218 protein-coding genes, 5 tRNA genes and 5 pseudogenes (1 of these 228 only partly in view) are annotated in these 221,806 nt (G+C 63.8%); 97 read left to right on the forward strand and 131 right to left on the reverse strand.

The genetic code is table 11. From position 1 onward, the window contains the following. The 3 genes in view from ACFQPG_RS09935 to ACFQPG_RS09945 are tightly spaced (at most 42 nt apart) and all read right to left on the reverse strand, a layout consistent with a single transcriptional unit that may run on beyond the window. Positions 1 to 494: the 5' portion of a 2'-5' RNA ligase family protein gene (locus ACFQPG_RS09935; protein ID WP_380812546.1), read on the reverse strand. 13 nt of this gene lie to the left of the window's left edge; 494 of the gene's 507 nt are visible here — the first part of the coding sequence; the start codon lies at positions 492 to 494; its stop codon lies beyond the left edge, outside the window. Further along, complete coding sequence (locus tag ACFQPG_RS09940; RefSeq protein ID WP_380812548.1) at positions 491 to 1,057, reverse strand: PRC-barrel domain-containing protein; 567 nt, start codon at positions 1,055 to 1,057, stop codon at positions 491 to 493. The genes ACFQPG_RS09935 and ACFQPG_RS09940 overlap by 4 nt, the downstream gene beginning before the upstream one ends. 42 nt (positions 1,058 to 1,099) lie before the next feature. Beyond that, positions 1,100 to 3,034, reverse strand: a complete 1,935-nt coding sequence (locus tag ACFQPG_RS09945) for a potassium transporter Kup (RefSeq protein ID WP_380812550.1) — start codon at positions 3,032 to 3,034, stop codon at positions 1,100 to 1,102. A gap of 120 nt (positions 3,035 to 3,154) precedes the next feature. Between ACFQPG_RS09945 and ald the strand changes: the two genes are divergently transcribed. Next, on the forward strand, positions 3,155 to 4,258 hold the full coding sequence (ald, locus tag ACFQPG_RS09950; RefSeq protein WP_380812552.1) for an alanine dehydrogenase: 1,104 nt from the start codon (positions 3,155 to 3,157) through the stop codon (positions 4,256 to 4,258). Positions 4,259 to 4,322: 64 nt separating this feature from the next. Further along, the gene (locus ACFQPG_RS09955) at positions 4,323 to 4,547 is read left to right on the forward strand and encodes a DUF3072 domain-containing protein (protein ID WP_380812554.1); all 225 of its coding nucleotides are present in this window, start codon (positions 4,323 to 4,325) and stop codon (positions 4,545 to 4,547) included. A gap of 25 nt (positions 4,548 to 4,572) precedes the next feature. Here the strand turns inward: ACFQPG_RS09955 and ACFQPG_RS09960 are convergent, their stop codons facing one another. The 9 genes from ACFQPG_RS09960 to ACFQPG_RS10000 form a co-directional block, all read right to left on the reverse strand. Further along, positions 4,573 to 5,238: a tetratricopeptide repeat protein gene (locus ACFQPG_RS09960; protein WP_380812556.1), complete on the reverse strand. Its 666-nt coding sequence runs from the start codon at positions 5,236 to 5,238 to the stop codon at positions 4,573 to 4,575. After that, positions 5,196 to 5,585 (reverse strand): cytochrome c-type biogenesis protein, encoded by a 390-nt coding sequence (locus ACFQPG_RS09965; RefSeq protein ID WP_380812558.1) that lies wholly within the window; start codon positions 5,583 to 5,585, stop codon positions 5,196 to 5,198. Before ACFQPG_RS09965 ends, ACFQPG_RS09960 begins: the two co-directional genes overlap by 43 nt. A 77-nt stretch (positions 5,586 to 5,662) precedes the next feature. Then, complete coding sequence (locus tag ACFQPG_RS09970; protein ID WP_380812560.1) at positions 5,663 to 6,196, reverse strand: DsbE family thiol:disulfide interchange protein; 534 nt, start codon at positions 6,194 to 6,196, stop codon at positions 5,663 to 5,665. Further along, positions 6,193 to 8,106: a heme lyase CcmF/NrfE family subunit gene (locus tag ACFQPG_RS09975; protein ID WP_380812562.1), complete on the reverse strand. Its 1,914-nt coding sequence runs from the start codon at positions 8,104 to 8,106 to the stop codon at positions 6,193 to 6,195. The genes ACFQPG_RS09970 and ACFQPG_RS09975 overlap by 4 nt, the downstream gene beginning before the upstream one ends. Continuing rightward, entirely contained in the window at positions 8,103 to 8,561 is a 459-nt protein-coding gene (ccmE, locus tag ACFQPG_RS09980; protein WP_380812563.1) for a cytochrome c maturation protein CcmE, read from the reverse strand. The genes ACFQPG_RS09975 and ccmE overlap by 4 nt, the downstream gene beginning before the upstream one ends. Then, a complete protein-coding gene (locus ACFQPG_RS09985) occupies positions 8,561 to 8,689 on the reverse strand; it encodes a hypothetical protein (RefSeq protein ID WP_380812565.1) in 129 nt (42 codons plus the stop codon). Before ACFQPG_RS09985 ends, ccmE begins: the two co-directional genes overlap by 1 nt. Then, the gene (gene ccmC / locus ACFQPG_RS09990; RefSeq protein WP_380812567.1) at positions 8,686 to 9,402 is read right to left on the reverse strand and encodes a heme ABC transporter permease CcmC; all 717 of its coding nucleotides are present in this window, start codon (positions 9,400 to 9,402) and stop codon (positions 8,686 to 8,688) included. Before ccmC ends, ACFQPG_RS09985 begins: the two co-directional genes overlap by 4 nt. A gap of 43 nt (positions 9,403 to 9,445) precedes the next feature. Further along, positions 9,446 to 10,495 (reverse strand): Glu/Leu/Phe/Val dehydrogenase, encoded by a 1,050-nt coding sequence (locus ACFQPG_RS09995; RefSeq protein WP_380812569.1) that lies wholly within the window; start codon positions 10,493 to 10,495, stop codon positions 9,446 to 9,448. A gap of 37 nt (positions 10,496 to 10,532) precedes the next feature. Further along, a tRNA-His gene (locus ACFQPG_RS10000) sits at positions 10,533 to 10,609 on the reverse strand. 113 nt (positions 10,610 to 10,722) lie between these two features. Between ACFQPG_RS10000 and ACFQPG_RS10005 the strand changes: the two genes are divergently transcribed. Together ACFQPG_RS10005 and ACFQPG_RS10010 are read left to right on the forward strand one after the other, a co-directional pair. After that, positions 10,723 to 11,136, forward strand: a complete 414-nt coding sequence (locus tag ACFQPG_RS10005) for an HIT family protein (protein ID WP_380812570.1) — start codon at positions 10,723 to 10,725, stop codon at positions 11,134 to 11,136. Between the two features lie 145 nt (positions 11,137 to 11,281). After that, on the forward strand, positions 11,282 to 11,944 hold the full coding sequence (locus ACFQPG_RS10010) for a Crp/Fnr family transcriptional regulator (protein ID WP_380812572.1): 663 nt from the start codon (positions 11,282 to 11,284) through the stop codon (positions 11,942 to 11,944). 31 nt (positions 11,945 to 11,975) lie between these two features. Here ACFQPG_RS10010 and ACFQPG_RS10015 read toward each other — a convergent pair. The 3 genes from ACFQPG_RS10015 to lon form a co-directional block, all read right to left on the reverse strand. Continuing rightward, positions 11,976 to 12,050: transfer RNA gene (locus ACFQPG_RS10015), tRNA-Val, on the reverse strand. Positions 12,051 to 12,099: 49 nt separating this feature from the next. Next, the gene (locus ACFQPG_RS10020) at positions 12,100 to 12,372 is read right to left on the reverse strand and encodes an HU family DNA-binding protein (protein WP_380812574.1); all 273 of its coding nucleotides are present in this window, start codon (positions 12,370 to 12,372) and stop codon (positions 12,100 to 12,102) included. A 97-nt stretch (positions 12,373 to 12,469) separates the two neighbouring features. After that, entirely contained in the window at positions 12,470 to 14,866 is a 2,397-nt protein-coding gene (lon, locus tag ACFQPG_RS10025; protein WP_380812576.1) for an endopeptidase La, read from the reverse strand. Between the two features lie 143 nt (positions 14,867 to 15,009). On the opposite strand from lon, the gene ACFQPG_RS10030 reads away from it, so the two are divergent. Beyond that, positions 15,010 to 15,210 (forward strand): hypothetical protein, encoded by a 201-nt coding sequence (locus tag ACFQPG_RS10030; protein WP_380812578.1) that lies wholly within the window; start codon positions 15,010 to 15,012, stop codon positions 15,208 to 15,210. Here the strand turns inward: ACFQPG_RS10030 and ACFQPG_RS10035 are convergent. From ACFQPG_RS10035 to ACFQPG_RS10065, 7 genes are all read right to left on the reverse strand, one after another. Beyond that, positions 15,207 to 15,656: a type II CAAX prenyl endopeptidase Rce1 family protein gene (locus ACFQPG_RS10035; protein WP_380812580.1), complete on the reverse strand. Its 450-nt coding sequence runs from the start codon at positions 15,654 to 15,656 to the stop codon at positions 15,207 to 15,209. The genes ACFQPG_RS10030 and ACFQPG_RS10035 overlap by 4 nt on opposite strands. A 113-nt stretch (positions 15,657 to 15,769) precedes the next feature. After that, the gene (gene clpX / locus ACFQPG_RS10040; protein ID WP_380812582.1) at positions 15,770 to 17,035 is read right to left on the reverse strand and encodes an ATP-dependent Clp protease ATP-binding subunit ClpX; all 1,266 of its coding nucleotides are present in this window, start codon (positions 17,033 to 17,035) and stop codon (positions 15,770 to 15,772) included. Positions 17,036 to 17,264: 229 nt separating this feature from the next. Beyond that, positions 17,265 to 17,918: an ATP-dependent Clp endopeptidase proteolytic subunit ClpP gene (gene clpP / locus ACFQPG_RS10045; RefSeq protein ID WP_380812584.1), complete on the reverse strand. Its 654-nt coding sequence runs from the start codon at positions 17,916 to 17,918 to the stop codon at positions 17,265 to 17,267. A 128-nt stretch (positions 17,919 to 18,046) separates the two neighbouring features. Then, entirely contained in the window at positions 18,047 to 20,923 is a 2,877-nt protein-coding gene (locus tag ACFQPG_RS10050) for a TonB-dependent receptor domain-containing protein (protein ID WP_380812586.1), read from the reverse strand. Between the two features lie 88 nt (positions 20,924 to 21,011). After that, on the reverse strand, positions 21,012 to 21,971 hold the full coding sequence (locus tag ACFQPG_RS10055) for a glycosyltransferase (protein ID WP_380812588.1): 960 nt from the start codon (positions 21,969 to 21,971) through the stop codon (positions 21,012 to 21,014). Positions 21,972 to 22,068: 97 nt separating this feature from the next. Beyond that, positions 22,069 to 23,763 (reverse strand): trigger factor, encoded by a 1,695-nt coding sequence (gene tig, locus ACFQPG_RS10060; protein WP_380812590.1) that lies wholly within the window; start codon positions 23,761 to 23,763, stop codon positions 22,069 to 22,071. Between the two features lie 57 nt (positions 23,764 to 23,820). Continuing rightward, a tRNA-Leu gene (locus tag ACFQPG_RS10065) sits at positions 23,821 to 23,905 on the reverse strand. Between the two features lie 111 nt (positions 23,906 to 24,016). Between ACFQPG_RS10065 and ACFQPG_RS10070 the strand changes: the two genes are divergently transcribed. After that, positions 24,017 to 24,217: a hypothetical protein gene (locus ACFQPG_RS10070; RefSeq protein WP_380812592.1), complete on the forward strand. Its 201-nt coding sequence runs from the start codon at positions 24,017 to 24,019 to the stop codon at positions 24,215 to 24,217. Then, on the forward strand, positions 24,217 to 24,354 hold the full coding sequence (locus ACFQPG_RS10075) for a hypothetical protein (RefSeq protein WP_380812594.1): 138 nt from the start codon (positions 24,217 to 24,219) through the stop codon (positions 24,352 to 24,354). The genes ACFQPG_RS10070 and ACFQPG_RS10075 overlap by 1 nt, the downstream gene beginning before the upstream one ends. On the opposite strand, the gene ACFQPG_RS10080 is transcribed toward ACFQPG_RS10075, so the two are convergent. The 8 genes from ACFQPG_RS10080 to gatC all read right to left on the reverse strand — a co-directional run bounded on the left by ACFQPG_RS10080 (position 24,351) and on the right by gatC (position 32,785). Next, entirely contained in the window at positions 24,351 to 24,938 is a 588-nt protein-coding gene (locus ACFQPG_RS10080) for a phosphatase PAP2 family protein (RefSeq protein ID WP_380812596.1), read from the reverse strand. The two genes, ACFQPG_RS10075 and ACFQPG_RS10080, sit on opposite strands and share 4 nt — an antisense overlap. Before the next feature lie 47 nt (positions 24,939 to 24,985). Beyond that, the gene (locus ACFQPG_RS10085; protein ID WP_380812598.1) at positions 24,986 to 25,615 is read right to left on the reverse strand and encodes a hypothetical protein; all 630 of its coding nucleotides are present in this window, start codon (positions 25,613 to 25,615) and stop codon (positions 24,986 to 24,988) included. Between the two features lie 11 nt (positions 25,616 to 25,626). Beyond that, positions 25,627 to 26,847, reverse strand: coding sequence for a M48 family metallopeptidase (locus ACFQPG_RS10090; RefSeq protein WP_380812600.1), 1,221 nt, complete (start codon positions 26,845 to 26,847; stop codon positions 25,627 to 25,629). Beyond that, entirely contained in the window at positions 26,844 to 27,575 is a 732-nt protein-coding gene (locus tag ACFQPG_RS10095; protein ID WP_380812601.1) for a hypothetical protein, read from the reverse strand. The genes ACFQPG_RS10090 and ACFQPG_RS10095 overlap by 4 nt, the downstream gene beginning before the upstream one ends. Positions 27,576 to 27,713: 138 nt before the next feature. Then, entirely contained in the window at positions 27,714 to 29,333 is a 1,620-nt protein-coding gene (locus ACFQPG_RS10100; RefSeq protein WP_380812603.1) for an alkaline phosphatase family protein, read from the reverse strand. A gap of 98 nt (positions 29,334 to 29,431) precedes the next feature. After that, the gene (gene gatB / locus ACFQPG_RS10105; RefSeq protein WP_380812605.1) at positions 29,432 to 30,907 is read right to left on the reverse strand and encodes an Asp-tRNA(Asn)/Glu-tRNA(Gln) amidotransferase subunit GatB; all 1,476 of its coding nucleotides are present in this window, start codon (positions 30,905 to 30,907) and stop codon (positions 29,432 to 29,434) included. Between the two features lie 109 nt (positions 30,908 to 31,016). Then, positions 31,017 to 32,498 (reverse strand): Asp-tRNA(Asn)/Glu-tRNA(Gln) amidotransferase subunit GatA, encoded by a 1,482-nt coding sequence (gene gatA / locus ACFQPG_RS10110; protein ID WP_380812607.1) that lies wholly within the window; start codon positions 32,496 to 32,498, stop codon positions 31,017 to 31,019. Beyond that, positions 32,498 to 32,785: an Asp-tRNA(Asn)/Glu-tRNA(Gln) amidotransferase subunit GatC gene (gene gatC, locus ACFQPG_RS10115; RefSeq protein WP_380812609.1), complete on the reverse strand. Its 288-nt coding sequence runs from the start codon at positions 32,783 to 32,785 to the stop codon at positions 32,498 to 32,500. The genes gatA and gatC overlap by 1 nt, the downstream gene beginning before the upstream one ends. Positions 32,786 to 32,896: 111 nt before the next feature. On the opposite strand from gatC, the gene ACFQPG_RS10120 reads away from it, so the two are divergent. Genes ACFQPG_RS10120 through ACFQPG_RS10130 form a run of 3 tightly spaced genes read left to right on the forward strand, consistent with a single transcriptional unit; the run spans position 32,897 to position 35,374 of the window. Next, positions 32,897 to 34,009 carry a DUF3089 domain-containing protein gene (locus ACFQPG_RS10120; RefSeq protein WP_380812611.1) on the forward strand — a complete coding sequence of 371 codons (1,113 nt, stop codon included), beginning with the start codon at positions 32,897 to 32,899 and terminating at the stop codon, positions 34,007 to 34,009. Next, entirely contained in the window at positions 34,006 to 34,476 is a 471-nt protein-coding gene (gene ruvX, locus ACFQPG_RS10125) for a Holliday junction resolvase RuvX (protein WP_380813129.1), read from the forward strand. Before ACFQPG_RS10120 ends, ruvX begins: the two co-directional genes overlap by 4 nt. 10 nt (positions 34,477 to 34,486) lie before the next feature. Beyond that, positions 34,487 to 35,374: an aspartate carbamoyltransferase catalytic subunit gene (locus tag ACFQPG_RS10130; protein ID WP_380812612.1), complete on the forward strand. Its 888-nt coding sequence runs from the start codon at positions 34,487 to 34,489 to the stop codon at positions 35,372 to 35,374. Here ACFQPG_RS10130 and ACFQPG_RS10135 read toward each other — a convergent pair. From ACFQPG_RS10135 to ACFQPG_RS10145, 3 genes are read right to left on the reverse strand one after another with little or no spacing between them, the layout of a single operon-like run. Then, entirely contained in the window at positions 35,371 to 36,708 is a 1,338-nt protein-coding gene (locus ACFQPG_RS10135) for a tetratricopeptide repeat protein (protein WP_380812614.1), read from the reverse strand. The genes ACFQPG_RS10130 and ACFQPG_RS10135 overlap by 4 nt on opposite strands. Positions 36,709 to 36,713: 5 nt before the next feature. Next, on the reverse strand, positions 36,714 to 37,361 hold the full coding sequence (locus ACFQPG_RS10140; protein ID WP_380812616.1) for a hypothetical protein: 648 nt from the start codon (positions 37,359 to 37,361) through the stop codon (positions 36,714 to 36,716). A gap of 14 nt (positions 37,362 to 37,375) precedes the next feature. Continuing rightward, a complete protein-coding gene (locus ACFQPG_RS10145) occupies positions 37,376 to 38,098 on the reverse strand; it encodes an AAA family ATPase (RefSeq protein WP_380812619.1) in 723 nt (240 codons plus the stop codon). 121 nt (positions 38,099 to 38,219) lie between these two features. On the opposite strand from ACFQPG_RS10145, the gene ACFQPG_RS10150 reads away from it, so the two are divergent. Continuing rightward, a complete protein-coding gene (locus tag ACFQPG_RS10150; protein WP_380812622.1) occupies positions 38,220 to 39,161 on the forward strand; it encodes an SPOR domain-containing protein in 942 nt (313 codons plus the stop codon). Here the strand turns inward: ACFQPG_RS10150 and serB are convergent. Then, complete coding sequence (gene serB / locus ACFQPG_RS10155) at positions 39,158 to 40,048, reverse strand: phosphoserine phosphatase SerB (protein ID WP_380812625.1); 891 nt, start codon at positions 40,046 to 40,048, stop codon at positions 39,158 to 39,160. The two genes, ACFQPG_RS10150 and serB, sit on opposite strands and share 4 nt — an antisense overlap. On the opposite strand from serB, the gene miaA reads away from it, so the two are divergent. Both miaA and ilvC read left to right on the forward strand, forming a co-directional pair. Next, on the forward strand, positions 40,041 to 40,973 hold the full coding sequence (miaA, locus tag ACFQPG_RS10160) for a tRNA (adenosine(37)-N6)-dimethylallyltransferase MiaA (protein WP_380812628.1): 933 nt from the start codon (positions 40,041 to 40,043) through the stop codon (positions 40,971 to 40,973). The two genes, serB and miaA, sit on opposite strands and share 8 nt — an antisense overlap. Before the next feature lie 10 nt (positions 40,974 to 40,983). Beyond that, entirely contained in the window at positions 40,984 to 41,955 is a 972-nt protein-coding gene (gene ilvC / locus ACFQPG_RS10165) for a ketol-acid reductoisomerase (RefSeq protein ID WP_380812631.1), read from the forward strand. Here the strand turns inward: ilvC and ACFQPG_RS10170 are convergent. From ACFQPG_RS10170 to ACFQPG_RS10200, 7 genes are all read right to left on the reverse strand, one after another. Beyond that, positions 41,952 to 42,122: a hypothetical protein gene (locus tag ACFQPG_RS10170; RefSeq protein ID WP_380812634.1), complete on the reverse strand. Its 171-nt coding sequence runs from the start codon at positions 42,120 to 42,122 to the stop codon at positions 41,952 to 41,954. The two genes, ilvC and ACFQPG_RS10170, sit on opposite strands and share 4 nt — an antisense overlap. Before the next feature lie 146 nt (positions 42,123 to 42,268). Then, positions 42,269 to 42,344 (reverse strand) — tRNA-Lys (locus ACFQPG_RS10175). Between the two features lie 87 nt (positions 42,345 to 42,431). Further along, complete coding sequence (gene rodA / locus ACFQPG_RS10180) at positions 42,432 to 43,544, reverse strand: rod shape-determining protein RodA (RefSeq protein ID WP_380813131.1); 1,113 nt, start codon at positions 43,542 to 43,544, stop codon at positions 42,432 to 42,434. Continuing rightward, a complete protein-coding gene (gene mrdA, locus ACFQPG_RS10185; RefSeq protein ID WP_380812637.1) occupies positions 43,544 to 45,493 on the reverse strand; it encodes a penicillin-binding protein 2 in 1,950 nt (649 codons plus the stop codon). The genes rodA and mrdA overlap by 1 nt, the downstream gene beginning before the upstream one ends. Next, complete coding sequence (gene mreD, locus ACFQPG_RS10190; protein ID WP_380812640.1) at positions 45,490 to 46,011, reverse strand: rod shape-determining protein MreD; 522 nt, start codon at positions 46,009 to 46,011, stop codon at positions 45,490 to 45,492. The genes mrdA and mreD overlap by 4 nt, the downstream gene beginning before the upstream one ends. Then, positions 46,011 to 46,880 (reverse strand): rod shape-determining protein MreC, encoded by an 870-nt coding sequence (gene mreC, locus ACFQPG_RS10195; protein ID WP_380812643.1) that lies wholly within the window; start codon positions 46,878 to 46,880, stop codon positions 46,011 to 46,013. Before mreC ends, mreD begins: the two co-directional genes overlap by 1 nt. A gap of 26 nt (positions 46,881 to 46,906) precedes the next feature. After that, the gene (locus ACFQPG_RS10200) at positions 46,907 to 47,950 is read right to left on the reverse strand and encodes a rod shape-determining protein (protein ID WP_380812646.1); all 1,044 of its coding nucleotides are present in this window, start codon (positions 47,948 to 47,950) and stop codon (positions 46,907 to 46,909) included. A gap of 112 nt (positions 47,951 to 48,062) precedes the next feature. Between ACFQPG_RS10200 and mutL the strand changes: the two genes are divergently transcribed. After that, the gene (gene mutL, locus ACFQPG_RS10205) at positions 48,063 to 49,844 is read left to right on the forward strand and encodes a DNA mismatch repair endonuclease MutL (RefSeq protein WP_380812649.1); all 1,782 of its coding nucleotides are present in this window, start codon (positions 48,063 to 48,065) and stop codon (positions 49,842 to 49,844) included. A gap of 6 nt (positions 49,845 to 49,850) precedes the next feature. On the opposite strand, the gene ACFQPG_RS10210 is transcribed toward mutL, so the two are convergent. Further along, positions 49,851 to 52,979 (reverse strand): PAS domain S-box protein, encoded by a 3,129-nt coding sequence (locus ACFQPG_RS10210; protein ID WP_380812652.1) that lies wholly within the window; start codon positions 52,977 to 52,979, stop codon positions 49,851 to 49,853. Between the two features lie 125 nt (positions 52,980 to 53,104). Here ACFQPG_RS10210 and ACFQPG_RS10215 point away from each other — a divergent pair, with 125 nt between their 5' ends. Then, entirely contained in the window at positions 53,105 to 54,058 is a 954-nt protein-coding gene (locus tag ACFQPG_RS10215) for an NAD(P)H-dependent flavin oxidoreductase (RefSeq protein ID WP_380812655.1), read from the forward strand. A gap of 6 nt (positions 54,059 to 54,064) precedes the next feature. Here the strand turns inward: ACFQPG_RS10215 and ACFQPG_RS10220 are convergent, their stop codons facing one another. From ACFQPG_RS10220 to ACFQPG_RS10235, 4 genes are all read right to left on the reverse strand, one after another. After that, the gene (locus ACFQPG_RS10220) at positions 54,065 to 54,508 is read right to left on the reverse strand and encodes an acyl-CoA thioesterase (protein WP_380812658.1); all 444 of its coding nucleotides are present in this window, start codon (positions 54,506 to 54,508) and stop codon (positions 54,065 to 54,067) included. After that, entirely contained in the window at positions 54,505 to 55,650 is a 1,146-nt protein-coding gene (locus ACFQPG_RS10225) for an iron-containing alcohol dehydrogenase (protein ID WP_380812661.1), read from the reverse strand. Before ACFQPG_RS10225 ends, ACFQPG_RS10220 begins: the two co-directional genes overlap by 4 nt. 20 nt (positions 55,651 to 55,670) lie before the next feature. Continuing rightward, positions 55,671 to 56,180 (reverse strand): DUF1465 family protein, encoded by a 510-nt coding sequence (locus tag ACFQPG_RS10230; RefSeq protein WP_380812664.1) that lies wholly within the window; start codon positions 56,178 to 56,180, stop codon positions 55,671 to 55,673. Positions 56,181 to 56,266: 86 nt separating this feature from the next. Then, positions 56,267 to 56,467, reverse strand: a complete 201-nt coding sequence (locus ACFQPG_RS10235) for a DUF465 domain-containing protein (RefSeq protein WP_380812667.1) — start codon at positions 56,465 to 56,467, stop codon at positions 56,267 to 56,269. 148 nt (positions 56,468 to 56,615) lie between these two features. Here ACFQPG_RS10235 and ACFQPG_RS10240 point away from each other — a divergent pair, with 148 nt between their 5' ends. Next, positions 56,616 to 56,780 carry a YdcH family protein gene (locus ACFQPG_RS10240; protein WP_380812670.1) on the forward strand — a complete coding sequence of 55 codons (165 nt, stop codon included), beginning with the start codon at positions 56,616 to 56,618 and terminating at the stop codon, positions 56,778 to 56,780. Between the two features lie 44 nt (positions 56,781 to 56,824). Here ACFQPG_RS10240 and dksA read toward each other — a convergent pair whose 3' ends face one another. Beyond that, the gene (gene dksA / locus ACFQPG_RS10245) at positions 56,825 to 57,289 is read right to left on the reverse strand and encodes an RNA polymerase-binding protein DksA (RefSeq protein ID WP_380813134.1); all 465 of its coding nucleotides are present in this window, start codon (positions 57,287 to 57,289) and stop codon (positions 56,825 to 56,827) included. Positions 57,290 to 57,569: 280 nt separating this feature from the next. Between dksA and surE the strand changes: the two genes are divergently transcribed. Beyond that, a complete protein-coding gene (surE, locus tag ACFQPG_RS10250; protein ID WP_380812673.1) occupies positions 57,570 to 58,346 on the forward strand; it encodes a 5'/3'-nucleotidase SurE in 777 nt (258 codons plus the stop codon). Beyond that, positions 58,343 to 58,639 (forward strand): hypothetical protein, encoded by a 297-nt coding sequence (locus ACFQPG_RS10255; protein WP_380812676.1) that lies wholly within the window; start codon positions 58,343 to 58,345, stop codon positions 58,637 to 58,639. The genes surE and ACFQPG_RS10255 overlap by 4 nt, the downstream gene beginning before the upstream one ends. 20 nt (positions 58,640 to 58,659) lie before the next feature. Here ACFQPG_RS10255 and ACFQPG_RS10260 read toward each other — a convergent pair whose 3' ends face one another. Further along, positions 58,660 to 59,199: a CAP domain-containing protein gene (locus ACFQPG_RS10260; RefSeq protein ID WP_380812679.1), complete on the reverse strand. Its 540-nt coding sequence runs from the start codon at positions 59,197 to 59,199 to the stop codon at positions 58,660 to 58,662. A gap of 230 nt (positions 59,200 to 59,429) precedes the next feature. Next, positions 59,430 to 59,759: an asparagine synthase-related protein gene (locus tag ACFQPG_RS10265; RefSeq protein WP_380812682.1), complete on the reverse strand. Its 330-nt coding sequence runs from the start codon at positions 59,757 to 59,759 to the stop codon at positions 59,430 to 59,432. A 43-nt stretch (positions 59,760 to 59,802) separates the two neighbouring features. On the opposite strand from ACFQPG_RS10265, the gene ACFQPG_RS10270 reads away from it, so the two are divergent. The 4 genes from ACFQPG_RS10270 to tgt all read left to right on the forward strand — a co-directional run bounded on the left by ACFQPG_RS10270 (position 59,803) and on the right by tgt (position 62,377). Continuing rightward, on the forward strand, positions 59,803 to 60,237 hold the full coding sequence (locus ACFQPG_RS10270) for a sugar 3,4-ketoisomerase (RefSeq protein WP_380812685.1): 435 nt from the start codon (positions 59,803 to 59,805) through the stop codon (positions 60,235 to 60,237). Between the two features lie 126 nt (positions 60,238 to 60,363). After that, positions 60,364 to 60,501 carry a hypothetical protein gene (locus ACFQPG_RS10275; RefSeq protein ID WP_380812688.1) on the forward strand — a complete coding sequence of 46 codons (138 nt, stop codon included), beginning with the start codon at positions 60,364 to 60,366 and terminating at the stop codon, positions 60,499 to 60,501. A 2-nt stretch (positions 60,502 to 60,503) separates the two neighbouring features. Then, a complete protein-coding gene (locus ACFQPG_RS10280) occupies positions 60,504 to 61,241 on the forward strand; it encodes a DegT/DnrJ/EryC1/StrS family aminotransferase (protein ID WP_380813137.1) in 738 nt (245 codons plus the stop codon). After that, positions 61,238 to 62,377: a tRNA guanosine(34) transglycosylase Tgt gene (gene tgt / locus ACFQPG_RS10285; protein ID WP_380812690.1), complete on the forward strand. Its 1,140-nt coding sequence runs from the start codon at positions 61,238 to 61,240 to the stop codon at positions 62,375 to 62,377. Before ACFQPG_RS10280 ends, tgt begins: the two co-directional genes overlap by 4 nt. 278 nt (positions 62,378 to 62,655) lie before the next feature. Here the strand turns inward: tgt and ACFQPG_RS10290 are convergent, their stop codons facing one another. From ACFQPG_RS10290 to ACFQPG_RS10310, 5 genes are all read right to left on the reverse strand, one after another. Continuing rightward, a complete protein-coding gene (locus ACFQPG_RS10290; RefSeq protein WP_380812693.1) occupies positions 62,656 to 63,243 on the reverse strand; it encodes a fasciclin domain-containing protein in 588 nt (195 codons plus the stop codon). Between the two features lie 79 nt (positions 63,244 to 63,322). Further along, on the reverse strand, positions 63,323 to 64,039 hold the full coding sequence (locus tag ACFQPG_RS10295; RefSeq protein ID WP_380812695.1) for an anti-sigma factor domain-containing protein: 717 nt from the start codon (positions 64,037 to 64,039) through the stop codon (positions 63,323 to 63,325). Beyond that, positions 64,036 to 64,605, reverse strand: a complete 570-nt coding sequence (locus tag ACFQPG_RS10300; protein WP_380812698.1) for a sigma-70 family RNA polymerase sigma factor — start codon at positions 64,603 to 64,605, stop codon at positions 64,036 to 64,038. Before ACFQPG_RS10300 ends, ACFQPG_RS10295 begins: the two co-directional genes overlap by 4 nt. Positions 64,606 to 64,656: 51 nt before the next feature. Beyond that, a complete protein-coding gene (locus ACFQPG_RS10305) occupies positions 64,657 to 66,006 on the reverse strand; it encodes a DEAD/DEAH box helicase (RefSeq protein WP_380812701.1) in 1,350 nt (449 codons plus the stop codon). A gap of 96 nt (positions 66,007 to 66,102) precedes the next feature. Further along, the gene (locus ACFQPG_RS10310) at positions 66,103 to 66,498 is read right to left on the reverse strand and encodes a hypothetical protein (RefSeq protein ID WP_380812704.1); all 396 of its coding nucleotides are present in this window, start codon (positions 66,496 to 66,498) and stop codon (positions 66,103 to 66,105) included. Between the two features lie 215 nt (positions 66,499 to 66,713). On the opposite strand from ACFQPG_RS10310, the gene ACFQPG_RS10315 reads away from it, so the two are divergent. After that, complete coding sequence (locus ACFQPG_RS10315) at positions 66,714 to 67,517, forward strand: SapC family protein (protein ID WP_380812707.1); 804 nt, start codon at positions 66,714 to 66,716, stop codon at positions 67,515 to 67,517. Between the two features lie 170 nt (positions 67,518 to 67,687). Here the strand turns inward: ACFQPG_RS10315 and ACFQPG_RS10320 are convergent, their stop codons facing one another. After that, a complete protein-coding gene (locus tag ACFQPG_RS10320; RefSeq protein WP_380812709.1) occupies positions 67,688 to 68,533 on the reverse strand; it encodes an N-formylglutamate amidohydrolase in 846 nt (281 codons plus the stop codon). 114 nt (positions 68,534 to 68,647) lie between these two features. Between ACFQPG_RS10320 and cpdR the strand changes: the two genes are divergently transcribed. Both cpdR and ACFQPG_RS10330 read left to right on the forward strand, forming a co-directional pair. Further along, on the forward strand, positions 68,648 to 69,025 hold the full coding sequence (cpdR, locus tag ACFQPG_RS10325; RefSeq protein ID WP_380812712.1) for a cell cycle two-component system response regulator CpdR: 378 nt from the start codon (positions 68,648 to 68,650) through the stop codon (positions 69,023 to 69,025). Between the two features lie 119 nt (positions 69,026 to 69,144). After that, entirely contained in the window at positions 69,145 to 69,900 is a 756-nt protein-coding gene (locus ACFQPG_RS10330; RefSeq protein WP_380812715.1) for a TSUP family transporter, read from the forward strand. On the opposite strand, the gene queA is transcribed toward ACFQPG_RS10330, so the two are convergent. The 7 genes from queA to ACFQPG_RS10365 form a co-directional block, all read right to left on the reverse strand. Continuing rightward, positions 69,885 to 70,922, reverse strand: coding sequence for a tRNA preQ1(34) S-adenosylmethionine ribosyltransferase-isomerase QueA (queA, locus tag ACFQPG_RS10335; RefSeq protein ID WP_380812718.1), 1,038 nt, complete (start codon positions 70,920 to 70,922; stop codon positions 69,885 to 69,887). The genes ACFQPG_RS10330 and queA overlap by 16 nt on opposite strands. Continuing rightward, positions 70,922 to 71,572, reverse strand: coding sequence for a peptidylprolyl isomerase (locus tag ACFQPG_RS10340; RefSeq protein ID WP_380812720.1), 651 nt, complete (start codon positions 71,570 to 71,572; stop codon positions 70,922 to 70,924). Before ACFQPG_RS10340 ends, queA begins: the two co-directional genes overlap by 1 nt. A gap of 9 nt (positions 71,573 to 71,581) precedes the next feature. Continuing rightward, the gene (gene coaD, locus ACFQPG_RS10345) at positions 71,582 to 72,070 is read right to left on the reverse strand and encodes a pantetheine-phosphate adenylyltransferase (protein ID WP_380812723.1); all 489 of its coding nucleotides are present in this window, start codon (positions 72,068 to 72,070) and stop codon (positions 71,582 to 71,584) included. A gap of 3 nt (positions 72,071 to 72,073) precedes the next feature. Next, the gene (locus tag ACFQPG_RS10350) at positions 72,074 to 72,958 is read right to left on the reverse strand and encodes a polyprenyl synthetase family protein (RefSeq protein ID WP_380812725.1); all 885 of its coding nucleotides are present in this window, start codon (positions 72,956 to 72,958) and stop codon (positions 72,074 to 72,076) included. Between the two features lie 19 nt (positions 72,959 to 72,977). Next, a complete protein-coding gene (locus ACFQPG_RS10355; protein WP_380812727.1) occupies positions 72,978 to 73,223 on the reverse strand; it encodes an exodeoxyribonuclease VII small subunit in 246 nt (81 codons plus the stop codon). 32 nt (positions 73,224 to 73,255) lie between these two features. Then, positions 73,256 to 73,948 carry a DUF1013 domain-containing protein gene (locus ACFQPG_RS10360; protein WP_380812730.1) on the reverse strand — a complete coding sequence of 231 codons (693 nt, stop codon included), beginning with the start codon at positions 73,946 to 73,948 and terminating at the stop codon, positions 73,256 to 73,258. 82 nt (positions 73,949 to 74,030) lie between these two features. Next, positions 74,031 to 75,023 (reverse strand): NAD(P)H-quinone oxidoreductase, encoded by a 993-nt coding sequence (locus ACFQPG_RS10365; RefSeq protein ID WP_380812733.1) that lies wholly within the window; start codon positions 75,021 to 75,023, stop codon positions 74,031 to 74,033. Between the two features lie 258 nt (positions 75,024 to 75,281). Here ACFQPG_RS10365 and ACFQPG_RS10370 point away from each other — a divergent pair, with 258 nt between their 5' ends. After that, positions 75,282 to 75,479: a DUF1192 domain-containing protein gene (locus ACFQPG_RS10370; RefSeq protein ID WP_380812736.1), complete on the forward strand. Its 198-nt coding sequence runs from the start codon at positions 75,282 to 75,284 to the stop codon at positions 75,477 to 75,479. A 104-nt stretch (positions 75,480 to 75,583) separates the two neighbouring features. Beyond that, entirely contained in the window at positions 75,584 to 77,917 is a 2,334-nt protein-coding gene (gene clpA / locus ACFQPG_RS10375) for an ATP-dependent Clp protease ATP-binding subunit ClpA (RefSeq protein WP_380812738.1), read from the forward strand. A 62-nt stretch (positions 77,918 to 77,979) separates the two neighbouring features. Here clpA and ACFQPG_RS10380 read toward each other — a convergent pair whose 3' ends face one another. Then, positions 77,980 to 80,106 (reverse strand): CHASE domain-containing protein, encoded by a 2,127-nt coding sequence (locus ACFQPG_RS10380; RefSeq protein ID WP_380812741.1) that lies wholly within the window; start codon positions 80,104 to 80,106, stop codon positions 77,980 to 77,982. 300 nt (positions 80,107 to 80,406) lie between these two features. Between ACFQPG_RS10380 and ACFQPG_RS10385 the strand changes: the two genes are divergently transcribed. Continuing rightward, positions 80,407 to 81,963: a type II secretion system protein GspD gene (locus ACFQPG_RS10385; RefSeq protein ID WP_380812744.1), complete on the forward strand. Its 1,557-nt coding sequence runs from the start codon at positions 80,407 to 80,409 to the stop codon at positions 81,961 to 81,963. Positions 81,964 to 82,163: 200 nt separating this feature from the next. Next, a complete protein-coding gene (locus ACFQPG_RS10390; protein WP_380812746.1) occupies positions 82,164 to 83,282 on the forward strand; it encodes a S8 family serine peptidase in 1,119 nt (372 codons plus the stop codon). 352 nt (positions 83,283 to 83,634) lie between these two features. Here the strand turns inward: ACFQPG_RS10390 and ACFQPG_RS10395 are convergent, their stop codons facing one another. Then, positions 83,635 to 84,264, reverse strand: coding sequence for a superoxide dismutase family protein (locus ACFQPG_RS10395; protein WP_380812749.1), 630 nt, complete (start codon positions 84,262 to 84,264; stop codon positions 83,635 to 83,637). A 62-nt stretch (positions 84,265 to 84,326) separates the two neighbouring features. Next, positions 84,327 to 84,611: a hypothetical protein gene (locus ACFQPG_RS10400; RefSeq protein ID WP_380812752.1), complete on the reverse strand. Its 285-nt coding sequence runs from the start codon at positions 84,609 to 84,611 to the stop codon at positions 84,327 to 84,329. A gap of 152 nt (positions 84,612 to 84,763) precedes the next feature. Between ACFQPG_RS10400 and ACFQPG_RS10405 the strand changes: the two genes are divergently transcribed. Then, complete coding sequence (locus ACFQPG_RS10405) at positions 84,764 to 85,672, forward strand: LysR family transcriptional regulator (RefSeq protein WP_380812754.1); 909 nt, start codon at positions 84,764 to 84,766, stop codon at positions 85,670 to 85,672. Here the strand turns inward: ACFQPG_RS10405 and glmS are convergent, their stop codons facing one another. From glmS to phaR, 5 genes are all read right to left on the reverse strand, one after another. Further along, positions 85,673 to 87,496 carry a glutamine--fructose-6-phosphate transaminase (isomerizing) gene (gene glmS, locus ACFQPG_RS10410; RefSeq protein WP_380812757.1) on the reverse strand — a complete coding sequence of 608 codons (1,824 nt, stop codon included), beginning with the start codon at positions 87,494 to 87,496 and terminating at the stop codon, positions 85,673 to 85,675. Next, positions 87,497 to 88,855, reverse strand: coding sequence for a bifunctional UDP-N-acetylglucosamine diphosphorylase/glucosamine-1-phosphate N-acetyltransferase GlmU (gene glmU, locus ACFQPG_RS10415; RefSeq protein WP_380812760.1), 1,359 nt, complete (start codon positions 88,853 to 88,855; stop codon positions 87,497 to 87,499). It lies immediately after the preceding gene. A 92-nt stretch (positions 88,856 to 88,947) separates the two neighbouring features. Next, positions 88,948 to 89,772: a hypothetical protein gene (locus ACFQPG_RS10420; RefSeq protein ID WP_380812762.1), complete on the reverse strand. Its 825-nt coding sequence runs from the start codon at positions 89,770 to 89,772 to the stop codon at positions 88,948 to 88,950. Positions 89,773 to 90,074: 302 nt separating this feature from the next. After that, positions 90,075 to 90,500 carry a hypothetical protein gene (locus tag ACFQPG_RS10425; RefSeq protein WP_380812765.1) on the reverse strand — a complete coding sequence of 142 codons (426 nt, stop codon included), beginning with the start codon at positions 90,498 to 90,500 and terminating at the stop codon, positions 90,075 to 90,077. 2 nt (positions 90,501 to 90,502) lie between these two features. Beyond that, complete coding sequence (gene phaR, locus ACFQPG_RS10430; protein WP_380812767.1) at positions 90,503 to 91,039, reverse strand: polyhydroxyalkanoate synthesis repressor PhaR; 537 nt, start codon at positions 91,037 to 91,039, stop codon at positions 90,503 to 90,505. Positions 91,040 to 91,054: 15 nt separating this feature from the next. Here phaR and ACFQPG_RS10435 point away from each other — a divergent pair, with 15 nt between their 5' ends. Both ACFQPG_RS10435 and ACFQPG_RS10440 read left to right on the forward strand, forming a co-directional pair. Next, entirely contained in the window at positions 91,055 to 92,110 is a 1,056-nt protein-coding gene (locus tag ACFQPG_RS10435; protein ID WP_380812770.1) for an alpha/beta hydrolase, read from the forward strand. A gap of 34 nt (positions 92,111 to 92,144) precedes the next feature. Further along, a tRNA-Arg gene (locus tag ACFQPG_RS10440) sits at positions 92,145 to 92,221 on the forward strand. Between the two features lie 201 nt (positions 92,222 to 92,422). Here ACFQPG_RS10440 and ACFQPG_RS10445 read toward each other — a convergent pair. Continuing rightward, positions 92,423 to 92,986 carry a hemerythrin domain-containing protein gene (locus ACFQPG_RS10445; RefSeq protein WP_380812773.1) on the reverse strand — a complete coding sequence of 188 codons (564 nt, stop codon included), beginning with the start codon at positions 92,984 to 92,986 and terminating at the stop codon, positions 92,423 to 92,425. A gap of 313 nt (positions 92,987 to 93,299) precedes the next feature. Here ACFQPG_RS10445 and ACFQPG_RS10450 point away from each other — a divergent pair, with 313 nt between their 5' ends. From ACFQPG_RS10450 to ACFQPG_RS10505, 12 genes are all read left to right on the forward strand, one after another. Next, positions 93,300 to 93,515 carry an NYN domain-containing protein gene (locus tag ACFQPG_RS10450; protein ID WP_380812776.1) on the forward strand — a complete coding sequence of 72 codons (216 nt, stop codon included), beginning with the start codon at positions 93,300 to 93,302 and terminating at the stop codon, positions 93,513 to 93,515. After that, on the forward strand, positions 93,503 to 94,096 hold the full coding sequence (locus tag ACFQPG_RS10455; RefSeq protein WP_380812778.1) for an NYN domain-containing protein: 594 nt from the start codon (positions 93,503 to 93,505) through the stop codon (positions 94,094 to 94,096). Before ACFQPG_RS10450 ends, ACFQPG_RS10455 begins: the two co-directional genes overlap by 13 nt. Positions 94,097 to 94,549: 453 nt before the next feature. Beyond that, entirely contained in the window at positions 94,550 to 95,014 is a 465-nt protein-coding gene (locus tag ACFQPG_RS10460) for a hypothetical protein (RefSeq protein ID WP_380812781.1), read from the forward strand. A gap of 529 nt (positions 95,015 to 95,543) precedes the next feature. Next, positions 95,544 to 97,436, forward strand: a complete 1,893-nt coding sequence (locus ACFQPG_RS10465; protein WP_380812784.1) for a putative bifunctional diguanylate cyclase/phosphodiesterase — start codon at positions 95,544 to 95,546, stop codon at positions 97,434 to 97,436. A 717-nt stretch (positions 97,437 to 98,153) separates the two neighbouring features. Next, on the forward strand, positions 98,154 to 99,575 hold the full coding sequence (locus ACFQPG_RS10470; protein WP_380813140.1) for a CHAD domain-containing protein: 1,422 nt from the start codon (positions 98,154 to 98,156) through the stop codon (positions 99,573 to 99,575). Between the two features lie 14 nt (positions 99,576 to 99,589). Beyond that, positions 99,590 to 100,144 carry a SixA phosphatase family protein gene (locus tag ACFQPG_RS10475; protein ID WP_380812787.1) on the forward strand — a complete coding sequence of 185 codons (555 nt, stop codon included), beginning with the start codon at positions 99,590 to 99,592 and terminating at the stop codon, positions 100,142 to 100,144. Between the two features lie 492 nt (positions 100,145 to 100,636). Then, the gene (locus ACFQPG_RS10480; protein ID WP_380812790.1) at positions 100,637 to 101,491 is read left to right on the forward strand and encodes a cytochrome c oxidase subunit II; all 855 of its coding nucleotides are present in this window, start codon (positions 100,637 to 100,639) and stop codon (positions 101,489 to 101,491) included. Then, positions 101,491 to 103,224, forward strand: a complete 1,734-nt coding sequence (locus tag ACFQPG_RS10485; RefSeq protein ID WP_380812793.1) for a cbb3-type cytochrome c oxidase subunit I — start codon at positions 101,491 to 101,493, stop codon at positions 103,222 to 103,224. The genes ACFQPG_RS10480 and ACFQPG_RS10485 overlap by 1 nt, the downstream gene beginning before the upstream one ends. Then, the gene (locus ACFQPG_RS10490; RefSeq protein ID WP_380812796.1) at positions 103,221 to 103,820 is read left to right on the forward strand and encodes a heme-copper oxidase subunit III; all 600 of its coding nucleotides are present in this window, start codon (positions 103,221 to 103,223) and stop codon (positions 103,818 to 103,820) included. The genes ACFQPG_RS10485 and ACFQPG_RS10490 overlap by 4 nt, the downstream gene beginning before the upstream one ends. A gap of 17 nt (positions 103,821 to 103,837) precedes the next feature. Beyond that, positions 103,838 to 104,533, forward strand: coding sequence for a heme-copper oxidase subunit III family protein (locus tag ACFQPG_RS10495; protein ID WP_380812797.1), 696 nt, complete (start codon positions 103,838 to 103,840; stop codon positions 104,531 to 104,533). Positions 104,534 to 104,540: 7 nt separating this feature from the next. Continuing rightward, the gene (locus ACFQPG_RS10500; protein ID WP_380812799.1) at positions 104,541 to 104,906 is read left to right on the forward strand and encodes a cytochrome C oxidase subunit IV family protein; all 366 of its coding nucleotides are present in this window, start codon (positions 104,541 to 104,543) and stop codon (positions 104,904 to 104,906) included. Beyond that, the gene (locus ACFQPG_RS10505) at positions 104,903 to 105,577 is read left to right on the forward strand and encodes a c-type cytochrome (RefSeq protein ID WP_380812801.1); all 675 of its coding nucleotides are present in this window, start codon (positions 104,903 to 104,905) and stop codon (positions 105,575 to 105,577) included. The genes ACFQPG_RS10500 and ACFQPG_RS10505 overlap by 4 nt, the downstream gene beginning before the upstream one ends. Here the strand turns inward: ACFQPG_RS10505 and ACFQPG_RS10510 are convergent, their stop codons facing one another. Continuing rightward, on the reverse strand, positions 105,578 to 106,396 hold the full coding sequence (locus tag ACFQPG_RS10510; RefSeq protein WP_380812804.1) for a DUF2189 domain-containing protein: 819 nt from the start codon (positions 106,394 to 106,396) through the stop codon (positions 105,578 to 105,580). A 289-nt stretch (positions 106,397 to 106,685) separates the two neighbouring features. Between ACFQPG_RS10510 and ACFQPG_RS10515 the strand changes: the two genes are divergently transcribed. Further along, positions 106,686 to 107,117, forward strand: a complete 432-nt coding sequence (locus tag ACFQPG_RS10515) for a hypothetical protein (RefSeq protein ID WP_380812806.1) — start codon at positions 106,686 to 106,688, stop codon at positions 107,115 to 107,117. Positions 107,118 to 107,327: 210 nt separating this feature from the next. On the opposite strand, the gene ACFQPG_RS10520 is transcribed toward ACFQPG_RS10515, so the two are convergent. Continuing rightward, complete coding sequence (locus ACFQPG_RS10520; protein ID WP_380812773.1) at positions 107,328 to 107,891, reverse strand: hemerythrin domain-containing protein; 564 nt, start codon at positions 107,889 to 107,891, stop codon at positions 107,328 to 107,330. A gap of 420 nt (positions 107,892 to 108,311) precedes the next feature. Between ACFQPG_RS10520 and ACFQPG_RS10525 the strand changes: the two genes are divergently transcribed. Then, complete coding sequence (locus tag ACFQPG_RS10525; RefSeq protein WP_380813143.1) at positions 108,312 to 108,635, forward strand: PRC-barrel domain-containing protein; 324 nt, start codon at positions 108,312 to 108,314, stop codon at positions 108,633 to 108,635. A 59-nt stretch (positions 108,636 to 108,694) separates the two neighbouring features. On the opposite strand, the gene ACFQPG_RS10530 is transcribed toward ACFQPG_RS10525, so the two are convergent. Continuing rightward, entirely contained in the window at positions 108,695 to 109,480 is a 786-nt protein-coding gene (locus ACFQPG_RS10530) for a DUF2171 domain-containing protein (RefSeq protein WP_380812809.1), read from the reverse strand. A gap of 431 nt (positions 109,481 to 109,911) precedes the next feature. On the opposite strand from ACFQPG_RS10530, the gene ACFQPG_RS10535 reads away from it, so the two are divergent. The 10 genes and pseudogenes from ACFQPG_RS10535 to ACFQPG_RS10580 all read left to right on the forward strand — a co-directional run bounded on the left by ACFQPG_RS10535 (position 109,912) and on the right by ACFQPG_RS10580 (position 117,368). Continuing rightward, positions 109,912 to 110,196 (forward strand): hypothetical protein, encoded by a 285-nt coding sequence (locus ACFQPG_RS10535; RefSeq protein ID WP_380812812.1) that lies wholly within the window; start codon positions 109,912 to 109,914, stop codon positions 110,194 to 110,196. Between the two features lie 75 nt (positions 110,197 to 110,271). Continuing rightward, entirely contained in the window at positions 110,272 to 111,537 is a 1,266-nt protein-coding gene (locus tag ACFQPG_RS10540) for a hypothetical protein (RefSeq protein WP_380812815.1), read from the forward strand. Positions 111,538 to 111,833: 296 nt separating this feature from the next. Continuing rightward, positions 111,834 to 112,114 (forward strand): annotated as a pseudogene (locus ACFQPG_RS10545) (IS110 family transposase); the annotation flags it as partial. A gap of 811 nt (positions 112,115 to 112,925) precedes the next feature. Then, positions 112,926 to 113,156 carry a hypothetical protein gene (locus tag ACFQPG_RS10550; protein WP_380812817.1) on the forward strand — a complete coding sequence of 77 codons (231 nt, stop codon included), beginning with the start codon at positions 112,926 to 112,928 and terminating at the stop codon, positions 113,154 to 113,156. Between the two features lie 301 nt (positions 113,157 to 113,457). Next, positions 113,458 to 113,910 carry a hypothetical protein gene (locus tag ACFQPG_RS10555; protein WP_380812820.1) on the forward strand — a complete coding sequence of 151 codons (453 nt, stop codon included), beginning with the start codon at positions 113,458 to 113,460 and terminating at the stop codon, positions 113,908 to 113,910. Between the two features lie 257 nt (positions 113,911 to 114,167). Further along, entirely contained in the window at positions 114,168 to 114,443 is a 276-nt protein-coding gene (locus ACFQPG_RS10560) for a hypothetical protein (protein WP_380812823.1), read from the forward strand. A gap of 112 nt (positions 114,444 to 114,555) precedes the next feature. Continuing rightward, positions 114,556 to 114,744 (forward strand): hypothetical protein, encoded by a 189-nt coding sequence (locus ACFQPG_RS10565; protein WP_380812825.1) that lies wholly within the window; start codon positions 114,556 to 114,558, stop codon positions 114,742 to 114,744. Positions 114,745 to 115,511: 767 nt separating this feature from the next. Further along, positions 115,512 to 116,159 (forward strand): helix-turn-helix transcriptional regulator, encoded by a 648-nt coding sequence (locus tag ACFQPG_RS10570; RefSeq protein ID WP_380812827.1) that lies wholly within the window; start codon positions 115,512 to 115,514, stop codon positions 116,157 to 116,159. A gap of 87 nt (positions 116,160 to 116,246) precedes the next feature. After that, positions 116,247 to 116,930 carry a thermonuclease family protein gene (locus ACFQPG_RS10575; RefSeq protein WP_380812830.1) on the forward strand — a complete coding sequence of 228 codons (684 nt, stop codon included), beginning with the start codon at positions 116,247 to 116,249 and terminating at the stop codon, positions 116,928 to 116,930. A 246-nt stretch (positions 116,931 to 117,176) separates the two neighbouring features. Further along, entirely contained in the window at positions 117,177 to 117,368 is a 192-nt protein-coding gene (locus ACFQPG_RS10580) for a YdeI family protein (protein ID WP_380812833.1), read from the forward strand. A 286-nt stretch (positions 117,369 to 117,654) separates the two neighbouring features. Here ACFQPG_RS10580 and ACFQPG_RS10585 read toward each other — a convergent pair whose 3' ends face one another. From ACFQPG_RS10585 to ACFQPG_RS10605, 5 genes are all read right to left on the reverse strand, one after another. After that, positions 117,655 to 118,188 carry a hypothetical protein gene (locus tag ACFQPG_RS10585; RefSeq protein ID WP_380812836.1) on the reverse strand — a complete coding sequence of 178 codons (534 nt, stop codon included), beginning with the start codon at positions 118,186 to 118,188 and terminating at the stop codon, positions 117,655 to 117,657. A gap of 517 nt (positions 118,189 to 118,705) precedes the next feature. Continuing rightward, positions 118,706 to 119,248, reverse strand: a complete 543-nt coding sequence (locus ACFQPG_RS10590; RefSeq protein ID WP_380812839.1) for a hypothetical protein — start codon at positions 119,246 to 119,248, stop codon at positions 118,706 to 118,708. Between the two features lie 129 nt (positions 119,249 to 119,377). After that, the gene (locus ACFQPG_RS10595; RefSeq protein ID WP_380812841.1) at positions 119,378 to 120,388 is read right to left on the reverse strand and encodes an alpha/beta fold hydrolase; all 1,011 of its coding nucleotides are present in this window, start codon (positions 120,386 to 120,388) and stop codon (positions 119,378 to 119,380) included. A gap of 132 nt (positions 120,389 to 120,520) precedes the next feature. Further along, on the reverse strand, positions 120,521 to 122,044 hold the full coding sequence (glpK, locus tag ACFQPG_RS10600; protein WP_380812843.1) for a glycerol kinase GlpK: 1,524 nt from the start codon (positions 122,042 to 122,044) through the stop codon (positions 120,521 to 120,523). Beyond that, positions 122,034 to 123,611: a glycerol-3-phosphate dehydrogenase gene (locus tag ACFQPG_RS10605; RefSeq protein WP_380812846.1), complete on the reverse strand. Its 1,578-nt coding sequence runs from the start codon at positions 123,609 to 123,611 to the stop codon at positions 122,034 to 122,036. Before ACFQPG_RS10605 ends, glpK begins: the two co-directional genes overlap by 11 nt. A gap of 212 nt (positions 123,612 to 123,823) precedes the next feature. Between ACFQPG_RS10605 and ACFQPG_RS10610 the strand changes: the two genes are divergently transcribed. The 4 genes from ACFQPG_RS10610 to ACFQPG_RS10625 all read left to right on the forward strand — a co-directional run bounded on the left by ACFQPG_RS10610 (position 123,824) and on the right by ACFQPG_RS10625 (position 129,539). Then, a complete protein-coding gene (locus ACFQPG_RS10610; protein WP_380812847.1) occupies positions 123,824 to 125,542 on the forward strand; it encodes a type I secretion system permease/ATPase in 1,719 nt (572 codons plus the stop codon). Next, entirely contained in the window at positions 125,539 to 126,921 is a 1,383-nt protein-coding gene (locus ACFQPG_RS10615) for an HlyD family type I secretion periplasmic adaptor subunit (protein WP_380812850.1), read from the forward strand. Before ACFQPG_RS10610 ends, ACFQPG_RS10615 begins: the two co-directional genes overlap by 4 nt. A gap of 193 nt (positions 126,922 to 127,114) precedes the next feature. Beyond that, on the forward strand, positions 127,115 to 128,527 hold the full coding sequence (gene glnA, locus ACFQPG_RS10620) for a type I glutamate--ammonia ligase (RefSeq protein ID WP_380812852.1): 1,413 nt from the start codon (positions 127,115 to 127,117) through the stop codon (positions 128,525 to 128,527). 79 nt (positions 128,528 to 128,606) lie between these two features. After that, a complete protein-coding gene (locus tag ACFQPG_RS10625) occupies positions 128,607 to 129,539 on the forward strand; it encodes a PilZ domain-containing protein (protein WP_380812855.1) in 933 nt (310 codons plus the stop codon). Here ACFQPG_RS10625 and ACFQPG_RS10630 read toward each other — a convergent pair. Next, positions 129,529 to 130,953 carry an amino acid permease gene (locus tag ACFQPG_RS10630; RefSeq protein ID WP_380812857.1) on the reverse strand — a complete coding sequence of 475 codons (1,425 nt, stop codon included), beginning with the start codon at positions 130,951 to 130,953 and terminating at the stop codon, positions 129,529 to 129,531. The genes ACFQPG_RS10625 and ACFQPG_RS10630 overlap by 11 nt on opposite strands. Before the next feature lie 308 nt (positions 130,954 to 131,261). Between ACFQPG_RS10630 and ACFQPG_RS10635 the strand changes: the two genes are divergently transcribed. Genes ACFQPG_RS10635 through ACFQPG_RS10645 form a run of 3 tightly spaced genes read left to right on the forward strand, consistent with a single transcriptional unit; the run spans position 131,262 to position 133,153 of the window. Then, positions 131,262 to 131,441: a sugar transferase gene (locus ACFQPG_RS10635; RefSeq protein WP_380812860.1), complete on the forward strand. Its 180-nt coding sequence runs from the start codon at positions 131,262 to 131,264 to the stop codon at positions 131,439 to 131,441. 50 nt (positions 131,442 to 131,491) lie between these two features. Continuing rightward, complete coding sequence (trmFO, locus tag ACFQPG_RS10640) at positions 131,492 to 132,832, forward strand: methylenetetrahydrofolate--tRNA-(uracil(54)-C(5))-methyltransferase (FADH(2)-oxidizing) TrmFO (RefSeq protein WP_380812863.1); 1,341 nt, start codon at positions 131,492 to 131,494, stop codon at positions 132,830 to 132,832. An 18-nt stretch (positions 132,833 to 132,850) separates the two neighbouring features. Next, entirely contained in the window at positions 132,851 to 133,153 is a 303-nt protein-coding gene (locus ACFQPG_RS10645) for a hypothetical protein (RefSeq protein WP_380812866.1), read from the forward strand. 16 nt (positions 133,154 to 133,169) lie between these two features. Here ACFQPG_RS10645 and ACFQPG_RS10650 read toward each other — a convergent pair whose 3' ends face one another. The 9 genes from ACFQPG_RS10650 to eno form a co-directional block, all read right to left on the reverse strand. Continuing rightward, positions 133,170 to 133,580 (reverse strand): BLUF domain-containing protein, encoded by a 411-nt coding sequence (locus ACFQPG_RS10650; RefSeq protein WP_380812868.1) that lies wholly within the window; start codon positions 133,578 to 133,580, stop codon positions 133,170 to 133,172. Positions 133,581 to 133,754: 174 nt separating this feature from the next. After that, the gene (locus ACFQPG_RS10655; protein WP_380812870.1) at positions 133,755 to 134,057 is read right to left on the reverse strand and encodes a hypothetical protein; all 303 of its coding nucleotides are present in this window, start codon (positions 134,055 to 134,057) and stop codon (positions 133,755 to 133,757) included. Between the two features lie 62 nt (positions 134,058 to 134,119). Then, positions 134,120 to 134,734 (reverse strand): hypothetical protein, encoded by a 615-nt coding sequence (locus ACFQPG_RS10660; protein WP_380812873.1) that lies wholly within the window; start codon positions 134,732 to 134,734, stop codon positions 134,120 to 134,122. 91 nt (positions 134,735 to 134,825) lie between these two features. Beyond that, on the reverse strand, positions 134,826 to 136,211 hold the full coding sequence (locus tag ACFQPG_RS10665) for a pyruvate dehydrogenase complex E1 component subunit beta (RefSeq protein ID WP_380812876.1): 1,386 nt from the start codon (positions 136,209 to 136,211) through the stop codon (positions 134,826 to 134,828). Next, the gene (gene pdhA / locus ACFQPG_RS10670; protein ID WP_380812878.1) at positions 136,211 to 137,266 is read right to left on the reverse strand and encodes a pyruvate dehydrogenase (acetyl-transferring) E1 component subunit alpha; all 1,056 of its coding nucleotides are present in this window, start codon (positions 137,264 to 137,266) and stop codon (positions 136,211 to 136,213) included. The genes ACFQPG_RS10665 and pdhA overlap by 1 nt, the downstream gene beginning before the upstream one ends. Positions 137,267 to 137,411: 145 nt before the next feature. Next, positions 137,412 to 137,729 carry a septum formation initiator family protein gene (locus ACFQPG_RS10675; protein ID WP_380812881.1) on the reverse strand — a complete coding sequence of 106 codons (318 nt, stop codon included), beginning with the start codon at positions 137,727 to 137,729 and terminating at the stop codon, positions 137,412 to 137,414. A 43-nt stretch (positions 137,730 to 137,772) separates the two neighbouring features. Beyond that, on the reverse strand, positions 137,773 to 138,054 hold the full coding sequence (locus tag ACFQPG_RS10680; protein ID WP_380812884.1) for a hypothetical protein: 282 nt from the start codon (positions 138,052 to 138,054) through the stop codon (positions 137,773 to 137,775). An 88-nt stretch (positions 138,055 to 138,142) separates the two neighbouring features. Next, positions 138,143 to 138,964 carry a LytR/AlgR family response regulator transcription factor gene (locus ACFQPG_RS10685; RefSeq protein ID WP_380812887.1) on the reverse strand — a complete coding sequence of 274 codons (822 nt, stop codon included), beginning with the start codon at positions 138,962 to 138,964 and terminating at the stop codon, positions 138,143 to 138,145. A gap of 87 nt (positions 138,965 to 139,051) precedes the next feature. Continuing rightward, entirely contained in the window at positions 139,052 to 140,341 is a 1,290-nt protein-coding gene (gene eno / locus ACFQPG_RS10690; protein WP_380812890.1) for a phosphopyruvate hydratase, read from the reverse strand. Between the two features lie 153 nt (positions 140,342 to 140,494). On the opposite strand from eno, the gene ACFQPG_RS10695 reads away from it, so the two are divergent. From ACFQPG_RS10695 to ACFQPG_RS10715, 5 genes are all read left to right on the forward strand, one after another. Then, positions 140,495 to 141,172 (forward strand): hypothetical protein, encoded by a 678-nt coding sequence (locus ACFQPG_RS10695; RefSeq protein ID WP_380812892.1) that lies wholly within the window; start codon positions 140,495 to 140,497, stop codon positions 141,170 to 141,172. Between the two features lie 34 nt (positions 141,173 to 141,206). Beyond that, positions 141,207 to 141,539 (forward strand): phage holin family protein, encoded by a 333-nt coding sequence (locus ACFQPG_RS10700; protein ID WP_380812895.1) that lies wholly within the window; start codon positions 141,207 to 141,209, stop codon positions 141,537 to 141,539. Continuing rightward, complete coding sequence (locus ACFQPG_RS10705; RefSeq protein WP_380812898.1) at positions 141,536 to 141,889, forward strand: hypothetical protein; 354 nt, start codon at positions 141,536 to 141,538, stop codon at positions 141,887 to 141,889. Before ACFQPG_RS10700 ends, ACFQPG_RS10705 begins: the two co-directional genes overlap by 4 nt. After that, positions 141,889 to 142,287, forward strand: coding sequence for a hypothetical protein (locus ACFQPG_RS10710; RefSeq protein WP_380812901.1), 399 nt, complete (start codon positions 141,889 to 141,891; stop codon positions 142,285 to 142,287). The genes ACFQPG_RS10705 and ACFQPG_RS10710 overlap by 1 nt, the downstream gene beginning before the upstream one ends. A gap of 125 nt (positions 142,288 to 142,412) precedes the next feature. Then, complete coding sequence (locus tag ACFQPG_RS10715) at positions 142,413 to 142,637, forward strand: DUF4170 domain-containing protein (protein ID WP_380812903.1); 225 nt, start codon at positions 142,413 to 142,415, stop codon at positions 142,635 to 142,637. A gap of 50 nt (positions 142,638 to 142,687) precedes the next feature. On the opposite strand, the gene ACFQPG_RS10720 is transcribed toward ACFQPG_RS10715, so the two are convergent. The 4 genes from ACFQPG_RS10720 to carA all read right to left on the reverse strand — a co-directional run bounded on the left by ACFQPG_RS10720 (position 142,688) and on the right by carA (position 148,814). After that, on the reverse strand, positions 142,688 to 143,311 hold the full coding sequence (locus ACFQPG_RS10720) for a rhomboid family intramembrane serine protease (protein WP_380812906.1): 624 nt from the start codon (positions 143,309 to 143,311) through the stop codon (positions 142,688 to 142,690). A gap of 105 nt (positions 143,312 to 143,416) precedes the next feature. Then, a complete protein-coding gene (gene greA / locus ACFQPG_RS10725; protein WP_380812909.1) occupies positions 143,417 to 143,890 on the reverse strand; it encodes a transcription elongation factor GreA in 474 nt (157 codons plus the stop codon). Between the two features lie 80 nt (positions 143,891 to 143,970). Next, positions 143,971 to 147,312 (reverse strand): carbamoyl-phosphate synthase large subunit, encoded by a 3,342-nt coding sequence (gene carB, locus ACFQPG_RS10730; protein WP_380812912.1) that lies wholly within the window; start codon positions 147,310 to 147,312, stop codon positions 143,971 to 143,973. A gap of 320 nt (positions 147,313 to 147,632) precedes the next feature. Beyond that, positions 147,633 to 148,814, reverse strand: coding sequence for a glutamine-hydrolyzing carbamoyl-phosphate synthase small subunit (gene carA, locus ACFQPG_RS10735; protein ID WP_380812915.1), 1,182 nt, complete (start codon positions 148,812 to 148,814; stop codon positions 147,633 to 147,635). Between the two features lie 136 nt (positions 148,815 to 148,950). Between carA and ACFQPG_RS10740 the strand changes: the two genes are divergently transcribed. The 4 genes from ACFQPG_RS10740 (at position 148,951) to rpoD (ending at position 153,766) form a co-directional block, all read left to right on the forward strand. Next, positions 148,951 to 149,403: a GatB/YqeY domain-containing protein gene (locus ACFQPG_RS10740; RefSeq protein WP_380812917.1), complete on the forward strand. Its 453-nt coding sequence runs from the start codon at positions 148,951 to 148,953 to the stop codon at positions 149,401 to 149,403. Positions 149,404 to 149,487: 84 nt separating this feature from the next. Then, entirely contained in the window at positions 149,488 to 149,886 is a 399-nt protein-coding gene (locus tag ACFQPG_RS10745) for an endonuclease domain-containing protein (RefSeq protein ID WP_380812920.1), read from the forward strand. Beyond that, complete coding sequence (dnaG, locus tag ACFQPG_RS10750; protein ID WP_380812923.1) at positions 149,883 to 151,730, forward strand: DNA primase; 1,848 nt, start codon at positions 149,883 to 149,885, stop codon at positions 151,728 to 151,730. Before ACFQPG_RS10745 ends, dnaG begins: the two co-directional genes overlap by 4 nt. Positions 151,731 to 151,741: 11 nt before the next feature. Further along, entirely contained in the window at positions 151,742 to 153,766 is a 2,025-nt protein-coding gene (rpoD, locus tag ACFQPG_RS10755) for an RNA polymerase sigma factor RpoD (RefSeq protein WP_380812926.1), read from the forward strand. 232 nt (positions 153,767 to 153,998) lie between these two features. On the opposite strand, the gene ACFQPG_RS10760 is transcribed toward rpoD, so the two are convergent. From ACFQPG_RS10760 to ACFQPG_RS10770, 3 genes are all read right to left on the reverse strand, one after another. Beyond that, positions 153,999 to 154,271 (reverse strand): MerR family DNA-binding protein, encoded by a 273-nt coding sequence (locus tag ACFQPG_RS10760; protein ID WP_380812928.1) that lies wholly within the window; start codon positions 154,269 to 154,271, stop codon positions 153,999 to 154,001. A 1,056-nt stretch (positions 154,272 to 155,327) separates the two neighbouring features. Continuing rightward, positions 155,328 to 155,996: a hypothetical protein gene (locus tag ACFQPG_RS10765; protein ID WP_380812929.1), complete on the reverse strand. Its 669-nt coding sequence runs from the start codon at positions 155,994 to 155,996 to the stop codon at positions 155,328 to 155,330. Positions 155,997 to 156,096: 100 nt separating this feature from the next. Beyond that, positions 156,097 to 157,401, reverse strand: coding sequence for a S8 family serine peptidase (locus tag ACFQPG_RS10770; RefSeq protein ID WP_380812932.1), 1,305 nt, complete (start codon positions 157,399 to 157,401; stop codon positions 156,097 to 156,099). Between the two features lie 107 nt (positions 157,402 to 157,508). Here ACFQPG_RS10770 and ACFQPG_RS10775 point away from each other — a divergent pair, with 107 nt between their 5' ends. The 4 genes from ACFQPG_RS10775 to ACFQPG_RS10790 all read left to right on the forward strand — a co-directional run bounded on the left by ACFQPG_RS10775 (position 157,509) and on the right by ACFQPG_RS10790 (position 159,426). Next, positions 157,509 to 158,015: an RNA polymerase sigma factor gene (locus tag ACFQPG_RS10775; RefSeq protein ID WP_380812935.1), complete on the forward strand. Its 507-nt coding sequence runs from the start codon at positions 157,509 to 157,511 to the stop codon at positions 158,013 to 158,015. Further along, entirely contained in the window at positions 158,012 to 158,707 is a 696-nt protein-coding gene (locus ACFQPG_RS10780) for an anti-sigma factor family protein (RefSeq protein ID WP_380812938.1), read from the forward strand. Before ACFQPG_RS10775 ends, ACFQPG_RS10780 begins: the two co-directional genes overlap by 4 nt. A 227-nt stretch (positions 158,708 to 158,934) precedes the next feature. After that, positions 158,935 to 159,117 (forward strand): DUF6771 family protein, encoded by a 183-nt coding sequence (locus ACFQPG_RS10785; RefSeq protein ID WP_380812941.1) that lies wholly within the window; start codon positions 158,935 to 158,937, stop codon positions 159,115 to 159,117. A 12-nt stretch (positions 159,118 to 159,129) separates the two neighbouring features. After that, positions 159,130 to 159,426: a hypothetical protein gene (locus ACFQPG_RS10790; RefSeq protein ID WP_380812944.1), complete on the forward strand. Its 297-nt coding sequence runs from the start codon at positions 159,130 to 159,132 to the stop codon at positions 159,424 to 159,426. A 172-nt stretch (positions 159,427 to 159,598) separates the two neighbouring features. Here the strand turns inward: ACFQPG_RS10790 and ACFQPG_RS10795 are convergent, their stop codons facing one another. Next, on the reverse strand, positions 159,599 to 160,336 hold the full coding sequence (locus tag ACFQPG_RS10795) for a Bax inhibitor-1 family protein (RefSeq protein ID WP_380812947.1): 738 nt from the start codon (positions 160,334 to 160,336) through the stop codon (positions 159,599 to 159,601). 191 nt (positions 160,337 to 160,527) lie between these two features. Here ACFQPG_RS10795 and ACFQPG_RS10800 point away from each other — a divergent pair, with 191 nt between their 5' ends. Both ACFQPG_RS10800 and thpR read left to right on the forward strand, forming a co-directional pair. Then, a complete protein-coding gene (locus ACFQPG_RS10800) occupies positions 160,528 to 161,010 on the forward strand; it encodes an NUDIX domain-containing protein (protein ID WP_380812950.1) in 483 nt (160 codons plus the stop codon). Between the two features lie 7 nt (positions 161,011 to 161,017). Then, positions 161,018 to 161,554: an RNA 2',3'-cyclic phosphodiesterase gene (gene thpR / locus ACFQPG_RS10805; RefSeq protein WP_380812953.1), complete on the forward strand. Its 537-nt coding sequence runs from the start codon at positions 161,018 to 161,020 to the stop codon at positions 161,552 to 161,554. Here thpR and ACFQPG_RS10810 read toward each other — a convergent pair. Continuing rightward, positions 161,544 to 162,353, reverse strand: a complete 810-nt coding sequence (locus tag ACFQPG_RS10810; protein WP_380812955.1) for an energy transducer TonB — start codon at positions 162,351 to 162,353, stop codon at positions 161,544 to 161,546. The genes thpR and ACFQPG_RS10810 overlap by 11 nt on opposite strands. Positions 162,354 to 162,497: 144 nt before the next feature. On the opposite strand from ACFQPG_RS10810, the pseudogene uvrA reads away from it, so the two are divergent. After that, a pseudogene (uvrA, locus tag ACFQPG_RS10815) lies at positions 162,498 to 165,525 on the forward strand (excinuclease ABC subunit UvrA). 107 nt (positions 165,526 to 165,632) lie between these two features. On the opposite strand, the gene ACFQPG_RS10820 reads toward uvrA, so the two are convergent. Both ACFQPG_RS10820 and ACFQPG_RS10825 read right to left on the reverse strand, forming a co-directional pair. Continuing rightward, positions 165,633 to 166,073: a DUF2726 domain-containing protein gene (locus tag ACFQPG_RS10820; RefSeq protein WP_380812958.1), complete on the reverse strand. Its 441-nt coding sequence runs from the start codon at positions 166,071 to 166,073 to the stop codon at positions 165,633 to 165,635. 55 nt (positions 166,074 to 166,128) lie between these two features. After that, positions 166,129 to 166,326, reverse strand: coding sequence for a hypothetical protein (locus ACFQPG_RS10825; RefSeq protein WP_380812961.1), 198 nt, complete (start codon positions 166,324 to 166,326; stop codon positions 166,129 to 166,131). 177 nt (positions 166,327 to 166,503) lie between these two features. Here ACFQPG_RS10825 and ACFQPG_RS10830 point away from each other — a divergent pair, with 177 nt between their 5' ends. After that, positions 166,504 to 167,070: a hypothetical protein gene (locus ACFQPG_RS10830; protein WP_380812964.1), complete on the forward strand. Its 567-nt coding sequence runs from the start codon at positions 166,504 to 166,506 to the stop codon at positions 167,068 to 167,070. Between the two features lie 130 nt (positions 167,071 to 167,200). Here ACFQPG_RS10830 and ACFQPG_RS10835 read toward each other — a convergent pair whose 3' ends face one another. From ACFQPG_RS10835 to ACFQPG_RS10845, 3 genes and pseudogenes are all read right to left on the reverse strand, one after another. Next, on the reverse strand, positions 167,201 to 167,701 hold the full coding sequence (locus ACFQPG_RS10835; protein WP_380812967.1) for a calcium-binding protein: 501 nt from the start codon (positions 167,699 to 167,701) through the stop codon (positions 167,201 to 167,203). A 52-nt stretch (positions 167,702 to 167,753) separates the two neighbouring features. Next, positions 167,754 to 167,993: pseudogene (locus ACFQPG_RS10840) on the reverse strand (Ig-like domain-containing protein); the annotation flags it as partial. Beyond that, on the reverse strand, positions 167,912 to 168,268 hold the full coding sequence (locus tag ACFQPG_RS10845) for a cadherin repeat domain-containing protein (protein WP_380812970.1): 357 nt from the start codon (positions 168,266 to 168,268) through the stop codon (positions 167,912 to 167,914). The gene ACFQPG_RS10845 and the pseudogene ACFQPG_RS10840, both read right to left, overlap by 82 nt. Positions 168,269 to 168,660: 392 nt before the next feature. Here ACFQPG_RS10845 and ACFQPG_RS10850 point away from each other — a divergent pair, with 392 nt between their 5' ends. Continuing rightward, positions 168,661 to 169,608 (forward strand): energy transducer TonB, encoded by a 948-nt coding sequence (locus tag ACFQPG_RS10850; protein ID WP_380812972.1) that lies wholly within the window; start codon positions 168,661 to 168,663, stop codon positions 169,606 to 169,608. A 56-nt stretch (positions 169,609 to 169,664) separates the two neighbouring features. Here the strand turns inward: ACFQPG_RS10850 and lysA are convergent, their stop codons facing one another. Next, complete coding sequence (lysA, locus tag ACFQPG_RS10855; protein ID WP_380813146.1) at positions 169,665 to 170,924, reverse strand: diaminopimelate decarboxylase; 1,260 nt, start codon at positions 170,922 to 170,924, stop codon at positions 169,665 to 169,667. A 99-nt stretch (positions 170,925 to 171,023) separates the two neighbouring features. Here lysA and ACFQPG_RS10860 point away from each other — a divergent pair, with 99 nt between their 5' ends. Next, entirely contained in the window at positions 171,024 to 171,314 is a 291-nt protein-coding gene (locus ACFQPG_RS10860) for a hypothetical protein (protein WP_380813149.1), read from the forward strand. Between the two features lie 49 nt (positions 171,315 to 171,363). Here the strand turns inward: ACFQPG_RS10860 and ACFQPG_RS10865 are convergent, their stop codons facing one another. The 9 genes from ACFQPG_RS10865 to ACFQPG_RS10905 form a co-directional block, all read right to left on the reverse strand. After that, positions 171,364 to 172,113: a DUF72 domain-containing protein gene (locus tag ACFQPG_RS10865; RefSeq protein ID WP_380812975.1), complete on the reverse strand. Its 750-nt coding sequence runs from the start codon at positions 172,111 to 172,113 to the stop codon at positions 171,364 to 171,366. Then, positions 172,094 to 173,221, reverse strand: a complete 1,128-nt coding sequence (locus ACFQPG_RS10870; protein WP_380812978.1) for a phosphatase domain-containing protein — start codon at positions 173,219 to 173,221, stop codon at positions 172,094 to 172,096. Before ACFQPG_RS10870 ends, ACFQPG_RS10865 begins: the two co-directional genes overlap by 20 nt. A 158-nt stretch (positions 173,222 to 173,379) precedes the next feature. Next, a complete protein-coding gene (locus ACFQPG_RS10875) occupies positions 173,380 to 174,048 on the reverse strand; it encodes a potassium channel family protein (protein ID WP_380812981.1) in 669 nt (222 codons plus the stop codon). After that, the gene (locus tag ACFQPG_RS10880) at positions 174,041 to 175,375 is read right to left on the reverse strand and encodes a TrkH family potassium uptake protein (protein ID WP_380812984.1); all 1,335 of its coding nucleotides are present in this window, start codon (positions 175,373 to 175,375) and stop codon (positions 174,041 to 174,043) included. Before ACFQPG_RS10880 ends, ACFQPG_RS10875 begins: the two co-directional genes overlap by 8 nt. 308 nt (positions 175,376 to 175,683) lie before the next feature. After that, the gene (locus ACFQPG_RS10885; protein WP_380812987.1) at positions 175,684 to 176,919 is read right to left on the reverse strand and encodes a hypothetical protein; all 1,236 of its coding nucleotides are present in this window, start codon (positions 176,917 to 176,919) and stop codon (positions 175,684 to 175,686) included. A gap of 494 nt (positions 176,920 to 177,413) precedes the next feature. Further along, positions 177,414 to 181,907, reverse strand: coding sequence for a hypothetical protein (locus tag ACFQPG_RS10890; RefSeq protein WP_380812990.1), 4,494 nt, complete (start codon positions 181,905 to 181,907; stop codon positions 177,414 to 177,416). Positions 181,908 to 181,990: 83 nt separating this feature from the next. Further along, entirely contained in the window at positions 181,991 to 183,046 is a 1,056-nt protein-coding gene (locus ACFQPG_RS10895) for a hypothetical protein (protein WP_380812993.1), read from the reverse strand. A 70-nt stretch (positions 183,047 to 183,116) separates the two neighbouring features. Then, entirely contained in the window at positions 183,117 to 183,584 is a 468-nt protein-coding gene (locus ACFQPG_RS10900) for a hypothetical protein (protein WP_380812996.1), read from the reverse strand. A 1-nt stretch (position 183,585) separates the two neighbouring features. Then, positions 183,586 to 184,587 (reverse strand): hypothetical protein, encoded by a 1,002-nt coding sequence (locus ACFQPG_RS10905; RefSeq protein WP_380812999.1) that lies wholly within the window; start codon positions 184,585 to 184,587, stop codon positions 183,586 to 183,588. 386 nt (positions 184,588 to 184,973) lie between these two features. Here ACFQPG_RS10905 and ACFQPG_RS10910 point away from each other — a divergent pair, with 386 nt between their 5' ends. Beyond that, the gene (locus ACFQPG_RS10910; protein ID WP_380813002.1) at positions 184,974 to 185,480 is read left to right on the forward strand and encodes a hypothetical protein; all 507 of its coding nucleotides are present in this window, start codon (positions 184,974 to 184,976) and stop codon (positions 185,478 to 185,480) included. A 42-nt stretch (positions 185,481 to 185,522) separates the two neighbouring features. On the opposite strand, the gene ACFQPG_RS10915 is transcribed toward ACFQPG_RS10910, so the two are convergent. Next, a complete protein-coding gene (locus ACFQPG_RS10915) occupies positions 185,523 to 186,056 on the reverse strand; it encodes a hypothetical protein (RefSeq protein ID WP_380813005.1) in 534 nt (177 codons plus the stop codon). 142 nt (positions 186,057 to 186,198) lie between these two features. Between ACFQPG_RS10915 and ACFQPG_RS10920 the strand changes: the two genes are divergently transcribed. Beyond that, the gene (locus tag ACFQPG_RS10920; protein ID WP_380813008.1) at positions 186,199 to 186,693 is read left to right on the forward strand and encodes a hypothetical protein; all 495 of its coding nucleotides are present in this window, start codon (positions 186,199 to 186,201) and stop codon (positions 186,691 to 186,693) included. 271 nt (positions 186,694 to 186,964) lie between these two features. Here ACFQPG_RS10920 and ACFQPG_RS10925 read toward each other — a convergent pair whose 3' ends face one another. After that, positions 186,965 to 187,165: a hypothetical protein gene (locus ACFQPG_RS10925; protein WP_380813011.1), complete on the reverse strand. Its 201-nt coding sequence runs from the start codon at positions 187,163 to 187,165 to the stop codon at positions 186,965 to 186,967. A gap of 139 nt (positions 187,166 to 187,304) precedes the next feature. Beyond that, positions 187,305 to 187,865 carry a hypothetical protein gene (locus ACFQPG_RS10930; protein ID WP_380813014.1) on the reverse strand — a complete coding sequence of 187 codons (561 nt, stop codon included), beginning with the start codon at positions 187,863 to 187,865 and terminating at the stop codon, positions 187,305 to 187,307. A gap of 413 nt (positions 187,866 to 188,278) precedes the next feature. Here ACFQPG_RS10930 and ACFQPG_RS10935 point away from each other — a divergent pair, with 413 nt between their 5' ends. Continuing rightward, positions 188,279 to 188,548 carry a PilZ domain-containing protein gene (locus ACFQPG_RS10935; protein WP_380813017.1) on the forward strand — a complete coding sequence of 90 codons (270 nt, stop codon included), beginning with the start codon at positions 188,279 to 188,281 and terminating at the stop codon, positions 188,546 to 188,548. A gap of 673 nt (positions 188,549 to 189,221) precedes the next feature. Here the strand turns inward: ACFQPG_RS10935 and asd are convergent. Further along, entirely contained in the window at positions 189,222 to 189,977 is a 756-nt protein-coding gene (gene asd / locus ACFQPG_RS10940) for an archaetidylserine decarboxylase (protein ID WP_380813019.1), read from the reverse strand. A 585-nt stretch (positions 189,978 to 190,562) separates the two neighbouring features. Here asd and ACFQPG_RS10945 point away from each other — a divergent pair. After that, complete coding sequence (locus ACFQPG_RS10945) at positions 190,563 to 192,350, forward strand: hypothetical protein (protein ID WP_380813022.1); 1,788 nt, start codon at positions 190,563 to 190,565, stop codon at positions 192,348 to 192,350. 1,799 nt (positions 192,351 to 194,149) lie between these two features. Here ACFQPG_RS10945 and corA read toward each other — a convergent pair. From corA to ACFQPG_RS10990, 9 genes and pseudogenes are all read right to left on the reverse strand, one after another. Then, complete coding sequence (gene corA, locus ACFQPG_RS10950) at positions 194,150 to 195,115, reverse strand: magnesium/cobalt transporter CorA (protein ID WP_380813025.1); 966 nt, start codon at positions 195,113 to 195,115, stop codon at positions 194,150 to 194,152. Between the two features lie 29 nt (positions 195,116 to 195,144). Next, on the reverse strand, positions 195,145 to 195,621 hold the full coding sequence (locus ACFQPG_RS10955; RefSeq protein ID WP_380813028.1) for a VTT domain-containing protein: 477 nt from the start codon (positions 195,619 to 195,621) through the stop codon (positions 195,145 to 195,147). 471 nt (positions 195,622 to 196,092) lie between these two features. Then, positions 196,093 to 196,935: a sulfotransferase domain-containing protein gene (locus tag ACFQPG_RS10960; RefSeq protein ID WP_380813030.1), complete on the reverse strand. Its 843-nt coding sequence runs from the start codon at positions 196,933 to 196,935 to the stop codon at positions 196,093 to 196,095. A 132-nt stretch (positions 196,936 to 197,067) separates the two neighbouring features. Then, positions 197,068 to 197,745, reverse strand: coding sequence for a class I SAM-dependent methyltransferase (locus ACFQPG_RS10965; RefSeq protein WP_380813033.1), 678 nt, complete (start codon positions 197,743 to 197,745; stop codon positions 197,068 to 197,070). Between the two features lie 173 nt (positions 197,746 to 197,918). Beyond that, complete coding sequence (locus ACFQPG_RS10970) at positions 197,919 to 198,569, reverse strand: MIP/aquaporin family protein (RefSeq protein ID WP_380813152.1); 651 nt, start codon at positions 198,567 to 198,569, stop codon at positions 197,919 to 197,921. Positions 198,570 to 198,647: 78 nt separating this feature from the next. Then, positions 198,648 to 199,112 (reverse strand): annotated as a pseudogene (locus tag ACFQPG_RS10975) (GNAT family N-acetyltransferase); the annotation flags it as partial. Then, complete coding sequence (gene arsC / locus ACFQPG_RS10980) at positions 199,105 to 199,515, reverse strand: arsenate reductase (glutaredoxin) (RefSeq protein ID WP_380813035.1); 411 nt, start codon at positions 199,513 to 199,515, stop codon at positions 199,105 to 199,107. The gene arsC and the pseudogene ACFQPG_RS10975, both read right to left, overlap by 8 nt. Beyond that, positions 199,512 to 199,982 carry an ArsI/CadI family heavy metal resistance metalloenzyme gene (locus ACFQPG_RS10985; RefSeq protein WP_380813038.1) on the reverse strand — a complete coding sequence of 157 codons (471 nt, stop codon included), beginning with the start codon at positions 199,980 to 199,982 and terminating at the stop codon, positions 199,512 to 199,514. Before ACFQPG_RS10985 ends, arsC begins: the two co-directional genes overlap by 4 nt. After that, on the reverse strand, positions 199,979 to 200,332 hold the full coding sequence (locus ACFQPG_RS10990) for an ArsR/SmtB family transcription factor (protein WP_380813040.1): 354 nt from the start codon (positions 200,330 to 200,332) through the stop codon (positions 199,979 to 199,981). The genes ACFQPG_RS10985 and ACFQPG_RS10990 overlap by 4 nt, the downstream gene beginning before the upstream one ends. Before the next feature lie 201 nt (positions 200,333 to 200,533). On the opposite strand from ACFQPG_RS10990, the gene ACFQPG_RS10995 reads away from it, so the two are divergent. Next, positions 200,534 to 201,223 carry a hypothetical protein gene (locus tag ACFQPG_RS10995; protein WP_380813043.1) on the forward strand — a complete coding sequence of 230 codons (690 nt, stop codon included), beginning with the start codon at positions 200,534 to 200,536 and terminating at the stop codon, positions 201,221 to 201,223. A 727-nt stretch (positions 201,224 to 201,950) separates the two neighbouring features. After that, positions 201,951 to 203,708, forward strand: a complete 1,758-nt coding sequence (locus tag ACFQPG_RS11000) for a calcium-binding protein (RefSeq protein ID WP_380813045.1) — start codon at positions 201,951 to 201,953, stop codon at positions 203,706 to 203,708. 405 nt (positions 203,709 to 204,113) lie between these two features. Here ACFQPG_RS11000 and ACFQPG_RS11005 read toward each other — a convergent pair whose 3' ends face one another. The 4 genes from ACFQPG_RS11005 to ACFQPG_RS11020 all read right to left on the reverse strand — a co-directional run bounded on the left by ACFQPG_RS11005 (position 204,114) and on the right by ACFQPG_RS11020 (position 208,479). Further along, positions 204,114 to 204,596: a hypothetical protein gene (locus tag ACFQPG_RS11005; protein WP_380813048.1), complete on the reverse strand. Its 483-nt coding sequence runs from the start codon at positions 204,594 to 204,596 to the stop codon at positions 204,114 to 204,116. A 183-nt stretch (positions 204,597 to 204,779) separates the two neighbouring features. Beyond that, positions 204,780 to 205,826 carry a glutathione synthetase gene (locus ACFQPG_RS11010; protein ID WP_380813049.1) on the reverse strand — a complete coding sequence of 349 codons (1,047 nt, stop codon included), beginning with the start codon at positions 205,824 to 205,826 and terminating at the stop codon, positions 204,780 to 204,782. Then, complete coding sequence (locus tag ACFQPG_RS11015) at positions 205,826 to 207,673, reverse strand: flavohemoglobin expression-modulating QEGLA motif protein (RefSeq protein ID WP_380813051.1); 1,848 nt, start codon at positions 207,671 to 207,673, stop codon at positions 205,826 to 205,828. Before ACFQPG_RS11015 ends, ACFQPG_RS11010 begins: the two co-directional genes overlap by 1 nt. 8 nt (positions 207,674 to 207,681) lie before the next feature. Continuing rightward, positions 207,682 to 208,479: an N-formylglutamate amidohydrolase gene (locus tag ACFQPG_RS11020; RefSeq protein ID WP_380813053.1), complete on the reverse strand. Its 798-nt coding sequence runs from the start codon at positions 208,477 to 208,479 to the stop codon at positions 207,682 to 207,684. Positions 208,480 to 208,830: 351 nt separating this feature from the next. On the opposite strand from ACFQPG_RS11020, the gene ACFQPG_RS11025 reads away from it, so the two are divergent. The 8 genes and pseudogenes from ACFQPG_RS11025 (at position 208,831) to ACFQPG_RS11060 (ending at position 218,798) form a co-directional block, all read left to right on the forward strand. Next, the gene (locus tag ACFQPG_RS11025; RefSeq protein ID WP_380813055.1) at positions 208,831 to 210,891 is read left to right on the forward strand and encodes a S46 family peptidase; all 2,061 of its coding nucleotides are present in this window, start codon (positions 208,831 to 208,833) and stop codon (positions 210,889 to 210,891) included. 166 nt (positions 210,892 to 211,057) lie between these two features. Next, positions 211,058 to 211,315: an alkylphosphonate utilization protein gene (locus ACFQPG_RS11030; protein WP_380813058.1), complete on the forward strand. Its 258-nt coding sequence runs from the start codon at positions 211,058 to 211,060 to the stop codon at positions 211,313 to 211,315. After that, positions 211,315 to 211,602 carry a DUF167 domain-containing protein gene (locus tag ACFQPG_RS11035; protein WP_380813061.1) on the forward strand — a complete coding sequence of 96 codons (288 nt, stop codon included), beginning with the start codon at positions 211,315 to 211,317 and terminating at the stop codon, positions 211,600 to 211,602. Before ACFQPG_RS11030 ends, ACFQPG_RS11035 begins: the two co-directional genes overlap by 1 nt. Positions 211,603 to 211,935: 333 nt before the next feature. Continuing rightward, the gene (locus ACFQPG_RS11040; protein WP_380813064.1) at positions 211,936 to 212,202 is read left to right on the forward strand and encodes a helix-turn-helix domain-containing protein; all 267 of its coding nucleotides are present in this window, start codon (positions 211,936 to 211,938) and stop codon (positions 212,200 to 212,202) included. Between the two features lie 29 nt (positions 212,203 to 212,231). After that, positions 212,232 to 212,381: pseudogene (locus ACFQPG_RS11045) on the forward strand (HNH endonuclease); the annotation flags it as partial. Positions 212,382 to 212,396: 15 nt separating this feature from the next. Then, the gene (locus ACFQPG_RS11050; protein ID WP_380813155.1) at positions 212,397 to 214,079 is read left to right on the forward strand and encodes a DEAD/DEAH box helicase; all 1,683 of its coding nucleotides are present in this window, start codon (positions 212,397 to 212,399) and stop codon (positions 214,077 to 214,079) included. A gap of 838 nt (positions 214,080 to 214,917) precedes the next feature. After that, the gene (locus ACFQPG_RS11055) at positions 214,918 to 217,866 is read left to right on the forward strand and encodes a beta strand repeat-containing protein (protein WP_380813066.1); all 2,949 of its coding nucleotides are present in this window, start codon (positions 214,918 to 214,920) and stop codon (positions 217,864 to 217,866) included. 632 nt (positions 217,867 to 218,498) lie between these two features. Continuing rightward, complete coding sequence (locus ACFQPG_RS11060) at positions 218,499 to 218,798, forward strand: hypothetical protein (protein WP_380813068.1); 300 nt, start codon at positions 218,499 to 218,501, stop codon at positions 218,796 to 218,798. Between the two features lie 122 nt (positions 218,799 to 218,920). On the opposite strand, the gene ACFQPG_RS11065 is transcribed toward ACFQPG_RS11060, so the two are convergent. After that, the gene (locus ACFQPG_RS11065) at positions 218,921 to 220,267 is read right to left on the reverse strand and encodes an APC family permease (protein ID WP_380813070.1); all 1,347 of its coding nucleotides are present in this window, start codon (positions 220,265 to 220,267) and stop codon (positions 218,921 to 218,923) included. Between the two features lie 219 nt (positions 220,268 to 220,486). Between ACFQPG_RS11065 and ACFQPG_RS11070 the strand changes: the two genes are divergently transcribed. After that, entirely contained in the window at positions 220,487 to 220,873 is a 387-nt protein-coding gene (locus ACFQPG_RS11070) for a GFA family protein (protein WP_380813073.1), read from the forward strand. Positions 220,874 to 221,806 lie beyond the last annotated feature (933 nt).

Raw genomic sequence — 221,806 nt, forward strand, 5'->3', positions numbered from 1 at the left:
CGAAAGGACCAGTTTCCAAGCCTCTCCCACGGACCGCCAAGGTAGCGGTGGAGGCCAAGGCCGGCGATTGCCAGCGGCCTTGGTCGGAAGCCGGGTTGCAGCGCGTGCAACAGGGCACGGGCGACCTTGGGCTCGACCTTGTTCTGGACCGTTACGTGCGGTCGCCACCCTTGAGCATCCTGTGATGTCATGGAGCCATGGAAATGGTCGGCGATCTCGCCCCGAATCTGCTCGAGGTCGACGCTGACGACCCGGAAGGCGACGCCGCGGCCCAGGTTTATCAGTCCGGCGACCTCCGCTGCTGGTCGTGGCCGAGCGGCCAGCGTGGCCAGCAAGTGCCGGATTTCGGTATCCGCCGAGGGCGGCAGGGCATGAAATAGCGTGAGGTGCGCCGGCAATTGGTTGCGTTCGGGCGGGAAATGCTCTCGCCGCAGCCGGTCCAGCCAGGCGAAGTCCTGGACGCCCAACTCCGCGGTGACGATCAGCGCGCTCATCTGCCGGGCCAATTATCCCGATCGAGCTTCGGCAGGGCCGCGAACGCCCGCTGGTCAAGATGCAAGTGCACCGCGCCATCGGCAATTCTCACCTCTCCCCAGTCGACCCGACGGAAACTTTCGCCCACTCCGGCCAGCCCGCCTTGCGCAACCACCAGGTAGCGCAACCGCCCGCTCCCGCAGCCGAGCATGGCATCGACGCAGGTCCCGAGTTCTTCTTTGCTCCGCCCGAGCAGCTTGGCGCTGGCCAGGTTGGACGCCGCGATCAACGCTTCGCCCGGAGTATCGGCGCTCTTCGCCGACGCACGGTCGGCGCCGTCCTCAAGCTTCGCCTGCCGGCCCAGCCAGCGCCATATGCCGAACAGGTTCAACACTGTCAGGATCACGTTCTGCCAAAGCAGGTTCGGTTGGTTGGTGACGACTCCAAGCGTTAGCCAGGCGATCGACCCCACGGTGAACACGATGAAGCCGTAGCCGGTGATCCTGCTGCCGAGGTTGGAAGCGGTCATCAGTGCGGCGACGGTCGTCGCAATCGGGGCGACCCATGAGGCAAGTTGTTCCATGGAAGTGCAATTCCCGGCAGACACGCCGGTTGCACTCACCGGTCAGATTTCGACCTGGCTCCCGAGCTCGACCACGCGGTTGGTCGGCAACTTGAAGAACTCCATGGCGCTTTCCGCGTTGCGCAGCATCCAGCTGAACAGCCGTTCGCGCCAGATCGCCATTCCGGGGCGAGAGCTCGCCAGCAGCGTCTGCCGGGCGAGGAAGAAGCTCGTGTCCATCATCTTGCAGCCCGGTCCGCACCCTTGAAGCCGCTGAAGCTCGCCCGGCACGTCAATCTCTTCCATGAAGCCGTAGCGCAGCACCACCCTGAAGAAGCCGGAGCCATAGTCTTCCGTCATGGCACGATTTTCCGCAGCGACATACGGCACATCCTCGATCCGAACGGTCAGCAGCATGACCCGCTCGTGAAGCACCTTGTTGTGCTTGAGATTGTGCAGCAGCGCATGGGGAACGCCCTTGGCGGAGCTGGTCATGAAGACGGCGGTTCCCGGAACCCGAGTAGCGCTGGAGGCGGCCGACTTGATGAACACCTCCATCGGCAGGCTCGCCTCCGCCATCCGGTCGAGCATCAGCTTGCGCCCCCTCGCCCAGGTGGTCAGCAAGGTGAAAGCGATTGCCCCGATCAGCAGCGGAAACCAGCCGCCATCCGGAACCTTGAGGAGGTTAGCGGAGAAATAAGCTACGTCGACGAGAAGGAAGAGCGCAAGCAGCGGGATAGCCTTCCACGGACTCCACTTCCACAGCGAGAAGAAGACGACGGCCAGCAGCAAGGTGTCGATGAACATCGCACCGGTGACCGCGATACCGTAAGCCGCCGCAAGGTTGGAGGAGCTCTGGAAGGTGACGACCAGCAGCACCACCATCACCAGCAGCGCCCAATTGATCACCGGAATGTAGATCTGGCCGGCCGCCGTCTCGCTGGTGTGGGTGATGCGCAAGCGTGGGATGAAGCCCAGCTGGATCGCCTGCTGGGTCACTGAGAAAGCGCCGGAGATCACGGCCTGGCTGGCGATGATCGTGGCGCAGGTCGCCAGCAGGACCAGCGGCAGGCGGAAGCTTTCGGAAGCAAGATAGAAGAACGGGTTCTTCACCAGCTCTACCGCCTCGGCGGGGGTGTGGCTGAGCAGCATGGCGCCTTGGCCAAGATAGTTGAGCAGGAGCGCCGGAAGAACGAAATAGACCCAGGAAACCCGGATCGGATTGCGGCCAAAATGGCCCATGTCCGCGTAGAGCGCCTCAGCGCCGGTGACTGCAAGGACGACCGAGCCCATGGCGATAAAGGCCGGCAAGGGTTCCGCCGCGTAGAAGGCGGCCGCATTGAGCGGATTGAGCATCTGCAGCAGCAGTGTCGGGTAGCTCGTAAGGTGATAGACGCCGAGTGCTGCAATAGTCAGGAAATAGGCCAGCATTACCGGGCCGAAGAACCGCCCAACAGCGGCTGTTCCGCGGGACTGGATGAAGAACAGGGCGACAAGGATGCCGATGGCCAGCGGCAGGACGAAACTCTCGAACGCTGGGTTGACGGTGGTTAGACCCTCCACCGCTGACAAGACTGACACGGCGGGCGTGATCATGCTGTCCCCGTAGAACAGGGCGGTAGCGAACACGCCGAGCATCACGATCCCTGCGCTCCAGCGGCGTTTCTCACTGGTGGAGCGGTTGATCAAGGCGAGAAGGGCAAGGCTGCCGCCCTCCCCCTTATTGTCGGCGCGCATGATGATGGTGACATATTTTAACGTCACGATGATCATCATCGACCAGAAGATCAAGCTCAGCACACCGTAGATATGGAGCTGATCCGGAGCCAGCTGGTGGTGGCCCGCAAAGGTTTCCCGGAACGCGTAAATCGGCGAGGTGCCGATATCGCCAAACACGATGCCGATAGCCCCCACGGCCAGTTTGGCCAGCGAGCCTTGCGGTGCGTGTCCGCCGGCGTGATGTGGCGCGGCTTCAGCGGCGGTTGCGGTTGCGTTCATGACTGGCGGCGCGCCCTAGCAGCAGCCTCGAACCCCCGCAATCGGCTGGCACTGAAGCGCAAAGGCGGTCTATAGGCGCGCCGAACGTCAATTCCACTCATCACGGAAAGCGAACGAACAATGCGCGTCGGTGTGCCAAAGGAGATCAAGAATCACGAGTATCGCGTCGGAATGACGCCCGCCTCCGTCAAGGAGCTGGTTGCCGCCGGACACGAAGTCGTGGTCGAGACCAACGCCGGCAGCGGGATCGATTGTCCGGACACCGCCTTCCAGAAGGCGGGCGCGACCATCCTCCCCGACGCCGAATCCGTGTTCAAGGCCGCGGACATGATCGTCAAGGTCAAGGAGCCCCAGCCGCAGGAGATTGCCCTGCTGGAGCCGCGGCACCTGCTGTTCACCTATCTCCACCTCGCCGCGGACAAGCCGCAGGCCGAGGGGCTGATGAAGTCGGGCGCGACCTGCATCGCCTACGAAACGGTGACCAGCCGGACCGGCGCCCTCCCCCTGCTGAAGCCGATGAGCGAAGTCGCCGGCCGCATGTCGGTGCAGGTGGGTGCGCACTACCTCGAAAAGGAGCAGGGCGGCCGTGGCGTGCTGCTCGGCGGCGTCCCCGGAGTGGCTCCGGCAAAGGTCGCAATTCTTGGTGGCGGAGTCAGCGGCGTCAACGCAGCGCAGATGGCGGTGGGCATGCGCGCGGACGTCACCATCTATGACATCAGCAACGAGCGGCTGGCAGAACTCGACATGTTCTTCTCCAGCCAGATCAAGACGGCCTACGCATCGCGCGCCGCGATCGCCAACGCCGTCGCCGAGGCGGAGTTGGTGATCGGCGCGGTGCTGGTGCCCGGCGCCGCAGCGCCGAAGCTCGTCACCCGCGACATGCTCAAGACGATGAAGCGCGGGTCGGTGCTGGTCGACATCGCGATCGATCAGGGTGGCTGCTTCGAGACGAGCCATGCAACAACACACGCCAATCCGGTGTTCGAAGTCGACGGCATCATCCATTACTGCGTGGCCAACATGCCCGGCGCGGTGGCGCGGACCAGCGCCTTTGCGCTCAACAACGCGACCCTGCCGTTTGCCATTAAGCTGGCGAACCTTGGAGCTGAGGAAGCCATGCGGCAGGACCCGCACCTGGCGAACGGCCTCAACGTCTCGGGTGGCAAGATCCGGCACGAAGCCGTCGCGGAAGCGCTGGACCTGCCGTTCGAAGCAGCCGCCTAGCCCCGGGAACACAACGGGAACATTGGCGTTGGTGCATCTGATCAACTTATTGAAAAGGTGCCCAATGTCCGATCGACTCAACTCCGATCCCAAGGCTCATCCGACCGGCAATGCCGTGAAGGATCCGGACCATTGGGTGACCGGCGACGAGCCAATGACCGGGGCGCAAGCGTCCTATCTCCAGACGCTCAGCGAAGAAGCCGGTGAGCAGTTCGATCCCGAGCTGACCAAGGCGGACGCGTCGAAGAAGATCGACAAGTTGCAAGAGCAGACCGGCCGCGGCGAATAGCGGCGTTGGCTGCCTTCCACCTACGTTAGCGCCTTGCCTGAGCTGCCTTGCCGCCACTCAGTGAGACCAGGCCGCCTTCGATGATTGGCCGGTAACTCGCCCCTTCCGGGGTGAGCGCCAGCGCCTGACGCCACAACGCCAGGGCTTCCTCGCGCTTGCCGGAGCGAGCAAGGGCCAGGCCTTCGAAGAACAGGGGAGCCGGGTGCTTCGGGGCCAGCTGCCGTGCCCGTGCATAGGCAAAGTTCGCAGCGGGGGTCATCATCCCCGCATGGTCGACCAGGGCATTGCCGTAGCCGACCCACAAGCCGGCATCGCGCGGATGGGCGCGGATCGCTGACCGGATCACGCCGGCAGCATCCTCCGTCTGCCCGCGGCTGGCATAGCCATCCGCGATCGTCAGCCATCGGTCCGACTGGTTGAAGCGGCCGAGCATCGCCCGCCGTGGCACACCCAGTGGAAGCGGCGCCGCTCTGGCCTGCCCCTCTCTAGGCGAACCTGCGAGGCCGGGACGCCCCTGGACGGCATAGCCTGCCGCCCCGATCATCAACGCAGCGAGCGCCAGTTGGAGCGCGGCGCCACGCAGGTGGCCGAGCCGCCACATCGCTGCTCCAGTCACGGCAACCAGAGCGAGCAGAATGAGCAATCCCGTCACCGCCGCCGTCTCCGCCGAAGCCGCTGTGACGCCAGCCATCCACCGACCAGAAGAAGCACTGCCGGCGCGATCCACAGCAGCGCCGTGTCCGCTCCGAACGGCGGCGCATAGCTTACCCAGCTTCCGTACCGCTCGATCAGCCAGGCGCGCACGTCCGCCGGGCTCTCCCCCGCCTTGATGCGCTCCCGCACCAGGCCCCGCATGTCGCCGGCAAGTTCAGCGTCACTGTCCGCGATCGACTGCCCCTGGCACACCAGGCAGCGCAGTTCTTCCATCAGCGCCTTGGCCCGCGCTTCCTGCCGCGGATCCTCAAGCTGGCGATTGGCGTATGGCGCGGCCGGTTGGGTGCTGTCGGCCCCTGCCGTGCCCGCCGCAAGGAGTGCCACCACACCGAATGCTATCCGTCTCGAGCGCAGCCACGCCCCCCGACGTGGCTCGGGTTGCCGGGCGGGAAAGCGGTCCGTCACCGTGCCTTCTCCAGTTCGGCAAGGATGACCGGCACGTCCTGCGGCATGATCGGGCCGATGTGCTGGTAGGTGATGATACCGTTTGCGTTGACCACGAAGCTTTCCGGTACTCCGGCCGATCCGAGCGACATCTGCACCCGGCTGCGCAAGTCGCTGCCGATATGTTCGAACGGATTACCATGATCCGACAGGAACCGGGCGACATCCTCCGGGGCGTCGCGAATTGCGATCCCGTCGATCCTGACGCCGCGCCTCTTCAGGTCCAGCAGAACCGGAGCCTCCGCAATGCACGGAACGCACCAGCTGGCGAACAGATTGAGCAGACGCGGCCCGTCTCCTTGCTTGAAGTCGGCGGAGCTCAACGCCGCTTGGCCTGGCACTGCAGCAGGGAGCGCAAAGGCGGGCACCGGCTGGCCGATAAGCCGCGACTTGATCGTGGTCTGCGGCGGATCGCTGAGCCGCCAGCCGACAACCAGCAGGAAGATCGCAAAGACGACCAGCGGGAGGGCAAGCCAGGCACGCCGGGTCATGCCGCTACCTCGTGGGAATGCCGCCGCCGCTCACGCGACATCCGGCCGATCAGGGCCATCAGCCCGCCGAGCGCGATCAGGGCGCCTCCAAGCCAGATCAATGTGACCAATGGCTTCCACCACAGCCTCAGCTGCCAGCGGCCCTGCTCATCGGGTTGGCTGATCACCGTATACAGCTGACCATCCCACACGGTGCGAATGGCGGCTTCATTGGTTGTGGTAGGCGGATCGGAGAAATAACGGCTTTGCGGCTTCAGCAGCATCGGCCTTCCCCCGCGCGAGGCGGCGAGCTGTCCCTTCACCGCGGTCCAATTCGGCCCAGCGAGCGGCTCGACCGAACGAAACCTGATCTGCCATGGGCCGACAGTCAGGACATCACCAGGACGGGCCGCGGCAAGCTTCTCCTGTGTGAACGCGGTGTCCGCCGCCGCGCCACCGATCGCAAGCGCCACGCCAAGATGGCTGACCACCATCCCCCAGGTCGCCAGGGGCGTCCGCCGCAGGTTGCGCCCGGCAAGCGGAAGGAGACTGGCGACCGCCAGGCCGGCTGCAACCGCGAGGCCGAGCCGGGCGAGCGCACTCATGGCTGGCACTGCCGCAAAGAAGCCCGCGAACACCAGCAGCGTCACGGTGACAGGAGCGGCGATTCGCCGGAAGTTCGGCTCCCTGTCGCGCCGCCAGCGCAGCAGGGGGCCGATGAACAGCAGCACCGCCAGCAGCAAGGTGATCGGCCCGGTGACCGCGTTGAAGTAGGGCGGTCCGACGCTGATCTTTTCACCGGAGACTGCTTCGACGAACAGGGGGTAAAGCGTCCCGACGAACACCGTGCCCAGGATGACGGTGAGCAGCAGGTTGTTGGCGACCAACGCGCCCTCGCGACTGACGGGATCGAATTGCGTCCCCTCGCGGACGGTCGCGATCCGGGTCGCGAACAGGAATAGGGCGCCGCCGACATACAGCAGCAGCAGCGCCAGGATGAAGGTGCCGCGCTCCGGGTCGACGGCGAAGCTGTGGACCGAGGTGAGGATGCCGGACCGGACCAGGAAGGTACCGACCATCGACATGGAAAAGGCGACCACCGCGAGCATGACCGTCCATGCGCGAAGCCCTCCGCGCGCGGCGAGCACGTTGACGGAATGCAGCAGCGCGGTGGCCGCGAGCCAGGGCATCAGGGAGGCATTTTCGACCGGGTCCCAGAACCACCAGCCGCCCCAGCCGAGCTCGTAATAGGCCCAGTAGCTGCCAGCGGTGATGCCGAGCGTGAGCAGCACCCAGGCGGCGAGCACCCACGGCCGCATCGCCCTGGCCAAGGCCGGCCCCACATCGCGGCTGATCAGCGCGCCGACGGCAAGGCTGAAGGCGACCGACAGGCCGACATAGCCGAGGTAGAGCGTGGGCGGATGGAAGGCGAGACCAGGGTCCTGCAGCAGCGGGTTCAGCCCCTGCCCTTCCCGCGGCGCCGGGGCCAGCCTCGCGAACGGATTGGACGCGAACAATAGAAAGGCGAAGAAGCCAAGCGCCAGCGCCGCCTGTGCGCCGAGCGCCGCATGGCGGGCACGTTCCGGTAGCCGTCGCTCCAACAGCGCCACCGCCCCTCCGGCGATTGCAAGCACGGTGACCCACAGCAGCATGGAGCCTTCGTGATTGCCCCAGGTTCCGGCGAACTTGTAGATCCACGGCTTGGCCGAATGGCTGTTCGCCGCGACGAGCGCGACTGACAGGTCGGTGCGCAGGAACAGCCACACCAGCATGACAAAGGCGAAGAAGGTCAGCCCCCCCTGCGCCACCGCCACCGGCGCGACGATCCGCCCCTGCTCGCCCAAGCGATCTCCGGCCAGAGCAACGCCAAGCTGCAGGAGGCTGAGCGCCGCTGCGAGCCACAGGGCGGCAAGGCCGGCTTCGGCGATCACCTGGACGGTGCCGCCACCGTTTCGCGGGTCTTCAGCTCGGCCGCCTGATTGCCCATCTGCGGCGGCATGTAGCGCTCGTCATGCTTCGCCAGGATGGTGTCGGCGACGAACAGCCCGTCGGGCCGAAGTTGCCCTTCCGCGACCACTCCGCTGTTTTCCTTGAACAGGTCCGGAGTGATTCCCCGATAGCTCACCGGCACCGCGGCGGGACCGTCGGTCACGACGAAGCGAATGCTCAGCCTGTCCGGCTGGCGGACGATCGAGCGCTCCCGCACCATTCCGCCTAGCCGCATCGCCCGGCCGGGCTCGGCCTTCCCCGCGGCGACATCCTGCGGAGTGTAGAAATAGGCGGCACGGTCGGACAGGCCCCACATCGCCAGCAAGGCAGCGCCGACCAGCGAGGCAAGCGCAAGCAGGACGAGTACCAGCCTTTGGTGCTTGGAACGAGCTCTCATTACGGCTCGCGCAGCCTTTCCGCCTTGGCTTCGGCGCGCTGCATCGAGGCATGTGCCCAGCCCAGCAGGCCGCCGCTTGCCGTCAGCGTCAAGAGGTAGGCCGCAATCACAAAGCTCCACTGGTTCATTCGGTCGCTGCCCTCCGCAGCCGGGCTTCGACCTTGGCCTCCGCCAGCTCCGCCCGCATCCGCATCAGGACGGCCGCCCCGAACAGTGCCGAGAAGCCAACCAGCGTCAGTGGCAGCGGCCACAGCAGCGATGGCGCGACGGACGAGCCGGTCAGTTCAATGCTCTCGCCCTGGTGCAGGGTGCGCCACCATTGCACGCTGAAATGGATGATCGGCAGGTTGACCGCGCCGACCAGGCCGAAGATGGCGGCAAGGCGTCCGCCCGGTCCGCGCTCCTTCTCGGCCGAAGCCAGCGCGATATAGCCGAAGTACAGGAACAGCAGCACCAGCATGGAGGTCAGTCGCCCGTCCCACTCCCACCAGGTGCCCCATGTCGGACGTCCCCAGATTGATCCCGTTGCAAGGCAAACGGCCGCAAACACCGCCCCGGCCGGAGCGATCGCCCGGCCGGCAATGGCGGCGAGCGGATGGCGCCAGACGATCTGGCTAATGCTGGCGACGGCAATTCCCGTCCACCCGCCCATGCCCAGCCAGGCGGAGGGAACGTGGATGTAGAGAATCCGGACCGTTTCGCCCTGCAGGTAATCGGGAGGCGTGACGAACAGGCCCCCAAGCACCCCGGCGCCGGTCAGCGCGACGCCAAGCCACAGCAGCCAGGTCGTGGCCGGCCGGGCGATGCGCAAGAAGCGCGCGGGATTGGCGAAGCGGTGCATCGACGGGCGGCTATCTAGCGTTTCTCGCCGCTCTTACAAAGCGTCAGCGGCGGCCGATCAGCTTCTGCGCCATCGCGTCGGCAACCGCGGCGGGATCGCGGCCGCTGGCGGCACTTTCCGCCCAGATCTGCTCCAGCCGGCCGGGGATGCCCTCGATCCGCTGGCGCACCACGGACGCATCACCATCCTTCAGATATTCGGTGCTGACGTTGATGATCCCGCCCGCGTTGATCACATAGTCCGGTGCGTAGAGGATCCCGCGCTCCATCAGGCGAACGCCATCCTCGGGCCGGGCAAGTTGGTTGTTCGCCCCGCCGGCGACGATTGGTACCCGCAGCGCGGCAATGCTCTGTTCATTCAGGATCGCACCCAGCGCGTTCGGGCTGAGCACGTCCGCTTCCAGGGTCATGATCTCGGCCGGATCGACAATCGCCGCCCCGGTCTGCTCCGCGAGCTTGGCCACCCGGTCGGTGTTGACGTCCGCGATGGACAGGCGAGCGCCTTCACCGAGCGCGTGCATCGCCACGCCGGTCGCGACGCTCCCCGCGCCCTGAATGGCAAGGTGCAATCCGTCGAGTGAGTCCTTGCCCAGCGCGCGTTTTACAGCCGCCTTGATGCCCAGGAACACGCCGAGCGAGGTGTGCGGGCCTGGATCGCCACCGACGTCGCCATGCTCGACCGGTAGGCCGGCGACATGGTCGGTCTGGCGGCTGACCTCGATCATGTCGGACACGCTGATGCCGACGTCCTCGGCCGTGACGTAGCGGCCGCCGAGGCCGTCGACCGCTCGCCCGAAGGCGGCCAGCATCTCCGGCGTCTTTGCCTTGTCGGCGCCGGCCAGAATCACGCCCTTCCCGCCGCCAAGCGGAAGGCCGGCCATCGCATTCTTGTAGCTCATTCCGCGCGACAGGCGCAGCGCGTCGGTCAGCGCATCGCCATCGTCCGAATAATGCCAGAAACGGCACCCGCCTGCTGCCGGCCCGAGATGGGTGGAATGCATGGCGATGATTGCCCGCAGGCCACTGGCCCGGTCGGTGACGAAGTGGACTTCCTCGTGCGCGTCGAAGTCGGGCAAGCCCCAGAGCGTAGTCATGCGGTTCTGTTGATCCGATTGGAATGGCGAAGAAAAATGGGGCGATCGACGGGACTTGAACCCGCGACCCTCGGTACCACAAACCGATGCTCTAACCAGCTGAGCTACGATCGCCGCGACGTTGCCAGAACTCGGGCCGGGAAACCTGAGGGCCTTGGCAGGACGCGGCCGTCCCTTAAAGTTGCGGCGCACCCTTGGCAAGCGAGTGAGACGTGGCCCACGCAACATTGACGAAGTTCGGATATCCGCAGAACCTGCTTCGCGAAGGAAGCCATTGGGCCCTGTTGGTCCGTCCGCAACAAGTGACGCTCGGCAGCTTGGTGCTTTGCTCCCTCTCGGAAGTGCGCTCCTATGCCGACCTGCCGGTCGAGGCGTTTGCGGAGCAGCGCGAGATGGTGGCTGCCGCGGAAGCACTTCTGCGGGAGTTCGTCGGGTTCGAACGCATCAACTACCTCATGCTTATGATGGTCGATCCCCACGTCCACTTCCATGTCCTGCCCCGCTACGAGGGCAGCCGCTCGTTCAACGGGCAGGCGTATTCCGACTCGGGATGGCCGGGTCTACCCGACCTGGCTAATTGCATCGCCAGTCCGGGTGCGCTGGTCGCTCGCCTCAAGGCTGCGATTGGAGCAGCAACTTAAAAAAGGCTGTTATCAAAGCTTCTTATCGCAAACTCGGATAGCTTGCATCTTTGAGGCTCGAAGCGGATAATCTCCCCTTGGGGGCGAGGCAGACGGAATTATGATTAAACGCGCTCGGTCCCCTGACGGCGACAGCGCTTCTCTAGTGGAATCGCTGACCCGGGCCGGCTTGACTCCCGAGCTCGCTCATCTGCTGAACGACATGCCGCACCGTGTGGTGGCAATGGACCCGCGTCGCCCCTACCGCGATCCGGGAACTCTGCGGGACGAGGTCATGTTCGTCCAGTCGGGCATCATCTCCAAGTTCAAGAGCGATGGCATGGGGCGGCGTCAGATTGTCGCCCTGCGCTTTCCGGGCGATGGAATCCTGCCGCGCGAAGGCATCGCCGATTACGGCGTGCAGGCAATCGTCCGCAGCGAAGTGCTGGTCGGGGCCGCGGCGGACTTCGACCGGATCGTGGATGCGCATCCGGACCTTGGCCGCTTCTTCTGGCGCCTGACACAGCGTCACGTGAACATCGGGTACGAATGGCTAGTGAATTGCGGTCGGCGGGATTCCACGGCCCGCGTCGCTCACCTGCTGTGCGAGATCGCTGTCCGCAGCGGTGCCGCACGCGATCGAATGATCAATCCGTTCACGCAGCAGCAGATCGCCGACATCACCGGCCAGACTTCCGTCAATGTAAACCGGGTGTTCGCCGATCTGGAACGCCAAGGCCTGATCCGCCGCAACGGGCGGGAAATTGAGTTTCGCGACTGGTCCGAGATTCGGCGAGTCGGAAGCTTCCAGCCGACTTACCTAGAATAAACCGGGCTGCATTCAGCCTGTCGGCGGAGCATGGTGGGCGCGGCAGGGATTGAACCTGCGACCCCACCCGTGTGAAGGGTGTGCTCTACCACTGAGCTACGCGCCCATGCTCCGCGGCCCGTGCCCCTAACGGAGCGGACCCAAGCTGTCCAGCGCTACTGAACCGCGTCCTTCAAGACCTTCCCAGGGCGGAATTTCGGCTGCGCGGAAGAGGCGATCTGCATCGGCTCGCCGGTCCGCGGATTACGGCCGGTCGACGCCTTGCGGCGGGTCACGGAGAAATTGCCGAACCCAACCAGCCGCACCTCGTCCCCCCGCTTCAAGGCTAGGGTGATCGTCTCCAGCAGGGTCTCGACCGCGCGGGCCGCGTCGCCGCGATTCAGACCCGCCCGATCGGCGACATGACTGATAAGTTCCTGCTTGTTCATACGCGATACGCTCCACCTACAGACTGGGCTGACCAGAAAACGTGCGATTGGCCCCAGCATCCTTTCAGAACGCTTAGCGAGCGGTGCCGCTCCTCACTTAATGCCGCAATTCGGCTCCGCTTGACGATAGGTGGGCGGCGGGCGGCTCGGTCGCATGCTCGTCGGCCTCGGTCCATTCGATCGCCTGGACCGGCTCTGTCAGCGCGCTGGCGAGCACTTCGTCGACGTGACTGACGGGAACGATCTTCAGCCCCTCCTTCACCGTCGCCGGCAAGTCGACCAGATCCTTCTCGTTTTCCTGCGGGATCAGGACGGTGGTGATGCCCCCGCGGAGAGCCGCCAGCAATTTCTCCTTGAGACCGCCGATCGGAAGCACCCGGCCGCGCAGCGTCACTTCTCCCGTCATCGCAACATCCCGGCGAACCGGAATGCCGCTGAGGGTCGAGATGATCGCCGTGACCATGCCGATGCCGGCGGACGGGCCGTCCTTCGGTACCGCCCCCTCGGGCAGATGGACGTGGATGTTCTTGCGAGCGAAGATCGACGGCTTGATGCCGTAGGCCGGAGCCCGGGCCTTGACGAAGCTGAGCGCCGCCTGGACCGACTCCTGCATCACCTCGCCCAGCTTGCCTGTGGTCCGGATGTCGCCCTTCCCGGGAACAGTCACCGCTTCGATGGTGAGGAGCTCGCCACCCACCTCGGTCCAGGCGAGCCCGGTCACTGCACCGACCTGATCCTCTTCTTCACCGACGCCGTAACGATAGCGGCGAACCCCTAGAAAATCCTGGAGGTTGTCGTCCCGGACTACGACGCTTTCATACTTGCCCTCGAGGATGCGGCGGAGCGCCTTGCGGGCGACCTTGGCCAGCTCGCGCTCGAGCGTCCGGACGCCGGCCTCGCGCGTGTAATAGCGCAGGATGCCCCGCAGTGCCTCGTCGCTGAACTCCAGCTCGCTGTCCTTCAGGCCGTGCGCCTCCATCTGCTTCGGTATCAGGTGGCGGCGCGCTATCTCCACCTTCTCGTCCTCAGTGTAGCCCTCCAGCCGGATGATCTCCATGCGGTCCAGCAGCGGCTGCGGCATGTCGAGCGAATTGGCGGTGGTCACGAACATGACATCCGATAAGTCGTAATCGAGCTCGAGGTAGTGGTCTTGGAAGCGCGCATTCTGTTCGGGGTCGAGCACCTCCAGCAGCGCCGAAGCGGGGTCGCCCCGGAAGTCCTGACCAAGCTTGTCGATCTCGTCGAGCAGGAACAGCGGGTTGGATGTTCCCGCCTTCTTGAGGTTGGAAATGATCTTGCCGGGCAGCGAGCCGATGTAAGTCCGCCGATGGCCGCGGATCTCCGCCTCGTCGCGCACGCCCCCCAGCGACTGGCGAGCGAATTCGCGGCCGGTGGCCTTGGCGATCGAGCGACCGAGCGAAGTCTTGCCTACGCCTGGGGGGCCGACAAGACACAGGATAGGGCCCTTGAGACGGTTGGTCCGGGCCTGAACGGCCAGATATTCGACGATGCGATCCTTGACCTTTTCCAGCCCATAATGGTCCTCGTCCAGCACCGCTTGCGCCTCGGCGATGTCCTTCTTCAGCTTCGACTTCTTGCCCCAGGGCAGGCCAAGCAGGACGTCGAGGTAATTGCGCGCAACGGTCGCCTCGGCGCTCATCGGGGCCATGCCCTTGAGCTTCTTCAGCTCGGCGGTGGCGCGCGTACGGGCTTCCTTGCTCAGCCGCGTCTTGCGGATTTTGGCGGCGAGCTCGGCCAGCTCGTCGCCGCCATTCTCGTCCTCGTTGCCCAGCTCGCGCTGGATCGCCTTGAGCTGCTCGTTGAGATAATATTCGCGCTGGGTCTTCTCCATCTGCCGCTTGACCCGACTGCGGATTTTCTTCTCGACCTGAAGCACGCCAAGCTCGCCTTCCATGAAGGCGAACACCATCTCCATGCGCCGGGCCGGGTTCAGTTCGCCCAGCAGTGCCTGCTTTTCCGCCACCTTGACCGACAGGTTGGAGGCGACCGCATCGGCCAGAACCGATGGGTCCTCGATCTCGCCGAGCTGAATGCTGGTCTCCGCCGGCAAGCGCTTGTTGAGCTTGGCATAGCTTTCGAACTGATCGATGACCGAGCGCATCAGCGCCTGCACCTCGGGGCCATCAACGGGCTCCTCCGCGACGTCTTCGACCTCGGCGACCATATGCCCGTCCGCCTCGGAAAGCTGGACCAGTCGGGCGCGGCGAACCCCCTCCACAAGCACGCGCACGGTGCCGTCGGGAAGCTTCAACAGCTGCATCGCGGTGGCGACCACGCCGAGATCGTAAAGCGCGTCCTGGTCGGGATCGTCCTCGGCCGGATCAAGCTGCGCGACCAGAAAGATGTGCTTGTCGGCAGCCATTGCTGCCTCGAGCGCGGCAACCGACTTTTCGCGGCCGACAAACAAGGGCACGATGCGCTGGGGAAAGACAACGATGTCGCGCAGCGGCAGAACTGGAAAGGTCGACGTCAACGGAAAAAACTCCCTCGCGGCCGGTCGGCCGGGTTTCCTAGCATATGGTGCCGATAATCCGCCTTATCAATCGATCCGTCTCACCGACCGGAACAGCTTCGGGCTGATGCGTTGAGGCTGTGCGGCACCAACGGAGATACAGGATGAACGATCGCCCCAAGATCAGCACCGGACCCAACGAGAGCCCTCGCAACGAGACGATCGCCGGAACCGGATCGGGCATCCCGGACGAGGCTGCGACCCCCGGCCGCGACTTGCCCCCTCCTCCCAGCGATGAAGAGGTTGCGCGGATCGCGCGCAAGCTGGGGGCTCCGATTGCCGTGGACCAGACGCAGGACGCCTAGGCGCCAAGCAGCAGGGTGAGCGCCGGCAGCAGGTTGTGGAGCATGTGCATCAGGGTCACCATCCCGCACGCCGCCCACAGGCTGCGCCGGCGCCAGGCCAGGAACGCCGTCGAGAAAATCAGGAACGGCCACCAGATCACCAGGCCCCAGGCAAGCGCCTGAGTGGAATGGGCAACACCCCACCCCGCTGAGCTCAGCACCACTGCCCATGGCTCGGGCATCAGCCGGCGCAACACCAGCAGCACCGCGCCCATGATCAGGGTTTCGAGGGCCGGCGCAAACAGGACCACCAGAAGGAAGACCGGAACGCTGCCGAACGGAAAATCCGGCTGACCGACACCTGGCAGCAGCAGGCTGACCAGAGCGGACAGCAGGGCGGCCGGGAGAATGGTCACAGGCCACGCGGTGGCGAGGTAGCGCAACGGCCGCTCGGGCGTCAGCAGCACCCGACGGACAGAGACGAGCCAAGTCTCGCGTCCGGACTCGACGGCGGGGACGCTGCTAGCGATAGCGGGCGCTCCCGTCCCTCAAACTTACTGGCAACACGTCGGAGTGAAGCTTAGGCCGCGTCCCCGGTCTTTTCCTTCTGCGCATAGACCCGCACTGGCTCCTTGCGCCCTTCGACAACGTCCTTGTCGACGTGCACTTCGTCGACGCCGTCCATCGATGGCAGGTCGAACATGGTGTCGAGCAGGATGCCTTCCAAGATCGAGCGCAGCCCGCGAGCGCCGGTCTTCCGATCGATCGCCTTGCGCGCGACCGAATGGAGCGCATCGTCAGAGAAGCCGAGCTCGACATCCTCCATGTCGAACAGCTTCTGGTACTGCTTGACCAGCGCATTCTTCGGCTCAATCAAAATCTTGACCAGCGCTTCCTCGTCGAGGTCCTCGAGCGTCGCGATCACCGGCAGACGGCCGATGAACTCGGGGATTAGACCAAAGCGCAGCAGATCCTCAGGCTCGGTATGCTTCAGCGTCTGGCCGGTCCGCCGCTCCTCCGGAGCCGCAACATGGGCACCGAAGCCCATCGACTTGCCCTGCATGCGGTCATCGATGATCTTTTCGAGGCCCGCGAAAGCGCCGCCACAAATGAACAGGATGTTGGTCGTGTCGACCTGCAGGAACTCCTGCTGCGGATGCTTGCGCCCGCCCTGCGGTGGGACGGAGGCGGTGGTGCCTTCCATCAGCTTCAGAAGTGCCTGCTGCACGCCCTCTCCCGACACGTCGCGGGTGATCGAGGGATTGTCCGACTTGCGCGAAATCTTATCGATCTCGTCGATGTAGACGATTCCCCGTTGCGCCTTTTCGACATTGTAGTCGGAAGCCTGAAGCAGCTTGAGGATGATGTTTTCGACATCTTCGCCAACATAACCGGCTTCAGTAAGCGTGGTCGCATCAGCCATGGTGAACGGCACGTCGAGAATGCGCGCCAGGGTCTGCGCCAGCAAGGTCTTGCCGCAACCGGTTGGGCCGATCAGCAGGATGTTGGACTTGGCGAGTTCGACTTCCGTCCCGCTCTTCGCACCGTGGTTCAAGCGCTTGTAATGATTGTGGACCGCTACGGACAGCACGCGCTTGGCGCGGCTCTGGCCGATCACATAATCGTCCAGCACCTTGCAGATCTCGGCCGGCGTCGGGACTCCGTCGCGGGTCTTCACCAGCGCCGACTTCGATTCCTCCCGGATGATGTCGTTGCACAGTTCGACGCACTCATCGCAGATGAATACGGTCGGCCCGGCAATCAGCTTGCGCACCTCGTGCTGCGATTTGCCGCAGAAAGAGCAGTAGAGTGTGCTCTTGCCATCGCCGCCGGAAAGCTTGGTCATCAATCGTCCTTATCAGCGAAGTCCCGAGGGACTCCAGCGGAGCCCCGCGAGACTCCAAGAGCCGGATGCTAACCGGCTTTCTCGCACATTCAAACTCTCGGAAGCGTAAACGTGCCTCCCGCCCCGAAGTTTTCCTCCTTGATATGGAGTGGCTTGTCCACGGCGACAAGTCGCGGCGACCTCTTCTTGGCTTAGGCCGCCGCCGTGCCAACGTGCAAGCCGGACGAACTCACGCCGGAGTGGCGTCGGCGGCCGCAGCCGAGTCCCCATCGACTGCATCAGGGCGCTTGTCGAATACCTCGTCGATCAGGCCGAATTCCTTGGCCTCATCCGCTTCCAGGAACTTGTCGCGGTCCATCGCCGCCTCGATCGCCTCGATCGGCTGGCCGGTGTACTTGGCATACAGCGAGTTGAGGCGGGTCCGCATGCGCAGAATCTCACGCGCCTGGATCTCGATATCGGACGCCATGCCCTGCGCGCCGCCCGACGGTTGGTGGACCATGATCCGGCTGTTCGTCAGCGCGATGCGCATGCCGGGCTCGCCGGCCGCCAGCAGGAAGCTGCCCATGGACGCGGCCTGGCCGATGCAGACGGTGGCGATCTTGGGCCGGATGTACTGCATCGTGTCATGGATCGCGAGCCCCGCAGTCACCACGCCGCCGGGCGAGTTGATGTACATGTAGATGTCCTTCTTCGGGTTCTCCGACTCGAGAAAGAGCAGCTGGGCGGTAATCAGCGAGGACATGTGGTCCTCGATCGGGCCGGTGATGAAGACGATGCGCTCCCGCAGCAGCCGCGAATAGATGTCGAAGCTGCGCTCGCCCCGATTGGATTGTTCGATAACGATGGGAACGAGGCCGGAAACGATGTCCTGATGATCCATGATGGCAAGCGGTCCTTTGATTTGGTGCAGCCTACATCGGGCGGATCGCCGCAAGGTTCAAGCGGGCTGATATGGGAAGGGCGGCCCGTTTCCGGACCGCCCCTTCTCTTTGTTCCCGGAGTGGAAAGCTACATTTCCACTGTTGCCCGCGCGTAGAAATAACGGCCGGGGATATCGTAGACGGTCGGATCGAAATTGTTGAGATCGCAGGTGTTGCACCCTGGCGCTTTGGTCTTGAAGAGGTTGTTCACGCCCAGCGCGAATCCGAATTCATCCTCCAGCACCGTAGGCCGCCAGCGTAGCTGGAGATCGGTGTAGAACCGTCTCTTCATGACGTTGCCGTCGCTTTCGCGCAGCTTCGAGACATATCGGCCGGTGACGGTCCCGCCAAAGGTTGCGAGATCCCAATCCAGGATGCCGACCGACTTCCACTTGGGAAAACCCTGCGACGGGCTGCCGACTTCGGTGCCTTCCCGGCTGATGACCTGGGTTCCGCTGAAGCCCGTCAGAATCAGGTCAAAGTTGCGGAGGAAGGTGTTGTTCCAAGTCAGACCGAACGTGCCGACCGCCGTCTTGCGGTTTCGGTAGGAGAGATTGAAATCAATGCCCTTCGTCTTGATCCCGGCAATATTGCCGAGCGTGCCATCGATCTGGGTAAGCTGCCCGCTGCCGGAGAAGGAGCGCGTCACCAGGGCACAGGCCGCGGGATCGTCGGCGACCACGCAATTGTTGAGGGTGATCGCCGCGTCGACCGCCTGGATCGCACGGTCGATCTTGATCTTGTAATGGTTCGCTTCGATCGCAAGACCGGGCAGGAAGGACGGGCTGTAGACCCCGCCAAAGATCCAGCTCTTCGACGATTCCGCCTCCAGCTCTTCGTTGCCGCTGACGATGACCGAGATCTGCGAGTTAGCCTGGGCATAGCTGCCGTTGGCCGGGACGCCTGCGGCGATGCAGTTTGCCCGGACCGTGGCGTCATTCAGGAAGGTTCGCGGCGCCGTGCTGTCGTTTGAGCATGGATCGCTGATCGTCTGGTCGAAGCGCGACAACGTTCCGAACAGCTCGCCAATTGACGGAGCTCGGAAGCCTTCCGCAAACGAGCCGCGCAGGCGCAAATCCCGGAACGGCTTCCAGTTCACGCCGCCCTTGAAGGTCGTCGTTGATCCTGAAGTTGAATAATCGGAGATGCGAACTGCCCCGTTCAATTCGAGGAGGTTGGCGAATGGGGCGTCCCGGAGCAGTGGCGCATTGAGCTCGGCATAGGCTTCCTTGACCGAGATGCGGCCCTTGGTTGGACCTGCAGGAATGTCTGAGCTAAAGCCCGCGGCAACGATCGGATCGGGATCGAAGCGGCCACTCAGGCGGCGATACTCGACGCCGGCAGCCAGCCCTAGCTGGCCACCTGGAAGGTCGAGGAGTCCACCCGAAAGGTTGGCTGTAAAGTCCCACAAGGATTGCTTGCTGCTATCGCGCTGGACGAACGTCACGAAGTCCAGCATCGCTGGAGTGATCGATCCCGCCCCGCCGAACAGGTTGAATGGGACACACGTCCCGCCGAAATCGCCCGGCTGCCCGACGCAGTCGGCCTCCGGGCCAAGCGCCTGGCGTAGGTGGTTCGAGTTGATGTTGCCCTGGAACGTCTGCCTGGCCTTGTTGCGGCCGTAGGCGCCGTTGATGTCCCAATACCAGTTCTGGTCCAGCATGGTGAACTTGCCGTCGAGCGTCGCGCTGGCATAGGCCGACTTCACCGACTGCGAGAACCGCCGCGGTCCGCCTTCGACGAAACGGCGGAGGATGAAGCTGGTATTGGTGAAGTCCAGCGTCACGTCGAACGGGTTGAATGGGTTGGTCGCGTCAACGGTTGTCGCGTCGAGGACCGGAGTCAGGCCGGCGTCGGGGCCAAGGCCGAACGGCAACGGTGCCGCCTGGTTCTTCGACTTGCGCTTGTTCCAAAGCCCCTTGAGGATGAGGTCGATGTCGTCCGCAACTTCATACTTGAGGTTGGCAAAGGCGCCGTAGCGATCCAGCGGGATTTGAAAGTAGTTAAACGGCGCGAAGTTGAACCGATCGTTCGGACTGACGAAATTGCGAAAGTTCCCAACGGTTGGCGTCGCGGTCGGCGAACTGATGAGCGTCTGGCTGGTGCCGAAGAATCCTGGAATCGCAAAGCGGCCATCTGGTGTGAAGCTCGAGCAGCCGGGGTCGCAGGCATCGGCATATGGCACGGGGAAGCGCGACAGCGCCCGGTCGCCAGAGCGAACCGCACCCTGTTTGACATAGTTGCCGCCGACGACGATCGACAGCGGCCCGCCGTCACCATTGCCCCAGCTGAGCTGGTAGTTTTGCGAGAATCCGTCGCCTGCGGTGAACCCGCCAAGCTGCGCCGACCCTTCGATGCCCTGCTGGCTGCGCTTGGTGATGATGTTGACCACGCCGGCGATCGCGTCGGAGCCGTAAATGGCCGATGCACCGTCCTGAAGCACCTCGACCCGCTCGATCATGCTTTCCGGGATCGAGTTCAGATCCACCGAGCCCGGAACACCGCTCGCTGAAGCGCCGTTGACGAACCGCAGGCCGTCGACCAGCACGAGCGTTCGGCGGGTGCCCAGGTACCGAAGATCGATCTCGGCCGAGCCGGCGCCCACGCCACCGCCATCCGGGGGATTGCCGACATTGCCCGAGTTGTTGAACTTGCCGTTCAGACCGCCGCCCGAGCTTGGCAGGCGTTGGAGGACGTCGTTAACCGAGTTGAGGCCGGTCTTGGCAATGTCCGCCTCATCCACGAAGACGATTGGGGCATCCTGCTCCAGCGGATTGCGGCGAATGCGGGAGCCGGTCACCACGATTTCTTCAGGCTCGCTCGCGGCTGAAGGTGAGGCCTGAGCATCGGCTACATCCGGCGGCGGCTGAGTGCTTTGCGCGGCTGCCGGCGAAGTGGTAAACGCCAATGCCAGAGCTACAGTGGCGCTGGTCGCGCGCAAGGATACCTGGAACCTCTTCATCATCGAGCCCCCTTATTCCGCTGTTGCAGGCGGGAGACTATCATGGCTCAATCGGTTTCCGCAGAATTGCGGCGGACTAGACGCCGTCGATTCACAAACTGTGTGTTGTTTCGGTAACAGGACCCGGTGCCGGATAGGCGAGATAGGCCAGCCGGCGCATCTCCCTTCGCCCGCGCGTCACCGTGTCAAGGATTAGCCCCGCGAAGAAGCACAGCACCGCGACGATGATCATGCCGGTGACGAGGATCGCAGTGGGGAACCGCGGCACCAGCCCGGTCTGAAGGTAGGTCATCACCAGCGGCACGGACAAGGCGATGGCGATCCCGACCAGGAGCGCCCCCACGCTTCCGAAGAACAGCACCGGGCGCTCTATCCGGTAGAGGGTCGCGATGGTGCTCAGGATCCGCCAGCCGTCGCGAAAGGTGGACAGCTTGGACGCGGAACCCTCGGGACGGACGCCGTAGACCGTGGCCTGTTCGCCGACCGGCATGCGCAGTTCCAGCGCATGCACGCTCATCTCCGTTTCGATCTCGAACCCAGACGAAAGCACTGGAAAGCTCTTCACGAAGCGCCGCGAGAAAACCCGGTAACCACTGAAGATGTCAGTGAAACTGCGCCCGAACAAGCCGGCGAGAAGGCTGGTGAACAGCCGGTTGCCGATGACGTGACCGCCGCGATAAGCGTCCTTGGCCTCATGCTGGCGGGTGCCGACCACCATGTCGAGTTGCTCCGCAAGAAGCTGCTCCACCATGGCCGGGGCTGCGCCGGGATCGTAGGTCAGGTCGCCATCGGCCATGATGAACACGTCGGCATCGACGTCCGCGAACATCCGCCGGACCACATGGCCCTTGCCCTGCTGACGCTCCGTCCGGACGATCGCACCGGCAGTCCGCGCCACCTCGGCGGTCCGGTCGCGACTGTTGTTGTCGTAGACGTAGACGGTCGCCGCGGGCAGCGCGGAGCGAAAGCCGGCGATCGTCTGCGCGACCGCCGCTTCCTCATTGTAGCAGGGCAGCAGCACGGCGATGCGCGGCTGTTGCTGATCGGCCATTCCCACCCCCACGGCGTCATCCCGGCCTTGTCCGGGATCCGTCTTCTTTCCTGCCGGGTTAAGGAAGGCAGACCCCGGGTCAAGCCCGGGCTGACGATTAAGCCGAGGCCTTCTTTGCGGAAGCCTTCTTCGCCGGGGCCTTCTTGCCCGCCCCGTCCTTCACCGGCTCGGCCGGCTGCGGGGTAGCGGACTCTGGCTCGACGTCGCTCTTCAGCGGCTTGGCCGGCTTCTTCTTGGCCGCCGGCTTCACCTCCGCTGCAGTCTCGGCAGCGTCAGACGGCGCGCTGCCAGTCGTCGGCTTGCCCTTGGCCGCTTTGGCCGGAACGGGCTTCACCTCTTCGGCGGTCTCGACCGCCTCGGCAGTAGCGCTCTCGTTCTTCTTGCCCTTGGCGGCCTTGACCTTCTTCGCCGGCGCAGCGTCGTGACTATGATCGTGGCCGCAGCCCGGGCCATGAACATGGCCTTCTTCCGCCTCGAGATCGGCCTCGATCTCGGCGCGGGTCGACGGGCGCTCGGTCACTTCGGCCTTGCTGAACAGGAAGTCGACGACCTTGTCCTCGTAGAGTGGTGCACGGAGCTGGGCCGCGGCCATCGGCTCTTGCTGGAGATACTGGACGAAGCGTTCGCGGTCCTTGGGCGGATACTGCTGCGCTGCCTGGGCGATCAGCCGGTTCATCTCCTGCTGACTGACTTCCACGCCGTTCGCCTGGCCGATCTCCGACAGGAGCAGGCCGAGCCGCACGCGGCGCTCGGCGATCTTGCGATACTCCGCCTCTTCCGAGCGCAGCTCCTGCAGAGCGGCTTCGGGATCGGCTTCGTGGCTCGCCTCATGCTCGAGCTGGCGCATGATATTCTGATATTCCGCATCAACCATCGAAGGGGGAACCTCGAAGTCGTGGCTGCTGGCCAGCTGGTCGAGCAAGCGACGCTTCATGTGGGTGCGGGTGAGCCCGTTCAGCTCTTGCTGCTGCTGGTCGCGGATCAGACCCTTCAGCTGGTCGATGCCTTCGAGGCCAAGCGCCTTGGCGAAATCATCGTCCAGCTTAGTCTCGCCGGCGATCTTGGCCGCCTTGACGGTGATGTCGAAGGTCGCGGCCTGGCCCTTGAGGTTCTCGGCCGGGTAATCCTCCGGGAAGGTCACGTTGATCGTGCGATCTTCTCCAGCGGCGGCGCCGACCAGCTGGTCCTCGAAGCCGGGGATCAGGCTGCCCGAGCCAAGCTCCACCGCCATGTCAGTGCCAGTGCCGCCCTCGAATGCCACGCCGTCGACCTTGCCGACGAAATCGATCACCAGCTGATCGCCCGTCGCCGCCTTGTGGCCTTCCGGCGCATCGTCCCAACGCTTCTGCGACGAAGCGAGCTGCTTGAGCTGCTCGTCAACCGCAGTCTCGTCAGCTTCCACAGTAAGACGCTCGAGCTTCAGATCGTCGATCTGCGGAGTGGGGACCGATGGCAGCGTTTCGAGGCTCACCGCGACTTCGGCATCCTGGCCTGGCGCGTAGCCTTCGGCCAGCTCGACCTGCGGCTGCATCGCCGGGCGAAGCTGATTGTCGGCCAGCAGCTTCTGTACGCTCTCCTGGATCGTGGCGGACAGGGCATCCTGCTGCAGCGACTCGCCGTGCATCTTGCGGATGAGGTTGGCCGGCACCTTGCCAGGACGGAACCCGGGCATGCGCACCTGCGGCGCGATCCGCTTCACTTCCCGATCGACCCGCGCGTCGATGTCCTTTGCAGGAATGGTCAGCTTGTAGGCCCGCTTGAGCCCTTCGTTCACCGTCTCGACGCTCTGCATGATGAAGTTCGATCCTGCCTTTGAAATCTCGTTGGTTCGTCCGCAGCCGACAGCGGATGGTGCGCGCGGAGGGACTCGAACCCCCACATCTCTCGACAACAGAACCTAAATCTGCCGCGTCTACCAATTCCGCCACGCGCGCGCGGACGTTTCGAAGGCGCGCCTATAGCAAGGTCGCAGGACCGGGCAAGTCACGCCGGGCGGAGCAACGCTTCTGGGTGTCGAGGCGTTGAAGGAGAAAGGAGCAGCATCGATGCAGCAATTGCCCCCCTTCCCCGACGACCAGCCCGGCACCGAGCCGTCCGAGCCGAGCCAGCCGGGCCAGCCCTCGCCTCCCGCTCAACCCAGCGTTGCGCCCGCCGAGGAACCCGGAACCGCGCCGCCGATCGACGTGCCGTCGCCGGCATCGCCCGGCAATGACCCCTCGCCGACCCCCATCTCCCCGGTCGGCTGATGGCTAGCCGTCCGCCCGAACCCGACATTCCGCCGGTCGATCCCGCTGAACCCGAGCAGCCGACGCCGCCGGACCCGGTCGTGTCGGGTGTTAGCGCAAGAGGAGACGTCATGCCGAACGCCGCAAGCGACAATTAGGATCGCGCGGCGCGCGCGACGACTCCGTTGACGATCGCCTCTGCGACAATGCCGATGCCGACGCCCGCGACCACATCGGACACGAAATGCTTGCTACGCCCGATCTGCGCCGCAGCAGCGGCCCCTGCAATCCCAAGCGCCGCGGGCGCCGAGTCCGGATAGGCCCGCCCGACGGCAAGAGCGACGGCAACGGCTCCGCTGGTATGGCCGGAGGGAAAGCTATTGTAATCGGACTCGAATCGTTTCCCCTCCCCGGCTTCATACTCGCCCTTCCGGGCCGCCGCCTCAGGCCGGGTGCGGTCAACTAGATGCTTGACGATCCCCCGGAGCGCGGTTGCGAGCAGATGCGAGGCGAGGATTCGGGTTCCGGCCTGCACCGTGCGGGAATCGCGCATCGCCAATCCGACTGCGATTACCGCGGCCGACGCGGCGTACAGCGGCTCCTGGTCGCTCAGGTCCGACACCTCACCGATCGCTTGGACGACCGGCTGTTCGGCGTACGGAATGAAGACGTCGGCGACGGCCGCATCGGCTCGCTCGAGCAGGTTCGGGTCTTCTATCTCAGGGAGTTGCCGGTCGGTCATGGCGGGTGAACCTCAGGACGAGGCCCGCGGTTCCGGTTGCGCGACGATCAGGTACGGCGCTGCGCCGACACCACCATCGCCTCGAAGTCCGGCAAAGCGGCGCCGTAATAGTGCGAGCGCGCCGCATCCAGCATGACCATGTACAGGCGCCCGTTCACGACTGTCCCGACGGCACGGCCCCTGCGCCACAGCTCGTCGCCATCGAGATGTTCAAAGTCGAACTGGAAGCCAGGCTGGCCAAGGAACGGCCGCGGAGTTAACGCCAGCGTGCGGAAGTCGACCGAGCCGGCACCGACCCGGTACAGCGTCTCGACCATCGCCGCGACTTCCGGCGCGGTCATGCTGGCCCGGAACTTGGGGATCTTGCGATCCGCCTTGCGCTCCTGCTGGATCAGTTTCTCGTCGTCCGGCAGGCCCGAGACGAAGCTGACCCCATCCAGATACGGACCATTGAGGGTCCAGTCCTCGACCCAGCGCACGTCGGTAAAGATGCCCCGGTTGGCGCGGTTCCACTCGCGCGGCGGAACAACCGTCAGCGACCCATTGCCGACCTTGACCACCCGCGCCGGACGCACCAGCGAATAATAGCCGTTGCCGAACCCGCTCCCGCCCGCACCGGAACAAGCGACAAGGCTCAGCGCGGCGGCGACGGGCAGAAGCAGACCACGACTGATCATCAACGAATTCCTCATGCTGCAATCATCTGGCGCACGAACGGCGCATCCGGCGAGTTGGGCGCCATGGTAAGGTATCGCTGCAGCGCCTGACGACCTTCTGCGGCACGCCCGGACTTCATCAGGTAAATGCCATGCCAGCGCCATGCATCGGCCGGCGCATCGGGGTAAGCCACCGCGGACGCGAAGTAATTGGCGGCGAGGCGCTGATGGCCGTCGCCGTTCCGCAGCCGGTTGATGTCGCCCATCGCCGTCAGCAGGACGCCGTTCCAGCCATCCTTTGCAAGCGTTTCGACGACGTAGCGGCTCGCGCCCGGATCGTTGAGCTTGATCTGGTCGTCGAGCAGCATCGGGCGGTGCTGGGCCATCTGCGCCAGATAACGTTCCCGGCCCCGGTCGTACTGCCGGCCCGCCATGACAAGCTCGTTAGCCGATGCGCGCAGGTCCGCCATCCGCTCCTTGGGCACAGGATGGGTCGAAAAAATAGAATAGTCCCGCCGCGGGCGCTTGCGCCGCTCCTTGGCCGACAGTTCGATCTCGCCGATCAACTGTTCCCACGTTTCCGACATCGAGATGGGGGAATAGCCCGCCTCGGCGATGAGTCTCACGCCCAGCGCGTCGGACTCCGCCTCAAGCTGCCGGTTGTAGCGGAGCAGGCTCAGGATCGTCCCGAGCTGCGCCAGCTGCGCGAGATCGCCGGTGTAAACGCCCGCGGCACCCCCCGCGATGCCGCCGAGCATGGTCGCGAAGCCGAGGATGTCGGACTTGCGCCGCATGTCGCGCCATTGCCGGATCTGGTGGCGAAGCAGGAAGTGGGCGCTTTCGTGCGCGATCACGCCCGCCAGCTGCGCCTCGTCGCGCATGCGCAACAACAGGCCGGAGAAGATTACCGTGAAGCCGGTCGGGAACATCACTGCGTTGAACTCGGGAATACGCGCAACATAGATGCGCATGTCGCGCGCGGCCGGACCACCAACCTTGCCGATCAGGGCCTGCAGGTAGCGGTTCAGCCCTGGATCCTTGATCAGGATGTTGGAGCCGGCGATCTCCTCCTCGACACGGGCATATTGCTGCCACAGACCGATCTCGTCGCGTTCGGTCGGCCGATAGCCGGGACCGATCAGCGGCTTCATCTCGCTTGGACGAATCCGCGCCTGGGCCACCCCGGTCCACAAGGCGGCTCCCGCCACTCCGCCACCGGCCAACAGGGCGCGCCGTGACAGCAGCGGGGTCATTGAGCCTTCCTCGCCTGGGCAGCGGCACGGCGGATCTCGCGCCCGGGCTTCATTCGGCCAAGCAGGCGGTCGACCATCTGCGTGGCGCCCTGCGGCGTGCGGATGTCCCCCATCTTGATCCCCGCGATCTGCGTCCCGGCCTGGAGCACGTTGAACCACACCACTTCGCCGGTCTTGAGGTCGACCAGGCTGGCATAGGCGATCTGCCCGCCGCCGCCGATGTTGGGCGCGCAGAAGCCGATAAAGCAACCAGCGACGCCAAGGACCTGCATGGCGACCCGCTCGGTGGAAGCGAAGCTGTCTTCGGCGTAGAGGAACAGGGCATAGTCATAGCCGGTTTTCTGCCCGAAGCGGACCGCATCCTCGCCCAACGTATATTCCAGGCCACGACGGCGCTTCGTCGGTAGATCGAAGCCGGCATATTTGTGGAGCGCGATGGAGTTGCCGACCGCGCCATGCAGCCGCTCGAGTTCGGCCACGGTTTCGGCGCTAACCCCGGGGAAGCTGTCCCGCCGTTCCAGAACCAGCGTCTTGCCGCCGCGGCCGGCCTGCTGCGCCTTCAACGCGGCAATCAGATTGGCACGGGCCTGTTCGGTCCAGTCCGCCCGCGGCTCCACCAGGCCGCCAGCCTTGACCGACCCGACCGTCACGTCCGGCCGCATCACCACCAGGCTGTAATCGCCCTGAGGCGGAGTGAACTGCACATCGGCAAACTGCCTGGTTTGCACGCATCCGGACAGTGACAAGGACGCTGCAGCCGCAGCCAGCGCAAGGGAACAACGCATGCAAGTCACCTCGATTGAATGCGACAGGTCTGCCGCGAGTCGAACAAAGATGCAAGCTTCCAGTGACTTAGCCGGCTGTCCTTAGCGGGAGCAGCGAACGCCGAGAACGTTCGGAAGGCACCGCCCGTCGATCGCTCCCGGCGCGACAGGAAGCCGGACCAGAGCGCTCAAGGTCGGCATGATGTCCACGGTCTCAATCGCTTCGGTGCGCTCGACAGCCGCGCCGCCTTTTCGCCAGAAAATGATCGGCACCCGCCGGTCATAATCCCACGGGCTGCCATGGGTAGCGGTATAGCCTTTAGACGGCTTGGCAATCGGGCTGACGAACTGCTTGAGCACGACCAAGAGGTCGCCGGAGCGGCGTGGGTCGAACGATGCCCTCACCCGCTGCAGGATGCTCCAGTGATCGGGGACGCCAGTCGGGAGCGGAGTGCGCCCAAGCTCTTCCGCCGTGAAGACCGCATGCACTTGCGGATGCGCCCGGTAGGCGGCAACGGCAGCGGCCAGGGCTTTCGTCCGTGAGGCGGGAGGAAGCGCAGCGTCGAGCCAGACATCGCCGCCGAGCCCCTCGCCGCGAAGAACGGGTCCCGTGAGGCCCAGTCGCGGCGCCAGCAACTTGCCGATCTCGCTCGCCGCAAGCGCCGGGTCGGCCCGGATCGACCCGCTTACGCCAGCGTCGCGGAGCCGTTCCGGGATGTCCATGCCGCCGTGGTCGGCCGTCAGGACCACCGCATAATCGATGCCGTTCCGGTCAAGCTGCGCGAAGAAATCGCCAAGTTCCCGGTCGAGCGCGAGCAGCTGAAGGCACATTTCGGGGCCGCCGCTGCCATAGGAATGGCCGACATAGTCCGTGGCCGACAGGCCGATCGACAGCACATCTGTCTGGTTCCCGCGGCCAAGCCCCATTTCTCCTACCAGCCCCGCAGCGATAGCGAGCACGGCTCCGTCGAACTCGGGAGTGGCACGAACGCCGCGAATGTCGCCGGCAGCCCGCTCCAGCCTTCCGGTCCCCACCGTTAGGTTGGGCGCAACCTGATAGGGTTTGGACTTGGACTGGCACAAAGCCGGCGCGAGCAAAGGAGCCTGCGCGGCGGCAAGGCTGGCAGCGAGTGCCTGGTTGAGCGCGCTGACGGTACGCGGGACGGCAGCGTCCTTCAGGTCGGTGGCGAACTGCTTCCCGTCCCAATACCAGCGCTGGTCGGCGCGATGGCCGCTCATCATCACCGCCGCCCGATCCTTGCCCGCTACCGCGACATTGCGCGTAGCGGGGTTGCTGGCCTTCAGGCGCTCACCAACCGTGGTGACCCGCAAGTGTTCGGGTGAGACGGTGTAAGCGGCGAAGGTCGATCCGGCGACCCTTTCGTCCTCGGCGCAATAGATGGTCTTGTCCGTGCGCTGCGCGGCCTGGTCGATCCAGGAATTGGCGATGATCCCGGTTCGCGCCGGACGGGCACCGGTCATGATCGTCGAGTGACCCGGACAGGTCTCGCTCGCCGCATGGCTCTGAAAGCCACGCGCGAAAACCGTGCCTTGCTGCGACAGCCGAGCCAGGCCGCCGCGGAAATGCGGCCGATATTGGTCGAACAGGTCCCCCGAGAGTTGGTCGACCGAGATGGCGACGATCAGCTTGGGCGGTGCAGGTTGCTGGGCGGCGGCGGGTGCAGCCATGAAAGCAGCGGCGACAGGAAGCAATTTATGCATGGAAGCTCCGGAAGAACGTCACCCGGCCCTAAGCTGGGATCGGCCTTGTTCTCGAACGAGAAAGGAAGGCGAATGCCGGGTCAAGCCCGGCAGGACGATTACCCAAGCTTCGCCTTCAGACGCTCGTTCACCACGCCCGGGTTGGCCTTGCCGGCCATCGCCTTCATCGTCTGGCCGACGAAAAAGCCGAACAGCTGCTGCTTGCCGCCCTTGTACTGCTCCACCTTGTCAGCATTGGCCGCGAGGATCTTGTCGATCTCCGCGTCGATCGCGCCGGTGTCGCTGGTCTGCTTGAGCCCGCGCGCCTCGACGATCTCCGCCGGGCTGCCGCCCTCCTCCAGCATGATCTCGAACACTTGCTTGGCGAGGCTGCCGGAGATGGTGCCGTCGGCGACGAGGCCGAGCAGTTCCGCTGCCCGCTGCGGCGACACCGGCGAGTTCTCAATAGTTTCGCCACGCCGGTTGAGAGCACCGAACAGCTCTGCCACAACCCAGTTGGCCGACTGAGGCGCCGCGGCTCCGGCGTCGAGCAACTGGTCGAACCAGCGCGCCGTCTCGACCTCGGCGGTGAGGACGCTGGCATTGTATGCCGTGATGCCAAGGCTCTCGAACCGCTTGCGCTTGGCGTCCGGCAACTCCGGCAGGCTGGCGCGGCACTCCTCGAGAAACGCGTCCTCCAGTTCGAGCGGAAGCAGGTCGGGATCCGGGAAATAGCGATAATCGTGGGCGTCTTCCTTGGACCGCAGAGAGCGCGTCTCACCCTTGTCGGGATCATAGAGACGTGTCTCCTGGACAATCTCGCCACCCTCCTCCAGCACCTCGATCTGGCGGCGCGCTTCATGCTCGATCACTGCCATCACAAAGCGGACCGAGTTGACGTTCTTCGTCTCCGTCCGGGTGCCGAACGCCTCGCCCGGGCGGCGCACTGAAACATTGACGTCCGCGCGCATGGAGCCTTCCTCCATGTTGCCGTCGCACGAGCCAACGTAGCGGAGGATCGCTCGCAGCTTCCGGAGATATGCCCCTGCCTCAGCGGGAGAGCGCATATCTGGCCGCGACACTATCTCCATCAGCGCGACGCCGGAGCGGTTAAGGTCGACGTAGCTCATCGTCGGGTGCTGGTCGTGCATCAGCTTGCCCGCGTCCTGCTCGACGTGGATGCGCTCGATGCCGATGTCCTTGCGGCTGCCTTCGTCCTTCTCGTCGAGCAGGACGTGGATCGTGCCCTCGCCGACCAGCGGGTGGTAAAGTTGGCTGATCTGATAGCCCTGAGGCAAGTCGGCGTAGAAGTAATTCTTGCGGTCGAACCGCGACCATCTGTTGATCTGCGCTTCCAGCGCCATTCCAGTCCGCACTGCCTGGCGGATGCACTCGCGGTTCGGCACCGGGAGCATGCCGGGCATGGCGGCATCGACCAGGCTCACCTGCGTGTTGGGCTCGGCGCCGAAAGCGGTCGCTGCGCTGGAGAACAGCTTGGCGTTGGAGGTCACCTGCGCGTGAACCTCGAGGCCGATCACGACCTCCCACTCGCCCGTTTCGCCCTTGATGCGGTAGGGTGCGTTTACGTCAGCCATGTTCAGAAACCGTACGGGCTGAGCGTGTCGAAGCCCTGCCCTTCCTTGGGGATTACAAAAGCAGCGCGGCTCTTCGACAAGCTCAGGGCAAGCGGGCAAGAAGGAGCGCTCACCACCACTTCTCCGGCCGTGCCCTGAACCCCGCCCGCTCCTCGAGCGCCAGGCCGGCATTCAGCACACCCTGCTCGTCTAGCTCACGGCCGATCAGGTGCAGCCCGAGCGGCAGTCCCTGGCTGTCGAGCCCGCCTGGCACGCTCATCGCCGGCAGGCCGGCTAGGCTCGCCGGCACCGCGAACACGTCGTTGAGGTACATCGCCAGCGGATCACTCATCTTTTCGCCCAGCCCGAAGGCGGCGCTCGGCGCGGTCGGGGTGAGGATGATGTCGCACTGCTCGAACGCGCGAGCGAAATCCTGCTTGATCAACGCTCGCACCCGCTGCGCCTTGTTGAAGTAGGCGTCGTAGAATCCCGCCGACAACACATAGGTGCCAATCATTATCCGTCGCTTGACCTCGGCCCCGAAGCCCGCCGCACGCGTCGCGGCATACATCGCGTCGAGGTTGCCGCCCGGCGGGGCTTCGCGCAGCCCGTAACGCACACCGTCGTAGCGGGCGAGGTTCGAGGAGGCTTCCGCCGGCGCGATGATGTAATACGTCGGCAGCGCATATTTGGTGTGCGGGAGGCTGATCTCGACCGGCTCGGCACCCGCATCGCGCAGCCATTCGATCCCGCGGTCCCACAGGGCGTTAATCTCTTCCGGAACACCGTCGATGCGATACTCCTTGGGAATACCGACGCGCCTGCCTTTGAAATTGCTCGACAATCCCGCTTCCCACTGCGGCACCGGAAGGTCCAGCGAAGTCGAGTCCTTGGCGTCAAAACCGCTCATCGTTTCGAGCAAAATCGCGCAGTCCCGCACCGTGCGAGCCATCGGCCCTGCCTGGTCAAGGGAGGATGCGAAGGAGACGATCCCCCAACGCGAGCAGCGGCCGTAGGTCGGCTTGATCCCCGAAATGCCGGTAAACGCTGCCGGCTGGCGGATCGAACCGCCCGTGTCGGTCCCGGTCACCCCCGGAGCAAGGCCCGCCGCAACCGCCGCCGCCGATCCGCCCGAGCTTCCGCCAGGAGTGATCGCGGCATTGCCGCTGTCGTTGCGCTTCCACGGGCTGATCACCGGGCCATAGGCGCTGGTCTCGTTCGACGAGCCCATGGCAAACTCGTCCATGTTGAGCTTGCCCAGCATGCCTGCGCCGGCCCGCTTGAGATTGCCCGAGACGGTGCTCTCATAGGGCGGCTTAAAGCCCTTGAGGATGTTGGACCCGGTGGTGGTGTCCACGCCCTCGGTCGCGAACAAGTCCTTGATGCCGAGCGGAATGCCGGACAGCGCGGCAAGGTCGCCTGCCTGCCGGGCCTTATCGGCTACGTCGGCGGCAGCGAGCGCGAGTTCGGGCGTTTCTACCGTATAGGCATTGAGTGCCCGACCCGCCGCAACGGCGGCGTTGAACGCCTCGGCGATCTCACGCGCAGAGAAGTGCCCGGCGCGGAACCCGTCCCGAAGCTCCGCGATCGTCCTGGAAGTCAGCTCCGACACTATTCGATCACCTTCGGCACCGCGAAGAAGCCATGCTGCGCGTCCGGCGCATTGACCAGCACCGCGTCGCGGCAATTGCCATCGTTCACCACGTCGTCCCGCAGCCGAAGCTTCTGCTCGATCACCGCCGTCAGCGGCTCAATACCATCGGTGTCGACCTCGCCCAGCTGCTCGACCCAGCCGAGAATGTTGTTGAGTTCCGGCACCAGCGCTTCAACCTCCGCGTCGCTCATCTGGAGCCGCGCAAGCTTCGCGATGTGCCGCACGGTGGCGGTATCTACTGACATGCGGGGGGCGATAGCGGCGCCTCTGCAGTGCGGCAAGAACCTGGGCGATCACGATCGCGCCAGTTCGGGTGTCTTGCTCAAGGTGACGGCAGTGCCTACTGCCGCCACCCCATGTGCGCGCGTCGGTTCCTGCTTGCTGTTTTCGTGCTGACGTTGCTGGCGTGCGCCGGAGCATTTGCCGTGTTCCAGTACGGCGGCGAGGTGCTGCGCACCCAGATCAAACCGCAGGGACATTTCCAGGCGCCAGCGCCGCGTACGGGGCCGGATTACGCCTTGGATGAGAATTGGATCGCCAAGCCCGGCCTTGCAGAGGATCCATCCGTTTGGCGCCCCCGCGACTTCGCCGAGGACGCGGCTCGCGGTACGGCCGCCGTCTTCTACATCCACCCGACGACCTATCTTCGCAAGGACCGTTGGAACGCATTGCTCGGCGATGGAGAAAGTCGCCAGCGCGCGGCCCTGTTCGTGCGCAGCCAGGCGAGCGCGTTCAACGCGGCAGGCGAGGTGTGGGCCCCGCGCTACCGCCAGGCGGCGTTCGGGGCCTTCCTGCTCCAAGGCCATGATGCCGACCAGGCGCTGGAGCTCGCCTACCACGATGTCGCGGGAGCATTCGAACGCTTCGTCGCCTCCGTCGAACCTGGACAACCGATCATCCTCGCGGGGCATAGCCAAGGGGCGCTGCACCTTTCCCGCTTGTTGCGCGAGAAGGTGGCTGGCCGGCCGATCGCACGGCGGATCGCGGCGGCTTACGTGGTGGGGTGGCCGCTGTCGCTGACGGCCGACGTGCCTGCGATGGGGTTGCCGGCGTGCCGCACCGCGGACCAGGCTGGGTGTATCCTGTCCTGGCAGAGCTTCAAGGAGCCGGCGAACACCAGCCTGATCACGGATGTCTATGTCGGGTCCAAGGGGCCAAACGGTGCCGAGCGGCGCCGGGAGGACATGCTGTGCACTAACCCGGTCAGCGGGATCATGGACGGTGCTGCTCCGGCAAGAGCCAATGCCGGAGCTCTGGAGCCGGTCGATGGGGAGCTGAACGACGCGTCCCTGGCGGTCGGCCGAGTGAGCGCGCGCTGCGACAACGGCTTCCTGATGATCGACGGCGAGATCCCCGAACTTGGCCCGTACGTCCTGCCCGGCAACAATTACCACGTGTACGATTATGCCCTGTTCTGGGGCTCGACCCGCCAGGATGCGGCGCGGCGGCTGGCGTCATGGCGTCCCTGATCACTGCGTCCCCCGCGGCTTTCGCCGAGGCGGTGGTGCCGGGCAAGCTGGCCGGTCTGGACGTCGGCACCAAGACGATCGGCGTGGCGGTCTGCGACGCCGGCTGGAGCTTCGCCGGACCTGCGGAGACGATCCGTCGCGCGAAGTTTACTGCTGATCTGGAAGCGCTGCGCACAGTCGTCCAGCGACAGGCCGTCGCAGGCCTGGTGATCGGCCTTCCGCTGAACCTCGATGGGACCGACAGCCCGCGTACGCAATCGGTGCGGGCGTTCGCCCGCAACTGCACGCCGCTTGGCTTGCCCATCCTGCTGTGGGATGAGCGCTGGTCGACCCAGGCGGTCGAGCGGGCAATGATCGCCGCTGACGTCAGCCGCGCCAAGCGGGCGGAGGCGGTGGACAAGCTCGCCGCTGCCCACATCCTGCAGGGCGCGATCGACGCGCTGGCCAACCTGCCGCGCGGCGACTAGCAGGCCGACCGTGCACCTCATCTCCATCGATTCTCTCAGCGACGAACAGGTCGGGATCCTGCTCGACACCGCGGATCTGTTTTCGAAGGGTGAAAGGAACACGGCTCCCGGCAAGCTGGCGGGCCGGACCGTCTTCAACCTGTTCTACGAGAACAGCACCCGGACCGCGATGTCCTTCGCGATGGCGGCAGCGCGCCTGCAGGCTGAGGTGCTGACGCTGTCGGTCGAGCATAGCAGCGTGAAGAAGGGCGAGACGCTGGAGGATACGGCGAGGACCTTGAACGCGATGGGTCCGGACGCGCTTGTGCTCAGGCATCGGGAGAATGGCGCGGCCTCAGCCGTGGCCGCTCTGGTCGATTGCCCGGTGATCAACGCCGGCGACGGCACCAACGAGCATCCGACCCAAGCGCTGCTGGACGCGCTCACGCTCCGCCAGCACTTCGGCCGGCTGGAAGGCCTGACCGTCGCCATCTGCGGCGATGTGCGCCACAGCCGGGTGGCCCGCTCAAACGCCAAGCTGTTGCCGCGCCTGGGGGCCAAGGTGCGGCTGGCGGGACCCCCTGCCCTGCTTCCCGATGAGGAGAGCGTCGCCAGCATTGACCAGGCAATCGCCGGCGCCGACGCGGTGATGATGCTGAGAGTGCAGCGTGAGCGGCTGGACGAGGATCTGGGGGATGCCCCCGGAGAATTCCTGGCCCGCTACGGCCTTACTCCCGAGCGCTTGGCTACCGCAGCGCCCCATGCTGTCGTGCTGCATCCCGGCCCGATGAACCGGGGCGTGGAAATTGCCGACTCCGTGGCCGACGATCCGCAACGGTCGCTAGTGCTGAAGCAGGTCGCGAACGGGGTTGCCGTCCGCATGGCCTGTCTCGACCTGTTGGTGAACGGCGCCTCCTAGCGGGAGGCGAAACGCACCGCGGTATCGCCGGCGACCGAGCGGACGAAGCAGCTCGACCCTGCCCGCTTCAGCGATTCGCACAGCAGCCGCGCTTCGCGGTCGCTGGCGAAGCCCTTGAGCGACAAGCGGTAGACGGAGCCGAAGCGCGCACTGGCGGGCGTGAAGCGGCGGAGCGAGACGTGGCGCTTGCTGACGGCTGACCATGCCGCGGCCACTCTGGCCGGGGAGCCATAGGCGCCAAGCTGGACGACGGCCTTGCTGCTGCCGGTCGCGAACCGCGCGGCGGCGGCGCGGCGCAATTGCTGCGGCTTCGGCAGCGCGCCGCTGACCCGGACCGGTTCGCGGCGGATTTCGCGCAGCACCTGGGCAGGTTCGACCGGCATCGGCAGCGGTTGCTCAACCGCGGCAAGCGCTGGTGCCGCCTCGCCGACGTCTGGAGTGAAAGAGACGTGAGCCTCCGCGACCGGAGGCGCGGCGGGCGCATAGACCGGCGCTGCCGCGCTAACGGCGACCGCGTGCGGCGCGACGGCTTCGACCGGCGCCGCCGGCGATGCCGGCGCTGCCTCGGCCAGGTGAGTCTCGGCGCGCGCCAAGGCGAGGCGAGCCGGCTGTCCCGGATCACTGGCGGCCGGCGTGACACCGATCAGTGCGGCAACCTGCTGCCCCGCTTGCGCCGGCTTGGCAAAGCTCATCCATTCCGCGATCCGAGCATCGATCTGATCGGGCGGGAGGTCCTGGGCGGAGACCGTTCGAGCCGAGTTCCAATCCCCGGCAAGCGCATATGCAAGCGCGAGGTTCTGCCGGACCCGGGCGTCTGCGCCTTCGCGGCGAGCCGCTTCGTCGAGCATGGCCACTGCATTGCCTGGCTGCCCGGCCAGAGCGGTGGCAAGGCCGGCATCGGCGGCCTCGATCCCGCCGCGGAACTGCTCCAGCGTGGCAAGCGCCGCGTCGCTTCGGCCCTGGCCGATCTGGGTGAGGACCAGCTTAAGCGGAACTCCCGCCTGGCCTGGCAGCAAGCTGAGCGAGTCGCGGAAAGCCGCCTCGGCCGACGCGAACCGGCCAGCGGCGAGGTAAGCGTTGCCAAGGAGAGTGCGGAAGCCGGCGTCCGTCGGGCTCTTTTCGACAAGCCGTTCAGCCATTGCCGTTGCTGTGGCATAATCCTTTGCCTGCAGCGCCTGCTGGGCCTTGAGGGCCAAGGCGATGTAGCTGTCTTCGACCTTGCCCGCGATCCCGCCGGCGGTTGCACCGTTGCTCCCCGTGCTCGCGCAGCCGGTCAGCGCGAGGGCGAAGGCGAAGGCAGACAAGGCAACACCGGCACACAGCGGCTTGGTCATGGTACTTATCCCTTCTTGGCGGCCTTGTCAGGCGCCCGCTGCGCCATCGCTTCAAGCTCCGGCATGGATGCGAGCAGGTGATCGAGGGCCTGGGTCACCAATTGCTGGGCAGACACTGCGCTGACCGCGCAAGCGAGCCGAAGTTTCAGGTGACGGTCCGGGTCGAGACGGAGCGTGAACGCCGCCTTGGGCTTCGCACCAGGCGCCGACCGCACCCGAGGCGCTCGGCGGGGCGCAGGTGCCGCAGCTTGCACGACAGGCGTTGGCAACTGAACGATCTCGGCAATCGACGGCGCGTCGGCACCCACCAGCTCGGCGGTTTCGTCGAACTCAGCGTCTCCATCCGGTCCCGGATCTGCGAGTCGCTCGGCAATCTCCGCATGCTGGTGATGCACCGGCGACACCGGGCTCAGCCCGGCAACCGGGTTGCGCAGCGGCGGCGTCGGCACCGCTTCGCCGAACCCGTCATGATCAAGGTCACGGACCGGTGCGAGTGACGGCTTGGGCGGCTCGAAGCCCATGTCGTTCCAGCCGAGGTCGTCGAGGCCGTTGCCCATCTGGCCGAAGCCCTGGGGCTTCATGGCCGGACGCGCGGCGCCCTTGCGGGCGAGCAGGCCGGAGGAGAGGGAGGCGAAAGCCTTGGGTTCGCTCATCACGTCGCCCTCCCTTACTGGCCGACGACGCGGCGGCCGAAGCCGCCGACGGGTCGCGGACTGGCGGCGCCGATGCCCGGCGCGGCATTCGGGGCTGCGAACACGGTGCGGCGGAAGTTCTTCTCGAGCCTGTCGGAAATGTAATCCCACAGCTCGACCACTTCCTTGGCGGAGCGGCCCTTGGGGTCGACCTCCATAACGGTGCGGCCGTCGATCATCGAGGCGGCGAAATCGGTGCGGTGGTGAAGCGTCACCGGGGCAACGGTGCCATGCTGCGACAGGGCGACCGCCGCTTCATAGGTGATCTTGGCCTTGGGCGTCGCCGCGTTGACGACGAAGATCAGCGGCTTGCCGGCGCGATCGCACAGGTCGACCGTCGCACCCACAGCGCGCAGGTCGTGCGGGCTCGGCCGCGTCGGAATGACGATCAGTTCGGCAACCGCGATCACGCTCTGGATCGCCATGGTAATGGCCGGCGGAGTATCGATCACCGCCAAACGGAAGCCCTGCTGGCGAAGCACTTCCAGGTCGGACGCAAGCCGCGCGACCGTGGTCTGCGCGAATGCCGGCATCTCGGTCTGGCGCTCGTTCCACCAATCGGCAAGCGACCCTTGCGGATCGATGTCGATCAGGCAGACCGGCCCCTGCCCGGCCAACTGCGCCTGCACCGCCAGGTGGCCCGAGAGCGTGGTCTTGCCGCTGCCCCCCTTCTGCGATGCCAAAGCAAGAACGCGCATCCTTATCCCCTCGCCAATAGGCTCTGTTCGCAAAGAGGGATGCGCCGGGCCGACCTAAAATCTGGTTAACGTTGCTCCAGCCTTGTTCTAGGCTGGCGCGGTTCCGGCGAGGGGGAAGCACATGCGGGCAGCAGCGATCATTGGAGCGACGGCGTTTGCCTTGTCCGCCGCGGTGGCAGCGGCTCCAACGGTGAAGGAGGGGATCACCGCCTGGCAGCGCGGCGACCGGACGCAGGCGGTGCGGATCTGGCAACCGCTGGCCGCCGCCGGCGATGCCGACGCGCAGTTCAACCTCGCACAGGCCTACAAGCTGGGCCGGGGTGTGCCGCTCGACCTCGGGCAGGCGCAGCTCCTTTTCGAGCGGGCTGCCAAGCAGGGGCATGCGGAAGCGCAGGCCAACCTGGGAATGCTCCTGTTTCAGAATGGAAACCGCACCGCCGCCCTGCGCTGGCTCAAGTCGGGGGCAGAGGCTGGCGACCCGCGAGCCTTGCTGGTCTACGGAACCGCCCTGTTCAACGGCGACGGGGTGCCGATCGACCGGGTACGCGCTTATGCGATGGTCAGCCGAGCGGCCGCGGAAGGGCTGGCGGCCGCGCAGAACACGCTTGCCGAAATGGATCAGCTGATCCCGCTGCCGGAGCGGCAGAAAGGCGTCGCGATGGCCCTGCAATGGTCGAAGCAGCAGGCCAAAATGATGCAGCAGGCGCCCAGTCCTGCTTCAGACCGCAGCACACCACCGCCGCCCGTTGCGAAAACTGCCGCTGCAAAGGTAGCCAAGGCCACGACTGCCAAGGCTCCGCGGCCGCTGCCCACAGCAGCGGTCACCCCTTCAGTAACCGGCGGGTGGCGAATCCAGCTTGGCGCTTTTTCGCAACGGTCCGGTGCGGAAGCTCTGTTCCGCAAAGTCTCACCCGCTCTGCCCGGCAAGCAGATGATGCTGGTGCCGGTCGGCGCGATGACCCGCCTCCAGGTCGGCCCCTACCCCACGCGTGCCGCGGCCAATATGGCATGCGGCGCTCTGGCGGCGCGCGGCCAAGCCTGCTTTCCCACGGCTGGGCGCTAGTCCCGGACCCATTCGCGCCGCGGGATGCCCTGCGCCCACAGCAAGGCGGTCAGGTCGTTGTGGTCCAGCCGAGCGTCGGCCGCCGCGAGCAGCTTCGGCTTGCCTCGGTAAGCGACGCCTAAGCCCGCTTCCGTGATCATCGGCGCGTCGTTCGCACCGTCGCCGACCGCAAGCACAGCGTCCTTCGACAATCCAAGACGATCGCGCATTTCGATCAGCGCGGCGCACTTGGCGGTCGCATCAACGATTTTGCCCGCGACCTTTCCGGTTAGGCGTCCATGGACGCTTTCGAGATAATTGGCGCGCACCTCGGTGAAGCCGAGCTCCGCCGCCATCGGATCGGCGAAGTCGTGAAAGCCGCCAGTCACCAGCAAGGTCATCGCGCCCCGCCGCTTCATTGTCTGCACCAGCGTCCGTGCTCCGGGATTCGCCCGGACCCGGTCCGCCCGGCAGCGGTCGATCGCGCCGATGTTGAGCCCGTTGAGGCTGGCGACCCGCTCGACCAGCGCCGTCGCGAAGTCGAGGTCGCCTTGCATTGCCCGTTCGGTGACCGACGAGATTTCGTCCTTCTTGCCGGCATAATCGGCCAGCTCGTCGATGCATTCCTGCCCAATCATGGTCGAGTCCATGTCGGCGACCAGCAGCTTTTTCTCGCGGCCTTCCCCTGGTTGGACGATGACGTCCGTCTCGGGGATGCTGCCTTCCAGCAGGGATCGCAGCTGCGCGATTTTCGACGGATCGGCCTGGATTTCGATGTCCGCTGCGCTGCCCTCGTCGATCCAGCTCCATTCATGCGCCTTGAACCGCGCATCTTCGAGCCGATCCGCAGCCGAATAGAGGCTCTCCTTTGTCAGCCGTCCGGCTGCTACGAGCGTGGCAATGATCAAGACGCGTCCTCCTGTTGCCGTCATCGCCGGTCCGACGGCCAGCGGCAAGTCGGCACTTGCGATCGCGCTGGCGGAGCGGACCGACGGCACGGTGATCAACGCCGACAGCGCCCAGGTGTATGCGGACCTCGAGATATTAAGCGCACGGCCGGCCCCCGACGACCTCGCCCGGGCGGAGCATCTCTTGTTCGGTACCCGAGATGCCGCCCACCCCTGCTCCGCCGCCGACTGGGCGGAAGAAGCCCGGCGGGCCGTGGAGCGGGTTCATGGGCGCGGCGGGCTGCCGATCCTCGTTGGCGGGACGGGACTGTATCTTCGGACATTGTTCGACGGCATCGCCCCCGTACCGGAAATCGACCCGGCGATCCGGCGAAAAGTGCGCGAAAACCCGGTCGCCGTAAACTGGGCACACCTGGCAGCGCTGGACGAGGCCGCGGCCGCCCGGCTGCGCCCGACCGACAGCACTCGGGTGGCGAGGTCTCTGGAGGTCATTCTGTCGACCGGGCGCTCGCTGGAGGAGTGGCAGAAGCACAGGACCGGCGGCATTGGGGAACGGGTCGCGGTCTCCGCCCTGGTGCTGCTCCCGCCGCGGGATTGGCTTTACGCGCGATGCGACGGCCGCTTCGAACAGATGATCGGGGCCGGTGCTGCGGAAGAGGTGCGACACCTGCTCGCCCGGAAGCTCGACCCTGCCCTGCCGGCGATGCGGGCGATCGGAGTGCCGGAGATCGCCGCCATGCTCGCCGGAAAGGTCTCCCGGGCGGAAGCCGTTGCGGCGTGTCAACAGGCAACTCGCCGCTATGCCAAGCGGCAATATACCTGGTTCGCAAACCAGGCCCCGCCCGGATGGCGTCGCTTCGCCGAGCCGCTGGACTCACGGGAGGCGGTGGAGCGGGCACTGGCCCTACTTACGTCAGAGGACTAGCAGGACATCCATGACCCTGCTCCGCGATGCCGACATCGACCCTTCGCCTCTGCGCGGCAAGCAGGTAGCGATCATCGGCTTCGGGAACCAGGGCCGGGCGCAGGCGCTGAACCTGCGCGACGGCGGGGTCGCCGTCCGGATCGGCCTGCGCGAAGGCAGCGACCGCGCGGCGGAGGCCGGCGCCCAAGGCTTGCAGGTGCTTGATCCCGCAGCGGCGACCAAGGACGCGGACCTGGTCATGCTGCTCGCTCCCGACGAGCAACTCGCCCGCATTTACGACTGCATCTCCGACGCATTGAAGCCCGGCGCGTCCTTGGGGTTCAGCCACGGCCTTGCGATCCACTTCGGGCTGATCGCCCCGCGCCCCGACCTGGACGTGATCATGGTCGCTCCAAAAGGACCCGGCAGCGCGCTTCGCTCCCTATACGCCGCGGGCAAGGGCATGGTCGCGCTGGCCGCAGTGGCGCGGGATGCGTCCGGGGGCGCCTGGGGGCTCGCACTCGCTTATGCGGCCGCCATCGGTTGCGGCCGCGCCGGGATCATCCGCTCGACCTTCGAGGAAGAATGCGTCGCCGACCTGTTCAACGAGCAAGCGGTGGTATGGGGCGCCGTCCCGGAATTGCTTGCCGCCGGCTTCGATACGTTGGTGGAGTCAGGCGTGCAGCCGGAGGTCGCCTACCTCGAATGCGTGTCCGAGTTGAAGCTGCTCGCCGAGTTGGTCGAGGGGGTCGGGCTCGCTGCCATGCGCGAGCGGATCAGCAATACGGCGGAGCTGGGCGGACTGCTCGGCGGCCCGCGACTGGTCGATGACAATCTTCGCCGGGACATGCGCACCATCTTAGAGGAGATCCGCAGCGGCCGCTTCGCGGCGCAGCTCTCGGAGGAAGCGGATGCCGGTTACCCCCGGCTTAGGGAATCAAGACGCCGCGCAGCCGCCTCTCTCCTGGAGCGAACCCGCCAGTCGCTTGACCGCTCGGCCTAGCCGACGATGTCCCGGTCCTGCCAGCGATCGCCCACGCTTGCGCGTTCCACATAGGCGCGTTGCAGCTTGCGGTGAGCCTCGGCCGCGTGCGGGTCGGTAGCATGCACGGCCCGAGCCTCTTCCTCCGCCGCACGGCGAGCGAAGTAGGTCCGATTGGTTTCTTCCATCGATGCCTCCCTGGCCTGCGCGGTCGATTTCGCAAGGCCTATCTCATAGCAGAAAAGCCCGTGAAAGTCGCCTCGGTTTCGGTTGTGCAACGACAACAACCGCGATCAACGCAGTGGCGAGCAATCGAACGGAAACAAGGTGGTGGTGGTGGACGCACTAGGGCTCGAACCTAGGACCCGCTGATTAAGAGTCAGCTGCTCTACCAACTGAGCTATGCGTCCATGCCGGGTGGCAAGTGGCTCACCGGCCTTTAAGCGGGTGGCGCGAGCGGGCGTTTAGCGGGGGCCCGCCCTCGTTGCAACCGCCTTTTACGACAATGTCGACCGGGTCCGCTGCTGCCGCTCGAAACTCATCAGCAGGCCAAGGCAGATCATCACCGTCATCACCGCCGATCCGCCATAGCTGACCAGCGGCAGGGGAATGCCTACCACCGGGGCCAGGCCCATCACCATCAGCAGGTTAATTGCGAAATAGGAGAACAGCACCGCCGACAGCCCCGCGCAGGAGAGTTGGCCGAAGCGGGTCGGCGCCTTCACCGCCACCTTCATGCTCCAGCGGAGCACCATCAGATACGCGAGGATGAGAATGGTCCCACCGACCATCCCCCATTCCTCCGTCAGCGTCGCAAAGGCGAAGTCGGTATGCCCCTCGGGGAGGTATTGAAGATGGCTCTGGCTGCCTTGGAGGAAGCCCTTGCCGAACATTCCGCCGGAGCCGATCGCGATCTTGCTCTGCGTAATGTGGTAGCCGGAGCCCAGGGGATCGTTTTCGGGGTCGAGGAACGTGTCGATCCGCTTGCGTTGGTAGCCGTGCAGGAACTGGTAGATGATCGGGATGGCCGCTGCCACGATGCCGCCCGGGACCAGGAACCAGCGTAGCGGTACGCCTGCGACGAACATCACGGTGATGCCTGCGAAGACGATCATCAGACACGTCCCGAGGTCGGGCTGAAGCAGCACCAGGACCGCCGGGACCCCGATCAGCATGGCGGCGGGCCAGATCGCGCGGAAGCGCTTGATGTCCCCGGCCGGCAGAAGCTCATAGAAACGGGCAAGCATCAGAGCGATCGCGGGCTTCATGAACTCGGACGGCTGCAGCCTGATGATGCCGAGGTCGAGCCAGCGTTGCGCGCCCTTGCCGACAAAGCCGAGCGCATCCACCGCGATGAGCATCAGGACAATGGTCGCGTAAACCGGCAGGATCAGCTGCTTGACCGTCGATTCCCGCACGTTGGAAATGGCCACGGCGACGCACAAGAAGAAGAGGAATGCCAGGCCCTGCCGGAGCGCCCAGGGCTGCAGCGAACCGCCGGCCGCAGAGAGCAGGTTCACTAGGCCGAACAAGCCGATCCCCCCGACCAGGAACATCAGTCTCCACGGCAGGCGCGCCAGCGGTTGGGGGATGATCGCGGATGAGATCATCATGCGCCAGACGCCTTGGTGGCGGTAGCGGCGCTTGCCGCCGCCGCCGCGGCATCGATCGCCCTGGCCCGCCGTTCGGTGCGCTCGATCAGCGTGCCGCCCCAGTCCGCTTCCAGTTCGGCGAGCCGCTTCACCGCCGCCTGACGGTCGAACAGGTAGGTCAGCACGTCCTTGGCCACGGGTGCGGCCGCGCGCGCTCCGCCCATGCCATGCTCGATCACGACCGAGCCGGCGTAGCGGGGTTTGTCGAACGGCGCGAAGAAGACGAACAGCCCATGGTCGCGGTACCGCCAGTCCCCGCCCTGCCCTCGCGATGCACTGGCGGCGAGCCGGCGGACCTGCGCGGTGCCGGTCTTGCCCGCCATTTCGATGCCCGGAATGTTGAGCCGCGACGCTCCAGCCGTGCCGTCGCCGTTGACGACTTCCCACATGCCCCCGCGCACCGTGTCCAGATGCTTCGGCGAGAGGTCCAGCAGAGGTGCGGGCGTCTTGTGCGCGCCAATCAGCATGGGATGGGCCATGCGCCCGCTGGCGATGCGAGCCGTGCTGACCGCCAGCTGGAGCGGGTTCACGATCACGAAGCCTTGCCCGATGACCGCATTCAGCGTGTCCGAGCGCGTCCAGTCGGGCCGCTCAATCAGTCGCCGGTTCTTTGCGAAGCGGCGCTGCTTCCACTCGCTGTCCGGAATGGTGCCGTAATTCTGGCTGACCAGCGGCAGATCGAACTTCTCCCCCAGGCCGAGCAGGCGGGCGGTGGGCGCGATCTTGTCGTAGCCGATGCGATTGGCCATCGCGTAGAAATAGCTGTTGCAGCTCTTGGCGATCGCCCGGTGCATGTCGACCGAGCCGTGCCGCCCGAGGCAGCGGAAGAAGCGATTGCCGAGCTGGTAACCGCCGCCGCAGAACACTCGCTCCCTGGGGTCGATCCCGTGCTGCTGCAGCGCGAGCGCGGCCATCGGCTTCAGCGTCGAACCCGGCGGGTAAAGCGCGTTGACCGTCTTGTTGAGTAGCGGCTTGCGGGGATCTTCCGACAGTGTCTTCCACTCGGTTCGGCCGATCCCGTCGGAAAAGCTGTTCGGATCGTAGGACGGCATGGAGGCCATGCACAGGATATCGCCTGTCTGGCAGTCGAGGATGGTGCAACTGCCGCTTTCCTCGCCCAGCCGCCGGGCGGCATATTCCTGCAGGCCCGCGTCGATCGACAGCTGGACGGTACCGCCCGACCGGTCCGGCTTGGGCGTCAGCTCCTGCACGAGCTTGCCCCGCGCGGTGACCTCCACCCGCTGGCCGCCCGGATCGCCGCGTAGGCGCTTCTCCAGCACCTCCTCTAGCCCTTCCTTGCCGATCTTGAACCCGGGCGTGATCAGCAACGGGTTCTTCTCTTCCTCATATTCCTTGGCGCTGGCCGCGCCCACATAGCCGACCAGATGTCCCACCGCTGCGCCGGCAGGATAGAAGCGGGTGAACCCGCGCGCCGGCTCAACGCCTGGTAGCTCGGGCAAGCGTACCGTCACTGCCGCATAGCGCTCGTAGGGCACGTTCTCCGCCGCCTGGACAGGCTTGAACCCCTTGGATTCCTCGATCTCGCGCCGGATCCGGTCCATCTGGTCCGGGCCGAGCTGGAGCAGGTTGGCGAGGACTCCCAGCTCCGTCGCGACGTCAGTCATCCGCTCCGGGATGATATCGACGCGGAAGTCGCTGCGGTTGATGGCGATGGGCTTGCCGAACCGGTCGATGATCCAGCCCCGCCGCGGCGGGACGATGATCAGCTGAACCCGATTGTCCTCCGACAGGAGATTGTATTTCTCGTTCTCGGCGATCGACAGCCAGCCGAGGCGGCCGATCAAGGCCGCGCCGACCGCCGCCTGAGCCCCGCCGACGACCATCATCCGACGGGAGAAGGTCAGGCCCTGATGGACGTTTGTGAAGCGGCGCTGGTCGTGCTTCATCGGCCCAGCCTCCACCGGTCGAGCGCGCTCGCCGCCCAGGCCGCGAGTGGAAACACCAGGATGGACAAGGTGATCGGCGGCAGCAGGCTGGCGTACGCCACCGGCGCGCCCATCAGCCCGTCGATCCACCAGCGCGTCGTCTCATTGCCCACCACCAGCACTGCCGCGAGCCCCCATTCCACCCAATAGTCTCGCCACATCGTGCGGCGATCGAGAAGGTCGAGCAGCAGCATGGCGGTGGTCCAGATCACCACAGACAAACCTATCGGAGTTCCGGTGAGCAAGTCATTAACCAATCCGAGCGGCGCTGCCCACCACGCCGGGATCACGTCGCCGCGGAGTAGGCGCCAGGCGATCAGCAGCAGGAAGCCGACATCCGGAATCCAGCCAAGCTGGACTACGATCGGCATCAACGCGAAGCAGGCGGCGACCGCGACGGAGATAGCGGGAACGAATCGGGCCAGCGCCTTGGGGCCCCGCTCCAGGGTGTTCGGCCTGCCAAGTGCGAAGCGGACCATCAGGGCGCGTCCGCGGTCTCGTCGGCCACTGCTAGGGCAGCCTCTTCGAACGGCGTTTCCACCACCGCGAAGCTGGTGTCGGACGGGTCAGCCAGCGGGACCGCGATGGCGCCGTCGTCGTCCAGACGCACCACTCGGGCGACCGGGATCAGCGGCGAATACAGGCCTCCGGTGCCGGAGGTCACCACTACGTCGCCCCGCCGGAACGGATTGCGGCCGACCTCCAGTGGGCGAAGGTCGACAGTCCCGTCGCCCCGGCCAGTGGAGATGACCGCCATCCCGCCGCGCAGCAGCCGGGTGGGCAGCACATTGCTCCGATCGGAAATGAGGAGCACTCGGCTGGCGGTGCGGCCGGCATCGACCACGCGGCCGATCAGGCCGTCTGCGGCGCGCACCGGCATGCCGATGCGGACTCCGTCCCCAGTCCCGGCCGAGATCACCGCGAAGCGCCTCTGGCTCTCGAAGGAGGAGCCGACAATCCGGCCAGTCGCGACGGCCCGAGCGCTCTTTTCGCGCAGTTGCAGCACAGCCTTGAGCTGGCGGTTCTCGTTGATGATCGCGCCGGCCTGTAGGATCTGGCGCTGCATGGTCGCCCGTTCCTGCTTGAGGGCGGCGTTCTGACGGGCCGCATTCCAGTAATTGCCGGCGCCGCTGAACAGCCCTTCGACCGTGACGACCGCTTCGCGCAATGCGCCGGTGACTGGCGCAGTCGTGTCCAGCGCCGCACCGCGGATGCCGGCATAGGCGTTCGGAGCGGCCAGTGACATCGCGAGCAGCACGATGCCCAGCAGAACGCCGGTCAGCGCCGCGACGAAGCTGAAGAACAGCCCATACTGCGCCCGCCGCGACCAGCCGGGGCGCGCACCCATTGGTGGCGCCACTTGCCCCTACCCTCTTAAGCGGTCTGAAGGACGCCGCGGAACTGCTCTTCCTCGAGCGCCCGGCCGGTGCCGAGCGCGACGCAGGTGAGCGGATCCTCGGCGACCGTGACCGGAAGCCCGGTTTCGTCCCGCAGCACTTCGTCTAGGCCCTGCAGCAACGCTCCGCCGCCCGTTAGGACGATCCCCTGGTCGCAGATGTCGGCCGCCAGTTCCGGCGCGGTGTTCTCGAGTGCGATCCGCACGCCTTCGACGATGGTGCCGACCGGCTCGGACAGCGCTTCGGCGATCTGGCCCTGGTTGATCGTGATTTCCTTGGGCACGCCATTGACCAGGTCGCGGCCCTTGATGTGGACGGTCTTGCCGATCCCGTCGACCGGCGGCTTGGCGATGCCGACCTCCTGCTTGATCCGCTCGGCGGTCGCTTCGCCGATCAGCAGATTGTGGTTGCGCCGGACGTAGGACGAGATCGCCTCATCCATCTTGTCGCCGCCGACCCGAACGGAGGTCGTGTAGGCCAGACCGCGAAGCGACAGCACTGCCACCTCCGTGGTCCCGCCGCCGATATCGACGACCATCGATCCGATCGGCTCCGTCACCGGCATGTCAGCGCCGATCGCAGCGGCCATCGGCTCCTCGATCAGATACACTTGGCTCGCCCCGGCGTTGGAGGCGGCGTCACGGATCGCGCGGCGTTCGACGCTGGTCGAGCCCGACGGCACGCAGATCACGATCTCCGGGAAGCGCCAGGCGCGCATCTTGCCGCCGTGCACCTTGTGGATGAAGTGCTTGATCATTTGCTCGGCGACATCAATGTCGGCGATGACCCCATCCCGGAGAGGGCGGATCGCCTCGATCTGGTCGGGGGTCTTGCCCATCATCAGCTTGGCGTCGTCGCCGACCGCCTTCACCTTCTTGATGCCGTTGATCGTCTCGATCGCGACCACCGAGGGTTCATTGAGGACAATGCCGCGCCCCCGGACGTAGACGAGCGTGTTCGCCGTCCCGAGATCGATCGCCATGTCGTGCGACATCCATTTGAACCAGCGCGTCCAGAACATTCCCCGACCGTCTTCCTGAAAATGAGGTCAATCCGTTGACGTAAATCGCTGTTGAATCTGCCGGAAAAACAGCGCCTCGCCCGGGCCAGTCGATTGGGCTAGGACCCCCAACATGTCAATAAGAAGGCTGCCGTCGCACTTGGTCGATCGCATCGCCGCCGGCGAAGTGGTGGAGCGCCCGGCCAGCGCCCTCAAGGAACTGGTCGAGAATTCACTCGACGCTGGCGCGACCGAGGTGACCGTGCGCCTGTCCGCGGGCGGGCTCGACCTCGTCGAGGTGACCGACAACGGACACGGCATGAGCCCCTCAGACATGGCGCTGGCGCTCGAACGGCACGCTACGTCCAAGCTGCCGGACGAGCGAATCGAGGCGGTGACCAGCTTCGGCTTCCGTGGCGAGGCCCTTCCCTCCATCGCCAGCGTCGCGCGCTTCACACTCGAAAGTCGGCCTCAAGGCGCTGACGGGTGGCGGATCACGGTGGATCACGGCGAGCGGCTCGACGAGGGCCCGGCCGCGTTGCCGCCCGGAACCAGGGTCCGGGTGGAAGGCCTGTTCGACCGGGTGCCGGCGCGGCGCAAGTTCCTCCGCAGCCCCCGCGCCGAATATGCCGCCTGCCTCGATTCGGTGCGCCGCCTGGCGATGGCCCGACCGGATGTCCGCTTCACCCTGGAGCATGACGGCAGGCGGTCGCTCGGCGTGCAGCCGTCCGGGCTGCAGGGCCGGGTCGCGGCGCTGCTCGATCCCGGGCTGGAGCGGCATGGGCTCGGCATCGACCTCGTCCGCAACGGGCTGCGGCTCGGCGGCGTGGTCAGCCTGCCGACGTTCAACCGCGGGGCAGCCGACCAGCAGTTCCTGTTCGTCAACGCGCGTCCGGTGAAGGACCGGCTGCTGGTGGGCGCCCTCCGCGCCGCCTACCGCGATCTCCTCGCCCGCGACCGCCACCCGATCGCAGCTTTATTCCTCGAAGTTCCCGCCGACGAGCTCGACATCAACGTCCACCCGGCCAAGACGGAGGTCCGCTTCCGCGATCCCGCAGCGGTGCGCGGGCTGATCGTCGGCGGCCTACGGGCGGCGCTCGACGAGGCCGGTCACCGCAGCGCCGCGCGGGAGCAACTCGCCGCACCGGTGCAGTGGGTGTCGTCAACCGACCTGCGCCATCCTGGGGCGGGCGGAGGTGCCTATGAGTCGCCGCCTCCCTGGCCTCCCCAATCCCCTACGGCGACCGTTGGAACGAGCATGGTCGCGGAAGCCCGCGCCCTGTTCCACCACGCGCCAGCCGCCCGCGCGGAGCCAGCCAGCGCGGCAGTGCCCGCTCACCCGCTCGGCGTCGCCCGCGGCCAGGTGGCGGCGACCTACATCGTCGCGGAGGCTGAAGACGGCCTCGTCATCGTCGATCAGCATGCGGCCCACGAGCGCCTCGTGCTCGAGCGGATCAAGCGCAGCGCCGGCAACGGCGGGGTCGCACGCCAAGCGCTGCTGATGCCTGATGTCGTCGAGTTGGACGAGCCCGACTGCGACCGACTGGAGGAGGCGGCAGCGGAACTCGCCCACTTCGGGCTGGAGATCGAGCGGTTCGGCCCCTCGGCGATCCTCGTCCGGGCGACTCCTGCGCCGCTCGGCCGCATCGATGCTGCCCGGATGCTCGCCGACCTTGCCGCCGAGCTTGCTGATCTGGGCAGCCCGCATTCGCTCAAGGAGCGGCTGGATGAGCTGGCGGCGACCTTCGCCTGTCATCATTCGGTCCGCGCCGGGCGAACCCTGTCGGTTGCGGAAATGAACGCGCTGCTGCGCGAAATGGAGGTCACTCCGCACAGCGGCCAGTGCAATCACGGCCGTCCGACGTGGGTCAAGCTCGCCCATGGCGACATCGAGAAACTGTTCGGCCGCCGCTGACGGTTGTCAGCCGCCGTTGGTCCCGGCGGTTGGGGTCAGGGCCGTCAGGCTCTCCGCCAGGTCCGCCTGCCGGAACGGCTTGGCAAGATAGGGAATATCCCCGACAAGCCCGTCCAGATCCGCGTATCCCGACACCACCAGTATCGGGAGTCCGGGCAAGCGCGATCGGACGCGCTTGGCCAAATCGGTCCCGGTGATCCCCGGCATCAGGTGATCCGTCACCAGCAGGTCCGGCGCGAGTCCGTCGTCCAGCGCGGACCATGCGGCCTCGGCCGAGTCCGTCTCCACGACCTCATAGCCAAGGTCGGTGAGCATGGCCGCCGTCGAGGCCCGCACCAATTCTTCGTCATCGACCAGCAGCGCGGTTCCGAGCGCGGACAGGCGCGACTCGCGCGACGGAACGATTGGGACCGCCGCAGCATCGGCCGCGACCGGCAGCCACAACTCGACGGCCGTTCCTTCCCCTGGCTTGCTGGAAATCCGCAGCGCTCCCCCAAGCTGCGCGGCGAGCCCATGGACCATCGAGAGGCCAAGGCCCGTGCCCTTGCCAATGCCCTTCGTCGAGAAGAACGGCTCGATCGCCCGCCGCAAGGTCTCCCCGTCCATTCCGGTGCCCGTGTCGGCGACCGTGAGAACGATATGCCGTCCTTTCGCCAGTCCCTCCTGGCCCGCCACAACAGTCTCGGCACGGACACCGATTCTGATGCTGCCACCCTCCGGCATCGCATCCCGCGCATTCACACTCAGGTTCAAGAGGGCCATTTCGAGTTGGTTGCTGTCGGCACACGCGGCCGGAAGGTCCCGCGCGACATCCACCTCGACCCGCACCCGCGGTCCGGACGTGCTTGCCACCAGGTCGGCCATGTCGCTGACAACTTGGCCCACGTCCACCGCCGTCGGCTGAAGCGGCTGGCGACGGGCAAAAGCCAGCAGGCGCTGTACCAGCACCTTGGCCCGCTCGGCGGACTGTAGCGCGCCGTTGACCAGCCGCTGGGTGCGCGCGTCCCCCTCCCCCTTGCGCTGGAGCAGGTCCAGGCTCCCTATGATCGGGGTCAGGAGATTGTTGAAATCGTGGGCGACCCCGCCGGTCAGCTGTCCCATGGCTTCCAGCTTCTGGCTCTGCCGAAGCGCTTCCTGCGCCTGCTCGCGCTCGGCGATGATTTTCTCCACCTCGCGCTCGAGGCCTTCCGTCAGGAGCACTTCGCGATCGATGTCGATCGACGCGACCACTCCGCCGGTAAGCGTCCCATCCACGTCGCGGATCGAGGTCGCGACATAACGCACCCAAGCCCGCGAGCCGTCTCCGCGCTGGACATGGCAGACCAACTCCGCCCGTGCCGCCTGCCCCGCGATCACCTTGGCGAGTGGATACTCTTCGCTCTCGACCTGGCGGCCGTTGCGGTGGAAGGCGACATAATCATGCTTGTAGCGCTCGACGGCTTCGGACTGGATGATCGGGCGGCCGATGATCTCCTCGACCCGCGCGTTGCCGCCGGTGATCTGACCAGTCGCGTCGGCAAACACCAAGCCAACTGGAGCGGCCTCGAGCACCGCGCGTAGCTGCGCCTCGCTGCGCTCGAGCGCGAGTTGCTGCTCCCGCTGGGCTGTGATGTCGGTGAACAGGACGGCGACATTCCGCTCCAGGGGGTCGCCGATGCGGAAGGCATAAACGTCGAACCACCGGCCCAGCGCCGCAGCATGCTCCGTGAACCGGACCGACTGGCCAGTCCATGCGACCCGTCCGTAGCGTTCGAACCAGACGCCCTCGAGGTCCGGAACGACCTTCTTCACGGATTTGTGGAGAACCTCCTTACCGAGGCCGGACTGCTCCGAGAAGGCCGGGTTGATCTCTGAAAAGCGATAGTCGGCCGGCTGGTCACCCTCGAAGGTCACCTGAAGCACGCAGAAGCCCTGCTCCATCGACTCGAACAGCGCGCGATACCGTTCTTCGCTGCGCCTGAGTGCAGCTTCAGCCGCCTTTCGCTCGCGAATGTCCGCGACGACCGGGATGAAGAATTTGACGCTCCCGTCTGCGTGTCTTTCCGCCGAGACGGTCAGGCTCACCCAGATGTCTTCGCCGTCCTTGGCCAGATAGCGCTTTTCCAATGTGTAGCTGTCGATCTCACCGCGCAGGGCACGCTCGACCAGGGCGACGTCGGCTTCAAGATCGTCCTGGTGGGTGATCTCCTTCCAGCCGCAACTCAGTATCTCTTCCCTGCTGCGACCGAGAATGTCGCAGAAACGGTCATTGACCTCGAGGAAAGGACCCTCGGGAGAGACCCGTCCAATGCCGACGGCAGCTGAAGCGAAGACAGTTCGATAACGCTCCTCGCTTTCACGAAGTGCTGCTTCGCGCGCGCGCCGTTCCTCGATGTTCCGCGCTTCGATGACCGTGCCGACCGGCTTGCCTGCCTCGTCGAGCAGCGGGCTTGCGGTGAAGGCCACGGGATAGAAGCTTCCGTCCGGCGCGACAAACAGTTCCTCGCCCTTGGTCCGCGCATGTTCAGGAAAGGCACGGTCGATCGGGCACTCTTCAAGGGGGTAGTAGGACCCGTCGGGCTTCTTGTGATGAATGACGTCATGTAGAGGGCGACCCTGCATCTGGTCGAAGCTATACCCCGTCAGACTCTCCGCCGCGGCGTTGGCGAACACACACTGCTGCCGCTCGTCCATCAGGAACACGCCCATGGTCGTGTTGTCGAGGATGGCGTTCAGCCGCTTGGTCGCTTCCTGCGCTTGGTCTTCGGCCGTCATTTGGTCGGTGATGTCGGTGTTGGTTCCGAACCAATGAGTGATGCGGCCCTCCGCGTCCCGCAGCGGCTGGGCATGCCCGAGAAACCAGCGATAGCCACCCCGTCCACGAAGCGGATAGCGTCCTTGCCAGGCCTCTCCCGTTTCCAAAGATCTGGCGAAGCTGCCGATTACCCTGCCCTTGTGGTCGGGGTGGTGAAACTGAGACCAGGCCGTCATCAGCTCGTCGATCGGTGCTCCGGTGTAGGTTAGAAAGCTACGATTGAACCACAGAGGATTGCCGGTCGGGTCATTGATCCACGCCATCTGCGGCATGCTGTCGGCAACTTCCCGCCAGAAAGCCGTTGCCGCCAACGGGTCCAATGCTGTGCCTACTGCATCCATTGTGAAGGCGGCCCCGAGACAAAGTTCGACTTACGCTGGGAAAACCCCCGAACTCAAGCAGCCCATTTGCACCCGGGCGGGCAAATGGTAGCGCAAGGCAACCTTTTTACAGCCGGGATCCCGTCATGACCCTTCCTGCCGTCTTCGACCGCCTCAGGATCCCGGTAATCGGCGCGCCATTGTTCATTGTGTCCAACCCTGATCTGGTGATCGCTCAGTGCAGGGCGGGAATCGTCGGAAGTTTTCCGGCGCTCAATGCCCGCCCGCAGAGCCAGCTGGACGAATGGCTGCACCAGATCACCGAAGAGCTGGCCGCCCACGACCGCGATCATCCGGACGCCCCGTCGGCGCCGTTCGCCGTCAATCAGATCGTGCATCGCTCCAACGACCGGTTCGAAGACGACATGGGGACCTGCGCGAAGTGGAAGGTCCCGATCGTCATCACCTCGCTGGGGGCTCGCGAGGAGCTCAACCATGCGGTGCACGACTGGGGCGGGTTAACCCTCCATGACATCATCGACGACCGCTATGCCCGAAAGGCGATCGAAAAAGGCGCCGACGGGCTGATCGCCGTCGCCGCCGGGGCCGGCGGACATGCCGGGCGCTGGTCGCCGTTCGCGCTGGTGCAGGAGATCCGCAAATGGTTCGACGGGCCGCTCGCCTTGTCCGGCGCGGTCGCAACCGGCGGTGCAGTCCTTGCGGCAAAGGCGATGGGAGCCGATTTGGCCTACATCGGCTCACCCTTCATCGCGACCGACGAGGCCCGCGCCAGCGACGACTACAAGCAGGGTGTGGTGGCGGGCGGCGCAGCGGACATCGTTTACTCGAACCTGTTCACGGGCATTCACGGCAACTACCTTCGGGGCTCGATCGCGGCTGCCGGAATGGACCCCGACAATCTCCCGCAAGCGGGACCGGAAGCAATGAGCTTCCAGTCCGCGAGCGGCGCCAAGGCGTGGCGCGACATATGGGGCTCGGGCCAGGGCATCGGGGTGATCGACAAAGTCCGCCCGGCGGGCGACCTGGTAGCTCGTCTGGCCGAGGAATATGCTGCGGCAAAAGCGCTGATCTGCGGCTGAAGCCCACTATTGCGAGCTGGCCCGAACGGTTTCGAGGGCGCGCCGCCAATTGTCCGGCCAGGGCACCGGCCGGCGGGTCTCTCGATCGACCAGCACATGAACGAAATGCCCCTGCGCGGCTGCGACGTCAGCGTCGAGCGCAAAGATGCCAAGGACATAACGCACGCTCGACCGCCCAAGGTCGGTCACCGCCAGTCCGACGTCGACCATGCCCGGGAACGACAGCGGCGCATTGTAAGTGCATCCGGTCTCGACGACCAATGCGATCCGTTCGCCCCGCGCAATCTCCAGCAGCCCTTGCGCGACCAGCCAGGCGTTCACCGCGCTGTCGAACCATTGGTAATAGACCGTGTTGTTGACGTGACCATAAGCGTCATTGTCCGCCCACCGGGTCGTGAACCGCTGCCACACCCGGAACTCGCTTCGCCTGGCGGGCGGCGGCCGGCTCACCACGCCGCCTCGTAGAGCCGCTGTGCGTCGGTCGCAGTGATCTCCACCGGATTGTTCACCAGCAGTCGCTGCTGCTTCATCGCCTCGCGGGCCAGTAGCGGCGCTTCATCGAACGCGATGCCGTGATCGCGCAGGCGGGGCTGAAGGCCGCTGGCCACCACCAGCTCGTCCAGCCGTTCGATCAGCACCGCAGTCCGCGCCTGCGTGCCCAGCCCGCCGCAGCTTGGATCGATGATCGCGCCGAGCTCCGCATATTGCTCGCGCGCCGCTTCTGCGTTGAAGGCGAGCACATGCCGCAGCATCAGCGCATTGCTGAGCCCGTGCGGCAGGTGGTGGAGTCCGCCCAGGGGATAGGCGAGCGCATGGACCCCGGCGACCGGTGCATTCGCAAAGGCGAGCCCAGCAAGATGCGCCCCGAGCAGCATCGCCGTTCGCGCCTTGCGATTGTCCGGCTTCGTGCAGGCGGTCAGCAGGTGGCCTGACAGCAGCCTGAGCGCCTCGCGGGCATGAAGGTCGCTGAGCGGGTTCTTGGCACGGACGGAAGTGTAGGCTTCGATCGCATGAACGATGGCGTCGATCCCCGTCGCGGCGGTGAGCGGGCGGGGCATCCCGACCGTCAGTTCGGCGTCGAGTACGGCAAGGTCGCCGATTAACGCCGGTGAGTTGACCCCGCGCTTTTCCGCGCCTTCTACGGTGATGACCGCCACCGGGGTTGCTTCGGATCCGGTCCCCGCGGTGGTCGGAACCAGGGCGAGCGGAAGCCTTGTCCCCCGCGCATTGCCGACTCCCCAGATGGTGTCCAGATCATCGCCGGAGCCGAGCAGATACGCAGCCAGCTTTGCTACATCCATCGGGCTGCCCCCGCCGAAGCCAATCACCGAGCATGCTCCCGCGTCCGCCCCTACCCTCACCGCCTCCAGCAGCGTGTCGCGGGACGGGTCCGCCTCGACCGCGTCGAACAGGGTGACGGTACGGCCCTGCTCTTCAAGGGAGTGGAGGCAAGGCTCGGCCAGCCCGCAGCCGCGAACTCCGGAATCGGTGACGAACAGGATCGGACCAGCCGGCAGCAGCTTGCCGAGCTCCGCAGCGCGCCCGCTGCCGCTCAGGACCCGTGGGCCGGGATGGAAGGTGAAATCGCGCATCGCCGCGCGATGCTAGGCGGTCAGGACGGCCGTTGCCAGATCAGGTCACGCTCCAGTCGGCTCATCAGTGCGCGCGCCGGACTTGATGCCGGAGCCTCACTGACGCTGTCCTCGTCCAGCCGCTGCACCCGGGCGTAAAGGTCGGTGCTGGCAGTGACCAGCCGCCTGGCTTCCGGCGGAAGATTGGCGACGATGTTGGGATCGCTCTCGGCGGCATGGCCCAGCCGCCGCTCGGGCCGGCGCTCGCTCCCCGGGGCGATTTCGCCGCTTTCCACGGCTCGCTGGGTCAGCAGCCAAGCGACGATGTGCATGATCCGAGTAGTGACCCGCAGGGATTCGCAGGCGAAGCTGACCCGCACGAACGGATCGAGGGTCGATCGCTCATGCCGCGCAGCCTCGTCGAAATACGTCCTGGCCTCGTCCGCCAGGAGCATCGCTTCGGTATACAGACTGTCGATCAGGCGCGGGGTGATCCGCGTTTCTCCCGGCCTTTCGCCGCCAAGCTCTCGTCCAGTGTCATGCATCGCCATCAGACTGCCACCAAAGCTGCCCGGTGAAAACGCTGTTCGGCCGCGTCCGCATCAAAGTCGCCCCTCGAGTCCCGCACTGGCACAGGTCAGGCGATGATGTCGGGGATCGCCTGGTCGGCGAGCAGCGCGATCTCGTCGCGCAGCCGCAGCTTGCGCTTCTTCAGCCGGGCGATCTCAAGCTGGTCCGCTTCCGCGTCCGCCCGCATTAACTCGATGCGGTCGTCAAGGCGCCGATGCTCCAGCTTGAGCTCGGCCAATCGTTCCGCAGGCGCTGGATCATCGTTCATGCGCGGGCTTCTAGTGCAACGAAGTTAACCGGTCACGGCAGTCCGTCCGCCAGATTCGACGAGACGAATGGCTGGAGGCGCGACAAGCGGGGCGGAATATGGTTGTCTGGCGTTGTTGTCGCGACCAGCAAAGAAGGGAATGACACCGATGGACAAGGCCCATGTCGAAGCGTTGGAAACCAAGCATGCCTCGCTCGAAGCGCAGATCAACGCCGAAGAGACCCGCCCCCATCCCGACGACACCCTGCTGATGCGACTGAAAAAGCAGAAATTGCGAATCAAGGATGAGATGCTCGGCCTGACCGTGCACTAAGCTTTTCGATTTCCTCCCCCGCCCCGCGCGGGGGAGAACTCCGATCAATCGTCGCGCGAGACTCTCTCGATGCGCTCGTGCCGCTCCTGCGCTTCCAGGGTCATGGTCGCGATCGGGCGGGCTTCCAAACGGCCGAGGGAAATGGGCTCCCCGGTCACTTCGCAATAACCATACTCACCGGCATAGAGCCGACGGATCGCGGCATCGATCTTCGCGATCAACTTGCGCTGGCGATCGCGGGTGCGAAGCTCGATGCCCCAGTCCGTCTCGCTGGAGGCGCGGTCGGCAAGGTCCGGCTCACGAAGCGAGTCGATCTGCAGCTGCGCCATGGTTGCGCGGGATTCCTCGACGATGGCGTCCTTCCAGTCGCGCAGCTTGTGGAGGAAGTAAGCGCGGTGTCGCGCGCACATGAACTCTTCATCATCCCTTGGGCGGTAATCCGCCGCAAGTATCAGGCGATCGAATTGTTCAGCTTCTTCGCCGTAGAGATCGACCAGCGCAGTCGCCATCATGCCCTCCCCAACTCACCGCCGAAATCAACTCGGCGAACACCAGTCAAGCGCCTCCTGCATCGGCCGCCCCACCAGCCTTGAGCAGGTAGCAAAACAAGACTTTTCCGGAACTTAGACTCAAAACAAGCCGGATGGTCCCAGGACCGCCTATACTTGCGTCACTCACCCTGAACAAGCACTGACGAACAGCTTGGCAACGCTTGTCGCAAATCATGTTGCCAAAATGGCGCAAACCCACCGCATTGCGCGCAATCATTGTACCCCTATAGCACCAGTCATGCGCATTCTCCTGACCAACGATGACGGCGTATCCGCCCCTGGGCTCGCGCTGCTGGAGCGAATCGCCAAGTCGCTGTCCGACGACGTGTGGATCGTCGCCCCGGCCGAGGAGCAATCGGGGACTGGCCACTCCCTGACGCTGACGCGGCCGATCCGCCTGCGCCGGATGGGTGAGCGCGAGTTTGCCGTCAGCGGCACCCCGACAGACGCGGTGATGATGGCGCTGGCCTATCTGATGAAGGACTCGCCGCCGGACATCATCCTGTCGGGGATCAACCGCGGCGCCAACCTGGCGGATGACGTGACCTACTCCGGCACCGTGTCGGCCGCGATGGAGGGCGCGCTTGCGGGCAAGCGCTCGATCGCGCTCAGCCAAGCCTACTCGCGGGAAGGTATGGGCGACACGGTCCCGTTCGCGGCGGCGGAAGCCTGGGCGGAGCGGGTCCTCGTTCCGCTTCTGGCCGAGCCGATGCCACCCGGGACACTGGTCAACGTCAATTTTCCGGCGCTCGCCCCAGACGAGGTCAAGGGGATTCGGGTCGTTCGCCAGGGCTTCCGCGACTACGGACGCCTGCGGATAGACCGCCGCACCGACCCGCGTGGCTATCACTATTACTGGTTCGGCCTGGGGACGGCGGTCGAGACCCCGGGGCACCAGACCGACCTTGAAGCAATCGCCGACGGCTTCGTCTCCGTCACTCCGCTCCACCTCGACCTGACCCACGAGCCATCGCTGACCGCGATGCGCCAGCGCTTGGCCGGGGACGCACAGTGATCTGGTGGTATCAGTTGAAGGAATTGCTCGCCCTCGCGACGGGGTTCAGCATGGACGCGCTGCATGTCGTCGCCGAAGTGCTGCTGCAGCTGGTCGCGGCGGCGGCGCTTCGCAGCTCGGTCGCACGCTGGTTACCCTGGCTGGCGGTGCTGGCGCTTGAACTGATCAACGAGGTCAGCGACCTTTATGTCGAGCAATGGCCGCAACGGGGGATACAATATGGTGAAGGAGTCAGCGACCTGCTGTTGACGTTGGCGCTGCCGACGGTTTTGCTGCTTACCGCCCGCCGTTAGCCGCGGCTGCTCGCCCTGACTCAGCGGAAGCGATAACCGTCGACATTCCCCTTGGGGCTGTAGCGGCAGACAAGGAAATCGTTGGCCGCAGCGCTGTAGACGGCGCAACCCACATGCGTGGTCGTCGGCCAGACCACCTGCGTATAATGCCCGATGTCCTCCCACCGACCCGTCCGGCTGACCGCCGGGAAGATGCCGGGCCGCATGTGGGTGCGCTCCGCAAGCCAGGTGCCGACCATTTGCTCGGGCGAGTAATAGCCGCGGCTCCCCATCCACAAATTCTCGCTCTGCCCGGGGCGCATTGTCCTCGGGCTGTGACGAAGGGCGCCCATCTGCTCCAGCATCGGGCCGTAAGCCGCCGCGGATGCCGCCAGCCTCTCGTCCCATGCCAGCGGCGCGGCTCCCATGCGCGCGCGTTCTCGGTTGTGCGCGGCGAGAATACGCTCAGCAGCGCGGCTGGTGTTCGGCCCGCCGCGATACGGACCGACGTTCATTGCACTTGCGGGCCAGGCGGCCAACAGCGTGCCCGCGACCAGCGCCAGATGCACCACAGCTTTCATCGCGAAGCCCTCCCCGCCTCCGCAGCGCCCAAGGGCGCCGTCGCCAATCTTGCTGCAGTTAAGCTAAGCGCGATTGGCTTACCGTTTGCTAAAGAACCCCCCGGTTCTTCTCGCCTCGGGGAAGCTATTGGGATCGGGCGATGTGGGAAGCTCGCGGTTTCCAGGGTGCGTGCACTTATCGCCGAGGCGTCGTCGCAGTGCGCCCAAGCGGTCTTCCGGAGAACGGGAGTTTAACGCGCTGCGTGGCCGCGGTGCCACGCCTGGAACATGAGGATGGTCCACAGGGCCGCGGCATACTCGGTCCGACGGGCGAGATGATTGATCCACCTGCCAGGCACCACTGCTGGCTCAAAGAAGCCGGGCTGGCCAAATGCTGGTTTGGACAACAGGTCTTCGAGCCAGTCGCGCAGCCACTCGCCGGCCGGAACCCCAAAGCCAGCTTTGGGACGTTCGGCCATGCCCGTCGGGAGGTGTCGTACCGGCAACCGCCGGACGATCTGCTTGCACAGACCGTTGTGTATCTTCATCGGCAGTAGAATGCCGGCGGAAAGCTCCGCCACCCGCTCCTTGTGTCATGGTGGCGTCTCTCTATGAAAGACGGCAATGCCCGACGACACCTCTTCTGCGGCGAGGCTGCCCGCCGGCTGCGCGATCCTCGACCTGCAGATCAGAGGCGATGAACGCGGCTCCCTGGTCGCCATCGAAGGCCGGCGCGACGTGCCGTTTCCGATCGAAAGGGTTTACTACATCTTCGGCACCCCGCCCGGCGTGGACCGCGGCTTCCATGCCCATCTGCGCCTGCGGCAACTAGCGATTGCGGTGAGCGGGGCGTGCACCATGATGTTGGACGACGGCCACGAGCGAACCGACGTGCGGCTGGACCGGCCCAATCGAGGCTTGGCGATCGGACCGATGATCTGGCGCGAGATGCGGGACTTCACGCCGGATTGCGTGCTGATGGTCCTTGCCGACGCTCATTATGATGCGGCGGAATACCTGCGCGACTATCCTCGCTTTCTCGAAATCGCGCGGCGATGACTTCTCCTCTCCGCGAGGTAGGCGCAGCTAACGTTGAGCTTCGAGGCGAGATCGACCAGGTGCTGGCGCGTGTCCTCAGGTCCCACTGGTATATCGGCGGGCCGGGTTTGAGGAGGAGTTCGCCACATGCTGCTGGCGGCCTGCAGCGTTGGCGCGGGCGGAGAGCTGGACGTGCTCCATTTGGCATTTCGCGCCATGGACGTCGGCCTGAGAAACGAGGTGATCCTGGCCAGAAACACCTTCGTCGGACAGCGCTTGCAGTGACCATGACGGAGGCCACTTCCGTGCTGGTTGAGCCGGACCCGCGCACCCACAATCTCGAATCGCAAAAGACTGAGGCCGCTTTGAGCGAACTGACCTGGGTGATCCTTCCAACCTACCTCTATGGCCAACCAGCCAACCTTGATCCGATCATGGCGATTGCACGCCATGGCGACGCGGCCGCGTGGAGCTTCTACCCGGGCAAGAACCTTGGCGTGCTCGGTGATGCGGGTGCCGTGACGACGAGCGATCCAGAACTTGCCGCACGCATAAGGAAGCTGGGCAACTACGGCTCTTCGGAGCGCTACGTCCATGAGGTGAAGGGCGTGAACTCCCGTCTCGATCCGCTCCAGGCTGCAGTGCTGTCGGTCAAGCTGCGCCATCTGGATAAGTGGAATGAGCGCCGTCCAACGATCGCCAGCCATTACCGTGACGCCATGACCTCACCCGCGGTCGAGCTTCCATTCGTACCAGACTGTGCGGACCCGGCCTGGCACCTGTTCGTGGTCCAGTGCGATGCCCGGGACGAGCTGCAGTCGCGGCTTGCCGCCGCTGGGACCCAGACCCTGATCCATTACCCAGTTCCGCCCCATCGGCAGACAGCTTATGCCGACCTCCGCTTGAATTCCGGAAGCCTGCCGGTCGCCGAACGTCTGGCCGCGCGGGTGCTCAGCCTGCCAATTGGTCCGCACCTCTCCCACGAAGGCGCCGAACGCGTCGCATCGGCCATCAACTCACTATGACCACACCACGATTCCAGTTCACCGTCTCGGCCACGGATGGCTCGGCTCGCACCGGCACGATCGACATGCAGCGGGGCGAGATCCGCACTCCGGCGTTCATGCCCGTCGGGACGGCGGCCACCGTCAAGGCGATGAAGCCCGCGGACGTGCGCGGCACCGGCGCCGACATCATCCTCGGCAACACCTATCACCTGATGCTGCGTCCGGGCGCGGAGCGGATGGAGCGGCTCGGCGGCCTCCACGCCTTCATGGGCTGGGATCGTCCTATCCTGACGGACAGCGGCGGTTACCAGGTAATGAGCCTGGGCGAGCTGACCAAGAAGTCGGAAGCCGGCGTCAAGTTCAAGAGCCACCTCGACGGGTCGGCGCACATGCTGACCCCCGAACGCTCAATCGAAATCCAGCGCCTCCTCGGTGCCGACATCGTCATGGCGTTCGACGAGTGCACGCCCTTCCCGGCGACCGAAGAGCAAGCCGAACAGAGCATGGAACGCTCAATGCGCTGGGCACGGCGCTCACGCGACGCCTTCGATTCCGGCGGCGAACATGCGGCGCGCGCCGCCTTGTTCGGAATTCAGCAAGGCTCGATGTTCCGGCCGCTGCGGCAGCGCTCGACCGATCTGCTACTGGAGATCGGCTTTGACGGCTATGCGGTTGGCGGGCTGGCCGTCGGCGAGGGCCATGAGCAGATGTGCGCGGTGCTGGACCATGCGGTTCAGATGCTGCCGGCTGACAAGCCGCGCTACCTGATGGGGGTGGGCAAGCCCGACGACATCGTCGAAGCGGTCCGTCGCGGGATCGACATGTTCGACTGCGTCCTTCCGACCCGCTCGGGCCGCACCGGGCAGGCGTTCACACTCGACGGACCGATCAACATTCGCAACGCGCGCTTCGCTGAAGACCGCGAGCCGCTGGAGCCAGGCTGCCCCTGCCCGACCTGCTCAACTTGGTCTCGCGCCTACCTCCACCATCTGGTTCGCGCCGGCGAGATCCTCGGCGCGATGCTGATGACGGAGCACAACCTGTGGTTCTACCAGCGGCTGACGGCTGGCCTGCGCGAGGCGATCACCCGTGGGGAACTCGACAGCCACGCCCGCCGGTTCCTCGATCGCTACCGCCGCGCGGCCTCAGTTTGAGTTGAACTTGCTGAGGTCCGTGGCTGGCTCCGTTCAGCGCCCACCCGGGGCCTATCCTTCTGATCGGACAGGCTTACCGAACCGCGCTCAGCAAACGGTAAAGCCAGCCCGAGCTCCGCCCGAAGCCGACGCGGCGGTGGTTCGGTGCCGTGACCAGCAGAAGGCCGGTTCCGGAGGCGAACAATTGTCTGTGGCGAAGTCCGAACATGGTCCCATCCTTTGATTGGTAACCGGCCCGTCCCCCGGGGGCAAAGGGGGGCGGACCGGCCCGCCCCAACTCAGCTCGGGAGGGAGACTGCGTTGGTGACGTGGATCACTCCATTCGATTGCATCACATCGGCCTGCGTCACGGTTGCGGTTCCGCCCTTGCCGTCGACAAGCACCACCGCATCGCCCTGCATCCGCGCGGTCAGAACCCCGCCGTTGACGGTGGTCAGCCGGGCAGTGCCGCCGCCGGCCCGAATCTTGGCCATCAAGTCGGCCGCGGTCACCCGTCCCGGCACGACATGGTACGTCAGGATGCTGGTCAGCATCGCCTTATTCTCAGGCCGGACGAGCGTCTCGACCGTCCCGGCGGGCAGCGTTGCGAAAGCCGAGTCAGTCGGCGCGAAAACCGTGAACGGACCCGCCCCCTGCAGCGTATCGACCAGCCCCGCCGCCTGGACTGCCGCAACCAGCGTCTTGTGGTCCTGAGAGTTAACCGCATTCTGGATGATGTTGCGGTTAGGATACATGGCGGCACCGCCGACCATGACGGTCTGATCGGCCATCGCGGACTGGTCCATGCCCGCCGGCTCCGTGGTCATGCACGCCGAAAGGCTTCCTGCGGCCACCGTAAGCGCAAGAGCCGCCGTGAACTTCGTCATGTTGCTTCTCCCTGTCGGCCCTTCCTCGAGGGCCTGCACAGAGAGTTACGGAGCGAACCTGCCCGCGGATGCAGCGGGTTCAGATTTGGCTGAGGCTGCCCGACGCAACCACCGGACCGGTTGGCTGACCGGTTGGCGAGCCGCCGGTCGGCTCGACGGACAGCGCGATTCCGGCGCCTGCGCGAAGCTGCGCCGCGAGCAGTGGCTCAAGCTGTTGCATGGAGGGACGATCGCGACGCATTACCCCCAGGGAGCGCGGCGTGCCGCCATCCGGGATCACCCAAAGCTCATGGTCATGGCCCGCAGCGCCAGCCACGCCCGAAGCGTTGACCAGCAGACTCCGCCGGTTCGGCATGTACGTCACTGCAATCGCACCTGGCGCGCCGTCCATCGCAAGGGTCGCCACCATCATCGGCGCCTGCTGCTGTGTCCCTGCGGGTCGCGGTCGCGGCGCGGGCTGGCGAAGCAGAGGCGTGACCGCGAGAAGGCCCAGGGCTACCGCCGCGGCGCTGGCGAGGCCCGCCAGCCCCTGCCAGCGACGTACCTTGCGCTGCCACTGCACGACATTGTCCGACCCACCAGCCCTCCGGATAGCAAACTCGATCCGCTGCCACAGCCCCTCGCCCGGTTCCACCGGCGAGATCTCGTCCAGCAGCGGTGCAAGCCGCTCTTCCCACGCGCGCACGTCCCGTTCGAACGCGGGATCGGTAGCCTCGAGCCGACGCGCCTCCATCAGCTCCTCGCCTTCCAGCAGGCGGAGCGCATGTTCTGCGGCAAGGCTTTCGCGATAGGTCATTGCTCGAGGCACGCCTTGAGCTGCTGCAAACCCCGTCGAATCCAGCTCTTCATCGTTCCCAGCGGGGTTCCCGTCCGCTCCGCAAGCTGCAGATAGGTGAAGCCGCGCAGGAATGCGTCGCGGATCGCGCCCCGCTGCTGTGGGTTCAGCCCCTCCATGCAGCGATGCAAGCGGTCCCGCTCTTCCGCTGCTGCAACCAGGGCGAAGGCGCTCGGTCCCTCGTCCGGCCGGTCGGATGCCTCTTCGATCGGACCAGCGTCGCGCAGCCGCCGCCCGGCTCGCAGGCGATCGATCGCCCGGTTGCGGGCAAAGGTCGCCAGCCAGCTGATCGGGCTGGCGCGCTGGGGATCGAAGCTCCCGGCTCGCTGCCACAGGCTGACGTAGACATCCTGCAATGCATCCTCCGCTTCCGCCCGATCGTTCAAGATACGGAGGCAGATGCCGAATAGCTTCGCACGGGTGAGCTGATAGACCATCCTGAGGGCCGCCTGGTCGCCCTTTGCGACGGCCAGCATGGCTTGCCGCAGCGCAAGCGCATCATCCTCGGCTGCGGTTCTGTCGAGCACGCCTCCGGGATAGCCCGGATCGCATTTCGTGCCAGCCCTTTTTCGGTGCGCTCAGCTCAGAGAAACGGAGAGGAAGCTCGGCAACGGCCCGTTCCATTCGCCGGCATCGGCCGGCTCCGCTTCAACGGCGCTGCGCTCCTGCACTGCCACCGCAACCGGCGGGGGGCTCTCATCCACAGGCCTCGTCCGCTCCGGCGATGCGGAACCGGCGGCGCGCGACCGGGTACGGCTGGATTGGCGCTTCGGCTCCGGCTTGGTCTCTTCGGATGTCGGTTCGGCGATCGCCTCCTGGCCTTCCGCCCGCGGGATCGGCATTCCGATCAGCTTTTCGATCCCCGCCACCGCTTCCGCATCTTCCTTGGTGGCGAGGGTGATGGCGATGCCGGTCGCCCCAGCGCGGCCGGTGCGGCCGATCCGGTGAATATAATCGTCCGGTTGCCACGGCACATCGAAGTTGATGACATGGCTGACGCCCTTCACGTCCAGTCCGCGCGCAGCGACGTCCGAAGCGACAAGGATGTTGATCTCGTCCTGCTTGAATCGGTCGAACTCGGCAATGCGCGCCGCCTGCTCCATGTCGCCATGGATCTGGCCTACCGCGAAGCCGGAGCGCTTCAGGCTGGTGTACAGGTCACGCACCGTAGTCTTGCGGTTGGAAAAAATGATCGCGTTCTTAACCTCATTGTGGCGCAACACGTCACGCAGCACGTCGCGCTTCTTGTCGCTGCGAGTCAGGATCAGCCGCTGCTCGATGTTGACGTTGGCGGTCGCGGGACGGGCCACTTCGATCCGCTTGGGATCGTTGAGGAACTTGGACGCAAGCTTCTGGATCGGCGGCGGCATGGTCGCCGAGAACAACAGGGTCTGCCGTTCCTTCGGCAGCCGCGAGCAGATTTCCTCGATATCCGGGATGAAGCCCATGTCGAGCATCCGGTCGGCTTCGTCGATCACCAGCAACTGACAGCCGTTGAGCAGGATCTTGCCTCGGCCGAACAGGTCCATCAGCCGCCCAGGCGTGGCGATCAGCACATCGACGCCCTTCTCCAGCGCCTTGACCTGATCGCCCATCTGCACGCCGCCGATCAGCAGCGCCATCGAGAGCTTGTGGTACTTGCCGTACTTCTCGAAATTCTCGGCAACCTGCGCCGCCAGTTCGCGGGTCGGCTCCAGGATCAGGGATCGCGGCATGCGCGCCCGGCTGCGTCCGTGATGGAGGATGTCGATCATCGGCAGCACAAAGCTGGCGGTCTTGCCGGTCCCCGTCTGGGCAATGCCGATCAGGTCCCGACCCATCAGGGCAGAGGGTATCGTGCCCTTCTGAATTGGCGTAGGCGTGTCGTAGCCGCTGTCGCCGATGGCGCGCAGCAGTTCTTCGGAAAGGCCGAGATCGGCGAAATTCATTCAAAGGCTTTCGGAAAAGAAAACGGCGCCGCGCGCACGAAGCGCAGCAGGCCGCGCCTGCCTGCTGCAGAGGCGGCCGAAAGTCAAGGAAAGCGGCTACTTGACGATGGTCGGAACCATGGTCCGAAAGCTTTCTATCCGGCAGCTGCCGCCCATGCGGTTGCGGATTTCGTCTCGCTTGGCGCAGACTCGGTCGCCCTGCGGCTGCAGGTAGAAGCCGCCGTAAAAGTCCAGCGCCGGGCAGTCGCTGTCCATCTCCGCACGAACGCGCCGGCGATCGCGCAGCAGAAAGTCGATGCTGGTCTCCGTCGCAAGCGCGGCGGCCACAAGCTCGCCGGAGCCGATGCACTTGGGTCCCTTCTTCTGGATCCAGCGGATCGGGACCGGGAACCTTGGGCGGATCACCGGCACTCGCATGATCACCTCGTCCCGGACCGTAACGCGGCTCACCACGGCAGCGCCCGTCGGCTGGCCGTCGCCGAAGAGCGCCATCACGAATGGCAGAAAGGACAAGGACGACAGGATCAACTCAGGCAGGACCTTACGAGACGCAAGGAGCTTCGGCCAGCCGCGTTGAACGCGTCATGAACTGGGCTGAACGCCGTCGACATGCCTTGCCAGACCAGTCCGGCGCGAATAGAGCCCCGCCCGAAATCAATCCGCTCCGGACGTCGCTTCTGACGGCGGGGCTTCCCATGGAGTGAAACATGGCGACTGCCGCGCCGACCCAGGCTCTGCCCTTGCTGTACAACAACATCGTGCCGCTGAGCAGCACTGACCACGCGAACGCCAAGGTACGGCGGATGACGGGCATCCCGCAGCTTGCCCAGACGCACGCCATTCCGGTCACCGTGGACGAGTTCGCGCTGGCTCAGCGCCATTTTCCGATCATCTTCTCGGTCGGTGAGGAGCCAGTTCCGCTTGCCCTGATGGGCCTCAACGAGAGTGTGAACACGTTTATCGACGCCGACGGCCGCTCGACCGAGCCCACCGTCTACATGCCGGCTTATCTTCGCCGCTACCCGTTCCTGCTCGCCCGCCTGAGGCCGGACACCGACGAACTGTCGCTTTGCTTCGACCCGACGTCCGGAGCCATCGGTGATTTCGAGGATGGCGAACCTTTGTTCACCGGCGACCAGCCGAGCGAAGCCACCAATGCCGTGCTCCAGTTCTGCGAGCAGTTCGAGACTGCGGGCCAGCGTACCCAGCTGTTCATGCAGGAATTGGTCAAGTCCGGGCTGCTGATGGACGGCGAAGTCGCGATCCAGCCGGAAGGCAGCGAGCAGCCGTTCATCTACCGCGGCTTCCAGATGGTCGACGAGGAGAAGCTGCGGAACCTGCGCGGCGACGAACTCCGCAAGTTCAACCAGAACGGCATGCTCCCGCTCGTCTTCGCCCACCTTTTCAGCCTGGGCCAGATCCGCGACGTGTTCGCCCGCCAGGTGCAGCAGGGCACCGGTCCCGCCGGCGCCTACCATCCGCAGCAGGACGGGGCTCCCGCCCAAGCGTGACGCCGTCGCGCCGGATTGCGGCGGCGGCAACCTTGTCGAGCGCGCACCGGTTTCCCATCTTCGGATCATGCCGGCGGCGCGTTTCCCCCTTTCGCCTGCCGGCAGGCGCATCCTGCGGGTGCGTCCCTCCCTGGACCTGGCCATCCCCTCCGTGAGGGGGTGGCCTTTTTTTATTCGGCGGCGGCGCGCAGGGCCTGCCGGTCAAGCAAGGCTTCGCCCAGGTCGCTGACCAGCGCCTCGAACAGTTTCGCCACCTTGTCGAAGCCCGGGCCGGGATCGTCGAAGGATGCGTCGAGGTAGGCCGTTCGGTCGATCTCGACCTGGAGGGCATGCACCCCTTCCGCCGGCTGGCCGTGCCGCTCGACGATCCAGCCGCCCGCATAGGGATCGTTCATTGCGGTCTTGAAGCCGTGGGCTTCCGCCGTGCGGCGCGCAAGATCACCGATCCACGCCGCGGCAGTTCGTCCAAAGCGATCGCCGATCACCACCGGCACCTGCCCCGCGCGGGGCGGCATCGAATGACAGTCGAGCAGCACGACTTCGCCGTGCTGCGCCGTTGTCCGGGCGATCGCCGCGGCGAGCGCCTCGTGGTAGGGGCGGTGGACCTCCTCCAGCCGGCGCTCCAATTCGCGAGTAGTCAGCTTGCGCCGCCAGAGTTCCCCGTCGCGAGGAGTGCGCGCCGGCACGATGCCCAGTCCGCCGCGGGCGCGTGGACCGGGGTCGCAGTCCGGAGCCGAAGCGATGATGGTTGGATCGATCTCGACCAGGGAGCGGTTGCAATCGATGACTGCGCGCGGCGTGCGGGCGATCACCGCCGCGCAGCCGAGGTTCAAGGCGCGCCACACCAGTCGGTCTACCAACGGATCTTCGAGCGAGGCCAGCGATCCGCGGCCGCGCCGGCTGAGATCCAGCACCCAGCGGGGATAGTCGCGGCCGGAATGCGGGACCGAAAGGATGACCGGCAGCCGGCCACGCAGCGGAATGACGTCTGCAGGAGGAAGCGGCGATCGGTCCACGGTCACCTTGTTTCTACGGCATGCACGGAGGCCCATCAACCGCTGCCCCGTTTCGGGAGTCGCGTTGAACAGCATGCTGGAAAAAATTAAGCGGTAGGCGCATACAGTCCGGACATGATCAGGATTCTTCTGGCCGAGGACGACACGTCCATGCGCGAATATCTCGCGCGGGCTCTGCAGCGCGTGGGTTACGACGTGGTCGCCGTCGGCTGCGGCACGGAAGCGATGCCGCTTCTCGAAAGCGATCGCTTCGACCTGCTGCTGACCGATATCGTCATGCCGGAGATGGACGGGATCGAGTTGGCGCAGAAAGCTTCCGCGATCGACCCGGCGATCCGGGTCATGTTCATCACCGGCTTCGCCGCCGTCGCGCTGCAGAGCGGCCGCACCGCGCCGGAAGCCAAGATGCTGTCCAAGCCTTTCCACCTCAAGGACCTCGTCGCCGAAGTGGACCGCATCTTCCAGACCGAAGACCAGCACGGGCGCCTGTAAGCCGAGTTCTTCGACTTTCCCCAACGACTATTCGGGGTGTCCATAGCTGCACCTGCTGCAGTCGTGAGTAGCCGCGCACGCGGCATATCGAAGAGCGTTTTCGCCGCTATAGAACGCGCATGATCGAACCCTGGGTTTACCCCACCCTTACCGCAGTCGCAGTCCTCACCGGCTTCATCGACGCCATTGCGGGCGGCGGCGGGCTGATCATGATGCCCGCCCTGCTGTTCGCCGGAGTGCCGCCGCTGCACGCGCTCGGCACGAACAAGCTCCAGTCGATGTTCGGGACGATGATGGCGATGAGGAACTACGCCCGCTCCGGCCTGATCGAGTGGCGGCGCAATCTGGTCACTGTAGCCATTGTCTTCGTGGGCGCGGCTGTCGGCTGCCTAGTGGTGCAGAGCATCGAGACCAGGCTGCTGAACCTGCTCATCCCGGTGCTGCTGTTCATTGTGGCGCTATACGTCCTGCTATCCCCGCGGATGAGCGACGAGGATGCACATCACCGCCTGTCGAGCACCGGCTACGCTCCGGTCGGCGGAGCGATAGGTTTCTATGACGGCTTTTTCGGTCCGGGCACGGGGACCTTCTTCACCACTTCGCTAGTCGCGCTGCGCGGCTATGGACTGACGAAAGCGACGGCCCTCACCAAATTGTTCAACTGGACCAGCAACATCGCGTCCGTGCTGCTGTTCGCGTGGGGCGGTCAGGTGCTGTGGCTGCTCGGCCTGTGCATGGCGGCAGGAGCGATGCTTGGCGGCTGGCTCGGCAGTCACACCGCGATGAAGTTCGGCGCGCGGCTGATCCGCCCACTGCTGGTCGCGATCAGCATCGCCATGACCGCGCGCCTGCTGTGGGGCTATTTCGCCGGCTGAGGGAGCAGCAGGCTGCCGTCACCGTAGCTGTAGAAGCGATAGCCCGCGTCGATCGCGTGCGCATAGGCGCGCTTCATCACGTCCAGGCCCATAAGCGCCGACACCAGCATGAACAGGGTCGACCGAGGCAGGTGGAAGTTGGTCACGAGGCCGTCTACCGCCCTGAAGCGATAGCCCGGCGTGATGAAGATGCTGGTGTCGCCCTCGAACGGACGCACCTTTCCGTCCTCGTCAGCCGCGCTTTCGATTAATCGCAGCGCGGTAGTGCCAACCGCGATCAACCGCCCGCCCGCGGCTCGTGCCTGGTTGAGCCGCTCGGCCGTGGCCTCGTCCACACGGCCCCATTCGGCGTGCATCCGATGGTCCGCCGTATCCTCCGCCTTGACCGGCAGGAAAGTCCCGGCGCCGACATGAAGGGTCAGCGTCTCGCGCTTGATGCCCGTCTCGTCCAGCGCCGAGATCAGGCGCTCGGTGAAGTGCAACGACGCGGTAGGGGCGGCGACGGCGCCCTCCTCCCGTGCGAACAGGGTCTGGTAGTCGCTCGCATCCTGCGCATCGACTACCCGCTTCGACGCGATATACGGCGGGAGCGGCATCGTCCCGGCGCGGTGCAGCAGCACTTCAACCGGCTCCTCACCATGGAAGTGAAGCAGGACCGAGCCGTCCGCCCCCTTTTCCACCACCGAGGCCGCCACATCGGCGGCGAAGTCGACCCGATCACCAGACTTGAGTCGCCGCGCATTGCGGACGAACGCCCACCAGCCGCGCAGACCCTCGCGCTTGTGCAAGGTCGCGCCGATGCTCGCCTCGCCCTTCCGGCCTTCGAGCTGCGCGGGAATGACCTTGGTGTCGTTGAAGACCAGCACGTCCTGCGGCCGGAGCAGTTGCGGCAGGTCGAGAATGGCGCGGTCCGAGATCATTTCGCCTTCGACCAGCAGCAGGCGTGCCGAATCGCGCGGACGCGCTGGCCGAAGCGCAATTCGCTCCGGCGGCAGGTCGAAATCGAAAAGGTCGACCCGCATCAGTTGGTAGCGGGGGCTGGCTCCGCGGCTTGAACCGGTGTGGCCGCCGGCACCGGAGCCGCAACCGCGACCGGCCCGCCGAGGGTCGCCCGAACGATCCGCGTCGGCTCGGCGGGCGGTTCGCCCACGGCGATGCTATCCACAAACTGCATTCCGGAGACCACCCGCCCGAACACGGTGTACTTGCCGTCCAGCGACACCCGTGGCGCAAACATGATGTAGAACTGGCTGTTGGCGCTGTTTGGATCCTCCGCACGCGCCGCTGCCATCGTCCCACGCAAGTGCGGCAGGCCGTTGAACTCGGCCTTCAGATCAGGCAGCGGCGAGCCGCCGGTCCCGTCACCCTTGGGATCACCGCCCTGAGCCATGAAACCTGGGATCACCCGGTGAAAAGGCAGGCCGTTGTAAAAGCCCGACTGAACCAGCGACTGGACCCGCTGGACCATCAGCGGCGCCGCGTCGGGACGGAGCTGGACTACCACCTGCCCCCCGTTGGACAGCTCCAGCGTCAGGCGATTGGCAAGGTTCGCGGCGATGTCCGCCGGCGCCACGATCGGCAAAGCCGGAGCAGCCGGGGCCCCTTGTGGAGCGGGCGCAGCGGCGATCAGCGCCAGTCCGAAGAAAGGCAGTGCGAACAGGGTCTTGGACATGCGAACCTCTTATCTCGCGGGAAGCTTGGCGCCGACATCCGCAGCAACCGCGGGGGTGACGAACGGGGCGATGCAGCCGCCATAGCGCGCGATCTCCTTAACCAGCCGTGACGCAATCGGCTGGAGCGAGGCGTCGGCCATTAGGAAGACCGTCTCGATGCGGTCGTTGAGCTGCTGGTTCATGCCGGCCATCTGATACTCATATTCGAAATCGGCGACGGCCCGCAGTCCGCGAAGGATCATCGCAGCCCCTTCCCGCTCGGCAAAATCCATCAGCAGGGAATCGAACTCGACCACCTTGACGTTGGCCATGCCGGCGATCTCCCGCTGAACCATTGCCAGCCGCTCGGCGACGGTGAACATCGGTTCCTTGGACGGGTTGGTCGTGACGCCGATAACCAGGCGATCGACCAGCCGCGAACCGCGTTGGATGATATCCAGGTGCCCGAGGGTGATCGGGTCGAAGGTTCCCGGATAAACCGCGGTGCGATCGGCCATCGCCTAGCGATCCCGGTTGATTGCGAAGCGGGCGATGGCCCGGAGCAGGTCGGCTTCGGCCCCATGATCATGAAGGTGCTCGATTGCCTGGTCGACGAGAATCCCCGCTTGGGCCCGCGCACGTTCTTCGCCGAGCACTGATACGAAAGTCGCCTTGCCGGCGGCCGCGTCCTTGCCCACGCGCTTGCCCGCAGCCGCCTCGTCACCCGCGTGGTCGATCAGGTCGTCCGCAATCTGGAACGCCAGCCCGATGTTGCGGGCGTAGCCCCGGTAGCGGGTGCGCCCTTCTTCCGGCAACCGGCCCATGATCGTGCCTGCCTCGACCGCATATTCGATCAAGGCGCCTGTCTTCAGCTGCTGAAGCCGCGTCACGGCGGCAAGATCCGACTGCTGGCCCTCGGCAGCAAGGTCGAGCATCTGCCCGCCGGCCATGCCGTCGGGACCAGAAGCCCGCGCCAACTCCAGCACGAGTTCGGAGCGGACGAACGGGTCTTCGTGGGTCGCGGCCTCGGCCATGATCTCGAAGGCAATGGCGTGAAAGCTGTCCCCGGCCAGCACGGCCGCGGCTTCGCCATAGGCCTTGTGCACGGTCGGCTTGCCGCGGCGAAGATCGTCGTCGTCCATGCACGGCAGGTCGTCGTGGATCAGCGAATAGACGTGGATCGCCTCGATCGCCGCACCGGCGCGGATCGCGCGCGCTTCGTCCACCCCGAACAACCGCGCCGAGGCCACGGTCAGCAATGGCCGAAGCCGCTTGCCCCCACCGATCGCCGCATGGCGCATCGCCGCGAACAGATGATCGCGCCCGTCGCCGCGATCGGCGAGATAATGTTGGAACAGCTGGTCGACTGCGTCGCCGACGCGGCGGATCTCACTCCCCAGGTCCACGCAGGGACTCTCCACCGACCTAGCTGCCGTCAAACGGCACCGTCCCGCGCGGCCGTCCGTCAGGGCCAAGCGCAATGGCGTCGATGCGCGCCTGCGCTGACTTCAACCGTTCCTCGCACAGGCGCCGCAAGCGGTCACCTTCCTGATAAAGGTCGATCGACTGATCAAGCGGAGCCTCGCCACGCTCCAGCAGCCGGACGATCTCCTCCAGCCGGCCCAATGCCGCCTCAAAGCTCAGTGCGTTCGGTTCGCCCCCTGCGTCCATCACTCAAGACCTGACCGATGCCGGCAGGGGAATCAAGCGCGCTTGAACGGGTCGAGGATTCCCGGAACGATCTCGCCAGGGCGGCCGTGCTCCGCTTCGTTCAGCGCCGCGTCGGCATCGCGTGCATGCTGCTCGCGCTCGGCGCGGAGCTGGTCGATCAGCGACTGGCGATCCCCTTCGAAGCGCGTGTCGACCCGCTCGCTCATGCCAGCGGCTTTTTGGGCCTTGGCGACGGCGGCATCCAGTTCGCGCTGGCTGGTCAGGCCGAGCGTGACGGGATCCTTGGGCTGGATGTTGGCCATGTTCCAGTGGGTCCGATCACGGATCGCCGCAATGGTCGTGCGCGTGGTGCCGATCAGCTTGCCGATCGCGCCGTCGCTGACTTCCGGATGGTTGCGGATGATCCAGGCGATACCGTCGGGCTTGTCCTGACGCTTGGAAACCGGCGTGTAGCGCGGGCCCTTGGTGCGGGTGACGGGATCGGGCGCCTTGTGCATCTGCAGCCGGTAGTCCGGATCCGCCTGCCCCTTCTCGATCTCCTCGTGTGTCAGCTCGCCCGAACGGATCGGATCGCGGCCGGTCAGCTTGGTCGCCGCGGTGTCGTCGGCGATGGCCTGCACTTCCAGGATATGGAGGCCGCAGAATTCCGCGATCTGATCAAAGGAAAGGGCGGTGTTGTCGACCAGCCAGGCGGCGGTGGCGTGGGGCATGAGCGGCTGGGCCATGCGAAGAGTCTCCGGTTACAAAAAGGGCCGCCCCCATCAGGAGCGGCCGGGCGTTGCCGAAGCGCTTACGCCGCTGCTCGGTTCAGGGCAAGAGGACGATCTTGCCGACATGATCCCCCGCCTCCATTCGGGCGTGCGCCGCGGCCGCTTCGGCGAGAGGAAAGCATTGGTCCATCACCGGGCGAAGCTGGCCGCTTTCAACGAAGCTCCAGACGTTACGCTTCAGCTCGTCAGCGACCGCGCTCTTGAAGGCGATGCTGCGCGGGCGGAGCGTTGAGCCGGTGAGAGTCAGTCTGTAACGCATCACGTCGACGATATTGAGTTCGGCTCGCGGCCCTCCCTGGGTGGCGATCGAAACGTGCCGGCCCTCTTCGCCGAGGCAGCGCAGGTTGCGCGGCAGATAGTCGCCGCCGACCATATCGAGCACCACCGACACGCCGCGTCCGCCGGTCAGCCTGTCCACCTCCACTTCGAAATCCTGCTCCCGATAGTTGATCGTAGCAGCCGCTCCGATCTCCTTGGCGCGACGACATTTCTCTTCGGTGCCGCAGGTCACGATCACCTTCAGCCCGAACAGCCGCCCGAGCGTGATCGCCATGGTCCCGATCCCGCTGGTCCCGCCATGGACGAGGACCCACTCGCCCTCCGTCGCAAACCCGCGCTCGAACAGGTTGACCCACACGGTGAACAAGGTTTCCGGCAGCGCCGCCGCTTCTTCCATGGCGAGCGCCTCCGGCACCGTCAGGCAGGTTCCGACCGGGGCCACGCAATATTGGGCATAGCCGCCGCCTGCGACGAGCGCGCAGACCGGCTGCCCAATCCAATGGCTTGCGCCGCGGCCGGCGTCGACCACAGTTCCCGCGATTTCCAAGCCGGGAATGTCAGGGGCGCCCGGTGGCGGCGGGTAGAAGCCGCGCCGCTGCAGCACGTCCGGCCGGTTCACCCCCGCCGCCGCGACCTTAACCAGCAGTTCGTCCGGACCCGGGCGCGGCACAGGACGCTCCACGGTGCGCAGCGCCTCAGGCCCGCCGGGCTGATCCACGCCGACCGCCGTCATCGTTTCCGGCAGGTCCATCTTTATCTCCTGGCAAGCGAACGATTGGAACCCACTGCGTCAGCTTGCCTTCAAGCGAAAGGGGAAAGATGCGTCTCCTCGTCCTTGCTGCTCAGGATATCGGCGGCGGCACGCGCTCCGGCCGCAGCAGACATTGTTGGCAATATCGTCAGCCGTAGGCAGCTAGCTGTGCTCTCCCGGCTACGTTCCGGTGGTTCGCGGCGTCCGCCTGCCGCAACGCTGTTGACAGCATCGCGGCGAGGTCCGACGGTTCGGTCGATGGACCTCGACGATCTCTTTCCGTCAAAGCCGGACGATCCGCTGGTTCTGCTGGCCCGGCAGGACCTCGATCCGATGTCGGGAGAAGAGCTGGAAGCGCGCATCGAAGCGCTGACGGCGGAGATCGCGCGGGTGCAGGCCCATATGGCGCAGGCGGCGCAGCACCGCTCCGCAGCCGATGCGCTGTTCAAGCGATAGGCCTCGTCCCCGGACGCCAGGCAGGCCCTTGCGCGGGCCTCGACCGCCTACGACATTAGCCACAAGTCCGGAGGGTCTTTTGCCTTCCAGCGCAGGAGCCAGTGATGCCGAGTTTTGCTCGCGAACTTGAAGAAACCCTCCACAAGGCCTTGGGCCAGGCGACGCAGCGGCGTCACGAATATGCGACCCTCGAACATCTGCTGATGGCGCTGGTCGACGATGCCCATGCGTCCAAGGTGATGATTGCCTGCGGCGTCAATCGCGACGAGCTCAAGGCGACAGTGAAGCAATATCTCGACGGGGAGCTTGGCGCCCTGGTCGCGGACAGCGGCACCGATCCGACCCCCACCAGCGGCTTCCAGCGCGTGGTCCAGCGCGCCATCCTCCACGTCCAGTCCTCAGGCCGCGATGAGGTGACCGGCGCCAACGTGCTCGTCGCGCTATTCTCCGAGCGGGAGAGCTACGCGGTCTATTTCCTGCAGCAGCAGGACATGAGCAGGCTGGATGCCGTGACCTACATCAGCCATGGCGTCGGCAAGGGCGAAGCGGCCGAAGCACAGCAGCAACAGCCCCCTCAAGGCACGGAAGAGAAAGCGGAGCAGAAGGGCGACAAGAAGGAGTCCGCGCTCAAGCAGTTCACCGTCGACCTCAACGAAAAGGCCAAGCTCGGCAAGGTCGATCCGCTGATCGGGCGGATGGCCGAGGTCGACCGCACGGTGCAGATCCTCTGCCGCAGGTCGAAGAACAACCCGCTCTACGTAGGCGATCCGGGGGTCGGGAAGACTGCCATCGCCGAAGGTCTGGCCCGCAAGATCATCGAGGGCGACGTGCCCGAGGTGCTCAAGCCCGCGGTGATCTACGCGCTCGACATGGGCGCGCTGCTTGCCGGCACGCGCTATCGCGGCGACTTTGAGGAGCGGCTGAAAAGCGTCGTGTCCGAACTGGAGAAGCTGCCCGACGCCATCCTGTTCATCGACGAGATCCACACGGTCATCGGCGCTGGGGCCACCAGCGGCGGGGCGATGGACGCGTCCAACCTCTTGAAGCCGGCCCTGTCGAGCGGAGCGATCCGCTGCATCGGCTCGACCACTTACAAGGAGTTCCGCAACCACTTCGAAAAGGACCGGGCGCTGCTCCGGCGCTTCCAGAAGATCGACGTCAACGAGCCGACGGTCGAGGATACGATCAAGATCATTGCCGGTCTGCGCTCCTCGTTCGAGGGTCACCACGGCGTCCGCTACACGCCCGACGCGATCAAGTCGGCGGTGGAGCTGTCGGCGCGCTACATCCATGACCGCAAGCTGCCGGACAAGGCGATCGACGTGATCGACGAGGTCGGCGCGATGCAGATGCTGGTGCCGCCGTCAAAGCGGAAGAAGGTGATCACCCCCAAGGAGATCGAGCAGGTCGTCGCGACCATGGCCCGCATTCCTCCGAAGAGCGTCAGCTCCGATGACAAGAGGGTGCTGGAGAACCTCGAGACCGACCTCAAGCGGGTGGTGTTCGGGCAGGACCTCGCGATCGAGAAGCTCGCATCGGCAATCAAGCTGAGCCGGGCCGGTCTTCGCGACCCGGACAAGCCGATCGGCAACTATCTCTTCTCTGGCCCGACCGGTGTCGGCAAGACCGAGGTCGCCCGCCAGCTTGCCACCATCATGGGCATCCCGCTGCAGCGGTTCGACATGTCGGAATATATGGAGCGCCACTCGGTCAGCCGGCTGATCGGCGCGCCTCCGGGTTATGTCGGCTACGACCAAGGCGGCCTGCTCACCGACGCGGTCGACCAGCAGCCGCATAGCGTGCTCCTGCTGGACGAAATTGAGAAGGCGCATCCCGACCTGTTCAACATCCTCCTGCAGGTGATGGACAACGGCAAGCTGACTGATCACCACGGCAAGACGGTCGATTTCCGCAACACCATCCTGATCATGACGACCAACGCCGGGGCGTCGGACATGGCGCGCGAAAGCATCGGCTTTGGCGCGATGAGCCGCGAGGACGTGCAGGAAGACGCGATCAAGAAGATGTTCACGCCCGAATTCCGGAACCGCCTCGATGCGGTGGTGCCGTTCGGCTACCTCCCACCGGCGGTGGTCGCGCGAGTCGTGGACAAGTTCATCCTCCAGCTGGAAATGCAGCTGGCGGACCGCGGCGTCCACATCGACCTCGACGAGGAAGCGCGCGACTGGCTCACCACCCGCGGCTACGACAAATTGTACGGCGCTCGCCCGATGGGCCGGCTGGTGCAGGAAAAGATCAAGCAGCCGCTGGCCGAGGAGCTTCTGTTCGGCAAGCTCGTCCACGGTGGTGAGGTCAAGGTCCGGATCAAGGACAACACGCCCGTGTTCGAGATCACGCCCTCGCCGCCCAAGGCGGTCAAGCCGAAGAGCAAGGGCAGGCGCGGGGCCACGAGCGAGCCGCCGCCGGCCGCGGAATAGTCGCGTTCGTCAGTGCGGGGCAGCCTCGCGCCTCACACTGACGACGCGTCGCTTCACGCCGCCTACCGTTCGCCGTCCAGCACCGCACGCACCTTACGGGCCAGGTCGCTGATGGTGAACGGCTTGGTGATCAGCTCGCCCGCCCCGAGGCCGGCACTCTTCAGCATCGCGCCCGGCGCGTAGCCGGTCGTGAACAGCAGCTTCATGTGAGGCCAGCGGGCGCGCACCTCCCGCGCCAGCTCCGCCCCGTCCAGTTCGGGCATGACGAGGTCGGTGAACACCAGCCGGATACCCGGGTTGGCCTGGAGCTCGCGCAGGGCCGCCGCCCCGTCGGCGGCATGGACCACGGTGTAGCCGAGGTCCCGCAGCGCCGACACGCTCATCAGCCGGACGTCCTCCTCATCCTCGACCGCAAGGATCAGCTCGTCCGCACGCCCACGCGGCAGCGGCGTGTTGTCGGCCGCCGCCGCCGGCTCCTCCACGGACAGCTCACCGGCGTGACGCGGCAAGTAGAGGCGCACGGTGGTACCGCGGCCCTGCTCCGAGTAGAGCGCAAGGTGCCCGCCCGACTGCTTCACGAAGCCGAACACCTGACTGAGTCCCAAGCCGGTGCCCCGCCCCACGCCCTTGGTCGTGAAGAACGGCTCCAGCGCCTTTGCCTGGACTTCGGCGCTCATTCCCTCGCCCGTGTCGCTGACAGCGATCATCACGAACGGCCCGGCACGCGCACCGGGATGGCTGCCGGCGTAAACCTCGTCGAGCTCGCAATTACCGGTCTCGATCGACAGTGTCCCGCCGCTCGGCATTGCATCGCGGGCGTTCACCGCAAGGTTGAGGATGGCACTCTGCACCTGCGCCGGGTCTGCAAACACCGGCCAGGGGTCCGCTGCCAGTGAGGTCTGCAGTCGCGCCGTACCGCCAAGCGTCCGGCGGAGCAGCTCGGACATGTCGGCGACCAGCACGTTCACATCGACCACGTCCGGCATCAACGTCTGCCGCCGCGAAAAAGCCAGCAATCGCTGGGTCAGCTCGGCAGCCTTGGTCGCGCCCTTCAGCGCCTGGTCGATCAGCTGTTTCAACCGTGAGACGTCGTCCGTGTGGCGGGCGAAATCCAGGCTTCCGATCACCACGGCCAGCATGTTGTTGAAGTCGTGGGCCAGGCCGCCGGTCAGCTGTCCGACGACCTCCATCTTCTGCGCCTGATGGAGCTGCGCCTCCGCCTTGCTGCGGGCCTCGCTCTCCTCCAGCAGGCGGGTGTTCGCAGCCTGCAGCTCCGCCGTACGCAAGGCGACCTGGCGAGTCGTGCGCTCCACGCTGCGCTGCTGTTGGTCCACCAACCCCGCGAACAACACGCTGATCAGCGATCCCAAAACCCAAACGATCAACGGCAATGCAAGGGGTGAGCTCCGCTCAAACGCAGCGGTCGAGGCAACGTCGATGGTAAGAGTGGTTCCGCCAACGGCGATCGCCTGACGTGACGAGTGGCGCGGCTGCTCGTTGCCGGCCGAGCTGGTGAACAGCAAGGAGGCTTCGGCAGGCGACCCAAGATAGACGCGGATTCGCGCTCCCGCGAACTCAGGCTTGGCGAACAGGGAGCCGAACAGGTCGTGGCCGCGAAGAGGGCTGTAAACCCATCCCCGAAACTCGCCCGGGCCGCCCTGAACCGGCACATAGAGCAAGAAACCTGGCTGCTTCTCCGGCTCGATCTCCTGCACCAGACGAACCACGCCCGAGAGTGCGGGCTGCCCGGTGTTCAGGGCTCGGAGCATAGCCGTTCGGCGAGTCGGCTCAGACAGCATGTCGACGCCGATTGCGGCCCGGTTCCGGGGGCTCAACGGAGCGAGGTACCGGATGGACGAGGCCATGCGCCCTTGCGCCTCGTGGTGACCTTCAACCGGCCTGCCCCGCACCCCCACCTGTGCGAACCCGATGCCGAGGATGCCGGGATAGTTCAGGCCCAGGTCCAGGTTGCGGACGTAAGCGTTGAACTCCGGCGTGTTCACCTCGCCCGATGCCGCGAACAATCCTCGCGTACCCCGCAGCAACGCAAGCTGCATATCCAATTTGTTCGCTATCGCGGTTTGCACGGACGCAGCCAGGCCCTCGAAACGCGCCAGCGAGCGCCGCTCTTCGGTCCGCGACAGCTGCCACGCTGCAAGCAGCGACGCGAGCAAGCCCACGACCAGCACGAGTCCGGGAAGAAGAGTCCGTCGGAGAGACAACATCCAGCTAGCGGGGTGCCCGGCGGCGAATGCATTCACCAGTCACGCGCCTTTCCCCCTACCACTCGGTTCTTCGCCGGATTGCGCGGCTCACTTGGCAGTGTGGAAAAGCGCAGTCAATTGCGTGACTTGCGTGACCGACAAAGCACAGCTGACCGCTTGCAATATACCTTTCGGGGCTTACCAATGCGCACGCTTGTCGGGGTGCCCGGGTCGGGCGAGTGGGGTTTTCGTTTGATACAGTCGCAACGTTTTCGCGTCTTTTCCTTGGCTTCGCTCGTCCTGCCGCTGATCGCGCTCACCAGCGCCGTTCCCGCCGCAGCGCAGATGGCGCCCTCCGTTCTGGAAGAAATCAAGCTGGTCACCGCCGACGAGCAGCAGGCTGCCTTCATCCTTCGCTTCTCCCCGCGCGAACCGCAACATTCGGCCCTGAACAACAACCCGACCCAGCCCGAAGTGCTGATGCGCGCCACCTTGCGCGCGCCGCGTATTCCGGAGCGCGCCCGCCAGCGCGGCATCGTCCGCTCGACCTCGTTCGCGACGACGGACAGCGGCCTCGCCTTGCGTTTCGAAACGGCGCAGCCCGCCCGGGTCAAGACCGAACCTGCCGGCGACCGCTCGATCCAGGTTACGATCACCCGCGTCAGCGATGCCGAGGCGACCGGCGTCCGGCCCATCGGGTCCACTGCGGAAGAGGTAGTGCCGGCGACCGACCTCCCCGCTTATGCTGACTACAACCCCGGCGACGCCTACGAACTGGTGTTCTTGCGCTACGCGGACGTCAGCGAGGTCATCGGCCTGCTGGTCAGCGGCACCACGATCCAGCCCAACAACATCTTCATCCGCCGGGAGCCCGGCTTCGGCTCCCCCGCGTCCAGCAGTCAGCCCAATTACGTCAGCGCCCAGAACCAGGCGCAGCAGGAAAATCTGCCACTCGGCCAATCGTTTCCCGGCACTGGCCTAGCGATCGATCGCCGCCTCAACGCCATCTGGGTCACGGGCGCGCCGGACTTCATCGCTCGCATCAAGCAGCAGATCGCGCTCATCGACGTGCCGGTGGATTCGGTAATCCTCGAAACGCAGTTTGTGGAGCTGACGGAAACGGGCGCGCGGAACATCGGGATCGATCTCAACAACGCCAATGGTCAGATTGCCGTCGGCACCCTGACGACCGGGGCCAACCTTCCGTTCGGGACCGATCCCAACAAGATCTTGCCATCGGGCTCGCTGCAGGCTGCCATCTATGCGCAGGTGCAACGGGGTGAAGGCCGAATCGTGTCACGCCCGCGGATCGCGGCGCAAAGCGGTTCCACCGCCAAGATCATCACCGGCGACGCCATCCCGATCCTGACCTCCATCACCCTGTCCGGCGTCAACGGCGTTTCGCAGCAGGTCCAGTACGTCAACGTCGGCGTCACCCTTCAGATCGCCCCGCGGGTGAGCTCAGACGGGTTCGTAACGTCGCAGATCTATGGCGTCGTATCCTCCGTAACCGGGACGTCGCAGGGCTATCCGACGATCAGCCAGCGGGAAGCTGAAACCTCCGCCTCCGTCCGCGACGGTGAGACGTTCGTAATCGGCGGACTGACCCAGGAGAATTCGCTCAGGAGCCGGTCCAAGATCCCGGTGCTCGGCGACATTCCGATCGCCGGCGAGCTGTTCAAGGTCCAGCGGGCGACCCGCACCAAGACCGAGCTCTACATCGTCATCACTCCGCACATCGTCCGGCATCGCCGGTTCGAGGCACCGCAATCCGCGTCGGGAGCGCCAGTCTCCCCACCACCCTCAGCTTATTCCGCGGGGGCGCAACCCACCGGCAACTAAGTCTATTCCCCTCTTCTCGAATGCTCCCGGACGCGGCTTCCACCGCGCCTTTTGCGTATGACGCAAAGTCTTAATAATTAACCGCAAATTATTGTAATCACTGGTTTTTTTGCTCTAGACAGGCCGCGAATCGCCGATAGTCTTCCTGTTGTTCGGTCGGCTCACAGCTGACTGATCGCTTAAAACGGGGAGTCATCTTGATGAAGAAGTTGCTTTTGTCCGCAGTTGCGGCCCTGCCGCTGCTCGCTGTCGCGCAGCCCGCTCAGGCGGAGCGTCCGGGCGAAAAGATCGCGGGCAGCTACATCTGCGTGTTCAAGGACGGTGCAGTGTCCCGCGGCAGCGCCCAGGCTGAGGCCAACCGTTCGGCCCAGGCCGCCGGCGCACAGCTCAAGCATGTCTACAGCGTCGCCCTCCGCGGTTTCGCCGTGAACGCGTCCGAACAGGGCGTCGAGAACATGAAGGCCAACAATCCAAACATCGCCTATTGCGAGCAGGATCAGGTCGTCACGACCGGCCAGTTCCAGCCCTTTGCGGGTGCGGGCGGCGGAGTCACCGTCCAGGCAGCGCAGGAGACTCCCTGGGGCATCGCCCGCGTCGGCGGCGGCGCAGCGGGCACCTTCGCAACCGCGTGGGTGATCGATACCGGCATCGATCTTACCCACCCCGACCTCAACGTCGACACCGCACGGAGCCGCAGCTTCATCCGTGACTCCTCGCCGATGGACCAGAACGGCCACGGCACGCACGTCGCCGGCACGATCGCGGCGATGGACAATGCGATCGGGGTGATCGGCGTTGCTCCTGGCGCCAAGGTCGTCTCCGTGCGCGTGCTTGATCGTCGCGGCAGCGGCAGCAACTCGGGCGTGATCGCCGGCGTCGACTATGTCGCGCAGAACGGCCGTCCCGGCGACGTTGCCAACATGAGCCTCGGCGGCGGGGTCAGCACCGCGCTGGATCAGGCGGTGGTCAATGCGGCGGCCGGCGGCGTCCGGTTCGCCCTCGCCGCGGGCAACGAGAGCGACCATGCCAACAACCACTCCCCAGCCCGCGCCAATGGACCGAACGTGTTCACCGTTTCCGCCTTCGCGGTCGGCGACAAGTGGGCGAGCTATTCGAACTATGGCAACCCGCCCATCGACTTCGCTGAGCCCGGCTCGGCCATCAAGTCGACGTGGCTGAACGGCGGCTACAACACGATCAGCGGCACTTCGATGGCGACGCCGCACCTCGCCGGGCTGCTGCTCGCCGGTGGACCGCGCCTCGGCGGCAACGTCGTCGGCGACCCGGACGGCAACCCCGATCCGATCGGCGTCAAGTAAGAGCCGCAAGGCTCCGGCTATCACGGCGACGATGGGGGGCGGCTTGCGCAAGCAGGCCGCCCTTCATCCGTTCGGGCCGGCCGAGCTTCATTCTGCTTGAGGCTAACTTGGCAGAACGCAATTAACTGTAACCTGGGGGACTCACTCGATGAGATTCGCGGTGACGTCATGGCGCCGGTGAGCCGCCCCTGATACGTCTCCCCTCGGGGTTCTTGGGGAGAACGGCGATGAAAGCGCTGCTGGTTCCATTCTTGATGTTGGCAGCCGTTGCTGCGGTCGCGGCCAGCGTGACCGGGCCGGCCTTCGCTGAAAAGCAGGCGCGCGCCGCAGCCAGCTCGGGCTAAGACCCGCCTCAGCCGCGCGGCGGTGCTTCAGCGCCGCTACCCAATATGGCGCAGGCGATCCGGTCGCCGCTGTTGCCACTCGGATCGGTCCGGTAGTCGTCCGCCTTCGCGTGGATCACGAGCGCCGCGCCATTCTCGTCCAGCACCGGTGTCAGCCCACCGCGGAGCGCTTCGGCAAGGTTGACCGTCGCTCCGCCAGATCCGGCCTGCCCGACGGTCAGGTTGTCCAGATCGCCGGCATGGGCTCCTTGCGGGTTGTTCTTTCCGTGCTTCTTTTGGCCCGGATTCCAATGCTCTCCGGCGCTCTCGAACTTGGGCCCCTCGCACTTGCCCACCGCATGGATATGCATGCCGTAGGTGCCCTGCGGCATTCCGGTGACGCTGGCGGTAACGATCGTAGCGCCGCCCTCTTCGCGCATTGAGGCGCTGCCGACCTGGCGGCCATCCGCGGTGCGCAAAGGAACCGACTGGATCTGACCGGCTCCGGTGGTGCTAGTCCCGAACGTCTCCGTGGCGCCGTTCACGGGCACGGCTTGTGCGTCGTTCTGGATATTGAGGACGTCGCGCGCCTCTTCCCGCTGGTTGCAGGCGGTTAGCGCCAAGGCGCTGGCGGCTAGACAAAGAACAGGGCGGATCATCGTTTCACCTCCGGATGCGCTGAATGCATCAAGGAGGTGAAACGACGGCCGTGACAAACGGTTCAGCGGAGGGCGACAATCGCGATCGCCTTGCCGCGGCGCTGGTAGACCAACTGCGGCCGGCCTGCACGTGCCTGCTCCCATAGGGCAGCCCGGCATTGCCGCGCCAGCCGCTTGCCAACGAGATCCACGTCGGAGGCGGCGCAGCTTTCCGCGATGCGGTCGCGCAGGGCCGCCGAGCGGGGCTCGGCCTGCACCGGAGTTGCGAGCACGAAGGCGCTCAGGGCGGACAAGCTCGTGAACAGCGACAGAATGGCCGCGGTGGTTCTTGGACGATGAATGGTCATGGTCGATCCCCTGGTCTCGAGTGGATGATCGACGCCGGCGTCTGAGCCATCAGCTACGCTTCCCGGCCAGGCCGCGAAAGCAACGATGTTGCGCGACCATTCTGCAATGATGCAGAATGCGCGGGGGCTCGAATGGGCGCAAAGGACCAGCGATGACCGACTGGAACGATTGGCGCTACTTTCTCGCGGTCGCCCGTACCGGCAGCACCCTTGCGGCCGGACGCGAACTGCGCGTCAGCCAGACCACGGTGGCTCGGCGGATCGCCGCGCTGGAGGAGGCGCTTGGCCTCACCTTGTTCGAGCGGCGGCAGGCTGGTTATGCGCTGACCGACGCAGGGGCTTCACTGGTCGCCTCCGCGCAAGCCCTGGCCGCGGCAGCCGAAGGTGCGGAACAGAAAGCCGGTTCGCTGGCCCGTGAGGCGAAAGGCACTGTGCGCCTCACGACCGACGACCTTCTAGCCGCAGGCCTTCTAGGGCCGATGCTCCGTGAGCTCCACGAGCTTCATCCGGAAATCCGCATCGAGCTGGACACCTCATTGGCCGTTCGCGACCTTGGAGCGGGTGAGGCCGACATTGCGATCCGCAGCATTGGCGAAGAGGTTGGAGGCGGCCTTGCTGGACGCCGCATTTGTAGCGACGAATGGACCGTCTACTGCAGTCGGGACTATGCGGCCGCACACGGCGCCCCCCGCACCCGCGAGGACCTGCGCAACCATGCCATCGTTGGCGGCGGAGGCGGCAATCTCTGGCGGGCCTATCGGCTCTGGCTGCAAGGCCTCGGGCTGGAAGAGCAGGTCGCCATGCACCACGATTCACCCGTGGGACTGCTCACGGGGGTGCGTTCCGGTTTCGGCATCTCCGTGCTGCCCTGCATTATCGCCGATGCCGACCCCGAGCTCATCCGCTGCTACCCGCCGCGAGCAGTGGAGGGCCGTAGCCTGTGGCTCCTGACCCATGAAAGAGTCCGCCACTTGCCTCCCGTGAGACTCGTGCTGGACTTTCTCTATGAGCGCCTCGGAGACCATGTCCGCCGATTGCAAACCGCCTCCACGGCCGCCTGACTACTCGACCGTGACGCTCTTCGCGAGGTTGCGCGGCTGGTCGACATCGGTGCCCTTCAGCACCGCGACATGGTAGGCGAGCAGCTGCACCGGGACTGCGTAGATTAACGGCGCGATCAGCGGGTGGACCTGCGGCATCTCGATCGTGGCCATGCAGCCCTCGCCCGCCGCCGCAATCCCGACGGCATCGCTGATCAGCACGATCTTGCCGCCGCGCGCGCGCACCTCCTGCATGTTGCTGACCGTCTTCTCGAACAACGGCCCTGAGGGAGCGAGCACGATCACCGGCACATCCTCGTCAATCAACGCGATCGGTCCGTGCTTCATTTCGCCCGCGGCATAGCCTTCGGCGTGGATGTAGCTGATTTCCTTGAGCTTCAGCGCGCCTTCCAGCGCCATGGGATAATCGGGCCCGCGGCCGAGATAGAGCACGTCGCGCGCCGGCACGATTAGGTGCGCCATGGCGGCGATATCCTCGTCATGGTCAAGCGCACGGGTCAAGGCTTCCGGCGCTTCCTGCAGATGCGCGACGATGTCTCGCTCCTCCTCCGCGCTCAGCCGGCCTTTGGCCCGGGCCAGGTTGGCGGCTAGCGATGCCAGCACTGCCAACTGGCAGGTGAACGCCTTGGTCGAGGCGACCCCGATCTCCGGCCCCGCCCGCGTCGGCAGAAGCAGGTCGGCCTCGCGCGCCATCGAGCTGGTCGGCACGTTCACGACGACCGCGATCGTCTGCTCCTGGCTTCGCGCATGGCGCAGCGCGGCCAGCGTGTCCGCGGTTTCGCCCGACTGCGAAATGAACAGCGCCAGCCCGCCCGGCTCCAGCACCGGGTCGCGGTAGCGGAACTCGCTTGCGACATCGATGTCGACCGGCACCCGGGCGAAGCGTTCGAACCAGTATTTGGCGACCAGCCCGGCATAGTAGCTGGTCCCGCAAGCAACGATGGTAACCCGGTCGACATCAGCGAAGTCGAAGTCGGCAGCCGGAATCGCCACCTCGCCCTCGTACGCGCGAACGTAGCTTTGCAAAGTCTGGGCGACGACGATCGGCTGCTCGAAAATCTCCTTGCGCATGAAGTGCGCGTGATTGCCCTTGGAGATCGTCTCCGCCGACGCACCGCTGTCCACCAGCTTGCGTTCCACCGACTCATTGTGGCGGTCGAAGATCTGCACCGCATCGCGACGAACGACGACCCAGTCACCCTCGTCCAGATAAGCGATACGCCGCGTCAGTGAGGCAAGTGCCAGCGCGTCCGAACCGAGGTAATTCTCACCCTCGCCGTAGCCGACCGTCAGCGGTGCGCCCATGCGCGCGCCGATCACCAGCTCGGGATGATCGCGGAACAGGAAGGCGATGGCGAACGCACCGTGCAGCCGGGGAAGAACCGCCGCCACCGCGTCCTCGGGCGACGCGCCGCCTTCGACTTCGCGAGCGACCAGGTGAGCCACGACCTCGCTGTCCGTTTCCGACCGGAACTCGCGGCCTTGCCCCAGCAGTTCGTCGCGCAGGGGCTTGAAGTTCTCGATGATCCCGTTGTGAACCAGCGCCACTGGGCCAACGATGTGCGGATGGGCGTTGCCCTCGGTCGGTGCGCCGTGGGTCGCCCACCGCGTATGAGCGATGCCGATGGTTCCTTCCGGCCGGTCCTCTGCGAGTTTCGCGCCAAGGTTCTCCAGCTTGCCTTCCGCCCGCTGCCGCTCGAACGCACCCTCATGCACCGTGCAGATTCCCGCCGAGTCATAACCGCGGTATTCGAGCCGCTTGAGCCCCTCGAACAACCGCTCGGCAACCGCGTCCTTGCCGATGATCGCGACGATCCCGCACATCTACTTAGCTTTCTTGGCTTGCTGGCGTTCGCGGAAGCGGGTGGCCCAGCCGCCCAGGCTCTTCTGCTCGGCCCGGGTCACGCCTAGCGCTTCCCCGGCCACGTCGCGGGTGATGACCGAGCCCGCAGCGACGATTGCGCCGGCGCCGATTGCCACCGGGGCGACGAGCGCGCTGTTGGAGCCGATAAAGGCCCCCGCCCCGATCTGCGTGCGATATTTGAAGAAGCCGTCATAGTTGCACGTGATGGTGCCCGCGCCGATGTTCGCCTTCTCGCCGACATCCGCATCGCCGATGTAGCTTAGGTGATTGACCTTGGCGCCCGCGCCAAGCCGAGCCTTCTTGACCTCGACAAAGTTGCCGACCTTGGACCCCGCCGCAAGCTCCGCTCCCGGCCGCAGCCGGGCAAATGGGCCGACCTCTGCGTCTTCACCGATGCTTGCGCCTTCGAGATGGGAAAAGGCATTGATGGCCGCGCCGTTGCCGACCGACACGCCGGGCCCGAATACCACGTGCGGCTCGACCGTGACGTCACGACCAAGCTGCGTATCGTAGCTGAACCAGACGCTATCCGGATCGATCAAGGTCGCGCCTTCCTCCAGCGCCTGGATGCGGCGGCGGCTCTGCCAGTCATGTTCCAGCGCGGCGAGTTCCGCCCGGCTGTTGACCCCCGCCGTTTGCCACGGTTCCGTTTCGATCGCGACCGCATGGCGGCCTTCCTGGGCCGCTACCATCACGATGTCTGGCAGGTAATATTCACCGGCTGCGTTGGCGTTGCCGACCTTGCCAAGCCAGGCGAACAGGTCGCCGGAGCGGACCGCCATCATGCCGCTGTTGCACAGCCGAACGGCGCGCTCGGCCGGGTTGGCGTCCCGATATTCGACCATGCGCGCGATTCGGTCGCGATCGCCCAGGATCACCCGCCCATACGCGCCCGGTTCCGCCGGAGAGGATGCAAGCACCACGATCGCAGGCTGGTCCGGCTCCTCCAGGCGGGCGCGCATTGCTTCGAGGGTTTCCGCAGCGACGAACGGGGTGTCGCCGTAAAGGATGATCACCGTGCCGTCGAAGTCACCAAGCGCCGCCTGCGCCTGCTGGACGGCATGGCCGGTCCCCTTCTGCTCGTGCTGCACGGCAATTGTGGCGTCGTGCCCCTGCAGCGCCGCTTCGACCTGTTCGCGTCCCTTGCCGACCACCACGACCCGCCGGTCGGCGCCAAGCTGGTCCACCGTGTCGAGCAGGTGTTCCAGCATCGGCCGGCCGGCGATGGGATGGAGCACCTTGTGCGTGTCGGACCGCATTCGGGTGCCCTGGCCGGCGGCCAGGATCACAACGGAAAAGGGCATGGTTGGGGAACTCATCGCGGTGCCATGGCACGCCGGACCGGTCGTGGAAAGATCATGCGAAAAGGGGCGCCGCAGTGCTGCGACGCCCCTCCTCCAGCTCGTTCGGCTTACGACTTGTCGGAGTCGCCGCCGCCACTCCCGCTGCCTTCGCCACCGGAAGGCCGGCCGCGCCGGCCGCCGGTGGTGCCGCGACGAGCCGCCGTCGTGCTGCCCCGTGCGCCGGTTGAACGCGCCCGCGGGCTCTTGGCACGAGGGGTTGCGGTGGCCGCTCCTTCACTGCTCGCCGCCGCGCTGCGGCTGCGGGAGCCGCTCGCGCTCTTGGTGGCGGAGCTTGCGCGCTGGCTAGCGCTGCGCTTGGCGGTGCTGGTGCCCCGCTTGGCCGCACCCGATGCCGAGCCGCTGTCGGACGAGTTGCCAGACGAACGCGCCCGCGTCGCCCGGCCGGTGCTCGTGGTCTTGGCTCGGCTGCCCGCAGCGCGCGAGCCGCGGCTCTTCGCTCCCCCGCTTTCCTCGCCCGCCGCGAAGATCTCGCCGGACAACACCCGTTGCGCTGCATCGGCCACGGCATCGGCGATGATCGAGCCAAGCCGAGTCGCGCTGCTGACCATTGAACTGGTCGCCTTGCTGGCGGTGTCCGCGGCGTCCAATCCCGCGTCACGGATCTTCTTGCGCGCGGTCGGGCTGGCACTGATTGCCGCCGCCGCGGCCGCGAGGCCCGCGGCAAGCATTTCCTTGCTCAACGCCGCCTTGGTGATCTTGTCGAGCGTGTCGCTCATGTTGCCGCCCTGTCCGGATTCGCGGGTCTGCTCGCGCCGCCCGCCCGAACCGGCTTTGCTGCCGCTCGGCTGTTGCGGCGGATTGGCGTGCTGGTCGGTAAAGGAGGCGTTACCGCCCTGGTTGTTCGACTTGCCCGAACTTCTTCCTTTGGCCACTTGTCTGTCTCCCACCTGTCGCGTGCGGCAAAGACGGTTCAGAGGCGGAACGGTTCCGTTGGCCGTGCGCGGGCAAGTTAAAGGGGACCGTCACACGAAGTGACGGCCCCCTCGAACATGGTCAGCGGCCGGAGAGTTCCAGCCCGGGAGACCACAGCGTGCGGTTTAAGCGCGCATCCCCCGAACGAACTTCACCGACCCCTCTGCTGAACCATGAGACATCGGATCACCTCCTTTCGCTGCGTTGTAGCCACCTCGAAAATGCGCAGGAGTCGCGCATTGTTCAAGACTTGTATTGCTGCCTACTTTCGGCAATCCTCGATGCTTCGCGCCGCGTCGGGCCAGGTGGGAACGATCAGCAGCGGCGCCCCTGCCGACTGAATCGCGAACCGCCCCCGGCTGAACGCCACAGCGTCCAGCAGCGGATCGAGTCCGGACACCGTATTCCCCGGCGGCAGGCTGCGCTGAGCACTGGTGGTCAGCACACCAAGTGCGCTGCCGGGCTGCGCGCCGCTTCGCACCACGGTCACCTGGCGCGTCGCCAGCGTGCAGCGCAATGTCAGCTGCGGCCCGCGATAGTCTTGGAACACCGCCTCGCTTCCGCCCGGCACCGATCGGTAGCTCCACGTTCCGGAGGTGACCGGCGCGACTTTCCAGTCGAGTCCGGCCGGCGCGGACACAATGCCGATCCCCGCCTGCAGCGCGGCCGAAATCCACCATAGTCCCATTGTTAATTCCCGAGCTTGTCGACCTTGGCCTTGAGCGCCTCGAGCTCGGCCCGAAGCGCGTCCACGTCGCCGTCCTTGCCACCAGCAGGCGCGGCCTCCTCGCGCTTGGCAGCTTTCGGCGCGGTGAACGCCCGCCCGGCATCCTCCATCAATGCCAGGTTGCGCTTGGCGAGGTCCGCGAACACGTTCGCGCCGAACACATCGCCGAATGCCGCCTGGTTCTTCTGGAAGCTGTTCATCGCGCTTTCCAGATACTGCGGAACCAGACCCTGCATCGAATTGCCGTACATTCCGATCAGCTGACGGAGGAAATTCACCGGCAGCATGGTGGTGCCGCGAGCCTCTTCCTCGACGATGATCTGGGTCAGCACCTGGTGGGTGATGTCCTCCCCCGACTTGGCGTCGATCACCACGAAATCACGTCCCTCGCGGATCATCGCCGCCAGACGGTCGAGCGTGACGTAGCTCGAGCTTTCCGTGTCGTAGAGCCGCCGGTTCGCATATTTCTTGATCGTCACCTTGGCTGTCGACTGGCTCATGCTAGGCTCCCGATCATGGTCACAAACGACCTAGCACCGGCTCCTGCCGCACTGCAACAAACGCGCGCGCCCCGGCCGCTGCCGTTGTTCCTCCACCATGTCGCGGAGGTTGGACGGACCGAGCCGGAGCTGGCGGCGCGGGCGCTTGCGGGGCTGCGCCGCTATGCCGACGCGGATGCCGGGGAGCCGCGCCCCGCGCGGCCGGTGATCGCCCGGCACGGGGCGGCGTCGGTTCGCGATTGCGGCGGCGATGGTCCGCCAGTGCTTCTGATCCCGTCGCTCATCAACCCACCCGACGTGCTTGATCTGGATGCGGATACGTCGCTGGCGGCCGCGCTGGCGCGCTCCGGCAGCCGCGCATTGCTGCTCGACTGGGGCGACGCGAGTGCGCGAGCGGCGCTCGACGTGTCCGGGCATGTCGAACATCTGTTGCTCCCCGCGATCAAGGGCCTCGACCAGCTACCTGCGCTTCTTGGCTACTGCCTTGGCGGCACCATGGCCCTGGCAGCGGCGCAGCTCACCGCCGTCCGCAAGGTAGCGACCCTGGCCTCACCCTGGCGTTTCCGTGCTTACCCCGGGAGCGCGCGTGCGCAGCTGGTGAGCTTGCTCGAACGTGCAGCGCCGACCGCCCAACAAATCGGCCTGCTACCGATGGAGGTTCTGCAAAGCGCCTTCTGGAGCCTCGACACCCACCGGATCGTAGCCAAGTTCGCCGCTTTTGCTGCGATGGAGGCAGGTTCCGCCGAGGCAAACCGCTTCGTGCGCCTGGAAAGCTGGGCCAACGGCGGCGAGCCCCTGCCCTTTCCCGCTGCGGCGCAGCTGATCCACGGCTTCTTTCGCGACGATCAGCCCAGCCGTGGGGAATGGCAGGTCGGCGGGCAGCGGATCAGCTCCGCCTCGCCAGTGCCCAACCTGCACCTGCTTGCCGATGGCGACCTCATCGCCCCCGCAGCGGCCGCGCCGCCAGGGCCCACGCTTGCTGCTCGAACTGGCCATGTCGGCCTGGTGCTCGGTCAAACGGCGCGACGGACACTCCATCCGAAACTGTTCCGCTGGCTACTCGACGGTTGAACCGGAGGCCCTGCCCCGCTAAGCGGGCCTCCACGCACCCATAGCTCAGCTGGATAGAGCGCTGCCCTCCGAAGGCAGAGGCCAGAGGTTCGAATCCTCTTGGGTGCGCCACTCACTCAGAATCTCAGAATACCGGCGTTCTCCGTCGCACCCGACAGGATGAAGATGGGCACGTATGTCCGTCGATGGCCGCAAGGAGACTGACCGGTCTGCGCCGATTGGCCGTGAAAGCGGCCGTTCGGAGCTAAGTAGCTACCGTCTTGAACCGTGACAACAGACCTCGAAGCCATGCAGGTTGAGGGCTGCTGTACGTCATTTTTCTGGTGCCGTTCGCTTGACATACCGACCAACCAGCACGGCCGCCGGATAGAGTATCTCCTCCTCCTGCCGCGCATGGGCCGCAAGATCATCGCTGAAGCGAACATACTCAGCGCGACCAGCCTTCCCGGCCTCCGCACGGAACTCCGTGACGGCGGCGCGGATGACCTCGTGCTCCTGCAACATCCGCGGCAGCTCACGCTCCAAGGCCTCGGTCATTGGCAAAACGCTACGCATGTCAGCAGTGGCGTCTTCTCGCGCAAGCTTGGGAAGTAGCCCGAGCGGCGGGGTAGCAATCTGCTCCTCCCGTTTGAAATGGGGCGCCAGGGCTTTTTCCAACTGCGCTGCCGCACGCCCAAGTGCGCCACCCTCTTTCGTAGCGCGCGCAAGCACCTCATGCAGTTCGCGATGTTCGGCAGCCAGGGACCGTGGAGTCTGCATGCTGGAGCCCTTCGTCACGGAGTGATGCTGCAAATGCTGGTTTTGGGCGGCGGCACCTGACAACGACGCCACCACGCCAGCCATCAAAACCACGCGGATCAGAGCACGTCTGGCCATGAGCGCCAGTCTACGCTTCTGCGCTGCGCGGCAAAATAGGTACTTACCGTATGGCCGTGGCTGGCAGGGACGGGCTACTTTGGCCGGCAGGAGACCGTCGGGTCTGGGCGGCTGCGACGCGAAAGCGGTCGTATCCTCTGAAATGTTTGCCTCGCATCCTCACGCTCAGCGACTCTCCGGTGATCGATCGCTGCTGACCGCGCGGACAGTTTGGTGCTGGCTGAATGGGCTTGAGGACTTGTATGGGTAGCAGATGGAGCCGCGCGTAAATCTAGACCAAACCGGAAGTCCGAGCTCTGACAGGCGTATTGCCTTGTTGATCGATGCGGACAACGTGTCGCACGGCAAGATCGCCGCAATGCTCGCAGAGCTGTCGAAATATGGTGTCGCAAACATCCGTCGCGCTTACGGCGATTGGACGGCTCCAGGGATGAAAGGCTGGACCTCCAAGCTTCACGAACATGCCATTCGCCCGGTCCAGCAGTTCAGTTATTCCAGGGCAAGAACGCGACTGACATGGCTCTGGTGATTGAAGCAATGGAGTTGCTCTACACACAGAAGCCAGACGCCTTCTGCATCGCCTCCAGCGACGCTGATTTTACTCCGTTAGTGATGCACCTGAGGGCAAGCGGCCAGGATGTTTACGGGTTCGGCGAGCGAAAGACACCAGACCCCTTCGTGAATGCATGCACCACGTTCCTCTACCTAGATCGGCTCGGCGATGAGGGAAGCGGTGGCGCTACGCCTAATACCAACGGCGCGGTGAGTGCGGCGAGCGACAACGCACCGGTGAGGGTGGTCGCAAAGGCGAAACCAACTGCCGAGGCCAAGAACTCTAAGCCGCCGCTCAGCCAGGACGCAAAGCTAGTCGCGGTGCTGCGCGGCGCTGTTGAAGCAACGGCCGGTGATGACGGCTGGGCCCCGCTCGATGCTGCGGGCAGTGCAGCCAAGCGTCAGGCACCGATTGATCCCCGCAACTACGGCGCCCGTAACTTTCCTAAGCTCTTCGAAGCGGTTGGCCTCTTTGAGATCGTCAAAGCTGAAGAGACGGGCCAAAGCTACGTAGCGGACAAGCGCAACAAGGAACGGGCTCCGAAACCCAGGTTTTAGTTGATCGCTAAAGCCGAAGGTGGCCGATTGGAGAACGTCCTGTTCTCGCGGCACGTTTTGAGCGCGGTCATGAGATCGTGAAATTTGCCCGACGTCGGTAGCGGGAAGGTCGCATGCAAGCTGGCCCTCCTTCCGACCAGTCGAAACAAGGTGCTGCAATCTGCGCCGGTGAAGCGTAGCCCGACGTGCCTTCACGGCTCAGTTTCCGTTTCACCTCGTAAAGACGAGCCTCTGGCAGCCACGTTCCCAAATTTGGCGGCAAAATGATCCGGAACGGTCCCATGTGAAGTTCTCAGGCGACCCTGCCACTGAGCGGTGAATGCAATTGCCGAGATCTCTCCGGGTTGGTGCGGAGCCAACACTGCATGAACCTGTCGTAGCTGCGGGTTCATGCCGCACGCGCTACCCGATTGGAGCCCTTCGAAAGGGACAATGATCCACCGGGAGCAAGTCATGCATAATTCTACTTCCATCGTCGCCCTCGGCGCTCTGCTCGTCTCGGGCCCGGCGCTTGCGCAGGTCAATCTTGGCGCGGCTGGAGTTGCCCACGTGAACGCCAATGTTGGAGCGGGCGCGAATGCTGGCGGCATTGTAAAGGGTGTCACCGGTACTCTTGATCGCACCGTCAATGTTGCCGATCGGAGCGCCAATCGTGCTCTGACGAGCAATCTCCGGCTTGCCACGCGGACCGACATACGTGCCGGAACGGAAGTCCGAGACAGCCGCGGCCGGCGCATTGGTACCGTCCAGTCTGTTCACGGGTCTATGGCTATAGTGGTGCAGGGCAATCGCGGATTCCACGTGCCGATCTCCAAGCTATATCGCGGAACAAAGGGTTTGGTGACCAGCCTAACATTCACCCAGCTGAACTCGACCGCAACGGCGAATGCCAGCGCGAACGCCCACGCGCACCACTAGCTTACTCCAGGTTATCGGCGAGGGAGATGGGCAAATTGGTGGCTCCCTCGCATGGTAATGTGGGCAGTCGTGCCGAGATCATAGCCGGGTCTGATCCGGTCTTCTCCCTGAGCGTTCAGCGGCAGCGAGGGAGAAGGCGGGTTAGCACTGCAATGCTTGGTCCCTTTGAGGGTGCTCCAGCAATCGAATTCCCCGAGTGGAGCAGCCTGGTCCCGCGCCTCCTTTGAGATAGCTGGAGGAGTGGCTGCTCCCCAATCATCTAGATCGCGTGCGGAACAGGAGCGAGTCGGGGGAGCAGGCTGTACCAGCGGAAAGGAAGAGTCGCCGTTTCGGCAGGCGAGGCGGAGGGAATGCTTGGCGAAATAAGCGGGTTTCTCGCTCGCGACGCCGGTTCTACACCAGAATAAATAACCATTAAACCTTTTACGGTTAGGCAGCAGGCGCGATGGAAACGACTGGAATTCGTCGGACTCTCGACGTCGGGGATATCCGCACCCCGATCGGGCGAGCGCTAGTCGAGGAGCGCTACTTGGCGCTTCGTCGGCAGGTGCCGATAATCTATGTCATCGCGACCGCGAACGTGTTGGCGCTTCAGGTTACAACCCATGGGAAAGTTACCTTCGGCCTGAACCTCACGACCATTCTATTCGTCTGCGCCGTTGTCCGTACTTGCCACTGGCTCGGAGCTAACCCGAGTCCTCTACATTCAGTGATGGTCCGGCGCATGCGGCAGACTTGCGGCTTCGCCGCAACTCTGTGCTTAGCCGTTGCTTGGTGGTGCCTCTACCTGCTCGATACGGCAGCATCTGACACCCACATGGCGATCTTCTTGTTCGGTGGGTTCACGGCCCTAGGAGTTGCCTTCGGCCTGAGCGCAGTGCCCACTGCCGCATGTATTCCGCTGATAATCTTGGGACTTCCGCTTGCGGTCGTGGGCTTAAGATCTCCTAATCCAAAGTACGTTGGCGCCGCAGTAAGCCTTGGGATCCTCATGATCCTGATCATGCAATTGGTGGCGCGGCAGAGTGCTCAATTTACCGCCATTGTCCGCTCTCGATGGATGATCGGCCATCAACAGGAACTGACCGAAACTGCGCGTCAGGAGGCCGTGGTCGCGGCCACTACAGACTTCCTGACTGGCCTTCCGAACCGCCGAGCATTTGTTGCGGCCGTTGCAGAGTGCGCTGATAGCAGACACCCCTTTGCCGTTGCAGTGATCGACGTCGACCGGTTCAAGGTGATCAATGATACATACGGGCATAGTTACGGAGACGAACTGCTGAAAGCCGTCGCTCAACGTCTGCTGCGGACCGCCGGAAATAGCTGTCTGGTCGCGCGGTTGGGTGGCGATGAGTTCGGACTTTTGCTGCGCGGCGCAACCGCGCCAGCAGAAGCGAGAGACTGGGGCAAGCGCATATTAACTGGGACAAACCGACCAGTCACCATCAAGCGACGAAAGTTTCCTATCACGGCCAGCTGCGGCATCGGGCTTTCGCGAGACGGCAAGGCAAGGACGCCTTCCCGGGTGCTCGCAGACGCTGACATCGCGCTTTATGAAGCAAAGTCGCAGGCAACCGACCGCGTCGCTGTCTTCGAGCAGGGCATGGAAGCGCCGCGGCATCGTCGGGCCCAGATCGAGCACGCACTTCAAGCATCTGGGGTGCACAACCAAATCAAAGTCTACTTCCAACCTATTGTTGACCTACGCAGCGGGAGAGCCGTCGCGCAAGAAGCCCTCGCACGCTGGATGGACAACGAGCTAGGAAACGTACCCCCCTCTGAGTTTGTGCCCATCGCCGAACAACTCAATGTCATTGGCGACCTCAGCGACCACCTAATGGCTATGGCACTTGCGGAAGCTGCCCGTTGGGACCCTGCAATTCGCCTGTCCTTCAACCTAAGCGCAATCCAACTCTGTTCAGCCGATCTTGCGGAAAAGGTTTTGAGCGCCCTCGAGACTGCTGGGGTGGGCGCGGATCGCTTACAAGTGGAAGTCACTGAAACCGCGCTCTTTGCGGACTTTGCGCGCGCCAAACAGAATCTGGCCACCCTGCGATCGGCCGGCGTGACCGTGGTCCTGGATGACTTTGGCGCCGGTTATGCCTCCATCGGTTACCTGCGTGAGTTTCAGTTCGACCAGATCAAGCTGGACGGTGGTCTGGTGACCGCTGCGCTGGATAATGCTGACGGAGAATCGCTGCTAGGTGCTGTTATTGGCCTTTGCCGGGCGATCGGCGTGCCGACTGTCGCTGAGCACATCGAGAGCGAGCAGCATCTCAGTCTGCTACTGAAGCTGGGCTGCACCTTGGGACAAGGCTACTGGCTCCAGCCGCCTACGCCTGCCGAGGAACTCATCCATGGGTCCGGTACCCGCTCGTTGTATGAACCCGATCGGATTGGCCGCTCTCGGTCTGCCGCTTAGCTAGACGTCGGCTACTCTGACGAGGGCACCGACAGGGTGTCTCAGCCGCTCACTTAGGCCACACCGGAGCCAAATTACCACAACCGCTTCTGGATGGCCGAGCATCATACGCAACATAGCTGAACGAGGATCCGCTTACGGGTGTCGGCGGGGGCCCTTCGGAGCGACCGAGATGGGCGCTTAGGCGAACGCCACTAGCCGGAGCGCTTCTTCGCGGCCAAGAAAAGAGCGGTTCCAGATTTCGGTACCGACGGCCTCAAGTATTGGTTCTCCTCGAACCGGGCCGGTGGGCCTGGTGGGGTCGACATCTGCACCCGACCAATGCCAAACATCAGATCGTCACCTGCAATGCGGGAGCCATCACACAAGACGTTCTTAGCGCTGCAGGCAGTGTCGCGGTCGACTAGCAGCAGCTGCATTTCTCCGCCTACTTCGAGGGAGGAGGTCATCCGGTGTCTCTCGTACGCAGCGGCCGCATCGCCGCGCAATGAGCCGCCATGAAGAGCTCGAAGGCGCACAAGCGGCTCAGGTCGCCGGCATTACTCCGCGTCACCGCGCCTAGCTCGGCCGGGGCGCCTGAGATGGGCCAGCTACAACGCAGCGAGGTGCTGACGGCTACCGTGTCGGCTTTGCAGCAATCGGGAGTATAGTCGCGATTTCGCGCAGGTGGTCTCGAGGTGAGCGGTGAAGCGGAAGGCGGAGCAGCGGCGAGAGGAAGTGGAACTCAAGCTGGAGTTGCCTCCGGAGGAAGCCAAACGGCTTGCCAGAGCACCGCCACTTTGTGACCGCCCGCACCTGACGGCTCGATTGAAGTCGATCTACTTTGACACTCCCGGCTTCGATCTCCACCGCGCCGGATACTCTCTACGGGTGCGGCATGATGGACAACACTTCGTGCAGACGCTGAAGCGGAACAGCCCGGCCGCCGGACTCTTTCGCCGCGAGGAATGTGAGCAGGAGGTGAAGGGCCCGAGACCCTCTGTGAAAGCGCTTGCGAGGGCGCCGATTCAACACAGGCGACGGCTGGTGCGCGAGTTGGTGGGTCAGGTGGAGGTCGACGTAGAGCGCCGCACTTGGCTGCTGGAAGGCTCAGAAAACCTGATCGAGGTGGCCCTCGACCAGGGAGTTGTCCGTTGCGGACGGCGGCAAGCGCCCTTGGCCGAGCTGGAACTCGAGCTGAAGCGAGGCTCGCCCGATCAACTGTTCGCGCTTGCGAGCCAGCTCGCAGAGGCTGTTCCGCTGCGCATCTCCGTCCTCAGCAAGGCGGAACGGGGCTTCAGGCTTGGTCCGCATGGTCCAAACGGGGTTGGAAAGGCGGGCAAACTTCATCTGTCGTGCGAGATGCCGGTGGCTGAGGCATTTCCGGCGATCGTCGCGTCCTGCATCGCAGAGTATCGACTCAACGGAGACATGCTCGCCAGTGAGCCGGCAGCGCTCCACCAGGGCAGGGTTGCGCTGCGGCGGCTCCGCGCAGCTCTGTCGCTGTTCCGCCGGATCGTCGCCGACGAACGTTTCGGCCCTCTCCGTGATGAGCTGCGCAAGCTTGCCGCGGCGCTCGGCCAGGCACGCGATCTCGACGTCTTCTGGGAGCGGCACGGCGCGGAGCTGCCTAAGCACGATCAGGACCGTATTCGGCAGGCCCGACAGGAAGCGAGCCGCGTCATCGCTAATGCCGTCGGCTCCCGAAGCGAGCGCTCCCTGATGATCGATCTCGTAGGCTGGGCCAGCGGCGGGCAGTGGCGGGACCGCAAGAAAGCGGGTCAGCCGCTCCTCGCCTATGCGGGACGGCAGCTAGACAGGCGCTGGCGGAAGATCCGGAAGCGAGGAAGGAGGATTGAAGACCTCAATCAGGCCGAGCGGCACCGGTTGCGGATCGAGATCAAGAAGATGCGGTATGCGGTCGAATTCCTAAGCTCACTATTCCGCCAGAAGACAGCCCGGTCGTTCCGTAACTCACTGGTTGCCCTGCAGGAACTGATGGGAGATTTGAACGATCGGGTCGCCGCCCAGAGGATCGCCGAGGCACATTCGCTGCACTTTCGACGGCTTCGACAGGAAGATCCTGAGCGGACAGCGCTCCGGCGATGCCGAGAGCATTTCAGGAGACTGGAGAAGATCGGCCAGTTCTGGAAGCAGTGAAGGCCAGGTGCGAAATGATGAAGACCGTCGGGCTCTTGCGACACGCCAAGTCCAGCTGGGCGCAGCCGGGGCTGAGTGACTTCGATCGGCCGCTGGCGCCTCGCGGCCGAACCGCCGCCGCATTAGTTGGCGGCGAGATGAACCGGCGAGGGTTGGCGTTCGACCTGGTTCTGGCCAGTCCCGCGCGGCGGGTGGTCGAGACGCTCCAACAAGTCGAGAAAGGTTATGGAGCCGGGCTGCCGACCCGCTTCGACCCGGAAATATACACTGCTTCCGCGTGCCGCCTGCTGGCCATGCTCCGACGCACCGAGGTGGGCGTGCGCTCGGTCCTCCTCGTAGGGCACAACCCTGCCTTGCAGGAGTTGGCACTGCTGCTGACCTCGGAACAGGATCCGCTCCGAGAAGAGATCGACGAGAAGTATCCGACCGCTGGCCTTGCACTGCTGCACTCCGTGGCCGGGCAGTGGCGAGAGCTATGGCCCGAGGGCGCGACGCTGGATGCTTTCCTTCTACCCAAGAAACTGAGGCGCGACATACCCGGCCCGGCCTCAAGCCCTTCCGGCGACTGAGCTAGGAGCGGTCTACGCAATGACTTCTCGGATGCTCCGGGGTGGAGAGCCTTTTAGCTCCAAGCTTGCGACCGGCGTTCCACGCAGGACGGCAATCCTGTCTAGGATCAGAGATTGAGTGTCCCATGGTTCATCTCCTCCGCCATGAGCGGTCGGAAACTGAACAAGCACGTCTTACAGGCCCTCTGTGGCAAGGTTTGGCCCTAAGCGGCGGATCTGATCCCGTGGCCTGAGCGGAGTTCCGGGTTTCCCGATTCGGCCGAGGGCGGGCAGGCCGGATTTCGGTGCATGAACGCTGAAGCGGACGTTCGTTCAGCAACTTGCCTTATCTTCGCTTCCACGATTGCGGACGCAATGGGCTATAGTGGTCGACCCGCTCACTTCCTTGTCGCGCCTTTTCAGGGTAGACTTTCGTTGGTTTAGCGCGGTCCGTGGATCCGGCAGATCGCGATCCTATTGCGCCGGTTCACGAGCCCTTGCTGAGAGGCCCCTATGAAGGTGGCGGTCGGCATAGCGTTGCTGGTGATCGGCTCCATCCTGTTCCACGTACTCAGTCCGTGGTGGATGACGCCGATTGCCTCCAATTGGGGCTCGATCGACCACGCTCTGATAATCACCCTGTACATCTGCGCTGTCGCCTTTGTCGGCCTCAATCTGTTCATGGCGTGGGCGATATGGCGCTACCGGCACCGGCCCGGCAACACGGCGCATTATGAGCCGGAAAATGCCAGGCTGGAAAAGCGCCTGACGTTCTGGACCGCAGTCGGCATCGCAGGAATGCTCGCCCCCGGGCTGCTCGCCTGGAACCAATATGTGAACGTCCCCGACGACGCTGGGGTGGTTGAGGCCACTGGTCAACAGTGGCAGTGGACATTCCGTTATCCCGGGCGTGACGGCGTGCTCGGTACGACCGCCATCGCGCACATTTCGCCAGACAACACGTTCGGGATAAACTCGCGCGACCCTTACGGCCGCGACGATGTCCTGATCGACACCAGCGAGCTCCACCTGCCGCTTGGCAAGCCGGTCAAGATGGTGCTCCGCTCCAAGGACGTGCTGCACGATTTCTACGTGCCGCAGTTCAGGGCCAAGATGGACCTGGTGCCGGGCATCGCCACCTATTTCTGGATGACTCCTACAGCGCTCGGCAGCTTCGACATCCTTTGCGCCGAGCTGTGCGGCGTCGGCCATCACCAGATGCGTGGCACGGTCGTGGTGGAGAAGCAGGCCGACTTCGACCGCTGGCTGTCGGAGCAGATGACCTTCGGCCAGCTGCTCGCGGCCGCGGAGAAGCCGCAAGTTTGGCTGGCGACGGCGGAAGCGTCGCGCGGGAGGAGCTTTCGCTGATGGCGACGATCGCTGATGACCTCCGGCCGCTTCATCATCCCAAGACCTGGGTCGGCAAATATGTCTGGAGCCAGGACCACAAGGTCATCGCCATCCAATACGCGGTTACCGCCGTGTCGGTCGGCCTGCTGGCGCTGGTGCTGTCCTTCCTGATGCGGCTGCAGCTGGGCTTCCCCGGCACATTCCAGTTCATTCAGCCGGACAACTATCTCCAGTTCGTCACCATGCACGGCATGATCATGGTTGTGTATCTGCTGACCGCGCTACTGCTCGGCGGGTTCGGCAACTACCTCATTCCGCTGATGATCGGCGCCCGGGACATGGTGTTCCCGTTCGTTAACATGCTGAGCTACTGGGTCTACCTTCTCTCGGTGACGGTGCTGGTGGCGAGCCTGTTCGTTCCGGGCGGGCCGACGGGAGGCGGCTGGACGCTCTATCCGCCGCAGACGATCCTGGAGGGCACCCCCGGGGCGAGCTGGGGCATCATTATGATGATGGCGAGCCTCGCCATCTTCATCGTCGCCTTCACCATGGGCGGCCTCAACTATGTGACCACCGTTCTCCAGGCGCGTACCAAGGGCATGACCCTGATGCGGATGCCGTGCAGCGTATGGGGAATTCTCGTCGCGAGCATCATGGGCCTGCTCGCCTTCCCGGCGCTCTTCGTCGCTGCGGCGATGACGATCCTGGACTCGGTCGCGGGCACCAGCTTCTTCGTGCCCACCATCCTGTCGCAGGGCCAACCGACCGGCCATGAGGGCGGATCGCCGATACTGTTCCAGCACCTGTTCTGGTTCTTCGGCCACCCCGAGGTCTACATTGTTGCGCTGCCGGCTTTCGGCATCGTCTCCGACCTAATCAGCGTTCACGCGCGCAAGAACATCTTCGGCTACCGGATGATGGTTTGGGCGATCGTGATCATCGGCGTGCTCTCCTTCTTCGTCTGGGCGCACCACATGTACGTGTCGGGCATGAACCCGTATTTTGGATTCTTCTTCGCAACCTCCACTCTGATCATTGCGATCCCGACTGCGATCAAGGTCTACAACTGGCTTCTGACTCTGTGGCGCGGCGACATTCATCTGCGCGTGCCAATGCTGTTCGCCATCGCCTTCCTGTTCACTTTCATCCATGGCGGCCTCAGCGGCCTGTTCCTCGGCAACGTCAGCGTCGACGTGCCGTTGTCCGACACCTTCTTCGTGGTGGGCCACTTTCACATGGTGATGGGTGTGTCGCCAATACTGGTGATTTTCGGCGCGATCTATCATTGGTATCCAAAGATCACCGGCCGAATGTGGAACGAGGCGCTCGCCCGGGCCCATTTCTGGATCACCTTCCTTGGCGCCTACGCGATCTTTCTGCCGATGCACTACATCGGCATCCTGGGTGTGCCGAGGCGTTACTATGCGCTGGGCGAGACAGGCTTCATCCCCGACTCGGTACAATACGCCAACATGGGTATCACCCTCGCAGCCGGGTGCGTGTTCGCCGCGCAGGCCCTGTTCTTCACTAACATGATCTGGAGCTACTACCGAGGACCGAAGGCTCCGCCCAATCCTTGGGGCGCGGCCTCACTCGAGTGGCAGACGCCGGATACGCCGCCGCGGCATGGCAACTGGGGCGACAAGCTTCCGACCGTTTACCGCTGGGCGTACGACTACAGCGTGCCCGGCGCAGCGCGTGACTTCATTCCGCAGAATGAACCGCCGCCAGCGGTGTCAAAACCCGCATGAGCCTGTTTACGCGCCTCACCGAGAAGAGCTGGGAGAGCCGCCCGGCGGTGCCGGATACGGATCGGCCACCCGCAGCCAAGGTCATGCTGATCCTCTATTTCGGCGTGGCGGCGGTCCTCTTTGGCCTCGTCACCTCGGCCTACCTCATGCGCATGGGGATGCCCGGCATGGCGCACGGTCCGCTTGGCGGTTGGCGAGCGTTGCCGGAATTGCCCTTGCTGTGGGTCAACACGGGCATCCTGCTGCTCGGCAGCGTGGCCTGGGAAGGTGCACGAACGATAGCGCGCAAGCGACTGTTCCGGTGGGTTTTCGCGGCGGGTCTGCTGGGGCTACTGTTTCTTGCCGGGCAGCTATTGCTGTGGCGCCAGCTGACCGATGACGGGCGCTTCCTGCGCGGCGACCCTGCCGCCGCCTTCTTCTACCTCATCACGGCGCTGCATGGGCTGCACGTCCTCGGCGGTCTTTACTTCTGGGCACGGGCAATTGCCGCCCTTGGAACAGGCGGTGGGGCGCTGCGAGTGCAGCTGACCGCGACCTATTGGCATTTCCTGCTGCTGGTCTGGCTCGTGATGTTGGGTCTGTTCTTGGCGACCTGAGGAGGAGTAGAAACGGCATGTCGACGGGGATACGCCCCAGCCCCGACGAGCCCCATGGCCCGCCCCAGGTCCTGCGCGACTTCGCCGCCGACTGGTCCGGCGATCAGGAGACCTTTCGCCACGTCCACTGGGGGAAGGCCATGATGTGGATCTTCCTCCTGTCCGACACCTTCATCTTTTCCAGCTTCCTCGTCTCCTACATGACGATGCGTTCATCGGTGACCGCACCCTGGCCGAACGCCAGCGAGGTGTTCGCGCTGACGCTGTTCGGCCAGTCGATCCCGCTCATCCTGATCGCGATCATGACCTTCGTGCTGATCAGCTCATCGGGGACGATGGCGATGGCGGTGAACATGGGCTATCGCCGCAACCGCAAGACCACCGTCGCCCTGATGATCGCCACCGCCCTGCTCGGGGCGACCTTCGTCGGCATGCAGGCGTTCGAATGGTCGAAGCTCATCCACGAAGGCGTCCGTCCGTGGACCAACCCCTGGGGCGCGGAGCAGTTCGGCGCATCCTTCTTCATGATTACGGGCTTCCACGGCCTGCACGTTTCGGCGGGCGTCTTCATGTTGCTGATCGTCGCGTCGAAGGTCCTGCGCGGCCATTACGATCGCAGCGGCGACTATTCGGCGGTCGAGATCGCCGGCCTTTACTGGCACTTCGTCGACCTCGTCTGGGTCTTCATCTTTGCCTTCTTCTACCTGTGGTGAGGACCTCATGAACCACGCGCCCCAATCCCATTCGGACCTGGCCCACAACGCCCAGCTCGGCACTAGGCAGCAGCACCCGATCGGCGTTTACCTGAAGGTCTGGGGCTATCTCTTCGTGCTGAGTACCCTCTCCTACCTGGTCGACTATTTCCACGTGCAGGGCGTCGTCCGCTGGGCGCTAATTATCACGTTCATGCTCCTGAAGGCCGCGCTGATTGTCGCGATCTTCATGCACATGGCGTGGGAGCGCGTGGCACTGGTCTGTGCGATCCTAGTGCCGCCCCTGGCGCTCGGCACGCTCATTTTCCTGATGCATATCGAGGCTGGCTACACCTTCTGGACACGGATCCTCTTCTTTGGAGGGGGAGAATGAAGGCCGACACCTGGGAGCGGACCAAGGTCGCGGCCGCGATCGCGCTTCCGCTGGTCACGATCGCGGTGGGCACTTGGCTGTCCGGCCTTATGATGGCGCCGTCCCTGCCGCAGCAGCGGGCGTACCCGGTCGAGGGCGTGGCGCCCGTTGACCTCGCCAGGGCGCAACGAGAGTGGCCGGCCGGGGAGAACAGTCCAGGGCAGCGCGGGATGTTGCTCGGCTATGTCCGCAACATTGAGCGTGCAACAGCGCCGGTTCCCAAGGCGTCCGAGCCGGCGAGTGCGGCAGTGCCGATTGATCTCGGCACCTTGCTCGCCTCCGCCGATCCCGCGCGAGGCGAGCGCACCGCGCAGGTCTGCGCCGCCTGCCACACCTTCGTGGAGGGCGGACCTAATCGCGTTGGCCCCAACCTGCACGGTGTCGTTGGACGGCGTGTGGCAGGCCATGCCGGCTTTGCCTATTCGCCGGCGCTCGCCAGGACAGGAGGCAACTGGACCTACGAGTCGCTCGACCAGTTTCTGACCAGCCCGAGCCGCACCATTGCCGGCACCAAGATGGCGTTCGCCGGAATGCGCAACCCGCGCGATCGAGCGCACGTCATTGCCTATCTTGCTCAGATTACGCCGGGCGCTCCTGCTTTTCCGCCGCCGAAAGCACCGCCTGCGCGCTAGCTAGTCGTTGCAAAGGGTGCTCTCGCGCACGACCGTGTGAACATAAAGGTGCCAGGTTGCATAGCCGAGCACCGGCAACACAACCGCCAGCCCGACAAAGGCGGGGATCGAGCCGAGCAGCAGCAGCGTAGCTACGATCAGCCCCCAGCGGGCCATGGGGCCTTTGTTCATCATCACGGCCCGAACCGACGTGGCGACGGCCGTACGCGCGTCGACATCGCAATCGACCAGCATGGGCATCGACACGACGCTCAGGGTGAGGACCAGCGCGGCGCAGGCGAACCCAAAGAGGTTGCCGATCACGATCAGCACCCAGCCTTCCGGTGTGCCGAACACAAGGGAGAAGAGGTGAGAGATGGAGGTCGGCGTAACTCCGATCAGCAGGTTCCAAAGAACCGCAGCGACCGTGACCCAAACCAGAAATATCACGAGCAGCAGCCCGGCCACGGCGACGAGTGAGTCCCAGCCGGGCCGCTTGCGGACGTCGAGGAAATGCGACCAGCCCGATTCAAGCCGATCTTCCCGCCGCCTCGCGAGCTCATAAAAGCCGCTCGCCACGACTGGGCCCAGAATGCTGATCCCTGCCGAGACCGGGAAGAGAAGATGGAACAGGTTGCCGCCGTTGAACAGGAAAGCGGCAGCAAAACCGACCAGCGGGTAAATCAGTCCAATGAAGATCAGGTCGCCTCGCTTCGCCATGAAATCGGCCCAGCCCTGAGCCAGGGACTCCCGAAGTTCCGCGTTGCCGATCCGTCGAACCTCGAAAGGTTCGCTTCTCGACGTGGCAAATGCAGATTGTCTTGGTTGAGCGATGGCCATCCGAGCCTCCCGCCTAGGAGGCAACGATACTCCTGTGCATCAATGCCCGCAATAACATATCATCCGGAAATGGGCGGCAGCCGTTTGGCTCGACAAGGTTCGCTTACTGGGGAATCCGCTTCGGGGCGGCTTCCGGTACGATCCGGCGATACCGGTCCCAGCGATAAGCGTTCCGCGGCGGGGATGCGCTGGGCTTTACGCTCGTTCTCCGATGCCGGCTGCCGCACAATGCAGCATGATACGACCGATTGGGAACGCAAATCGGCGGCGATCCGGCGATCGGCGAACGGTGACCGCGCAACGTGACGGCACGGCCATCGTCTCGGTCGACGACAATGTCGACACAGGTTTCCCGTCGTACTTCCGCGCCGCGATGCGGACGGTGCTCCGGCCTGGTGAGCGTCTGGAGCGCGTCGCGCCGCGGCGGCGACTGTACGAGCCTCGGGAGGTTGGCTGGACTTCGCGCGGCCATGTGCTGCTGGCTGTTCCGGGCGACGATCGACGCAATGTCTGCGTCGTCGAGGCATCGGGCTGGCCCGACCTGGCCATGCGAGTCTCACCTGTTGCGCAGGAGTTTGTTCAAAGCTGCTGGCCCCTGTTCTCCGAGGTCAAGGACGCGTGGATGAAGCGGATTGAGAGATCGCTCGAGCAGCACCCAATTATTGCCCAGGCCAGTGCGATAGCGAGCAACGTAGTGCGCTGTCTGCCGCAATTGCGTTGAAAGTTCTTAGCTCAATCCTCCGCTTTGGGGTGCGGGAGACTGACCAGAACGACGTGGATAGGCGCCCAGCCGAACGGCCGCACTTGGCCGCAAGGAGACTGACCGGTCTGCGCCGATTGGCCGTGAAAGCGGCCGTTCGGAGCTAAGTAGCTACCGTCCTGAACCGTGACAACAGACCTCGAAGCCATGCAGGTTGAGGGCTGCTGTACGTCATTTTTCTGGTGCCGTTCGCTTGACATACCGACCAACCAGCACGGCCGCCGGATAGAGTATCTCCTCCTCCTGCCGCGCATGGGCCGCAAGATCATCGCTGAAGCGAACATACTCAGCGCGACCAGCCTTCCCGGCCTCCGCACGGAACTCCGTGACGGCGGCGCGGATGACCTCGTGCTCCTGCAACATCCGCGGCAGCTCACGCTCCAAGGCCTCGGTCATTGGCAAAACGCTACGCATGTCAGCAGTGGCGTCTTCTCGCGCAAGCTTGGGAAGTAGCCCGAGCGGCGGGGTAGCAATCTGCTCCTCCCGTTTGAAATGGGGCGCCAGGGCTTTTTCCAACTGCGCTGCCGCACGCCCAAGTGCGCCACCCTCTTTCGTAGCGCGCGCAAGCACCTCATGCAGTTCGCGATGTTCGGCAGCCAGGGACCGTGGAGTCTGCATGCTGGAGCCCTTCGTCACGGAGTGATGCTGCAAATGCTGGTTTTGGGCGGCGGCACCTGACAACGACGCCACCACGCCAGCCATCAAAACCACGCGGATCAGAGCACGTCTGGCCATGAGCGCCAGTCTACGCTTCTGCGCTGCGCGGCAAAATAGGTACTTACCGTATGGCCGTGGCTGGCAGGGACGGGCTACTTTGGCCGTTTCCGGCTGGTCTGGTCCTCGGGCCTGAAGCACGGAAGCGGACGTTGAATGAGCTAAGCTGCTAATGTCTGGAATCGACCCAATCCGGCATTACGGCCGTGACCGCTAAGCGCATCGTCGTGGTCGGCTTTGGGCTGATCTCGGCTTAATCCTTAGTGGTTCGGGCGAGACTGAGATGCAGACGCGCTATTCCGACTGCAATCGTCGAACAGTGACGGAACACTCGCCTTGCCTGTTTATTGATGGCACGGATGTAGCCGACTTCGGCTTAGTCCGACGGCAGGACGGGACGATTATGACCCCGGACTTCCAGTTGACGAAACGCGCTCCCTAATCGCCTCCAATAAGGTCGAGGGAACACCCGTTTTCGCCCGTGATGGATACCGGCTTGGTTCGATCAAGAACGTGATGATTGACAAATATGCCGGCACAGCTCGGTACGCAGTCCTCTCGCATTCAAGCGGCTTTTTGGGGCTCAACGAGGATTATCTGCCGGTCGAATGGGATGAGCTACGCTACGACGAACGGCGCGATGGCTACCGCATCAATATGACCGAAGAGCAGGTGCGAATGCGCATTGATCGTGAGCGCAGCTCAGCCCGGCGCTATGGTCGGATGAGGGAGCGTGAAGAAGGGCGCGACTGGGAGCGCCGCTGATATCAGCTTATGGGGCGTCCGTTGACGCGGACGCCCCTATCAAGAAATTGAGCATCAGCTCACTCGGCGTTCAAGCGCCTATGTTCCTTAGCAAGCTGACGACGGTACATCGTCGAGAACTCCGGCGCTTCGCTTTGCTTGAATCTGGGTGCGTTTGCGAGCTGTTCCTTAGTGAGGTTCAACACGTACCCATCTTTGTCCACGTCGTACGTCAGATATGACCACGGGAGTGGGAAGAGGTGCTCACCAAAGCCCATCATGCCTCCGAACGACATCACTGCGTAAGCAACCCGCCCGGAATACTTGTCGACCATGAAGTTTTCGATCCGGCCCAGCCGCTCACCATCGCGGCCGACTACCGGCGTTCCCTCAACCTTGGTTGACGAGATCAGCAGGATGTTCTCATCCGTCTGCAATTGGAGTTCAAAGCGCTCAGCATCCGTCTTCCGGGTGCGCGACCACCAAGTAGCTCCAGCGATACCCGCAAGAGCAGTTGCCGCCACACCTAAGTAAACCCAATCGTGTTGCGAACTGCTGGAGCTAGATTTGAACCTGCTCTCGCCTGCGTGCTTCCCCTTCGAGATCAATCGAGCGCTGTTCTCGTCTTCTTCTTGCTGAAACATGAAAGCATTTGCGCCCGTCGCTGACAGGCGAACACGGTTGCCCTCCACTCCGGCAACGAGACTTGTCGGAAGGTAGTGATGATGACCTTCATGGCTGCCCATACCGCTGTCTTTCCTAGTGAGCTTCAAGCGGTCGCCTTCCAACTCGTCAATCGTACCGACATGAACACCGTCTGCGCCGATGACTTCCATTCGCTTCTTGATGCCGCTGATCTGAGCCATGAACGTTCTCCTTCTCAGGCTAAGGTTCATCAACGTCCTGGCACCTCATCGGATGCGGGGGAGCAGCTTTCTTTGCGTCGTCATGTGCCTTGCAATCGGTCGCTTGAGCGGTGCTGCAGCAGCCTAAGACCGACGCTGCTTCGAAGGGCAACTAAGTCGGATCGGAAGTTGCTGACCTGGCTGACACGAAACTCATGAACGTTGGACGCATCGCGCCCGCCGATTGGGTGAGAGGACATAGCTGTCTCCAACCTCGAGCGGGAGCTTGGCTAGAGCTCTCAGCAGCCTGGGCTCGCCTAGGAGGGCTGCCCCTCGCAAGAGGCGCTCCTTTCTTTGCTGAGCTTCTGCTTGGCACGGTTAGAGTTACGACAGATGGAACAACTAAGGCTATCAGCTGAGCGACCGGAAAGACCGCGGCTCGTTAGCGAAGCATGGAAGATTTCCGCATCATTTACATGCGCAAGAGCGCGCTGACTGCTGCCGAAACATACATGGCGAGAGACATGCGTGATGCCATAGACAAGGCCTCTAAGCGCTGCCGAGATGCCTCCGCCGAGATATGGACGACGCGCGGCAGAGTCGCGGTCATCAACCCGCTCCCATCTGAGGGTACATTGTCTCGGCCAGTCGGCGTTAACACCGGGGAGAAAACAACCGAAACAGAAGCGGAAATCACTGCGTTGATGAAGGCTCGGCTGAACCTGGCAAATGATTGAAGTGCATGAGCGTCCGGTAACGTGGTGCACTGAGCGGGCGAGCGGTGGCTTGTCGTGCAACGCGCATAGGGAGGTATGATGACGCGCAGTCAGTCGGCTCAGAATGCAATCTTCCCGACGTTCTTTATGGGTGGCTTCGAATGTTCGACGTTCATCTGGCAGGACGGCGAGAGGAAGGATTACGTCGCGTCTACCGGGCACGACCGCCATTTGGAATCTGATTATTCAGCGGTCATGAGCCTTGGGATCGGGGTAGTGCGTGAAGGGATCCGTTGGCCGCAGGTTGACCTCGGCAATGGCTCCTATGACTGGGCCAGCGTGAAGGCAGTTCAGGATGTTGCGACAAAGTGCAACATCACCCCGATTTGGGATCTGTGTCACTATGGGTTCCCCCAAGAATGCGACCCGTTTTCCGAAGAATGCCTTGGTCGTTTCGTTGCCTACTGTAGGGCCGCCGCCGAGTTGGTAACGAACACGGCCGAGGGACCATACTTCTTCACGCCAATAAACGAGATCACTTTCTTTTCCGCGGCAGCCACGGAGCTTGGCTGGATGTATCCGTTTGCAAAAGGGCGGGAAGATGAGTTGAAGCGCGCCTTGTGCCGAATGGCCGTTGAAGGCGCGAAGGCCATCCGTAGCGTACATCCGGATGCGCGAATGGTCCACGTCGATCCGATGGTTCACGCCGTCCCGCCAGCCGATCGACCCGACCTTGCGGATGAAGCTCGGGCGGAAGCGTACAAGAAAGCCTATGAAGGTTTTGACATGCTGTCCGGCAGGCATGCGCCTGAACTCGGTGGATCACCCGAGATCCTCGATATCGTTGGAGTGAACGTATATCACTACAGCCAGGTGGTGCTGAAGGAGGACAAGGGTCGGGAGGTGCTAGGCCCGCGCGATCCTCGTCGAAAACCGCTTAGTGAGATGCTGAAGTACGCGTGGGATCGCTATCATCGTCCGATCATCATTGGCGAAACGAGCGGCTTCAAGGAAACGCGCGCCGAATGGCTGAAGATGACAATGGAAGAGTGCCTCAAAGCTCTCAACGCTGGCGTCGATCTGCAGGGTGTCTGTCTTTACCCGGTCGTAGACCTTCCCGACTGGTGGACACAGAAATGGGCGAAAATTGGGATCTACGATGTCGCTGACGCGAGTGATTTAGAACGCGTCCCATGCGCGCCATACATCGAAGAACTGCGACTTTGGCAGAAGACGCTCGACCAGCCCGAACACGTGGAGCCCGACGGCTACGGTCAACTTTGGGGCCGGGTGCAGCTTGAGGAGGTGCGGAAGTACGCGGCCCACTGGGCCGGCAGAGAGGAGCAGGTTCGGATCGAGTGACCTTCCTACCGTCCCGTCAGTAGCACTTGTGCGGTTCATCTCCGCCCTGTCCTTCTTGTTCTTCCACACAGATCACGGCAGTTCATGTCGAAGCCGGGTCATTGGATTGGTGGTTTCTGTCGGCCACGAGCTTCGCGCTCTTTTTGGAGTTCTGGGTGTTTATCCTGTCCAATACCGACGCTCGATAACGTCCGGAATCCACCCATTGCAGATGGGATGGATGGCTCCCGCTCCCGACATCTAGGTGCCAAAGGGTGGTTGCTGTCAGAGCGTCCACGAGCAGGGAGCCATCCGCGATGGAGATTAGCACGATCAGCCTCGATTTGGCCAAGAGCGTTTCCAGGTTCATGGTGTTAATGAGACCGGCAAGGTGGTGCTGAAGAAGAGCTTGCGACGGTCGCAGGTGCTGCCGTTTTTCAGCAAGCTATCGCCGTGTCTGGTCGGCATGGAAGCGTGTGGCACGTCGCACGACTGGGCACGGGAGATTGTCGCGCTTGGCCACGAGGTGAAGCTCATGCCGCTGGCGTACGTGAAGCCTTATGTGAAGCGCGGCAAGACCGACGCCAACGATGCCGAGGGCTGCACACCATTTTTACGGCTCGACTCTCCAGACCATGGGAGGTCGGGCCGCTGCGTTGTGGAAGGCTTCAGATTTCGCCACCTCATGTCGTTCGGCACCGGCAGCGGCGCTGACGCCTTCAGGATGTAAATGGCACATAAAGGAATTCTGTCGTATTTGCGCTACTTGCGTTGGGGTGGGGTTAATGCACGAATATCGCCTGTTTTTCTTCGACAGTGACGGTCGCCTCAATAGGGCTCCTCACGAGTTCCTCGCCAAGGATGACGTCGCGGCGATTATGTTCGCCGAAGCTCGCCGGGAGGATTCTAAGACGGAGCTCTGGCAACGCGACCGCAGACTGCGGTGCTGGGGTTTCCAGAGTTGTAGTAACCCGGCCTGCTCCTGACGAGCAATCGCCTCACCTGATGTTCGTGGTGCGTGATTCCGGAGATTGGCGTGCCGGCCGGGCGAAACTCTGAATCCCACTTCTGATCAGGCGTCCAGCTGGGCCGCTGGGTGCTAGCGTGACGTGAGCCAGGGGTTGCTGCAGATCAGGATAAGTTCTCGCCTTGCAGATGGTGCACTTAGGTGAGCTTCGACGTCCGCTTTATCCTCATCGGGCATTCGTCCGACAATCTCAGCAATACTGCGGCATCCCCTGACAAGGCACGTTCGACCGCTGCAGACCTCATCATCGCGTGGTTCTTAGCGCAGTCAGTTAGCCGAAGCGGACGCCCGAAAATCCGACTGATTGCATTCGTTCCATCGCCGGAACCTTCCCCGCCAAGAGCACGTTAAAGAAGCAGCATTATCATTCTGCGAGGTAACCATGTTCCGGAAATTCACGCCTCTTGCGCTGGTTGGATGCTTTGCGCTGACGGCCTGCGACGTTGATCAGACTAAGGAAGGCGAGCTGCCGGACGTGGACGTAAACGCAAGCGGTGGGCAACTTCCAGAATTCGATGTGGACGCTCCTCAGGTGAACGTCGGAACCGAGAACAAGACAATCGAGGTGCCGACGGTGGACGTCGATGCTCCCAAGGATGATAACAAGGAATAGCGACTCTAAACTGTAGCGAGATCGGCCAGCTGAGCACGCCTGGTCGAAGGGGGCGCCTGCATGCAGGCGCCCCCTTCCTTTTTTGCGCACTCGGTCCTTCAGCCTGGACGGCCGAATGGGTGGTATCCGGATGAGCAGTCCCTGCTGTTGAGATTGTAAGCGACGCCGCTCGCCTCGGGTGACAATCGTTTCCAGACTCTTTGGCAGCGGAACGCCGTTAGTGCCTTGATGGTTGAGCAGAGCACCCTCTCGGCGTCGAGAGGCTAGAAGTCATTTTTCCGAGTACAAAGGAGACTTCAAGATGCGTACCACAACAGCAGCCTGTCTGCTCACCGCCGCAATGTTACTTGCCGGGTGCAACACTGTTCGCGGCGTTGCAAGCGACGTTAATTCAGTGGTAGCGGCATTCGACCCGAATGCTACATATGCCCGCTGCGGCTCAGTCGTCATCGATGCGAACGCTGATGGCCGGATTTCAACTTCCGAATGGAACAACTACCGGACAACTGGCTATGTGTATTGGGATGCGAACCGCGACGGTCGCATCAGCCGAGCTGAATACGCGAATTGCTGGTATGGCGGCGGCTTCTATCCGACTTATAACCGCGCGACGTGGGAACCAAGTTACCGAGCCTTTGATGCAAACGGCGACGGTTGGTTAAGCAGTGAAGAATATTGGAGCGCGTCCGCTTGGGCGCAGTATGATACCAACCGGGACGGTGTAATCGACACCAATGAATGGCCTTGGCGTTAATGCGGCCAAAAGGCAACCAAGTGCTTCCCGGCTGGCTTACACCAGCCACAACGTGACCGAGAGTAGAGGCCCGTCTCGTGCAAAACAGGCGGGCCTCATCGCGGCTATGCGAACAGCGGCGTTTCCTTGATAAAGCTTCGGTATACGGGCGAATATCTCGATTTAGCCTTGAGCGTCGGGAAAAACGCTTTCCATCCACCCAGAAGGTGACAGCCCAACCGTCTGGACAGGAGGGCTGGGCCATCAACCCTTTGGGAATGAGGCTTGCGGGGACAAAGCTCATTCACTCGCCAAACGATTATGACCGGAGGTTCCCCGCCGGGCCGGCGTGGAGCCTCAGGCAAGATCAAGGGCTCACCCTCGACCTCAATGACCGGCGACAGGCCTATTTCGTGATCGACATCGACGATGAAAATACTCTCTCCCGCATCTTTCATGCGGTGGTGAGCGAGGACATGCTCGACGCTAAAGCCGCTCCATCCATCGACGCGCTCCATCAGACAAAATCATGTGGGCCGATAAGCAAACAATGATGGCTTGTCCGCTTTCACCCATTCTCCCGGCAGTGGTGCGCGCGCGGGGTTGGCTGCGATCACAGGCGAATTGTCATAAGAGCTGACTGCACCAGAGTGGATGAGGTGACGAATGAACGAGGTGGAGCGGTTCAAGTCCTCTGCGGGGAACATAATCAGCCTCAGGACTGACGGAGTTTCTTGGGAGGTGATGAACCTCACGGAGGAGGGGAACATTGTCTGGACGGAGACATCCGTCAGCGGTGATCACCCGTTTACCGAAGACGAGGCGCGTGCTGAGTTCGACCGATGGCGCGTCTGAGCGCAGCCACTGGGTCTCGCGCGTACAGCTAACGTCCGCAAAGATGGAGATCAGAAGATCGACACTAGCTGGCCGCACCCTCTAGGAATCGCACTTCTTTACCCTGGGTTCGGAACCGGACCTTAGCAACTTAGCTGAACGAGGGTCCGATTACGGGTGCGGGCGGCGACCCTCGTAACGACCGAGACGGGCGCTAAGCCGTCGCCCGGGCCTCGCACGGGCGAACGTCTGCTTTCTGCCGATGCGGGCCCGAAAGCCGCCGTTCCGCTTCCCACCAAGCCTAGCCGCTGCGCGCGTTTCCGTTCCGGCCCGTTCCCGCCTCACGCTACGTTGGCTTGGGCGTGGGCACTCGATTAGTCTGTATTGGACGGAATGAGGAAAGTGGCGATGGCGGGCACTCGTACGTCTTCGAAGCAGGATCGCAGCGTAACGCCCACACTATTGCGGGCACTGTTCTCACGATCTGCGTGATACCCCAGCTCGCGACGATAAGAAGTTCATAGGACATCGTTAGGGGCCTCCAACTCGGACATAAAGGCGAGCACCTTGGAGACCGTGCACGCTCTCGGTTCGCGGCCATTACGCAGGTCGAACACAAACTTTGGGTCACCCAGACAGGCCCGTCCGAAGCTGGCTGGACTGGTATGGGTAAGTTTCAGGTGGTGTTCGATTTTCCGCAACAGCATCGTGTTTCCTCGACTCGATGGCAGGAAACTCCCCGCTGAAATCCTACTTGTAAAGGTTTTTTCCTTTTGGTAGAGGAAGGCATGAGCGCTGAAGATCCACGAAGTTTCCTTGCCCAGCTAATCGCAGAACGGCGGGAAGACCTCGCGGCTCTCTCAAGATTGCTGGGTCGCAATCCTGCGTACGTCCAGCAATTCATCAAACGCGGCACGCCAAGACGGTTGGCCGAACGCGATCGCAAGACCCTGGCGCGATATTTCAACGTAGACGAACAACTGCTCGGTGGCCCACCGTCACCGATATCACCCGACGGACTGATCCCTATCCCCCGTTTGGCAATCGGTGCTTCAGCCGGCTTTGGAGCTCATAATGATGGCGAACGCGCCGTGGCCCAGCTGGGCTTCAGCAAGGAATGGCTGCGCCAACTGACAAATGCGAAGCAGGACGATCTGTCGATCATCAAGGTCGTTGGTGACTCGATGTTTCCGACGCTGGCTGATGGCGATGACATTCTGGTCGAGCGGAGTCTGCCTGGTCATTCGCTGCACGACGGCATTTACGTTCTTCGCCGGGACGACACGCTGATGGTGAAGCGGATCACGGTGAACCCGTCCGGCGGCTCCCTGACAGTTGCTAGCGACAATAAGAGCTATGCGACCTGGAGCGATTGCTCTCCGAGCGAGATCGACCTGGTCGGTCGGGTCGTTTGGGCAGGCCGACGCATTCGCTAAGGAAGGTTGGGCGCGTAAGTTCCTTGTAACCGATTGCCCATAAAGACGGGCAACCCCAATCCGCATCATGTTCGATAAGGCCACTCGATGTCGATCCTACTCGCCCTTCTGATCGCTTCGTCGCCCATCTTCGGAATTGGGGCGGGCGGTGACGGAGACTCTTTCCAAGTGAATGGCCAACGCATCCGTCTCTTTGGCATCGACGCGCCCGAATTTGATCAGACGTGTCAAAGGGCCGGCGGCGACTGGCAGTGCGGCCAGGCCGCCGCGGAGGCACTTTCAAGGCTCGTCGTTGGAAAGGACGTCCGGTGTGTGGCGGCGGGAACCGACCAGTACGATCGGATTCTGGCTCGGTGCACCGTAGGTCAAGTCGACGTGAACCGTTTCATGGTTGCGAACGGCCTCGCAGTGGCATTCCGCCGCTATTCTAATGACTACGTCAGTGCGGAGGAAACAGCGAAGGCCGCTCGGCGCGGCATCTGGGCTGGCACTTTTACAATGCCAAGCGAAGTTCGCGCAGCTGACCGGGCATCACGCCCAGCAGTATCAAGCGGCCGGCACGCCGGTCGGCCGAAGCCGGTGATCAGGAGCACAGCGAAAGCCAGCGAGAATAACTACGGCTGCCGGATCAAGGGAAATCGGAATCGTCGCGGTCAGTGGATCTACCACGTTCCCGGAATGCCTTATTATGATCGTACACGTGCCGAAGATATCTTCTGTAGCGAAGCTGACGCTCGAGCGGCCGGATACCGACGAGCCATTGTAAACTGACCCGCCCGCGATTGATGTTTGTGCGGATCCGCCGGCGACTTCTGGCCGTTAGCGGACAGTCTGCTTTTCGCGGTCCAAGTACGACGACAAGCAGTGGTTGGTCCGCTTCACGCTGCGGGGCCCGAAGTAAATGGTCGCAAGTAAACTGCAGGCGCGCAGAGGATTTCAATCAAGAGGGGTCAAATGCATGCAACCGGCCAAGCTCAAATTGACGCTGCGAAATTTGACGGCAGATGAGCCGCTGCCATGCGCCAGCGAGCCAAGCGGGTTGCGCTTGACGAAAACCCTAAGGCCGCAGCGTTCTTCGTGACGCTCAAAGGCGCTAACCGATACGCGATCATTTACCGGATAGGCGCGGTGAAAAGGCCAGAGACTCGAGCGCGAAAAATTGCCGATTTTATTGCAATGCTCGAGCGAGGGCAGACGGTGCACGACTGAATATGGCCGTAGGCGAAAGAAAGCTGCGTCAGTCGAAGCAGCTGTAGGACGAGACGGCGTTCACTGGCAAACGATTGCAAGTCTCTAAGCAGCGGGATTGTATTTCAGAGCAACGCCCCTGCCGAAGACCTTGAGGTATCCAATGCCTTTAGACTGACAGCCGATACAGGGTCCGTCTTCGGGAATAGCGGCGCGAGCGCCAATGTTCTTCAGAATGACACGGCCACCATTCGAGTGACACAAGTCAAGTCGAAGCCCGGCGCCCCTCTCGTTCTGCTTTGACGCGCTAGTAGCGGCGGCGATGGATATCGATGTCGCGAATGAAACCGCGATAATCTACGTCGCATTTAAACGAGAGATCGGCGAGCGGAGCATAGCCGTATCGATGCCCGCGGTAGCGACCATACCCGTACGGTTCGTAATTCCAACCGCTGGTTGCAATGCCGCGAACTCTCAAAGTCGTCGCTGAGCGCTGCTCCACCCGCGTGATGCCCAAGATTCGAGCACTACGGTCTCCGTATCCGTAACCGTATCCGCCATACCCGCCGTAGCTGTCGTAGTGGGCGCCATATTGGTAGCTCAGCCGCCGCTGAACAACCGCTATGCAGCGATTTACCGCCGCTTGCGGGTGCGCCGTGCCATAGTAGCCGTAGCCGAAATACCCGTAGGGATTTAGGATCGACCGTAGCACTTGGCTAACCGCGTTGGGCGCATAGCCGTAGTTCCCGTAATTGGGGTGATATTGTGCAGAGGCCGGGACCGCGGCGGCAAACGATGCAGTTAAAGCCGCGCCGACCCACAAGTTCGCTACAGCCTTCATGGCCTATCTCCTTCGAGCATATCTCGAGCTCGCAGGGCGGACGAGCCCGGGAGCGAAATGTAGGATTAGCAACGTTGAATTAGCCTGAACGCGGCGGTCTAGCACCGTTCAGCAAACGACTTGGCCAATGGATCGAAAGCAGACCCCAGCCGCTAATGTCCGGAACGGGTCGGAATCGGACCTTAGCTACTTAGCTGAACGAAGGTCCGCATGCGGGTGCCAACGCCGGCACTCTGAACGGCGGAGATCGGCGCTAAGCAGACCTCAGCGGCTCAGCTGCACCGAAATTTCCCGATGGTCTGAGTACCCAGCAGATTTCATGCCGGGTGCGCCATTTCCATTTAGCGCAAAAGCCGGGAGTCACTGCTGCATCCGGCTGCCATTGGCAGGCCTTGAAACCGCCGCAAGCCGTGGAGCGCGGACCTCAGTCATGTTCGTCAGCTGAAACGGCCGCAGGGCGGATAACAACCCGAAACTGCCCCTGCCACAGAGGCAGGAGCAATCCCGAGAAACGGCGTCAGACGGCTGAGGTCGTCTTCGACCTGGAAGCGCTGTGTCCGCCGGAGCGATACAGGATGTCCTGCGCCGTTTCGGAGCTGACACCCGCGTCGCTGGTGTCCACCGACACGAACACGCCGCCGGATTTGATCCGCTCTTCATAATAGGTGGCATCTTCTTCGTTGACGCCATGCTTCGTCAGCAAGCCAGTCAGACCACCCGTCAGTGCACCGACTCCGGCGCCGATCGCGGCCGCTTCGGGTACGGCCGACGCAGCAATGGCGCCCGCGGCCGCCAGGGGTCCGACGCCGGGAATTGCAAGGGCAGCGATCCCCAGCAGCGCGCCCACGCCGCCGCCGGCCAGCGCGCCCTTGAGGAGACCCTCGCCCTTCTCCTTGGCCTCGACCGTGTCGGCATCGCCATACTCGCCCGCACCGGTGTCATTCCTTTGTGCAATCACGGACAAGGCGCTGTCGCGCACACCCGCCTGCCGCAGCTCGCGGACGGCCGCCTCTGCTTCCGAGTGGCTGTCGAAGACGGCCGATACGATGGACTGGTTCATTGTGTTCTCCTGGGGTCGGGGGTTGCGCGTTGTCTAACAAAGAAGCGAGGCGCGACGTTTCCCGCCCCGTCCTGTTCGATCTTGTGAGCAGGCTTCGGGCCATCAGCGAGCGAGTTAGCGGGGCCGAGCTTATCCAGCGTTGCTCGCCGAGTTCCGGATCTTGGCAGCAACCTCATCCGCGGCGGTATGGTGCACCATGTGGCCTGCACCCTCGATCATGGTCAGCCGGCCTTTGGCAAGATCCTCGTTCAACCTGCCTGACTGCTTCGAAGGTGTGACTACATGATCGCCACTTCCCGAGATGATCGTAACCGGCATCTGGAGCTCCGCCAGGCGCGGCGCCATCGACGCTGCCGCCGGCACCATGATCGCTGCGTCGGCTGCGGCGGCCCTGATCTGCGAGGGCCGCAGCGTCATCTTGAACGGAAAGTCCTCCCGCCACCCCTCTGACACCGGGGCAGGACCAAACATTTGCTTTTCCATCAGGTCCTGCGAAGCGGCGGCCACCAGCGGCGACACCGTGAAGCGAAGCACGTCGCCGATGATCGGGATGGCGGGAGGAGCGGCAACCAGAGCGTCGACGCGAGCCGATGGGTAGTAATAGCCGCTAATTAGCACCAGCGAGGAGGCGACCTCGGGATGGTCCAGGCCGAGCGCCACCGCCACCATTGTGCCAAAGCTGTGACCAACGATGGTCGCGTCCCTGGCACCCAGCTTAGCGATTGCGGAGGCAAGGACTCGGGCTTGGGCGGCGGGGGTCCAGACCACGCTGCGCGGACGCTCGCTGTGTCCGAAACCAGGCCGGTCGAAGGCGATCACTCGGTGGGTTTCAGCAAGGCGCCCGAAGACTCCGGACGCAATCCAATCCTGGATCATCGTGCCGTTGCCATGAAGAAGAACAATAACCGGGCCCGTGCCCTTCTCAAGGTAATGCAGGCGCACTCCGTCGACTTCGATGAACTCGCCAATGGGAGGATTGCTCGCCTCCGCACGCCGCGTCTTTGCCGCGTTGAAGGCCACAACCCCCAGGGCCGCCGCGCCAACTCCGGCTCCGAGACCCCATTTCCAGAGCGACGAGTCCTTGCCGGATGAGCGGGAGGAAGACCCGCTTCGGGCAGATTTGTTGATGGTGGTGGGCAAGGGAATTACTCTCGGTCAAGGGAACGGAGCTCGGCCCCGATGGAGCAAAAGAAACGTGCTGCAGTGCACAAAAGTTGCACGACACGGTCGGCGGGCCCTCACCCCCCTACCCCCGCGGCACTGAGCATGCCGCTAGCGAAACCACGAGTCGGCTCGGGATGCTCTGGCGTTTGGTCGAACCGTCCTACTCACCGCATCCTGCCAGCCGGACAGGACCGCTTCCCGCTTGTCCGCCGGCATCTGGGGAGGGAAGCGGTCCTTTGCCGACCAAGTGCGCGAAACGTCATCCAGACCGCTCCATACGCCGGTTGCGAGGCCGGCTAGAAAGGCGGCGCCAAGCGTGGTCGTTTCCAGATTGCGCGGGCGTTCAACCGTGACCTGAAGGATGTCGGCAAGGAACTGACAAAGCCAGCCGTTCGCGGCCATTCCACCATCGATCCGCAGCGTGGACGGTGTGGCGCTGCCGTCTGCGACCATCGCCTCCAGCAGATCGTGAGTCTGGTAGGCGACCGCCTCCAGTGCCGCCCGGGCCAGGTGGGCACCGGTTGCATCGAGCGTGAGACCGTGGATCGAGGCGCGCGCGTCCGGGTCCCAATGTGGCGCCCCCAGCCCGACAAAAGCCGGAACCATGTACACTCCGTGACCCTCGGGCACTTGGGTCGCCAGGCTGTCCGTTGCCGAGGCTTGGGCAATCACGCCTAGTCCGTCGCGAAGCCACTTGATGGCCGCCCCGGCGACGAAGATCGAGCCTTCGACGGCGTATGTGATCCGTCCGTGCAATCGGTACGCCGGGGTCGTGAGCATGCGGTGAGCGGACGCGACCGCCTTTTCGCCGGTATTGAGCAGCATGAAGCAGCCGGTGCCGTAGGTCGACTTGGCCGTGCCAGGCTCAAAGCAGGCCTGACCGATCAGCGCGGCCTGCTGGTCTCCGGCCATGCCCCCGATCGGAACCTGCCGCTCGAGGAGCCCAGGCGCGGTAAGACCGAAGATGCGGCTGTTGTCCTTTACGTCGGGAAGGACCGCTTCGGGCACCCTCAGAATTCGGCACAGATCGGCGTCCCAGCGCTGCGCATGGATATCGTAAAGCATGGTCCGCGCGGCGTTGGTCACGTCGGTCGCATGAACCTGTCCCCCGGTCAGCCGCCAGAGCAGGAAACTGTCGACGGTTCCGAACGCCAGCTCGCCACGCTCGGCGCGGGCCCGGGCTCCAGGGACATGGTCGAGCAGCCAGGCAAGCTTGGTCGCGGAGAAATAAGGATCCAGCAGCAACCCCGTCTTGGCGCGGACTGCGTCCTCGGCGCCCTCCGCCCGCAGTGTCTCGCAGAACTCCGCAGTTCGACGGTCCTGCCAGACGATCGCTCGATGGACGGGCTCGCCCGTCTCGCGATCCCACAGCAGCGTCGTCTCGCGCTGATTGGCTATTCCGATAGCGGCGACGCCCCGGTAAGGGATGCCGGCCGTCGCAAGCGCTTCCCGCATGACGGCGAGCGTGTCGCGCCAGATGTCTTCTGGGTCATGCTCGACCCACCCGGACCGGGGATAATGCTGCGTCAGCTCACGCTGAGCCAGCGCAATGACGCGCGCTTCCCTGTCGATGAGCATCGCGCGGGTCGAGGTCGTGCCTTGGTCGATGGCCAGGACGTGGTCAGCTGTCATGGTTTGCCGCAGCCTCCGCCTTATAGTGCCATGCCTGGTGTCGGGTCTGCAGATAGGCTTGCAGCCGCTCGCCAGCCCTCGGCCCCGAATGAAGTCCAAGCTTGGACCGGCGGACCAGGATGTCCTCGGCGGTCCGGGCCCATTCGTGCGTCACGAGATAATCCACCTCCCGCCTGGTCAGACCGGCACCGAAAAGCTCGCCCAGGTCCGCCATCTCACGCGCATCGCCCAGCAGCTGACGCGCCCGGCTGCCGTAGCTTCGCGCCACACGATGCAGCAGATCCGCGGGAAGATGAGGATAGGTGGTAGCAAGGCCAGCCAAGAAATCTTCGAAGCTGCCGCCAAGCTCGCCCCCCGGCAACGGCGCGGCGGCCGTCCAGGGGCGGGAGCCCTTGGGAAGGAAGCCGGACAGTTTCGACAGGGCCTGCTCGGCGAGCCGGCGGTAGGTCGTGATCTTGCCGCCGAAGATGCTGAGAAGCGGCGGCCCATCGTCATCCAGGTCGAGCACATAGTCGCGGGTCATGGTCGAGACATTGGCGGCATTATCGCCCCACAGCGGACGAATGCCCGAGTAGCTCCAGCGGATGTCGACCGGTTCCACCGCCTGGCTGAAGGTGCGGCGAACGCTCCCAAGCAGATAGGCGATCTCCGCTGGGTCGATCCGGGCTTGCCCCGCTGCCTGGGTCCAGTCGGCTTCCGTCGTTCCGACCAGCGTGAACTCACGCTCATAAGGGATTGCAAATACGACGCGCCCATCCGGGTTCTGGATGAGGTACGCTTGCTCGCCTTCGAACAAGGACGGCAGGACGATGTGACTGCCCTTGACGAGCCGTACGGGCCGCCGGCTCTTCGCGACGTCTATCCGGGCGAACAACTCGCCGACCCAAGGGCCTGCGGCATTGATCAGGGTGCGGGCACGAACCGTCTGCTCGCCCGTGGTATCACGGAGCGTCGCTTGCCACGAGCCGCCGTCGCGCCATGCACGGACGAACTCCGTGCGCGTTTGAATGTCGGCTCCCCGCTCCGCCGCATCCACGGCGTTGAGCACCACGAGCCGGCTGTCGTCTACCCAGCAGTCTGCATAGACGAATGCTTTCCCGCGCGGAACGCGCAGCCCCGCCCCGAAGGGATGGTTGGCCAAGTACACTGTGCGCGTCGCGGGCAGGACTTTGCGCCCGCCGATGTGGTCGTACAGGAAGAGGCCCAGGCGCACGAGCCAGGACGCGCGACGCGATCCGGCCTGCGGAATGACAAACTGCAACGGCCGGATGATGTGCGGAGCGATGCTGAGCAGCCGGTCGCGCTCGATTAACGATTTGCGGACAAGCCCGAACTCGTAATGCTCCAAGTACCGCAGCCCGCCGTGGATGAGCTTCGTGCTGGCGGACGAGGTATGGGCGGCGAGATCGTCCTTCTCGACGAGCAAGACCTTCAGTCCTCGGCCCGCCGCGTCCCGCGCGATCCCCACGCCATTGATCCCGCCGCCGACGACGAGCAGGTCGAAGACTGGGGCCAATGGGGGTGTCATCCGGTCGGAGTTGTAACTGCACACGAAGCGCTTGCCCATCAACGACGCAAGCTGTGCGCAACCTGCGCCATCCCGGCCTTCCCAACCGGTCAGCGCCGGTAACAACGCGTTCAACGAAGTTGACATCCGATAGCTATTGGAGGCAGGCCCGCCTCCGGCTGCCGTGACTGCTTTTTTCCGTCAACGGAACGGCCCTTTGACCCGGATTTCACCAATCGCGAGGCGCACCCGATTTGTTTTTGCCCCGGTCCATGCGGAATAGCCCCACGGTTCAGGCCGCGCTAGGCTCCTGCCGTCGCCACTTCACTTACGCCGGCATCTTCAGCGCCGGGCTGAACCTGCTGTTCGTCGCGCCGATGCTGTACATGCTGCAGGTGTACGACCGAGTGGTCCCGACGCAGGGCAAGACGACCCTTCTGTTCCTGACTCTGGTCCTGGTGCTGTCGCTGGCGACGCTCGCCGCGCTGGACACGATTCGCACTCGCCTGCTGGTGCGCGCCGGGGCCTGCCTGGACAACAGCATGGGCACGCGGATCATGCGCGCTACTTTCCTCGTCGGCGACTCTCGCCCGCGGCTCGCCCGGCAGGCGCTGCGCGAATTCGACCAGATGCGCCAGGTGCTGACCGGGCCCGCGATGCTGGGTGTCCTCGACGCGCCGTGGGTACCGGTCTACGTGCTGCTCGCCTTCCTGATCCATCCCTGGATCGGCATCCTGACGGTCGTCGGAGCGGCGATCATCACCTTCCTGGCGTGGCGCAACGAGCGCGCGACCCATGCGCCGCTGCAGGAAGCCAATGCTGCCGCCGCTCGCACCTATGCGGAATATGACACCGCCGTTGCCGCGTCCGACGTCGTTCGCGCCCTCGGGCTGCGCGAAGCTCTGGTCAACGGCCAGGCGGTCGACCGGCAGCGGACCCTTGCGCTGCAGACGGGCGCCGGAGTGGCCTCGGCCCGGCTGGCCTCCGAATCCAAGTTCGTCCGGCTGTTGCTGCAATCGCTCGCGCTCGGCCTCGGTGCCCTCCTCGCGATCAATGCTTCGGTCAGTGTCGGGGCGATCTTCGCTGCGACTTTCATCGTCGGCCGCGCGCTCGCCCCGATCGACCAGCTGGTCGGCGGCTGGCGCTCAATCATCCGCGCACGCGACGCGATCGCCGTGCTCGACGACCTGTTCGCGGCCGCTCCCCCCGAAACCCCGCGCACCCGCCTGCCGGCACCCAACGGGCGGCTGGATGTGCAGGGGGTCGGCGTTGCAGGGTCGGACAAGCGGGCGATCCTCGCGAACATCACGTTCAGCGTTCCGCCAGGGCAGGTGATCGCCATCGTGGGCCCCAGCGGCGCCGGCAAGTCCACCCTGGTTCGAGTGATCGCGGGGGCATTGCAGCCGACAGTTGGCGATGTCCGGTTCGATGGGGCCGAGCAGCGCGACTGGGATCCCGAGCAGCTGGCCGAGCATATCGGCTTCATGCCGCAGGAAACCGTGCTTCTCGCCGGCACGATCCGGGACAACATCTCCCGTTTTTGCGGTTGGGAAGGCGAACCCTCCGACCGGATCGACGAGGAAGTGATCGCCGCCGCCAGGATGGCCGGCGCCCACGAGATGATCCTCGCCTTTCCGGGCGGCTACGACCATGTGCTCCAGCTTGGCGGCCGCGGACTCTCGGCCGGCCAGGCGCAGAGGATCGCGCTGGCGCGCGCCCTGTTCCGCTCGCCCCGCTACATCATCCTCGACGAGCCCAACGCCAGCCTCGACGCCGAAGGCGACACGCAGCTGATCCACACGCTCGAGCAACTGAAGGCCGCCGGCAAGACCATGCTGGTCGTCGCTCATCGGCTGAGTGTCCTGCCCGTCGTCGACCAGCTGCTGGTCATCCGCGACGGCCGCCTGGCAACCATGGGTCCGCGCGACGAGGTGCTGCGCCAGATCGCTCCGCAGGCACCGCGAGTCACCGGCCAGAGGGTTACCCCATGAACATGCTGCAACTCGGCGGATCGTCCGGCCTGCCCGCGCGGGGCATTGCACTGCCCCCATCGGACATCCTGGGCCCCGGCGCCGATCCCAGCCGCGACATCCGCAAGGGACTGATCATCCTTGGGCTGTTCTTCGGCCTGTTCCTCGGCTGGGCGGCGCTTGCTCCGCTCGATGCGGCCGCCATGGCGCCAGGGCGCCTAGTGGTCTCCGGCCAGCGGCAGACGGTGCAGCACCCGACCGGCGGCGTGGTCGCGCAGATCTTCGTCAAGGAAGGCGCCAAGGTCCGCCGCGGCGACGTGCTGATCCAGCTTGCGGCCGCCGAAACCCGCGGCCAGGAGCGGGCGCTTGCCGGCCAGGCCATCTCCCTTCTCGCGCAGCGGGCGCGGCTTCAGGCCGAACAGATGGGCCAGCGCACCATTGTGCCTCCCCCGGAGTTCGCAGGCTTGACCGGACAGAACGCGGTCGACGCCCAGCGCGCGACGGCCATTCAGGCGAGCCAGCTGCGCACCCGCCTTGCCACGCTGTCCGCGCAGACCCGGGTTCTCGGCCAGCAGGAATCGCAGGCCTACAGCCAGGGCAGCGGGTACAACCAGAACGCGGCCGCCATCCAGCAGCAGATCCGCAGCCTGGAGGAGGAGCTCAACAGCCTGCGCGAAGTCGCCGAGAAGGGCTTCGTATCGAAAAGCCGCGTCCGCGCCCTGGAACGCGCTCGCGCCGACCTCCAGGGCCAGCTTGCGCAGAATCGCGCAACTGTGGCGACCAGCTCCAGCCAGGCGGGGCAAAGCCGGCTGCAGATGTTGGAAGCCCGCAACACCTATCAGGAGCGGGTCGCGTCCGAATTGCGCGACATCAACAATGCTTTGGCCGACACCTTGCCCAAGTGGGAAGCCGCGCGCGACCAGCTCAACCGGTCGGCGATCCGTGCCCCGGCGACCGGAACGGTGGTCGGCCTGACCGTGTTCACCCCCGGTGGTGTGATCGGGGCAGGCGAGAAGCTGATGGACATCGTCCCCGATCGCACCCCGCTGACGATCGAAGCACGCATCAACCCCAATGATGCCGACGACCTGCGACCCGGCCAGCCGGCGTTCGTTCGCTTCTTCACCCTTCACGAGCGCTCGCTGCCTGCGTTGAACGGCCAGGTGACCCGAGTCTCCGCCGACGCCTTCAACGACGAGCGGACCGGCGAATCGTATTACACCGCAGCACTTCAGGTCCCGTTGGCCGAACTGCAGCGGATCGAAGAATTGCGCGGCCCCGCGGCGCTCAAGGCCGGCATGCCGGTCAGCGTCGAGATTCCCCTGCGCAAGCGGACCGCGCTGCAATATGCCTTCGAACCGTTGACCAGCGCCTGGGACCGCGCCTTCACGGAGCATTAGGCGGCGGCGGGTTCGTTCCCACGCCGCGTCATCCACGTGAATGATTCAACCCGGGGTGGACCCTGCCCGCCCTCGCTGGAATCACGAGCGCCAAGCTCCCGAATCGTCCTTCCCGCCGCGATCGGCTCCGGACGACCAAGGGTGCTTTCCAGGCAAGAGGAACCCGGGTCTCCCGGGCGACGAAAGGGTGATCATGGCGACCAGCGCAGGCGACGTTCTTTCCCGCATCAAGGACGAGGAGATCGAGTGGGTCGACCTTCGCTTCACCGATCCCAGGGGCAAGTGGCAGCACCTGACCATGGCCTCCGGAGTGATCGACGAGGACATGCTGGAAGACGGGTTCATGTTCGACGGCTCTTCGATCGCCGGGTGGAAGGCGATCAACGAAAGCGACATGATCCTGAAGCCGGACCTCGACGCCATCTACGTCGATCCGTTCAGCGCGACGCCGATGATGATCCTGGTCTGCAACGTCGTCGAGCCGTCCACCGGCGAGCTGTACGCCCGCGACCCTCGCTCCACCGCTACCCGCGCCGAAGCTTACCTGAAGTCGACCGGCATCGGCGACACCGTCTATGTCGGCCCGGAAGCCGAATTCTTCATGTTCGACGATGTCCGCTTCGAGGACAGTTACGCGACCAGCTATTACAAGCTCGACGACATCGAGCTGCCCGGCAACACCGGGCGCGAATATGAAGGCGGCAACCTCGCGCATCGCCCGCGCGCCAAAGGCGGTTACTTTCCCGTGGCCCCGGTGGACAGCGCCGTCGACATCCGCGGCGAGATGGTTTCCACCATGCTCGAGATGGGCCTGCCGTGCGACAAGCACCACCACGAGGTCGCCCCCGCGCAGCACGAACTCGGCCTTACCTACGGCACCCTCGTCGAGACTGCCGACCGGATGCAGGTCTACAAATATGTCGTCCACATGGTGGCGCATGCTTACGGCAAGACCGCGACCTTCATGCCCAAGCCGATCGCCAAGGATAACGGCTCGGGCATGCACACCCACTTCTCGCTATGGTCCGGCGGCAAGCCCCTGTTCGCGGGGAACGGCTACGCTGGCCTGTCCGATACCGCGCTCTACTTCATCGGCGGTGTGATCAAGCATGCCCGGGCGCTCAACGCCTTCACCAATCCGACCACCAACAGCTACAAGCGCCTGGTCCCCGGCTTCGAAGCGCCTGTGCTGCTGGCCTACTCCAGTCGCAACCGCTCGGCCTCCTGCCGCATTCCCTACGGCACGGGCGAAAAGTCGAAGCGGGTCGAGTTCCGCTTTCCCGACGCGATGGCCAACCCTTATCTCGCCTACGCTGCAATCATGATGGCCGGCCTCGACGGCATCCAGAACCGCCTCCATCCGGGCGAGGCGATGGACAAGAACCTCTACGACCTCCCGCCGCAGGAACTGGTCAACGTCCCCACGGTCTGCGGTTCGCTCCGGGAAGCCCTCAACGCCCTGCAGAACGACCGCGCCTTCCTGACCATGGGCGACGTGTTCAGCGACGACCAGATCGACGCCTACATTGAACTCAAGTGGGAAGAAGTCATGCGGTGGGAGACGACCCCGAGCCCGGTCGAGTTCGACATGTATTACTCGATGTAGCCGAGCGGCCCGAGACCCGCACGAAACCTTAACCCATCGCGTCTTAGAGTCCCGCCGGGCTCGTGCGCGAGGGGTGGATATGAACAAGTTCCGGTCAAGGCTGATGTCGGGCGCTCCGCTCCGCGATCCGCTGCTTCGGCAGAAGGAAGTGCGGGAGCCCGGCGAAACCAGCGACAGCCTGGACCGGGTCGTGATCCCGCGGGAAGAAGTTCGCCGGGTCGATCATCGCGACGACGATCGTCACCGCCTGTCGAGCGAAATGGCGACCGCTTGCTGGAACGGCGAGTGGCACGAAGTCGCCCTGGTCAATCTCTCCGGCGGCGGCGCGATGATCTCCGCCTCTTTCCGCCCGCAACTGTGGGACCTCGTCGAGCTCCAGCTTGGTGATTGCGGCGTCCTGGAAGCCGCGGTGCGGTGGCTCCGCGACGACCGCATCGGTCTGGAGTTCGCCCACGAAACGCGGATCGACGTCGACCCTGCCGTTCGTGACGAACTGCTGCGCGGCGTTCTGGCCCGGAGCTTCCCCGACGTGGCGATCACGCTGGGCGAGCGAGAGCCGCCGCTGCCCAAGGCGAGCGAGTTCGAATCTGTGCAGCCGGTGGATGAAGACAGCCGCCGCGCCACTCTCCGCCACCCGATGATCTGGACCGGCCACGTCCACTACAACCATGACAGCCATCCGGTTCGCTTGCGCAACATCTCGGCATCGGGAGCGATGATCGAAGGGGCCGGATCCCTGCCGGTGGAGGCCGAGCTGCTGCTGGATCTCGGCGAAGCGGGCACTCCGTTCGCGATCGTCCACTGGTCGCATGGCGACCAGGCCGGGCTCCGGTTCAAGGACGGCTTCGATGTCAGCGCGCTTGTCCGCACCCGACCGCAAGTGGCTTCCGCGCTTTGGGCGCAGCCGGAATATCGGCAGGAAAGCGCGGTTGGGTCACCGTGGGCCGACGAGTGGGGCCGGCTTTCGCTGTCCGACCTCAAGGCCGAACTCGAAGGCTATCTCAAGCGCTAGCGGCGGTTCCGTCCCGTGCCCGGGCGGCGGCTCCGGCACCGTAAATGGCGTAAAGCCCCAGCCCGATCAGCTGCGCGACCAGGAAGAACAATTGCGTCTGCGTCGGCAGGCTGGCGAACAGGTACAGGCAGCCGCCGATCCCGCCCAGGCCGACCAGCCACGGCAATGGAGCGCGGAAGCGCCGCTCCGCACCCGGCGCGCGGCGGCGCATCACCAGCATTGCGGCGCACACCGCCACGAATGCGGCCAACGTCCCGGCATTGGCCAGCGCCGCAATGTCCGCCAACGGGAAGATGCCCGCCACGACCGACATCAGCACCGCGGTGAAGACCGTGATCCGCACCGGCGTTCCGCGCGCCGACACGCGGGCGAGCGACTGCGGCAGCAGGCCGTCGCGAGCCACCGTGAAGAAGATGCGGCTCTGCCCGTAGAAAAAGGCTAGGATCACGGTTGGCAGCGCAATCACCGCCGACGCGCCGAGCAGCCGTGCCGCCCAACCCTGCCCGATGTCGCGAAGGATCAGTGCCAGCGGCTCCGCGCTGTCAGCGAAGCGGGTATAGCTGATCGCTCCGATCGCCGCCGCTGCGACCGCCATGTAGATCAGCACGCACAGCAGCATCGATCCGACAATTCCGATCGCCAGGTCACGCCCCGGGTTCTTGGCCTCCTCCGCGGCCGTGGCAATGGCGTCGAACCCGTAAAAGGCGAAGAAGATGATCGCCGCAGCGGCCATCACGCCCACCTCGCTCCCCGACGGCCCCGAGCGGCCGAAGCCATAGGGCATGAACGGCTCAAAATTCGCCGCGTCGAACACCGGCAATGCAACCGCGATGAACAGCGCCAGCGCGGCCAGCTTCACCAGCACCAGCAGCCCGTTGAGCGTCGCGCTCTCACGAGTCCCGGCGATCAGCAGCCCCGCCACGACCCAGATAATGAAGATCGCCGGCAGGTTGATGATCCCGCCAAGCTCCGGCCCTTGCACCAGCGCCGAGGGCAGCGCCAATCCGACCGATTGCATGAAGCCCGCGGCATAGCCCGACCAGCCGACCGCGACGGCACTCACCACCAAGCTATATTCCAGGATGAGCGCGACGCCGATCATCCATGCGACCAGCTCCCCGAACACGACATAGCTGTAGGTGTAGGCCGATCCCGACGTCGGAATCATCGTCGCAACCTCGGCATAGGCCAGCGCGGCGCAGGCGCAGATCACTCCGGCAATGGCGAACGACAGGATCACCGCCGGTCCGGCCTTGCCCGCGCCGACGCCGATCAGCGTCAGAATGCCCGTGCCGACGATGGCCCCGACGCCAAGCGCGATCAGGTGCGGCCAAGACAGTGACTGGGTCAGCCGATGATGTTCCGGCATCTCCTCGCGCGAGACGACCGCTTTCCTGACATTCCAATTCTTCATCGCCACTGCCCCCGTCGCCCGGCCGGGAGCCGGGGTCCACCTGTTCTTTCAGCGCCGTTGGAAAGAAAGGCCGATCCCGGGTCAAGCCCGGTCGCCTGATTCCTCACGAATATCTCCACCGGTCGCAAGGCGAGTCCGCGGCTCCTTGCGGCTCCTTCGCCCAAGCTCCTACTATCAATTGCGTCGCTGAAGAGCTCGCTATGTCGGGCTTCCGCTAGCCGTTGCCCTGTCGGACCATTTCGAGGTTACGGGGCTGGACATCGATCCGACTGGATCCGGTCCTGTCCGGAGGCCGAGGTCCTGTCATTGTGGTACGTCGGCGAGCTGCCCTTCTATCGCTACCGCCACGTCGTGAAGCCGGCCTCTCGGGCTGGGCGCAGGTCAACCAGGGCCATGTCGCTGAGGTCGAGGACGTTCGTCGCAAACTGCAGTTCGACTTCTACTACATCAAACACTTTTCGCCCTGGCTCGACCTGCTGATCCTGTAAGACCGCGCGCACCATGGTGAACGGCTTCGGCGCGCGCTAAAGGCGCCGCCATGACCCACGACATCCACATCGTCGGCGGCGGCCTCGCTGGCTCCGAGGCCGCATGGCAGCTGGCAGAGGCCGGGCTCACCGTCCACCTGTCCGAGATGCGCGGCGGGGGCCACTGCACCCCGGCGCACGAAACCGACCGCCTGGCCGAGATGGTCTGCTCCAATAGTTTCCGCTCGGACGACGCCGACAACAACGCCGTCGGACTGCTCCACCAGGAGATGCGCACGCTCGGCTCGTTGATCATGGCCTGCGCGGACCAGCACCGCGTCCCCGCCGGGTCGGCGCTGGCGGTCGACCGCGAAGCCTTTGCCTCCGAGGTCAGTGCCCGCATCGGTGCTCACCCAAACATCTTGGTCGTGCGCGAGCGGATCGACTCCCTTCCCGATCACCCGGCGATCATCGCCACCGGTCCGCTCACCGGCTCCGCCCTCGCCCAGGCAATCGCCGCGGAAACCGGGTCGGACGCGCTGGCCTTCTTCGATGCCATTGCGCCGATCGTCCACCGCGACAGCATCGACATGGACATCTGCTGGATGGCAGCGAGGTGGGACAAGGGCGGCAAGGACTACATCAACTGCCCGCTCGACAAGGACCAGTATCATGCCTTCGTCGCCGCGTTGAACGAGGGCGAGAAGACGCCCTTCAAGGATTGGGAGCAGGACACACCCTATTTCGAGGGCTGCATGCCGATCGAGGTGATGGCCGAACGTGGCCCCGAGACCCTGCGCTTCGGGCCGATGAAGGGAGTCGGCCTGGACGACCCGCGCACCGGCCGCTGGCCCTATGCCGTGGTCCAGCTCCGCCAGGACAACGCCCTCGGCACCTTGTGGAACATGGTCGGCTTTCAAACCAAGCTGAAGCATGGCGAGCAGGTCCGCATCTTCCGCACCATCCCGGGTCTGGAGAATGCCGAATTCGCGCGGCTCGGCGGCATCCACCGCAACAGCTTCATCCGCTCGCCCGAACTGCTCGACGGCCAGCTGCGCCTGAAGTCCCGGCCAAACATCCGCTTCGCCGGGCAAATCACCGGCTGCGAGGGCTATGTGGAAAGCGCTGCGATCGGACTTGTCGCCGCCCGCTTCGCCGCTGCCGAGTACCGCGGCGCTGTCCTTCCCGCGCCTCCGGTCGAAACAGCGCTCGGCGCACTGCTCGGTCACATCACCGGCGGCGCCGCAGCCGAGACCTATCAGCCGATGAACGTCAACTTCGGCCTGATGCCCCCTATCCCCGGCCGCACGAAAAAGGCCGACCGTAAGAGGATGTACACCGACCGTGCCCGGCAGGCCTTCGGCAACTGGCTGGCAATCGCGACGCCGAACAGCCAGACTGAGCCCGCCTGACAACGGGGGAAGGTGCGCATGGCGCGCGGGTTCTTCAGCAAGCTCCTGGGAAGTGGGCGAAGCACCCTTGCCTTGCGCCATGATCGCCTGGCGGACTCTGCCTCAGCGGCGGACCGCCTGATCGGATGTGCTCACCAGATGCTGCCTCGTGCTCGGCTGATCATGTTCGACCGAGGCTGGGCGGAACATGGCAATTACACCAGCTTCGTTCGAATGAACGGGCTTGAGGACAGCTATCCGGGCATGCTTCAGGTCTGGCTCGATGCGCATCCCGAGGCGGCCGTGCCCGCCTTCGCGAGCTCAGCGCGCGGCGCGGCCTAGCCCGCCTCGGGACCCGTCAGCGCTCCTGCGTCACCGACTGCGTCAGCGCTCGCATGATGTTGCGCGTCGGCTCCGGCACCGCCCGGCGCAGGGCGCGCTCGACCTCCACTTCCCCGATGAACTCGCTATTCTCAAGGCGAAGGTAGGACATCGACCAGTCGGGGAATGCCCGCTCGGCGATCACCTTCTGCTCGCGGACGAACATGTTCCAGTGCCGAGAGTCATTAGACAGGCGCTCGTACATGTCGTTCACCGCCTGCTCGCTTCCTTCCAGCAGCTGGAAAAACGCACTGCCATTGAAGATGAGCACGCCCGTCAGACCCTCGAGGGGATTGTTGGTGCGGGCCGACCGAAGGATGGCTTCGATATCGCCATCACCGATGCCGGGTTTGGCCCAGCTGGTGTAGGTCAACGCCTTGAGTTCCATGACGTCAAACTAGCCGACGGGCGTCCGCATGCAAGGCCTCAGCAGGAACAGGCGGCCTTGCGTTTGGCCGGCCCGGGCGCGGCCGTCGCGAATTCCACCGCGGTCAGCCATCCGGACCGGTCGCGGTCGGCGCCGGCGAACTTGTCCACCGTCTTGACCCCCACTCCTCGAAGCTCAGCGCTCCGTTGCCGTTCTTGTCCAGCTTGGCGAAGGCCTTGCGACGCGGCTCAACAATTCTTCGCAAGTGATCTTGCCGTCATCATCCTTGTCGGCACGGGCGAAGCGTTTCTCATCGCGCGACTTGGCGCTGGCGGTCGGCGGTCGGCGCGGCTCCAGCGGCGCCAGCGCGTCCTGTGGCCCGGCAAGAACGGGCGCCTCTGGCAATTGGGTCTCGGCAGGCGCCCGCCTCTGCCACAGCAGGAAAGCACCCGTCATCATCAGGAAACAGGCCGCCACCCCGGCGAAGAAGCGCCACATGCGCAACTCCCCATTTTGTACAGGATTCGGCGCGCGCTTCTTCCGACCTGGCCTGTGGCTTGTCAACGACCAGTGAGGCGGTGACGCAACAAAGTCCACGCCCGGCCGGGGGTGGCTTCCGGTTCTATCGTAGCGCCGAGATCGCGGCGGGCGAGCGCGGCCAGCCCCGTCAACGGACGCAGCGCGCGCGGCATCTTCGGGAAGTGGCTCGGCACGTCCAGACCGGCCGGTGAACGGCCGCGCCGCAGCAGCTGGCTCGCCACATACAGTCGTCCAGCCGCGGCAAGTCCGGGGCTCTCATCGCCGCCGAGCAGGCGGGCGCCAAGTCCGAACAGCACCGCGCCGCGCTCCAGCACCGCCTGAGGATCGGGCTGTTCCGACAGAAGCGCCGCCCAACCCTCTTCCAACCTGCCCAGTTCGACACCTTTGACCCCCCGCGGCAGAACCTCGCCCGCGGCCGCCCGAAGCCGGGGTTCCGCCGGCGCCGATTGAGAGTCGAGCTTCTCCAGCGCCTCACGCCACCAGGCCAGCTTGATCGCTGCCAGCGCCGGCTGCGAGGCGCCTGCCATCACCTCGGCCATCGCGTCCTCTATCGCGAACAAGGCGTCGAACGCTGGCCGCAGGTCGGGCGGCCAGTAAAGGCGAACAAGATCGCGGTCTTTGGTTGGCTGAGCCACGCCCTGACCCGTTCCTTTCGAGCGAGGTCGAGACACGTCTCTCTTCAGCAGCAGAACGTCTCCCGACACACGGGAGGAGGAGGTACGGAGATTAGCGGTAACAAACCGCCTTCGCCGCCTTCACCACATCCTCCGCCTTGATCAGCGCCATCTTCTCGAGGTTCGCGGCATAGGGCAGTGGGACGTCGACGTCCGTCACCCGCATCACCGGGGCATCGAGGTCGTCGAAGCCCTCCTCCATGCAGATCGCCATGATTTCGGAGGAGATCGAGCAGGTCGGCCAGCCTTCCTCGACCACGACCAGCCGGTTGGTCTTAGCGAGCGAGGTCAGCACCGCCTGCTTGTCGAGCGGCCGGAGCGTACGGAGGTCGATCACCTCGGCCTCGATGCCCTCGTCCGCCAGCGTTTCCGCGGCCTCGAGCGCTACTCCGACGCCGATCGAATAGCTGACGACCGTGACGTCCTTGCCCTCCCGCATGATCCGCGCCTTGCCGATCGGCAGCACCCAATCGTCGACCTGCGGAACGTCGAACTGGACGCCGTAGAGCAGCTCATTCTCCAGGAACACGACCGGGTCGTCCGACCGGATCGCCGCCTTGAGCAGCCCCTTGGCGTCCGCCGCATCATAGGGCGCGATCACCACCAGGCCCGGCACGCTCGCGTACCACGGCCCGTAATTCTGGCTATGCTGCGCGGCCACCCGGCTCGCCGCCCCGTTAGGGCCGCGGAATACGATCGGACAACGCATCTGTCCGCCCGACATGTAGTTGGTCTTCGCCGCCGAATTGATGATGTGGTCGATCGCCTGCATCGCGAAGTTGAACGTCATGAATTCGATCACCGGCTTGAGCCCGCCCATCGCCGCACCCGAACCCAGGCCTGCAAAGCCGTATTCGGTAATCGGCGTGTCGACCACGCGGCGCGGGCCGAACTCGTCGAGAAGCCCCTGGGTCACCTTGTACGCGCCCTGATATTGCGCAACCTCCTCGCCCATCACGAACACACGTTCGTCCCGGCGCATTTCCTCCGCCATCGCGTCGCGCAGCGCTTCGCGCACGGAAGTGGATTTCATCTCCGTGCCGACCGGCACTTCCGGGTCGACCGCGACCTTGGGAGTTAGCTGCGCCGTTCCGGTGTCGGCCTTTTGGGTGGGGACATCGGTCTCCGTCTTCTGATCCGAGGGCGTCGGAGCCTCGTTGGCCCGAGCGGCAGGCGCGGATGCCGGAGCCGCCTCCCCCTCCCCGCCCATCAGCGCAATAGCGGTGCCGACCTTCACCCCGTCCGTGCCTTCCGGCACCAGGATCTTGGAGATGGTCCCTTCGTCGACCGCTTCGAACTCCATGGTCGCCTTGTCGGTCTCGATCTCGGCCAGGATGTCGCCCGACTTCACCTCGTCACCTTCCTTGACCAGCCACTTGGCGAGCGTGCCTTCCTCCATTGTCGGAGACAGCGCCGGCATCTTCAGCTCGATGCCCATCAGTAGCTCTCCACCAGCACGTCCGTCGCCAGCTCGGCCGCATGCGGCTCCGGTGCCTCTTCAGCGAATTTGGCAGCTTCGACCACGATGTCCTTGATCTCCTTGTCGATCGCCTTCAGCTCATCGGCCGAGACGCCGAGGCCTTCCAGCTCCTTCGCGGCGCGATCGATCGGATCGCGGTGCTCGCGATAGTCCTGTACTTCCTCGCGGCTGCGGTACTTGGCCGGGTCGCTCATTGAATGGCCACGGTAGCGATAGGTCTTGAGCTCCAGGATGATCGGCCCCTTGCCCGAGCGGGTCCATTCCAGCGCCGTTTCGGCCGCGCCGCGTACCGCCAGCACGTCCATGCCGTCGACCTGCAGCCCCGGGATCTGGAAGCTCTCGCCGCGCCGATAAAAGTCGGGTTCCGACGCCGAGCGCTCGACGCTCGTCCCCATCGCATAGTGATTGTTCTCGATGGCGTAGATCACCGGCAGGTTCCACAGCTTCGCCATGTTGAAGCTCTCGTACACCTGCCCCTGGTTGGCGGCGCCGTCGCCGAAGTAAGCGAGGTTCACCCCGCCGTCCCCGCTATACTGGTGCTTGAACGCCAGCCCCGTGCCGAGCGCCACCTGTGCCCCGACGATCCCGTGCCCGCCATAGAAGCCATGCTCGACCGAGAACATGTGCATCGAGCCGCCCTTGCCCTTGGAGATACCGGCAGCCCGCCCGGTCAGCTCGGCCATGATCACCTTGGGATCGATGCCATAGGCCAGCATGTGCCCATGGTCGCGGTAGCCGGTGATGACGCTGTCTTTGCCCACAGTCATCGCGCTCTGCAGGCCAACGGCGACGGCTTCCTGCCCGATATAAAGGTGGCAGAAGCCGCCGATCAGGCCGAGGCCGTAGAGCTGCCCCGCCCGCTCTTCGAAACGGCGGATCAGCAGCATCTGCTTGTAGAAGTCGAGCAACTGCTCCTTGCTCGCCCGGAATCGCTCCGGCTGCTTCGGGCGCTCGCGGTTGGGCGTCAGCGGGACCGCATCGGCGGCAGTTTTTGCTTTGGCGGAACGCGCCACGGGGACCTCTTGTCGGTTCAGGGATGCCAGCCGCGTCTATCGTGCGGGAACCGATGGAGCAATTCTCTTCGTCATGCCCTAGAGCGTAGCCACGAACCCATTCAGTGGCTTCAACGCCGACAGAATAAGTAGAGCTCGAAAAACGTCAATCCTCGAGCGGAACGATCACCTCGTCCGGCCGCACCAGGCCGAGGTCGCGGCGGACCAGTTCGTCGGCCATGTCCGGATCCGCCTTGCGCGGATCCAGCAGCGCCGAGCGCCGGCGCAGGTGGTCGCGCTCGGCCTCAAGCTTGGCCAGCTCGACCTGCCGCTCCTCCAGCGCGCGATTGTAGCCGCCCCACGCGAGCAAGCCATTCGGCCCCGCAACCGCATAGGTCGCGAAGTTGCCGATGATGATCAACGCCAGCGCCGGCAAGGCCGCGCGGCGGATCAACCCCATGCTCTTGTGTGCTGCCCCTCCCATAAAGGCACAGAATCAGAAAAGCGGAGTCGGCGCAAGCGACTGATCACGCCAGCGTAACGCTTTTCGCAAATTTTTCGTTGAGGATGAGGGTTCGCCCCGGATCCGCGTCGTGTCGGGCGACACGCTCCAGCAGCCGGTCGACCAACTCGCGCCGCTTGCTCGCCACCTGCGACAGTCGGCCGTCAGCCGGGTTGAGCCGGTAGCCCGCCGACGCGTCCAGCGCCTGAAGGATCTCGTCCCTGCTCGCAGAAGGGCTGCGGGCCAGCTCGGCGGCAAGCTGGTCGACCAGCCAGGACCAGGGCGCGGTGTCGGTCGAATGGAACATCCGTCGTCAGTCGCCCTCGCGGCGTCATCTCACCACCCGCAATGGGACGAACCGCAATCAACAGTGACGAACGGCAGGCAGGTGACGGCTACAGGTTAAGGCCGTTGGTCAGCTCGGCCGCATACGCCCGGCCCACGGCCAGCTCCGAACCGCTTTCCAGCACCACCCGAAGGTTGGCTCCCGACCGTCGTAGCGAACGGATGCTGTCCTTCCGGCACAATGTCGAGCGGTGGACCCGGACAAAGCCATGGTCCGCCAGCTGCCCCTGCAGGGAGCGCAAGGACGCGCGCACCAACCCCTTGCCGCCCGCGGCATGGATGCGGGCGTAATTGCCCTCCGCTTCGATCCACTCGATTTCGCGGACGGGGACGCGGATGGTTTCGCGATTGCTCTGAACCCAGAGGGTGTCCGACGCCATCGGCTCGAGCGCGGTCGGCGCAGTCTGGGTGGAAGCGGGTTCGGGCTCCACGGTGGCAGCAGCCTTTTCCCTCCTCCTCACCGGCACCACCGCCGTCAGCCAGGCCCCGAAATAGCCAGCCCACATCAGCAGCCATCCAACCTGGTCGCCCGCTGTGATCGGCGGCGACCAGCTGAAGACGTGCTCGGCGAGGGTCTGGATCGCGAACAGGCAAGCGGTTGCGGTGACGCTTGCCAGCAGCATCAGAGCCCCGCGCGCCGGCACGCTCGCAGGCTCGGCGCGCCGAAGCGCAATCGCCGCGCCGACGAACAGCAACGCCCCGGAAAGGGTCGAGAACAGCCGTCGCCCGCTCAGAACAGGCAGGGCGACTGGCACCACCAGGCCGCGGAGCGACATGATGACATAGCTGAAGAACCAGAAGAACGCTGCGGCAAGTAACAGCCGGCGCCACACCGACTCACCACCGGCGCCAAGGACTCGATCGAAACGCATGCCGCTAGATTGGCCCTCGCCACGCTCACCGCAAGTCGCGCCCCTCTCCTCCGCGAGCAGCACGCCGCTCTCGTGGACAGTCGGGCGTCAGGCCTGACGGTAGGCCTTGACCGCCGCGCGCCCCGGATAGCGCGCCGCGTCGCCAAGCTCTTCCTCGATCCGCAGCAGCTGGTTGTACTTCGCCGTCCGATCGGCCCGCGCCAGGCTGCCCGTCTTGATCTGTCCGCACGACAGCGCCACCGCGAGGTCGGCGATCGTGCTGTCCTCAGTTTCGCCCGAGCGGTGCGACATGACGGCGGTGTAACCGCTGGTCTGGGCCAGCCGCACGGCGTCGATCGTCTCGGTCAGCGTCCCGATCTGGTTGACCTTGACGAGGATCGAATTGGCGAGGCCGTCGCGGATACCGTCAGCCAGCCGCGCTTCGTTGGTCACGAACAAGTCGTCACCGACCAGCTGCACGCGGCCGCCGACCCGCTCGGTTAGCGCCTTCCAGCCGACCATGTCGTCCTCGCCCATGCCGTCCTCGATCGACGCGATCGGATAATCGCGCGCCAGCTCCTCCAGATAGGCCGCCATCTCCTCGGGCGAGAGGGTCCGCCCCTCGCCGTCGAGCCGGTAGGCGCCGTCCTTGAAGAACTCGGTCGCCGCGCAATCGAGCGCGATCAGCACGTCGTTGCCGAGGCGGTAGCCGGCCTGCTCGGTCGCCTGCCCGATGAGATCCAGCGCTTCGCGCGCCGACGCGATGTTCGGCGCAAACCCGCCTTCGTCTCCGACCGCGGTCGACAGTCCCTTCCCGTGAAGCCCGCTCTTCAGAGCATGGAAGATCTCCGCTCCGCAGCGCAGCGCTTCCGAAAAGCTTTCCGCCCCGACCGGCATCACCATGAACTCCTGGAAGTCGATCGGATTGTCGGCATGCGCGCCGCCGTTGAGGATGTTCATCATCGGCACCGGCAGCAGGTTCGCCGACACGCCGCCGACGTAGCGATACAGCGGCAGCCCGCGCGCCTCTGCCGCCGCTCTCGCCGCCGCCAGGCTGACGCCGAGGATCGCGTTCGCCCCAAGCTTCCCCTTGTTGTCCGAACCGTCGAGCGCGATCATCTCCGCGTCAATTTCGACCTGGTCCTCGGCCTCGAACCCCAGCAGTGCATCGGCGATCGGGCCATTCACCGCCGCTACTGCCTGTCCCACGCCCTTGCCGCCCCACCGGCTCTTGTCGCCGTCGCGCAGCTCGACCGCCTCATGCGCCCCGGTCGAGGCGCCGGACGGAACCGCGGCCCGGCCCATGCTGCCATCCTCAAGGGTGACGTCGACCTCCACCGTAGGATTGCCGCGGCTGTCCAGGATCTGGCGGGCATGGATGTCGAGGATAGCGGTCATTACGGTCTTGTACCTTTTCTTAGCGGGGCCTCTATGCTGCGGCCCTGTATCGGCGCGCCGCACTTCCGGCAACTTTCGGCGCGGAGCCGGAACGGGGGCGCGTCTGCCGGGTTCTTGGGGCAGACTTTGTGTAACTCGTACAGGGAGAGGCAGATGGCCGATACCAAGAACAACTTGCCGGAGGGCACGGATACGGTGATTTCCGGCGCCAGCGGAAGCAGCAGTGGCAGCGGGCTCCCGGGCCGTAGCGATACCACCAGCCACACCGGCGGCAGCTCCGCCAGCAACAGCACCGGAGCGCGGTCCGCCGTGACGTCGAGCGGAACCGCCGGCGACCGGTCGGACGACCTTATTACGGGCGGCAGCAGCACTGGCGCGAGCACCGGCAGCACTGGGAGCAGCGACACGTCCGAAGGCCGCCAAGGGGTCAAGAGTATGCTCTCCACCGGCGCCACCAAGGTCAAGGACGAGGCCGGCACCCGCGCTCGCGGACTGGTCAGCCAGGGCCTTGAGCGCGGCAGCAGCACGTTGACCAACATCTCCGGCCTGGTCACCCAGACCGCGGCGCAGATCGAGGAGCAGCTCGGCCCGCAATATGGCGACTATGCCCGCAAGGCCGGCCAGGCGCTGGAACGCTACGCCACCAGCCTCTCGAACAAGGATCCCGACGAGCTGGTCGACGATGCGCGCGACCTGGTGCGCAAGAGCCCGGGCGTCGCGATCGCGGGTGCCGCGATCCTGGGCTTTGGCCTCGTCCGGCTGATCAAGGCCGGTTTGCCGGAGGAGGGCAACAATGGAAACGGTAACCGTTCGGGCCGTCGGTCCAGCTGAGCCCGGCCGGCCTGAATTGAACCGGACGGAGACCGTGAGGGGCGAACCGGAAGGGGTCGGTGACCTCTTCCATCGCCTCGTGGAGGACGGCAAGGCCTACGCAGCCGCCGAGGTCAATTACTATAAGACGGTAGGCACCGAGCGCGCGAATGCGCTCAAGGTGCCGGCGATCCTCGGCGTCCTCGGCCTGCTGTTCATCCACGCCGCTTTCCTGGCACTGTGCGCGACCCTGTTCGTCGCCCTGGCCTCGCTGATGAGCGACACGCTCGCGGGCTTGCTGACGGTGGCCATCCTGGCCGCCGTGGGCGGCATCCTCGGCTACCTCGCGTACGGCAAGGCACGGGCTGCATTCGGAGCCAAGTCATGACGGACGCGGCAAAGGTGCGCGAAGCACGGGCCCGGGGTGAGGCGGATGCCGCCAAGGCCCGGCTGATGGGAACGATGGACGAGCTGAAAGCGCGGCTCGCTCCCGGCAAGCTGACGTCCGACGCCGTGCAAGCGGCCAAGGACAAGGGCATCACGGTCGCCGACAACACGGTCACGGCGGTCAAGGACAAGCCGGTGATGGCGGCCGGCGTCGCCACCGCGGCGGCGCTGTTCCTAGCCCGAAAGCCGCTGTTCGCGGCGGTGGGACGGTGGTTCCGCGGCGAAGACGACCAGGACGATACAACAACAACTCGGCGCCGCTCGGCGCTTGAACCTGAGGAACTGGAATAATGGCACGAACCGATCAGACCAGCAGCAGCACCGGCAGCAACACCGGCAGCACGAATTCGCAGTCGGCGTATGAAGGCAACAACAGCCGTACCGTCGACGCCCGGGAGAAGCTTTCGGACCTCAGCGAAACGGCAGGACGCCAGATCGACAACTCCCCGCTGATCGCCGTTGGCGCGGGCGTGGCGCTTGGCGCGATCCTTGGCGCGGTGCTGCCCAAGACGCAGAAGGAACAGGAACTGCTCGGCCCGCTCGGCACCAAGCTGACCGACGCCGGCTACAGCGCCGCTGACCGGGCTCGCGAGATGAGCAAGCAGAAGTTCGACGAAATGGCCGGCGACAAGGTCCGCGAGTTCTTCGGTGGGAGCGGCAGCTCGTCATCGGGTAACGCGAACAGCTGATCTGCCGTCATGCCGGTCTTGGTCCGGCATCCGCCTTCTTTCCTCTCACGCGACAGGAAGGAAGGCGGACCCGGCTCAGGGCCGGGGTGACGCGCCCCTCCAGGCTGTGCTAGGCGCCCTCACCCATGAGCAAGCTTCACCTCGTATTCGGCGGTCGGGTCAAGGATCCGCAGGGCCTGGAATTCACCGACCTCAATCAGATGCACATTGTTGGTCTGTTCGACAATTATGCCGACGCGGAAGACGCCTGGCGCGCCAATGCACAGCGCACGGTTGACGATGCCGAGATGAAATATGTCGTGGTCCACCTGCATCGCCTGCTCGAGCCTGAGATCGAGAAAAAGGCGTAGGCTCCTCTTTCCGCCGCGTAGAAAACGCTCGCCCCGAGCCGGCGCCCGAGTCAGGCCCCCCGGTACCGCCATAACAGCAGCGGCCGCTGCAACAGCAGCCCGGCCACAAACCCGCCGATATGCGCCGGGGTCGCCAGCAGCAGTCCCTCAGCCCCCGCGACGAACCCTACTGCCAGCTGCAGCACAGCCCAGGCCGCGGCGAGCCACACGACGTGCAGGAAGCGGTTGAACCGGGGCGATTGCACCAGCATTCGCGGTCGGCCAAAGCTCAGCGCATAGGCTCCGATCAGGCCGCTGACCGCTCCGCTGGCGCCGATCACCGGGCTCAACTCCAGCGGCGCGGACATCCATTGCGCGAGCGCTGACACGATCGCGCTCACGCCATAGATCGTCAGCATCCCCGGCGTTCCCAGCAGCCGCTCGACCGCAGTCCCGCACCACACGAGCATCAGCATGTTGAAGAACAGGTGCAGGATGCCACCATGGACGAGGGTGCAGCTGAACGGGGTCAGCCACGCCGGCACGGCGCCCACCAGGTCCAGCTGTCCCGACAACCGTGCCGGTACGAGCCCCATCGCTCCCGCCGCCTGCCCGTCGAGCCCGGCCGCCATGATCATCAGCGAAACGAACGACGTCACCGCGGTCAGGATAACGGTGGTGGAGGGGCGCTTCATCCTACACCCTCGCCATTGCGAGCAAAGAGACGCAACCCAGTTCTCCTCCGTTCACCAAGATACTGGATTGCTTTGTCGCTCCGCTTCTCGCGACGACGATGCGTCTCAGACGAATTCGATCTGCTCGATCTCGTAATAGCGATCGCCAGACGGCGTGGTCACTTCCACTTCCTCACCGACCTGCCGGCCGATTAGCGCCCGGCCGAGCGGGCTGTTGTAGCTGATCCGCCCCACTTTGGCGTCCGCCTCGGTCTGGCCGACCAGCTGATAGCGGATCTTCTTGTCGTCCTCGTCGATCAGGCTGACCGTCGCGCCGAACACCACCTTGTCGCCCGACAGGGTCGTCGGATCGATCACCAGCGCGCGGCTCAGCCGGTCTTCGATGTCGGCGATCGTCGCCTCGATCTGCCCCTGGCGCTCCTTGGCTGCGTGATATTCGGCATTCTCCGACAGGTCACCGTGAGCGCGCGCTTCCTCGATCGCATCGACGATCTGGGGCCGCTCCAGCTTCAGGCGCTTCAGCTCGGCCTCCAGCTGCCGATAGCCTTCGGCCAGCATCGGAACCTTGTCGCTCGCCATCACGCTTTCCTTTTCACTAAAGACCCCGATCGCAGCGCCGTCCGGAAGAGGCGCTCCTCAGCGATCAGGGGTTGGGAAGATTAGCCGTTTCGGGCGGAATAATAGGACTGGAGGCTGCGCACTTCAAGCGTGTGCCCCCGGACCGCCCGGATCGCCCGCGCCACCGCATGGCTCGCCGCCACAGTGGTGAAGTAGGGCACCTTGCGGTTGAGCGCCGTTGCGCGGATCGACTGGCTGTCCTTGAACGCCTGCCAGCCCTCGGTGGTGTTGAAGATCAGCTGCACTTCGCCGTCCACGATCCGGTCGACGACATGCGGCCGCCCCTGTGCAACCTTGTTGACGCGCTCTACCGGCAGGCGGAGCTCGCCAAGGAAGTCCGCCGTTCCACCAGTCGCGATCACCTTGAAGCCGAGGTCGATCATCAGCTCGACAGCCGGGACGACCTGCTCCTTGTCGCTGTCCTTGACCGACACGAACAGGGTGCCGCCATCCGGCAGCTGAGTTCCCGCGCCGATCTGCGACTTGGCAAAGGCGATCTCAAAATCGCCGGCGATTCCCATCACTTCGCCAGTGCTCTTCATTTCCGGTCCAAGCACCGGGTCGGTTCCCGGGAAACGCGCGAACGGAAAAACGCTTTCCTTGACCGCGATATGATCGATGTCGCGGCGGACCGGCGGCAGGTCGGCGAGCTTTTCCCCGGCCATCACCCGCGCCGCGAGCTTCGCTACCGGCACCCCGATCGCCTTGGCGGTGAACGGCACCGTCCGGCTCGCGCGCGGATTGACCTCGATCAGATAGACCTCGCCGTCCTTGACCGCGAACTGGACATTCATGAGCCCCTGGACCTGCAGGGCCAGCGCCAGTTCCCGCGCCTGCCGCTCGATCTCCTCGACCAAGGCGCGGGAGAGGCTATGCGGCGGGATCGAGCAGGCGCTGTCGCCCGAATGCACCCCGGCCTCCTCGATATGCTCCAGCACGCCCGCAACCGCCACGTCGGTGCCGTCGCAGATCGCGTCCACGTCAACCTCGATCGCATCGCGCAGATAGCGGTCGATCAGCACCGGGCTCGATCCCGACACGGCGACGGCCGTGGCAATATAGTTGTCGAGCTGCGCAGGCCCGTCGACCACCTCCATCGCCCGCCCGCCGAGCACGTAGCTCGGCCGCAGCAGCACCGGGTAGCCGATCCTCTCCGCCACCTGCAGCGCCTCGTCGCGGCTGCGCGCAATGCCATTCTCCGGCTGGCGCAGGTGCAGGCGCGAGACCAGAGCGGCAAACCGCTCCCGGTCCTCCGCCAGGTCGATGCTGTCCGGCGACGTCCCCAGGATCGGCACTCCGGCCGCCTGCAACTCCGCCGCAAGCTTCAGCGGCGTCTGCCCGCCGAGCTGCACGATTACTCCGGCGAGCGTCCCCCGCCCCTGTTCGCGCTTGACAATCTCCAGCACGTCCTCGGCGGTTAGCGGCTCGAAATACAGCCGGTCCGAGGTATCCGGGTCGGTCGAGACCGTCTCCGGGTTGCAATTGACCATGATCGTCTCATAGCCCGCATCGCGCAGCGCGAACGCGGCGTGGCAGCAGCAATAGTCGAACTCGATCCCCTGCCCGATCCGGTTCGGCCCGCCGCCCAGGATGACCACCTTGCGCCGGTCGGACACCTCCGCCTCATCCTCGACCTCGCCGAAGAGCGGCGCCTCGTAGGTCGAATAAAGGTAAGGCGTGGACGCATCGAATTCCGCCGCGCAGCTGTCGATCCGCTTGAACACCGGATGCACGCCCAGCTTCTGCCGGTGCTTGCGGACCTCGTCGGCGGTGACCCCGCCGGTCATCGCCCGCATTGCCTCATGGACGATGCCGCCGCCGCTCGCCGCGACCGCCTCGCTCATCCCCAGCGGAGCGCCGATCGAACGGAGCGACAGCTGTCCCAGCCGCGCATCGGAAAAGCCCATAGCTTTCAACTGCCGCATGCCTGCCGCATCGTTCGGCAGCCCCTCGGCCCGGACCCGTTCCTCAGCGCGGACGATCTCCTCCAGCCGCTCCAGGAACCAGGGGTCGAAGCCGGCGATACGGTTGATCCGCTCGACCGACATGCCATGCCGCAAAGCTTCCGCGGCTACCAGCAGCCGGTCGGGCGTCGGCGTCGCGAGTTCAGCCTCGATCGCCTCGTCGCTCGCATTCTCAAGCGCCCGGACCCGGTCGAGCCCGCACAGCCCGATCTCCAAGCCGCGAAGCGCCTTTTGCAGGCTCTCCGGGAACGAGCGCCCGATCGCCATCACCTCGCCCACCGACTTCATCGCGGTCGACAGGTTGCTCGACGCGCCCTTGAACTTCTCAAAGGTGAAGCGCGGAATCTTGGTGACGACATAGTCGATCGTCGGCTCGAAACTCGCCGGCGTCGCGCCGCCGGTGATGTCGTTGGCGATCTCGTCCAGCGTGTAGCCGACCGCCAGCTTGGCCGCGACCTTGGCTATAGGGAAGCCGGTCGCCTTGCTCGCTAGCGCCGAACTTCGCGACACGCGCGGGTTCATCTCGATCACCAGCATTCGTCCGGTCTTCGGATCGACCGCGAACTGGACGTTAGAACCGCCTGTTTCGACACCGATTTCCCGCAGCACCGCGATCGAGGCGGAGCGCATCCGCTGATACTCCTTGTCGGTCAGCGTCAGCGCCGGCGCGACGGTGATCGAGTCCCCGGTGTGCACTCCCATCGGGTCGACATTCTCGATCGAGCAGATGATAATGGCGTTGTCCACGCGGTCGCGGACCACCTCCATCTCATACTCCTTCCAGCCGACCACGCTCTCGTCAATCAGCACTTCGGTCGTCGGTGACGCCTCCAGCCCCGAGCGGACGATGGCGACATATTCGTCCCGATTGTAGGCGATCCCGCCGCCGGTGCCGCCCAGCGTGAAGCTCGGCCGGATCACCGCGGGCAGCCCGACAGTGTCGAGCGCCCCCATTGCTTCCTCTACCGAATGGACGATCGCCGACTTGGGGCTTTCCAGCCCGATCCGGTCCATCGCGTCGCGGAACTTCTGCCGGTCCTCTGCCTTCTCGATCGCCTCGGCATTGGCGCCTATCAGCTCAACCCCCAGCCGCTTCAGAGTGCCGTCCTGCGCCAACGCCAGCGCCGTATTCAGCGCCGTCTGCCCGCCCATCGTCGGCAGCAACGCATCCGGCCGCTCGGCCTCGATGATCTTGGCGACGATCTCCGGAGTGATCGGCTCGATATAGGTCGCGTCCGCAAGCTCCGGGTCAGTCATGATCGTCGCCGGGTTGGAGTTGACGACGATGACGCGATAGCCCTCCTCACGCAGCGCCTTGACGGCCTGAGATCCAGAGTAATCGAACTCCGCCGCCTGCCCGATGACGATCGGGCCTGCACCGATGATGAGGATGGAGCCAATGTCGGTGCGCCGGGGCATGGGTTACTCGCTGAAAGTGACGGATTCGATGACCGTCAGCCTGAGATGGTTCTTGCGCGCCCACTTGTAGACGCAGGAGCGCTCGGCCGGCGTCGGTGCGACGCGGAAGAGGATCACGACCTTCTTCAGTTCGGCTTCCTGGATCAGTTCGCCGAGAGCAAGGCCGCAGGAGGTGCCAATCCGATTGAGTTCATCGGGAGAGTGCAGGCGCGGGGTAGCGCAGGCGGTAAGACCTGCTAGCGCCGCCCCGACAAGCGCCGCCTTAGCTCCCTCCCCCCAGCGGGGAGAGCGCCGGAGTAAGGGAGAGCGCCCTCTCGCCACTAGCGCATCATCTCCACAAACCGCTCGAACAGATAAAGACTATCCTGCGGCCCCGGGCTCGCCTCGGGGTGGTACTGGACGCTGAAAACCGGCCGGCCCTCCAGCTCCAGCCCGCAATTCGAACCGTCGAACAGGGACACGTGAGTTTCGCGCACGCCCTCCGGCAGCCCTTCGCGCTCGACTGCGAAGCCATGGTTCATGCTGGTGATCTCGACCGCGCCGTCGGCGAGTCGCTTGACCGGGTGATTGGCACCGCGGTGACCCTGGAACATCTTGCTCGTCTTGCCGCCAACAGCGAGCGCCAGCAACTGATGCCCCAGGCAGATGCCGAACAGCGGCTTGCCCGTATCCAGCATCCGGCGAATTACCGGAATGGCATATTCCCCTGTCGCCGCCGGATCGCCCGGCCCGTTCGACAGGAAGAAGCCGTCCGGCCGGTGCGCCATCACCTCCTCGAACGAGGCGGTCGCCGGCAGGATCGTCACCCGCGCACCCGCCTCCACCAGCGAGCGGAAGATGTTGCGCTTGGAGCCATAGTCGATCGCGACCACATGCGCCCGCCCCGCCTCGCCGCCGGCATGCGGCAGGAGCGTGTCGCCATAGCCAAGCTCGATGTCCCACGCGCCGCCCGACCAATGCTCGACCTGCTCGCGGCTGACCTCCTTCGCTAGGTCCATCCCCTCTAGTCCCGGCCACTCGCGAGCCATCCGCTGCAGCGCCGCCACGTCGAACTTGCCATCGGGCCGGTGCGCAATCGCCACGGTCGGCGGACCCTCCCGCCGCACCAGCCGGGTCAGCGCGCGCGTATCAAGCCCGGCGATCCCGATCCGTTCGTGGCGCTTCATCCACTCGGGGAAATCGACCTTCGAGCGGAAGTTGGACGGCGAGGTCACCGCCTCGCGGACGATGCACCCCAGCGCATGCGGATCGTCCGCCTCCACGTCCTCGTCGTTCGCACCGACGTTGCCGATGTGGGGAAAGGTGAACGCCACCACCTGCCGCGCGTAGGAAGGGTCGGTCATCACCTCCTGGTAGCCGGTCATCGCGGTGTTGAAGCAAAGCTCCCCAACCTTCTCGCCCTCGGCCCCGAAGCCCTGCCCCCAGGCCACGCGGCCATCGGCGAACACCAGCGCTCCCGTCGCACCTGGCGGAGGCGCAGGCGAGGTCGTCGGATTGGCCATCGGTGGTGAGGCTCCTGTGAGTGGTTCGGCGATGTCGCTAAGGGTCCCGGCTAGGCCCATTGCCGCGCCCGGTCAACGGCTGGTCAGGGCCCGCACTCGCCGCTAGGTCTGGCGGTTTCCGGCAAGAGACGAAGCGATGATTCGAGACGACATTAAGGCTGCCCTGGTGACCGCCATGAAGAGCGGCGACAAAGCCGCCACCGGCACCATCCGCCTGATCCAGAGCGCGCTCAAGAACCGCGACATCGAAGCCCGCACTGGCAAGGCGCCGGAGGACGACGACCTGCTGGTGACCGAGGTCCTCCAGAAAATGATCAAGCAGCGCCGTGAGAGCGTCGATCTCTACCGCAAGGGCAACCGCGCCGAACTGGCCGACGCCGAGGAAGCCGAGATCGTGGTGATCGAGCGCTTCCTGCCGCAGCAGATGAGCGAAGACGACGCCCGCGCCGCGATCCAGGCGATTATCGCGGAAATCGGCGCATCGAGCATGAAGGACATGGGCAAGGTGATGGCGCTGGTAAAGGAACGCCATGCCAGCAGCATCGAGCCCGCCCGCGCGAGTGGGCTGGTGCGGGGGCTTCTCGGATAAGCTCCCCTCCCGTTTGCGGAGCGGCCGACCGGACAAGCTTCCCTTCCGCTTGCGGGAGGGGCTGGGGGTGGGCATTGTCGAACGATGAAGGAGCCCTGTCGACGTCCAACCAATCGGGCTCAACACCTCCGCAACCACTCGACCGACGCGGAGCGCCACCTGTGGCGTTGTCTCAGTCGCCGACCGCTTTTCGGCTTCAAATTGTCCCGCCAGATGCCAGTTGGGCCTTACATCTGCGATTTACTGTGCCGCGAGGGCGGCCTTGCCGTCGAGCGGGACGGCGGCCAACACGCTGAGCGTACGGTTCGGGACGCACGTCGGACCGGGTACCTCAATGCCAAAGGGGTGAGAGTCTTACGGTTTTGGAGTAATGAGGTGCTGGCAAACACCGGCGGAGTGCTTGAAGCGATCTTAGTGGAACTGGAACGCCTGCCTTCGCGGTATCAACAGCCCCTCCCGCAAGCGGGAGGGGAGAAACTATGACCCTCACCCCCGCCTTCCTTGACGAACTCCGCGCCCGCACCCTCCTTTCGTCCGTCATCGCTCCCACGGTCAAACTCACCAAGGCCGGCCGCGAATTCAAGGCGTGCTGCCCGTTCCATAACGAAAAGACGCCCTCCTTCACCGTCAATGACGAGAAGGGCTTCTACCACTGCTTCGGCTGCCAGGCGCACGGAGACGTGATCCGCTTCCTGACGGAGGCCCGCGGCATGCCGTTCATGGATGCGGTGAAGGAGCTTGCCTCCAAGGCCGGAATGGAGGTCCCCGCCCCCGACCCCCGTGCCCGCGACCGCGTCGAACGCGCAACCGGCCTGACCGACATCACCGCCGCCGCCCAACGCTGGTTCGCGGAGCAGCTCCAAGGTATCGAAGGGGCGGCGGCCCGCGACTATCTGCAGAATCGTGGCATCGGGGCCGGGACTGTGGAGCGGTTCGGCATCGGCCTCGCTCCTGCCGGCCGCACCCGCCTCAAGACCGCCCTCGAAAGCCTCGGCGAGGACAAGCTGGTCGACACCGGCATGCTCATCCGTCCGGACGAGGACGGCAAGGCCACCTACGATCGCTTCCGCAACCGCCTGATGATTCCCATCAGGGACGTGCGCGGCCGGGTGATCGGCTTCGGCGGCCGGATCCTCGGCGACGGCGAGCCAAAATACCTCAACTCGCCGGAGACCGTCCTCTTCGACAAGGGCCGCTCGCTCTACAACATCGACCGCGCCGGCCCCGCCTCCCGCCAAGCCAAGCGACTGATCGTGGTCGAAGGCTATATGGACGTCATCGCACTCGACCGCGCGGGGATCGCCGAAGCGGTCGCACCCAACGGCACCGCCCTGACCGAAGCCCAGCTTGAGTTGCTCTGGCGGCTCGACCCCGCGCCCATTCTCTGCTTCGACGGCGACAATGCGGGGCAGAAAGCCGCCATCCGTGCCGCCCTCCGCGCCCTGCCCCACCTCGGCCCCGAGCGCACCCTGCGCTTCGTTGCCTTGCCGCAGGGCCAGGACCCTGACGACCTTGTCCGCTCTGGGGGCCGCGATGGTCTCGAGGCCCTGCTCGAAACTCCCGAGCCGCTGGTTGATCGCCTGTGGCAGCACGAAAGCAGCTCGTCCGCCCTTTCCACTCCGGAGGAGCGCGCCGGCCTCAAGCAGCGCCTTGTCGCCCACGCTTCCTCGATCGGCGACCGGTCCCTGGCGCAGCTGTACCGGGACGAATGGCTGCAGCGATTCGACGCCCTGGTACGGCCGCAGCGGCCGGCCCGCTCGCTGTTCCCGCGCCGCGAGTGGAAGAAGAACCGCGATGGTCGCTTCGTTCCGCCTCCGCCTCCCGCCGGTGCGACCGCCCGGGCGATTGGCAGCGGCGGAATCGATCCGCCCACCTCGCGCGCCATCCTCGCCGGCCTGTCCTGGTTTCCCGAAGCAATTGCCGCCCATGCCGAGGCTTTGGCCGCCCTGCCTTTCGCCGATCGCGGCGCCGCGCGGCTCAAGGATCTGATGATCGACGCGGCGTTCAGCGGCCAACCGCTTGATCGTGCAAGCCTCCTCACCATATTGCGGATTGCTGGCGCGGCGCCTCTCCTCGATGAGGTGAGGCGTGGCGGCGGCATGGCATTTTCTTTCACCCGCCCGGACTGCGATCCGGACCGCGCGTCGCGGGATCTTGGCATGGCGATCGACACATTGGTCGCCAAGGCGGAGATCGACGCCGCGCTGGCCGATGCGACCGAGCGGTTGGGACGAGGCGACGAGAACGCGCTAGACGAGCAGCGGCAGCTGCACGCGGCGCAGGGCGAAACAACGGAACGGCTGGCTAAATTGACGGCCACCGATTAAGCGGCGCGACAATGGCTAAGACTGAAGACAACGAGATCGACCAGACGGACGGCGATGCGCCGCTCATCGACCTCAACGACGCGTCGATCAAGAAGATGATCGCCCGCGCCAAGAAGCGCGGCACCATCACGATCGACGAGATCAACGAGGCCCTCCCCCCCGATCAGAACGAGCTGATCGAGGACATCATGTCGCAGCTGTCGGAAGCCGGCGTCACCGTCGTCGAGAATGACGAGGCGAGCGACGACGAGGAGGAGGAGTCCAAGGAGCAGCCCGAAGAGGACGAGGTCGATCCCCTCGACGACGGCGGCCCCCGCCCCGCCGCCGCGGCCAAGAAGGAGCCGACCGACCGCACGGACGATCCGGTCCGCATGTACCTGCGCGAGATGGGCGCCGTCGAGCTCCTCTCCCGCGAGGGCGAGATCGCGATCGCCAAGCGCATCGAGGCCGGCCGCGACACCATGATCTGGGGCCTATGCGAAAGCCCGATCACCTTCAACGCCATCATCGGCTGGTCGACCGCACTCAACGAAGGCCGCATGCAGCTGCGCGAGATCATCGATCTCGAGGCGATGCTCTCCAAGGGCCCGACGGCCGAGCAGATCAACGCCAGCGAAGAGGAAGGCGAGGAGGGCGAGATCAGCGCCGCAGCCGCCGGCCCGACTATCAAGGAAGAGGAAGAGCCGGAGGAGGAACCCGCCGCCGACGATGAGGACGACCTCACCGAACGCCGCGCCCCCAAGCTCGCCGAGGAAGAGGAAGAGGACAACACCCTCAGCCTCGCCCAGATGGAGGAACAGCTCAAGCCGCAGGCGCTCGAGAAGTTCGCCGACATCACCGCGCTCTACAAGAAGTTCTCCAAGCTCCAGGCCGCCCGCCTGGAGGCGATGAGCGCCGGCGCCGACTATCCCGCCGCCGAGGAAAAGAAGTACCAGAAGCTGTCGGAGCAGCTCACCGCCGAGGTCGAGAGCGTGCAGTTCCACGCCTCCAAGATCGAATATTTGGTCGAGCAGCTCTACGCCTACAATCGCCGCCTGACGGCGCTTGGCGGGCAGATGCTCCGCCTGGCCGAGCGCCACCGCGTGCCCCGCAAGGCGTTCCTCGACAGCTACATGGGCTCCGAACTCGACGACAGCTGGCTCGACCGCGCGTCCAAGATCGACAAGAAGTTCGCCGCCTTCGCCACTGCGGAGCGCGACAGCGTCGATCGCATCCGGGTCGAGATCGCCGAGATAGCACGGTCCACCGGGATGGCGCTCGGCGAGTTCCGCCGCATCGTCAACCAGGTCCAGAAGGCCGAACGCGAGGCCCGCATCGCCAAGAAGGAAATGGTCGAGGCGAACCTGCGCCTCGTCATCTCGATCGCCAAGAAATACACCAACCGCGGGCTGCAGTTCCTGGACCTCATCCAGGAAGGCAACATCGGCCTAATGAAGGCGGTCGATAAGTTTGAGTATCGCCGCGGCTACAAGTTTTCGACCTATGCGACCTGGTGGATCCGCCAGGCGATCACTCGCTCGATCGCCGACCAGGCGCGGACCATCCGCATCCCGGTCCACATGATCGAGACGATCAACAAGCTGGTCCGCACCAGCCGCCAGTTCCTCCACGAAACCGGCCGCGAAGCCACTCCGGAAGAGCTCGCCGAGCGCCTCTCCATGCCGCTCGAAAAGGTGCGAAAAGTCCTCAAGATCGCCAAGGAGCCGATCAGCCTTGAAACCCCGATCGGCGACGAGGAAGACAGCCACCTCGGCGACTTCATCGAGGACAAGAACGCCGTCATCCCAGTCGACGCCGCGATCCAGGCCAACCTCAAGGAAACCGTCACCCGCGTCCTGGCGTCCCTAACCCCCCGCGAAGAACGCGTGCTGCGCATGCGCTTCGGCATCGGCATGAACACCGACCACACCCTGGAAGAGGTCGGCCAACAGTTCAGTGTCACCCGCGAACGCATCCGCCAGATCGAGGCGAAAGCGCTGCGCAAGCTGAAGCATCCGAGCCGGAGCCGCAAGATGCGGTCGTTTTTGGATCAGTAGCGAGCGCCTGAGCCCAGCGAAGCCGGCGCGTAAGCGCCGTCTGCAGCAGCGCGAAGAGAGCGCGACAGCCGGCCAGCCTGCGTCCTGAGCGAAGTCGAAGCGCAACAGGACTGACGTCACGGGATTTACTCCCGTAACCGCTGCCGCCGAGAAGGCACTCCAGTCGGCTCGGCGCCCATTCCGGTCGTTCCCAGCAGGGGCGCCCGGCACCTGAAAGCGCACGTTCGCCTGACTATTGCGGGGCCGATGATCCAGTGCTGTCGGACAGCGCTTCCATGATCCGGCAGTCCGCGATCCGACCTCCCCGGCATTGGCTGAGCATCCTGTTCAGCTCGCGCCGTAGCTGTTCCAGCTGCTTGATCTTGCGCTCGACGGCGCGAAGGTGCCCAGTCGCGAGCTGGTCAACATGGCCGCAGTCCTGCTCGGGGTCAGCGCCAAGTGCCAGCAGCGAGCGGATGTCGGCGATATCGAACCCCAATCCGCGTGCCTGGCGGATGAAGCTCAATCGAGCCGCATGGTCTAGGACCAGGACTCATAAACGATCAAAGTCCGCCTTCCCGAGGCAGCCTTGGCGGGTCACTGCTTGAATAATCTGACGGAAGTGGGCAAATTTGGACGAAAGGAGAACGCCGTGAGCATGCCGAGGCACAATGGAGTTGATACCAAGCTGCCGCTCACGCGTGCTTACGATGAGGCATGGGCGCTCTATGAAGCGCGTTGCCTTTGGAACGTCCGCCGTGTGTCGCTCACCCGACTATGGAAGATGCCAAGAATGTCGCACGCCATCTGCGTCAGCACGGCGATATGAACGCTCGTCGTCTCGCGTCACGGATCGAGAGTGCGGCCGGGGCCGCTTAGCGAGTTTCAGAAGCGTGTTCTCAAGCTCCTTTCGACACAGCGGAGCAAGAGATCGAAGCGGCCGGTCTTTCCCGGCTCGAACCGCTGGGTGACCTCAAAGCGGAGACGGCCACGACCGGCTCGGTCGACGTCGGCTACACACGGGGACCGATCGAGGCGCGCGCTACCCTGTTCGCTTCCAACATCAAGGACGCCACGCAGCTGGAGGACATCGCCGCCGACCGGGTGCGTCTCGTCAAGACAGCGGCGAAACCTTAGTGCAGGGCGACGTGGATGGCGACGGAGTTGCCGACTTCATCATTTGGCTCAACGGAATGGTAAACCTCGGTACGAATGACTTCTTGCTCTGAACACATTTCGTGAGGGAGCAGATGGACGGTCGTCTAGACGGCCAAATGCCGCGGCCTGCCGTGCTGCAGCGAGCACATTCCGCGCATGGCTCAGCCGGCGCGTACCCGCAAACACATGAGCACTGCAGGTTTCTTTGATCTCCGAAAGGGGCGGCTTAGACGCGAGAACCGGATAGTCTGCTAGCGGCCCAGGACCTGCCGTTTGCTGAGGTACTCAAAAGCTGTTTCTACGAAACAGGAGCAGTCCTAACCTCCTTTGTTCGTAATCCTCGAAGGTAGAGCGATGCGGCCCGCCGGAAGGACTCGGCGGGCCACTTTCGCCTGCCAAAGGGGGGCAGGCGCTTGGGAGAGACTTAGTTGGCGCGCGAGGCACGGGCCTTTCCGTCAGCCGAGCCGCTGGCCTGACCCGACGCGCTTAGGCTACCGCCTGACTGGCGCGCTGCGGTCAGCGCTCCGTTCACGGCACCCGAAGCGTGGTCCCGTGCCTGACCACGCACCGCTGAAACTTGGTCGCGCGCAGCCGATACCTGACCACCTGCCATGCCGGCGGCACTGCCTCCAGCAGAACCCAGCGCATCGGTGCCGACGCCTTGGATGCCAAAGCTCGCATTCTTGCTGCCAGAAGCGTTCCCGGCGAGCGAGCCCGCTAGGCCCGACTGCCCCACACCGCTCGCAGCCAGCGCACCGTCAGCGGTACCCGCCAGCGAGCCTGCGAGTCCGACATCGCCGGTTGCCGAACCCCTCTTCGTGTCGACCGATCGGCTGGAGGTCAGCGAGCCGGTGCCAGTAACGCTCCCGGTCACGCTCTTGGTGATGCTGCCGCTAACCCCATTGAGCGTGCCCGACAGCGCGCCATTGCCACTCAGCGTGCCACCGACGGTGCCACCGATCGAATTGCTTCCGTTCAGAGTGCCGCCCACAACGCCGCCGACGGTGCCGCCGAGGTTGCCGAGGAGCTGGGCCGAGGCCGGGGCCGAAGCGCTGCCGGCGGCCAGCGCCAGCACAAGGGTAAGACGGATCATCAAAGGTCCTTTCCTGTCGTTCTCAATTGCATGCAGCCCCGGAGGGGCTTGCCTATTGAGAACGATAGCAATCCGGCGCTTCATCCCGCGCGACCAATTTCTATTTTGCGCCCACAGCCTTCGGATCGGTACGGCAAGTGCGGCAGACGATGCCCCGCCCCACCTTGCCATTGCCCCGCGCCACTTCCACGCCGAGTGCTTGTGGCGAGCCCTTCGCGGCCAGCCGCGCGGCGACCAGCGGCGTCGCAAAGCTTGTGCCGCGGACCTTCGCATAGCCCCGGCCCGGCAAGGCCGCCGCCATGTCCGCGCCCGGAGCCGCGAAGTCGAGCCGCGCCGCCCTGCCTGCCTCCGGCAAAGCCCGGTCGCGCGCATCCACCGCCGTGACGGCGATCACGCCGGGATAGGCTGCCGGATATTGAATTGGCGCCGCAGGGCCGTCGTTGCCGACTGCCGCCACCAGCCTGATCCCGCGCCCGGCCAAGATCGCTACCGCTCGCTGCAGCAGCAGGTTGCTAGGGCCAACCAGGCTGATGCTGATCGCGTCAGGCTGCTTCGAGGCCCCCCAGGCGAGCGCCCGCACGATCGCGCTGGCGCTGCCCGCCCCTGCGCTCCCACCATAGACGTCCGCGACATAGAGCCGAGCCCCGTCCGCCGCTCCACGGAAGGCACCGTCCCGGCCGATCAGCAGGGATGCGACCGCCGTACCGTGACCCGTCGCCTTCGCCGCGCCCGCGAAGCCATGCTGCACGATCTTCGCACCCGCAAGGCTCGGATGCGCCGCAACGCCGCCGTCGATCATGACGATGGTGCGGCCGGCGGGCATCGGCGGCGGATTGGCGCCCGCCAACACTGCCCCCATCACCGGCAACAAGGCGCCGCCGGCAGGCTCGTAGACATGGTCGTAATCCGCCGCGAGCCCCGGCGCCGCCTGCATCAGCCGCCGCATCGCCGCCTTGGGCGACATGCGCGCGGGGGCTCGCAGCGTCACGCTGACGATCCCGCCGAGGTCTTCCCGCGCTTCGACCCGAAAGCCGGCTACCGCCGCTGCACGAAGCTGCGCATCGGCAGGATTGATCGCGAGCAGCACGCCGCGTCGGACGGGCAAGCCATCCGGACCCGCGTCGAGCTGCGCCGGATTGCTGCGGATGAGTTCGCCCAGCCGTATCTTCCGGAGCTCCGCCAGAGAGGCCTGCCCGAGGTCGCTTATTCCCTGCCCGACGCCAAGCCGGTCGAGGCTTGGCATGGTCGCCGCGCTGCGCTGCGCTGGTGAGAGGGGCGACAACAGGTTGCCCGCCAGCGGTACATTCTGCACCGTGCTCGGCAGCGGCAGATTGCCGATGGGCAGCGAGGGCAGCAGCTGTGCCCCACCCGCAGTACTGGCGGCGAGTGCGGCGCCCGCCAGCATGAGAGCGGCTAGGGCAGAAGAGCTTCTGGACATTGCAACCAATCCTAATCAGTTCGTCTTTGGGATGAAACGGTGCAGGCGCGTCGTTTCATCCCCCATGGAGAGCAATGAAGACTCAAGACGCGTTTGCCGAAGAGCTCGGAGCAATGCTGCCACGGCTCCGGCGCTTCGCCTTCGCCCTGTCGCGTCACTCGGCGGACGCGGACGATCTGGCGGCGCTAGCGATCGAGCGAGCGCTGCGCAGCCGATCGCAGTTCACGCCGGGTACACGGCTCGACAGTTGGTTGTTCCGCATCACGCGCAATCTCTGGATCGACGAGGGGCGCAGCCGTCAGCGACGCGCGGCGTGGGAAGCCCCGCCGGAAGCGGGCGAACTTCAGGGCTTCGATGGGGCCGCGGACATCGAGCGAGCGGCGGAGCTGGCGAAGGTCATGCGCGCTATGACCGGATTGCCCGACGAGCAGCGCGAGGTGGTCGCCCTGATCATGATCGAGGGCCTCGGCTACCGCGAGGCAGCCGAGTTGCTCGGCCAACCGATCGGCACGGTGTCGAGCCGGCTGGTGCGAGGTCGCAATTCCCTTCTTGCCGCCCTTGGCCAGGAAACTAACGCATGACCGACGACCCCGACTTCTACGCCTGGCTCGACGGTGAGCTGCCCGAGCCGCAAGCCAGCGTCATGGCAGCGAGGGTGGCGGCCGACCCCGGGCTCGCCGCCCTTGCCGAGCAGCATCGCACGCTGGCGGGGCGACTGTGCGATGCCTTCGCGCCGATCCTTTCCGCTCCGCTCCCCGAGCGCCTCCTGACCGCGGCGGAGCCATGGACGGCCGAAATTATCCCCCTCGCTCAGGTGCGTGCTCGCCGGCGCCAGTGGAGCGTCGTGGGGCTCGCCGCGGCCGCCAGCCTGGCGTTTGGGCTGGTGATCGGCGTTGCCATGCGGGGTGGCGAGGGCTCGTATCGGTCCGACAGGGGACAGCTTGCCGCGGCAGGCCCGCTCGACCGCGCCCTCGACCGTCAGTTTGCGGCTGCCGGCGAGCAGCTCGGCATACGCATGGGCCTGAGCTTCAGAGATCGTGACGGCCGCTATTGCCGCAGCTTCACGGCCGAAGGACAAAGCGGGCTCGCCTGCCGGGGTGGCGAGGACTGGATCATCGAGGGACTGGTTCGCCGATCCGGTCAGGAGCAGGGCAACTATCGAATGGCCGGCGGACAGGATCCGGCTCTTACTGCGATCATCGACAGCCGGATGGGAGAGCCGCTCGATGCCCAGACCGAGGCTCAAGCCATCGAGCGGCAGTGGCAACAATAGGCGGATGCCCGTCCGCTTGGTTCTCCTCTCTGCACCAAGACCAGACGGACTGCTGACGGCCACAAACCGTCACGGGAGTAAGTCGCGTGACGTCAGTCCTGTCCGCTGCGCGGCAGGCTGGCCGGCCTGCGCGGTCTCTTCGTACTGCCTCCCGATTGCTGCGCAATCGCTCGCTTGCGCTCGGCCTGCCTCTTGACCTCCATGTTCCCCCTATGTTCTTGCAGGGCATGGACCCCGAACGCCTCTCCACGATTCTCCTGAACGCCCCTGCCTGGGCTCGCCTCGGCCTCACCGTGCGGGATTCGCGCTTGCGCGAGCGGGCGGCCGACGCCCTCGCCGCGACCATCGTTCAGAAACTTGGTGAGCCGGTGCACGTGGTCGATCGGGACCAGCTCGCCCTCCCCCTGTGACGCGGTTGCGACGTGGGCGCCAACACCCGGCTCGACGGCCTCTCTGACCTCGTCAAGCACAAGGCCAACCTGCGGGTCACCTGCCGGACCTGCGACAAGGTCAGCGTCGTCGATGCCCAGCGCTTCAACCGCTATTGCCTGCTCCGTTGCTGGAACACGCAGATCGAGGCGCTTGGTCAGCGGCTGGTCTGCAGCCGTTGCGGCGCCCGCGCCCCGCATCTCAAGGCCACGCGCGAGCGCCCCGGCCCCGACCCATTCCCAAAGGACGAGCGGGCCTGGAAGCTGCTGTTCCGGCGATTGCGCGACTGAAGGGCGCGCCCGGGCGTCTTTGTCGCTGTCCTAAGCAGCCATGATGTGCCCTAAGCGGGCCCATGCCAACACCGCCGCTCCGCCCCGCCCTCCCCCGCCCGGCCCCGCCACAAACAAAAAGACCGGCAGGATCGCTCCCGCCGGCCTCTTTCCGCCTCGCTTCGGGCTGCGATTATTCGCGGTTGCCCATGAAGCTCAGCAGGAACTGGAACATGTTGATGAAGTCCAGGTAGAGCGTCAGCGCGCCCAGGATCGCCGACTTGCCCATCATCTCGGACCCGGCAACGTAGGCGTACATGCTCTTGATCTTCTGCGTGTCGTAGGCGGTCAGGCCCGCGAACAGCAGCACGCCGATCGCGCTGATCGCCATGCTCAGCGCATCCGAGCGCAGGAACATGTTGCCGATCATCACCACCAGGAGGCCGATCACGCCCATCATCAGGAAGGTGCCCCAGCCGCTGAGGTCCTTCTTGGTCGTGTAGCCCCACAGGCTGAGCGACATGAACGCCACCGCCGTCGCGAAGAAGGTCTGCGCGATCGAGGTGCCGCTGTAGATCAGCGGAATGACCGACATCGACACGCCCATTACCGCGGCGAAGGCGAAGAAGAAGGTCTTCATCCCGCCCTCGGACATGTTCTGGGCCTTGAAGCCCATGACCATGACCATGATCAGCGGCGCGAAGATCACCACCCACTTCAGGATGCCGCCGCCAAAGAAGATCGACTGCGCAACACCAGTCATCGCCAGGCCGAGCGCGACAATGCCGGTCAGCAGGACGCCGGACGCCATATAGTTATAGACGGAAAGCATGTAGGACCGCAGGCCCGCGTCGCGGGTGGCACGCGGCACACCCACCGAAACGGCGGGCTGCGCGGCGGTCGTCGTGCGCGGGTCAGACCAGTTCTGCATCGTGAAACTCCATTGGGGTCAGGCAACCGTGCCCGCCTCAACGCATCATATCGGAAAGTTGCTTCGGTGTTTCAAGAAAAAACGGCAGCGAAACGACCTACTTACATGTGAGTTGATGGTGTGAGTTGAAGCGTCCTGCGCGTCGGAGAGTTGGCGGTTGCCTCGGCCGCCATAGCGGGGAACAAGGCCGCATGGCTTCCCACCCTTCCGTGACCCTGGCCGACCGGCTCCTGCGCCCGCTGCTCGGCGCGGCGCACGCGCTGCTCAAGGCGGGCTGGTTCATCCGCCGCCCGCGGACCTTCGGCGCCCACGCCCTGCCGCTCACGCACGAGGGCCGCATCGTGCTGGTGAAGCTCCGCTACGCGCCCGGCTGGCGCCTCCCCGGCGGCGGGCGAGCGGCCGACGAAGCGCCGGCGAAAGCCGTGCTGCGCGAGCTGCGCGAGGAGATCGGCATGACCTCGCACGGCACGGTGCAACTCGCCTGCGAGCTGGAAGAACCGACCGATTTCAAGCGCGACCTCGCCTCGCTGCTGATCGTCCGCGACGTCCGCTACACGCCCCGGCGCTGGTCTTGGGAGGTCGAGCGGGTGATGGAGGTCGAACCGGATGCCCTCCCAGCCGACATGTCCCCGCGCATGGCCAAGTGGATCGCCTTGCTCCGCGCCTGTATTTGACCACGCCATGCACCGCCTGTTCGTCGCTCTCCGCCCGCCGGCGCACATCCGCGATCTCCTGATCGATGCGATGGACGACAGCCCGGAGCTGCGCTGGGTCGGCGACGACCAGCTTCATCTCACCCTGCGCTTCATCGGCGAGGTCGAGCGCCCGCTGGCCGAGGAGATCGCAGCCGCCCTGCAGCGGGTCAGGTCGGAGCCGTTCTCGCTCGCCATCCACGGCGTCGGCCGATTCGACCGGCGCAATGGCGGTGCTCTATGGGCGGGCGTCGAGCCCAAGGCTCCAGTGAGCGCCCTCGCTGCCAAGGTCGACCGTGCCTGCGTGGCCGCGGGGCTCGAGCCCGAACGCCGCGCCTTTCACCCCCACGTCACCCTCGCCCGCTACACCCGCCAAAGCGCCCGCGCGGCGGACTCGTTCGCGGAACGCCACCGCGGGCTGACGTCCGAAGCATGGGAGGTGGAAGAATTAATTTTTTACGAAAGCCATCTCTCGCGGCATGGTCCGCACTATGACGTGGTCGCACGCTACGGATTCACCCCATAAGCCATCTGACCGTGACGAAAACCGGCGCCACCATTGGCCTCCCGTCCGTCGCAACCCCTGGCGAATATCTATTCCGCTGGATAAACAGGGCGCAGGTCGCTGTGTCCAGGTCGGGATGGCCGCTGGAACGCACAATCACGCAGTCCCTCGCTTTGCCGTCTAACCCAACCATCGCGCGGAGGTCGACTTGGCCAACTGCATCCCTCTTGAGAGCGCTTGAGGGGTAGTCGTCGGCGGTAAATACGTTCAGCAACCCTTTCCCTGTTTTCGGATAGGTCGCGATGCGCGCCTGATCGGCAAAGCTGAAGCCCCAACTCGCGAGCACCTGCGCTTCGCACCGGTCCAGCAGTTCCTGCACCGATCTAAAGCTGGTGACCGGAACCCTGATTGTCTTCCCGGCGGCTGAGAATTGCACCCAGGGATGCGCCTCCAGATCCTCAAGTTGCTTGTCAGTTGCTGTGAAGGAGATGATCTGGAAGCCAGACTTCTTGCTCGGTCCGATCAGTGCCGACCGAGAAGGCTGGCGCTCGCGGCCAACGACCAAACTGGCGCGATCCAGACCTAACCCCGTCGGTGATCCCGGCATCTCGAAAAGCACGCTATAGTATGGCGACAAGAATTTGGATTCGAACCCAACGGTAATCTTCCGGTCCCCTCGAACAAAGCCTCGAAGCGCCATGCACTGGTTCTTTTCGAAGCGGACCACCCACTTGCCGCTCGGCTGCCACTCTCCTGAGGGACTTGCCCCGGCGGACCCAGCCACCATACTCAATACCAACGCAAACCGGGCGAGCCCCATCGCCTCATCCTTTCCGTTCCCCGTTCGGCTCCCTATCTGTGCCCCGGCGCTTCGCCGCCGCCAAGCCCTTCCGCTTGCCCCGTGAACAAATCTGGAACAGACTGCTCCCATGCTGACCCATATCAAGAAGCTTCGGTGTTCCGAATGCTGACTCACATAAGCGTCCGCGGTGCGAGGGAGCACAACCTCAAGAACGTCTCGGTGGATATCCCGCGGGACAGCCTGACGGTGATCACCGGCCTGTCCGGCTCGGGCAAGTCCAGCCTCGCGTTCGACACCATCTATGCCGAAGGGCAGCGCCGCTACGTCGAGAGCTTGTCCGCCTACGCGCGCCAGTTCCTCGAGATGATGCAGAAGCCGGACGTCGAGCATATCGACGGCCTCTCCCCCGCCATCTCGATCGAGCAGAAGACCACCAGCCGCAACCCGCGCTCGACTGTCGCCACCGTCACCGAAATCTACGACTACATGCGCCTGCTCTGGGCGCGGATCGGCGTGCCCTACTCCCCCGCCACCGGCCTACCGATCGAGGCGCAGCAGGTCAGCCAGATGGTCGACCGCGTCATGGCGCTGCCCGAAGGCAGCCGCCACTACCTCCTCGCTCCCGTCGTTCGCGGCCGTAAGGGCGAGTATCGCAAGGATCTCGCCGAGTGGCAGAAAGCCGGCTTCACCCGCGTCCGCATCGACGGCCAATTCTACGAGATCGACGAAGCCCCCGCGCTCGACAAAAAGTACAAGCATGACCTGGAAGTCGTCGTTGACCGCATCGTCGTCCGCAATGGCATCGAAAGTCGCCTCGCCGACAGTTTCGAAACCGCGCTGAAGCTAGCGGAGGGCCTCGCATATCTCGACCCCGCCGACGTCCCTCATCCCGAAGGGGCTGATCGTACAGGTGTCGCGGCCGCTCTGCAGGAAGCCGCGGACCGCGCTGTCCTCGCCTCGCATGCCCCTCTCGGCCGCATCACCTTCAGCGAAAAATTCGCCTGCCCGGTCAGCGGCTTCACCATTGCCGAGATCGAGCCGCGCCTGTTCTCCTTCAACGCCCCGCAAGGCGCCTGCCCCGCCTGCGACGGCCTCGGCGAGAAGATGGAATTCGACGAGGACCTGGTCGTTCCAAACCACGAGCTCACGCTCAAGAAGGGCGCCGTGGTACCCTGGGCCAAATCCCAGCCGCCCTCGCCCTACTACATGCAGGTGCTCGCCAGCCTCGCCCGCGCCTACGACTTCACCCTCGACACCCCCTGGCGCGACCTCACCCCCGACCAGCAGCGCGTCATCCTGCACGGCACCCAAGGCGGGCCCGTCACCCTGCGCTTCATCGACGGCAAGAAGAGCTACGAGGTCAAGAAGCCGTTCGAAGGCGTGATCGGCAACCTCAACCGCCGAATGCTCCAGACCGAGAGCGCGTGGATGCGCGAGGAGCTCAGCCGCTACCAGGCCTCGCACCCCTGCGAGACCTGCGGCGGCGCGCGCCTCAAGGCCGAGCCGCTCAGCGTCAAGATCGCCGGCGAGGACATCAGCCAGTCCACCCGCCGCTCGGTCGCCGACGCCCTCGCGTTCTTCTCCACCCTTCGAGGCGAAGCTCACCCCCCAGCACCAGGAGATCGCCCGCGCCATCCTCAAAGAGATCAACGAGCGCCTCGGCTTCCTCCACAACGTCGGCCTCGACTATCTCAACCTCGACCGCACCTCGGGCACCCTGTCCGGCGGCGAAAGCCAGCGCATCCGCCTCGCGTCGCAGATCGGCTCCGGCTTGTCCGGGGTCCTCTACGTCCTCGACGAGCCCTCGATCGGTCTTCACCAGAAGGACAACGACCGCCTGCTCGAAACCCTCAAGCGCCTGCGCGGCCTCGGCAACACCGTGCTGGTGGTCGAGCATGACGAGGACGCCATCCGCACCGCCGACCATGTCATCGACATGGGCCCAGGCGCGGGCGTCCACGGCGGCGAGGTGGTCTTCTCCGGCACCCTCGACAAACTGCTCGCCCACGAAGGCAGCCTCACCGCCGACTATCTCTCCGGCCGCCGCACCATCCCGTTCACACCCAAGCGCCGCAAGGGCACCGGCAAGAAGCTCACCGTCCACAACGCGCGCGAGAACAACCTCCAGGGCATCACCGCGTCCATTCCGCTCGGCACCTTCACCTGCATCACCGGCGTCTCCGGCTCGGGCAAGTCGAGCTTCACCATCGACACCCTCTACGCATCCGCCGCGCGCAGCCTGAACGGCGCCCGCATCCTCGCCGGCAAGCACGACAAGGTCACCGGGCTCGAGCATCTCGACAAGGTCATCGACATCGACCAGTCGCCGATCGGCCGCACCCCGCGCTCCAACCCGGCAACCTACACCGGCGCCTTCACCAACATCCGCGATTGGTTCGCCGGGCTGCCCGAGGCCCAGGCCCGCGGCTACAAGGCCGGGCGCTTCTCCTTCAACGTCAAGGGCGGCCGCTGCGAGGCCTGCACCGGCGACGGCCTGCTGAAGATAGAGATGCACTTCCTGCCCGACGTCTACGTCACCTGCGACGTCTGCCACGGCCAGCGCTACAATCGCGAAACGCTGGAGGTGAAGTTCAAGGGCAAGAGCATCGCCGACGTGCTCGACATGACGGTGGAGGACGCGGTCGAGTTCTTCAAGGCCGTCCCCGGAATCCGAGACAAGATGGCGATGCTGGCGGAGGTCGGCCTCGGCTACGTCAAGGTCGGCCAGCAGGCGACGACTCTCAGCGGCGGCGAAGCCCAGCGCGTCAAGCTCGCCAAGGAACTCAGCCGCCGCGCCACCGGCCAGACCCTCTACATCCTCGACGAGCCCACAACGGGCTTGCACTTCGAAGACGTCCGCAAGCTCCTGGAAGTCCTCCACGCCTTGGTCGAGCAAGGCAACACAGTGGTTGTGATCGAGCACAACCTCGACGTCATCAAGACGGCCGACTGGGTCCTGGATCTCGGCCCCGGCGGCGGGGTCAAGGGCGGCGAGATCGTCGCCGAAGGCACGCCGGAGCAGGTTGCGGGGGAGGCGCGAAGCTTCACCGGCCAGTACCTGCGGCCGTTGCTGGAGCGTGCCTCACCCTCTCCCCTCGAGGGAGAGGGTCGACTCGCCGGAGGCGAGCGGGGAGAGGGCGCGGAGCCGAAGCGCACGCGGCGGCGGAAGGTGGCTGAGGTGGCGGAGTAGTGGCTTCACGTTCCGCTGATCTTACCGGTCCGTCATTCACTGGTCCGCGAGTTCCAGCAAACGCCTAAACGCCAGGTAGGCGACGCATCCTTCGCCTTGTCGAGGCCCTAGGCGCTGGAGCTCGGTCGCTCGGCCAGCCGCTCACCCACGCTGGGCGCGACCAACCGTTCCACCAACCTCCGCAACTCCGCCGACTTCATCTCGCCGCCGACCACCTCGACATAGCCGATACCGGCGCGGCGCAGGGCTTCCTTTTTGACCGCGTCGCGGGCTGCCGTGGCGTGTGCGCCCTTGAAGTGCCCGCCGCCCTGATACTCGATCGCATGCCACGGCTTCGCGTCGGCGTGGACGATCAGCAGGTCCACCCGCTTGCTGTTGATCGCCAGGAAGGCGTCCTTGCTCGGGCTCTTCAAGATCTCGCCCAGGCTCACTTGCGCCATCACCTGCCAGCCCGGCGGCGCCAGCTCGATCACCAGCCTATCGAGCGCCTCGAACAGCCGCTTCTCGCTCCGGTTCAGCAGCGGCTGCGCGGTGAACTCCGACGCCATCACGATCCGCAACTGCTCCGCCGCATCAGGAACACGGGACTGGCCCGGTAGTGGATCATGCTTCGGCTGCCATCCACCGGAGCGCCGGTTCGAAGAGCCCCGCCCCCTTCCACTTGCTCCGCCGCTGCGCCTTGGTCTTCGCGTCGATGAGCTTGGCCAGCCCGACCAGCACAAGAAGAAAGACGAAGTGCGGCACATATTGCACAAGATCGCCAAGAGCGAGGCGCAACATTTCGAGATACGGGTTCTGCATTCGGCGACACTAAGGCACGTCGGCAATTGAGTCGTTAACGCCTCGAGGGAGCGACTTACATGCCCGCATCCGACCGAACGCCCCTCGTTGTCTCCCGTTCATGCATCCCGTGCGGCGGCTGCTCGTTGTAGCCCTGAACTCCCCGGCGTTTTCCGTGCGGAGAACAAGGAAGTGACTATGCGTATCCTGACCCTCATCGCTGCCGCGACGGCGCTCGGCGGCATCGCCGCCCCGGCGGCGGCGCAATATTATCCGCAGCCCAGCTATCCCCAGCCTACCGTGCCGCAGCCTTACCCGGGTCAGCCGGGCTACAATTATCCCGGCCAGGGCTATCCCCAGCAGGGGTACGCCTACCCGCAGCAGCAGGGCGGCATCGCCGGGATCATCGGCCAGCTGCTCGGCAACCGCTACCAGTCCAACGATCGCACGGCGATCAGCCAATGCGCCAGCGCCGCCTCGGCCGAGGCGGCTCGCCGCTATCGCCCGGCTTACGGCGATCAGTATGGCTACAACCAGTATGCGACCGGCCAGGCCCGAGTGACGGCCATCACCAATGTGGAGCGCCGCAACCGCGGCCTTCGCGTCACCGGCCTGCTCGACACTGGCGCGAACGGCCATAATCAGCCGCCCTACGGCAACGCTTATGGCTACAATCAGCAATATGCGCAGGGCGACCTCAGCTTCCGCTGCAATGTCGATTATACCGGGCGGGTGACCAACGTTCGTCTGAGCCGAGTTCGCTAAGCGGGCATCAGGGCGCGCGGCTCACCCCAGCCGCGCGCCCGCATGCCACGGCTTGCGTCGACATCGACGATCAACCGCCCGTGTCGCCAGGCGATTAGTCTCACCAACTACGACCCCACTTCGGCCGAAATCAGGCCCAATACTGCCAATCGTTCACGGCGCCGGCCGTTGCTGCATCGGGCTCACCTCGAAGCTGACCTGTCCGATCTCGGATACACCCAGCAGGGTCACCGAACCGCCGCCCGTCAGCGTCATCACCAGGTCGGCCCGGCCGTCCGCGTCGACGTCCAGGGCGCGCGAGTTGCGAATACCCGTGCCGCTCAGCCAGCCTCTGCCCGCCTGCAAGCACGTCGTGACCGCTCCCGCCGTCCAGTTGGTCGTCGCCCCGGCCGCCGTCCAGCTGGTCGTGTCCGCCCAGGCCGAACAACTGGTCCTTGCCGTTGTCGCCAAGCAGCCGATCCTCGCCCGCCGTGCCGTCCAGCAGGTCGGCGCCGTTGCCGCCCTGGCGGGTAACCCCGTCCGTCAGCCCGGTCACCGTCACTTTGACACTGGTGCTGTGGCTCAGCCCGCCGGCATCGGTGATCGTGTAGGTAAAGCGATCGACGAACTGGAAGTTGGTCGAACAGATCATTGTCGGCGACGTAGCGCAGCGTCTGAGTGGCAGGGTCGAACAGGATGCTGCCCAACGCTCCCGACCCGTCGACGCCCGTGATCGTCCGTGTGTCGCCGGCATCGACATCCGTATCGTTGGCGAGCAGCAGCGACCACAGGTTGCCGCTGGCCGCATCTTCATCGACCGCGACGGAGTTGTCGCGCGCAACCGGCGCTTCATTGACGTCGCCTACCGCAACGGTGAACTGCGCCTGCGACTGCAGCCCGGCGCTGTCGCTGAAGATGCGGCCATGATCGTGAAGCCGGCGGATGCCTCGAAGTCGATCGCCCGAGTGGTGACCACGACGCCCGTCTTCGGGTCCACGGCGAATAGTCCGTCCGCGTCGTCTACCAGCGCGTAGGTCAGGACGTCGCCCGGCGTGTCGGTCGCTGACAAGGTCCCGACCACCGTTCCCGCGAGCAGGTTCTCGTTCACCGAACCGTTGCTGAGGAGCAGGTCGTGCGGCGTGATCGCCACTCGCAGCAGTGCCACCTGCGGATAATGATCGGTTGGCCGCGTGCCCGCGAACTCCGCATTGATGTGCACCGCATCGTGACGGACACCGTCGAGCAGCCCGCCAAACGCAGACAAATCAAACGAATTTTAAGATTTTGAAGCCAGCCCTGCCTCGAATTCGGATTCAGCCGCTGATCGGCTTTCGCGGGGGCACAAAACAACCGTAGGTCGCGACGGATCGGCTTACCGGGGCAGCCGGTGCCTAAGGCTGGAGCACATCCAGAAAATTCCGTATAATTCGGTACTTGGCTTCGAGTCGTTGAGATTGGAACGCCTGTGGTCAGTCCACCGTACCTGCCCGACGGGCTCACGGGCAAACCCCGCGAGGACAAGTTCGAAGCCGGCTCAGGCCCGAAGGCTGGCGACGTTCGCACGAAGGTCGGAGATGCGGCACGGGCTCCCAGCGCCGAGGCGGCCCGCCGGTGAGAAGCTACGGCCGAGACGATGCGCCTGCCGCACCCCGGGCTCGCCACCTGTCGTGGCAGTCGATGACAGAGGCCGAGCCCCCCGGCGCGGCTGAAGCTGCTTCGCCCCCAGATCAGGATGCCCGGCCGCGAAGCCTGTCGAAGCCGTTGGTGCTTGGCGCTGGCGCCCTGGCCCTTTGCCTCGCAGCGGCCGCCGTGCTGCTGGACGGTGGCATGCTCGACGATCGCGCCGGCGCTGGCGGTCAGTCGTCCAAGGCAGCCGATACCAACCGCTTTGCTGCGCGCATCGATGCCGCGATCGCCGCCGCCGACAAGGCGCTGGCCGCTTCGGATCACCAGCCCCTCCCGGCGGAGCCGATGCCAGCAGGGGATGGAAAGACTTTCCCGCAAAACTCAGCTGGCGAGACAATGGCCGGTGCCCCACCCATGGAACTTGCCGCGGTCGCATCCCGCCTCTCCGATGGGGCTCGCTCGAGCGACATCGCCCAAGAACCGCCCGACGCTCGTTCGAGGGCCGACCCGGTCACACCGCCAGCGGACGCGGCCTCATCGCCCGCCGCTCAGCCGCCTTCTCAGCTGGATGCGCCTTCTGCGACGGGAGCAGCTGCCGCGGATCCGGCCGCCTTGCCTGCCCAGGCAGCGCCGGTCCGTGAGCAGCGCCGGGTGGTCACTCCGGCTCGCTGGGTCAGCGGCGGCTTGGCCGACAGCGACAATCCTTACGGACGATTTGAAGGCACCGTCAGCGTGAGCTTCGTGGTTGGAACCAGTGGGCAAGTGAGCGACTGCAAACCGATCGTGAGCAGCGGCAATGCCGAGCTGGATGCGGCCACTTGCGGGCTCGTTGAGCGCCGGATGCGCTTCAGCCCGGCACTCGACCAGCGCGGGCAAGCGATCGCTTCGGAAGTCAGGACGAGCTACGGCTGGGGCCGCAAACGCCGGCGCTAGCGACAGTCGCGTGCAACCCCTCGGGCCGCCTGCGCGTGCCGGGGCGACCGGCAAATTTACCGGAGCCAGTCCGGCACCCGTTCCGCAGACATGATCTCGCTTGCTGGAATGCGGTCCGCGACAACGGCGAACTCCTCGCCGCTCACCAGCACCTCAGCAACGAAACCGCGTGAGTTGTAACTGCTCGCCATTGTCGCACCATAGGCGCCCGCAGTGCGGAAGATCGCGAGGTCTCCAGCTTTCAGCTCATCGCAGGGCCGGTCCATGGCGAACGTGTCCCCTGTTTCGCAGATCGGGCCGACGATGTGCGCAATCGTCGTACTGCCGCTTGGCCGGACAGCCTCGAAGTCGTGCCAGGCGCCGTACATGGCAGGCCGTGCGAGGTCGTTCATCCCGGCATCGACCACCACGAAAGGTCGAGAACTTCCCTGTTTCACCCGGATCACGCGAGTGAGCAGCACGCCGGCATTGCCTGCAATCACGCGTCCCGGTTCGAACGTCAGGCGCACATTCCATTCCCGGGTGACCCGCTCCACCATGGCGCCGTATTCGGCGGGCGAAGGCAGAAAATCGTCGGCCTTGTAGGGTACTCCTAACCCGCCGCCGAGGTCGGCGTGGGTCACCGTGCAGCCCCGCTTCCGGAGTTCCCTGATTAGTACCCCAACCTTGTCAAAGGCGGTCTCCAGCGGTTCAAGATCGTTCAACTGGCTGCCAATATGGATCGCGATGCCGCGCATCTCGAGCCCATCAGCTGTACTCAATCGCGCGTAAATTCCCGGTGCTCGGTCCAGGGCGACGCCGAACTTGTTCTCACGCCTGCCGGTGGAGATTTTCTCGTGCGTGCGAGCATCGACGTCGGGGTTCACCCTCAGCGCGCAGGCCGCGCGCGTCCCTCGTGAGACGGCGAGCGCAGCGAGCTCGTCGCCTTCTTCTTCGCTCTCGACGTTGAACTGGCCAATTCCCGCCTCGAGAGCCTGCAGCAGTTCCCCTTGCGTCTTTCCGACGCCCGAAAAGACAATGTCCGCTGGCTTCATGCCGGCGGCCAGGGCGCGCGTCAGTTCGCCGCCGGAGACAACATCCGCGCCATACCCCTCGTCTGCCAGCACCTTCAGGACGGCGAGGTTCGGGTTAGCCTTCACCGCGAAGGCGATATGAGGGTTGTCGAGCTTCGATAGTGCCTGGCGGAACACTCGAGCGTGTCTCTGCAGAGTGGCCCGTGAATAGACGTACACCGGTGTGCCCACCTCCTCCGCAATACGGGGCAGGGCAACGTCCTCGGCATGAAGCGTGCCGTCGCGAAGCCGAAAATGGTCCATGGCCATGCGCTCTGCCGAATTCGTGCTGGCAAGTCGAGACGAGCTTGGCCTTCGTGAAGGTGGCTTAGAGCGAAGCTCGGGCTCCCCGAAGACGAAAGTCTGTTCAGGGATCGCACCGTGGAAATGACGGAAACTGCAGAGGAAGCCGTCGTCGCGAAGGAAGCGCGGGTCAAAGAAGAGCTCGTCGTCAGCAAGACCGCCAGCCAGCGCACCAAGCAGGTGCATACACGGTCCGGCACACCGAAGTGGACTTGGATAAGGGGCCGGCCGGAATTGATCGGACCAGCACAATCAGGATCCCGGAGCGTTCGGCTTCGACAAGAACCGCTAAGCGGACAACCGCTCAAAAGGAGGGCGCCTCTCACGGGGCGCTCTTTTTCATGCTCGTGAGCTAGCGTAAGTGACTTGGCGCGGATCCTGCCAGGGCACTGATCTCCGGTCAGCTCCGGGTGATTGCTTGCAGTTCAACGGCATCCGCGATGGCGGCGGACGACGCCGTGTTGTCGAAGATGCACCACCTTTCCGCGCCGTGATCGCCACCATGCTGGAGCAACTCGGCGTAGGATGGGAGCCGATCGTCATAGCTCGAGCGATACTTGATCGGGGATCCGTGCAGGCGCCAATATTCCAGTCCTCGCCAACCACCGGGCACAGCGGCGGCCGGGCAGATGGCTGGGTCAGCCGCGACCCGCCCAATGCGGAGTGATCGCAGGACTCGATCCGGTTCCTCCTCGAACCACGAAGGATGCCGGGGTTCGACCACGATGGGAACCCTCGACTTGCTGTTGAGATTTTCGAGGAATGCTCCCGCGACTTCACCGTCGAAAGACAGCTTGGGAGGCAGCTGAAGCAGCAGCACCGCCAGCTTCTCGCCCAGCCCATCAACCTGCTCCAGGAAGTCGGTGACGAGCTCCGTGCATTGCACCAGCTTCCGCTCATGCGAAATGGTCTTCGGCATTTTGACGGAGAAGCGGAAGTCAGCAGGAACGCTGTCGCGCCATCGCTCCCAAGTCGACAGGCGGTGGGGGCGGTGGAAAGAGCTGTTGATCTCCGTCACCGGCAGGACCTGAGAGTAACGTTCGAGATTGCTGCCGGGCGCTGGAAAGTGCGCCTTGGCTGCCTCGCCGATTGCCCAGCCGGCCGTCCCGATCCGGACGGTAGAGCCTTCGCTAAGCAGCGGACGCCCCAAGATGCTCGCCCGGGGAGACTACAGCGCTCGCCGCTTCCAGTGGGCGATCAAGGTCAAGCTGCTGAACGACCGCGACAGCATCGCCGAACCCTGCCCCGCAAAAGGTCGCGACGCCACTTCCTTCGATCTGCCGCAGCAGATCTGCTTCCGGTCCCGAACGGCAGGAGCTATCGACATCGCGTATGAAAACAGCCGCCACTCGTCCCGGAAAGTCGCTCACCACCTTGGCATAGATCGAGACGTCGCGCTGGCCATTATCGCCGATCAGTAGGAAACGAAGGTCGGGGTAGAAGGCGAAGACCGTCTCGATCGCGGCAAGCTTGTGTTCCTCGTGTCCCTTGCGGATGAATTGCGACGGGTCGATTCCGTAGTCCTTGAGGAACATCGGGCCATGCGGGATGCCATTCAGCTCCATGAACTCCGCGATGAATCCGTAGAGGTTCCAGGGCGACGAGGACACGTAGAAGAATGGGCGCGCCGGATCGGGGTGGTCGCGCGCAATCATCTTGTAGAGTGACGATGCGCCGGGCACCGCGAGCCGGTCGTGCGGCTGATCGACCAGCACGCGCCGCCAGTTCTTGAGGAAGTTCGTCGCGCCGGTCTCTATGATCGTGTCGTCGATATCCGAGATTATGCCCCAGTTTCCGTCGGTGCCGGGAGCCAGGATCGGAACCTTGATGCTTGGCTGTTGCGCTAGGCGGTCGGGCGCCGTGAGGGTGACGTGCTCCCAGCAGGTGGAGGGTGGCAGCGCCTGCTCCACGGCGAGCTCAAACTCGAAGTAGCCTTCCGCGTCACTGATTGCGTCGAGCTTCTGACCATAGCCCTCGCAGCGTACACCGATGCCGGCAAGCTCGTTGCTGTTGTAGATTTCCAACATAGCGCGAAGCCGCGCCAGCCGCCCCTTGCCAGTGTTCAGAGGCTCCTCATGGCGAACGATCCGGCCTTTCAACCGCACTACGCGGCTGTTGCGATATCCTGCGTAGGCGAGGACGCGGACCTTGCGGTCGTGTCCTTCGCCTTGCTCGAGGAGGTCGTCGACAAGATCGAGATCGCGTTCGAGCTCGGCAATGATTGACCTGAGGAACGCTGGGATAGGCGACTTGGACATGCTGCACGAACGGCGCGGGCAAGGTCGCGTTCCGACATCCTCCATGGGCGTGCCTTCCGCGGCGGTCCGGAGCCCGCTCCTTCATCGGCCATGGCCGGGCTTCGGCGAAAGTGGTCCCGCCAGTTGCTCACGAGTCGAATGGCGGAACAGGCCTGCGTTCAGGTGATTGCCGCGAACTTCTCGACCAGAGTTGTGGGTCCCGAAACGATCAGCAGGTCGCCGTCCGACACCATCGTATCCGGGGTGGCGTAAGTGAAGTCCTGATTGGGACTCTTCACCCCCACAATAGTGATTCCATGCTTGCTCCGTAGAGCCGAAGCTCCAAGTGTCCGCCCAACTGCTTCCGATGGGGCGCAGGTCTTCACGATTGCGAACCCATCGTCGAACTCGATGAAGTCGATCATCTTGCCGGTGACGAGATGCGCCACCCGCTCGCCCATTTTGGCTTCGGGGTAGACGACGTGGTGAGCACCGGTCTTCTCGAGAATTCGACCATGCTGGTCACTGGTCGCCTTTGCCCAGATATCGCGGACGCCGATCTCACTCAGCGCAAGAACGGTGAGTACGCTTGCTTCGATGTCGCTGCCGAACCCCACCACCGCGTGATTGAACTCATGAACGCCCAGTCGCCGCAGTGCCTCGACGTTTGTCGAGTCCGCTTCGACGACATGGGTCAACCGCTCCGCCCATTCCTGAACTGAACCCGGATGAGCGTCGATGCCGAGCACCTCATGGCCGAGCCGGGCGAGCGAAAGTGCGACAGCACCGCCAAAGCGGCCGAGGCCGATCACGGCGACCGAGTCGGGGGAGTGGGGTGATCTAGCCAACGATCGGGCGCTCCTGCGGATAGCGATAGGGTTTGCGGGTGGTCCGTAGGGCCAACGCGGTTGCAACCGTGATCGTGCCCACCCTGCCGATGAACATCAAGCAGACCAGCGTAACCTGCCCCAGCGGCGGAAGCGAGGCGGTGATGCCCGTCGACAGGCCGACCGTGGCGAACGCGGACACGACTTCGAACAGCACCTCGGACAGTCCGAACCGGGTGAGGCTCAGCAGCATCAAGGTGCCGGTCGCCACGATCCCGATGGCTAGCAGCACGACGGTCAACGCCTGCCTCTGGACCTCGGACGAGAGCCGGCGACTGAACGCGGAAGCGTCCGGCTCATCGCGGATTTCCGCCCACACGATCAGGCCGAGAACCACAAAGGTACTCACCTTGATCCCGCCCGCAGTCCCCGCACTCCCTCCGCCGATCATCATCAGGGCATCGCTGACCAGGAGCGTTTCCGGGCGCATCTGAGCGATGTCGACGCTGTTGAAGCCGGCGGTGCGCGTGACGACGGAATGGAAAAAGGCGTTGAGCAGTTTCCCGCCGCTGCTCATCGGCCCGAGCGTGCCTGAATTGCGCCACTCGAACGCAAGCACGAGGAGGAAGCCGAGTGCGAGCAACAGCGCCGTTCCCGCCAACGTGATCTTGGTATGCAACGACCACTTGCGGGGTGTGAAAAATTCTTCGCGAAGCTCGTACAGCACGGGAAAGCCGATCCCACCCAGGATCACCGCAAGCATCAGCGGTACCAAGATGAACGGATCTAGCGCGAAGCCGATCACATTGTCCGTGTAGCGGGCGAAGCCGGCATTGTTGAACGCCGACACGGCATGGAACAGCCCGTTCCAGGCAGCTTCACCCCAAGGCTGATCATAATGTTGTGCGAAGCGCAAGGTCAGCACGGTCGCGATCGCAAGCTCCACCGTCGCGGTTACCAGAAGGATCAGGCGGAGGACCGACGCGATATCTCCCAGGGAAAGCGCACGGGTCTCGGCCTGGGCAAGCAGCCGATGATGCAGCCGAAGCCGCCGTGTGACCAAAAGCCCCAGCATGGTTGCTCCGGTCATGATCCCGAGACCGCCGATCTGGATCATGGCCAAGATAATGGCCTGCCCGAAGCCGGACCAATAAGTCGGAGTGTCAACAGTGACGAGTCCGGTCACACAGACCGCGGAGGTGGAGGTGAAGAGGGCGACAATAAAGGGCGCCCCGCCCGGACCCGCTCGTGAGACGGGGAGCATCAATAGCGCCGTTCCGATCCATATCGCCACGAAGAAGGCGAGCGGCACTAGGCGTGCCGGATTCCTGGTAATGCCGAAGGTCATGCTGACGGGACTGAACCGGCCACAGGCTCCGCCAGGCCGAAGCAGGCGCGCTCCTTTGTGCATCGGCTGACATCTACTCGGTTACTCATCGTTCTCGTCCTCGCTCCGGCAGACGTTCAGCCTGAGAATAGCCAGGGCATGGTCAGGCCTTGTGCAAAGGCCAAGAATGCCACCACGGCAAACGCCAGGACAATGATCTGGTGCCGCTCCGGGATGTTTGCCGAAAGAGCGAGCGCAAGCACTGCCTCCCAAGCCTTGAAAGCGCTTCCGTCCGCTCACGGGACGCGGTGCTCACTCTCCGGGATGTATCAATCAAGCCTGTAGCGCAGTTGCAGGGTGAAACGACCGGACGCGGCGAATGCCCCTGTGGGTCTGATTCGGACATGAGTCACACGAGAATTGCAACCATCTGCGTCGAGCACCGGAAGGAAGGTCCACGTAGCCCCATTATCATCCGAAAAGTCGAGCCGATCGGTTGAACTTGCAAGCCCTCCGTAAACGTACGTAAGGCCTGATGGAGGCTGTCCATCGGCGAAGCGCACAGGGCCGGTGCCCGGCGCTCCAACATCGGTCAGACAAAGCTTCATATTGGTCGGCGTGCGGTCCGAAACCACGATCGTATCAGCATCGATAGGCAGTGGGTTCGGGTTCGCTACCGTCACTACGTAATCGACCAGCGCACCCGGTAACGCCTTCGCATTGATCGTTCCCTCCTGCGCATTACTTGCAATGCTGCTGGTCTTATTAGCTGTGAGTGCAACGGGAGCGACTTGCTGGAAAGCTGCCTGCGCAACCGCAGTAGTTGCGCTTCCAAAAAAGGCTTGCGCCGTGTTGGTGAACGATCCCGCCACCATGGGACGAGATACTTTATACCGCAGTACCACCGTCCCTCCTGGAGCAATGGCATAGCTCCGCCCCAGCCTGCCAACAAAGCTGATGGTACCTGTTGCCCCCACAGCAGGCACAGTACTCGAGTTGGCCGTGGTGACGTCGCTGCCGCTTGCCATACTTTCGAATGAAGTGCCTGCTGGCAGAACGTCCACAATGCGGGAGATGACGCTCGGGTAGCGAGACGGATTGCTTATGGTCACCATGTAAGTCAGGGGAGCGCTAGTTCCCGCAAAGGCCAGTGGCGTGTCGACCGTCTTCGTGATGGTGAAGGGGTTAGTAGCTCCTGGATAGGTCAGGCTTATGCTGCTGGTTCCATCGTAGTTGCCGGTATATTTAATGTTGGTGTTGCCCGAGGTCTGGGCTGCATAAGGACGAGCCACAGTTGAAGAGCCGGCGCAGAGATACTGAAAGGCGTACCGAACGGTGATGCGGTACCCGTTTCCGGTCTGCGCGCTCGATTGAATGAAGTAGAGAGTATCTTTCGTGCCGGCAGGAACACCCGCTACGTTACTGGCCATCACTTCTGTGCCTGCAAGCCGAAAACAACCTGCGTTGAAGTTTTGGCCACCCGCAGGTTGGAGAAAATATTCGTCGTCAGCGGTCGTGCCACCAAAGTCGTAAGCAGCATCGAAATAAACGGTTTGACCAACCACTGCTCCAGGGCCCAGCGTAGCGGAGAGAACATCTCCGCCAGCATTGGAGCTGATTGCCGACCTTATCGCCAATGAGAGCTCAGTCGTCTGGACGCCTGAACTAGAACTTAGCTGCACGGCTGGCGTCACCGTTGCACCAATGGTGCATCCGTAACCTGTCAGCCAGTATACTCCGATGCTTTCACCTGGGTCCAGGCTTCCGACCGCCTGAGCAGCAGGCTGTCCGCCTGTCAGGTATGCGTTCGCATCCAAGCCACTCAGAGTAGCGACGATGTCGTTGACCCGAGCTCCACCTGTATTTCGGATCAATCCCCCAACGTACATCGCAGTTGGTCCCTCGCTGGGACACTTGTTGGAATCGACAGTCAGCGACTGCGAGCCATTCGCGCTGTTCCCCGTTCGAAGCTGAAATGAGAGCTGAGCATTGGCTGGACTCGCAAGGCAGCAAAGCAGGCACCAGAGGAATGCGCGCTGGAGGTTGAACGATGAGAGTTTCACCTCGAACCCTCACGGAGCAATGAGGCGAGTGTCATCTCGTCGAATTTGAAGCGGAAGCTGGCATACGGACCCGAACGGGTGAACCTTTCGTCCGCAAAGTCCCGATCCCGATAACCAACGACGTTATAGCCCAGTACGAGCCAGCCGTTCGTGATGGGTTTGAAACCCATCTGAGGTCCAGCCGACATCCGTAGCGAGCGAGCGTTCAATCCTTGGCGCACACTAGCCGAGGCTCCAACCTCCACTGAGCGCGAGAGCCCAATGCGCCCATCCAAGCTGATGAGGTTGCTCCACCCCTCTGCGTCATCACTGCCATAGCTGTCAGAGACGTAACGGAGGCCCCAAAATGCAGACAACTCCAGATCGCTTCGCCGATTGGAGTAGTTCAGCGTAAGCGAATTCTTCAGCCTAACCGAGGACAGGTGGCCATCGAACAGGTGCTCCTGACCGAGCGCATCAGGATACCCCGCAACAGCGTTCTTCACAGCGTCTCGGCGAAATGCCAGCTTGTTGAGGAAGGAAATGTTGCTCGCGGAGGGGCGGTTGGCCCATGTGAGTTGAGCTGAGCTAACTGAAGTCAGTGCTCCATTCACCAGTTCAGAGTTGTACCACTCGGCAGATCCGCCGAGTGCGCGCCCATTCCCAATCTGGCGTAGCACGCCAAAGATAACGCCTGTTCGGCGCTCGCGGTCTCCATCCCGAAGCTCAGCTCGCCCCGTAGCGCTGAACGGTCCCGCCCGATACGTCGCCCCGGCGGTGACTGCGGTGAAATCTTCTGTGAGACGGCCGCCTCCAATAAAGCCGCCACTGGCAACCGGGTGGAGTGGGTTCACGACCCTGGATGGATCAATGCCCGACACCGTACGATTGCTGTCGAGCGTTAGGTCTACTGACCAACGGCTAGACAGGATGACGCTTTGTGCAAGACCAAGTGCGGCGAAGCTACGTGGTCCATACTCATCGATGTTCTGGACATTTCCGCTAAGTGCAATCCTCGCACCCGCCCACGGCGCAAGATCGACGCCGAGCCGAGCAGTACGGGCGTCCACCGGCCCATTCGTAATCTCGTAAGTCCCGATGAGGCTTGCCCACCGATTGACCGCATAGCGCCCACTAAGCCGGTGGCGGCTTGGAAAATCAATGGTTCCCGTTGAGCCGAGCGGGATTTCGCTGTCTGCACCAAGCTCTAACCTCCCACCAACGAGCCGGGTCGTCCCGCCGATCGTGAGGAGTGTCGAAGATGCGTCGGCACCGTTGGACAGTTCGTCTCTGGCGAGCACGAGCCCAAACCTGCCATTCGAATTCCCTGAGCGGTATTCACCTAGAAGCCGGGTTGCAGTGCGGCTCGCATCCGTCGCGAGCATCTCTTGCCGCCAGGCGCTGCCTGAGAGCGTTACCACATCACTCAAATGAAAGCGGGCATCGAGCCCATACTTTCGCGTGCCGCTCTCAACTGAGTTCGTTTGGCCCAATCCAAAGCCGATCTCGCGCTCACCCGCGTAGGCAAGCGCTTCCACTCGACCATTGCGATGCTGGGCTTCAACCAACCAGGCACTGGCGGTTTTCCCGATATCGTCTGACCGAGTAGCCGCGAATTCAGCGCGAACCTCCGTTGCCCCCGTCAATCGCACCCTGGCGTCCAGTGCGGCAAGACTAGTAGAGTGCCGCCCATCATCGTCCTGAATCGCGGTGACGCCAATTCTGACAGCTTGCTGCTTGGACTGCCACGCAACCCGCCCACCAGCACTCAACCCCTCGCTTCCGACGCCATCAACTTCATAGTCCGCCACGACGAACTGGGGATCCAGACCCGAGCTGCGGCTTAAAATTGGTTCACGGAACCGAACCGTGCCATTTAGGTAGTCTATATCATAGTCGACGTGCCTGCTGAGCAGCCGTTGCTCCACGATCTTCTCAGAACGGAAACGATCGCGGACTTCGATCATGATCCGGTCGGAATTGGCGACGATGCGCCGTCTGGACAAAGCATAAGGCCCGCTCAGGCCGTTGCCTTGAATCTCATCACGATGGTGGTTGGATGCGTTAGCCGCGGCGAAAGCGGTTGCACTGACTCGGGAGGATCGGAACTCTGCCTTCGCGCCGTTCAACGAGCGAACGTACCTGCCTAGGACAGGCTCATCGATGCCGGTCTCGTAATCGCCGAAAAGTGCCAGGAATTGCGGCCGCTCCAAGCGTACGTAGAATTTGCGGACGCTAGCTGCATCGTAGCGACGTTCGGATCGGTCGGCGTAGATGGTGTAATAGTTTTGCGGATCGATCACCCCGGCGAGCCGCGCTTGATCCCGATCCTTTTCATTGTCGTAGGACAGGGTCATCAGCCAGCGCCCGAGCACCCTGCCCTTCGCATAAAAAGCAAGGCGGCCGTCTACGATGTCGTTGGAACTGTCAGGCCCAATCTTCTCCAGATTCTTCTTCAGGCTGTCGAAACCGATCGTTCCCTCAGCTAATCCCACGATAGTCCAAGGACGGTCGCCCGGACTCAGCCAGAAGTCGACCCGCTGCTCGATCCTGGAAGTGCCGTCGCGAAACGGGAAACGGAGCGACACACTGCCCGAGGCGGTCGTGGGCTCAAGCTCCACGAACGCGAGTCCCTCGTCACCATCTATGTGCCAGGTTGGGCGAGCACGTTCGAGGCCGGCAAGCTGCCGCGCCTGTTGAGCGCCAGCCTCCATTGCCGCGACGTATGGTTCAGGCAACTGGAAATCACCCGCGACGCCGTGGTGAATCGGGCGGCCGCCGCGATCAGTAAATCTAAGTGCGATACGTGGCCGATGAATGCCGTCCGCGAGCAAGAGCGACTTCTCGCGAACTACCTCGACCCTGGCGGGAACATCGGAAAAGATGACAGTTTGACGAAGCGTTTCAACAAGCTTGCCGTCGTTGCCGCGCACTTCGGCGGAAAGCTCCGTGGTGCGAGCTTGCAGAGGGATCCCGCGCCAGCTGCTGATCGCAACAACGCCGGCGGCATCTTTCTTCGTTCCATCGTACGAAACTGGCGCGACTAGCTTCCCGCCAGCTAAAAGCTTGACCGTTTGACCAGGGCGATGCTTCACAACGACCCTGGTGACCGGCGCGCGGGGGTTCGTTCCACCTGTCGGATAAAGGAATGCGACGCCAGGCTGCTGTCCAGTAAACCAGTCCCGGTCTGCATCAACCGACCCCGTCAGAACGCGGTCGGGATGACTGGCTGATGCCTCGGTGAGCTGCGGCTTCTCAGATATCGACGGACTGGCGGACAGATGAAAGTCTACGCGCTTCAGATCACCGCCGCGTCCTTCGACCCAACGGGAGGAACCCCGGCCTCCGCTACGCACGGAGGAGGCACATTCGAGAGCCGTAACTCCGGCCGGAAGCGAACCTCGGTCAAGCTGAACGACGTGAGTACCGCGGCTCACACCTTCGAAGTGGAACCGACCTTCATGGTCGCTAACCGCATAGCTCCCATCTTCGAGCATCACGCGCACGCCCGGAACACCCTTTTCTCGTTCAGCATTGACGCACCCGCTGAACACTCGGCCGACAATTGTCAGGCGCTCCGAGTTCCTGTCGCGGGTTACGCGCACCAAGGCGTCCGCAACGTTGCTATCGACAGCATCGACGCTCGCGGTCGCCCGATTGAGAGCGTCGCCTGCGCGTGCGTCAGGGCGAACCTCGAGCACGTAAGAAAGGCGAGTTTGCGCCGCCGCGCCGAGTGAAGCCAGTTGGAACGTCAAGGTTCGTCCGTCGTATGTCGGCTCTGCTGTTCGCGCTCCATCCAGGCGGGCCGACCGGGGCCGGTACCGCATCTGAGCTGGCAGGTAATCCTTCACGGTCACGATCCCGGTAGACCTGCTTTCAGGATTGATGACCTTAAGCTCGTAGCGGACGAGATCACCGATCTCTGCCTCTGATCTGTTGGCGACCTTTGAAAGAAGCAAGCGCGGGGCGGGCCGATCGAGTGGCACGTCCAGCGTGACGGTGCCGGCGCTTTGAAGCGTAAACGTTCCCCCAAAGCTTGCCGAAGCGAGCTGGAAATTAGCGTTGTCTGGCCGATGCAAATTGGAGAGCTCAGCCTGTGTCCTGCTTGACCCAAAAGAGAATGGAGCGGGAGCCTCGACTTGCAGGCGGTATGTTCCTGCTGACACCCAGGGAAACGAGAAGGCCCCGGCAGGGTAGCTGTAGACGTACCCACTTGTATCCGATGTGCTCTGGCCGGTTGTGAGCGTCGACGGGAACCTCGAGGTGCCGTCCAATCCAAATACAATGGCAGGTTGGCCGGTTGCGACATTGATGAGGGTGATGCGAACTCCGGTAACCGGCGAGCCGTCGCGGCTGTCGAACACGTAGGAAACGCGCGGCGTAGCGAGGAAGCTAAGATCGACTTTGTTCGACAGCAGGGATCGGTTCAGTCCGCCTTCGGTCCAGGAGAGGGTCGCGGTATTTGTGATGGAGCGCGTGACCAGGTCAGCAGCCTTCACCGGCGCCGTCATAGGCAGCCCAAGCAGGAGCGCGCAGAGTAGCGCACTCAAAAGCTGGTGGAAGCTCAACCTGGTCACGCGATGACCAATGACCGTTAGTTGATGGTGGCTCGGAACAGGACCGTGCGGCTTTCAGACGCTGGCAGCGACGTGATCGTGCCACTTACAGTGCCCGCGTTGAAGGCTCCCGCCCCCGCCCCGTCTGCATTGCAGACACCGGACGTAACCGTTCCCCCGACCTTAATGCCGAAGGTTGAATCATAAGTTGTCTCCGCGGGCAGAACGTCTGTCACAACCACATTTGTCGCGGTAGCGCCGCCTGACGCGTTCGATACATTAATGCAGTATTCGACGACGGAGCCCGGGATGTTCTTGGGATTGACGGTGCCGTTCACCGGATCGCGAACCACTCGGCTGAGCTTGGTTGCGGAAACGTTGGCGGCCAAGATCGTGTAATCATCTTCTGCGAAGCCGATGCCGTCGCTAGCCGTGTTCCCATTCGCGCTGCTGTCAGCAAAAACAGTGTCCATTCCTGCTGTGTCGGCACCCGCTGTTTGAACAAGCACGGATCCCTGCGTTCCAGCAGTGCTGCCATCGTGGGCTGTTGCGCTCAGTCGGACACCCGCAACGTCGTTAGTCGACCGCCCCAGAGGAACATCCGCGACTACGAACACGGTCACTGTGGCATCCGCAGATAGCTGGTCGAGGTAGGTGATCTGTGTATCTGATGCGGAGTCGAATACGCCATTGGCGTTCGTGTCCCGATAAATGCGCAGATTGCTGACATCGAAGCTGTCGCTGCCGCCGTGCGCGGCCAATCCACCCGCCCGGTTGACTGCTGACAGCGCAAAGTCGAGGGTCGCGTTCGACGAGTTGGTGACAGTAAACGAGGTCACTGCGGAGCTTTGGCCAGGCGAGACCGTAGTTGTGCCGGTGCCGAGTTCGGCCACCGTAAGCACCACCTTGCGATCCACCGTAAAGCTGTTGCTTGCCGTCACCTGGTTTTGCGCAACGCCACCTACGGCATAATCGACGGTCACGCTGTTTGTGATGGTTGTGCCTGCCTGAGTCCCTGCCGCGAAGGCGGGCGCAGGGGCAAGTGCCACCGCCAGCAGACTGGCGTTGGCAAGCCACATTTGCTTGCTACTCATGATGATCCCCGCTTAGGGAGCGCTAAGTGTCGCTCAACTCGCCTGCGCTCCCCTGAAGCGAGTTGAAGAACTACTTCACGAGCGCTTCGAACTTAAGCGTCCCTTGCTCGCCTGCCTCAATCGGGTTTGCGAACTTCCACCGCACGTGCGTGACGTCGGCCATCACCGCCGGCCGCGTCTGTCCAGAGCCATCCATCACCTTAAGGGCACCAAGGCTTCCGAAGATCTTGCCTCCGTCCACCGAAACCATTGCCCCGGCGCTTTCGCCTCCGGCGAAAACCACACCAGCAGGCATGGGATTGGTTACAGCAAAATCCTTTGCAGGCTCGTTGCTTTTGTTTGCATAGGTGAGAACTAGCCGGAGACGGTCACCAGGTGTGACAACCTTGGGATCAACCAGGGACGTCGTCACCTTACCGGATGGTGCTGTCGTAGTTCGTACGACCTTGATTTCGTTGAAAAGGCTAACTTGTGGCGCAGCCGCGGCTGGCGCGGACGCAACAAGCAGCGCTGCAAATCCAATCACCTTGCTGAGCATCTCAATTCACCTTCACTTTGAAAGTCACAGTACGGACGTTGCCCCCGGCAACATCACCCAGGCGGACCGCGATGCCGCTGGCGCCGATCTCACCTGAATCCCCATCGGCCGCATCCGTGAGAGCCGCACCGCTGAGCGTAAGTGAGTTCGGCTCATAGACCGTACCGGTCGGCACAGAGTCAGAGATGACAAGGTTCTTGAGGTTTCCAGACCCGTTCACTGTTGCGGTCAGGGAGTAGGTGATCACCGCACCCGGCACCTGCGAGGTACCGCCAAATGGGTCGAGCACGGATGCGCTCTTCACGAACGAGACACTGGCCGCAGAGACCGCATAAAGGCCGCTGCCCAGCCCCTGGGCGGTCGTTGCGCCCACAACGGCGTCTCCACCGCCCTGCCCTTGGTCGGCGAAGATGGTGCCAGCAGTGCCGCTTCCCGTAACGGCGATTGCCTGCAACTCTACCCTGCCCTGCTGACCGTCGGTGACCGTCGCAGGAATGCTCGAGAGTACGAAGACCGTGACAGACGCGTCCTGCGCGAGCACAGGATCATTAGAGCCGGCTGTGTAAACCGTGTCTGTTCCAGGATCATAAATCGAGTTGCCGTTGCTATCGAGTACGATCGACGTGGTTGTCGGGTCGAAATCATCACCGGCCAGAGTGTCCCGCGCTATCAGGCGAAATCTCTCACTCCCGTTGCCGGCGTTGGTCACCTGGAACATCAACACCTGGTTACTGGCTGAGGGTGTTACAGTGACCGTGCCGCCATTCAATGACGCCACGCTAACATCGAGCAACTCGTCCACGAGAATGTTGACCGGGTTCGAGTTGATATCCGCCGACCCGCCCCCGGGAAGATCGAAGGTCGCCTTGGCGGTGTTCGTGATCGTCGTGCCCGCCGGAGTTCCTGCCGCCACGGCGGGAGCAGCATAGCCAACTGCGGCAAATGCCATGCTGAGCGAACACCAGCTCACGGGTTCAAGAAAACGCCTCACGAAAACCTCCATTTTGGAGGCTCTTGAATCACCGAAACAGGTTAAGAAGTTGTAACGCGAATTTAATGCCGGCTTCACTTCGGTGGATTTGGCGCCGCGATCTCCCGCAGCAACTCGTCGGGGATCCCAGGTTCCGCCGAGAGTACCGCACTTCAAAGCGTGGCATTATCGATCCACCCGTTACGGGTATATTCCTGATCTCGCCTTAACCTTAGACGTTCAATAGCTCCGCTGTGAGCCAAGCAGTGAACGTCAACGCACAGCACGAAGCACGAAACGGTCGTGAAGCGCAGCGGGCCAGCATGTACCTGTCGGCGACGCTGAGGAGCGGGTCGTACTCCGCGCCTATAAAGATCCGGAACATGTCATCCACCGGGGCGCTCGTAGAGGGTGCGTCAATGCCGTTCCCCGGCCAGCGCGCGAAGTTGATGCGCGCCGGGCTAGTCGCTAACGGCATTGTGGTTTGGGCGAGCGACGGTCGATGCGGATTTCGGTTCGACGGCTTGGTTAACGTCAAGCAGTGGCTTGCTTCCACTCGCAACGTCGAACAAAGGCGCGTGGATCAAATTGTTCAACTCGTTAAAAGCGGTGCAGTGCCCCTGCCCTTCGGTTCGGCCGCTCCATCTCAACAAGAAGCCGGCCGAGAAACAGGCGTTGCGGACGAGCTAGCAAGTGGCCTCGCTCAAGCATCTACTCTTCTCCAGCTTCTTGCTGACGAGCTTGCTGACGATGAAGAAGTGATTAAGCGCCATGCACTTCGCCTGCAAAACGTCGACATCGTTCTTCAGATCATGGGTGCGCTCGGCTCGCTTCTGCGCTCAGGCATGGATGGTGAGAGCGAAACCATGACAAAGCTGAGAGACCTTCGAAGGAGCGCCATTCAGTCGTTGAGCGAGCAGAGCTAGGTCGCAGGTCGGATGGCAGACGCGGGGCAGATCGCAATCGGCTTAAACCGTCGATCCGCGCGAATGGCGAAGGATCCCCGATCGAGTTAGCTGATCGAAGGTGACCCGAAGGGCATCCAGTTGTGATCGCAAAAGCTCACTCATGTTTTCCGAACCAAGAGCTTCGATTGGAATCATCACACCCCCGTCATCGTGTTGGGCCACCAAACCCAGCGCCTGAAGCCGCCGGACCTTGCGCCTGACGGTTTCCCGATTAATTCCGGTTGCCGCTGCGATTGAACTCACATTGCACTTCGTAGAAAGCTCTTCAGGGATTTTATTCTTGAGGTCGTGAAGTCGAAGATCCGGCGGTGTCCTCATAGCGCGCTGTGAGCGGATCACTATGATCGCGAGCGTGATCATCGTGGACTCATAATCGAGCGAGTATGCCCAATCCTTTAGCTGGGTCGTTCGCCAGTTTTCCATCATGCGTAGGTTGAGACCCGCGATGGCAACCAATACCAAGCGGCTGTGATCGTCTGCGGCTGTTTGATCAACGACGTATGGCAAGTGATTGGCCTCACGAAGACGCCGCACGGCTTCAATGTTGGGCGGCTAGAAAGAAGCACAAATTGTGCCACGAAGCGAATGATAACCTGAGAAAAACCCGCAAGTTGCAAAACCTTAGGTAACGTCGCCAATCGCAGCAGCGTTCATTGGGAAAGGCAAACACGAGCTGATGATTGGGATCAACGCAGAAGCGGAGCACTTAGCCGCGAAAATCAAGAACCTGCAGAGCGAAATCGCTCGGCTGCAAGCAGATATGCAACCTCCGCAGGTGCACCGCCGCTCGAGCCACAGCCTCGATGGAACGTCCATCCGCAAGATCATTCGCGCGCGCCGTTCCCGCGAAGCCATCTTCGATCGCAACCTGCTATCCGATCCTGCCTGGGAGATCCTTCTGGAGGCCTACGCCGCTTCGGCAGGCAACCAGCGCATTTCGGTGAGCGGCCTGTGCCTCTCCTCAGGCGCTCCGGAATCGACTGCTGCTAGGTGGGTCAAAAAATTAGAGCAGGACCACTGGCTTGTTCGGATTCAAGATCCTTTGGATCGGCGCCGCTGCTGGATGGAATTGAGCGATAAAGCGCACGAAGCGATGGACCGTTATTTCGCAACCTTGGCAGAAGCATTCGCTTCAAGCAGTGCATCTTCAACCAACCGATCAAGCCGATGAAGTGCCAGATCGACTAACGCTCCGATTTCCCCCGGCGCCTTCACATCGTCTAACGTTTGCAGAGCGGACGCGAGTAGAGTTCTCGCTTGAACCAGAGACTCAAACACCTGAACCCTCCCCTTTCGAACGGGCGGGGGTATACTGGCTTCTGCATCGTCAGCCTAGAGACGCTAATCTAGGTTTACCAAAACGGCACAACGGAATTTTTGTCCGCGGTTCTGCTTCTCCAGAAATGGCCTAGCAATTGCTTGCGCGAAGTTTTGGCCGAGGATTACTCGAACTCGATCATTCGGATTTTTTGCTCACGCCCTTTCTCGTCCATGATCGTGCGCTCCACCTTTCTTTGATTCCTCGCCCAGTCCTCCGCCGTGACCCGCACTCCGCTGACCACCTTCAGAGCAGCGGAGGGAGCGCGCACAGCCTTCGTGGACGGAGAGGCAAACAAAGAAGCAAGTATCAATAACTCGATCATGAATCACAGCATGATCGTGGAGCCCTTAAGTGTCGCCTGAGAACGGGCCCAAAATGGAGAGAACGGCAGAGTTCTCGATATTCTGGAGCTGAACGGTCCAAATCAGCGCAATACTCAACCCGTTATTGAGGTCTTTGCATCAGAAAAGCCTAACTCGTTTCCCCACCAACGAGTTAGGGCTCTCCTGCACAGCAGGGGAGCCCTCAATCCTTTGAAGTGTTTGAGCGACCAAGCCTTTCATCGCTTCTGATCCGCGGTCGGAAAGAACGACCCACGACCGCCGGGCATCCAAATGATCATCGAAGCGCTCAACCCAGCCAGCTTCGACCAGCTTGGTAACCCAGCGAAGGGCAGTTGTGGGCGGGACGTCCGTTCGATTGCACGCGCCTGTGACGGACAAACGTACGTGGTTTAGTTCTGCCAAGTATAGCTCGAGAAGTAGGTCCCAGGCAGGTTCACCGAAAAGATCGGAACCAAAAGCCTCGGCCCGGGATCGCCTTAGACGCAGCATCTCACCGACGATCTTTTTCGCCCGAGAATTGAACACGGGGGATGTAAGATCTTCCGGCCCACAAACATCCGGCTCGGAGAGCGATTGTTTAAGTAACTCTAGCTCCCCCTCGAGCTTGGCAAGCTGTTGCCGCGCCTCGACGAGAAAACCCTTTCCCCTCTGGGAACCTTCTTGGTTCATTTCGGCCATGGAATGTCTCCGCTAAATGCTTGTGCACACGGCCGACCAGTTTCAGACAATCATATTAGAGCCGCTTCTGCACGAGGCAGAAGCGGCATCGAGTGTTTCGGCACACCGATCCCGACCCATAAACTCCCGTTCTCGCGCGGTTTCAAGGGCTTGGCCGGTGAGAAATGACCCATTTTGAGGACTATTTCCGGACACTCAGAACGCCCCCCTCAATTTAGAAGGAGTGGCCTGCCTCGCCCGAAACCAGCGCAGAGAGTATTCAGCCTTTTCGCCTAGTCTGGGAGAAGGGCGGCACCAGCAACTGGAACTGAAGTCTCGCCTGCGAGCGCAGCGGAGGGTGGACCGCGACCTCATTAACTCCCGGGTAATTTCCGGGTTTATGCGCATCCCGATCTGGATAGCTTCTCTCATTAATGCACAAGCCAGAACCAACTCCTCGGGGGCGCCGAGTTCGGCTCGACCTTGAGGCTAAGCTGATAAATTCCAACTCGGAAGAGTGGAAAGTTATCGTCATCGACCTTTCGAGCGACGGGTTCCGCCTTCGCGTCTCCGATCCACTCTTTGTCGGTGAGAGCATACAACTAAAGCTGGGGAGGTCGGGTTACGCAGCAGGCGTGGTTCGCTGGATTGAAGGAAACGAGGCAGGCGGCAGCTTCAATTTTGGAACGAATGAGGAGGGCTGAGCCACGCGGCTTAACTCCCGCACAAGCGCTGCATCCCTATTTGTTGCAGGTCGGTCTGTATGTTCCTCGGACGTGGATGATGAAAGCCCAGACCGCGACGTTGAGCGTTATCATAACCGACGATCTCGATCGCTAGCCATCCAGGTCGCCGGACAAACAGACGCTCACCTCGGTCACCATGCTTCAGTGATTGGTCGAAGTGGCAGCGTCCCAAGCAGGACGACAATCCTGGCTAGGATCATAGGGCGAGTGTCGCATGCTTCATCTCCTCGGCCACGAGCGGCCGAAATCTGAACGAGCACGTCGTAGTGACGCCCTGGGGTGAGACTGGCCGCCAGGAGAACGTCCGGACTTCACTAGCGAACTCATAGAGCCGACCCGCGTCGCAAAATCGCTTCTCGGCAACGATAAACAGGCCATAAGCGCAAGTGATTTCATGGTCGATTTCCGCGGGTTGCACCGCCTTGTTCGTCTCGAACAAGAGCAGCCCAGCAATTGGAGGCGAGCGCTTCAATGGCGCTTGCCAAGATCGGTCAACTCCGCTGCAGTTAGCTTGATGTAGTCCCCTCCCCTTTTCCAGGCGCAAGGACCCGACCTTCCGCTTTCGGGCCATCACCCGCCGATCGTGCTTTTGCGATGCCGCCGCCCTGGGCGACGTCGAAGGACGAGACACTCAGCTTGGGCGAAGGCCCATCGCTTCGCCGAGGCGCACTGTCCGTTCAGGTGCCCAGTCCGTGTTGAAGGCAATGGTGCCCTTCCTAAACAGCATCACGATCGTCGAGCCGAGAAGGAAGCGGCCCATCTCCTCACCTTTCCTCAGGAGGATTGGTGAGTCGTCGTAAGTCCATTCGGAAACCTTGTTGGTGCGCTTCGGATTGACGACGCCGTGCCATACTGTCGCCATGCTGCCGACGATCGTGGCGCCTACCAGCACCATCACAAACACGCCGTGTTCCGACGACTCAAACACGCACACCAGCCGCTCATTACGCGCGAACAGGTTCGGCACGCCGCGCGCAGTGACCGGATTTACCGAGAACAGCGTCCCCGGCACGTAGATCATGCGCCTGAGCGTGCCGTCGCAAGGCATGTGGAGGCGGTGGTAATCCTTGGGCGACAGATACAGGGTCGCAAAGCTGCCATGGCGGAACTCGGCGGCCAAAGCAGAGTCGCCGCCGACCAGTTCGGTGGTAGTGAAACGGTGTCCCTTTGCCTGCAGGATGTGGTGGTCGTCGATCAAGCCGAACTGGCTGATCGCGCCATCCACCGGGCAGATGAAATCGGCGTTTGCTAACGGACGAATACCGGCTTTGAGCGGGCGGGTGAAGAAATCGTTGAAGCTTTTGTAGCTTCCGATGTCGGTATTCTCCGCCTCGTTCATGTCGACGCCGTATTTGTGCACAAACCATCGGATAAGTCGCGTCGTCATCCGGCCTCCTTGCGCTCCGGCAATGCGGCCGGCGAAGGTGGTGAGACGCTGCTTAGGCAGTAGGTGCTGAAGTAGGACTTTCAGACGATCAGACATTGAAGCCTCGAAAAATGACACGCTCATTAAGATGCTGGAGCACGAGTGATCAGCGGACCCGATCGGATTTAGCGCGCGCAGGTGCTAGATCAGAGTTCACCCAGACGCCCGGTACGTTGCAACTCCGGCCGCCCTTCTCGGCGCCTCCAACCTCTTCGTATTGGCAGCAAGCCCGCGACGGGCAGAAGCACGGCCGCTCCCCGATCAACGAGGATAGAAGGCATAAGCCGCGTTTGCTGAACATGACAGACCTCGGCCGGAGTTGTTGCTCACGATGCTAGGAGCAGTACATGAGCGCGCGTTGCCGTTTGGCGGCGAAGGACCGCGCCTAGCCCGTTGAAAACTCTGCTGAGATCAGCGCCCATCGTTACGGTGAGCACAGCCACGCACTGGCCCCCTTGCCGAAACGGCAGCAGGGCCTAGAGGGCTGAGGCCTCAGGGCGCCTGTCAATCAGCTCGACCTGAAGAACTCGCCATGGAGTCCGGCCGGTGAGCTTCAAGGATAATTCTCCCGATCCCTTGCAGAACCTGGTGCTCGGCGATGGCCGGCTGGGGCGGAACATGTCGGGGGAGGCAGTGCGGCTCGCGTTCCAGCAGGTCGCTGCCGAGCTTCGCGAATTGTACGACTATGCCGAGGGCTTGCTCGACCTGGCACAGGGCCCGGCTGGCCTGCCGGGACTTGGCTTCCTGTCGCCGAGCGAGTTCGGCGCTCAAGGGGATGGCGTCGGGGACGATCGCGCAGCGCTTGTAGCTGCCGACGCGAACCCGAACCTTCCCCTGGGTCAAGGCATGGTCCTGACCGAACACCACCGGGTTGGAAGCGACCTGGTGATTAATCGTCCGCTCATCGCTGGCGGCGGGCGGTTGGTTGTGCCGAACGGGGTCACGGTGACGGTTGCCGGGCCGGTGGTCGCGCCTCCGATGCAGATGTTCGAGTGCCTCGGCTCGGGACGCGTGGCCCTGTCCCCTGCTCACAATGCGTTCGGATATCCGGAATGGTGGGGAGCTGCGCCTGGCAGAGATGCGACCGCGGCGATCCGGGCAGCGCTTGCCGCCCTGCCGACCGTGAAGCTGCTCCGCCGGGATTATGTGGTCAGTTCCACCGTCCTTGTGCCGCCCTACACACGGCTGGAAGGGACGGGCCCGATCTACGAAGGGACGACGGCGACGCGCCTGCTGGGCGTGGGGCCGAACATGGATGTGGTTCAGCTTGGGAGCATGACCTACCCGGGCAGCCTTAATGCTCTGGAGGCGGGAGCTGAGGTCGCTAACCTGTTCGTGGGGCGCAACGCCGCCCCGGATGCCGGATCGAACTGCACGGGCGTGACCGTCGGCTTTTCCCGCTTCGCGCGGGTGGAGAATGTCTGGTCGGACGTCAGCATCCGCTCCTTTCGCATGTTCGGAAGCGTGGCGGCGATCCTTCGCGACTGCCGGGCGAAAAGGTCGGTGGCTGCCCGAGGGGCCGGCGATAGGTGGATCGGCTTTCATGTGGACGGCACGTCCCGGCTGGAGGCGGCTGGCTCGAATGCATCGCTACACCTGATAGGCTGCTCCGCGGAGCTCAATGTCCCCATCGCGGCGTCGACCGGCTATCGGATCGATGGGCGGTTCACTGACGTGTGGCTGCGCGACCCGGAGACGGCCGGGGCGATGAGCGTTGGGATCGACGTTCAGGGCGACGAAGCGGGAAGAAGCGGGGTCGCCGCAAACACTAACCTCTGGCTGGACCACCCAATCATCGATCAGACCAGGGCTGTCGGCATCCGGGTAGAGAACGTGAACCGCTGGGGATCGGTGAAGATCAGCGAGCCCTACACTGGCGCGGCCAGCGGCAATGCAATCCTCCTGCGCAATTGCCATGGACATGTGGGGGTGTTGGGCGGGCAAGTCCGGGCCAACGTCTCGTCCGCGTCAGCGGTGATCGTGGAGGACTGCCGGGCGCCGACGCTGACCGACCTGCATGTCGCTGAGTGCCGCGGCGTGGCGCTGGTGCTCACAAACGTTACTGGCGGCAAGTTCGACCTTATTGTGCAGAACGTCAGCGCCCGGGCGGATGCAGCCGTGCAACTGGTGTCCGGATGCACCGGGAACATCGTCACACTGGCCGCAACCGGTGAACCGGGGCGGATCGGGCGCGGGGTCCAGTCGCTGAGTGCCAGCAACGGCAGGAATGCGTTTGACCTTACCCGGATGCTTCCGGGCGCCGTCTCGACCACCGTCGAGCGCAGAGCCAATGCGGAGGCGGGCAGCCGCTTCGTGGGGGACGTGCCCGCCTGAGGCCGCTTCCCACCAAGGATAGCCCGGTTGCCGCCGCCAAGCGCAAGAATGATGGCTCAACTGTGCCGTTCATGCCAAACGGAGCACTACGAACACCCGCGAAGGTCTCGTACGACCACCACAAGAACATGACAAAGTCTCCAATGGATCGAACTCACACCCTTAGCCTGGATGTCGCAAATGGGTGGAACCCGGACATTAGCCCAAACCCTCACTGCCATTTCCACGGCCGCGCCTAGGACGGCAATGCGCCTTAGGGTTGCTGCTTGGATCGGACGCGCCAGATGAAATTGACCCCGGTCAGCGCTGGCGGCAGGGCTGCAGTCAGGTAGCAAAACCCTGTAGCGTGGAGATGACCATACCTGTTCTTCCGCCGTGTTCAGCGCGGGATTTCAAGCGCGCGGCCGGCGCGGTGGTCGACGGCGCCCCCCCTTGTCCCGAGCATGCTCTTGACGAGATGGGGCAGCGAAGGTTGATGCGCAAAAAATACAACCGGGAGCGGTGAAGCAGCTGCACGGCAACCGAGCGAGCCGTTCCACGTTGGAACACTGAGACGTTCGAACGACAATCTGAGTGAACCGATGCCGACCAAAGAATCCCGCCGCCTCCTTGATCAACTCGAACAATCCAACGCCTTGCTCAAGGCTGACCTGGAGCGATGCAAAACGTTACTGCAAGAATGTCGAAGCAAGTCCGCGGCGAACTCGAACAAGAAGGGCGAGCTCGACTACGGGGCCGACTAAGGAGAGTCTGCTTAGATGTGTCCGACACTGGTCACTTGTCTGTTGACTGCCTGTCGTCCTCAGCCAGCCTCGACGCAGCACGTGCTGAGTAACGAACCGACAAGCCATAGTGGGCATCGGCGGCCTTGTTGCTTGTAGAACGCAGTGACCGAGCAGTTTCTTCCCGTGCTCTGCGCAGCAGATAGTCCGTTTCTTGGTCCATGGGATAGCTCCTCATGCCTAGGCTAATCGGAGCAGACGGCACTTTCATTGCATTAACGTTAAGCTGAGACGCGCATCGGATATGAAGCGGCAAGATTGGTCCGCATCCGGATGCCAGTGCTCTAGTCCTTCGAGCCGGATTGGCCACCTCGCCGAAAGAATGCACTTTTGTGCTGTGTCGCGTGCCCCTCTGCTCCAGAGGGGCTTTCCCTCTCCGGAGGGGCGGCACACCAAGTTCATGGCCCCGCTCTTGTCACCTTCCCGAGGGTAGGGCCATGCATAACAATGTTTGCTTCTGTGATGGGCCTTGGTGTCAAGCTGTCCCGGTTATGTCCTGCCGCTGGTTATCTGCTTGTGTTCGTGGTCAGCTTGGGCGCTGCCACATCATACGGTCCGAGGAAGCGGTGAGCCTATCTTTGGGGCGGGAAAGTGACTTTGCTGGCTACCATTCTACGACGATCGGCCGCCCTGCTCCCGCCTGACAGCCCATCTGCTGCTGGACAGGGTAGACCGCAGCTAGCCAGATCCTCGAACTAGATTAGCTCAGGTCTTGTTATCAACCGCATTGGCGGCCGAGTTCACGTCCTCGGCAGCTCCCCGTGCCGTGTTGCAGGCGGCAACCCCCAGAGAGCAACAAATGAGAGTTAGGGCGAGTAGTTTGCGAAGCATGTTCGGTCTCCTACTTCCGCAATGGAAACGCACCTACCGGTGGATCGGGTCCAGCCCCAATGTCGGCAACAGGTGGGAGGCATACATTACGGGACTTCGATGTTGTGCTCGGTTCCGGCTGGATGCTCCATTCCGGGAGATGCGAGCCGTGGCCTGCTTGTGCTGTCTCGTCTCCGAAAACTGTTCTCAGAGCCACCCTGCTCGTCTGAAACGGACGAAGAGTACAGCACATGCGACAGCGATTACCGCAAGAACTCCAAAATAGCCGTAGCGCCAGGTGAGCTCAGGCATGTTCTGGAAGTTCATGCCGTATATTCCTGCAATAGCGGTTGGAACAGCGAGGATGGCGGCCCAAGCGGCAAGCTGACGCGTAGTTACGCTTTGCCTCTGCTGCTCAAACAGCATGCTAAGCTCAAACACTGAGCGCAAAATGTCCTGCAAGGCGTCTACGCGAGATCCCAGCCTCTGGAGGTGATCGAGAACGTCCCGGAAATATGGACGCGCGTCTTCGTCAATGTTGGGAAGGTCGATGCGAACGAGACGGCCGCAGAGTTCAGCCGTGGGGCCGAGAACCCGATGGAAGCGCACGAGCTCGCGACGAAGGCTAAACAGCCGGCCAATCTCTGTGCGGGTGAGGAAAGAGGCGGACGCTCGTTGCTCGAGGGCGAGCGCCTCCTCCTCAATGTCCTGAACAATGGGCACGTATCCGTCGACTATGAAGTCGAGGATGCCATGGAGAACATAGTCCACCCCATGTGCCAGAAGGCTAGGTGCTGATTCAAGCTGCTGCCTTAGCTTCGTATGTGGCCGGGCGGAGCCATGTCGAACCGTGATGATGTGATTACGGCCTACAAAGATCGCCGTTTCACCATATTCAATTGAGTCACCGTTAAGCGCAGCAGTCTTGGCGACGACGAACAACTGATCGCCGTACACTTCGAGCTTAGGCTGTTGATGCGCGTTTGCAGCATCCTCGATCGCCAATGGATGCAGGCCATAGTACGCCTGCAGCGAGGCTAGCTCTTCCTGCTTGGGCGTTTCCAGACCAATCCAGACGAACTCACTCCGGGGGCCACAGGGGTTCGCTTCGTCCACCGCGACTGACCGGACCCGCTTCCCTGATTCGTAGAGGTATGCTGCTCGTACAGGCATTGATTCGTGACCTTTGTCGAAGTCTTCGTTCAGAAGATTTGCGGCAAGTTCGCCGATGCCAGCACGATCGGGGCGAAGCCGATCAGCGTCCCCGCAGCAAATGTCGTGGCGTGCAGGGGCGCCATCGCAGCACCGGCTGTAACAATTGCATGTGGCACCCCGATGATCCGCAAGCCAATCAGGTACCACAATCCGCGCGCGCGGCATTCCGCGTAAACACGGTCGAGGCGCGATCCCAGCAAGCGAGGAAACCTGGAAACACCATAGCGCCTCAGCACCAAAAACAGGAGCTGGCTACCTGCAAGCAGACCTAGAAGCACGGCTCCGGCAGAAGCGAAAGGTCCCAGCAGCGCTGCAGACACCAGAGACAATGGAACAATGAACCCAGGGATCCCGAGGCCGCTTAGAGCCATGGCGGAGAGAAACACTGTCGCGGTGAGCAGTCCCCTGTACTCTATCAACGAAGCGAGGAATGGCAGGAATTCGGTCAGCATTTTTTCGATCATCGCGATAACGGCAACTCGTTGAAGGGAGAGACCCCTCGCTGTCGAACAGGTCGAGTGTCCACGAGTTCCCCAACAACGCCGCCTTTGATCCCTCGTCTGGTGGTGCGCAGCTATTTCCGCAAGCAGGCGAGGATCCGGAAGGCGACACTATCGGCAGCTTCGTGGTGTACCCCATGTGGAGGTCAGCCTCTCAGGGATCGATACAGCCGCTTCAAGGCGTGCTCACCCCGGGGAACGGGTCAGTTCCCGCTCCACCCCGGGTGGCCTTTAGATGGGCCCCGCGTGCTCCGCAGCGGCTGCAGATCAGGCGGCAGGCCAGCGCTTCCAGCTGAGTGTTTCAGCATCTCAGCAGTCAGTAACGAGCAAACCTCTGCGCGACGAACGCGCGCACCTTGTCGCAGGTCCGGTAGGCTACCCGTACGTTCGCCTTGGCGGCGCTGGGCTAGGCAAACGTTCAGCTTGAAGGACCTATCAGTTTGCGGTGCCTGCGTTGGCTGCCAGACAGCCTACCGTCCTTTGCCCTTGAAGCTTTACGAACGGATGGACCAGACGAACGCGCTCGAAGTAGTTTAATCCATTCAGAACATCGTTGATTTGCTGCTGCTCTTCAGCGTTGAAATACCCCGTCCATCCGTTAACCACACCGCGTCGGGTTTTCAGGCTTTCCACATCTCCCTGAATGCCGCCGCCAAGTTTATTGCGCTCGTTCATCTTACCGTTAAGGGCCGTTTCTACTCGCCGCATGTTATCGAATCGCCCGGCGCGGACGGCTTCCTCAATCTTGCGGGGCGTCGGAACCCGGCGCACCGCGAACTCAATCACTCGCTTGATCTCATCCGCCGTGGCGCTGTGCAAATCCTCGTAAGCCACGGAAAGCCCTGCTTCGGACGTGTGGAGAGACTCCAGCCAGTGCAGGTTGTACCTCGCAATTTTTTCCAATCCGTACCGACGATCAAACACGAATTCTCGGAGAGAGCCGGCGAAGCGGTAGCGCTCTTGTAGGCGCTTGGTCGCTTCGAAATAGCTGGATACGACCGTGTCCCTAGGGTCCCGAAAGAGGAATACTATTCGGTGCTGCTGCCACGCCGATACCTCGGCTGAGATCTCCTCAAAAGTGAGCGCCAGTTTGTTTTTGGCGCCCGCATGATCATACATTAGGCGAACGTTCGCCTGTTCCAACATAAACCTGAGCCAGGTCCGGCCTGACTTTGGATAGGAAATTACCACGACATCTCGCGAGCTTCGACATCTACGATCGATTTCATACCAAGCATCCGCAAACCGACGTCCGAATTTTCGGATCTTGAAAGCCATGCTTGCTCCCGGTCCTGCGCATCACGCTTCAAGGAAAGCGGACATCAGCCTTCCCGATGTTTAAGCCTCTTTCCGGCTAGCCCAGCGAACGGCCATAAAGGGGGGGAAGCGGGCAAGGCAACTAGCCCCCTTCTACACGCCGCATTTACGCAAAAGCAGGAACTCGTAGTCGGTACCGTCCCATCGATGCTCAATGACTTGTCGGTCGACAACAGTCAGCGACAACTCAAAAAGCAGGCTCTCAAGCAAGCCTTGGGGGTGGTTCTGGAGCCCGTGGCGCATGGCACGAAGTTCGGACAGCCTAGTGGCGAGAACGAACGCTCGCCACGGATCCCAGCGGTTCAACAATGCTAAGATGCGAGGGCGATAACGAACGCCAATCAGGATCTTGTCGCGACTGACACGGGTGAGTTCGGCGAGAACCTGGCGAAGCCCCGCCTCATCGATCCAGTTAAGAAATCGAAGGCAGGTGACGACGTCGAAGTAGTCGTCGGGAAAGGGGATTTTGCGAATGTCGCCCTTCGCCAACCAGATCCGATGACCGAGGCTTGAGCTAAACGCCTGAGCCTCGCGCAGCATGTCAGCAGAGGTGTCCAGGCCATGCACATCAAAATCATGCGCAGCGGCAATAGGTATAATTCGGCCTGTTCCGATCGGTGCATCCAAGTGCCGGGCACCAGGCCGAACGTGTCGCAGCAGCGCCTCAGCGGCCTTATTCTCCGCCCACCATTTGTGCGCTAGGGCGCGGCGCGCCACGTACGCTCTCGCCTTGCTCCCAAAGTAAGCATGCGACAGGTTCTCGAAGTCCATGCGCGCTCCGCGAAATCTCGAGCGGTAACTTAGTACCACAGGGAATGGAGCTACCATTTGGTTCTAGGTGGAACAGCCTAGTGTGGTGATACGCGCGAACGAGGAGTTAGGCAGGGGAGTCTAAGCGGCAGAGAACAAGAAACGGCCGCAACCACCTGCGAGCCGTCCGGCGCTTATTCCTCCGCGAGCAGCAGCTTGGCTGCTGTCAAACCCAACACGGCACCCACGAGTTGCGCCGCAACGAAAGCCGGAACATCGGAGGGCGCTATGCCCGAGAAGCTGTTCGTCAAGCTTCGCACCACGGTGATCGCTGGGTTGGCAAAGCTGGTTGATGATGTGAACCAGTAAGCCGAGGTGATGTAGAGCGCCACGGACGCGGGAACGAGCGTAGGCCGGTGCCGTGCGGTGGCCAGGATGGTGAGCACCAAGCCAAAGGTCGCGACTGCCTCACCCAGCCACTGACCAACACCTGTCCGGCTTTTGAGCGAGTACTCCCAGAGCGGCATGTTGAACATGACGTGCACGGCCAGGGCACCGATCAAACCTCCCGCGATCTGAGCGAAAACGTAGAGGCCAGCATCACTCCAGCGGATATCCCGCCGAAGTGCCATGACTAAGGACACGGCAGGATTGAAGTGCGCTCCCGAGACGGGTCCGAGCATCGCGATAAGTACGAACAGTATCGCTCCCGTCGCCAGCGTATTGCCGATCAGAGCTACGGCTGTGTTTCCCCCCGCTAGAGCCTCGGCCATGATCCCGGAGCCGATCACCGCTGCGAAGAGAAAGAAGGAACCGATGCCCTCCGCCGCAAACCGGCGACCCAGGTTGCTGGTCCTTTCGATCGCCTCAGCCGGCTGCTCGTCACCGGCACCGAGCGACCGTTGCATGTAGACCGTGTCGAGCCACCGGCCGAACTTGTGCCCGACCGAACGCATGCGGCCGGCATCCGTAAATCCCGCAGCCCGGTGCATGGCAACTGAGGCGGGTTCGCCGCCACCGATGACCGCAATCATCTGGCGGAAGCCGGCCCTTTCGGCGGCGTCTATGAGGGCAGCTAGTAAGGCCCGACCGACGCCTTGACCCGTGTTTCTCGGGTCGACGTAGATGCTGTTCTCACAGGTAAAGGCATAAGCCGGACGATCACGGGACGGCATAGCGTGGGCATACCCCGTGACCTGCCCGTTCCGCTCGGCCACCAGAAAGGGCCACCCTTTCTCCGCTGCCTTGCTGATCTTGGCCAACATCTCGCCTTCGCTAGGGCCTGCAGCATCGAAGCTAGCGATGCCATGCCGTGCATGATGGTCGTAGATGTTCGCGATAATTGCGGCGTCGGCCGGCACTGCTGAGCGGATCAACAGCTCAGGCACGCGAAGCCTTCACGATCTCGCCGTCTTCCTTGACGAAATCGGCAGGAAGGGAGCTGTCCAGCACGGATAGGACTTCTTCAGACGGACGGCAAAGTCTCACTCCGTTGGACCCCACCACGATCGGCCGGTTGATCAGGATGGGGTGCTCAATCATCGCGTCGATCAGTTGATCGTCGGTGAGCGCGGGGTCATCTAGCCCAAGCTCAGAGTATGGCGTGCCTTTCTGCCGCAGCAATTCTCGAGGCGGGATGCCCCTCCGAATGATCAGCGAGACCAACTCCTCCCTGCTTGGCGGCGTGTCCAGGTAGTGGATCACCTGCGGCTTGATGCCTGTGGCACGGATCAGCGCCAGAGTGTTGCGCGAGGTGCCACAGGCCGGGTTATGGTAGATAACGGTGCTCATCCGCAGCAGCTGATTTTCGCAGGCGCCAGCGCCGGAGTGCAGCAGGCATTCTCAGCGGCATTGCCGGATAGAGCGGTCAAGGCTGGGCTATCACCGTAGACCGTCGCCTCACCATTGGTAAAAAACGCTTCCCAGACGACGCCATCGGGATCGGAAATCCAACTCTTCTCAGACTTGGCGTAACAGCAGGTGGTTGCGACCTCTTCCAGCACCGGCCGGTCTGCGGCCTTGAGGTGCTCGTAGACCTCCGTAAGCTCTTCGCCACTCTCGACCTGGATGCCGAGATGCTCGATGCCCTTGGCTGCGTGATTGCCCGATGAAATGGCGAAATTCACGCGAGGATCTTCAAGCATCCACTTTGCATAGTCGCCCTTGAGCACCGTCGGCTCGGCACCAAACAGGGTCGAGTAGAAGGGGACGGAGCGGCTCAAGTCATTGACACCGACGTGCACATGCAGGCGCTTCATGCTGAAATCCTTTCAGGCTCAGATGGGGTTCCTTCCGCTTGGCAGGGCGATGCAGTGCCGCATGCCGCGCCTGCGCAGCAGTTCTCCATGAGGTAGCCGACAAGCTCGTTCATGGAGCCGTAGTTAGCTCGGTAGATGATCGACCTATGGCGTCGTTCCTGATGCACCAACTCAGCCTTGCTGAGCTGGGTCAGGTGGAACGAGAGCGAGGAGTTAGGGACACCCAATGCCTCCGCGATAGCGCCAGCGGACATTCCTTCCTCTCCGGCCTGCACCAGCAAACGAAACAGTGCCAGCCGATGCTCCTGAGCTAACGCGCTTAGCGCTGAGACTGCCCTAGCCGCGTCCATTATCGATCACCTCACTTCGAGTTACATCGAAATGAAAGTTTCAAAATGGTGTGTCAACTCATTTCTGCTTTCGTCGAAACGAGAGGCGGAGCAGAGCGGTTACGTCGCTTTGGGTCGGAATCGGACTTTAGCTACTTAGCTTGCGAGAGGGCAGGATTAAGGAACGGAGTTCTCCTTGGAGTAAGCACAAGGGAGATGAAAATGATCAAGAAGCTGACCGACGGAACGCCAGGTTCGCAACAGCAATCAGGAACAGAGTCGATGGGAACGGGCATACCAGGAGGTTCTCATGATGCCGAGCTCAGGGACTGGGCGTTCCGCGAGCACAAGCACTCGGTCGTCGCCTTCGGTCGGGTGTTTGGTGATAGCAAGGGCCGATGGCCGGACGGCTTCGTGATCGGAACTTCCGCGGTCGTTGGCGGCGCTCCTCAGGAAGGCTCGGTCATAACCACCCCCAACACGCGTTATCTGCTCTCCGGCCCTCCCGGCGATCTTGAGGCGCTGCTTAAGCTCTCCCAGCAACAGGGCGCGAACGCAGCCAGGCGGGGGATCTCGGAGCAGGATGAACAATTGTTCGATCTGTTGCAGGCGGCCTGGGGGATGGATGACGCAACATTCGAGAAGGTCGCCGGGCTGCCGCCGCGCTGGCTATGGCAGTGGCGCAATCACTACCGAGCACCCTCCGACCCTGAGCTTGCGGGCATTCGGCGCCTGATGCGCTTCCATAACGCGATCAGGCTCGTGACGTATGGTGAGCCGAACTATGCGGCATGGTGGCGCCGCCGCTGGAGCGACGGAAGCTTCATCGGCAGCCAGTCCCCCCTCGACGCGGTCCTCTCGAACCCGGCCATGATGGACAGGCTCGAACAGTACCTGCGGGCTCAGTTCTAGTCGCAGAAACCCGCGCACCTACGCGCGAGTTGCCACACCCACTCCGCGACACAACTTCACGAAGAGCAGGGAATTTGTTCTGCAGCTGGCCATTTGCCGACACTCAGGCCGACTTCATGCCACGTCTGCTGATGGTGGGAGGCGGAACAGCGGCTTTCGGGTCCTGACAATCACTGCTGATCCACGCCCAGTCATCAGCGTGCAACCGCTGCGAGTAACCGCTTTGCCGGCCCAAATCCGCAAACCGGACAAGGTTCGCTCCCCCTCACCGTCGCGCCAAACTTGTTCTGCGGAGCACCACAGCAGCCTTGTGAGACATCGAAGCGCTAGAGATTGATGAGGATGCTTGGGAGCACCATTGGCGGTCACCTAGTCAACACTTCATCGGCAAGGAGCGTCGCTAGGCTGCTTCGGGAAAGCCAAGCCACCTATGACATCCCGGACAGCCTATGGTATCAGTGACTTATTGAGTCGTACCGACAGTAGTATCAACTCATGTTGCCTCTAAGCAGGTTAGACGCAATTCCACGCAAACGCTGAAGCATCAGTTCGTTGTCGCGTGCACACGCAGGTACTTGTGGGCCATAAGGCTTAGTCCGGCGATCGGCCTGTCCGGCGTCCATCGCTGTATGCGTCTGCCACTCATGGCGCTGCGCGTGATCTCGGAGGGAGCTGAGTTCTGCTCGGGTTTAGCAGCGTTCTGCGCCACAGCATCGGGAGCGCAACCATGGCACAATTTGCGGGCACCAAGAGCTACAAGGCATTCGATGGGACTGCCTACAGTTTAAACGTGTGGACGGGGAGAAGCGTCGCGCTGCAAATCCCGACGCAGACTGCCGTCACTCAAGCCGTCATGGATAAGCTGCTACAGGCCTTCGATAAGGGCTATAATTATTACGCGCAGATCACTGGTCGGACGCCGCAGAGCAGCAGCTATCAATTTGGCACCCGTGACTCAATCGCAGTGGTAGATCAGACGTGCGGCGCAGGCTGCGGGTGGCTCGGCGCGAACGGCATCGAGGTGCTGCCTGACTATTTCGGTAGCAACCTTCAAGGTCAGTTCCCGTCCGTAGAAGGCTTCTACGACGCGATGGCTGCGCGCAACGAAGTCAACTCCATCGTATTTTACGAGCTCGGAAGGAACTTCTGGTTTTACGGTGATAAGCTTGGTGGAGCAACTTCTCAAACCGACTGGGGGTTCACAACTGGCTACGCGGTCGTAAATCGATACTATGCGATGCAGAGCACTGGGTTCAGCATCAACGGGATTGATGCCGAGTACCACAACCAGAAGCTTCCGCAGGTTGCTGCTACATATTTCGCCACTGCCGGGGTTAATGGTCTCAACACTTTAGGTGCTCGAACTGGCGTCAACAACCCGACCGGATACAATGGTTCAGCCGACTTGGCAGCCGCACTTTTCAGAACGTTTCGAGAGAATGTCGGTCCGTCAGATTACACCATATTCTGGCGAACTCTTCCATCCACTCCAAGCGCTACCACCGCGGCAGGAGCGTTCGCGAACTTTACGGATGCTGCTCGATCGGCGTCCGCCCTCGATTTCAGCTTCCTCTTCAAAGAAGGCTGGAATTTCAAGGTCGGCGGCCCCTCCGACGAGACATTAACCGCCGCAGACCACTTGGGCTCAGCGTATGCGGTGCTCGGCTTCGCAGGTAACGACACACTCACAGGAAGCGCCGGGGCCGAGTCCCTCTTCGGAGATGTCGGCGCCGATCGTCTCAACGGCGCGGGGGGCGATGATCAACTCGCGGGGGGAAGTGGTAACGACATCTTGGATGGAGGGTCCGGGCACGATATACTGCACGGTGGTGAAGGAACTGACACAATGACGGGCGGCTCGGGTAACGATCTGTTCGTCGTCGGTGAGCTCGGAGACAAGGTCATCGAAGCTTCAAGTGCAGGCGTCGACACCGTGCGCAGCTCCGTTACGTTCACGTTGCCCGCTAATGTCGAGAATGTGGTGCTCACTGGGCTCGGCGCGATCAACGGCAACGGGAACGCGGCTGCGAATTCAATCACCGGCAATGAAGCAGCCAATAAGCTGTCCGGGCTCGGGGGCGACGATCAACTATTTGGCTTAGGTGGGAACGACTTGCTTCGCGGCGGCCCGGGGCGCGACACCATGACTGGCGGCATCGGAGCCGACCGCTTCATGTTCAGCACCGGTGACTTCTCAGGCACCACCACGTCCACCTCTGACAGCATTGTCGACTTCAGTCGCGCTCAACGGGACCGGATTGACCTCAAGGCTGTAGATGCAAACGCCACCAACGGAACATCAACAAACGAGGCTTTCCGCTGGGTTGGCTCGAGCGCATTTCAGGGCACTCCTGGAGAGCTGCGCTATGAACAAATTAGCGGCAACACCTTCCTCTTCGGAGACGTTGACGGCGATACTGTCCCGGACTTCTGCGTTCAAATCATCGGGCTACACTCGCTCATCTCAAGCGATATCCTGCTGTGATGAACGTCTGTTCAGGTGCGTCGGCAGAGAGCTGGTGCTGCGACATTCGAAGCAACCAGTCTTCCTTCACTCAGCGCCATTGACTTGGGTGGCAGAAAGCCACCTACCGACCTCTAAGCCCCCGACGGTCCGCTCTCGGCCACTTGCCGATACTCAGGCCGGCTTTATCGCCACGTCTGCCCATGGTTGGAAAGCGGAACGGCAGCTTCCGGGCGATGACTGGGGAATAGCCGACGCTCATTCATGCGGAGCAGAAGTCGGCCTCGCGCCCATTCCGGTCATCGTTGCCAATTCGAACACCATAGACGCGGCTGCAGATGCAGTCTCCGCGCTCGGACTGTGGTTCGGTTCCGCGGCAGACCCCCCTGTCGGAGAATCGTCGATTGGCTGCGGCTTATTGCTTGTTCAGCCCGCTTGCAGCGCAAGGAACATCATCAGCTTGACCCGCCTCGTACTCCGGCAGATGAGTAGCGTCGCGCGGGATCGGCGCTGAAACGGGGGAAACATGGCACGAAACTTCGCACTCGCGGTTGCTGCCGTTTCGCTCTTGGCTGGCTGTTCGTCAAAGCCGCGCACGTTTTCGCCAGTATTGGCGGCGCCGCCTTCAGACCGAATCGCGTTTGATGCTGCTGTCGCCGAGTGCGGAACGCTGTTGGCTGGCGGGAAGCTCACGACGACAGGCAGGTTGGCATCGGGCGCAGCCGGCGCAGCAGCAGGAGCCACAACGCTTGCGGTCGGCAGCGCAGCCGCCAGCGGCGCAGGCCTATACGGCGGAATGGCAGTAGCCGGGGCAACGCTAGTGGCGCTACCATTCGTGGCTTTGGGCGGCGCGTACGGGATCGCAAAGGCCAAGCAGAAGCGGAAAGAGAAGGCGATCCAGATGGCCATGACGGGTTGTTTGGACGAGCGTGGTCATCAGGTGACCGGCTGGCAACGGACTGGCAAGGTCGTTCACGTTCGCAAAACTGACGCTAGCAGGTAACCAAACCGCCGGTACCTGAGGCCGCTTCCCACCCATTCCGGACAAGCTCGCTCACGGCCAAGTGCAGCGCGTCTGCTCTGAAGGACTGATCAGAGCATTGCCCGATGGCGGTTGTCGAACTCTCCGCCATAATCCTTGCCGATTTCCACCTTGCGCTCGACCGACCCGATGATCGCCTCCGAGAAATCCACTTCCGCGAGTGTCGAGCAGCTCTTGAGGTTGCCGGGCGAGAAGACGTTTACTTCCAGGATCTTGTCGCCAACGATGTCGATGCCGACCAAGAACATCCCGTCGGCGATCAGCTTGGGCCGGATAATCTCGGCCACGCGCAGCTCCGTTTTGCCAATCTCCACCGCTTCGGCCTTGCCGCCGGCGTGGATGTTAGAGCGAATGTCGTCCTTGGCGGCGACCCTGCGCAGCGCGGCGTATTTGCCGTCCACCTCCAGCGGCCGGCCGTTCATGAGGAAGAAGCGGATGTCCCCCTTCTTCGCGGCCGGGATATAGGCCTGGCAGATGATGTAGCCGTCGCGGCTGATCGCCTCGATCATCTGGTTGAGGTTGCCCGCGCTCTCATTGTCCAGCTTGAATACGCCCGATCCCCCCGAGCCCTGAAGCGGCTTCAGGATGACGTTGTTCTTGTATTCCTTGGCGAACGCCTTGATGTCGCGTTCGTCGCGGGTGATGATCGTCTCCGCCCGTGCCTCCTCCGGAAAGCCCTGGAAGTAGAGCTTGTTGATTGCCCGGCCAAGGCTGTCGGGATCGTTAAGGACAAGGGTGCCGCGTTTTGCCGCCTCTCGGCCGAACAATATACCCGCCTCCGCCCGCCACGGCGCGGTAGTAGCATCGAGGGAGGGGTCTGAGCGCAACCACAACACATCGACGTCCGCAAGGTTGACCGCTTCGGCCTTGGCTTTCGAGTCCTTCAGCGCCTGAAAAAAAGCTTCGCGACTGGCCCATTTCTTCTTCGGCATCTCGCGCACATGGGCGCGCAGGCTGTCGTCCTTTTCCATGATGAAGTCGGAGGGCGTGATGTACATGACGTCATGCCCTCGCATTGCGGCCTGGTGCGCGAGGACGGTGGTTGTGTAGCCGGCGAACTCGGTGGCTACATCGTTGACGAAAAAAGCGATGCGCATCAATCGGCCTTTATTCCAAGCAGTTGCTCCAGCGCGATCCCGGCGTTGAGCCGGGCGATGCGCTGTATCGCGTCTGGTCGTTCGAGGTACTCTGGCAGGTACTTAGGTGCGTGAACGAGACGGCGTTGAAGCAGTTCCTCGATCGCCGGAACGTCGGTCAGCGCGATCTTGCCGAGCCAGAAGGGCGCCAGCGATCCTCCGGTCGTGACATAGTCGATCACCGCTCGAAAGCCGTCGAGATAGATGGCATCCTTCGCGAGGCCCCCGGAACGGTGGACGCGCGTGGCGATGCTGAAGGCGCCGCCCAAGGAATAGCCGTGCCGCTCGCGGAGCAGGCGGTAGGTATCCATGAACTCGGCGCCGTTCTGCATGGCGGCGACCGCCACGACACGCGCGGCGAGCAGCCGCATGCGAGTCATGCTGAGCCCTCCGACAGCCCACTCGGCGAAGACTCCCAGTCCTTCCTGGATGCCTTCATATTTGGCGAGGCCGCTGCGGAAGATCGACAGTCCCTGAGCAGCGCCGTTGAGGTAGGTCAGGAGGTGAGTCGAAACTTCGTGACTGAGCAGCGCATCGAGCCGCGCCGCTGGCATGGAAGTCGCTGAACCGACCAGCAGTTTGTTGCGCGTGACCATCAGTCCCGAGACGTCATCGCGGAGCTCGACCTCCGCATCGAAAGACGCGCCCTTGTGGCTGTAGGAGCCGATCAGCTGGCGCGCTGCTTCGGCGATGGCGGGCGCATCCACACGCCTGCCGCAGGGAACGCGAGGGTTGGGCAGCGCAAGCACCTGCTTCGCGTCCCGCAGCAGTGCCGGCGACACTGTGCCGTAGAGGAACAGGCTGGCCGGCCGAAACGAGGGCGTGTTGCGCGTCGCAAGCATGGTCAGCTGCGCGTCGATCTCGTGGCGCTTGGCGGTGAACAATCGCTCGAGCAGCGGATCCTCCAAACGCGAGAAATCAAGGCGATAGAGGCGTCGCTTCACTGCGTCCGGATCGACCGTCAGCGGACGGTATCGGAACTCGGGCGGAGTCTCTCCGCTGTGCGCAATGAACTGCTCCAATGCCTCAGTCGTGTTGATCGGCGAAACCGCCAGCAGGAAGTCGAAGCTGCCAGAGATCCGGGCAAGCTTCTCGTCGGCGTTCAGGGCGGCCTTGAGGAACGCGCTTCGGCCCAGCGAACGGTAGTGTGCCGGTGCATGGCCCCTGGCGTCGTCGAGATAGGCGCAGGCGGTCCGAAGCAGCGCGTCGCCGCATGCCACCGAAAGCTCATGCGCGAGCTGCGGATAGACCCCGCCGTCATTGCGGCGATGGATCTGCGGCAGGCTGACCAGGAGCGGGTCACTGATCGCCGTTTCGTCCGACAACGCTTCGACCAGCCAGTGACCCGGGCCGACAGGCCGCTCGAATACCTTAGGGTGGCGCAGGTCGATTTCGATCTTGCCGAGTGCTTTGATGAGCGCCTCGCGTGCGCGCTTCTCGCGGGAAGAGCGGCCTCCGGAAACCACCGCGACGAACGGGGTCAGATGCTGGCTAGCGTCACTCTCCGGCGCCTGGTCAAGATCGTCGACGGCGATCACCAGTAGCGGCATTCCGGGCTCGCCTAGTTCGATCGCCAGGATATTTAGGAGTTCCAGCGCTTCGTGATCGTCGTCGCCCTCTTCCCAGACCAGATAGCCCGGGCTGTTGAGCGCGATCCGCCGGGCGAGACTGCGCGATGCAGTCTCTCCCGCTCGCAGGCGATGCACGACGAGGAACGGCAGCCGCCGGTCGAGATGCAGGCGGCCCGAGCGGCCCACCTTGCGGCGTCGGGCGCCACGGTTTGGAGGCAATTTCACGGTCGGCGCCATGCTCCCAATCAGCGCTCCAGCAGGTTCGCGGCAACTCTCCCCGAGAAGGTAATGAACGCACGCATCGCCGCCAGTTCTGCCGGGTCGGGTTGGCCGGTCCATTCGTCCATGAAGAACTTCTTGAACTCCAACGCGATGGCACAGGCTTTGCCAGGGTAGCGTTCGTGAACAAAGCGCGTCTGCTCGCCTTTGCCTTGGAAGGCGACATTCTCGCGCACGTCCAGCCGGCGGCCGTTGAAATCGAAGCTGCGCATTGCCTCCATGAGCGGATCGACCAAGAAGGCCCATTCCTCCCGGGGCATGGACGAGGTGCCGATATTGATATCGGGCGCTTCGGCCTGCGGCGTGGCCTCCCTATCAGGGCCGTCCCGGCGATGGTTGTAGCTGTGGACATCGATCAGGACGAAGCGGTCATGCTCCGCCGCAATGTCGTCCAGCAGATGTCCGAGCATCCGGTAGTAAGCGGCGTGAAGTTCGAGAGACTCTTGCGCGAGCCCCTCGTCGAGTCCGTTCTCCCAAACATGGAGACCCCAGCACTGCTCCGGCGTACGATAGATCGCGCCATCCCTGCCGCGATTAAGGTCGAACTCAAACCGCGAACGGTGAACCACGATGTTCGTCGGCACGCCGGCGACCGCCTGGCCAGTGAAGGGGTCTTCCTCTCGCTGACGATCGAGTTGGGGAAGGATCATCGCATTGGCGATGTCCGAGCGCAGTTCATTCCCGTCATGGATCGCGGTGGCAACGACTGGGCCTGGTCCTCGGATCACGGTCCACCATCGTTCCGGAGGGGTCTGCTCGATCATGGAGACTACAAGCGGACGAAGGTCCTTAAGGTTGCTTGTTCACTCCCCTCGAAGCGAAACAGACTGCAGATTGTCCGCTTCCGTGTTGCTGCTCCGAGAAGTTGCCCTGCGCGCTTTGGGCCCAGAAGCTGACGTTGGTACAACCTTCGCCCGCGTCATCTCGCAGGTGGTGATGGCTTAGGAGCTGATCCAAGAGGTCTTTCGGCTTATGGCTCCGAATAAGACTGCCACTCTTCATCAAATGCGGGCGGTCCGCGACGGGAGGAGGAAAGGCACGCGTTCTGCGCGCATGGCCAGTTGCCGGACTTCACGCCTGTGATACGGGGGATCATCGCCTCAGGAGTATCGCCGTTGCGTCTTTCCCGTCTTCTCCTCGCCTCCAGTCTCATCCTGTTTCCGACGGCGGCGGGTGCCGAGGAGGGCATGTGGACCTTCGACAATTTCCCCATCGCCGCCGCCAACCGCGATCTCGGCGTGTCAATTGACCAGAAATGGCTCGACCGGGTTCGTCTCGCCTCGGTCCGGCTGGGCAGTGCCTCGGGCGGTCTGGTCTCGGCCGAGGGGCTGATCCTGACCAACGAGCATGTCGCGTCCCGCTGCGTTGAGGATCTGTCCAAGCCGGAGCGCAACTATGTACAGACCGGCTTCACGCCCCAGTCGCGGGCGGAAGAGCGCTTATGCCCCGGGATGGTCGCCGAGATCCTGACCGACATCAGCGATGTCACGGCACGCATGCACGCCGCCGGTGCCGGCCTCGGCGGAGAAGCCTTCATCAAGGCCCGAGACGCCGAGGCCGCGAAGATCGAGACCGAAGCCTGTGGATCGGACAAGACCCGCCGCTGCCAGGTAGTGACGCTCTATCGCGGCGGGCAGTTCAAGCTTTACACCTACCGCCGCTATGCCGACGTCAGACTGGCCTTCGCGCCTGAGCATCGCGCGTCGGCGTTCGGCGGCGACCTCGACAATTTCAGTTTCCCGCGCTTCGCCGTCGATGCGGCCTTCGTGCGCATTTACGAGAATGACCGCCCGGTCAGAACGCCCGGATTTCTCCGCTGGAACCCGGCCCCGCCACAGGAGAACCAGCCCGTCTTCCTGTCGGGCAGCCCGGGTGCAACCCAGCGACTGCTGACTCAGGCGCAGCTGGGCACGGTGCAGGACGTCACCTTGCCGTTGGAGCAGCTGATCAACAGCGAGCTTCGCGGGCGGCTGCTACGCTTCTCCCACGAGAATGAGCGCAACGCCTTCATCGCCGGCCAGGCGATCTCGTCGATCGAAAATGTGTACAAGCGCGGTTTCGGGCGGCAGCAGTCGCTGATCGACGAGCGCTTCATGGCAGGCCGCGCGCAGACCGAGGCGAACTTACGGCAGCGGGTGCAGGCCGACCCTGCGCTTCGCCAGTCGATCGGCGATCCTTGGACCGATTTGGCGAAGCTGCAGGAAGAGATCGTGCGCCTCTATCCCGGCTATTACATGCTGGAAGTCCGCGCGGGCGGCGGCTCGCAGCTCTATAATTGGGCCAAGGACCTGGTCCGCGGCGCTCAGGAGCGGCCCAAGGCGAATGCCGATCGCCTGCCGGAATATGGTGACGCCCGCCTTGCGCAGGTCGAGAACGGGCTTCTCGCCGCGCGTCCGACCTACCCCGAGCTCGACGAGGTCCAGCTTGCCTGGTGGCTGTCGAAGGTGCGCGAGATCCTGACCGTCGACGATCCGCGCATCGCGCAGCTTCTCGGCAAGGAGTCGCCCGAGCAGCTCGCGGACCGGCTAACGCGCGGGACCAAGCTTGGTGACCCCGCTTTGCGCCGGACGCTCTGGGAGGGTGGCCTCACCGCTGTGCAGGCCTCCAACGACCCCTTGATCCAGTTCCTCCTCAAGATCCAGGACGTCACCCGCAGCACGCGCACCGATTATGAGGGCAAGGTTCAGGCTCCGACCGACCGCGCCAGCGAGGCACTCGCGAAGGCTCGTTTTGCAGTGTTCGGGACTAGCCTCTACCCCGACGCAACCGGAACGCTACGCCTGACCTACGGCCGCCTGCGCGGCTGGACTCGGCTCGGCCGGACGGTTCCCTATGCGACCACCTTCGGCGGCTTGTGGCAGCGAGCGACAGGCGCCGAGCCGTTCGACGTCGCGCCGCGTCTGCTTGCGGCTAAGGACAAGATCACGGCCAGCACGATCCTGAACGTCGCGGCGTCGACGGATACTATCGGTGGCTCCTCGGGCTCGCCGGCGGTCAATGCCAAGGGCGAGATCATTGGAGCGAACTTCGATTCTACCGTGCTAACCCAGCGCAACGCTTATGGATATGATCCGGAGCTCAACCGGAGCGTGCTGGTGACGACCTCGGCCGTGACCGCAGCGCTGCGCCACGCCTACGGTCAGAGCCATTTGCTTCGGGAACTTGGAGTCCGGTAGCGGATTGCCGCGCGCTACATCAGTCGCCTCGTTCGTACTGTTTCCATTGAGGAGATGACGAGGCGGTGGCTGAGCACGCCGCGATGATGACGGACGCATCAAGACAAGGGCTGAAGCAGCGATGTCCGACGATAATTATGTGTACGACGAGGCAAGCGGCGAGTAGGTGCGGGCGGCCGAGCTGTTGCAGAACCGTCGCGCCGCTGCCCAGATCGAAGTGCGCGATGCGGTCGGCAATCTTCTTGCCGACGGGGACCAAGTGACGCTGATCAAGGATCTGGATGTCAAGGGCGCAGGCCAGACGCTCAAGCGCGGAACGCTGATCAAGTCGATCCGGCTTACAGGCGATCAGCAGGAAATCGATTGCAAGTACGAGGGGATCAAGGGTCTCGTTCTGCGGGCCGAGTTCGTCCGCAAACGCTGATGGCGAAGCGTAAGCTGCCCCTGCCCGACGCTTCCGAGGTCAGGAAGCGCATGGACGCAAACGGGCTGATTGAGATTCGAGTGACGCCGAATGCGTCCGTTGAGGCGGTTACGCTGCCGGAGGGCGACAACAAGGTGCTGTCTATCCGCACCACCGCCACGCCCGAGCATGGGAAAGCGAACGAAGCGGTCCTGAGCCTGCTTGCCAGGGCGCTCGGTCTTCCTGTGTCCTCGCTGGCCCTCGTGCGCGGGGCGACGAGCAAAAACAAGCTGGTCAGGATCGTCTAAGGGCCCATGACTGTGCGAGGCGGGTGAGAGACCGTCGCTTGCCTTGAGGGGTGAGCCATCGCTTGGGTACACCAGGCGGCGGACCCGGATCTCGGCGGGCTTCAGACCCGTATAGGGAGCGTCGCTCTCCCGCGCGAATTTCAGCACTGGCCAGTGCGCGAACATGAAACCTCATGCCAGACACTAAACGCTGCACGCTGCACGCTGCACGCTGCACGCTGCACCCTCGACCGTTGGAATAGGATTGCTTCGCTCCGACGTAAGAAGAGAAACAGGAGGGAAGGACTAACTTGCATCCCGACGGTGGGATGAAAAACAAGGAAGGTTCTTCTAATGCTCAACCCCTATGGAGTGCAGGCTGCCCGCGAGTACTTGCTGGCCGGCAACGCCATTACGCGTCTTGAGGCTATGGTCCTCTTTGCAGTACCGGATTTAACCAAGATCATCTCTGATCTTCGTAGCGAAGGTCACAAGGTGGAACGGCAGACCGTTCCACTTGCCGGCGCTATTCGCCGGGTCAACCAGGCGGCAACTCTAATCGCGCCCCCGGCCCTGCCGGTTAGCGACATCAAGCTCACGGAATACTGGATTGCTTCGTGAAGCGCCGTTTCAATCGGAGGCAGCGCTTAGTGCTCGCACTCCGCAGCGGGGGTCGGTGCGAGGAATGCACAGCCCCCCTCCCCCGCAGCTTCCACGCTGATCACGACCTGCCGTTCAGCCACGGCGGTCCCACGGTTCTCCAGAACGGGCGCGCCACCTGCCCGTCATGCAATTTCTCCAAAGGTAACAAGACGATGAAGCTCCGCAACTGGCAGCAGGCCGCCCTCGACAAGGCCCTCACCTACTTCGCATCGGCTGATGGCGACCGCCACTTCGTGATCAATGCCGCGCCTGGATCCGGCAAGACGCGTGTGTCCTGCGCTATCGCTGCTGCACTGATGTCCACGGGCGAGATCTCGCGCGTGATCGTCATCGCGCCGCGGCGGACCGTCGTGGATCAGTGGGCTTCCGATTGGCAGGAGATGACCGGGCGCCACATGATGAAGATCACGCGCATGGACGACATCGATGCTGGGCAGCCCGACATCTGCGCGACTTGGTCGGCGGTAAATGGGTTGAAGGACGGGCTCCAGGCAATCTGTTCCAAAGACCGGGTTCTCGTCATCTGCGACGAGCATCACCATGCTGCCATTAAAGCTGCGTGGGGCGCCTCGGCAGACAGCGCCTTCAAGGAAGCCGCGTACTGCCTGATCCTGACGGGAACGCCCGTGCGTTCCGACGGTGCCTCGTCCGTTTGGCTGAACCTCGATGAGCTTGGCGCCATCCAGCACCCGGAGGCGGGTATGTACACGCTGACCTATGGGGAGGCAGTCGAGCTCGGTTATTGCCGTCCCGTCACCTTTCATAGGCACGGAGGTCTGTTCACCGTCGATCTCGGCAACTCACTCGAGGCACAGGTCCCAAGCAATGGTCCACCAGTCATCCCTCCCAACGCCGAAGTGGACGGTGTTCTTCGGCGGGTCGTTGATTTCCAGCGCTTGGCCCGTACTCCGCAATTCGAGGCCGATGGTTCAACGCCGCAGCTCAATGGCTACCAGGGAACGATGTTCGCCTGTGCGGCCGAGAAGCTGGACGACATTCGCCTGGAGATGCCGACTGCCGGTGGCCTCGTGATCGCTCCTGGCATCGAAATGGCCGAATACTTCGCAAAGCTCATTGAGCGTGCGGAAGGCGAGCGGCCGGCGATCGTGCACTCCAACCTCTCTTCCACGGACCGTCGCATCAATGCATTCCGCGCGAGCCGCACCAAGCGGTGGCTTGTGTCGGTCGGTATGGTCTCGGAAGGTGTCGACATCCCTCGCCTGCGAGTGTTGGTCTACCTGCCTTCCGCAATGACCGAACTTGCCTTCCGGCAGGCAATTGGGCGGGTCGTGCGGAATTGTGGGCACCAGGATGGCAGCCGCGCTTACGTCGTCATGCCCGCACTAGAGCTGTTTGATGAATATGCCCGGCGGATTGAAAACGACATGCCCGCAGCCGCATCGATCCGGGAGAACCGTTCTACGGGAAAGAAGTGCGGATCTTGCGGGGAGCGCAATGATCTCGCAGCGCAACACTGCGTCACCTGCAGCGCCGAGTTTCCAGTCCGGAGTACGAACTTCCGCACGTGCGAATGCGGAGCATTCAATCGCCTGAGCGAGGATCGGTGCAACAACTGTGGGCTGGACCTTACGGCCAAGTACCACATCAAGCTCGCAGCGGCTGCCCGCGATGGCGTGATCGCACGTGGGATCATCATCCCGGAGGATGAAGTGGTGAAAGCCGAAGCTTTGGCGCCTGCTCACCGGTTGATGATCAAGAAGGCGGAGGAAGAGCATGAGGTGTTGGCCCACATCCTGCGCACTGTGCCTATGGAGCTGATGCCAATGTTCGTGAAGCTCGTTGCTGAGAACAACACAGGCGACCCCGGTCCTTGAGAGTCAAGCGCACTCGCCATGCTGCCCGGCAAGCAACTCGGCGAGCTACGGCGTGAGAAATGGGACGCGGCGCAGGCCCCTTGGCGAAAGCGGGGCGTCGCAATTCCCGTTTGAGGCGACAGGCGTTCGAGCGCCTTGCACCCACATCTAGGCTGAGGAGAGATGATCCAGCCGCGGCCCCTCGTTTGGCACGATCTTAGGTCCGGTAGTGGTGGGAAGCGGAGGGGCAGCTTACGGGTGAAGACCAGCGCATAGCTGACGTTCGTTCAGGCGGAGCAGGCGTCGGCTCAGCGCACATCTCGGACGCTCATCCCTGCGTGGCCAGCGCCGGTAAGCAGACGCTCCGTCCGCTGCCAAGCTTATGTCCGATTCCGACCCATGGCGGATATTGGCTGCGCGTCCCAGCCTTACTTCGCCTTGGTTGGTCGCCCCTCGCCGCCTCCTCCGCAGTCGATTTTCACGGGCTACACCCCCGGGATAGCTTCCGTTCTTGCCCGAAGAACTACACTTTGGACGGTGAGCGGCCGACGGTGAGGTGCGAGTCGCTTCGGTTCGTTTGTTGAGCGTCCGCGTGGACAGGCCGCCATTGTCGGACCTAGCTGCGACGCCGCGATGGCTGCGCGTTCGGTCCACGAGCGATCGACCTGCCGGTTCTCTGAGCAAGGGACTGCGCACATGATCAACAGCCCATAACCCACGAGCTTGATTTCGATCTGGGTTTACGAGCGACGTCGCAGCCTCAGCGAAGCCGATTCAATCCCTGCGCACCGGAAAACCGCCGAGGCACGCCTCAGGCGGAAGGGTGCCGCTCGTCACAATTGAAGGACGGAGATACGCCATGGACATCCTTATCGGTGGGCCGCTTACGAATGACCAAACAATTGGCATCCAGGACGACGATGATGCGATCGGCAGCAATCTCAGCGGCCTTTCCGAACGCTTCCAGAACTTCCTGAACCGGACCGCGATTTCCCCAGCGCCCAATATGCCGTCCAGCCTACAGCTCGATTCGGGCCAGCTGGCGTTCGCCGACAATGCAGAGGCGTTGATCACTGGGGCAGGCTTCGTGACGGTCAACGCCGCTCAAACCGAGACCGTCAGTGATTTGTTCTTCTCCGACGGAAGTGGGGCTCTGCTGAACGGTGATAAGGTCCTGATCGACGATGACGGCGATCCAACCACGGATCGAGTACCGCTGAAGACGGTGAGCGGCAGCGAAATCTTTCTCCATTCCTATGACAATGGGGACATCGTGCTCGCGACGACCAGCGCGACCGCAGATGCCGGTGACGTAGTTGCTGCCTTCTACCTGAAAGAGGCAGGGGACCATAAAAGCGCCAGCATCGAAATGGTCACGTTCATGGCCATCGCACATCCCGATTCCGGTGACCCCGACGATCCCATCGACTGGACCGATCTCCTCAATGTCAGTTCCAAAGGCTCTATCTCCTTTGATTTCGACAATCTGGAGTCGGGCAACTTCCTGTGGGCTGCGGTAGGTAACGAAGCCGCTGGCCTGCTCGTTACCGGGCAGGACCTGAACGTCGTTGATAGCGGCGGCAAGCAAGGTGACATTATCAAGGGCGGCAGTTCCGACCCCAGCGATTCCGTGAACACCAGCCAAGGCGGCATTGGTGCAACGATCGGCATCAACGCTCAGCATTTTACCGACGGCCCAAAGGTGAACCAGCAGGACACCGATGGTTCGATCGCCGTCTTCACGCTGACGACCGGCTTTGTGCCTTTGCCGGCTAGCGGTGACGGGCAGGCGACCGGGATCAACGTCAAGCAAATCGATTATGTGAACTATATCAACACGAGCAGCGTCGATGTCTTCATTTCTCAGACGACGGGGAATGCCGACGCGAAGATGAAGATCTCGCTGGTCAACGCTTCGTTCGTACCAGACGCGAGCACTCCCGACCCCGATGACGGGACCCCGGAGGAAGGGTTTGCAGGGGTGAACCCGTATATCGGAAATGACACGCTCGACACGGCGCTGAAGAACGATAGCGACGTGTTGGTCGGAAGCGTCACCATTGGGAACTTCACTTGGAATTGGGATGATGCTGGCATCGTGGCCGGCGTGACGCAGGGCACCGGCGCGAGCGCGATCACGGTCTCCATCGACGGCAATGATGTGATCGTGGACGGCGTCACGACAGCCGATACGATCACGGTCACCGCGCGCAGCGGGACGTTTAACCGCTTCGACATCCAAGGTCTTGCGGGCACTGCCGACTTCGATATCGGGCGCATAGACATTGACAATGTCACGGGTGACACGGCCGCTGTCGGCGGCTCCTTGATCGTCGATGACGACGGCCCGAAAATTGGCGATTCCGATGGTGTCAGCGCATCGATCGCAAACAGCGTGGTCCAGCTTGCGGCCGACGCCACGGGAAAGGTTACCGACGTCACCCTTGGCGGTGCAGTAGGCACCGATCCAAAGGGAGCGCCGGTGTACACACTGACCAGCTACACGTCGTCGTTAAGCATCAACAACATCCAGTTACAGGCGGTGCCCAACAGCACGACGGCCTCGCTCGTTACGGGCGTGACCTACTATGAGGACACAAACAAGAGCGGTACCTATGGCGACACTGGCGATGACGCGTTTTACCGGCTGACGCTCGGCGACTCCGCCAACAACGGAGCGGGAGGCTATACCTTCGAAGTGCTGAAGGTTCCGGCACCTGACACGCTCGATTTCACGTTCGACAACCTCGAATCCGGTAACTTCCTTTGGGTGGCGGTTGGCAACGAGGCTGGAGGATTGCTTGTCACGGGCCAGGACCTGAACGTCGTTGATAGCGGCGGCAAGCAAGGTGACATTATCAAGGGCGGCAGTTCCGACCCCAGCGATTCCGTGAACACCAGCCAAGGCGGCATTGGTGCAACGATCGGCATCAACGCTCAGCATTTTACCGACGGCCCAAAGGTGAACCAGCAGGACACCGATGGTTCGATCGCCGTCTTCACGCTGACGACCGGCTTTGTGCCTTTGCCGGCTAGCGGTGACGGGCAGGCGACCGGGATCAACGTCAAGCAAATCGATTATGACAATTATCTAAACACGCCCAGTGCCACGCTCTTCATTTCACAAACGACCGGAAATGCAGATGCGATTATGAAGATCTCGCTGGTCAACGCTTCGTTCGTACCAGACGCGAGCACTCCCGACCCCGATGATGGGACCCCGGAGGAAGGGTTTGCAGGAGTGAATCCGTACATCGGAAATGACACGCTCGACACGGCGCTGAAGAACGATAGCGACGTGTTGGTCGGAAGCGTCACCATTGGGAACTTCACTTGGAATTGGGATGATGCTGGCATCGTGGCCGGCGTGACGCAGGGCACCGGCGCGAGCGCGATCACGGTCTCCATCGACGGCAATGATATCGTCGTAACTGGAGCAACCACCGGTGACGCCATCGAGTTCACCGCACGCAGTGGCACCTTCAATCGGTTCGACCTTCAGGCCCTTGCTGGCTCGGCGGACTTCGACGTCGGCAGGGTATCGTTAGGCTTCGTGCTCGACACGCCGGACCAGACGCTAAACTTCACTGCCAAGGTGACTGACGGTGACGGCGACGCCGCCACTGACAGCTGGTCAATTGGTATCGATGGAACAGGCGCTAACGACGACGGTGAAGTCGATGGCGTGAACAGTTTATCGAGCTCCCTGAGCAGCCTCTCGGCGAAAGATCCCGGGTTCGTAGACGACAGCCACATGGGGGACTCGATGTTCCTTCTGCAGAACCACGATTATTTCATGATCATTTAGGACCTTGGCCACTGAGAGAGGGCCGCGATCCGCGGCCCTCTTTTTGCTCAAGTATATTCCTCCAGCCATGAGTGGTGGGTCGCCCGGGAACTTCGGTTTAGGGACTGGTCCTTGGAAGGGCCGAGTGTCCGCAATGGGTGGGAACCGGACATTCAGTTCCGGCTGATGCGTCGCCGCACCCAGAAGTAAACAGGGAGCAACATAGGAAGGGTCAGAACCACCATCAGCAATGGGACGGGCTCTAGGGCGAGGGCGTCTTCCAAGATATCGAGCGGCACGAACTTGATTGGTCTCCCGCCAAGGCCAGAGCCTAGCAACCACAACGCTACCAGTGGTCCCACCGTCACTAACCAACCCGCCAGGTAGCAGCCGAACGCGACCGCCGCGTCGGAGTTAGATCCCTTTGCGCTCCCGGACATTACTTCAACATCACAGCCCGAACGGATGTCCGCAACGGGTCGGAAGTGGACATTCTCGCACTTCAGTTATGAGGCGAGACGGCAGAGCGGGAGCTTGCGTATGTTGCTAGTGTAGCCGAAAAATGTCGAATCGGCGGCTGTCGTTACCGCGTCGAAAGAGGGGCGATCATGAAAATCTTAGCGAAAGGTACAGTCCTCGGAGTTGCTCTGGCAGTGAGCGCTCAGCCCTGCCTTGCAGCCGCCGCTGCGAGCAACAGCGCGCCCGCATCGCCAGTCGAGTTCAACCTGCGAACTCACGCCCAGGCCGCAGCCGCGCAGCAGCCGACGGCGCTTGCGACGGCCGTTTCCGCCAGCACCGCAATTGCGGCTCAGGAGGCCGAGCAACAGCAAAAACGGCGCGGGATGAGCAAGGGGACAAAAACTGTTCTGATCGTTGGGGGCGTGGCCATCGTCGCAGTTATTGGTCTTGTGATCCTTGCTGCCAGCAGCGTTCCGCCCTCAATTGAGTGGTAGCAGTTCAGTGCCGCTTGCGGCCAATTCGCCAATTGGGTGTGCCGATCGCGGCTGAGTGTGTGCTTGGTCGAAAGCAGACGCTCCGCCTGGATGTCCGGAATGGGTGGAAAGCGGACGTAAGCTTATGCCGCGGTAGGCCGCTGCGACCGGCGCATCCACGTACCAATGGGCCAAGCCACCGCTACTGCGCCGAGGATGAAGAGACCGCTTGTCCAGTCGGCAACAAGGAAAGCGACGAGCAGCGTGGCGTCGAGCACGAGCGAAATAGCGGGCAACAGTGGGTAGAGCCTGGCCCGGTATGGCCGTGGAAGATCCGGCGCATCCCGCCGCAGCTTGAAGAGAGCCACGTCGGCAAGCAGTAGCGGGAACATACCCAGGGCCGCCATGATCCGGAAGATGGTCTCGAACTCACCGGTGAGGGTCAACGCGACAGAGCCGACTGCAGTTAACATGAGCGCTACGGACGGCGTGCCGCCACGGTTCACTGCAAGCGCGGCCCTGGGGAACAGCCGTTGTTCGGCAAGGCCGTAGAGGACTCGCGGAGCGGCCATGATGTTGGCGTTCAGGCAAGTGCCTGCAATCAATACCGCTCCGGCCGCGACGATCTGCAGCGCGCGCGACCCGAACAATCCGCCGATCGCATCGGCTGCGGGAAGCTTCGAGGTTCTCAGGGTCTCAAGCGGCAGCGCGTACGACAGTGCCGCACTGACGAGCAAGTACAGCAGGGCTACCGCGGAGATGGTCCCGAAAAGAGCCCGCGGGATGTTCCTGCCGGGGTCGGTATCTTCTTCGGCGAAATAGATGGCGTTCGGCCAACCCGAATAGGCTCCGAAGATCATTTGATAAGCAACGACGATCCCGAGCAGCGTTACCGGCTGTGCAATCGCCGCTGCAGCTCGCTGGGTCTCGGGAGGGGGCGAGAGGAAAATCAGGCCGGCAATGGCCAAGAGGAAGGCGAACTTTGCGAAGCTGCCGACAATCTGTGCCCTGCTCCCCTCCCGCACCCCCAGCCAGTTCAGACCGTACAACAAGAGCGCGATTACAGCCCCTGTGAGACCGGGGGCTGAGCGGACTTGCGGCACCAGAAACCCCAAGAACTCGGCGGTGACAATCGAAAGCGCTGCTATTCCAGCGACGAGGTTCAGCCAGTCGACCCATCCGATTAGCAAGCCCCCAGGTTCGCCGAACGCGGCGCGGGCCGGCACGAGAAATCCTCCCGCCTTGGGCATGGCGGTGATCAACTCCGCGATGACGTTCGCCTGAATCGCGGCGTGCACGGCAACTGCAGCCCAGAGGAGCAGAGCGATGTGCACGCTGCCCACGGATTCGACCACAGCTGAGGGGGTGCGCAGGATCCCGCCTCCTATGACGCTCCCGACGCCGACTGCGAGGGCGAAGCTCAAGCCAAGTACACGCAGCAAACGGCCGTTCGAACGAGCCGCAGCATTCCGGTTCGTTATTGCAGCCACGATTTTTCCCCTGCTGAGCCGAGCGCGAGCTTAGCAGTTCAGCAGCGAATGTCCGCAATGGGTCTATCCCGCACCTTAGCAACTTAGCTGAACGAACGACCAATTCCCGACACGGCCGCCGAGCTCCGGACTAGCCGCCAACGGCTATGAGCAAACAGAGCAAGCGGTCGGCACTCGGATTTAGTAGAAGGCCAATCTTGCCGAGCTTGGGAGGACCCCATGCCCACTGGACAATGTTGTTGCGGCGCTTGCGTCATAGCCGTGAGCGGCGAACCTAAACTCAGCGCTGTGTGCCATTGTGACGATTGCCGGAAGCGCTCCGGGAGTGCGTTCGGGTGGTCGGCCTACTTCCCATCAGAACAGGTCGAAGGGCCACGCGGCGACATTGGCGAGTATGAACCTAAAGTAGACGCTCCTCAGATACGTTGGTTCTGCCGATCCTGCGGAACGACACTTGCTTGGCGGACGGGGCGGTTCCCCGGTCTGACCGGTGTTGCAGTTGGCGCTTTCCCCTCGGGATCGCTGGCCCCGCCGACGATCGCCAATAAGGCAAGCGCCTGCCTGGAATGGGTCGCGCTTCCCTCAAGCTGGCGGCACATTGAATGACTTCATGGCCGACAGCAGGTGCTATCAAGTTTGAGGGCGGACACTAACGACGGTTGGGCAGGGCGAATGTCCAGGATGGGTGGGAATAGGACGTTATCGGCTGCACAATCCGGTTGGCTTCCACTTCACTTCGGTAGTCATCCACTGCTGCTTTGCTGGGTGCAGTACTAACAGCAGGGATCGTCGGAGGGGATGGCCATTGGACAACTGCATAGGGAGCCCGCCTGGTAGCCAGGCTGACTTCCCCTGCTCGACTCGCGTCTCACCGCTGCTGGTTTCCACGCATATTGACCCTTCAAGGAGGAAGAAGGCCTCGGGGCCGGAATGGTGATGAACCCGCGTTTGTGCCGGCGAGTTGGTGGTAGCCTCCATGTACCGAGCGATCACTGGCCCCTCGGCGGGAACAGGCATCGGCCCGATGGTTGCAAGCCGCTCACCGCTAGCTGGTCTCCACTCTGACTTGCCGTTCAATGTGTAAAGGAACACGTCTCCGCCGAGCGCAGTCACCACGGTGCCGCTGCCTCTACTTGCCGCGCTGGCTGAGGCTATGTCTGCGAAGCGGTCAATATGCCAGTAAACCACTGGTGGAAGCGACTTCACCGCAACCGCCACATTGAGGTAGCAGCCGATTGCCCCTCCTCCCGCCACTGCCTGAGCTTCGCAGCGGCCAGGCACACCGACGTGTATCGTGCGGTGGTCGCCAGACCTGTCAGGGGCTAAGGCAAGTGGCTGTGCGGCTAGTCCGACGAGTATCGGCAGCAATGTCATGAGCAGCTCCGTCGTTGCCGCCCAGACTAGCTCAAGCGCCAATGTCCGCAATGGGTGGTGGTCTCAGAAGGTCGTCGCAACACTAAACCCGATGCGAGGTGAGGTGATGCGATGGCGAAGAGACGGCGGCGGATGTTCACTGCGGCGGAGAGCGCTGAGGTTTGG

The sequence above is a fragment of the Sphingomonas sp. GCM10030256 genome, from assembly GCF_042666415.1.
GTDB lineage: Bacteria > Pseudomonadota > Alphaproteobacteria > Sphingomonadales > Sphingomonadaceae > Sphingomicrobium.

Excerpts from the sequence above, each read along its gene's own strand:
- ACFQPG_RS10050 (WP_380812586.1), bottom strand. The coding sequence starts at position 20,923 with ATGATGAAGAGGTTCCAGGTATCCTTGCGCGCGACCAGCGCCACTGTA.
- ACFQPG_RS10425 (WP_380812765.1), bottom strand. The coding sequence starts at position 90,500 with ATGGGACTATGGTGGATTTCGGCCGCGCTGCAGGCGGGGATCGGCATT.
- ACFQPG_RS10390 (WP_380812746.1), top strand. The coding sequence starts at position 82,164 with ATGAAGAAGTTGCTTTTGTCCGCAGTTGCGGCCCTGCCGCTGCTCGCT.
- cpdR (WP_380812712.1), top strand. The coding sequence starts at position 68,648 with ATGATCAGGATTCTTCTGGCCGAGGACGACACGTCCATGCGCGAATAT.
- ACFQPG_RS10085 (WP_380812598.1), bottom strand. The coding sequence starts at position 25,615 with ATGATCAGTCGTGGTCTGCTTCTGCCCGTCGCCGCCGCGCTGAGCCTT.
- ACFQPG_RS10630 (WP_380812857.1), bottom strand. The coding sequence starts at position 130,953 with ATGAAGAATTGGAATGTCAGGAAAGCGGTCGTCTCGCGCGAGGAGATG.
- ACFQPG_RS10445 (WP_380812773.1), bottom strand. The coding sequence starts at position 92,986 with ATGGCCAGACGTGCTCTGATCCGCGTGGTTTTGATGGCTGGCGTGGTG.
- rodA (WP_380813131.1), bottom strand. The coding sequence starts at position 43,544 with ATGATCTCATCCGCGATCATCCCCCAACCGCTGGCGCGCCTGCCGTGG.
- ACFQPG_RS10460 (WP_380812781.1), top strand. The coding sequence starts at position 94,550 with ATGCATAATTCTACTTCCATCGTCGCCCTCGGCGCTCTGCTCGTCTCG.
- clpX (WP_380812582.1), bottom strand. The coding sequence starts at position 17,035 with ATGACCAAGCTTTCCGGCGGCGATGGCAAGAGCACACTCTACTGCTCT.
- ACFQPG_RS09995 (WP_380812569.1), bottom strand. The coding sequence starts at position 10,495 with ATGACTACGCTCTGGGGCTTGCCCGACTTCGACGCGCACGAGGAAGTC.
- asd (WP_380813019.1), bottom strand. The coding sequence starts at position 189,977 with ATGACGACGCGACTTATCCGATGGTTTGTGCACAAATACGGCGTCGAC.
- ACFQPG_RS10960 (WP_380813030.1), bottom strand. The coding sequence starts at position 196,935 with ATGGCTTTCAAGATCCGAAAATTCGGACGTCGGTTTGCGGATGCTTGG.
- ACFQPG_RS10360 (WP_380812730.1), bottom strand. The coding sequence starts at position 73,948 with ATGGCCCAGCCGCTCATGCCCCACGCCACCGCCGCCTGGCTGGTCGAC.
- dnaG (WP_380812923.1), top strand. The coding sequence starts at position 149,883 with ATGACCCTCACCCCCGCCTTCCTTGACGAACTCCGCGCCCGCACCCTC.
- ACFQPG_RS10625 (WP_380812855.1), top strand. The coding sequence starts at position 128,607 with ATGAACAAGTTCCGGTCAAGGCTGATGTCGGGCGCTCCGCTCCGCGAT.
- ACFQPG_RS10395 (WP_380812749.1), bottom strand. The coding sequence starts at position 84,264 with ATGATCCGCCCTGTTCTTTGTCTAGCCGCCAGCGCCTTGGCGCTAACC.
- ACFQPG_RS11015 (WP_380813051.1), bottom strand. The coding sequence starts at position 207,673 with ATGGCGCCGACCGTGAAATTGCCTCCAAACCGTGGCGCCCGACGCCGC.
- ACFQPG_RS10550 (WP_380812817.1), top strand. The coding sequence starts at position 112,926 with ATGTTCCGGAAATTCACGCCTCTTGCGCTGGTTGGATGCTTTGCGCTG.
- ACFQPG_RS10520 (WP_380812773.1), bottom strand. The coding sequence starts at position 107,891 with ATGGCCAGACGTGCTCTGATCCGCGTGGTTTTGATGGCTGGCGTGGTG.
- ACFQPG_RS11035 (WP_380813061.1), top strand. The coding sequence starts at position 211,315 with ATGGCGAAGCGTAAGCTGCCCCTGCCCGACGCTTCCGAGGTCAGGAAG.
- ilvC (WP_380812631.1), top strand. The coding sequence starts at position 40,984 with ATGACCCTGCTCCGCGATGCCGACATCGACCCTTCGCCTCTGCGCGGC.
- ACFQPG_RS10310 (WP_380812704.1), bottom strand. The coding sequence starts at position 66,498 with ATGGCGCTCTTCGGCGACGGCCAGCCGACGGGCGCTGCCGTGGTGAGC.
- ACFQPG_RS10295 (WP_380812695.1), bottom strand. The coding sequence starts at position 64,039 with ATGACCTATCGCGAAAGCCTTGCCGCAGAACATGCGCTCCGCCTGCTG.
- ACFQPG_RS10650 (WP_380812868.1), bottom strand. The coding sequence starts at position 133,580 with ATGGAACTCAAGGCGTTGACCTACACCAGCTGGGCCAAACCCGGCATC.
- ACFQPG_RS09985 (WP_380812565.1), bottom strand. The coding sequence starts at position 8,689 with ATGAACCAGTGGAGCTTTGTGATTGCGGCCTACCTCTTGACGCTGACG.
- ACFQPG_RS10475 (WP_380812787.1), top strand. The coding sequence starts at position 99,590 with ATGATGAAGACCGTCGGGCTCTTGCGACACGCCAAGTCCAGCTGGGCG.
- ACFQPG_RS10560 (WP_380812823.1), top strand. The coding sequence starts at position 114,168 with ATGAGGCTTGCGGGGACAAAGCTCATTCACTCGCCAAACGATTATGAC.
- ACFQPG_RS10985 (WP_380813038.1), bottom strand. The coding sequence starts at position 199,982 with ATGAAGCGCCTGCATGTGCACGTCGGTGTCAATGACTTGAGCCGCTCC.
- ACFQPG_RS10770 (WP_380812932.1), bottom strand. The coding sequence starts at position 157,401 with ATGCTGGCGGGCGCCGCACTCGCCGCCAGTACTGCGGGTGGGGCACAG.
- ACFQPG_RS10825 (WP_380812961.1), bottom strand. The coding sequence starts at position 166,326 with ATGCAGAACCCGTATCTCGAAATGTTGCGCCTCGCTCTTGGCGATCTT.
- ACFQPG_RS11040 (WP_380813064.1), top strand. The coding sequence starts at position 211,936 with ATGCTCAACCCCTATGGAGTGCAGGCTGCCCGCGAGTACTTGCTGGCC.
- phaR (WP_380812767.1), bottom strand. The coding sequence starts at position 91,039 with ATGAGCCAGTCGACAGCCAAGGTGACGATCAAGAAATATGCGAACCGG.
- ACFQPG_RS10810 (WP_380812955.1), bottom strand. The coding sequence starts at position 162,353 with ATGGGGCTCGCCCGGTTTGCGTTGGTATTGAGTATGGTGGCTGGGTCC.
- ACFQPG_RS10315 (WP_380812707.1), top strand. The coding sequence starts at position 66,714 with ATGGCGACTGCCGCGCCGACCCAGGCTCTGCCCTTGCTGTACAACAAC.
- ACFQPG_RS10305 (WP_380812701.1), bottom strand. The coding sequence starts at position 66,006 with ATGAATTTCGCCGATCTCGGCCTTTCCGAAGAACTGCTGCGCGCCATC.
- ACFQPG_RS10230 (WP_380812664.1), bottom strand. The coding sequence starts at position 56,180 with ATGGCGATGCATGACACTGGACGAGAGCTTGGCGGCGAAAGGCCGGGA.
- ACFQPG_RS10575 (WP_380812830.1), top strand. The coding sequence starts at position 116,247 with ATGTCGATCCTACTCGCCCTTCTGATCGCTTCGTCGCCCATCTTCGGA.
- ACFQPG_RS10800 (WP_380812950.1), top strand. The coding sequence starts at position 160,528 with ATGGCTTCCCACCCTTCCGTGACCCTGGCCGACCGGCTCCTGCGCCCG.
- thpR (WP_380812953.1), top strand. The coding sequence starts at position 161,018 with ATGCACCGCCTGTTCGTCGCTCTCCGCCCGCCGGCGCACATCCGCGAT.
- ACFQPG_RS10705 (WP_380812898.1), top strand. The coding sequence starts at position 141,536 with ATGACGGACGCGGCAAAGGTGCGCGAAGCACGGGCCCGGGGTGAGGCG.
- ACFQPG_RS10555 (WP_380812820.1), top strand. The coding sequence starts at position 113,458 with ATGCGTACCACAACAGCAGCCTGTCTGCTCACCGCCGCAATGTTACTT.
- ACFQPG_RS10120 (WP_380812611.1), top strand. The coding sequence starts at position 32,897 with ATGTGCGCGCGTCGGTTCCTGCTTGCTGTTTTCGTGCTGACGTTGCTG.
- corA (WP_380813025.1), bottom strand. The coding sequence starts at position 195,115 with ATGCCTGTACGAGCAGCATACCTCTACGAATCAGGGAAGCGGGTCCGG.
- ACFQPG_RS10920 (WP_380813008.1), top strand. The coding sequence starts at position 186,199 with ATGATTGGGATCAACGCAGAAGCGGAGCACTTAGCCGCGAAAATCAAG.
- ACFQPG_RS10890 (WP_380812990.1), bottom strand. The coding sequence starts at position 181,907 with ATGACGGCGCCGGTGAAGGCTGCTGACCTGGTCACGCGCTCCATCACA.
- ACFQPG_RS09970 (WP_380812560.1), bottom strand. The coding sequence starts at position 6,196 with ATGACCCGGCGTGCCTGGCTTGCCCTCCCGCTGGTCGTCTTTGCGATC.
- ACFQPG_RS10210 (WP_380812652.1), bottom strand. The coding sequence starts at position 52,979 with ATGGATGCAGTAGGCACAGCATTGGACCCGTTGGCGGCAACGGCTTTC.
- ACFQPG_RS10765 (WP_380812929.1), bottom strand. The coding sequence starts at position 155,996 with ATGATCCGTCTTACCCTTGTGCTGGCGCTGGCCGCCGGCAGCGCTTCG.
- eno (WP_380812890.1), bottom strand. The coding sequence starts at position 140,341 with ATGACCGCTATCCTCGACATCCATGCCCGCCAGATCCTGGACAGCCGC.
- ACFQPG_RS10145 (WP_380812619.1), bottom strand. The coding sequence starts at position 38,098 with ATGCGCGTTCTTGCTTTGGCATCGCAGAAGGGGGGCAGCGGCAAGACC.
- tig (WP_380812590.1), bottom strand. The coding sequence starts at position 23,763 with ATGCAGAGCGTCGAGACGGTGAACGAAGGGCTCAAGCGGGCCTACAAG.
- ACFQPG_RS10100 (WP_380812603.1), bottom strand. The coding sequence starts at position 29,333 with ATGCATAAATTGCTTCCTGTCGCCGCTGCTTTCATGGCTGCACCCGCC.
- ACFQPG_RS10930 (WP_380813014.1), bottom strand. The coding sequence starts at position 187,865 with ATGGCCGAAATGAACCAAGAAGGTTCCCAGAGGGGAAAGGGTTTTCTC.
- miaA (WP_380812628.1), top strand. The coding sequence starts at position 40,041 with ATGATCAAGACGCGTCCTCCTGTTGCCGTCATCGCCGGTCCGACGGCC.
- ACFQPG_RS10510 (WP_380812804.1), bottom strand. The coding sequence starts at position 106,396 with ATGGCCATCGCTCAACCAAGACAATCTGCATTTGCCACGTCGAGAAGC.
- ald (WP_380812552.1), top strand. The coding sequence starts at position 3,155 with ATGCGCGTCGGTGTGCCAAAGGAGATCAAGAATCACGAGTATCGCGTC.
- ACFQPG_RS10565 (WP_380812825.1), top strand. The coding sequence starts at position 114,556 with ATGAACGAGGTGGAGCGGTTCAAGTCCTCTGCGGGGAACATAATCAGC.
- ccmE (WP_380812563.1), bottom strand. The coding sequence starts at position 8,561 with ATGAGAGCTCGTTCCAAGCACCAAAGGCTGGTACTCGTCCTGCTTGCG.
- ACFQPG_RS10215 (WP_380812655.1), top strand. The coding sequence starts at position 53,105 with ATGACCCTTCCTGCCGTCTTCGACCGCCTCAGGATCCCGGTAATCGGC.
- mrdA (WP_380812637.1), bottom strand. The coding sequence starts at position 45,493 with ATGAAGCACGACCAGCGCCGCTTCACAAACGTCCATCAGGGCCTGACC.
- ACFQPG_RS10695 (WP_380812892.1), top strand. The coding sequence starts at position 140,495 with ATGGCCGATACCAAGAACAACTTGCCGGAGGGCACGGATACGGTGATT.
- ACFQPG_RS11005 (WP_380813048.1), bottom strand. The coding sequence starts at position 204,596 with ATGGCCATCTGGATCGCCTTCTCTTTCCGCTTCTGCTTGGCCTTTGCG.
- ACFQPG_RS10405 (WP_380812754.1), top strand. The coding sequence starts at position 84,764 with ATGACCGACTGGAACGATTGGCGCTACTTTCTCGCGGTCGCCCGTACC.
- gatB (WP_380812605.1), bottom strand. The coding sequence starts at position 30,907 with ATGGCTGACGTAAACGCACCCTACCGCATCAAGGGCGAAACGGGCGAG.
- ACFQPG_RS10020 (WP_380812574.1), bottom strand. The coding sequence starts at position 12,372 with ATGAACAAGCAGGAACTTATCAGTCATGTCGCCGATCGGGCGGGTCTG.
- ACFQPG_RS10955 (WP_380813028.1), bottom strand. The coding sequence starts at position 195,621 with ATGATCGAAAAAATGCTGACCGAATTCCTGCCATTCCTCGCTTCGTTG.
- tgt (WP_380812690.1), top strand. The coding sequence starts at position 61,238 with ATGACCACACCACGATTCCAGTTCACCGTCTCGGCCACGGATGGCTCG.
- ACFQPG_RS11000 (WP_380813045.1), top strand. The coding sequence starts at position 201,951 with ATGGCACAATTTGCGGGCACCAAGAGCTACAAGGCATTCGATGGGACT.
- ACFQPG_RS10135 (WP_380812614.1), bottom strand. The coding sequence starts at position 36,708 with ATGACCAAGCCGCTGTGTGCCGGTGTTGCCTTGTCTGCCTTCGCCTTC.
- ACFQPG_RS10500 (WP_380812799.1), top strand. The coding sequence starts at position 104,541 with ATGAACCACGCGCCCCAATCCCATTCGGACCTGGCCCACAACGCCCAG.
- ACFQPG_RS10225 (WP_380812661.1), bottom strand. The coding sequence starts at position 55,650 with ATGCGCGATTTCACCTTCCATCCCGGCCCACGGGTCCTGAGCGGCAGC.
- mreD (WP_380812640.1), bottom strand. The coding sequence starts at position 46,011 with ATGGTCCGCTTCGCACTTGGCAGGCCGAACACCCTGGAGCGGGGCCCC.
- ACFQPG_RS10995 (WP_380813043.1), top strand. The coding sequence starts at position 200,534 with ATGATCAAGAAGCTGACCGACGGAACGCCAGGTTCGCAACAGCAATCA.
- glnA (WP_380812852.1), top strand. The coding sequence starts at position 127,115 with ATGGCGACCAGCGCAGGCGACGTTCTTTCCCGCATCAAGGACGAGGAG.
- ACFQPG_RS10080 (WP_380812596.1), bottom strand. The coding sequence starts at position 24,938 with ATGACCGACCGGCAACTCCCTGAGATAGAAGACCCGAACCTGCTCGAG.
- ACFQPG_RS10290 (WP_380812693.1), bottom strand. The coding sequence starts at position 63,243 with ATGACGAAGTTCACGGCGGCTCTTGCGCTTACGGTGGCCGCAGGAAGC.
- ACFQPG_RS10090 (WP_380812600.1), bottom strand. The coding sequence starts at position 26,847 with ATGACCCCGCTGCTGTCACGGCGCGCCCTGTTGGCCGGTGGCGGAGTG.
- ACFQPG_RS10910 (WP_380813002.1), top strand. The coding sequence starts at position 184,974 with ATGCCGTTCCCCGGCCAGCGCGCGAAGTTGATGCGCGCCGGGCTAGTC.
- ACFQPG_RS11050 (WP_380813155.1), top strand. The coding sequence starts at position 212,397 with ATGAAGCTCCGCAACTGGCAGCAGGCCGCCCTCGACAAGGCCCTCACC.
- ACFQPG_RS10965 (WP_380813033.1), bottom strand. The coding sequence starts at position 197,745 with ATGGACTTCGAGAACCTGTCGCATGCTTACTTTGGGAGCAAGGCGAGA.
- glpK (WP_380812843.1), bottom strand. The coding sequence starts at position 122,044 with ATGACAGCTGACCACGTCCTGGCCATCGACCAAGGCACGACCTCGACC.
- ACFQPG_RS10480 (WP_380812790.1), top strand. The coding sequence starts at position 100,637 with ATGAAGGTGGCGGTCGGCATAGCGTTGCTGGTGATCGGCTCCATCCTG.
- mutL (WP_380812649.1), top strand. The coding sequence starts at position 48,063 with ATGTCAATAAGAAGGCTGCCGTCGCACTTGGTCGATCGCATCGCCGCC.
- ACFQPG_RS10685 (WP_380812887.1), bottom strand. The coding sequence starts at position 138,964 with ATGCGTTTCGATCGAGTCCTTGGCGCCGGTGGTGAGTCGGTGTGGCGC.
- ACFQPG_RS10240 (WP_380812670.1), top strand. The coding sequence starts at position 56,616 with ATGGACAAGGCCCATGTCGAAGCGTTGGAAACCAAGCATGCCTCGCTC.
- ACFQPG_RS10455 (WP_380812778.1), top strand. The coding sequence starts at position 93,503 with ATGGCTCTGGTGATTGAAGCAATGGAGTTGCTCTACACACAGAAGCCA.
- ACFQPG_RS10365 (WP_380812733.1), bottom strand. The coding sequence starts at position 75,023 with ATGGACCTGCCGGAAACGATGACGGCGGTCGGCGTGGATCAGCCCGGC.
- ACFQPG_RS10780 (WP_380812938.1), top strand. The coding sequence starts at position 158,012 with ATGACCGACGACCCCGACTTCTACGCCTGGCTCGACGGTGAGCTGCCC.
- carA (WP_380812915.1), bottom strand. The coding sequence starts at position 148,814 with ATGGCCAATCCGACGACCTCGCCTGCGCCTCCGCCAGGTGCGACGGGA.
- ACFQPG_RS10530 (WP_380812809.1), bottom strand. The coding sequence starts at position 109,480 with ATGGCTCAGATCAGCGGCATCAAGAAGCGAATGGAAGTCATCGGCGCA.
- greA (WP_380812909.1), bottom strand. The coding sequence starts at position 143,890 with ATGGCGAGCGACAAGGTTCCGATGCTGGCCGAAGGCTATCGGCAGCTG.
- ACFQPG_RS10835 (WP_380812967.1), bottom strand. The coding sequence starts at position 167,701 with ATGATCTGTTCGACCAACTTCCAGTTCGTCGATCGCTTTACCTACACG.
- ACFQPG_RS10745 (WP_380812920.1), top strand. The coding sequence starts at position 149,488 with ATGAAGGAGCCCTGTCGACGTCCAACCAATCGGGCTCAACACCTCCGC.
- dksA (WP_380813134.1), bottom strand. The coding sequence starts at position 57,289 with ATGGCGACTGCGCTGGTCGATCTCTACGGCGAAGAAGCTGAACAATTC.
- queA (WP_380812718.1), bottom strand. The coding sequence starts at position 70,922 with ATGCGGGTCGACCTTTTCGATTTCGACCTGCCGCCGGAGCGAATTGCG.
- ACFQPG_RS10615 (WP_380812850.1), top strand. The coding sequence starts at position 125,539 with ATGAACATGCTGCAACTCGGCGGATCGTCCGGCCTGCCCGCGCGGGGC.
- ACFQPG_RS10505 (WP_380812801.1), top strand. The coding sequence starts at position 104,903 with ATGAAGGCCGACACCTGGGAGCGGACCAAGGTCGCGGCCGCGATCGCG.
- ACFQPG_RS11055 (WP_380813066.1), top strand. The coding sequence starts at position 214,918 with ATGGACATCCTTATCGGTGGGCCGCTTACGAATGACCAAACAATTGGC.
- carB (WP_380812912.1), bottom strand. The coding sequence starts at position 147,312 with ATGCCCCGGCGCACCGACATTGGCTCCATCCTCATCATCGGTGCAGGC.
- ACFQPG_RS10935 (WP_380813017.1), top strand. The coding sequence starts at position 188,279 with ATGCACAAGCCAGAACCAACTCCTCGGGGGCGCCGAGTTCGGCTCGAC.
- ACFQPG_RS10340 (WP_380812720.1), bottom strand. The coding sequence starts at position 71,572 with ATGTCCAAGACCCTGTTCGCACTGCCTTTCTTCGGACTGGCGCTGATC.
- ccmC (WP_380812567.1), bottom strand. The coding sequence starts at position 9,402 with ATGCACCGCTTCGCCAATCCCGCGCGCTTCTTGCGCATCGCCCGGCCG.
- ACFQPG_RS10740 (WP_380812917.1), top strand. The coding sequence starts at position 148,951 with ATGATTCGAGACGACATTAAGGCTGCCCTGGTGACCGCCATGAAGAGC.
- ACFQPG_RS10140 (WP_380812616.1), bottom strand. The coding sequence starts at position 37,361 with ATGAGCGAACCCAAGGCTTTCGCCTCCCTCTCCTCCGGCCTGCTCGCC.
- ACFQPG_RS10820 (WP_380812958.1), bottom strand. The coding sequence starts at position 166,073 with ATGGCGTCGGAGTTCACCGCGCAGCCGCTGCTGAACCGGAGCGAGAAG.
- ACFQPG_RS10270 (WP_380812685.1), top strand. The coding sequence starts at position 59,803 with ATGCCCGACGACACCTCTTCTGCGGCGAGGCTGCCCGCCGGCTGCGCG.
- coaD (WP_380812723.1), bottom strand. The coding sequence starts at position 72,070 with ATGGCCGATCGCACCGCGGTTTATCCGGGAACCTTCGACCCGATCACC.
- ACFQPG_RS10260 (WP_380812679.1), bottom strand. The coding sequence starts at position 59,199 with ATGAAAGCTGTGGTGCATCTGGCGCTGGTCGCGGGCACGCTGTTGGCC.
- ACFQPG_RS10880 (WP_380812984.1), bottom strand. The coding sequence starts at position 175,375 with ATGACCTTCGGCATTACCAGGAATCCGGCACGCCTAGTGCCGCTCGCC.
- trmFO (WP_380812863.1), top strand. The coding sequence starts at position 131,492 with ATGACCCACGACATCCACATCGTCGGCGGCGGCCTCGCTGGCTCCGAG.
- surE (WP_380812673.1), top strand. The coding sequence starts at position 57,570 with ATGCGCATTCTCCTGACCAACGATGACGGCGTATCCGCCCCTGGGCTC.
- ACFQPG_RS10150 (WP_380812622.1), top strand. The coding sequence starts at position 38,220 with ATGCGGGCAGCAGCGATCATTGGAGCGACGGCGTTTGCCTTGTCCGCC.
- ACFQPG_RS10370 (WP_380812736.1), top strand. The coding sequence starts at position 75,282 with ATGGACCTCGACGATCTCTTTCCGTCAAAGCCGGACGATCCGCTGGTT.
- ACFQPG_RS10275 (WP_380812688.1), top strand. The coding sequence starts at position 60,364 with ATGCTGCTGGCGGCCTGCAGCGTTGGCGCGGGCGGAGAGCTGGACGTG.
- ACFQPG_RS10495 (WP_380812797.1), top strand. The coding sequence starts at position 103,838 with ATGTCGACGGGGATACGCCCCAGCCCCGACGAGCCCCATGGCCCGCCC.
- ACFQPG_RS10830 (WP_380812964.1), top strand. The coding sequence starts at position 166,504 with ATGCGTATCCTGACCCTCATCGCTGCCGCGACGGCGCTCGGCGGCATC.
- ACFQPG_RS10900 (WP_380812996.1), bottom strand. The coding sequence starts at position 183,584 with ATGCTCAGCAAGGTGATTGGATTTGCAGCGCTGCTTGTTGCGTCCGCG.
- ACFQPG_RS10895 (WP_380812993.1), bottom strand. The coding sequence starts at position 183,046 with ATGAGTAGCAAGCAAATGTGGCTTGCCAACGCCAGTCTGCTGGCGGTG.
- ACFQPG_RS10490 (WP_380812796.1), top strand. The coding sequence starts at position 103,221 with ATGAGCCTGTTTACGCGCCTCACCGAGAAGAGCTGGGAGAGCCGCCCG.
- ACFQPG_RS10905 (WP_380812999.1), bottom strand. The coding sequence starts at position 184,587 with ATGGAGGTTTTCGTGAGGCGTTTTCTTGAACCCGTGAGCTGGTGTTCG.
- clpP (WP_380812584.1), bottom strand. The coding sequence starts at position 17,918 with ATGGATCATCAGGACATCGTTTCCGGCCTCGTTCCCATCGTTATCGAA.
- ACFQPG_RS10775 (WP_380812935.1), top strand. The coding sequence starts at position 157,509 with ATGAAGACTCAAGACGCGTTTGCCGAAGAGCTCGGAGCAATGCTGCCA.
- ACFQPG_RS10795 (WP_380812947.1), bottom strand. The coding sequence starts at position 160,336 with ATGCAGAACTGGTCTGACCCGCGCACGACGACCGCCGCGCAGCCCGCC.
- gatC (WP_380812609.1), bottom strand. The coding sequence starts at position 32,785 with ATGTCAGTAGATACCGCCACCGTGCGGCACATCGCGAAGCTTGCGCGG.
- ACFQPG_RS10715 (WP_380812903.1), top strand. The coding sequence starts at position 142,413 with ATGAGCAAGCTTCACCTCGTATTCGGCGGTCGGGTCAAGGATCCGCAG.
- ACFQPG_RS11020 (WP_380813053.1), bottom strand. The coding sequence starts at position 208,479 with ATGATCGAGCAGACCCCTCCGGAACGATGGTGGACCGTGATCCGAGGA.
- ACFQPG_RS10330 (WP_380812715.1), top strand. The coding sequence starts at position 69,145 with ATGATCGAACCCTGGGTTTACCCCACCCTTACCGCAGTCGCAGTCCTC.
- ACFQPG_RS10605 (WP_380812846.1), bottom strand. The coding sequence starts at position 123,611 with ATGGGCAAGCGCTTCGTGTGCAGTTACAACTCCGACCGGATGACACCC.
- ACFQPG_RS10535 (WP_380812812.1), top strand. The coding sequence starts at position 109,912 with ATGGAAGATTTCCGCATCATTTACATGCGCAAGAGCGCGCTGACTGCT.
- lysA (WP_380813146.1), bottom strand. The coding sequence starts at position 170,924 with ATGGACCATTTTCGGCTTCGCGACGGCACGCTTCATGCCGAGGACGTT.
- ACFQPG_RS10235 (WP_380812667.1), bottom strand. The coding sequence starts at position 56,467 with ATGAACGATGATCCAGCGCCTGCGGAACGATTGGCCGAGCTCAAGCTG.
- ACFQPG_RS10570 (WP_380812827.1), top strand. The coding sequence starts at position 115,512 with ATGAGCGCTGAAGATCCACGAAGTTTCCTTGCCCAGCTAATCGCAGAA.
- ACFQPG_RS10200 (WP_380812646.1), bottom strand. The coding sequence starts at position 47,950 with ATGTTCTGGACGCGCTGGTTCAAATGGATGTCGCACGACATGGCGATC.
- ACFQPG_RS10710 (WP_380812901.1), top strand. The coding sequence starts at position 141,889 with ATGGCACGAACCGATCAGACCAGCAGCAGCACCGGCAGCAACACCGGC.
- ACFQPG_RS10355 (WP_380812727.1), bottom strand. The coding sequence starts at position 73,223 with ATGGACGCAGGGGGCGAACCGAACGCACTGAGCTTTGAGGCGGCATTG.
- ACFQPG_RS10925 (WP_380813011.1), bottom strand. The coding sequence starts at position 187,165 with ATGATCGAGTTATTGATACTTGCTTCTTTGTTTGCCTCTCCGTCCACG.
- ACFQPG_RS10655 (WP_380812870.1), bottom strand. The coding sequence starts at position 134,057 with ATGTGGCGCTTCTTCGCCGGGGTGGCGGCCTGTTTCCTGATGATGACG.
- rpoD (WP_380812926.1), top strand. The coding sequence starts at position 151,742 with ATGGCTAAGACTGAAGACAACGAGATCGACCAGACGGACGGCGATGCG.
- ACFQPG_RS10540 (WP_380812815.1), top strand. The coding sequence starts at position 110,272 with ATGATGACGCGCAGTCAGTCGGCTCAGAATGCAATCTTCCCGACGTTC.
- ACFQPG_RS10075 (WP_380812594.1), top strand. The coding sequence starts at position 24,217 with ATGGCTAGCCGTCCGCCCGAACCCGACATTCCGCCGGTCGATCCCGCT.
- ACFQPG_RS10990 (WP_380813040.1), bottom strand. The coding sequence starts at position 200,332 with ATGGACGCGGCTAGGGCAGTCTCAGCGCTAAGCGCGTTAGCTCAGGAG.
- ACFQPG_RS09955 (WP_380812554.1), top strand. The coding sequence starts at position 4,323 with ATGTCCGATCGACTCAACTCCGATCCCAAGGCTCATCCGACCGGCAAT.
- ACFQPG_RS10785 (WP_380812941.1), top strand. The coding sequence starts at position 158,935 with ATGGACCCCGAACGCCTCTCCACGATTCTCCTGAACGCCCCTGCCTGG.
- ACFQPG_RS10665 (WP_380812876.1), bottom strand. The coding sequence starts at position 136,211 with ATGGGCATCGAGCTGAAGATGCCGGCGCTGTCTCCGACAATGGAGGAA.
- ACFQPG_RS10870 (WP_380812978.1), bottom strand. The coding sequence starts at position 173,221 with ATGTCCAAGTCGCCTATCCCAGCGTTCCTCAGGTCAATCATTGCCGAG.
- ACFQPG_RS10170 (WP_380812634.1), bottom strand. The coding sequence starts at position 42,122 with ATGGAAGAAACCAATCGGACCTACTTCGCTCGCCGTGCGGCGGAGGAA.
- ACFQPG_RS10645 (WP_380812866.1), top strand. The coding sequence starts at position 132,851 with ATGGCGCGCGGGTTCTTCAGCAAGCTCCTGGGAAGTGGGCGAAGCACC.
- ACFQPG_RS11070 (WP_380813073.1), top strand. The coding sequence starts at position 220,487 with ATGCCCACTGGACAATGTTGTTGCGGCGCTTGCGTCATAGCCGTGAGC.
- ACFQPG_RS10580 (WP_380812833.1), top strand. The coding sequence starts at position 117,177 with ATGCGCCAGCGAGCCAAGCGGGTTGCGCTTGACGAAAACCCTAAGGCC.
- ACFQPG_RS10055 (WP_380812588.1), bottom strand. The coding sequence starts at position 21,971 with ATGGCCGATCAGCAACAGCCGCGCATCGCCGTGCTGCTGCCCTGCTAC.
- ACFQPG_RS10680 (WP_380812884.1), bottom strand. The coding sequence starts at position 138,054 with ATGTTCCATTCGACCGACACCGCGCCCTGGTCCTGGCTGGTCGACCAG.
- ACFQPG_RS09945 (WP_380812550.1), bottom strand. The coding sequence starts at position 3,034 with ATGAACGCAACCGCAACCGCCGCTGAAGCCGCGCCACATCACGCCGGC.
- ACFQPG_RS10610 (WP_380812847.1), top strand. The coding sequence starts at position 123,824 with ATGCGGAATAGCCCCACGGTTCAGGCCGCGCTAGGCTCCTGCCGTCGC.
- ACFQPG_RS10590 (WP_380812839.1), bottom strand. The coding sequence starts at position 119,248 with ATGAACCAGTCCATCGTATCGGCCGTCTTCGACAGCCACTCGGAAGCA.
- ACFQPG_RS10675 (WP_380812881.1), bottom strand. The coding sequence starts at position 137,729 with ATGGGAGGGGCAGCACACAAGAGCATGGGGTTGATCCGCCGCGCGGCC.
- ACFQPG_RS10585 (WP_380812836.1), bottom strand. The coding sequence starts at position 118,188 with ATGAAGGCTGTAGCGAACTTGTGGGTCGGCGCGGCTTTAACTGCATCG.
- ACFQPG_RS09940 (WP_380812548.1), bottom strand. The coding sequence starts at position 1,057 with ATGGAACAACTTGCCTCATGGGTCGCCCCGATTGCGACGACCGTCGCC.
- ACFQPG_RS10435 (WP_380812770.1), top strand. The coding sequence starts at position 91,055 with ATGGTCACAAACGACCTAGCACCGGCTCCTGCCGCACTGCAACAAACG.
- ACFQPG_RS10720 (WP_380812906.1), bottom strand. The coding sequence starts at position 143,311 with ATGAAGCGCCCCTCCACCACCGTTATCCTGACCGCGGTGACGTCGTTC.
- arsC (WP_380813035.1), bottom strand. The coding sequence starts at position 199,515 with ATGAGCACCGTTATCTACCATAACCCGGCCTGTGGCACCTCGCGCAAC.
- mreC (WP_380812643.1), bottom strand. The coding sequence starts at position 46,880 with ATGGGTGCGCGCCCCGGCTGGTCGCGGCGGGCGCAGTATGGGCTGTTC.
- ACFQPG_RS09960 (WP_380812556.1), bottom strand. The coding sequence starts at position 5,238 with ATGGCTGGCGTCACAGCGGCTTCGGCGGAGACGGCGGCGGTGACGGGA.
- ACFQPG_RS10485 (WP_380812793.1), top strand. The coding sequence starts at position 101,491 with ATGGCGACGATCGCTGATGACCTCCGGCCGCTTCATCATCCCAAGACC.
- ACFQPG_RS10400 (WP_380812752.1), bottom strand. The coding sequence starts at position 84,611 with ATGACCATTCATCGTCCAAGAACCACCGCGGCCATTCTGTCGCTGTTC.
- ACFQPG_RS10070 (WP_380812592.1), top strand. The coding sequence starts at position 24,017 with ATGCAGCAATTGCCCCCCTTCCCCGACGACCAGCCCGGCACCGAGCCG.
- ACFQPG_RS10030 (WP_380812578.1), top strand. The coding sequence starts at position 15,010 with ATGAACGATCGCCCCAAGATCAGCACCGGACCCAACGAGAGCCCTCGC.
- ACFQPG_RS11010 (WP_380813049.1), bottom strand. The coding sequence starts at position 205,826 with ATGCGCATCGCTTTTTTCGTCAACGATGTAGCCACCGAGTTCGCCGGC.
- glmU (WP_380812760.1), bottom strand. The coding sequence starts at position 88,855 with ATGAGTTCCCCAACCATGCCCTTTTCCGTTGTGATCCTGGCCGCCGGC.
- ACFQPG_RS10280 (WP_380813137.1), top strand. The coding sequence starts at position 60,504 with ATGACGGAGGCCACTTCCGTGCTGGTTGAGCCGGACCCGCGCACCCAC.
- clpA (WP_380812738.1), top strand. The coding sequence starts at position 75,584 with ATGCCGAGTTTTGCTCGCGAACTTGAAGAAACCCTCCACAAGGCCTTG.
- glmS (WP_380812757.1), bottom strand. The coding sequence starts at position 87,496 with ATGTGCGGGATCGTCGCGATCATCGGCAAGGACGCGGTTGCCGAGCGG.